A 228,328-nucleotide genomic window follows, 5' to 3' on the forward strand; every position below is an offset into this window, starting at 1 on the left:
CATGAAGCACGGCCTCGAATACTTCCACGCCGCCGCCGCAGGATGGAGCCTCAGAGATGTGTGCATGCACTAGGGCGTTCGCCGGGACGACGATGGAGTTTTTACTCCGCGCGCCCCGTGCCCTCATTGAGCCAGCACGCCACCTGATGCCGCGCGCCGGCGTCGGCCAGCACGGGACGCTCCACTTTGCAGCGGTCCATCACGTAGCGGCAGCGGGTGTGGAAGGCGCAGCCCGACGGCGGGTTGATCGGGCTTGGCACGTCGCCATCGATGACAGGCGCCAGCTTCTTCGCTTTGGGATTGGCGACCGGCACCGAGGCCAAAAGCGCCTGCGTATAGGGATGACGCGGGTTGGCGAACAACTCGGTCTTGTCGGCGATCTCGACGATGCGGCCGAGATACATCACCGCGACGCGGTGGCTGATATGGGCGACCACGGCGAGGTCATGGGCGATGAACAAATATGAAAAATTATTCTTGCGCTGCAGGTCGATCAAGAGATTGATCACCTGCGCCTGGATCGAGACGTCGAGCGCCGATACCGGTTCGTCGCACACGATCAGGCTAGGCCCGAGCGACAGCGCGCGGGCAATGCAGATGCGCTGCCGCTGTCCGCCGGAGAACTGATGCGGATAGTTCTTCATCTGGTCCGCCCGCAGGCCGACCTGGGCGAACAGTTCGGCGACCCGTTCCTGCTGCTTGGCGCCGGTGGCTAGGCCGTGGACGCCAAGCGGTTCGCCGACGATCTCGCCGGCGGTCATGCGCGGATTGAGCGAAGCGAACGGATCCTGGAACACGATCTGCATCGAGCGCCGATGCGGCCGCAGATCCGTCTTGCTGAGGTTGGTGATATCAGTGCCGTTCAGCTTGATGGCGCCGCTGGTCGGCTCCACCAGCCGCAGCACGCTGCGCGCCACCGTCGACTTGCCGCAGCCGGATTCTCCAACCAGCCCGAGCGTCTCGCCTTTACCCACCGAGAAGCTGACGCCGTCGACCGAATGCACGGTGCCGATGCGCCGGCGCAGGATGCCGCCGCGCACCGGGTAATGCTTGACGAGGTCGGTGACTTCCAAAAGGGGCGTTTCGTCGGTCATGGCGCGGCCACCATTTCCGCCGCGCGCCAGCAGGCCGCAAAATGATTGTCGCCGAAATCCAGTAGCGGCGGATATTCGGCGCGGCAGCGGTCGATCGCGAACGGACAGCGCGGCGCAAAGGCGCAGCCCGGCGGCAAATTGGTCAGCGACGGCACCATGCCGGGAATTTCGTTCAACCTGACATCCTCTTTCGCGCCAAGCGAAATCACCGCCGGCATCGAGGCCATCAGGCCGCGGGTGTAGGGATGCCGTGGATTCTCGAACAGCGCCTCGACGGTCGCCTCCTCGACCTTCTTGCCGGCATACATCACGATGACGCGCTGCGCGGTCTGCGCGACTACGCCGAGATCGTGGGTGATCAGGATCAGCCCGGTGCCGAGGGTCTTTTGCAGGTCGACGATCAGCGCCAGAATTTGCGCCTGGATCGTGACATCGAGCGCGGTGGTCGGCTCGTCCGCGATCAACAGCGCCGGGCGGCACGCCAGCGCCATCGCGATCATCGCGCGCTGGCGCATGCCGCCGGAAAGCTGGTGCGGATATTCATGCGCGCGGCGCTCCGGCTCGGGAATGCGGACGAGGCGCAGCATTTCGACGGCTTTCGCCCACGCTTCCTTCGCCGTCATGTCCTGGTGCAGGCGCACCACCTCGGTGATCTGGTCGCCGATCCGCATCACCGGATTGAGCGAGGTCATCGGCTCCTGGAAGATCATCGACATCCGGTTGCCGCGGATCTTGCGCATGTCCGCTTCGTCAATGCCGAGCAGGTCGGTGCCTTCGAGTGTCACCGAGCCGCCGACGATCCGGCCCGGCGGGTCCGGCACCAGCCGCATGATCGACAGCGCGCTGACGCTCTTGCCGCAGCCGGATTCGCCGACGATCGCCAGCGTCTCGCCGCGGCGGACGTGGAACGATACGTCATCGACCGCCCGGAACAGGCCTGAATTGGTGAAGAACACCGTCTGCAGGTTCTTCACATCGAGAACCGTCTCATCCGCCCGTGCCAGCGCCATCAGCCGCGCTGCCTCGGATCGAGAATGTCGCGCAGCGCGTCGCCGAACAAATTGGTGCCGAACACCGCAAGGCTGATCGCGACGCCGGGGAAGATCACCAGCCACGGCGCGGTGCGGACATATTCCGCCGCCGATTCGGACAGCATGCGGCCCCATGACGGATAGGGCTCGGGAATGCCGAGGCCAAGGAACGACAGCGAGGCCTCGGTGAGGATGGTGGAGCCGAGCTGCGCGGTCGCCAGCACGATCAGCGGCGCCAGTGTGTTCGGCAGCACGTGGCGAATCGCGATGCGCGTTTCGCTCATGCCGATCGACTTGGCGGCTTCGACGAACGGCAGTTCGCGCAGCGCCAGCGTGTTGGCGCGGATGACGCGGGCCACCGTCGGAATCAGCGGGATCGCGATCGCGATGATGACGTTCGGCAGCGACGGCCCCAGGGCCGCCGTCATGACCAGCGCCAGCACCAGCAGCGGCAGGGCCTGCAGGATGTCGGTCACACGCTGGAACAGCAAATCGACCCAGCCCGAGAGATAGCCGGAGACGAGGCCGACGATAACGCCGAGCGTCGAGCCCAGCAGCGTGGCGCCGATGCCGACGGCCAGTGAAATCCGGGCGCCATGGACGATCCGGCTCCAGACATCGCGGCCGAACGAATCGGTACCCAGCCAATGGACGGCGTCGGGCGCCGCCAGCCGGTGCGTGGAATCGACGCTGAGCGGGCTGAAGCGGCAGATCAAATCGGCCGATATCGCCACCCAGACGAACATCACCATGATGAAGAGGCCGATGGTGCCGAGCATGTAGCGTTGCGCGAGAAACGTCAGCCGGCGCCAGCCATGCGTCGAATGGGCGCCGGCGCGTTTCAGTTCGCTATCGTAATTGACCACGGCCAAACTCAGCTCTCCTAATCCCCATAGCGGATGCGCGGATCGATCGCGGCGTACAGCAGGTCGACGGTGAAGTTGGCGAAGACCACGACGACGGCGATCAGCATTACGAGGTTCTGCACGATCGGGTAGTCGCGCCAGCGCAGCGCCTCGACCAGGAAGCGGGCGATGCCCGGGATATTGAACACGGTTTCGGTGACGATCAGTCCGCCGATCAGGAAAGCGGCCTCGATGCCGATCACGGTGATGACGGGCAGGATGGCGTTTTTCAGCGCATGGCGATAATTGACCGAATTTTCCGAGGCGCCCTTGGCGCGCGCGGTGCGGATAAAATCCTGGCGCAGGATTTCCAGCATCGAGGAACGCGTGATGCGCATCGTCAGGGCGGCGCTGCGAAAGCCGACCGCCATCGCCGGAACGCAGTAGATGGCGATCGCTTCGGTCCAGGTTTTTGGGTTGGGGTTGAAGATCGGCATGGTTCCGAACATCGAAACCGACGCCATCAGGATCAGCAGTCCGAGCCAGAACGAGGGCAGCGACAGCCCGCTCAGGCTGACGATACGCAAGGCATAATCGAGCCTTGTGCCCTGGTGAACGGCGCTGATGACGCCGAGGGGAATGCCGATCGCTGCGGAGAACAGCAGCGCCAGCCCCGCCAGCCGCGCCGTGATCGGAATCCGCGGCAGGATCTCCTGCAGCGCCGGTTTTTCCGACACATAGGAATAGCCGAGATCGCCGTGCAGCAACCCGCCGATCCAGCGGAAATATTGCACCACGATCGGGTCGCTGAGACCGAGTTCCTTTTCAAGATTGGCCTTGTCGGCGGGATCGACGAATCCCGCCGCGTCGAACAGGATGTCGACGATATTGCCGGGGACGACGCGCAGCAGCACGAAGATGATGATCGAGATCCCGATCAGGGTCACGAACATCAAGGCGAGGCGTCGCACGATATAAGCAAACACCTGGCTATTCTCCCTGGCCGGCCGACGTAATGGCGGACGCTACTTGTCCATCCATACATCCTCGTAACGATAGCCGTTATAGGAGCTGTTCACCATGATGGTGATGCCCTTGACGTAGGGCTGCCAGCACGAACCCGAGCGGCCGTGGTAGATGATCGGGCGGGCGACGTCCTCCTGCAGCTTCTTGTCGATTTCCCAGACGATTTTCTTGCGCTTCGCGACGTCGGTTTCCTGGGACTGCTCGCTGAACAGCTTCTCGATGTCCTTGTTGCAGTAATTGGTGTAGTTGCGCTCCGAGCCGCAGGAATAGTTCTCGTAGAACGACTGGTCGGGATCGTCGACCGCATTGCCGGTCAGATTGAGGCCGAGCGCATAATCCTTGCGTGCGACTTTCGAGAACCAGTTCGCCGTCTCGACCACGTCAAGCTCGCCGTCGATATAGATGCTCTTGAGCTGATCGATCAGGATGATGGCGGGGTCGCGATAGATCGGAATGTTGCGCGTTGCGACCTTGACCGCGAGCCGCTTGTCCGGTCCAAAGCCCGCCTTCTGCATCAGCTTGCGCGCTTCTTCCCGGTTGGCGTTGATGTCGGGGCCGTAGCCCGGGATCGTCTCCAGCATCTCCTTCGGCATCGCCCACAACCCACCCGGGGCGGGAAGCATGGTGCCGCCGATATCCGCCTGTCCTTCGAACAGGATCGAGACGAACGCCTTGCGGTCGATCGCCAGCGCCATCGCGCGGCGGATATCCAGGCTGTCAAACGGCGGCGAGGACGAGTTGACGATGATGTTGGTCGAGACGTTGATCGGCTCGACGACGCACACGGCGTTCGGCGACTGCTTCTTGACGTCCTTGAGCAGCGGGATCGACACTTCGGTCGGGAACGTCATGTCGAACTGGCCGGAAATAAAGCCGAGAATGGCGGTCGACCGGTTGGTGATGATGGTGAATTCCATGCCGTCGAGATACGGCAGGCCCTTCTTCCAGTAATCCGGGTTGCGCGTCAGCTTGATCGATTCGTTGGCCTTGAACTCGACGAATTTGAACGGGCCGGTGCCGGTCGGCTTGGTGCGCATGTCGCCGGGCGAGACGTGGCAGGGATAGACCGGCGTATAGCCGGAGGCGAGCAGCGCCAGCAGCGCCGGCTGCGGCCGTTTCAGGTTGAACGACGCCTCGAAATCGCCTGACGTGGTGACGTCGACGACCTCGTCATACCAGGATTTTCGCGGGTTCTTGCGGAACTTCTGCTGCGACTTGCCCATCAGCATGTCGAAGGTGCATTTGACGTCGGCGGAGGTGAACGGCTTGCCGTCGTGCCATTTGACGCCCTGCCGCAGCTTGAAGGTGAGCTTCTTCTTGTCGCCGCTCCAGGCCCAGCTCTCCGCAAGATCAGGGACGATCGATTCCATGGAGTTCTGCGGGACGTCCTGCTTGTAGATCACGAGGTTGTTGAAGACCGGCATGAAGGGAATGTTGACCGAATAGGTCGCCTCCTCGTGGATCGAGGCGCTGGCCGGACTGTCGCGGTGATAGACCTTGAGGATGCCGCCCTGCTTGGGCTCGCCTGCCGATGCAACATGGTAGGCCGGCAGCAATAACAACGCCGCGACGGCAAGCGTTCGCACGCTCCGCATGGTGTCCCCTCCCGAGAATGTTCGGTCTCAAATGGCCGATTGCCGCCGACGATAGCATGACCATCCTGCCGGGCAACCGGCCAGAGCCGTGCGGAGGTTGGCAATTCGAACTACCGAAACTCCGTATGGCGGAACTGGCCTGCCTTTTGCGGCGATTTGCACGGAAATGGGTCAGCAATTGCCGCCGTCGTTGCGACGCACACAAGATGATCGCGCCATAATGCCTCACCCGAGCGTTCACGCCGTCACGTTCCGGCCTATTTCGCATCAACGCGGTCGCGTGTTTGTCAATCGGCGCCGCTCACACGATCCGCGAGGTCTTGTTGCCCCAATAGCGGTCGCGCAGCAGGCGCTTGTAGAGTTTGCCGGTGGGCAGCCGCGGCAGCTCCTTCTCGAAGTCGATCGAGCGCGGCACTTTTTGGCGCGACAGCGACTGGCTGCAGAACGCGATCAATTCCTCCGCGAGTTCAGGCCCCGGCGAAACGCCCGGCATCGGCTGCACCACCGCCTTCACTTCCTCGCCGAGATCCGGATTGGGCACGCCGAACACGGCGGCATCGGCGATCTTGGGATGGGTGATCAGCAAATTCTCGCACTCCTGCGGGTAGATGTTGACGCCGCCGGAGATGATCATGAAGGTCGCGCGGTCGGTGAGATAGAGATAGCCGTCATTGTCGACATAGCCGACATCGCCCACCGTGCTCATACTGCCGTCCGCCGTGCGCGCCTCCTGGGTCTTGGCCGGGTCGCCGAAATATTCGAACGGGGTGGCGGTCTTGAACCACACGGTGCCCGGCGTGCCGACGGGAACGGCCTGCATGTTCTCGTCGAGAATATGCAGATCGCCGAGCAGCACCCGGCCCACGGTGCCGCGATGGGCCAGCCACTCCTCGCTGTTGCAGGAGGTAAAGCCGAGCCCTTCGGTGGCGCCGTAATATTCGTGGATGATCGGCCCCCACCATTTGATGATGTCGTCCTTGACCGCCGCGGGGCAGGGCGCGGCGGCATGGATCGCGATCTCGAGCGACGACAGGTCGTATCGCGTACGCGCCTCCTCCGGCAGCTTGAGCATGCGCGAGAACATCGTCGGCACCAGCTGAGTGTGCGTGATGCCCCATTTCGGGATCAGCGAGAGATAATGTTCGGGATCGAACCGCTCCATGATGATGGCGGTGCCGCCCATCTTGATCGTGAGGTTGACGGCGGCCTGCGGCGCCGAGTGGTAGAGCGGCGCCGGTGACAGATAGATCATGCCCTCGCGGTACTGCCAGATCTTCACCAGGAAATCGAACAGCGGCAAATTCTGGTCGGCCGGCAGTTCCGGCAGCGGGCGCAGAATCCCCTTCGGCCGGCCGGTGGTGCCGGAGGAATACAGCATCGCGGTGCCGACGCATTCATCCGATATCGGGGTGTGCGGCATATCAGCCGTGACTGCCTGCAAACCGACGATGCGGTCGCTTTCGCCCTCGCCATCGGCGACGATGCAAAGCTCCACCTGCGGGCATTCCTGCAACGCCTCGCGCGCGACATCGAGTTTTTCCCGAGAGGTGATCAGGATGCGCGACTGGCTGTTGGTCAGGATGTAGGCGAGCTCGCTCGCGGTGAGGTAGGAGTTCACGCAGGTGTAATAGAGGCCGGAGCGTTCGCCGGCGCCGCAGGCTTCGAGATAGCGGCTGTTGTTCTCCATGAAGATCGAATAATGGTCGAGCCGCTTCAGGCCGCGGTTGCGAAACAGATGTGCCAGCCGGTTGGAGCGCGCGTCGAGTTCGCGATAGGTGACGGTCTCGCCGGTGCCGGCCATGATGAAGGCGGGCTGCAGGGGGCGAAGTCGAGCATGTTTGCCGGTGTACATTTACTTCCCGTCTCCCTAGGCAGCCAATTCGAGAATCTCGCGGACCTGTGCCGGCCCTTCAATCTTGCGGGGATTGCGCGGCACCCACGGCGTCGCCATCGCCTGCTTTGCGATGCGGTCGAAGTGCTCAGGCCCGACTTTGACTGCGCGCAGGCTGCGCGGCATGCCGAGGCCGCGAATGAATTTATCGAGCACCTCGCTGGCATCCTTGCCCGGATGTCCCATCGCGGCTGATACCAGCGCCTGGCGCTCGGCATTAACAGATAAGTTCCAGCGCATCACGGCGGGGAGCATCACACAGGAGGTATGGCCGTGCGGCACGCCGAATTCGGCGCCGAGCACATAGCCGATGCCGTGGCTGGCGCCCATCGGTACGCCCGCGGCCAGTGGCCCGGTCGAAAGCCAGGTCCCGATCTGGCAATCCATCCGCGCGTCGAGATCGCGGCCATCGGCCTTCACCCGAGGCAGCGCCTGCGCCAGCAGCGCAAGCCCCTTCAGCGCCTGGGCGTCGGCATAGGGATGCGCCTCGCGCGCGCAGATGCCCTCGACGCAATGGTCGACGGCGCGGATGCCCGTCGACAGCCACAGCCATTCCGGCGTGTGCAGGCCGATCGCGGGATCGAGGATCACGGCGCGCGGCATCACCAGCCGATGGCGCAGCGCTTCCTTGACCTTGGTCCGCTCGTTGGTAACGCCGGCGTTGGCGGTGAATTCGCCGCCGGCGATCGTCGTCGGCACGCTGATCTGCCGCACCGTCGGCGGGTTCATCGGCGGCGGCGCGCCGGCAACGGCTCTTATTTTGTCGATGCCTTCGACGGTCGTAATGTCATTGGCGAGGCAGAGCTGCACCGCCTTGGCGCCGTCGGTGATCGAGCCGCCGCCGATGGTGACGATGAGGTCGGCTTTGGCGACGCGAGCCTGTTCGGTCGCCGATATCACGGCCGCCCGCGGCGTATGGGCGGGCATCGCGTCGAACGTCGCGACGCAGCGCGGCCCCAGCATTTCGCGAATGTTCCTGATGACGTCGGTCTCGCGGTTGAGCGTGCCGCTGACCATCAGGAACGCTCTGACAGCACCGAGCCGGTCCATCTGCTCGACGATCACCTCGGACGCCGGCCGCCCGAATACGACCTCATCCATGGCGCCGAATACCACACGCCCTCTATGCACGCTTGTCCTCCCCGGACATTTTGGTTTTGTTGGCAGGGAGGTTAGCGGAGGAAATTCCGGCCGTCATGCACGAAGATGGTGCGGAGGTGGGCGGGTGCCGGCCACTCAACCCGTCGTCCCGGCAAAGGTCCCCCCATGCGTCGTCCCGGGCTTGACCCGGGACCCATACTCCGCGGCGGTTGTTGTTTGCAGAAGGTCTCTGACGCCGGCGATCTCACCGATGGGCCGCGGCGTATGGGTCCCGGCCTTCGCCGGGACGACACGCGGATATAGTTTCGCATTCTCGCGGCGCATTTGCGCCCGAGGTTTGCAGGTAATCTTCGCCCCCGAAAATCAGAGGGCGCAGGGAATGCCGGATGCGCGCTGCACCCGCGGTCTCGTGTGCGAATAGTGCAAACAAAGCTGCACACGAGCATACAGGGCAGCGGAGGCAATCCGACATTCCCTGCGCAATGGCTTTACGGCTTGCTTCGTGCTCTCCTCGGTCGGGCCGAGCTCGTTGTCACCGTCGCCGGCGGGACACTTCCCGCCAACTTGACGCCAGCATCGGGGCGTCGGGACCACACGACTTCACCGTACGCCTTTGCTGCGCGCGTCAAGCGCAACATCGGCGTCCACCGCTACCCGTCCCTCGTTGTGACGATGGCCAACGCCCCTCTGAGTGGGACGGGATGGGCAAATATGTGCAGGTGATTTGGGGTCGGAGGAAAGGGAAATATTTTTGATTTTCGGAAATTTAGGGCTTGACATGACTTCCGAAAATCGGAATTGAGTTGCCCCGGCTTCCGCCTTCGCTCGTTGAGCTACGGCGGACAGGTCGCCAAGGCTACGCCGGGCGCGGCCGTCGGGCTACTATGTCGCACCCAGCCGTCATTGCGAGCCACCGGGTCGCGCGAATGCGCGCCCGATGACAGGCTCCGCGAAGCAATCCACGCCTCGGCCTGGCGCAATATGGATTGCTTCGCTGCGCTCGCGATGACGGGGAGAGGGTGGCGTCTAGATTGAGCTGTCATTCCGGGATGGTCCGAAGGACCAGACCTCAGGTGCGCAATTGCGCACCGGGGAATCTCGAGATTCCGGGCTCGCGCTGCGCGCGCCCGGAATGACGCTTTACCCACGCACAAAAATCCGGGCGCGTCGTGCCGCGATATGTTAGAGGCTTGGCACAACCGAAGGGGATAGTTGATGGCTTCATCGCCGGACCTTGCGACGCTCAAGCTCGACGACTTCGCAACCCAACTCGATGCTGACTTCGAGATGCAGACATCTGATGGTGTGCTGCCGCTGAAGCTGGTGAAGGCCGATCCGGCGGGCGCGAGCGGGAGGGAAGGCGCGGCGTTCTCGCTGCTGTTCGCAGCACCCGCCGGCACATCGCTGCCGCAGGGGATCTATCCGGTGACGCATCCTGCGCTTGGGGTGATGGAAATATTTCTGGTGCCGATCGGTCCGCTGCAAGGCGGCAGCGGTTATCAGGCGATATTTGCGTGAGGGGGGATTCGTAGGGTGGGCAAAGCGTAAGCGTGCCCACCATTGGTAAATAATGATTGCGATCTAGATGGTGGGCACGGCGCAAGCGCGCCTTTGCCCACCCTACGCTCGTCACGTCGCCCCCGCTCTCCACCGCATCAAATCGTAGACGCCCTTGTCCTCCTCGGTGACAAAGCCGAGACGCCGGTAAAGCCGCATCGCCGGATTGAACTTCTCGACATGGATCGACACGTCCTTTCCGGCGGCGGCGGCCTCGTCCAGCAGGTCGCGCAGCAGGGCTTCGCCAAGCCCTTTGCCGCGATGTTCGGGGAGGAACGCTATGTCGATGATGCAATGCTGGCTCGACCAGCGTTCGATGTAGAGACGGCCGATGTCTTCACCGGCTCGCATCGCCACCAGCCGGTCGGCTTCGGGATGCTGACTCTGGTAATGCGTGTGCTGCGCGCGGAACTGCATGTCGAGGAACGTCGCCTTTTCGGCCTCGCTCCACGGAAAAGCCGCGAGTTCGCTGGTGCGGGTCGAGACATACAGCCGGGCGAGGAACGCCAGATCGGTGTCGACGATGCGGCGAAAGCCGAGACCTGCGCCGGCTGCGCGCAACCAGCCGAACGAAACCGGCGAGATGTCGGCGGCCCGCAGGTTCATCCGCGCGGCGGGAAAACGCCCTGCAAGGCGATGATGTAGGTCAGCGTCAGATACGGCTGCATGTTGTTATGAGGATGCGAGCTGCCGGTAAGCGCCAGTGTCTGCGCGTTCATCTGGACGAGATTGGCGATGTTGGACTGATAGATGGTGCCCGCCTTGGATCGCGAGAGGAATTCGGTAGGTGTGGGCTCCTTGAGCGTGGCGTTCTCGGTCGAGCCCTGGATAAAATGGTTGTGGAGCGGCAAGTTCCCCTGCAACAGGGTTACCGTCTGGCCGCCGCCGGGTTCGCCGAGATAGCGATCGCTCAGTCCCGTCCCTTGTCCCTGGCTGATGGCGCCTGAGCCCATCAGGTTGGGGAGCGCAAAAGTCGATTTTCCGTCGCCGCCGTAATAGGTCCCGAGTATGGAAAACAAGGCCGTGTTCTGCGAGATCGGCATGAGCTGGCCGTTGCACAACGCCCATCCTGTCGGCGCAAAGTCGCCGCCGAATATCCTGATCTCCGCAACGAACGGGTCTGACATGGATGGCCTCTAACTTTGCGTCGGAAAAATGCCGTACAGCGAAATGATGTAGCTGACGGTCAGGAAAGGCATCATGTTGTCGTGTGGATGGTTGGAGCCGATGCCTTGGACGGCGGTGGCGACCAATTGAGGGCCCGCCACATCGATCACGAAGGGGCTGATGGTTGGCGAGGTCGCCAGCACATTGCCGCTCGGGCTCGGGTTCGTCGCGATCGCGGTCGAGGCCATGAACGCATGATTGTGGATCGGAATCTGCTGGGTAGTCAGCGTAACCGTTTCGACGCCGCCAGTTTCGCCGATGGTGTAGGATTGCACGATACCGGGTCCCTGTCCCTGATGGATCGGCAGGCGGCCCCGCAAATCGGGCAGGGCGAAAGTAGACTGGCCGTCTCCGCCATAGGTCGTGCCGATCAGGGTGAAGAGTGCGTCGTTCTCCGAGATCGCAATCAGGGATCCGTCGCAGAACGCCCAGCCGACTGGTGCAAAGTTGCCGCCGAACATTCGAATTTCGCCGATATAGGGATTGCTCATGGAAAATCTCTAGTTTCGCGACGGGTAGATGCCCGTCAGGGAAATGATGAAATTGACCACGAGAAATGGCTGCCGGTTCTCGTGAGCCTGGCCACCGCCGACGTTCGATACGGTCTCGGGACGCAATGTCGTTGGAGAGGTGAGACCCCCATAGGGAATGCCAACCTCACGTGCGAGGATGTTGCCCTGCACCGTGTTCACGTTGCCCTGCGTGTCGGATGCGAGCAGTCCATGATTATGTGCGGCCATTTCGCCGGTAACCAGCGTGTGAAACTCCTCGCCGCCTTTCTGGCCGATGACGAAGCCCGGGGCCTGATGAAGCCCGGTTCGCCCGCGCAGATCGGGGAGCGCGAAGGTGGTCCGTCCATCGCCGCCATAGAATGTCTGGAGTATCGAAAACAACGCCTGATTCTGATTGATCGGCAGAAGCTGCCCGTTGCAGAACGCCCAGTTCTTCGGCGCAAAATTCCAGGAAATAAGCTTGATTTCACCCAGGTATGGTTGACCCACGCTCTCTCCCCATGCTTTCAGCCAATCTACTTAAGGTGTTAACTCATCTTATCTTCGCCGTCGAGATGAATCTGCGGCGACGCGCGCGAGAGGGGCGCGGCCATTCATCGGTAATGGATGGCGCCGCATCAGGGAGATCCGGAGCACGCCATTGCGGCGTCAACGGGCACACGCCGTTTGCTGGTTCTAGACCAGCAAGCCGACATGGAGCTGGGTGAGATGAACGCCCGAATGGCTGTCGATCAGAACGTTCAGGGCGTCGCCGGAATGCGCGCCGTCGATCTGCGCGACGCTCACCCAGTTCGCCGCTGCCGGCGGGCCGTAGGGGTCGTTCGCGTTCACCTGCAGCGTCGCGAACTGGCCGCTGCCATCCTCGACCGCGCGCACGATCATCCCGTCGCTGAAACCGGTCGCGTGGAATTGCGAGGTCAGCGCGGAAAAGTCGAACCGGTCGCCTTCGGCGTAGCTGTAATCGCCGACATGCGTGACCGGCGGAGGCGCCGCCGCGTGGACGTCGACATGCGCGAACACGAAATTGTCCGCGCCGCCGCCGCCGAACAGGAAGCCGCCGCCCGTGCCGGCGTCGATGGTGTCGTTGCCGGCATTTGCGGCAGGTCCCATTGACACGGTGGGTGTCACCGGTCCGAGCGAGATCGTCGGCGTCAAGGTCGTGGTCGGGGCCAGCGCGACGTCGATCGTGTCGGGCAACCTGCGTTCGCCGGTATCGAGAACGACATTCATGAGGCCGGCGATGTCCGAATGCTCCAGGCCGATCACGTGACCGAGTTCATGCTCGATCACCGTCAGCAGATCGATACGACCGGCGGCGCTTCCGCTGGTTGCCGTCAGCAGGTTCGGCGCAGTCACGGTATCGAATTCGCTGTTATTGGCCGGCGTCGGATCGACGAACCAGCCCCAGCCTGCGCCGTTGCTGTCGATCGTGATTCCATGCTCGTCGCTGTTGGCTAGGAAACCGGAATTCGGCAGGTCCGCGATGCGGATCTGGGCATTCTGCATTTGCTCGATCTGCGCGGCTGACGCGCCGGCAGCGGCCCATTGCGCAATCGCAACCGCGAGCAGCGGCGCCAGCGCGTCCATCGTGAGGACGTCCGAACTGCCCGGGCCCTGGCCGTTCAACGCCATTTGCGGCGTCGGCGGCGGCGACGGCGGGGCGGGCTGGCTGAAGAACACGTTGGTGTCGACCCGCATCGTGTTGCCGGGTGCGCCGCTTGCGGTCAGGCCGTTGGCCGCAGCCAGCGCCGCGGCGCTGGCCTGGGTGACGTTGACGTGATCGGACCCTCCGGGCGCGCCGCCGACGCGCGCGGTGGTGTTGGCGCCGCTGGCGTTGGCGTTGGAGAACGTGTTGCCGCTGATATTCGCGTTGATCACGCTGAGGCCGGCGGTGTTGAAATTATTCACGAAGAGTCCGCGGTCATCGATGATGTCGCGGATGGTGTTGCCGGTCAGGGTGAGATTGAAGGTGCTCGCCGAGTTCTGGGCACCGACGCCGACTTGGGCGTTGATGCCCTCGAACCCCAGGCCGCCGCCGCCGACGCTCTGAATGATGTTGTTGGTGACGCTCAGCGTCATGGTGCCGCTGGCGGCCTCGTCGTGGAGGTCGAGGCCGTTGCCGATCTGCGCGCCGGAACCCGCTTCGCCCTGGGTGCCGACCGTGTTGTTGCGCAGGAAGCCGGTGACGGTGCCGGTACCGAAATGGTTGACGGCAATGCCGACCGCGCGATTGTGCGTAACGAGGTTGTTGTTGACGTCGAAATTGATATTGCCGGCGAGCGCGCTGCTGAGGGTGATGCCGGAATTGTTGGTGTCGAAGGTGTTGAGGCCGCCGGCGGTGCCGTCGCCGAGGTGAACGTTGAGCGTGCCGTCGTTGGACGAGCCCTGGAAGCCGGTCGCGGTGAAGGTCGCCGGCGAGGAGAGATTGCCGCTGAACGTATTGTGCGTGGCATGCACCGTCGCGGTCGGCGTTCCCGCGACACCGCCGGTGGCGAGGTTGATCACGAACTCGCTGCCGGCCACCGTCGAGGCGCCGTTGTTGGAGAACGTGCTGTCGGTCACCACCAGGTCGGTCAGCGTGCCGCCGGTGTTCTCGATGAAGACGTTGTGGACATAGGAATTGGTGACGTTGAGGTCGTCGAAGGTGGTGGCGTGGCTGGCGTTACCGGTCAGTTCGAACAGATAGATATTGCCCTCGCCATTGCCCGCGGTGGAGTCGCCGCTGCCGGAGATGTTGAGGTTGCTCAACACCAGGCCGTTGATTGTGTTGCCGTTGATGCCGTTACCGTCGGCGCCGGTGATGTTCATATTGCGCAGGGTGACGTCCTGCGTATTGGTCAGGCTGATGGCGTGGCCGGTGGTGTTCTGGATGGTGCCGCCGGTGCCGTCCGTCGTGCCGGTGCCGGTGACGACCAGATGTCCGCTGCTGCCGGTGGTGTTGAGTACGATGCCATTGACCGCGCCGTTGGACGAGACGTCCTGGAAGGTGACGTTGCTTGCGCCGATCGTGGTGCTGGTGATGTTGAGCGCGGTGCCGGTGCTGCTGTTGATGTGATTGCCTGATCCGGTGACGTTGACGGTGGCATTGGTGGTGGCGTTGGCAACGAAACCTTGCCCGCCGGTCGTGTCGATGGTGAGATTGCCGCCGGTGAAGTTGACGTTGGCGGCGCTGGTGCCGGCGAAATTGACGCCGGTGCCGGATGTGGTGTCGATGTTGACGGTGCCGGAGAAGGCAACGGTGGTGCCGCCGGTCTGGTCGGTGATGTTGATGGCGTTCGACGTTCCGGTATTGAGGTTGAGATTCGCGCCGGAGAAGGTGAAATTGCTGGAATTGTCGTCGAGGACGATGCCGGCTCCCGAGGAGCCGTTGTGGGTCAGGTTGCCGGTGAGCGTAACAGCCCCGGTCGCGTGGTCCTGAATATTGACGACGGACGCTGCGTTCGACGCGGTGATCGAGCCGCCATAGCTGATAACAGCCGTGCCGCCGGTGCTGGCGCCGCCGGCGCCGTTGCCGACCATGAACCCCGCGGTGGTCGCTCCGGAGATGGTGCCGCCGGTGGCGGAGAAGCTACCGGACAGCAGGCCGGTGCCGGCGGCCGCGGTGCCCGCGAGCTGGATGCCGTGGGTGCCGCCCGATGAGCTGACGGTCCCGAGCTGCACATCGAGCGTGCCGCCCTGGTCGATATCGACCGCCTGGCCGGCGCCCGAGATATCCATGTTCCTGATGACGAGGGTGCCGACGTCGTTGTTGCCGTCGTCGATGCCGCTGGTTCCCGAAGCGGTCGTGATGTTGAGGTTGCGGATCGTGTTGTTGGAGGCGAGGTCGATGCCCTGGTCGCCGCCGATCACGTCGATGGTCGGCCGTGTGCCGGCGTTCGGAATGTTGACCACATTGCCGTTAACCGGGTTGGTGAAGCTGAGCGTTTCGCCGGCGCCCCAGACCTGCTGGCCGTTCTGCAGATCGAGGCCCTCGCCGGTATAGGTTCCGGTGCCGGTCCGAACCACGATGTAATCGTTGGCGCCGGGACCCACGGAATTGTTGAAGTCGGCGACGCTGCGGAACGGATCGGCTGATGTGCCGGTGCCGCCGGCGCCGTTGGCCGCGAAGTTGGTGTTGTCGATGAACCAGACCTGCGGCACGACGCCGATGTGAACGACGTCGGTGTCGGTCAGCGGACCGCCGAGCCCGCTATTGCCGCCGTCATTGGTCACGACGGTGAGGTTGGCCTGGCCGGCGAAGCCGTCGGTGCTGTGGAAGGTGACGTTGTTGGCCAGCGTGGCGTTGATATCGGCCGCCGTGCCGGACAGCGTCAGCGTCGCGGTGCCGTTGGCGCCGCTGCTGATGGTGGCGCCGCCCGCCAGGGTGACGGCGACGGTGCCGTTGGTGACCGAGAGCTGGGTGGTGACCAGGCCCGAGCCGGCATCGACGTCGGCGATCGAGATGCCTGATATCGCGGTGTCGGTATTGGAGAACGCGGTCGGCACCGCGTTGTCGGCGGGAATGGTGTTGACCGGCGCGTCGTCCTGGCCGACCACGTTCAGCGTGGCGGTCGCGGTCACGCTGGCGTCGTTGCCGTCGGTGACCTGGATGTCGAAATGCCGGGCGCCCGGCGCCGGGTTCTCGCTCGAATTATTGTACTGCACCGCCTGGATGGCGGCCTCATAGGCGGCGACCGTGGCGGTGCCGCTGAAGGTGATCACGTTGCCGGAGACGGAATAGCTGACGCCGCCGATCGAGCCGCTGGTGTTGCCCGAGACGGTCAGCACATCCTGCCCGCCGACGAAATCGGTGACGGTGACGGTGGCGCCGGTCAGGTTGGCGCTGTCGAGGTCATTGAGGTCGAGGTTCGGCAAGGCGAAGACCGTGGTCGACGGCGGGCCGGCGCCTTCGCTGAAGGTCGCTGTGGTGGCCGTGTTGTCGATGCCGCCGCCGGCGACGAGGTCGATCACCGGCGCGTCGTAGACGGGGGTCACGGCAACCGACGATGCGATGCCGAATGCTGCGGTATTGTCGTTGGCGCCGCCGGTCGGGCCGGTGTCGCTCAGCGAGGTGAGGGTGACCACGCGGGTGGCCGCACCCGGATCTTCGCTGATATTGCCGTAGGCGAGACCATCGACGATGGACTGCATGATCGCGGCGGAGACGCCGCCGGCCTTCGAGATCGTGACCGTCGCGGTGCCGCCGGCGAGCACCACCGAGGCGGTCATGCCGTTGGTTGCGGTGATTTCCGAATTGCCATTGTTGAGTTCGACGATGGTGCCGTCGATGGTCAGGCTGTCGGTGGCGCCTGCGACGTTGCTGACGTTGACGACGAGGCTGTTGAGGTTCTGACCGGCCTCGATCGCCGAGGCGACCACGGGCGTCGAGAACAGGTCGACCGCGGCGCCGTTTTCGGTGAAGCCGGGGTTGAGCCCTGATGTCGTCAGGCTCGGCTCGTCGTTGACCGGCGTGATGGCCAGCGTCTTGGTCGCGAGGTTGCTGTCGACGACGGTATCATTGACCTTGAATTCGATGGTCTTGCTGACACCGGGATCGTCGCTGGTGCTGCTGAAGGTGATCGAGCGCAGCGCCGCCTGATAGTCGGCGACCGTGGCGGTGCCGCTCAGCGCGAGCACGCCGGTGCCGGCGGTGTAGACGCCGGTAATGCCGTTCTGATCGACGAAATTGAGCGAGTCGCCGGCCTGGAAGTTGGCGGAGACCCGGACCTGGGCGGATACGATCTGGCTGTCGGGGTCGGTGACGGTGAGCGCCCCATCGATGGTGACGGCGGCCGCGTTCTCGACATAGGCGGTGGAGCCGCCGGTGGGCGTGATCACCGGCGCGTCGTTGACCGCCGGGACGTTGATGGTCGCGGTTGCCGCGGCGCTATCGACGGAGCCGTCATTGACGGTGTAGCTCAACGTGCGCTGTACGGTCGTGGGATTGTCGCTGGTGTTTTGGTAGGTGACCGACTCCAGCGCCAGTTCGTAATTGGCTTGCGTATCGGTCCCCGACAAGGTCAGCACGCCGGTTACGGGATTATAGGAGCCGGTGATGGCGCCGACGGGCGTGAAGTTCAACACATCCTGGGTGTTGTCGAACCCGCCTGATATCGCGACCCTGGCGCCGGTCATGTTGGCGTTGTCGGGATCGGTGATGGTGATGGTCGGATCGACCACGCTGGTCGCGTTCTCGGTGTAGTTGAGCGTATCGCCGGCGGTGACGATCGGCGCGACGTTCTGCGTGATCGTAAAATTGTTGGGCGATTGATCGGTGTCGACGCCGCTGTTGGCTAGCCCGCCATTGTCCTGCACCTGGAAGGTGAAGGTGGCGACGTTGTTTCCAACCGGGGTGAACACCAGGCCGCCGATGTCGGCGACCGCGATCGACTGACCGGCTGTGACTGCCACGCCATTCAGATCGAGTGTCCCCGTGCCCGCGGCGGGAATCGTCGTGATGATGACGGCCTGGAGGGCATTGGCGCCGCCCGCATTCGCGGCATCGACCGGGTCGGTGAAGCCGAAATCCGCCGCGGCAAAGGTGTGGGCCCCGATGGAGCTGATCGTCTTGTCGGTTCCAGCAGGCGCATCGTTCACGGATGTGACGTCGATCGTGATGGTGTTGGCCGACTGGTCGAGATCGACGCCGCTATTGGCGGTGCCGCCATTGTCCTGGACCTGGAAGGTGAAGGTGGCTAACGGAGATCCATTGCTGTTCAGGACAGGTGTAAACACCAGGAAACCGGCGGCGATGGCGGCGACCGACACGGAGTCGCCCGCATTCACCGTAACGCCGTTGTTGGTCAGCGTGCCGGCGCCGGCACCCGGCACGGTCGTCATCGTGACGGCCAGCAGCGCATTCGGGGCGGCACTGTCGCTGGGATCGCTGAATCCAAAGTCTGCGACGCTGAAGACATAGGGGTTGTCTTCGGCGATCGACACCGCCTTGTCGGTGCCCGCCGGCGCCTCGTTGACGTTGCCGACCCCGATCGAAAAATTCTGCGTGCTGCTGAGCGCGCCTGAGGTCGCCTGCACCGTGATGCCATAGGCATTGCCGGGCGCGGTCTCGAAATCGATCGCGGCGCCGTTGGCGACCGTGACGATGCCGGTATTGGCGTCGATGGCAAACCTGCCGCCCGCGCTGTCGGTCAGCGAGAAGGTTGTCGCCGGGCCGTTGGGATCGAAGGATGCGGCCGTGATGCCGACGGCGGTGCCGTTCGCGACACCCTCCAGCACCGTATCGGCTGCGCCGTTGGTGTCGTTGGGCGTCGCAGGCGCGACATCCGTCACGCCGATCGTGAAGCTCTGCGTCGTGGTGGATACGCCATTGGCCGCCTGCACGGTGACGCTATAGCTGCCGCCCGAGGTCTCGAAATCGACCTTGGTCGCATCGGCGATCGTTACGACGCCGGTCGTGGCGTTGATGGTGAATCCGCCGGCGGACGTGTCGCCGATCAGCGAATAGGTCGTCGCCGGTCCGTTCGGATCGGCGGCGATCGCGGTGAGGCCGACGGTCGAACCGTTGGCGGCGCCCTCTGCGACGCTGTTGGCGGCGCCGTTACCGTCGACCGGCGTCGCCAGCGCAACGTCGGTCACGTTGATGGCAAAATTCTGCGAACTCGACAGCGTGCCGTCGCTGGCGACCGCGGTGATGTTGAGCGTATGGCCGGGCGCGGTGCTTTCGAAATCGATCTTGCTGGGATCGGCGACCGACACCACACCTGTGGCCGCATCGATCTTGAAGGCGCCGTTGGCGCTGTTGCTCAGGCTGTAGGTGACGCCGGGTCCGTTGACGTCGGTGGAGGAGGCGGTGATGCCGACCAGCGTGTTGGCGGCGGCGCCTTCCGCCACGGTGTTGGCGCCGGCATTGCTGTCGACCGGCGTCGAGGGCGCAATGTCTGTCACGTTGATGGTGAAGCTCTGCGACGAGGTGGAGAAGCCGTCGAACGAATTCACCGTGATGGTGTAGGCGTGGCCCGCTGCGGTCTCGAAGTTGATCTTGGCGGGATCGGCGACCGTCACCACGCCGGTGGCCGCGTCGATCTTGAAGCCGCCGCCGGAACTGTCCGACGCCAGCGTGTAGGTAATGGTTTGGCCTTCGGCGTCCGTCGAGCGCGCGGTCACGCCGACCAGCGTATTGACGGCGGCGCCTTCGACGACATTGTTGGCCGCGGCGGTGACGTCGGTCGCGGTCGATGGCGGCGTGTTGGCTGTCGGCGGCGCCGGACCGGGGCCAACCATAATGACGGGGCCACCGGGAGGCGTGCCGGGGCCGGGCGGCGGCGGCGGAGGCGGCGGGTTTACGACGGGAGGCGTACCGCCGGTCACCGGCGGCGGCATCGAACCGGGGGGCAAATCGTTCGCCATTATTCGTACTCCCAACGCAAGTTTCTTGTCCGCGTCACGCAGCCAATCGCGCGGCTAGCGCGATGCGTGAACACGTCGAATGTTTTGATGGATGGTGTGGGCGATGTTGCAGCAGCCCGGTCCGCCCGTTGAACGGAGGACTGCAAAGGCTATTCGGGGGGACTTATTACCAGCGACAGAAATCTCGCTCGTCACTCCGAAACGCCTCTCACTCACGCCGCAACGAAAAGGGAAAAATCAATGTTCAAGAAATGCGGCTGAAAAAAATTTAGACTTTAGCAACCATGACCGTAGCCGAGGGCACAACCTGGAGTCAACGTTTGCGAATTATTAACCATAAGGGCGTGGGCGGTAACCTTGACGCGGAGGGGATGCTGGTCGTCCGCTCCCCCTGACTGGAACTTTGGGCCACACGACCGACGACAATTGTGTGATGTCACGTTTTCGTCATGTCCGGCGCGGTGGCGGTGATGGCGCAATCCGGCGAATTTCCTTCAGGCCAGCGCTTCTGACCCATTCGTGCGAACCCAGTACCCGCACCGGCGCAAGGCGTGATCGTCCGCCATGCATAACGATTGTGCTTGATCCCACCGCCTTCTTGAACAGACTGGGAACCAGTCACATCTGTGACCTCCGCCGGGGAGCGGCAGCCGCCTCCATCGATCGAGATGTCGGGAAGTGCAGGGGAGATGGAGCAGATGGAATTGAGCGCGACTGAAAAACGGAATCGTCCGGTTCAACCGGAAGGCCGTCAGGTCTTTCAACCTTCGCTTCGCTGCCTCTCGCCGCTGATCCTGGTGTCCGCGCTGGCGCTGTCCGGATGTGGGGACAAGCCCCCGCAGCCGGCCGCGGCCGCGGCGCCGCCGGTTACGGTCGCGCAGCCGGTGAAGCGCACCGTCACGGATTGGGACGAATTCACCGGGCGGTTCGAGGCGCTGGAAGAGGTGCAGGTGCGCGCCCGGGTCGGCGGCTTCGTCAACACCGTCGAATTCCGCGATGGCGCCATCGTGCGCGCCGGCGATCTGCTTTACACGATCGATTCCCGCCCGTTCGAAGCCGTCGCCGCGCAGGCCGAGGGCCAGCTCGCGGATTCGCGCGCCAAAGTGGAGCTTGCCAAGCGCGAACTCGATCGCGCGCTGAATCTGGTTCAGACCAGTGCCGTCTCCGAACAAACCGTCGACCAGCGCCGCCAGGCCTTGCAGGCCGCGCATGCCGCGGAGATGCAGGCCGATGGCGCGCTGAAGGCGGCGAAACTCAATATCGAATTCACCCACGTCCTGGCCCCGATGACCGGCCGTGTCGGCCGCCATCTCGTCAGCCCCGGCAATCTCGTGCAGGGCAGCGAGGGCAGTGCCACGCTGCTCACCTCGATCGTCACGCTCGATCCGATCTACATCTATTTCGACGTCGACGAGACGACCTATCTCAAGAACAACAGGCTATGGTTCGAGGGAAAGCGGCCGAGTTCGCGCGACACGCCGAACCCGGTGGAGGTCGCTCTGACCGGCGAGGACAAGCCGTCGAAAGAAGGCAAGATGGATTTTCTCGACAACCGTCTCGATGTCTCGACCGGCACGCTGCGCAGCCGCGCCATCATTCCCAACAAGGACTTCTCGATTCTGCCGGGGCAATTCGGCCGCGTGCGGCTGATCGGCTCTTCGCCCTATGAGGCATTGCTGCTGCCGGACACGGCCATCGCCACCGACCAGTCGCGCAAGATCGTCTTTGTCGTCAAGGATGACAACACCGTCGAAGCAAGGGCTGTGAAGCTCGGACCGCTTGACGAAGGCTTGCGCGTGGTTCGCGAGGGGTTGAAGGCGGAAGATCGCGTCATCGTCGATGGCATCCAGCGCGCCCGGGTCGGTGCGAAGGTGACGCCGCAGACCGCGCCGGCCGGTGGCAAGTCATGAATCTCGGCCGGCTCTCCATCAACCAGCCCATCCTGGCGATGGTGCTGTCGATCGTGCTGCTGATCGTCGGCGCGATCGCCTACACCACGCTGCCGGTATCGGAATATCCGCAAGTGGTGCCGCCGACCGTCGTCGTCACCACGCAGTATCCCGGCGCTACCGCGCAAACCGTCTCCGACACTGTTGCAGCTCCGATCGAGCAGGAGATCAACGGCGTCGAGGATATGCTGTATCTTTATAGCCAGGCGACCTCGAACGGCAATCTCACCATCACGGTCACCTTCAAGCTCGGAACTGATCTCGACAAGGCGCAGGTGCTGGTGCAGAACCGCGTCGCCATCGCGCAGCCGCGATTGCCGGAAGAGGTGCAGCGCAATGGCGTCGTCACCCGCAAGAACAGCCCCGACATCCTGATGGTCGTGTTCATGCTGTCGCCGGACGACAGTTTTGACCAGCTCTACATCTCCAACTATGCGCTGCTGCAGGTGCGCGACGAGCTGCTTCGCCTCGATGGCATCGGCGACATCCAGATGTTCGGCGCCCGCGACTACTCGATGCGGCTATGGCTGGACCCGGACCGCATCGCGACGCTCGGCCTGACCTCGGCCGAGGTGATAGCTGCGATCCGCGCGCAAAACCTGCAGATCACGGGTGGGCAGATCGGCGAGCCGCCGATCGCCGACCGCGCATTCCAGCCCAATCTCACCTTCACCGGACGGCTGAAAGATCAGAAACAGTTCGAGGACATCGTGGTCAGGGCCGGCGCCGACGGCCGCACGGTGCGGCTGCGCGACGTGGCGCGGGTTGAGCTCGGTGCGTTGTCCTATTCGACCAACAGTTTCCTGCTGCGGAAATCGGCGGTCGCGCTGCTGGTAACGCAGCGGCCTGGTTCGAACGCGCTGGCGACTGCGAAAAGAATCTCCGATACCATGGAGAAGCTGAAGGCGCGTTTTCCAAAGGGCCTCGACTACAATATCGGCTACAACCCCACTGAATTCATCGCGCAGTCCGTTCACGAACTGATCAAGACGATCTACGAGGCGATGATTCTCGTCGTCATCGTGGTGTTGGTGTTCCTGCAGGGCTGGCGTCCGGCGATCATTCCCATCATCGCGATTCCGGTGTCGCTGGTCGGCACCTTCGCCGTGATGGCGGCGCTCGGATTCTCGATCAACAATCTCACGCTGTTCGGGCTCGTGCTCGCGGTCGGCATCGTGGTCGACGATGCGATCGTGGTGGTGGAAAATGTCGAACGGCATCTCGAGCACGGCATGAGCCGGCGCGACGCGGCGCTCAAGACCATGGAGGAGGTGGGCGCAGCCCTGGTGTCGATCGCGCTGGTGCTGTGCGCGGTGTTCGTGCCGACCGCGTTCCTCGGCGGCATTTCCGGACAGTTTTTCCAGCAATTCGCCGTTACGATCGCGGTGGCCACCGCGATCTCCTGCTTCTGCTCGCTGACATTGTCGCCGGCGCTGGCCTCGCTGATCCTGGTGCCGCACGCGGAAAAGAAGCCGCCGGCGAGCTGGAATTTCATCGCTCGCGGCTGGGACGCATTTGCGGGCGTCTTCAACCGGACTTTCGACCGGCTGTCCCACGGTTATGCCAATGCGGCCAACTTCGTCATCCGGCATTCGACGGTTATGCTGCTCTTGTATTTGGGCTTGATCGGCAGCGCCGGATGGCTGCTTGCCATCACGCCGCAAGGCTTCATTCCCGCCCAGGACCGCGGCTACGTCATCATATCGGCGCAGTTACCGGGAGCCGCATCGCTGGCGCGCACCACCGATATCGTCCGCCAGATCGAGAAAACGGCACTGGATACCCCGGGCATCATTCGCGTCGCGGCATTCGCCGGCTTCTCGGGCGCGACCCGAACGCAGTCGGGCAATGCCGCGGCCCTCTTCCCGGTGTTCGAAGAACCGGAAGTGCGTCTGAAGAAAGGCCTGACCGCGCAGGCGATCACCGCGGATCTGCGTCAGCGCCTGGCCGCGATACAGGGGGCCTTCATCATCGTCATTCCGCCGCCGCCTGTGCCGGGCATCGGAACAGGTGGAGGTTTCACCATGCGGGTCCAGGATCGCCAGGGCCGTGGCCCTGAACTCCTGGCTGCCGCCAACGACGAGCTTGTCGCCGCGGCGCGCAAGTCGCCCGAGTTGACGCAGGTGTTTTCGCCCTTCACGGCCAATACGCCGCAGCTCTTCGTCGACATCGATCGGGTCAAGGCGCAGAAGCTCGGCGTGCCGATCTCCGGCGTCAACGAAACGATCCAGACCTATTTCGGCTCGACCTACGTCAACGACTTCAACCTGTTCGGCCGCACCTATCACGTCACGGCCCAGGCCGACCTGCCGTTCCGCAAGGAAGCGTCGGATCTGGCGCGGCTGCGCACCCGCAACGCCGCGGGCGACATGGTGATGCTCGGCAGCGTGGTGGATTTCCGCGACGTATCCGGCCCCGACCGGGTGGCGCGCTACAATCTCTATCCGGCGGCGGAGCTGCAGGGCGAAGGGACGCCGGGCACGAGTTCGACGACCGCGATCAACACCATGAAGAAACTCGCGGAGGACACTCTACCGAGCGGGTTCTCTTTCGAATGGACCGACCTTTCGTACCAGCAGGTCACCGGCGGCAATGCGGGCCTCTACGTGTTCCCGATCTGCGTGCTGTTCGTGTTCCTGGTGCTGGCGGCGCAATACGGCAGCTGGAGCCTGCCGTTCGCGGTGATCCTGATCGTGCCGATGTGCCTGCTCGCCGCCACCATCGGTGTGCGGATCATGGGACAGGACGTCAACATCCTGACCCAGATCGGCTTCGTGGTGCTGGTGGGGCTGGCGGCGAAAAACGCGATCCTGATCGTCGAGTTCGCGCGCGACATCGAGCTTGAAGGCAAGCCGCGGCTGGAGGCGGTGATCGAAGCCTGCAGGTTGCGGCTGCGGCCGATCCTGATGACGTCGTTCGCCTTCATTCTCGGCGTGCTGCCGCTGGTGATCTCGTCCGGCTCGGGATCGGAAATGCGCCAGGCGGTCGGGGTTGCGGTGTTCTTCGGCATGATCGGCGTCACGCTGTTCGGCCTGATCTTCACGCCGATCTTCTACATGATCGTTCGTGGGCTGGCCGATCCGAAAAAGCCGAAGGATTCCGTTGCGGCGTGATGCGTAGCGGGTCTTTCGTCAATGCCTCGTCATTCCGGGGCGCGCAAAGCGCGAGCCCGGAATCCATTCATCTACGTAACTTGCCGCCCAATGGATTCCGGGCTCATCGCTGCGCGATGCCCTCAGATGCGCAATTGCGCATCGGGGAATGACGGGGGTGGAGATGGGGCCGCCTAAGCCAAGACTATTGGCCGACTTGAACAGATGGGCTGCCGCAGGGTTATAGAGTATTGCTGGCCTGAAATTTCCAAAACCAAGAACTGCCGGGAGACAGATATGAAATCGGGTTTGTTGGCGGCCGTAGCATTGAGCGGCCTTTTTCTCGCCGCACCGGCCTCGGCGCAGGGCGTCAAGATCGGTATTCTGAACGATCAGTCCGGGGTCTATGCCGATTACGGCGGTAAATGGTCGTTCGAGGCCGCCAAGATGGCGATCGAAGATTTCGGTGGCGAGGTGCTCGGCCACAAGATCGAGATCGTCTCCGCCGACCACCAGAACAAGCCCGATCTCGGCACCGCGATCGCGCGGCGCTGGTATGAGGTCGAGAACGTCGACATGATCACGGACCTGACGACTTCCTCGGTTGCGCTCGCGATTCATGATCTGTCGAAGCAGATGAAGAAGATCGACATCGTCGTCGGTGCGGCGACCTCGCGCCTAACCGGCGACGCCTGCCAGCCTTACGGGTTCCACTGGGCCTATGACACCCACGCGCTGGCGGTCGGCACCGGCGGGGCGCTGGTGCAGTCCGGCGGCGACAGCTGGTTCTTCCTGACCGCCGACTACGCCTTCGGCCATGCGCTGGAAAAAGACACCGGCGACCTCGTCAAGGAAAAGGGCGGCAAGGTGCTGGGCGCGGTCCGCATCCCCCTGAACTCGTCGGATTTTTCGTCGTTCCTGCTGCAGGCACAAAGTTCGAAGGCGAAGATCATCGGGCTTGCCAATGCCGGTCTCGACACCACCAACTCGATCAAGCAGGCCGCCGAATTCGGCATCGTCAGGAGCGGCCAGAAGCTCGCCGGCCTGTTGCTGACGCTCGCCGAAGTCCACGGCCTCGGACTGGAAGCGGCGCAAGGCCTGGTGCTGACCGAAGGCTATTACTGGGATCGTGACGACAGGAGCCGCGACCTCGCCAACCGTTTCTTCAAGCGCACCGGCCGGATGCCGAACATGATCCAGGCCGGCACTTACTCCGCGACGCTGCAATATCTCAAGGCGGTCAAGGCGGCCGGCACCAAGGACACCGAAGCCGTCGCCAAGAAGCTGAAGGAGCTGCCGGTCGACGATCTCTTCGCGCAAGGCAAGGTGCTCGAGAACGGCCGCATGGTGCACGACCTCTATCTGTTCGAGGTCAAGAAGCCGTCGGAGTCGAAGAAGCCGTGGGACTATTACAAGCAGCTCGCCGTGGTCCCCGGCGACAAGGCGTTTCCATCGGCGAAGGATTCGGGCTGCCCGCTGGTGAAGTGAGGGCACGATCTTTCAACACCGTCGTCCCGGCCTTGAGCCGGGACCCATAACCACCGGCGGCTGTTGTTTGCAGAAGGCGTTTGGCAGCCTGCCTTAGCGCTTCTGCACGGCGTATGGGTCCCGGCGTTCGCCGGGACGACGTGGGGAGGGAGTTGCGTGATGCTCACACGTGAATGATCCGCCACACGATCGCGCCCGACGCGCCGACCCAGAGCACGATCGCAGCTAACGCCTGGATGCCAAAGCCGCGGCCGCGCTTGGCGGCGGCCTGCGAATAGCCGAACATGTAGAGGATGCGGCCGGCGATCCAGAGCAGTCCCAGCCCGGCGGCGAAGGGGTCGCTGATATAGACCGCGAACAGCCACAGCGACGGCAGGAAGATCGGCATCCATTCCAGTGTGTTCATCTGGACGCGGAAGACGCGCTCGAAATCCGGATGGCCCGACGTCGCCGGCACCTTGACGCCGAACGCGCTGCGCGCCTTCGAGACTTGAATCGAGGTGAAGAAGTAGAACAGGATGGCAAGGCAGGTGACGAGAGCGGTGAAGTGATACATTGGAGGGATGTTCCTCTTTGAGTACGATACTAGCCGTCATTCCGGGATGGTGCGTTAGCACCAGACCGCAGGTGCGCAATTGCGCACCGGGGAATCTCGAGATTCTCAGATGTGCAATAGCACATCGTAGTTCGATGCTTCGCATCGCCCCGGAATGACGTCCTAGTATCCCGTCATTTCCAGATAGCCTAATCCCGTGTGACTCCCGCCAAAGCTGATCGGCCCTTCCCAATAGGGAAAATTCGTTCCCATCCAGCTCTTCGCATTGAGCGGCGTGCAGTCGATCGTGACAGCGAGTTTGGGAATCGCGATGCGCCATGAGGTCGGGATCTTGCGGCCGGCGATTTCCGTGTAAGCCTGCGGCGTGAAGCTGATGTCTGCTGAAGCGAGCGGCTCAGTGTTGCCGTCGCGGGCGACCCATTTGCCCGAGCCGTAATGCTGGCCGTCGGCCTGGCGCATCCGGTACAGCATCAGCTTTTCGCCGGTCTTGAAATGCAGCGACAGCCAGTCCCAGCCGCTCTGGTCGGAGGCCAGCGGCTGGCTGCTCCATTCGCGGTCGAGCCAGGCCTGTCCGGTTACATCGACAGTTTTGTCGTCGATTGTGATGCTGCCTTTCGCCGAGAAGTGTGGCTGGCTGTAGTAATAGGAGGCCTGCTCGCGCAGCGATTTGCGGCTGTAGCCGCCATCGCCCTGCAGCACCAGCGGCCGGTCGGCATCAAGGCGCAGCGCATAGTTGAAATCGGCGCCTGACGCCTTGAGTTCGAGCGGCGCCATGTTGGTCGCGTTGACGGCGCCAAGCCCGCGCATTTCCCATGAATCGATCCAGGCGAGAAATGGATCGGCGTCAGCACCGGCCTGGCCGACGCCGCCGCGGGCAAAGGTTTCGCTGGTGCGATGGGTGTCGGCGCGCGTTACCGCGGCATGGCCCATCCAGAGCTGCTGATTGGCCCAGCCTTCCTGTTGCGTGCCCGGCTTTGTTGCCTGCCGAAACAACGTCCACTGCGCGCCATAGGCGGTGCCATTGGCATCGGCAAGATTGGCGGTCACGTACCACCACTCGATGCGGAATTCGGGATGCGGGCCATGATCGGCTGGAAAAGAAAATGTCCGGCCGGGAATGACGGCGGCATAGCCGCTGGCGCTTTCACCAAGTCCGGCAAAGCCCTGCGCCAGCGCCCTGCCGCCGAGCGAGGCGAAAAGCACGCCGCTCGCAAAGGCGCGGCGGGATATCAGGCCGCTACCGCTCGCTGCCAAGAATCCGCTACCGCTCATTGGCAAAGATCCTGATCAGGCTGGCCGGCTGCATCCGCGCCAGTCGCATGACCGGAAGCGCTGCCGCACAAAAGGCCGCCGCCATCGCGACGCCGACCAGCCACAGCAATTGCGCCGGGAAGACGTGGAACGGCAGCCGCCAGCCAAAGGCCTTTACGTTCACGATCGCGAGCAGGCACCATGCCACCAAGAGGCCCAGTGGCAGCGCGAACAGCGCGGTGATCAACGCAACCGACATCGTCTTGAGGAGCTCGATCGCGGCCAGCCTGCGCCGTGTGATGCCAATCGCCCATAATGGGGCCAGTTGTGGCAACCGCGAATTGCTCAGCGTCAGCAGGCTGGTGAGGAGCGCGATGCCGGCGACGCCGAGCGTGAAGGCGTTGAGCGCCGCAGTCACCGAGAACGTGCGGTTGAAGATGCGCTTCGATTCCGCCTTCATCGTCGCCTGATCGGCGACGTTGCGATCGTCGAGTCCGAATTTTTCCTGCAAAGCTGTGATCAGCGCAGGAATCTTTTCAGGCGCGACGCGCAGGCCCATCCGTGTCAACGGGACCTCCGGAAAGCGTCGCGTCAGCGCGGCGTAGTTGACCGCGATCTGGCTCTTCGGATTGCCGTAGTCGGCATAGATGCCGACGATTTCGAGCGTCCAGTTGCCGCCCGACGCCGGAATGTCGATGCGATCGCCAATCGACAATTTCAGGCGCCGCGCCAATTGTTCGCTGACGAGGCAGGTGGTGCCGGGCCGAAGTCTGGTCCAGGCGTTCGGTGCCGACTCCAGCAGCGGCCAGCTGTCGCGATAGGTGGTGTGATCGGGCAGGCCCAGCACTTCGAGCGGCGCGCCTGCCAATTGCGTGTCGGCGCGGCCGCCTGGCAGGATCGCCTCGACCTCGGGGCGCTCGCGCAGCCATGTCCTGATCTCGGTGGCCTGGGCATTGCTGGACGCGCTGACATAGACATCCGCCGCCAGCCTTCCGTCGAGCCAGACCAGGAAGGTGCGGTTGAAGCTGCCCACCATGGTGCCGACGCCGACATTCACCGCGAGCGCGAGCAGCAGCGCCATCAGCGCCAGCGACAATCCCGAGAGCTGCTGGCGGCTGTCGGCCCAGAACCAGGTGCTGAGCGGGCCGCGCGCGTGCCGCTGGCCGAACGCGAGCACGATTTCCAGCAGCATCGGCAGGATCAACGCCGCGCCGAGCAATAAGGCCGCAAGCACGGCAAAGCCCGACACCAGGGAATCGCCGAACACCAGAAACGCGCCGGCAGCGGCAAATACGCTGAGTGCCACTGCGCTCTGGAACATCAGCCAGCGGCGCTGCGCCTGTTGCCACGCATAGGGCTGCGCGGTGGCGAGCAGCGGCAAACGAAGCGCCTTGGTCAGGCTGGTCGCCGCGGCCGCGAGCGCGCCCAGGATACTGATGGCGATGCCCGCGAGCCACCATTCGCCCTTCAGCGTCAGCTGTCCCGGTATCTGCGCGCCGTATAGCCCGCGCAGGGATGCGGCGACGTCGGGCAGCAATGTCGCCGCGATCAGATAGCCGCAGACGAGGCCGATCAGACCTGCGAAGAGCGCCAGTGACACCAGTTCGATCACCATCACGCTGTTCAACATCCGCGCCGACACGCCGCAGGCGCGGAGCGTGCGCAAGGTGGGCAGGCGCTGCTCGAAGGCAAGGCCGATGGCGGAATTGACGATGAACAGGCCGACGAAGAACGACAGCAGTCCGAATGCGGTGAGGTTGAGATGGAAACTGTCGGTGAGCCGTTCGAGATCGCTTTCGGCATCCGGTGCAACCAGACGCAATTTGTCGCCGACGACATTTTCCAGCGGCGCAGGTTTGCCCTTGGCCTTGCCGATCAGCAGGCGGGACAATTGATCCGGCATTTTCAAAAGCGTCTGCGCGATGCCGATGTCGACGACCAGCACGCCGGGGACCAGCTGCGTCTGCACGCGCAGCGGCGGCAATGCCGCGCCGCCATTGGTGACGGCTGTGGCGCCCTCGGTGAGCTTGAGATCGGCCAGCGTTTCCGGCGCCACCAGCATTTGCCCGGGCGGCGTCATGAAGGCCTGCAGATTGGCGGTTTCGACCCCGGGCGCACTGCCGACCTCGCGCGGCAACGTCACGGGCTCGATGCCGAGCAGGCGGAACGAGCGTCCGCCGATCTGGATGCGGCCTTCGAGCGCCGGCGATACCGGCCATCCGGCGCGGCGCAGGTCGACGAAGAGCTGTTGCGGAAAGGTTGGACTGTCGCGGCCGACCAGCATCGCGGTTCGTGTGCCGCCGAATGTGGCGGCGGCGCGGTCATAGGAAGTGCGCGCCTGCTGATTGAGCGCCTGCACGCCGCTCCATAGCGCGGTCGCCGAAATCAGCCCGATCAGCAAGGTCGCGAGCTGCATCGGATGTCGCCGCCAATGGCTCAGCAGCACGGCCAGCGTCCAGAGCGCGCGCCTCACGCGATTACCCCGGCGTGCAGATTGACCTGGCGGTCCAGCGTGGCGGCGAGCCGCATGCTGTGCGTCACCATCAGGAAGCCGCAGCCGCTGCGCGCCACGAGGTCGCGCGCCAGCGCCAGCACTTCGTCGGCGGTCGCTTCATCGAGATTGCCGGTCGGCTCGTCCGCGAGCAGCAGGAGCGGCTTTGTTGCCAGCGCGCGGCCGATCGCGACGCGCTGCTGCTGACCGCCGGACAATTGCTCGGGATAGCGCTTGAGGAAATTCTTCAGGCCCAGACGCTCCACCAGTTCGTGATGCCAGGCATCATCGTGGCGTCCGGCGATGCGCGACTGGAACACCAGATTGTCTTCGACGGTGAGGCTCGGGATCAAATTGAATTGCTGGAACACCAGCCCGAGGCGATCGCGGCGCAATTCGGCGCGGCCGGCATCCGTGAGCTCGGAGACCAGCGCGTTGTCGAGCCTGATCGCGCCGCCATCGGCGGCATCGAGGCCGGCGATCAGGTGCAACAGCGTGCTCTTGCCGCTGCCGGATTCACCGGTCAGCGCGACGCTCTCTCCGGCCGCGACGGACAGGTTGACGCCGCGCAGCACCGCGACCTCCTCGCCGGCGGCGCGGTAGCTCTTGGTCAGGCCGTTCACGGTGAGCACGATTGATTCGCCGTTGGTCATGCGCTGATCACGCGAACTTCCGGCGCGTGGGGAAAGCCGGCGTGGCCAGAATGTCGACGTGGCGATGGATCGAATTGACCATGAAATTCCCCTGGCGTGATGCCCTGCAACATATCAGGACCGCGATATCAGATCACGGCCTCAATATCAGGGACGACGGGATCGTGATCCGGTTGTAACGGCGCGCATCCGGCCGCGCGGAGGTGCAGGGCGCGTTTTCCGGTCAAAATGCGCAGTTGCCTTGCCGGGGAGGCCATGGCTAGCATCGCATGTCGAAGTCACTGAATCGGCAACGATAAACTTGGGGTAGCAGCCATGACTGAACATGTGACGCCCAAGGGCGCCTGGACAATCACATTTCTGCTGTTTCTGTTCATGCTGGTCAATTTTGCCGACAAGATCGTGGTTGGCCTGGCCGGCGTGCCGATCATGACCGAGTTGAAACTCGACGCGGAGCAGTTCGGCACGCTCGGCTCCTCGTTCTTCCTGCTGTTTTCGATCTCGGCGATCGTCGTCGGTTTCATCGTCAATAACGTCCAGACCCGCTGGGTGCTGCTGGCGATGGCGGTGATCTGGTCGGTGGCGCAGTTCCCGATGGTCGGGACCGTCAGCTTCACGACGCTCCTGATCTGTCGCATCATTCTCGGCGCCGGCGAGGGCCCGGCGTTCGCAGTAGCGGTGCATGCGATCTACAAATGGTTTCCCGACGAGAAGCGCACCCTGCCGACCGCGATCCTGTCGCAGGGCTCGGCTTTCGGCGTGATCCTCGCGGTGCCCGCGCTGAACTGGATCATCGTCAATCACAGCTGGCACTATGCGTTCGGCGCTCTCGGCGTCGTCGGTCTGATGTGGGTGGTGGCGTGGCTGATCATGGGCAAGGAAGGCCCGCTGGTGCATACGGTAACCACGGCCGCCAACGATCCGCGCGTTCCCTATTTCCAGCTCCTGACCTCGCGCACCTTCATCGGCTGCTGTGCCGCGACCTTCGGGGCGTATTGGGCGCTGTCGCTCGGCCTCACCTGGTTCACGCCCTTCATCGTGCAGGGGCTCGGCTTCACGCAAAAAGATGCGGGCTGGGTTTCGGTGCTGCCCTGGGTGTTCGGCGCTGTCATCGTGCTGCTCACCGGCTGGATCTCGCAGGTGATGCTGACGCGGGGCTTTACCACCCGCGGCGCGCGCGGCGTGCTGGGCTCGGTGCCGCTGATCATCGGCGGCCTGATTCTCGCGATGATGCCCTATTCCACGCCGGGCGGAATGATGGTTGCGCTGCTCGTGGTCGGTACCGGGTTGAGCGGCTCGATCTATGTCGTCTGTCCGCCGATGCTCGGCGAGTTCACGCCGGTGCAGCAGCGCGGCGCCGTGATCGCGATCTATGGCGCGATCTACACGCTGGCGGGCATTATCGCTCCCCTGGTGATGGGAAGCGTCATCAAGCACGCGGCCACGCCGCTCGACGGCTATTTGACCGGCTTCACCATCAATGCGGTCGTTATGGTGTCGTCGGGGCTGCTGGGTCTGTTGCTGCTGTGGCCCAATAGCGAGCGGGCGCGGCTGCTGGCTCAGGCCGCACAACCGAAGTTCGCGTGAGCCAATGGCCCGCTACAAGCTCCATTGCATCGGCGCCTCGGGAAATTCCTACAAGCTGGCGCTTTACATGAACTGCGCCGGCCTCGATTGGGAGCCGGTCGGGGTCGACTTTGCCGGCGGCGCGACCCGCGATCCGAACTGGCGCGCCGGCACCAATGCGATGGGCGAGGTGCCCGTGCTCGAAGTCGACGGGCAGTTCATGTCGCAATCGGGTGCGATCCTGGTCTGGCTCGCGGAAACCACCGGCCATTTCGCGCCCACCGCAAGCGAGCGCTTTGAGGCGTTGCGCTGGATCCTGTTCGACAATCACAAGTTCACCAACAACCATGCCATGCACCGGTTTCAGAGATCGTTCATGCCGGAGCCGGTGCATCCGGCGATCCTGGCGTTCCTGCGCGCGCGGACCGAGTCGAGTTTTGCAATCGCCGACAAACATCTTAGGGATCGCGCCTTCATGCTGGGCGACCGGCCGACCATCGTGGATTTCTCGCTGGCCGGGTATGTCTATTATCCGCCGGAAGAGACCGGCTTCGACATCGCGGCGGATTATCCGGCGCTGGATGCCTGGCGCCGGCGCCTTGCGGCGCTGCCGGGCTGGAAGCCGCCCTATGAGCTGATGCCGGTGGGATCGGATCTGCGGTTGATGATGAACCGGCCGGCGTAGCGGGCGTTGGGAGACGGCCATGGGCATCAAAATTTTTAGCGGCGCGCCCGTGGCGGCGCTTGCGCTCGCGCTGTTGTTCGCGCTGCCGATGGCCGTCGGTTTCACAGGCACCGCGATGGCGCAGGGGGCACTCACGAAGAACCAATCGGACGCGCTCAATGCGTACAATGATGCGGTAAAGAACTTCGAGTCGATCCTGGGACAGCGGCGCGCGCAAATTAATTCGAAGCAACCGCTGCCGAACCTGCCGGGACAGGCGCTCTATCTGGCGCGTAACAAGATGCTGAGCGCCTACAAGGATCTCACCGATGTGCTGCCGTCCAAAATCGGTGCGGCCAACAAATACGAAATCCCGCCGGCCTATCTCAGCGCCGCGACCGAGCCGCTGCTCGACGAGTACCTGAAGCTTTTCGATGTGATGCAGGCGCCGCCCGCCAGCGCGCAAAAATCAGATACCCCGTTCAAGGACGTCGTCGATCTGGGAACGGCGATTGCGCGCGCCAAAGGCCTCGATGCCGTCAATGCCGAGGCGGCAGGCCGGATCAGCCTCGGGCTGTTCTTTGCCGAGACCAATGGCAATCAAACCATCGGCAATGCGCGCTCGAACAAATACAAGGGAAGCCTGCAAACCGGCACATCGGAAGATCTGAACGGCCGCAGGAAGTGGGCGGCGATCAAGCCGTCGATCGCTGCCTTCGATCCTGCACTGATCCAGCGCGACGACAAGGAGGAGGCGCGGGCCGGCAATATGGATCACCGGTTCAACCACTGGACCTCGGTGCGCGATGCCCTGATGAACGCGCATGCGGAAGTCTTCCCGCAGGTGCCGGCGATCGTGAAAACGCTGCCGGACCCGATCGATCAGATGAAGCTGTTCGAGCTGATCCAGATTATTCCCGCGCCGACCAAGTCCGCGCTGAAATCGGGCAATTTACTCAATTACCGAATCTCCGATCCTGTCATCATGGGGTTCCTGCGCAACAACAGCGTCTTCACCTTTGGACAGGCCGACAGGGCGCGGACATCTGCAACCATGCGCGAAATCCTCGATGCGATGTGGCTGTTCAATGCCAAATTCGAACAGGCGCTTGCCAGGTTCAAGGAGATCAAGGCGGGGCAAAAGGCTTGAAGCCGGCCGGTGGAACCTTGCAACCGGTAACTCATGGTTCATACTCCCGGCCGATGCTGTCCGATGCGGTCATGAAGCGTGCATAGAAGTCACTCTGGGGGAGAGTGGGGATTGCCGTCGTCAGGGAAAACTTTCGACCAGTCAGGCTTTGGCGGTTGGCCCCGCCGCCGCACCATCGCCGCCGCGATGGTCGCCTTGCTGCTTCTGCCGGTCGAGGTCAGCCATGCCGGCTGGCTGTCGGACGTCTTCAAGGGCACGTCAAAGCAGGCTCAATCGCCAAAGCGTCAAGCGCCAAAGCAGAGCCCATCGCCAAAGCGCGCCGCTGCGCCAAAGCCGGCCGCTTCGTCAAAGCCGGCCAAGGTGGCGAAGCCTGCCGCCGCGCCCAAGCGCCGCACCGCGAAGCTTGTTGCCCCGAAGGTGGTGGCCAAGCCGTCGGTTTCGAAGACGGTCGCAGCCACCTGCGAACCGTCAAAGTTCCGGATCGTTCTGGATGTGGGGCATACCGCCCAGTCGGAAGGCGCGATCAGCGCCCGCAACGTTTCCGAGTTCGTCTACAATCTGCGGTTGACGCAGCGGATCGAGGAGAAACTGAAGGCCGAAGGCTTTACCGAGACGAAGTTGCTGCTGACCGAAGGCAAGGCGAGGGCCAGTCTGGTCAAGCGCGTCGCCGCGGCGAACAATCTGCCCGCGAATCTGTTCCTGTCGATCCACCATGACTCCGTGCCCAAAAAATTTCTCGAGGACTGGGAGTTCGGCGGCAGAAAAAGCCGTTTCAGCGACCGCTTCAGCGGCTATTCCGTGTTCGTCTCCAGCAACAACCCGGAATACAAGGCGAGCCTCTCGATCGCCGAATTGCTGGCGAAGGAAATGAAAGCCCAGGGCCTGAAATATGCCGAGCAATATTCGCAGCCCATCATGGGCCGCTACCAGCATCCGCTGCTCAACAAGGAAACCGGCGTCTACAGCTATGACAAGCTCGTCGTGTTGAAAAAGACCAGGATGGCTGCCGTGCTGCTGGAGGCGGGCTCGATCATCAACCGGGACGAAGAGCTCCAGATGGACTCAGCCGAACGCCGGGATATCATCAGCAGCGGTGTTGCCGCGGCCATCAAGGAATATTGCGATCGTCGATGGGGCATCCTCGGTCCGCTCTGATGGCGGCGGCCGTCGGCGAAGCCCCGCGTCAGCGGGGAGCGCTCGGGATAATCGAAGCGCCGGGCAGCGAATTGATTTCGCTGTCGACGCCAATACTCTGGGATTGCTGGGTGTAGCCGAAGCCGAGTGACAGGCTGAGATTCGGCGCCGGCTGGAATTCGATGCCGGCATTCGCGCGATAGCCCGGCAGTGTGCCGGACTTCTTGTCGAACGGCGCAAACGGGCCGCCGATGCCGCTATCGTATTTCAAGGTTTCGAAGCCGGCATAGAGCGAAACGGGTAACCCGCCCGCGCTTCCGAAATTGTAGCCGGCCTGCATACCCTCGTAACGGAGCGAGCCGAAATTGCCGAACGCTCCAGCCTGGTTGATGCCGTTCCAGTTCAATCCCGCAGGAATGCTGGTGCCGCTGATAAACATGCCGTTCTGGAAATTATAGCGCGTCGGGGAGTCCTGGTCGGAGGGCAGGGTCCCGCCAAAGCCGATGGGCCAGCCCGGGCTCCAATAGGGCACGGGTGCGGCCTGGGCGTGGGCCGTCCGCCCGCCCAGACAGAGCGCCGCCAAGGCGAGCGCGAGACCTAATCTGCCTGCAAAAATCGACATCCGAACCATCGCCAAACTTCCCCAAATTATACCCTCCAGCTATCGGGAATGCCAGCACGGCGCCTATCGATACTTGAGTTCATACTTGAGTCCATACTTGGGTTCATACTTGGGTTCGGGATGGAACCGATGTACTTGGTACCGGTCAATTTGTTAGTATTCGAAGAACCTCTCCAGCCAAGGATATCCGCGTGCAAAAGTTCGAGCCGCTTCGTCAGGTCAACCCGGTTTCAGGCTACGGCAAAAACGACGTTTTGGTCATTTTCGGCGAGGTCTTTGCCCGGGGGTACGTCAACGGCCTGATCGATGAAGCAAAAAAAGCCGGGATGACCGTCATCTATGGCACGGTCGGACGCCGCGATGAAAATGAGCAGCTACGTCCCCTGACGGCGGAGGAGTTGGCGGAGAAAGACCAGCCGCTGGTCAACGTTCCCTTGGAATGCGGATTCGATCTGGCAAAATCGAGCAAGGGCCTCAGCCCATGCGACCAGCTCAAGGGTTTAAAGCTCAGCGAGTGGGACAAGGCCACGCTTGATCTTGCGCAAGTGGAAGAATCGCGCAAAGCCGGCCGCGAAAATTTTCGGGCGCGCGTGACGCAATATCTGGTCGAGTTGCAAAAGCAAATTCCCGATGGCGCCAAGGTCCTGATCGCTCACACCATGGCCGGTGGAGTTCCGCGCGCGAAGATCATGATGCCCGTCATGAACCGGGTCTTCAAAGGGACCGCTACCTCTTCCAAGGAATTTTGGGAAGGCGACCTCGGCCGGCTCTGCGAAATGAGCTTTATGGATGTGAGCGCGAATAGTCTTTCGGATCTGATCGAACTGAGTGCCGGGCTGCGCGACAGCGTCGCCAAGAACGGCGGTCAGGTTTCTTACGTGGCCTACGGTTATCATGGCACCGAGATCCTTATTGCCGGCGAGTATCATTGGCAGAGCTATTCACCTTACCTGCAGGGTTTTGCGAAAATCGAACTCGAGAATATCGCGCGGCGCGCGACCGCGGATGGCGTGAAAGCGAGTGTCTTCAATGCGCCGGAGATCCTGACCAATTCAAGCTCGATATTTCTGGGTGTTGAAGTGGCGCTCTATCCGCTGCTCGCTGCCTTCAAAAAAGAGGCGCCCGATCATCCGGTCACCAGGAAGCTGCTGACCGAGTGTGCTGACCTGCTGAAACCCGAACACAGCCTTGAGGCACTGATCGAGCTCACCGACAATTATTTCCGTTCAGACATTATTCAGCGCTGGACCAAGTTCGAACAATGGCCGCAGCACAACGCCCCCGAGCAGATGGAATTGATGCACGCCACGTCGAAAGCAATTATCGATATGCACAAGGACGGCCGCAAGCTTCTCACGGCGGCGCTGAGCGAAATCGTGTTCAAGGCCTGCGGATACGCCATGCTGCATGAGGCATTGAATCCCCGCCAACCGGTATGGTGGGTCGGCCATCAATTCGTGACCCAGGCTGCGACCAAGGCCTGACGCGCCTAACCCACGGCCACATCAGATTTCGGCTGCCTCGCGCGCCGCGCACCAGTTTGCCCGGGCGTGCGCCGGTGGCCTTGCCACTATGCAAAAAGGCATTGCCGCTTCTGATCACCCCGATTTGAGAGATCTTGAAACCGTTGCAGATTGCGGCGGTGCGGTAAGGGCTACACATGGGAAGCGGGAGGCTGATTAAAGGAACTTTGCGATGCGTTTTATTTTGGCCTTAGGCCTTTTGATCGCCTTTAGTGCTTCTGCCAGCGCCGCAAAAAAGGTGCATCACGCCAAGCCGCGACATGTCATTGTCCGTCCCGTCCAGCCGGTGGACCCGCGCTTTCCACCCGTGCTCATGGACCAGACCCCGAGCTACAATGATCCGTCCAAGTTTGGCGGCGCCTGATCTGCGACGACCGGCATGAGCCATTGCGACGATGGTATCGAAGCGCGGTCACGCGATCGGCCTCGATTGCGGCTAAGCCGAACCTGCGTCAGCTCGCCGCCGCGCCAAACTTCGGTTGCGATCCCTGCGCGCCGCGCACCAGTTTGCCGGGGCGGGCACCGGTGCCTTTGCCGCCACGCTGCGTCACCACACCGGAGACGATGGTGGCATCATAGCCGTCGACCTGCTGCATCAGCCGGCGGCCGCCGACCGGCAGATCGTAATGCACCTTCGGCGGATGCAGATGCAATTTGTCATAGTCGATGACGTTGACGTCGGCCTTGAAGCCCGGTGCGATCACGCCGCGATCATAGAGACCGACCGAGAGCGCGGTCTTGCGCGACTGCGCCGCGACCACGAACGGGATCGAGAGTTTTTCGCCGCGGCTGCGGTCGCGGGTCCAGTGCGTCAGGAGGTAAGTCGGGAAGCTGGCGTCGCAGATGATGCCGCAATGCGCGCCGCCGTCGGAAAGGCCCGGCACCGCGTTCGGGTCGCGCAGCATCTCGCGCGTCGCATCGAGATTGCCGTCGGCATAATTGAGGAACGGCACGTAGAGCATGCCGCGGCCGTCGTCGGTGAGCATCGCGTCGTAGGCCAGCTCTTCTGCCTGCTTGCCCTGACGGCGGGCCTGCGCGCCCAGCGTATTTTCCGGCGGCTGTTCGTAATCAGGGGGATTGCCGAGCAGGTACATCTTGTCGTAGTTCGGCCGGAAGAACAGCGGGTCATCGGTCGCGGTCGCGTGTTCGCTCAGGATCGCGGCGCGCACTTCCGCCTGGTGCAAACGTACCAGCCGCTCCTTCAGCGGCAGTTTCGCGATCGCCTGATAGCTCGGATGGGTCTGGAACGGGTTGCGCGACAACTCGAGGCCCAGCATCAGCCCGACCGGGCGGGCGGCGATCTGCGCGGTGATCGACAGGCCGCGCGCGGAAGCCTCCGCGATGGTGTCGAGCGTCTGGCGCCAGCGCTGCGGCGCCTTGTCGTTTTGCGTGATCGAAAACGACACCGGGATCTTGGTGTTCTCGGCCACCCGCAGCATCATCGGCAGATCTTCGTTGATGGTGGAGAGATCGAGCACGAACTGTAGCACGCTGCGGCCCTGGCCGTGCATCGCCGCGGCAATCGCGGTCAGCTCGTCCTCGCCGGCCTTCAAGGTCGGCGTGTAGTCGCCGGTCGAGGTGCGGTGATTGAGGGTGCGCGAGGTCGAGAAGCCGAGTGCGCCCGCGCGCACGGCATCGGCGGCAAGCGCCGCCATCGCCTTGTTGTCATCGGGCGTGGAGGGATCGCGGCGCGCGCCGCGGTCGCCCATCACATAGACGCGCAAGGCCGCGTGCGGCAGTTGCGCGCCGACATCCATGTCGAAGTTTCGTTTCGACAGCCACTCCATGTAATCCGGAAAGCTTTCCCAGGCCCAGGGAATGCCTGCGCTCAACACCGGCTCCGGAATATCCTCGACGCCTTCCATCAGCTGAATCAGGCGGACATGGTCGCTCGGCCGGCACGGCGCGAAGCCGACGCCGCAATTGCCCATGATCGCTGTGGTGACGCCGTTCTGCGACGACGGCGTAATCTCCTGGCTCCAGGTGACCTGGCCGTCATAATGGGTGTGGACGTCGACGAAGCCGGGTGTGACCAGTTTTTCCCGGGCGTCGATCTCTTCCTTGCCTTTCCCCCAAACCTTGCCGACCTCGGTGATGCGGCCGCCCGAGATGGCGATATCGGCTTCATAGAGGTCGCCGCCCTTGCCATCGGCAATGTTGCCGCCACGGATCACGAGGTCATGGGAACTGGTCATGGCGATTCATCCCGGGTTTGAAATTTTGTTGACTGCATCATCTGATATCCCCTGATGCAGTCAACCGCCGGGATTGAGGTTCAGGAATGCAAACAGAGCGTTTTCGAGCGAAGTGGATACCGGTTCGCATAGCAATCTGGTTTGCGCAGATTGCGTAAACTTATCTGCGCCAGAAAACGCGTCAATACAAAAAGCTAGAGCCTGGGTTCTGATTCAATCAGAACCGAGGCTCTAAATTTGTGACCGGGCCCTCCGCTCGCGTCTTCGGCTTGCGGTCGGTGATGAGCGCCAGCAGCACCGTCAAAACCATGAAGGCGACGGAGGCGCCGAACACCCAATGCGGCAGGTGCTGGTCCATGATCCAGCCGAACAATAGCGGGCTCAGAATGCCGCTGAAGTTGAAGCCGGTGGAGACGATGCCGAAAGCGCGGCCGGCCGCACCCGGAGGGGCGGCATTGCGTACCAGCATGTCGCGCGAGGGCGCGATCACGCCGCCGAGGAACCCGGCAATGCCCATCGCCGCGGTCAGCACCACCGACGGCAAGGTGGTCGTCGCGATCACGAGCATGATGACGGCATTGATCCCAAAGCAGGCGGCGGCGACCTGTCCGTGGCGCGTGGTACGGTCGGCAAGATAGCCGCCGGCCAGCACGCCCGCCGCACCGGCGCCGAGAAACGCGGTCAGCGCGATATTGGCGGCGGAGAATGTCACGCCATAGCCGCTCATCAGCGCGACCACGCCGAAATTGCTGATGCCGGCGTTGGAGAGACCAAGCAGCATGAAGAAGAACGTCAGCATGATGATCGCCGACGTAATGACGCTTTGCCGGGGTGCGGCCGCGCCATCGGTTTTGCGGTCGGCCGAACTCGCATCGGGAATGCCGACGGCGATCAACAGCAGCGCCACCACAGGTCCGACCGCGCCGGCCACGATCAGCGCGCCAAGACCTCCGACCCAAGCGACGAGTGCCGCCATGATCGCGGGTGCCACCGCGCCGCCGAGGAAGCCCGCAAAAGTGTGGATCGAAAACGCGCGGCCCATCCGCGCTTCATCCATATGGGTGGAGAGGATCGCGTAATCGCAGGGATGATAGACGCTGTTGGCGAGACCAAGCAGCGCAGCGCAGACGATCAGTGACCTGTAGCTCAGATGCATGCCGAGCATGATCAGCGCCAGGCCGCCGACAGTGAGGCCGATCAGCAGCACCTTGCGCGCGCCGATATGGTCGGCGAGATAGCCGATCGGCGCCTGGGTCAGGCCGGACACCAATCCGAACACGGTCAGGGCGAAGCCGAGCTCGATATAGCCGACGCCGAGCTGTGCCTTCAGATAAGGAAACAGCATCGGCAACACGAAGATATGGAAATGGCTGACCCAATGGGCCACCGAAATTCCCGCCAGCGTGCGCAGAGAACTGTCCGCTTTCACGTGTTGCGGCGCGGTCAGAACATCGACCATATCAGCGTCAAACCCCGTCTCGATCTACGGCCCGGCAAAGGCTGGCTTTTAAAATGCCCGCCGAAAATAGTGGTTAGCCGTTATTTGTCCATGAATACGGCTGCATGGCTGCCCCGGCGCTGGGTGCGGAAGGGGCCAAATGCGTCAATAAGTTCAGGGACAAAGTCGGCGCGCGCGGCAATGATCCGGCATGATCGATCCGGCGAAGCCGCTCCGGGTGCTGGTGCCAGAAGGTTCCAGTACCTCAGCCCGCGAGGCCATCACGATACTGGGCCTCTCGGGCCATCATGTCGAGGTTTGCGATCCCTCCGCCCATTGCCTGGCGCGGTTCTCACGCTTCGTCCGCAAATTTCACCGCTGCCCGGGGATGCGCACAGACCCCGCCGGATTTCTGGCGTTTGTCGAGCAATTGCTGGCGCGAGAACGTTTCGATGTGCTGCTGCCGACGCATGAGCAGGGTTTTTTGTTTGCGCGGATGCGCGCGCGATTGGATGGCCGTGCCGGTGTTGCGCTGCCTTCATTCGAGAGTTATCGCGCCGCGCACAGCAAGGCCGGGTTCAGCCGGCTGCTCGATCGATTGAAGCTGCCGCAGCCGCCGACGCGGATCGTGAAATCTGCACGCGAGCTGCGCGACGCCATCGGATTTCCAGCCGTGGTCAAGACCTCGATCGGCACCGCAAGCCGCGGCATCTGGTTCGTGCGCAATACGGATGATCTCGAAATAGCGCTGCGTGATCTCGGCGCCGGCGATGCGTTCGCCGATGAGGTGCTGGCCCAGGACCTCATCACGGGCACCACCGAGAAGGCGCAGTCGGTGTTTTGCCGGGGACGGCTGGTCGGCTTTCATGCCTATCGGCAAGTCGCTCTCGGCGTCGGTGGCGGCGAGGCAATCAAGCAAAGCGTGGGCCGGCCGATGGTGCGCGCCTATCTCGAGACCATCGGCGGGCAACTCGGCTGGCACGGCGCGCTGTCGGTCGATTTTATCATGCCCGACGATGGCACGGCGCCGCTCCTGATCGATTGCAACCCGCGGCTGGTCGAGCCGGTCAACGCCTATCGCGCCGGCATCGATCTCGTTGGGTTATTGCTGCGTGTCTCGCAAGGCGAGACGCCGGAGCCGTTGCCGGAAAGCCGCGAGGGCGTGCTCACGCATCTGGCGATGCAGGCGCTGCTCGGTTGCGCATCGCGCGGCGGCACGCGGGGCGATATTATCCGGGAATGCGGCCGTGTGTTTACCGCCAGCGGACCCTATGCCGGCAGCCGTGAAGAACTTACGCCGGTGCGGCTGGACTGGTTCAGCGCCGTGCCGCTGGCGATGACCGCAGCATTTCTGCTGGCCTCGCCGTCGTCAGCGATCAAACTGGCGCGCGGCGGTTTCGGCGCGCATCTGCTCGATGTCGGGAGTATCCGGAAGATTGAGAGTGAGGGGTTTGGCTAGACCTCGCGTCGTCCCGGCGAAGGCCGGGACCCATAGCCACCGATGCTTGTTGTTGAGGTGCCTCTACCAGCTTGCCTTATCACAACGGCCGCGGCGTATGGGTCCCGGCGTTCGCCGGGACGACAATAATCACAACGGCTCGTCATCAGTGCCATGGCGGTCGTGCTTTGGCGTGGCGATGTCGCCATCTTCGTAATCGTCGTCTTCGACAGGCGGGCCTTTCGGCTTCACAGGCTTGTCGTTGTCCTGCTTCGGAGGTTCGCCCTTTTTGCCGTTTCCGCCCATATCGCGCCTTTTTGCCGGCTCAACCGGCTTTATCCGGACGAATTGACGCATTCACCGTAATACGACCGACTTTGCGCATTATACCAGCGTCAGCAACACGAATTTTCCTTGCCCTTTTTGCCGATATTGCTTCAAACGGGGCAATCACACGGAGCCAAAATGAAGAAGCCTCGCATCGAAACCGAAGAACAGCAGCCACGCAAGATCATTCGCGCCGACAAGGCGCCGACCAATGGATATTCGCTTGTCGTGGATGGTCACTTCAAATCGCACCACGACACGGTCGAAGCCGCCGAAGAGGCGGGCACGGCGCTAAAGAACAAATTCCAGATGCTGCAAGTGCAGGTCTATGACGCCGAGACCAAGACGCGCTCGATGATCCATTGGCCACCGGCGTAACGCTGCAAGACTGAGTTTTTCGACTGAACTTCAAGACTGGACTTCAAAGCTGAGCTCAAAGAGCTCAGCTCAGGGTCTTCGAGCTTAAGTCCGTCGTCCGCCGCTTTGCTGGCTCGCCAGCCAATCGCCCAATGCCGGGGTCGGGCGCTTCTCGCCCGGTTTTTTCGATTTGGCCGCGGCCTTCTTTGCCTTGACGGGAGTCGGAGGTGTGGCGGCCTCGCGGGCAAGCCGCAACGCCTTCAGCTTCGCCATATTGTCGAGCATGGCCCTCGAGGCCGCATCGCGGTCGGCCTTGCCGGACCGCGCGTCCTGGGCTGCCCGGGTGGTTTTATCCAGACGCGCCTGGGCGCGGTCGCGATCTTCTTTGCTCATTTTACGTCAGCCTTCTTCGCCACTTTGGCTTTCGCTTTGGGCTTGGCCTTCGGTTCGGGCGGATTGGCAAGGTCCTCAGCTTCCTTGGCCAGCCGCAGCGCGCGCAGCTTTTCAGTCCGCTTGCGAATTGCGATGTCGGAGGCCGCGATCTCGGCCATCGCCTTGATGCCCTCGACCTCCTGGGTACGCTTGCGGTGCAGCCGAAGCTCTTTCATTTCGGCCGGACTCTTCGGTTCGTCGTTCATCATCTACCTCTGGAACCGCGACGCATGCCGTCGGGCGGTGTTTCGGCGGTAATACCATGAATTACGCCGCTGGGGGCGCGAATTTGGGTCGAAAATGCCCCGTTATCGCGTTGAATCAGCCCTCATGGTGAAGAGCGGCGGCGTCATCGCCGTCTTCAGGGCTGCTCTGGTCGAAAGTGGCCAGCCAGGCTGCCAATGTCGTTGACGCCTGGCCTTCGGCCTTCACCTGGCGCAGTGCAATGCGGATGCCGGCGCGGCCGTGACGGTCGCCGGCGATCGCCACAGGCGGTTCCCCCGCCAGCACCGCATCGACGACGCGCTGCTTGATCGCGAGCGCTTCGGGATCGCCGCACGCTGCCAGGATCCGTTGAAAACGCTGGTGACGTGTCCGGTCGAACGGCCGGGCTTCGCTCATTCCGTCACGCAACGGATGCGGCGGATAGATGTGCGCGCAGGGGATCCAGCCCCCGGGAACCGGCTCGGTGGCTGCATGGGTCCGGCCGCTTTTCAGCAGTCTTGGCAGCACATGCGTGTGCGGCCCTTCCGGGCTCTTGCCCGAGGGTGGCGGGATCGGCTGATAGACCTCGATGCGGCCGAGCCGGCTGATGAAGACGCGATGCGGGTTCGCGCCAAGGATCATCCCCATCGCGGGATTGTCGTGTTCGAAGACGGCGCGGCCGCAGAGTTCGCGCAGCCGCGCGGCGAGATCAGGATCACTGACGCGCACGCAAAAATCCGCCTGCAGCGCGCCGAGGCCGAGATCGAACAGGATGGCTTCGCGATCCTCCGGCCGCAGCGCCTCGCGATCGGCGCCGACTTCCGTCAGCGCGTTGCGGCCGTTCATCGCGCAATCGTCGGATGGCAGGCACAGCGCGATCCGATGGCTCCAGCCTGATTTCGTGATGCTCTCGGAGGCGAACGGCCGGCTGTTGCCGCCCGGTTTCAGCGCAATGCCGCCGCGCGGCGTCACGGCTGCAACGGCCTCGATCGATTGCGTCAGCCGCACCGGCTCGTCGCGGTCGCGGGTGAATTCGGCGATGGCGCCGAACGTGCCGAGACTCCATTGCGTGTCGGGATCGGCGATTTCCCGCTGCAACAGATCGGTCGCCGCGACGGCGGAAACATCAGGCATCAACCAGCATTCCCTTAACCCTCGGGGCCAAAGAGAATACTGGCTTGTCAGGTCAGGACAAGCCGGTCCGGAGCGGGCCCCGGACCGGCGTCCGGGCTCAGAACGTCGCGCCGGCCTTCACCATGTAGGTCCGGCCCGGCAGCGGATAGGCGCTGAAGCGGCCGTCGGTGAACGTGCTTGCGATCGCATAGTCGTAGTACAGCGCGTTGAGCACGTTGTTGACGCTCACCGACCAGAAGAAGTGCTGATATGCCCCGCTCAGCTTGAAGTCGATGGTGGCATCGGCCGGGATGCGGCGCTGGGTATTTTTCTGGTCGTTGTCCATGTAGCGCTCGCTCCAGCCGCGCACCGTGGCATCCGCAACCAGATAGTTCTGCCAGATATTCCACGTCACGCCGCCGCTGGCGGTGTAGCGGGACACCAGCGGAACGTCATTGCCGGCGAACTGCCCTTCACGGAACACCGCGCGGGTGTAGGCCACGCCGCCGCGCAGCAGCACGCTGTCGCTGATACGCAGCGAGGCGCTGGTCTCGGAGCCGTAACGGCGGGTCGGATCGAGGTTGACGTTAAAGAACAGTGCCGGGTTGAGATGGATCTCGTTCTCGAGGTCCATGCTGTAGATGCTCGATTGCATCTGGAACCCGCCCGACTTGATGCGGAAGCCGCCCTCGATGTCGTGGGAGGTCTGGGTTTTCAGCTGGAAGGTGCCGGGAATCGGGGTGAAGAAGACAGGATCGAAGGACGGTCCGGAGGACAATCTCTCGTCGACATTCGGCGTGCGGAACGCGCGGGCGGCCCGGCCGAATACCGAGACGATATTGTTGAAGCGATGTTCGAGGCCGACATGCAGCGCGTATTGGCCTTCCCGGCTGTCGAGAGGCAGGTTTTGCGCCGCGCAGGTAAAGAAAAAGGCGCAATTCGGATCGTTGTTGACGATGTCCCTGGCTTTCAACGTGGTTTGTTGCACGCGGGCCCCGTACGAGAAATCGGTGGTCGGCAACAGCCCGATGGTTTGCTGGAAATAGCCGGCCAAGGTTTGCTGCTGCAAATCATAGGTATGGATCGGCGGCAAGCCCCGGTCCGTCGGACGTTCCTGGTGGAAGGTCGCGTCGTAATAATCGATGCCGGTTAAAATCTGTGAGGGCATCCCGAACAGCACATTCTTGATGCTCAATCGCGGCGTGATCGACCAGGTCTGCAGGTGGGCGTCGACGTAGCTGTTACCGAAGGGATTGAAGAAGGCGGCCTGCTGCTTCTTGTCTCTCACGCCGCCGTCGACGATCAGATCGACGCCGTTCATCAGCGTCTTGGTGAATCCTGCGGTGGCGTTGGCGCCCTGCTGGTTGCCGTAGTCGAACGGCGTGGCGGCGCCGCGCCGGTTGGTGGCGAGTTCATCGAGGCCAATCGAGGGATCGACGAGACGGCCGCCCGGGAAACCCAGCTTCTGGTCGTCGCCGGACAGGGTCAGGAACGCTGTAAGGCCGGGCGTGGTGTAATTGAGGTTGCCGACGCCGTTGCGCTGGTCGAGGGCGTTGTTGACGCGGTAGCCGTCCGACTTGATTCCATTGCCGTAGAACGATGTCGACCACGGACCGAAATTGGTCGCGGCCGAGACCGAAGCCATACGCTGATTGAAGGAGCCGACGCCGGCTTCGCCGCGGATCGCGACCGGCGGGCCGCCGACACCGTTCTTCAGCACGATGTTGATGACGCCGCCGACCGCATTGTCGCCGTACAGCACCGCGCCGCTGTTGCCGCGGGTGATCTCGATGCGCTCGATCGAATCGCGCGGGATGGTCGAAAAATCGACCCCGGCCATGTCGATGTCATTGAGCCTGCGGCCGTTGATCAGCACGAGGGTATTGGAGGTCGCAAACGCGCCGAACCCGCGCAGATCGACGCTGGTCTTTGCGCCGTTGACGCCGCCAAACAGGCTGGTGAGCTGCACGCCCGGTGTTTGCGCGATGATTTCCTGCAAGGTCTGCGCGGGCGAATGCGCGATTTCTTCAGCCGTGATGACGGTCGCCGATGTGCCGACGATGCCGGCGAATTGCCGGACGGGCGCTCCGCCGCCGCCCTGGCCATCGCCTTGCGACGCGACGTTCGAGCCGGTCCCCGGCGCAGGGCTCCGATTGCTTGACGGGCTCGGGTTCGGCGCGACGACGCGGCGCGTACCCGAGCCCTGATCGGAAGCAGGCTTGGCGCGGGTCCTGTTCTGGTCGCCGGGCGGGTTGACCTCGATCGCCGGCAGTTGATCGGCTGTGGCGGTCTGCTGGGCCTGCGCGCCGGAAATACCGAGCGCCATGATCGGTGCGAGAACACTGGAGGCCAGCAAAAGATGGCGGCGCCGCTTGGCGACTGGGGTGGTAGAAGACATGGTTCAGGCCTCGGTATGACGTCAGTGGCACGTCACAGCGAACCAAGTCCCACCATCGTGCTGTAAGCAGCTCTGGTGAAACTAATGCCTGTACTCCCCGACCGACATCTTCGCGTGTGACCACGGCTGACGGCAGGTCTCCTGGCTTACGGGTCGTTACCTTTCGTCGCCTTCCCAGGACCGAGATTCCCAGTGGCATAGGACGAAAGATTCACCGCTTACAGTTGCGGGGGCAGCCGCGGAATTGGGGGAGTTTCCCCGCACCGCATTCCCTTTTGATCCCCAAAACGGGAACCGTCAAAAATTATGGTAGAAGTTTGTCAAATACAGAGTCAATCCCATCAGGCCCCGCCTGCGGTCCTCACTGGACGAGTGCGTCTTTTATGTCGCATGAGCAGTACCGCTCGAACCCATAGTGCGGTACGGGCTGACCGTTCGGGGACGATCGATGAGTGTTGATACCATCATTGCTGCAAACGAGGAGGCCGCGCGGCGCCGGATTGGCGTGACGGCCGCGCTTGCCGGCCTCGTCGGGCTGTTGGTGCTGATCTCGCTCGGCATCGGGCCGGTGCGGCTGTCGCCGCTGGCGGCGATGGAAGCGCTCCTCGGTGGCGGCAGCGATGTGTCGCAGGTGATCGTGCGGGAAATCCGCCTGCCGCGGACCATTTTGGCGCTGGCGATCGGCGCCATCCTGGGAATGTCAGGCGCGTCGCTGCAGGGCCTGCTGCGCAATCCGCTGGCCTCGCCCTCGCTGTTCGGCGCGCCGCAATCGGCTGCCTTCGGCGCGGTGCTGGTGATCGCGCTGGGGTGGGCCGATGTGCGCTCCTATGCGCTGCCGGTGGTGGCGATCATGGCCGCTTTCGGATCGGTGTTCGTGCTGCTGACGATCGCCGGCCGCAATGCCGGGCTGCTGATCCTGATCCTGGCGGGTCTTGCGATTTCGAGTCTGGCGGGAGCGGCGACGGCGCTGGTGATGAACCTTTCCAGCAATCCCTTCGTGGTGCTGGAGATCGCGTTCTGGCTGCTCGGATCGCTGGAGGATCGCAGTTTTCAGCACGTGATGCTGGCACTGCCGTTCATCATTGCCGGTGGCATGATCCTGTTCAGCCAGCGCCATTCCTTTCGCGTGCTCAGCCTCGGTGAGGAAACCGCGCAGAGCCTCGGGGTCGATGTCGGGCGCCTGCGGCTTATCGTGATCACCGGCGTCGCGCTTGGGGTCGGCGGCGCGGTCGCGGTCACCGGCACCATCGGCTTTATCGGCCTCGTCGCGCCGCATCTGATGCGGCCCTTGATCGGTCATGATCCGGCGCGGCTGCTGGTGCCGAGTGCACTGGCAGGCTCAGCGCTGCTGCTCGCCGCCGACATCGCGGTGCGGATCATTCCCTCGACCAGCGACATCAAGGTCGGCGTGTTGACCTCGATCATCGGTGTGCCGTTCTTCCTCTATCTGATCGCGCGCGAACGCCGTGCGCTCGGGGGAGGTGTCGCATGAGCGAAGCCGCGCTTCTCACCGCCCGCAGTGTGAACGTGACACTGGCCGGCCGCCATGTGCTCAGCGATGTCACGCTGTCGCTGACCGCGGGTCATCTGGTCGCCTTGGTCGGGCCGAACGGCGCCGGCAAAACCACGCTGTTGCGCGCGCTGTCGGGGCTGCTGCCGTCCCGCGGTGACATCCACGTCGGCGGCGATGCGCTGGCTGATCTATCGCTACGCGAACGTGCAAAACGCTTTGCCTATCTGCCGCAGGGCCACATCGTGCACTGGCCACTGCCGGCGCGCGACATCGTGGCGCTCGGCCGTTATCCGCACGGCGCGACCGATCCGGCGCGGCTGTCGTCAAAGGATGCCGAAGCGGTACTGCGCGCGATGCAGGCGGTCGACGTGGTGGAGTTCAGCGAACGCCGCGTCACTGAACTGTCCGGCGGCGAGCGCAGCCGCGTCGCGTTGGCGCGCGTGCTCGCGGTGGAGGCGCCTGTCATCCTCGCCGACGAGCCGACCGCCTCGCTCGATCCGCGCCACCAGATCGACGTGATGAAGAATCTGCGCGCCACCGCCGATAAGGGCGTGCTGGTCATCGTGGTGACGCACGACCTCGGCCTGGCCGCACGCTTCGCCGATCATGTGCTGGTCCTGAAGGAGGGCCGGCTGGTGTCGCAGGGCGCGCCGGTGGAAGCGCTGTCGGAGCAGGTGATCGCCGACGTGTTCCGGATCAGCGCCTACCGCGCCGAATACCAGCGCGAGGCCGTGATCGTGCCGTGGGCGGATCTGTGATGCGCCGCCGGCTTGCCGTGCTGCTGGCGGTTGCGGCGCTGGCGATGCCGGGCGGGGCGGCGCTGGCCGCCAAGCTGCCGCGCATCGTGTCGATGAACGTCTGCAGCGATCAATTGCTGCTGTCGCTGGCCGACCCCGAGCAGATACTCGGGCTTTCCAGATATTCGCGCGATGCCTGGTTGGCCGGCGATGTCGGGCGCTATCCAAAACTGTCGGGCGGCGCGGAAGACGTGATGGTGCTGAAGCCCGACATCGTCGTCGCCAATCTGTACGACAAGCGTTCGACGCGGGAATTGCTGAAGGCGCACGGGCTGCATCTCGCCGAACTTCCGGTGCCGCGAACCTTGCCCGAGGTGAAGGACCAGATTCGCGAGTTCGGCGAGATCGTCGGCCACCCCGACCGCGCGGCGCAGCAGATCGCCCGGCTCGATGCCGCGCTGGCACGGGCGCGCCAGGCCGTCGCCGCCAGACCCTATCGGGTGCTGCCGCTGTCGCGGCGCGGCTGGGTCGCGGGAAGCGACAGTTTTGTCGGCTCGCTGCTGGCGGAGACCGGGCTGTTCAACACGGCCGGCGATCTCGGCTTCAATTTCGGCGGCTTCGCCTCACTCGAGGCGATCGTGAGCCAGAAACCGGATTTGCTGCTGGTGTCGCAGGCCGGCGATTTTGCGCGCGACGACGGCCAGGCCTTTCTGCTGCATCCGGCGCTCGCGCGGTTCTATCCGCCGGAAAAACGCATCGTGATCCCGGAACGGCTGACCGAATGCGGCGGCGTGATGCTGGCGGAAGCGCTTGACGTGCTGACGGCGGAGTTGAAGCGGGTGGGGCGGTAACCCTCGTAGGGTGGGCAAAGCCACCGGGTCGCGCGAATGCGCGCCCGATGACAGGCTCCGCGTGCCACCACTCTCTTGCGGCGATTGGATAGATGGTGGGCACGGCGCAAGCGCGCCTTTGCCACCCTACGTTTCTCACCCCATCACCACCGGGCCGCCGGCTTTCTTCCAGGCGTCGATGCCGCCCTCGATGTGGGCGGTGTTGGCAAGGCCGGCGTTCTTGGCGGCGGTGACCGCCATCGCCGAGCGTTCGCCGAAGGCGCAGAAGAACACCACGCGGCGCCCGGTCGCGGCCGCGACTTCGCGCAGCATGCCGCCCGGCGCTAAGCTTTCGGCGATGCCGGGGTAGGGCGCATGCAGCGCACCCGAGAGCGTGCCGTGCTTGGCGCGCTCGCTGGCTTCGCGCAGATCGACCAGCAGGATGTCGGGCTTGCCGATACTGTCGATCGCGGCGCGCGCTGACAGTGCGAGGCCCTGTTTGGCGAGATCGTCCTGGTGCAGGCCGACATGCATGTTGGCCGGCAGCACCACGTCCATCAGTTTTGGATTCGGCAAATTGAGATTGTTCATCAACTCGACATACTCGTCGATGCCGCGCACCTGCAGGCGCGGATTGTAGCGCTTCTCCTCGCCGATGGTCGAAACCGTGTCGCCCTTGTAGTCGTGGGCGGGGAAGACCATGGTCTCATCCGGCAGCTTCAGCAGCCGGTTGAAGATCGAATCATACTGCGCCCGGGCGCTGCCGTTCTGGAAATCTGTGCGGCCGGTGCCGCGGATCAAAAGCGTGTCGCCGGTGAAGACGCGGTCGCCCATCAAATAGCTGTAGGAATCATCGGTGTGGCCGGGCGTGTACAGGGCATCCAGGCTCAAACCCTCGATCATCACCTTGTCGCCGTCAGAGACGCGCATCGACACCACGTCGGCCTTGCTCTGTTCGCCCATGATGGTGATGCACTGGGTGCGATCGCGCAGTTCGCCGAGGCCCGTGACGTGGTCGGCGTGCAGATGGGTGTCGACCGCCTTGACCAGGCGCAGGTCGAGTTCGCGCAGCAACTGGCAATAGCGGTCGGCCTTTTCCAGCACGGGATCGAGGATCAGCGCCTCGCCGCCGGCGCGGCTGGCCAGCAAATAGCTATAGGTGCCCGAAACGCTGTCGAAGAGCTGACGAAAGATCATGGTCGCTGCCGCGTTCGCTATTGGAGTCTCGCGGAGGATATTATTCTATTTTGGTCGCCTCCTCAAACGGCTTTCGTCTCTACGGGCGACTCTTTCGAGGTAGTCTTGCTTCCTCAGGGCCGGCTCCAGTCCTGCTCCTTCAATTCCATGATGCGTACAAGGCCTGATGTTCCCCGTCATTGCCTGCGACAAACGCAAAGCGTTTGCGCACGGGAGCGCAAGCGACGACGCAATCCATCTATCCCCGCGCGGAGTGATGGATTGCTTCGCTCCGCTCGCAATGACGGTGGAAATAGTCACGGTCTCACCAGCGTATATCCATTCTCGGTCAGGAACAGAATCTGCGCGACGCCGACCTGGACCGGCGTCGCGGCCGCGATGAATTCCGGCCGTTTGCCGTTTTCGCGTTCGAATGTGTCGACGGTGTTGAGGCAGATATCGAACCGCGCGCCCTGGGCGACCAGGCTCTCGACCATCTTGCGGTTGGGATTTTCCGGGCGCAGCAGCTCAATGCCCGGGCCGAACGCGACGATTTCGATCGCGACCTTGTCGGGGTCGTAGTGCTTCATCAGGTTGCTGGCGACGCTGAGCACGAGGCCCTGCTTGCGCGGGTCATTGTCCGAAAGCTGCAGCACGATCTTGTGCTCGGCAAACGGCTTGTCCTGCAGCGGCGCCTGCTGGGCGCGCACGGCCGGTGCGATCGCTGCGATCAACAGCGCCGCGGTCATCATGCGCAGGGTGGTGGTAAGGCCTGTCATACCTGTTTCGAAATGCCCGGATTGCCTTCGACGCCTTTCAGCGTCACGCCCGGGGCCGAGCGGTTCGGCGGCTTGCCTGACTTCAGATGCTTCGCCACCACATCCCAGATCGGCGCGCCGGTCTGTTCGTTGACGGAGGCCCATCCCGCCACCTTATAGCTCTTGGCGGCTTGCAGCGGGCTGCCATTGTCGAGCGTCAGTTCGGAAATCCGCTTGCCGACGCTTTCCGCCGGCGTACAGGCATAGGAAAGGCCGCCGAGCCGGACCATGTCGCCGCCCTGCTGGTAGTAGGGATCGGTGTTGAAGAGGTTGTCGCAGACGTCTTCGAGCACGTCCTTGATCTGGGCGCCGGTCATGGTCGCAACGTAGGTCTCGGGATAGGTGACCGCGGTCTGCGCCAGCACGTCTTCCATCGTCAGCGGCTGGCCTGCCAGCGCCGTGGTGCCCCAGCGGAAACCCGGCGACAGCGCGATCTCGGCATCGAGTTCGCCGCGCAGCGCGTCGCAGATCAATTGATCCATGCTGCCGCTGAAATTGCCGCGGCGGTAGAGCAGGCGATCGGCGGAAGCGATCTTGTCGACCCAGTCGCCGGCATGCGGCGCGCGGGTCTTGTCGATCAGCCCCTGCATCGCCGGATCCGGCTTCAGCAGTTCGGAGAACACCGGCAGCAGCCGGTAGCGCACGTTCGCGACCTTGCCCTTGCCGATGTCCAGATCGAGCACGGCGAGGAACTTGCCGTTCGAGCCGGCATTGGTCACCAGCGTGACGCCGCCCGGATTGGTCACCGCAATGGGCTGCGGCACCGCGTCGTGGGTGTGGCCACCCAGAATGACGTCGATGCCGGTGACGCGGCTGGCGAGCTTGAGATCGACATCCATGCCGTTATGCGACAGCAACACGACCGCATCGACCTTGTCGGTGTCGCGCAAGCGATCGACGAGCTTCTGCAGCTCTTCGTCGCGGATGCCGAATTTCCAGTCCGGCGTGAAGCGCTTGGGGTGCGCGATCGGCACGTAAGGAAAAGCCTGTCCGATCACGGCGACCCGTCGGCCGCCGATCTCCTTGATCGTGCATGGCTTGAACACGCGGCCCGATGCCGGATCGAACGCCTTGGCGTCGTTGAAGGCGGCTTCCTCGGTCAGGAAGACGTTCTGCGCCAGGAACTCGCCCTTGAAGCGCTCGAGGTTGCTGCGCAGCGTCTTCTCGCCATAGGTGAATTCCCAATGGCCGGTCATCGCGTCGATGCCGAGCAGGTTCGAGGCGGCGACCATGTCGGCGCCCTGCATGACATTGGCAAGGCCAGTGCCCTGCCAGAGATCGCCGCCGTCGAGCAGCAGCGAACGGCCGGCGCCGACATCGCTGCGCAGGCGGTCGACCAGCGTCTTCAGATGCGCGAAGCCGCCGAGCTTGCCGAACCGCTGCGCAGCTTTTTCGAATTCGATGCAGGTGAAGGCATAGGCATCGGCGCTGTCGGGCCGGATGCCGAAGCGGTCGAGAAAGGCTTTGCCGACCAGATGTGGCGGATTGCCCTGCATCGAGCCGACGCCGAGATTGACGCTGGGCTCGCGAAAGAACACCGGCTTGAGCTGCGCATGGGTGTCCGTGATGTGCAGGATGCGCGCATTGCCGAAGCGCTCGAGGTCGTAGACGCTGTCGGCGCTGCGCGCGAGGCGAGGCAGGCCGCCTGAAAGCGCGGCACCACCCGCTAATGTCAAAAAATCCCGGCGGCGGATCGTCATACTCATCTCCGCGCGTCGCAAAACGCTCTCAGCGAATTTCCAAATCTCTCCAGCGTTCCTTCTCGCTGGTGGCCTGGAAGATCGAAGCTTTCGCCAGCGCTTCCGCTTCTTTCGCGGATGCGGTGGCCTTGTCGAAATCGCCGCCATCGGCGAACTTCTTGGCCGCCGCCAGCGTCGAGGCCGTCGTGGTCCATTGATTGCGCAAGGAAGCCGCCTGCTTGTTGGCAGCTTCCGCTGCGGCGTAGGCGGCCTTGTAGTCATCCTCGCCTGCGGCCACCGCCGATGTCGCGCCTAGCAGCAGCAACGCCGCGATCGATGTGAGTGTCGTGATCCTCATGGCCGCGCTCCCGGACCTGATATCGGCAATCCGTTGCTGACATAGGACAGGTAGTATTCGACGTTGCGGTATTCATCGTCCTGCGGCGTCATCGGCACGCCGCGGATCTGGCTGTTGCAGGTGGTGAAGCGCCGGCTCGTCGTGCCCATGCCGCTCCATTCCGAGCGATAGATCGGCATCGCATTGAGAATGCCGAGCGCCGGCGCCAGCACTTCGGTGCGGACCTTCTCGCCCGGGCTCTGCACATGGCAGGTGGCGCAGGAAAAATTGAGCTGGCCGCGCCTTGTGTAGAAATATTCCTTGCCGTTTTCATAAGCAGCCAGCGCGCGCGGGTCGTTGGGAATCTTGATGGCGAACGGCTTTCCGCGCGAGGTGAAGGCCATATAGGCGGTCAGCGCCGCCATCTCGTCGCGCACATAGGAGAACGCCGGCTCGCCATTGGCTTCGCGGCAGCGATTCAGCGCCAGTTCCAGCGTGATGACCTTGCCTTCTTTCTCGTCGAAGGTGGGATAGTCCTGGCGGATGCCGATGCCTTTATTCGGGAAGCAGTCGCCATAGGTCTTGCCGTTCTTGAACGGCTTGGAAAACATCTCCTTGCCCAGTTCGAGCGAGAACTCGTAGGGCGGGAACTGTTCCTTGTCCTGCCATTGCTTGTACAGGTCCGCGTCCATCGAATAGGGGCCGTTGACGAAATCCTCCGGCTTCAATTTGGGGAATTTGTCGTAGAAGAACTTCTTGAACGCTTTCTCGTCGGCGACCGGGTCGACTTTGTCGGCGGAGACCGCAGGCGGGGCGGCGAACGCCAGCAGGGCCAGCGCAAAGGCCGCCGCAGCGAACTGTATCCTGGCTCGCAGCTTCATTGAATCTTCGCCGTTGTGGTGTCGGTGGCGCCCTTGTTGTCGACCCAGCTCACTTTCAGCTCGTCGCCCTTCTTGCCGCCCTTGAAGGCGAACTTGACGTAGGGGTCCTTGGAGACGCCGCCGCCCCAATCGGCTGTGAATACCGGCTTGCCGTTGTATTCGAAGGTCAATTGCTGGATGAAATGCGGCGGAATGAGCTCGCCCTTGGAATCCTTGATGAAGCCGGAATCCATCGGATGCTGGATCAGCGCCTGCACTTCGGTGGTTTCGCCTGACGAGGTGGCGCGCACGCGAATGGTCGATGCCATTTTTTCGATCCTTCGATTATCTGTGTCTTAACCGCCGCAGCCGCCGACGGTGACTTTGACTTCCTTGGTGGCGCTGTAGAGCTTGCCGCCGGCTTCGACGACGACGATCACGTTGCTGGTCTTCGCCATCTTGATGCGGTTGGCAACGCCCGGCATCGTGCCGGCCGGAATCTTGTAGGAGGCCACCAGGGCGACCGGGTTTTCAGCCACCAGGAACGAGATCGAGGTCACGTCGGCGAGCGTCGTCGTGACCGATACCGGCACCACCGCGCCGTTCTCGGCGATCTCGGGCGCGTCCATCTTCACCTTGTCGGAAGCCTCCGCGGTCTTGCCGTAAAGCGACTTGATCGCGTCGGCTTCGCTCTTCTGCTTGAACGCCTCTTCCGGATATTTGTCATTGGCGGCCGCGAACGCTGGCGCGAGGCCAAAGGGAAGATTGCCAAGGCCGACCAGCGCCACCGCGCCCGCGCCTTGCAGGATCAGGCGCCGCGTGGCGGAAAATCCATTGTCAGTATTTGTCATCCGAAAGTTCTCCTGAAAGGCGCGCCGTCACAATGTTTGCAGGAAATCCACGACCGCGCTGATTTCCTTGTCGGTCAAAATCCGGTTTCGTCCGAACGGAGGCATCACGGTCAGCGGATTGCGCTTGGTTTCGTCATAGATAATGGCGACGAGCTCGTCGCGGTTGGGGTATTTGCTCTTGATGTCGACCAGTTCCGGCCCGAGCGTGCCGGGATACTGGCCGCCCTTGATCGCGTGGCAGGTCAGGCAATTGCCCTTGCTGCGGTCGAAGGCCAGTTTCTGGCCTTCCGTCGCCGCGGACTGGGCAGAAGCGGGACTCGCGGCGGCGCCGATCGATAGCGCCAGCACCATCGCCGCGATCAGGCCAAGCTTGTTTAGAGGTGTGTTGCTCAAGGACGTTTCCCGTAATTTCTATTCAGCTTGCCAACTCTACTTTGCTTGCCAACTCTACTTTGCTTGCATCGTGTCGAGCGGACCCGTCGTACGTGGCGTCAGGTTCTTGCCTTCCGCCGTGGACACGATTTTGACGCCGGCGGGGTCAACGCATGCGCTCATGCACGGTTTCGCTGCCGTATCGGGCCTCGGATCGGTCCAGAGGAAATTGTCGCGATTGGGCATTTTGACTTTCGGCAAGCTTTCCCGGTCGGCGACAAATTCACTGGGAACGATGTCGTTCAGGTTCAGAATATAGGCGGTCAAAGCATAAACGTCATCGGCTGACAATGTGTGCGGTGCAGCCATCGGCATGGCGCGGTTAATGTAGTCCCACAGGGTCGGCGCAAACGGCCAGTAGCTGCCGACCGTCAGCTCGGGCCGGTCGTCCCTGAGCGTCCCGGCGCCGCCGACCAGCTTGGGAAACCGGCCCTCGCCTTCGCCGAAAGTTCCATGGCAGGCCGCGCATTGCTCGGCATAGACCACTGAACCCCGGTGCACGCCGCCGCGGCCCGCGGGCAGGCCCACGCCATCCTCGCCGCGCGCATCGATATCCCAGCCGGCAATCTGCTCAGGCGTCGCCCGCTCGCCATAGCCGTAATATCCGGGCTCGGCGGCGTAAGCGAAGGTGCCGGCCGCGATGACCATGCCGGCGCAAAGCAGCGCGAGGTGCTTAACCGAGCTGGACATCGAACACGCTCCCGTCGCCCTTCACCTGCCAGGTCTGGATCGAATTGTTGTGGTAGACCGAATTGGTTCCGCGCAGTTTGCGCAGCTGCGCGATGGTCGGCTGCACATAGCCGGTCTCGTCGATCACGCGGGATTCCAGCAGCGCCGGCGCGCCGTCCCAGCGCCAGGGTATCGTGAATTTCGTCAGCGCCTTCGACAGCACCGGCTCATGCAGCCGCGCGCTCTGCCAATTAACGCCGCCGTCGGTCGAGACGTCGACGCGCTTGACCTTGCCGTTGCCGGTCCACGCCAATCCCCTGATTTCATAGAGGCCGGGGCCATGAAGCGGCTTTTCGGGGCAGGGGAAGGTGATGACGGATTTGGCGTCGATCAGCCAGGTGAAGCCGCGCGAGGTGCCGTCCGGCATCAGGTCGGTATATTTCGAGGTCTCTTCGCGCGAATGCCAGGGTTTCTCGCCGAGCTTGATCCGGCGCAGCCATTTGATGCTGACATTGCCTTCCCAGCCCGGCACCACCAGCCGCAGCGGATAACCCTGTTCGGGCCGCAGCGCCTCGCCGTTTTGCGCGTAGACCACGAGGCAATCGTCGAGGCATTTGCCGAGCGGCAGGCTGCGGTTCATGTGCGCGCCGTCGGCGCCCTCGACCATGACCCACTTGGCTTCCTTCTTGATGCCGACCTCTTCCAGCAGGGTCGACAGCCGCACGCCGGTCCATTCCGCGCAGGAGATCATGCCGTGATTGAATTGCAGCGAGTTCAACTGCGCGGCGCGCCACTCCATGCCGCCATTGGCCGGGCATTCGATGAAATGGATGCGCGTCACGGACGGAAAACGGATGATGTCCTTCATCGAGAGCAACAGCGGGCGCTCGACCAGGCCATGAATCATGAGCTTGTGCTGCTCCGGATCGACGTCCGGCCGGCCGGCGTGATAGCGCTCGAAAAACAGGCCGTTCGGCGTGATGATGCCGTGCAGGTCCTGCAGCGGCGAAAAGCTGATGGAGGATTCGGTGCCGGCGGTGAGCCACGGCACGTTGCGCCTGATCACGCCGGCCTCGGTATCGGCGGGCCGGCCATAGGGCCGGTCGACCACGCCGGGCCCGATCGATTGCGACCATGGCGCGTCCGCGGGCGGGGAAGCCGGGGAGGGCTCTGCATTTCCCTGTTTTGGACCGAGCGCAAGGCTGCCGGTCAGCGCCGCGCCAAGTCCGAGCAGCGAACGCCGGCCGAGCCGCGTGTGCGCGCCCGTGCTCGACAGTAGAGATATGCTGCGCCAGAGATCAGGCCGCACGTTTCATTCCCCTTGCCGCCACATGGCCGCATCATTTGTTGCTTTTTCGCGGGTTTATCGTCATTCGCTAATTTAGTCAATGCTAAATAACCATGGGCGCGATAAACTGATACACCGCGCCCAGTCGGCGCTGATTTCGATCCGGATACAGGCGATGAGAGCAGAAGCGGCAACAACCAACAAGATGCCCATCGGCAACGGCGCCGAGGACGAGGCGTCCCTGAAGAAGCTGGCGAAACAGGCCGGTGAGGCCGCGCAACTGCTCAAACTGCTCGGTCACGAGAAGCGGCTGCTGGTTCTCTGCTTTCTCGCGGTGCGCGGCGAGATGACTGTCGGTGAACTCGTCGGCGTCGCCAAGCTCAGTCAGTCGGCGTTGTCGCAGCATCTGGCAAAATTGCGTGCCGACGGCCTGGTCGAATTCCGGCGCGCCTCGCAGACGCTGCATTACCGCGTGGTCGATCAGCGCGCCCTGCGCGTCTTGCAGCTCTTGAAGGAAATCTATTGCGGAGACTTGAAGTGAGATTTTGCGGTGGCTGAGTTTGTGGTGGAGTTTGGCAAGGATGGCCGTCCGATTGAGGCCGACGGCCGGCTGGATGCGGCCGCATTCCATCGCAACCACGCGCCGATCTGGGCGGTGCTGCAGAAATTCCTCGCCGGCAAATCCGGCGACGTGCTCGAGGCCGGCAGCGGCACCGGCCAGCATGTGGTGCATTTCGCCCGCCATGCGCCCGACATCATTTGGTGGCCGAGCGATTTCAACGACGCGCATCTCAACAGCATTGCGGCGTGGCGCGCGCATGCCGGTCTGCCGAACATCCGTCCCGAAATGCGGATCGATCTCAGCGATCCCGCCTGGTGCCCCCAGATGCAGGACGGCAGCGGGCCTTCTGACTTGCTGGCGGTGTTCTGCGCCAATGTGATTCACATCGCGCCCTGGCGCGTCGCGGAAGGGTTGTTCGCCGGCACGTCGCGTTACTTGCGCAACGACGGGCGGCTGTTTCTCTATGGCCCCTTCAAGCGCGACGGCAAGCACACCGCGCTCAGCAACGCCGTCTTCGACACCAGCCTTCGCGACCGCGACCCCGAATGGGGCGTGCGCGATATTGAAGATGTCAGCCGATTGGCTGAGGGCGTCGGGCTTGCATTGATCGAAACCGTCGAGATGCCGGCCAATAATTTGATTCTGGTGTTCGAGCGATCGATAAAGGGTGAGCCCAGCGCATAGCGCGCGCCCGTTTGCGTCGGTTGATCGCGCGTCTGCACGTCTTCATAGTGCCGCAAATCAAACAAGCCAATGATTGCGGCTCCCGCCGGGGCCTGCCGGGCGGGAATGCCGATGCTGGATGCCACTGCCACCGCAGAGATCACCAATGACGCGCGGGCGCGCGCCAATGTGCTGCGTCTCGCCGCGGCGCAGGCGCTGACCGGCGCCAACTCGGCAGTGATCTTCGCCACCGGTTCGATCGTCGGCGCGACGCTGGCGCCCGACATCTCGCTCGCGACCGTGCCGATCTCGATGTATGTGCTGGGTCTTGCCGCCGGCACGCTGCCGACCGGCGCGATTTCGCGCGCCTATGGCCGCCGCGTCGCCTTCATCATCGGCACCGGCTGCGGCATGCTCACCGGTCTGATCGGCGCGTTTGCGATTCTGAATGGATCGTTCTGGCTGTTCTGTTGCGCGACCTTCTTCGGCGGCCTTTACGGCGCGGTGGCGCAATCCTATCGCTTTGCCGCCGCCGACGGCGCCAGCGTCGCGTTCCGTCCCAAGGCGCTGTCGTGGGTGATGGCGGGCGGCGTGTTCGCCGGCGTGCTCGGTCCGCAGCTCGTGCAATGGACCATGGATATCTGGCCGCCCTATCTGTTTGCCTTCAGCTTTGTCGCGCAAGCGGTCGTCGCATTGGTTGCGATGGTGGTGTTGTCCGGCGTCGATGCGCCAAAACCTGCGGCGGCGGACATGCATGGCGGCCGGCCGCTGTTGGAGATCGCGCGGCAGCCGCGGTTCATTGCGGCGGCACTGTGCGGCGTGATCGCCTATCCCATGATGAATCTGGTGATGACATCAGCGCCGCTCGCGATGAAGATGTGCGGACTGACCGTCAGCGATTCCAACTTCGGCATCCAATGGCATATCGTGGCGATGTATGGGCCGAGCTTCTTCACGGGCTCGCTGATCGCGCGCTTCGGCGCGCCTCGCATTGTCGCGCTCGGCCTGTTGCTGGAGGCGGCCGCCGCATTGATTGGCCTATCCGGCATCACTGCGATGCATTTCTGGGCCTGCCTGATCGTGCTCGGCGTCGGGTGGAATTTCGCGTTCATCGGCGCGTCCGCGCTGGTGCTGGAGACGCACCGGCCGCAGGAGCGCAACAAGGTGCAGGCCTTCAACGATTTCCTGGTGTTCGGAATGATGGCGATCGGTTCGTTCTCGTCCGGCCAGTTGCTGGCACATTTCGGCTGGTCGATGGTCAACATGGTGGTGTTCCCGCCGGTGCTGCTCGGGCTCGCGGTGCTGTCGCTCGCATCATTCGCGCGGCGGCGGGCGAAGCTGCGGGAAGTTGACGAACTTGCCGGCCCCACTATCTGATAGCAGTCACATTCTGGAGGCCCCCATGCCCTCGCGCGCGCGTCTTGATGAATTCATTGCCGTCCTCGTTTCCGGCGACCATGCCGGCGCCATCGAGCGCTATTACACCGAAGACGCCACCATGCAGGAGAACAGCGCGCCGCCGCGCGTCGGCCGCGACGTGCTGGTGGGGCAGGAGCGCGCGACGCTTGAGCGGGTGTCGAGCGTCGTTACGACCTGTGTTTCCTCGGTCCTCGAGGGCGATCGTGTCGCGATCCACTGGATCTTCGATTTCACCTATCCATCCGGCGCAGCGATGCGGATCGACGAGGTCGCGATGCAGGAATGGCGCGGCGACAGGATCTTTCGCGAGCGGTTCTTCTACGAGCCGCCGAAGAAGGCCTGATGACAGCTGCTGACATTTCGGCGGCGGTCGAAGCTTCGCTCTTGCTATTTCACTAATCTGCTAGTTTCTACGTCATGGCCGGGCTTGACCCGGCCATCCACGTCTTTCGTGACCGCTAGAAAAAGAGAACGTGGATGCCCGGGCATAGGCGAGCGGAAGCGACGCCGTCCTTCAGACGGCTATGCCCGGCCATGACGGCGCAAGAGCAACAAACGAAAAAATGCTGAAGGGCCCCATTCACACCACACCCGACGAGACCTCGCTCCGCTACGACGGCTGGCGGATTGTGCTCGTCTGTTTCCTGCTCGCGACCTTCGGCTGGGGCCTTGGCTTCTACGGCCAGAGCGTCTATGTCGCCGAACTGCAGCGGCTGCACGGCTGGCCGGCGTCGCTGATTTCGCTCGGCACGACGTTCTTCTATCTGTCCGGCGCGGCGCTGGTTGCCTTCGTCAGCGAGGCGATCAGGGCGTTCGGTCCCCGGAACTGCATGATCGCCGGCATCGGCACCATGGCGATTGCCGCTGTTGCGATCGGCCAGGTGCGCGAACCCTGGCAGCTCTATCTCGCCAACGCCTTTCTCGCCTTCGGTTGGGCCGGCACCAGCCTCGGCATGATCACCAACACGCTGGGCCTCTGGTTCGACAAGAAGCGCGGCATGGCGATCAGCCTGGCGCTGAACGGCGCCAGCTTTGGCGGTATCGCCGGCGTGCCGCTGCTGGTACTGGCGATCGGCTATTTCGGTTTCCCGGGCGCGATGATCGCCGCCGCGGTCGTGATGGTCGTGCTGATGGTGCCGGTCATCCTGATCTACGTCGGGCGGCCGCCGGGCCATGCGAGCGCAAACGGCGGCGCGGTCAGCGCCGCGGACGCGCCATCGCCGATCCAGATTCGCGCGCGGGCCTTTCGCGATATCGGATTTCTGTCGGTATCTTCAGCCTTCGCGCTGGTGCTGTTCGCGCAGGTCGGCTTCATCGTGCATCTGATCTCGTTTCTGGATTCGGTGATCGGGCGCGAGCGCGCCGCCATCGCGGTCGCGCTGTTGACCGCCATGGCGGTGGTCGGCCGCGTGCTGTTTTCGTTCGTGATCGACCAGATGAACCAGCGGCTGGCGTCCGCGCTCTCGTTTGTCAGCCAGGCCGTGGCGCTCGTGATCGTCATCAACGTGCACAATGACTACGCGCTGATGGCCGCCTGCGCGCTGTTCGGATTTTCGGTCGGCAATCTGATCACGCTGCCGGCGCTGATCGTGCAGCGCGAATTCGATCCGCGTTCGTTCGGCGTGCTGGTGAGCCTGATCACCGCGATCAACCAGATCACTTATGCATTTGGTCCCGGCGTGGTCGGACTGCTGCGCGACATGTCGGGAAGCTATTCGCTGCCGTTCTACGGCTGCATTGGTCTCGAGTTGATTTCCGCCGTGCTGATCATGATTCGTGGGAAGAGGACGCCCGCGTAGCCCGGATGGAGCGCAGCGAAATCCGGGGCGCGGTCTCACCCCATCACAGATTCCCGGGTTTCGCTGCGCTTCACCCGGGCTACGGCTTCAGGCCTCCCGCGCCCGCAGCAAATCCTCGAGATCCAGCCGCTTCGTGAACATCGACAGCGAGCCGTCGGCGGCGCGCGGCCATTCTTCCTTGGGCCGGTCCCGGTAAAGTTCGACGCCGTTCTCGTCGGGATCACGCAGATAAAGCGCCTCGCTGACGCCGTGGTCGCTGGCGCCGTCGAGCGCAATGCCGGCCTGCATCACGCGATGCAGCGCGTCCGCCAGCGCCGGGCGGGTGGGGTAGAGGATCGCGGTGTGGAACAGCCCGGTGGTGCCCGGCGGCGGCGGATGGCCGCCTTTGCTTTCCCAGGTGTTGAGGCCGATGTGATGATGATAGCCGCCGGCCGAAATGAACGCCGCAGCCGAGCCCATCCGCTGCATGATCTCAAAGCCGAGCACGCCGCAGTAAAACCCCAGCGCGCGCTCGAGATCGGCGACCTTGAGATGGACATGCCCGATCCGTGTGCCGGCGATGATAGGTGGGCTTTGCGACATGTGGTTACTCCGTTGATGAACTCCACATAGGGCGGCCTTCAAGACAGTGCCACCAGCCTAACCCGAAACCCAGCGTTTCCGGAAAAGAGACCTCGCTAAGGGCTGGTGCTTGTCCCTTTCGACATTCGCAGCGCAGTTGCCTCTTTGCAGTTGGGACAAGCAATCCAACGTTCCATCATCTCCTGCGACCATGGAACGTCGGTTACATCTAGGTTTGCCTCCCCGCAAAACGGACAGCTGACAGGCGTCGTTCGATCACTCAGGAGTTGCTGAGCCACAGCAATCCACTTCTCTGCCTGGGTTTGTAAGGTCATGGCAGGCACCTTACGAGAGATCCGAAACTTCCCCATCCGGCAGCCCGAACTCGAACGTGTTCAGCGTCATCGATACCATCGTGTAATAGCCGCACAGCCCGATGATCTCGGTCACGCCGCGCACGCTGAGCAATTCCACCGCGGCGTCATAGAGCGGCTTGGAGACGCCGTGGCCCTCATGCAGCGACTTGGCGACGTCGTAGATCATCTGCCCCTTGGGGTCGTCGAAAGTGGGCGTGCGGCGGTCGCGGATGTCGTCGATAATCTTCGGGTCCATACCGCCTTTCAGCGCCAGGCGCTTATGCGCGAACCATTCGTAATGCGAGGTCCAGTGCCGCGCGGTGACGAGGATCGCGATCTCGGAAAGTTTTGCGGGAAAGATCGTGTGGAAACGAAGTTGCTCGCCGAGCCGCGTGGCATGCTTGGCCATCTGCGGGCTGTTGAGCCAGGCCATCATCGGCGCCGGCGCCGCGCCGCGCTTGCCGGCAATCGACTCGTCGTAAGTTTCTTTTTGCTCGGGGCTCATTTCGCCAGGCGAAAGCAACTTCAGCCGCATGTCGGTTTCCTCTTGTTTTTCAATCGTTGCCGCCTCTGCGATACACCCGATCCCGGCGCGTGACTATGGCTGACCGAGCATGGTGCGGCGCAGAGAGATGTTGAATTCCGCGATGCGACGACTAAGGTCGCTTCAACTCGCCCCATATGGAAACGCACCATGTCCGATCCTGATCAATTTCGCCGTGAAACCCGCGCCTGGCTGGAGGCCAATTGCCCGCCGGAGATGCGCAAGCCCATGACCTCGGAAGGCGACACGTTCTGGGGTGGCCGCAACGCCAAATTCTCTTCCCAGCCGCAGCGCATCTGGTTCGAGCGGATGCGCGACAAGGGCTGGACCGTTCCGCATTGGCCCAGGGAATATGGCGGTGGCGGCCTCGATCCCGAGGAGGCCAAGATCGTGCGCCAGGAGATGGCGGCGATCGGCGCGCGGCAGCCGCTGGTGTCGTTCGGCATTTCCATGCTCGGGCCGGCGCTGCTGAAATACGGCACGGACGCGCAGAAGAAGGAGCATCTGCCCAAGATCACCGCGGGCTTGATCCGCTGGTGCCAGGGCTATTCCGAACCCAACGCCGGCTCGGACCTCGCCTCGCTGCAGACCCGTGCCGAGAGCGATGGCGATGATTTCGTCATCACCGGCCAGAAGATCTGGACGTCGTATGCGAACTACGCCGACTGGATTTTCTGCCTGGTGCGTACCGATGGCGCCGCGAAGAAACATGACGGCATAAGTTTCATTCTGTTCGACATGACGTCGAAGGGCGTCACGACCAAACCGATCCTCTTGATCTCGGGTGCCTCGCCGTTCTGCGAAACCTTCTTCGATGGGGTGCGGGTGCCGAAATCGCATGTGGTCGGTACCGTCAACCGCGGTTGGGATGTGGCGAAATATCTGCTGCAGCACGAGCGCGCGATGATCTCGGGCATGGGCGAGCGCGGCGTCGGCCGGCCGCTCGGCCAGGTCGCCGCTGACTCGGTCGGCACCGACGAGCAGGGCCGGCTGGAGGATCCGATGCTGCGCGGCCAGATCTCGACCTTCGAGATCGACGAGGCGGCGCTGTCGGCGGCGGCGGAGCGCGCGGTCGATCTGGCGAAAGCCGGCCAGTCGCATCCGGCGTTTTCCTCGGCGATGAAATATTACGGCACCGAGCTCAACAAGCGCCGCTACGAAATCCTGATGTCGGCCGGCGGCGTCGACGCGCTGGAATGGGAAAGCGAGCGCTCCAAAGGCGGCGCCCGCCCGCGCGCCTGGCTGCGCACCAAGGCCAATTCGATCGAAGGCGGTACGTCAGAGGTGATGCTCGGCATCGTCGCCAAGCGGATCCTCGATCTGCCGGGGGCTTGAGGCGCTAACTGACGCCGGGGCACGCGAAGCGTGAACCTCAGGTGCGCAATTGCGCACCGGGGAATCTCGAGGTTCCGGGTTCGCCGCTTCGCGCCGCCCCGGAACGACGGTCTCAAAGATACACGTTCGAAACACCTAGATTGGAATCCTCTCCATGGCACTCGTCCTCACCGAAGAACAATCCATGCTGCGCGACAGCGCGCGCGGCCTTATCAGCGACAAGGCGCCAGTATCGCATCTGCGAAGTTTGCGCGATGCGAAGGACGCCACGGGATTTTCCCGCGAACTCTGGAAGGCCTTTGCCGAGATGGGCTTTTCGGGCCTGCTGGTGCCTGAGAATTTCGGCGGCAGCGGGTTAGGCGCCGTCGAGGCCGGCGTGGTGATGGAGGAAATCGGTCGCACCTTGATGCCATCGCCGTTCCTGTCGACCGCGGTGCTGGCAGCCTCCGCCCTGACGCGTGGCGGCAGCGACGCGCAAAAGGCGGCGCATCTGCCCAAAATTTCGGACGGCTCGCTGCTCGCGGCGCTTGCGGTGGACGAGGGCGCCAAGCATCGCCCGCTGCAGACCAAATTGCAGGCCGTGCGTTCCGGCAACGGTTTTAAGCTGAGTGGTGCAAAAGCTTTCGTGGTCGACGGCCACACCGCCGATCTCCTGATCGTCGCGGCGCGCACCGCTGGCTCCGCCGGCGAGCGCAACGGGCTGACGCTGTTCCTGGTCGATCCCAAATCCAGGGGTCTTGCCGTGGAACGTACTGCGATGGTCGATTCGCACAATGCGGCGCGCATCGAATTCGACAATGTCGAGGTCAACGCCGACAGCGTGCTCGGCGAGGTCGACCAGGGCGGAGCATTGCTCGAAGGCGTGCTCAATATCGGCCGCGGCGCGGTCGCCTCCGAAATGGTCGGCCTCAGCGAGGAAGTGTTCGGCCGCACCGTGACCTATCTGAAGGAGCGCAAACAGTTCGGCAAGCTGATCGGCGAATTCCAGGCGCTGCAGCACCGCGCCGCCGAGCTCTATATCGATATCGAGATCACGCGCGCCGCCGTGCTGAAGGCGCTGCAGACGCTCGATGGCGATTTCGCCAGCGCCAGTGCCGCGGTTGCGGTTGCAAAGGCGCGCGCCGGGACCACCGCGACGCGGGCGGTGCAGGAAGGCGTGCAGATGCATGGCGGCATGGGCATGACCGACCAGTTCGACATCGGCTTCTTCATGAAGCGCGCGCGGGTCTGCCAGGAATTGTTCGGCGACAGCAATTATCACGCCGATCAATTGGCGCGGATGAAGAGTTATTGATTTGCGCCTGCCGCGACAAAACCGGTGTCATCGCCCGGCTTGACCGGGCGACCCAGTACGCCTCGGCAGGTGTGATTGTTCCGAATCGTCCCGGCGTACTGGGTCACCCGCTTTCGCGGGTGATGACAGCGGTTGTGTGCCGCGTTCGCGGACTTAACGCTATCTGATCGGCGGGGCGTACTGGATGCCGCCGTTGCTCCAGAGCGAGTTCAGTCCGCGCGGGATCTTCAGCTTGGATTCGGCGCCGACATTGCGGTCGTAGATCTCGCCGTAATTGCCGACGTGGCGGATGATACGGGCGGCCCAGTCTTTGGAGAGGCCGAGGTCCTCGCCATAGGCGCCTTCGGTGCCGACCAGCCGCATCACGTCAGGCTTTTTCGACTTCAGCGCCTCGTCGATGTTCTTGGAGGTGATGCCGAGTTCCTCGGCGTTGATCATCGCGTACAGTGTCCACTTCACGATCATCATCCAGTCGTCGTCGCGCTGCCGCACCACGGGCGCCAGCGGCTCCTTCGAGATGACGTCGGGCAGAATGGTGTGATCGTCCGGCTTGGAGAGGTTGAGGCGCAGCGCGTAGAGCTGGGAGACGTCGGCGGTCAGGGTGTCGCACTTGCCCTCGTTATAGGCTTTGACGACATCGTCCAGCTTCGGGAATTTCATCTCCGTGTATTTCATGTTGTTGGCGCGGAAATAATCCGCGACGTTGAGCACCGTGGTGGTGCCTTCCTGCACGCAGATCTTGCTGTTGTTCAGGTCCAGCCCGGAATCGATCTTGCGCGAGGCCGGCAGCATGAAGCCTTCGCCGTCATAATAGGCGACGGCCGGGAAATAGAGCGCGTAATTGACCTCGCGCGACATGCTCCAGGTGGAGTTGCGCGAGAGAATGTCGACCTTGCGGCTCTGCAGCTCCTTGAAGCGTTCGTTGGCGTCGAGCGGAACGAACTTCGTCTTCTTGGGGTCGTCGAAGATCGCAGCGGCCACCGCGCGGCAGAAATCGACGTCGAAGCCGGACCAGTCGCCCTTGTCGTCGGGAATCGAGAAGCCGGGCAGGCCCTTGTTGACGCCGCACAGTACTTCGCCGCGCTTGAGCGTCCGCTTCAGGGTCTTGGTGTCATAGCGTTCATACGTGATTGCGCCAGCCGCGACCGCAGTTGCGACCGCCAGCCCAATGAGGAGGCCGCCTCGAAAATTACGTAGCATTTTTTAACTCACCAATTTCAGGGAAATGGATCTGCGGAAGAGACGGTGCCGTCGCAATTACAGTTCGGGCTTCTGCCGGATGATCACCTTGGTGCCGACAGGAACGCGCTCATAGAGGTCGGCGACGTCGGCGTTGACGAGCCGGAAGCAGCCGGACGAGACGGCGGTGCCGATGGTGTCGGGGCGGTTGGTGCCGTGAATACGGTAGACGGTGGTGCCGAGATACATCGCCCGCGCACCGAGCGGGTTACCCGGGCCGCCGGCCATGAAGCGCGGCAGATAGGGCTGGCGTTGAATCATTTCCGGCGGCGGTGTCCAATCCGGCCATTCCTTCTTTTGCGTGATGTTGACGAGTCCCTGCCACGTGAAACCCTCGCGGCCGACGCCGATGCCGTAGCGCAGCGCGCGGCCGCCGCCCTGGATCAGATAGAGATGCCGCTCGGCCGTGACCACGATGATGGTGCCGGGCGCTTCGTTGGTGCGGTAGAGCACCGCCGTCTTCCTGAACTGCGGATCGAGCTGGACGGCTTCGTCGGCGATCAGCCCCGGCTGGTCACCCACATCGGGCTGGCGCAGCTGCGCATTGCTCTGCGAGGCTGAAAGGATCAGACCGCTCGTTGCGATCATCATCCAGATCAGGTGCCGAAACTTCGTCATTGCGGAGCTCTCCTTGTTGGCGCGTTGGCCAATTGGTTGGCGCTTGGGCCAAATCAGCGGAACCATCAAATCTCAGGGCCGGCTTGATGGCAAGTTTAGGGCGGCAGGGCCGGTATCTTGCTGGAATGGCTTCTATTTTCTGATATCACAATCGCCGGTGATTGTGACAATTGCTCATTTCGGCGCGATCCAGAGCCGCAGGCCGTAGGAGATCAGCGTCACCGTGCCAACGCCGCCGAGCCACAGCGCGGCAAACCAGAGCAGGCGCTGCGTCAGCGGTCGCGGTTCGCCGGAGCTTTTTCCATTCCGATGGGATCGGAGCGGAGCCCCAGATTCTTGATTTGACGCGTTTTCTTGACGCGAACCGGGGTCCACTTCGCTCGAAAACGCTTTGGTCATCAGTGATAGCCGCTTTCGGCTTTGACCTTGCCGCGGAACACCCAATAGGCCCACGCGGTATAGCCGAGGATCAGCGGGATCAGTATGGCGACGCCGACCAGCATGAAGAGCTGGCTGTTCTCGGGCGAGGCCGCCTGCCAGATCGTGATGCTCTGCGGCACGATATAGGGATACATGCTGATGCCGAGCCCGGCATAGGACAGCGCGAACAGCGCCAGCGTCAGGAAGAACGGCTGGTAGTCATACTTGTTGGCGAGGCTGCGCAGCAACAACACGGTGACGACGGCCACCGCGACCGGCACCGGCGCGGTGAGGATGATGTTGGGCCAGGCAAACCAGCGATGGGTGTACTGCACATGCAGGAACGGCGTTGCAATGCTGACGATGCCGATGGCGCACAGCATCGCGACCAGCAGCAGCCAGCTCAGATGATAGGCGCGGTCGCGCAATTCGCCTTCGGTCTTCATGACAAGCCAGGTCGCGCCGAGCAGCGCATAGCCGATCACGAGCGCGACCCCGGTGAGGATGCTGAACGGCGTCAGCCAATCCCACCAGCCGCCGGCATAATGTCGCCCCGAGACCTGAATGCCCTGCAGGATGGCGCCGAGCGCGATGCCCTGCGCCAGCGTCGCCAGCAGTGAGCCGCCGGCAAACGCAATGTCCCAGCGGTTGCGTTCGCGCGTGGTGCGCCAGCGGAATTCAAAGGCGACGCCGCGGAATACCAGCCCGAGCAGCATCACGATCATCGGCGTGTAGAGCGCCGGCATCAGCACGGCATAGGCCAGCGGGAACGCCGCCATCAGGCCGCCGCCGCCGAGCACCAGCCAGGTCTCATTGCCGTCCCAGACCGGGGCGACGCTGTTCATGATGACGTCGCGGTCTTCCTTCTTCGGAAACAGCGGAAACAGGATGCCGAGGCCGAGATCGAAGCCGTCCATCACGACATAGACGAATACTGCAAAGGCGATGATGAAGGCCCAGATGGTCGGAAGGTCGATGGGGATCATCGCGCGGCTCCCTCGGCAACAGCACCGGCGGCCGGCGTGATGCCGGCGGCACGCGCCGGGACGTCGCTGCGCGGACCTTCCTCGCCGTGATGCGGCGGCTGTGCCATCAGGCGCAGCAGGTAGATCACGCCGGCGGTGAACACCACGAAATAGACGATGATGAAGGCGATCAGCGATGAGGCGACCGCGGGCGCCGCCAGCGGCGACGCCGAATCAACGGTTCGCAGCAATCCATACACCGTGAACGGCTGACGCCCGGTCTCGGTGGTGATCCAGCCCGCCAGCACCGCGATGAAACCCGACGGGGCCATCGCGACCGCAAACATGTGCAGCAGGCGCGAGTTGTGCAGCGTACCGCGGAAGCGCATCAGCAGGCTGAGCAGGCCGAGCCCCACCATCAGGAGCCCCATGCCGACCATGATCCGGAACGACCAGAAAGTGATCGGCACCGGCGGCCAGTTTTCACGCGGCACGGTGTCGAGGCCGGCCATCGGCGCATCGAGGGAATGCTTGAGGATCAACGAGCCGAGTTTGGGGACTTCGATTGCGTAATCCATCCTGCCGGCGGCCTGATTGGGCCAGCCGAACAGAATAAGCGGCGCGCCGTCCTTGTGGCTCTGGAAATGGCCTTCCATCGCCATGATCTTCACCGGCTGATGCTCCAGCGTGTTGAGCCCGTGCTGGTCGCCGGCGAGGATCTGGAGCGGGGCGACGATCGTCGCCATCCACATCGCCATCGAGAACATCACGCGTGGGCCGGCCAGATGCGGGTCGCGCAGCAGATGCCAGGCGCCGACCGCGCCAACCACCAGCGCGGTGGTCAGGTACGCCGCCAGCACCATATGCACGAGCCGGTAGGGGAATGACGGATTGAAGATCACCTTGAACCAGTCGACCGCGATGAACTGGCCTTCGGCATTGAGGGCGTGACCTGTGGGCGTCTGCATCCAGGAATTGGCGGACAGAATCCAGAACGCCGAAATCAGCGTGCCGACCGCGACCATCAAGGTTGCGAAAAAATGCAGTTTTGGGCCGACACGATCGAGCCCGAACAGCATCACGCCGAGGAAGCCCGCTTCGAGGAAGAACGCGGTCAGCACCTCATAGGCCATCAGCGGGCCGATCACAGGCCCTGTCTTGTCGGAGAAAGCCGACCAGTTGGTGCCGAACTGGTAGGACATCACGATGCCCGACACCACGCCCATGCCGAAAGCGACGGCGAAAATCTTCAGCCAGTAATTGAACAGGTTGATGAAAACCTCGCGCCCGGTCCACAGCCACAGCGCTTCAAGCACCGCGAGATAACTGGCGAGCCCGATCGAGAAGGCCGGGAATATGATGTGGAACGACATCGTGAAGGCAAACTGCGCCCGGGCCAATACAACGGCATCCCAGCCTTCGAACATCGGCACCACCTGTCGCAGCTAACCTGGCGTGAATCCTATCATGCCGAATACGATAACAGTACCGCCCCTTTTGCAGCAGAGGCCCGCTATCCGGTCAGTGTTCCGGCATCCGGAGGGGCATTGAGGCGCCGCATGATTTCTGCGCGCACGGCACGTGCCGCATTTTCGTCGTGCTTTGTCGGGCTGCAGAAGGTCTGGCCCGTGTGCAACCGAATGCTGATGGTGCTGGTCCGGTCCTTGGAATCGGGCTCGTCGACCTCGATCGCAGCGACGTCACCTGCTCGGATCGTCTCGGCGGATGGCTTACCGCTTAACGCAATCCGCTCGATACGGATCTCGCCCTGCCGAATGATCCAGCACGCGCCAGCTAATCGGTGCGTGTAGCGGTAGAGTGCAAAGGCAGCAAGAAAGCCGAGCGGCAAGAGCAATCCGAGCGCCATCTCCCACTCGCCGATCCAGAATGCGATGAGGAATGGCAGAGCGCACAGGCCGGCCACAACCGGCACGGCCATTCGAATCACGCGGCCGAGATCGGGGTTGACCGGCGAGCCAAGGGTGATTTCGGCGTTGCCGGCCTCAAGCGGGTTGTCGATGGGCGCGGCATCGGGACAACCGAGCAATCCCGTAACAATTGCGGCGGTTTCGTTGACGCGCGTGATGTCCGGCAGCGGTGGCGAGATCAAGACACCCCCTGAGGCCAGCCTGCACACGAGGCTGAAACTCGCGGGATAGCTGAACTTGTTCTTGCGGACGTGAACCTCTGCGATGTCGTGATTGCTGATCATTCGCTTGTGCACCTGGCCAAGCGGGCGCTGCTCGCCGATCAGGATGCCGTCCTGCGTGATGATCCAGGCTACATTGCGTTCAAGGGCGGCAACGCCGATCAGGAACAATCCGAGCGGCACGACCCAGAGTGCAGGAATGAATGGTCGGCCGCCCGAGGCCCAGGTAAGCAGGCCTGGGACAATAATCAGCAAAATTACAGCGCCGGAGCCCGCCTGGACAAACCTTTCCCTGAGCGAGGATCCCTTGCGCAGCCGAACTTCACCCGGGTTTGCCGCAGCATCCATTGTCAGCGGCAAACATCACGAGCGGCTCGATCCCGTCAAGAAGAAGAGCGCCATTACTCGATCACGATCTCGCCGGTCATGCCGAGATCGGCGTGGGTCTTGCCGTCAGCGCCCTTGATGTCGCAGCGCAGGTCGGTGACGCGGCCGGCGGCGACTGGCACCAGCCACCATTCGGCGGATTGTCCCGGATAAACTTCGATCTCGCGCATCGCGCCCTTGAACTCGGCGAGCGTCACGGTCTTGCCGTCGCGCTGCTGCGTGACCTGTGCCTTTCGCGTCCACACCATCTGCGAGAAGGCGTGCGAGGTGAAGTAATGCGGATCGTTGCTGTCGTTGCGCAGGATCAGTTTGTAGAGCTTGCCGGTCTCGAACTTCAGTTGCTTCGGCGCGAATTCATGCTTGCCGGGCGAGCCCAATGCAACCGTGACCTCGATCGGCGTCTGCCGCGACAGATCGCCTGCCGCGATCGCCGCGCCCGATACGAGGCCGAGAAAAACCGACGCGCCAATGGCGGCACGATACGAGACGAACATGATGACCTCCCCCTGCGTTCCGGGCATGGCCGGAAACGGCCTCGATGCTAATGCAAATGCGAACTAGTTGCAAATTACCGTTGACGGTATCTCGGTCGGGATGCCGCGGGGTCCGTTCTACTTTGCATGGGGTTGTTTTCGATATTTTTGTCCAGGGCCTCCCGGGCGTTGGAACTCACGACAGTCGGCTTTCCTGGTGCGGCGCATTCACCCACCCGCCAAATACAGAGCGACCCGGGCGGGGGGCATCCCGGCCGGGTCGTTGGAGGTTCTTGGGAGGTTAAAGCCTGGTCGGTTAAGCTTGGTCGGCTCGTCAGAAACTTGTTTAGCGAACGACGTCCGGGATCACACAGACCTCAGCGGCGCTCTTGGTGCTGCAATCGACCACTTGTTCGCGCACAAACATCGAACCGGTATCGCGCTGGGCGCGGGGCGAGACGTTCTGGGCGGACAGTGAAGCGAGGGTAGCGACCGCGCCGAGCGGGACAATGAAGAGGCGGAAGGACGGCTTCAGCATGTTCGCTCTCCTGTTCGGCGTTGGTGTTGCGTTGTTGATGATGGGTATAGGGGCAGAGTTTTTCCGGGTGATGTCGTGGATTGTTTCATTTGTTTCGTCGCCTTTAATCTTTGGCTTCGAAATCCACCCGGTTTCTGCTCCCTGTGCCAATCTAACCGTTTGAAACATCTAAGATTTATGCAGCGATGCTGTCCACGCCAGCGACCTTAAGCAAGTCGGCCAATTGTTTGCGGGCATAGAACATTCGGGTCTTCACCGTGCTCTGGGGAATGCCGATGATTGCGCCGGCCTCTTCCACCGACTTCTCGTGGTAGTAGACCAGGTTGATGATCTCGCGGTGCGCCGGCGACAGCTTGGCGACACAGGCGCGCAGGATGGCGCTGGTGTTGCTGCGGTCGAGCGACGCTTCCGGGGTGTCGGCTTCGTCCGCGATCTCGAGCACGTCGTCCTGATCGATATCCTCATGCTTGCGCTGGCGCAGCGCGGTCAGCGCCTTGAAGCGGGCGATCGACAGCAACCACGTCGAAACCTGGGAGCGGCCTTCGAACTGGCTGGCGGTGCGCCACACGTCCAGAAACACCTGGCTGACGAGGTCTTCCGCCATCGTGGTATCGCGCACCATGCGCAGGATGAAGCGGTAAACCCGTACGTGATGTCGGGAATAAAGTACGTGCATCGCCGTGCGGTCACCTCTGGCAATGCTCTCCAGCAGCGATTCGTCCGATGTCGCGCGGGCATCGGCAATGTGCTTGCGGGCTGCAGCGTTGATGGCAATCACGTTCGGCATGACAAACTCCCAGTTCGCCGCTTGGCGGCGTGTCGTTGGGAGATTTCTAGTTAACGAACGTTTCGGGATGTCTGCACGGAAGGGGGAAAATGGTTTCGTGCCGGGGAGAATTGTTTCGTCGCAGCGGCCGCGACGAAACATTCGGGGCGAAAACGAGAATGATTTCAATGTGCGGAAAATTGGAGGATTTCAGATCGAAAATCGTTCCGCAGGACGACGCGACTTTTTTCTTCTTACCTCGCCCGCTTGCGGGGTGAGGTCGGCGCGTAGCGCCGGGTGAGGGGGTACCGGTCTCTCGACAGTCTTTGCTCGGAGAGTGGCCCCTCACCCCAACCCTCTAAGAGCGAGCTTCGCTCGTCTCGACTCCGTAAGAACGGGGCGAGGGAGCAGTTCCCAGCTAGCTCTTCTCGCCGGTCGGCGAGAACAGGTAGCCGCCGCCGCGGATGGTGCGAATGACGGCGGGCTTGGTCGGGTCGATCTCGATCTTGCGACGGATCCGCATGATGCGGAGGTCGACCGCACGGTCGAAGGCTTCGGCGTCGCGCGCATTTGCCAGTTCAAGCAGCCGTTCGCGCGACAGCACCCGTTTCGGATTGGCCGCGAACACCTTCAACAAGCCGAACTCTGACGCGGTCAGCGGATGCTCGTTGCCTTCGTCGTCGCGCAGCGCCTGGGCTTCGAGATCGAGCCACTTGGTGCCGAACCGCACCAATTGCTCCTTTTCCGCCTTGGCGCCGGCGGCCTCGGGCGTCGCCGCCCTCACCGGCGCACTGCGGCGCAGCACCGAGCGGATGCGCGCCATCAACTCGCGCAGCTCGCAGGGCTTTGCGATGTAATCGTCGGCGCCAAGCTCGAGGCCGACGACGCGGTCGATCGGGCTTGCGGTCGCCGTCAGCATGATGACGGGGACGTTGATGCGGCTCTTCAGGTCACGGATGATCGAGAGCCCGTCTTCCTCGGGCATGTTGAGGTCGAGCACGACGAGGTCGGGCACATTGGTTTCGATGACGCCGCGCAGGCTCTTGCCGCCGTCGCACAGCGTCACGGCGAAACCGTGCATCTTGAGGTAATCGCCGACCATTTCGCGGGCCGGAGCCTCGTCGTCGACGATGATGATGTGCTGGCTCTGGCTCATGATGTCTCTGCTGCAGGCAGTGTAACTGTAAACGTCGACCCCTGTCCGGGGCCGGGACTATCCGCGGTCACATGGCCGCCATGCATGTCTATAATGCGTTTGACGATCGATAGACCGAGGCCGGTCGAGCTTTCGCCCGCGGTCGGCTTGGCCGACAGCCGCTGGAAGCGGCCGAACAGCCGACCGAGATCCTCGGGCGACAGGCCCGCGCCCTCGTCCGTGATCCGCACGACGGTGTTGTCACCCTCATGGGTGACGCCCACCGTGATCTTGCCGCCGATCGGTGAATATTTGATGGCATTGCTGACCAGATTGTCGATCGCCTCGCGGATCCGGTCGACGTCACACATGGTGACGAAATTCGGCGGCGCGGAGACGCTGATGGCCTGCTGCTTGTTCACGGCCGAGGGCAGATTGGCGTCGGTGACTTCGGCCACCAGGGCGCCGACGTCGACCGGCTCGCGGCGGATGGTGATGTCGAAGGCGTCCGCCATTGCGTCCGAAATCAGATGATCGACCATCGAGGTCAGGCGCTTGGTGGCGTCGCGGATGTGGTCGACCTGCGCAGTGACGTTTTCCTTCGGCGAGCCGGCGCTGATCAGTTCGTTCAGCATTTCGGTGCGGCCGAGAATGACGCCGAGCGGATTTTTCAGGTCGTGGGCGACGGTGCCGAGGATTTCGTTCTTGAAGCCGTTGGCGCGCTGCAGCCGCAGCCACTGCGCCGAAAGCCGGCGGTTGGCCTGCATCAGCGCGCGGGTGCGCTGGGCGACGCGGTCTTCGAGCTGGGTATTGGCCGCATGCAGCTGCTGGTAGAGGATCACATTGTCGAACGCGATCGACAGCCGGCTGGAGAAAATCTCGACCAGCGCGCGGTCGGTGTCGGAAAGCTGGCGCTCGGCTTGCAGCAGCACCACGACTTCACGGCCGGAGCCGGTGCGCAGGTAAAGCACGCTGCGGTGGTCGGCGAACTCGTTCTTGCGGCGCGTGAAGGCGTCTTCCACCATCTGCCGCAAATCCGGATCGAGCGATTTTGAACTGGTCGAGCCGATGAAGCGGCTGTAGCAACCCGAGCCCGCCAGCACGGAGAATTCGCTGCCGGGGGCGCCGTCGTCGCGCAGCACCAGTATACCGGCGCAATCGACATTGAGCAGCGAAGCCAGTTGCGTCAGCACCCCTTCGGCGAGGCGCTGCATCGATTTGAAGTCGTACAGGGTCGAGGCGGCGTCGATGATGATTTCGAGACCGCGCCTTGTCTGCACCATGCGCTCGAGCTGCTGGTAGCTGCGCAAGGCGGCGGTCAGCGAGGTGAACAGCTTGTCGGCGGTGAGCTCGGTCTTGGCCTTGTAGTCGTTGATGTCGTACTGGACGATGACGCGGCGCTCCGGCGCCTGGCCGGGCTGGCCGGTGCGCAGGATGATGCGCACCGTCTCGTTCTTGATGTCGTTGCGGATGTACTCGACGAGGTCGAGGCCGGCGACGTCGGTTTCCATGATGACGTCGAGCAGCACGGCGGCGATATCGGGATTGTCGCGCATCAGGACGCGGCCTTCAGCCGCGGAATAGGCGGAGAGGATTTCCAGCGTGGCGCCGTGGAGGTTGTAGTCGCTCAGCGCAAAGCGGGTGCCTTCATGCACCGCCTGATCGTCGTCGATGACGGCGATCTTCCATTTGCGTACAGACGAATCATCCGGGGCGGTTTCGGAATCGTCGATCAGGTGGAGGACATCGTCCTGTTCGGCCATTGAGGGGTTCCGTCGGCTGCTGCGTCTGTGATCGGGGGTCCGCTGGTTACGATTCCCTTGGCGACCCTGGGCATGATAATGCGGAAAGTGGTGCCTTGTCCTAGCCTTGACTCCAGCATCATCCGGCCGCCGAGCTGTTGAGTGACAAGATTATAGACGATATGCAAGCCCAGTCCGGTACCGCCCTCGTTGCGGCGCGTGGTAAAGAACGGATCGAACGCCTGCCGCTGGACGTCCGGCGTCATTCCGGCCCCATTATCGGCAAAAATGATTTCGACATCGTCACTGCCGCGGGCCCGTGCCGAAAGCGAGATCGCCCCGGAACGGCCGTCGGCGAAGGCATGATTGGCGGCGTTGAGGAAAAGATTGGTTAAAATCTGGCCATAGGAGCCGGGATAGCCGTCGATCAACAGACCCTCCGGCACGTCGACCGACAGCGTAATCGCCGCTTTCTTCAACACCGGGCGCAGGCTCGCGACGATCTGGTCGGTGGCCTCGCTGAGGCTGAATTGCCGGCGCTCGGCATGGGAGCGGTCCACCGCCACCTGCTTGAACGACTGGATCAGTTCGCCGGCACGGTGCAAATTGGCCACCAGTTGCCCGGCGGCGTCGCGCGAGCTCTTGACGAACTCGTCGAGCTTGGAGCGGCGCAGCGGCTCGGTGCGCAGCTCGGTCTCGAAGATTTCCGCGCGGCGCGCGAAGCTCGATGCCACCGTCAGGCTGATCCCGATCGGGTTGTTGACCTCGTGGGCGACGCCGGCGACCAGGCCGCCCAGCGCCGCCAGCCGTTCGGCGTCGATCAGGTTCTGCTGGGCGGCATTGAGTTCGAACAGCGCGCCCTCGGCCTTTTCCTTCGACGCGCGCAGCTCGTCCTCGGTCTTGCGTTTGGCGATGGCGTTTTCGCGGAACACCTCCACCGCGCGCGCCATCGCGCCGACCTCGTCCTTGGCGGTGGTGCCCTGCACGGCGCGATCGTAATTGCCCGAGGTGATCGCGTGCATCGACGCCATGATCTGCTGCAGCGGCAGCCGGATCGAGAGCGCGATCAGGACGCCCGCGGACAGGATGATGCCGAGGAAGATCACGGCGATCGACAGCACCCGGCGCGAAATGCCCGCCAGCGTGCGGTCGAAGGTTTCCTGAGCCTTTTGCTCGCGTTGGCGCATCTTCACGGACAGGCCGTCGATCACGCCGATTGCATCGGCCTGGCTGGCGTCGATGGTGTTGCGCAACAGTTCGGTCCGGATCGCAAGCTGCTCGGTCAGCTTCGCCAGTCCCTCGCGCAGCGCCAGGGTTTTCGCATGCAGCCGCGTCAGCGCCATGCGCTGCAAATCATTGTCGGCGAGGTCGGACATCACAGGGATGGTCTTTTCGATCGTCTCGGTATTCCGGCGGGCGTCCTCGGCCGAAGCCGACGCCAGCGAAAGATAATAGGCGTTGGCGGCGACCAGCATCCCGGTAAACGCCTCGCGGGATTTTCCGAGCGACGGCCAGATCAGCGCATCGCGGTGCCCGGTGGCGCCCTCGATGATCGAATAAAGCCCGGCCATGTCCCTGGCCGGGCCCAGCACCTGCTGCTCGTAGGTTTTCGCGATCGTCGCCTGCACCGCACGCAGTTCGCCGAAACCGTTGAGGAAGCGGTCGGTGACCTGCTCGAGCTGCTCGACCGAGCCCGAAAGCATCGGGTCGTTTGAGGCGCGGTTGGTCAGCGTGCCGAGCACGGCTTCGCGCAGCAGCAGGATCTCCGCGAACAGTTCCGGGCTCGGCTGGTTGATGTAGCGATGGATCAGGTTCTGCAGCCGGCTGGTTTCGCTTTCGAGCAGCGCCAGGATCTTGTCGGATTCCCTGACGTGGCGGACATCTTCCCAGGCCGAACCGAGCACCTTGGCGCCGTTCCATATCAGCGCGGCCAGCACCACGACCACGGCGGAGTTCAAGGCCGCGATCGACAGGATGCGCCAGCGGATCGGGACCGCGCGCAGCACCTGGACGATGCGAATACGGCCGCGTGCGGCGAGGCTCGCCGGCCGTTCCACTGATCCGTCCTGTTGCGAGGTTGCGGCCAACTCACTGCACCTTGCGAATTCGTTCGATGAGCTGCGCAATCGCGGGGTCTTGCTGCGCCTTGGTGTAAATTCCCGCCATCGCCGCCTCGAGCGGCTTGCGGTCGAAATCGGTGACGATCTTGACGCCGGCGTCTTCCGCCTGCCTGCGCGAGCGCACTTCGAGATCGCGCCATTTCTCGCGCATGAAGCGGCTCGAACGCATGGCGGCTTCGCGGAAGGCCTTCTGGTCTTCGGGCGACAGGTCAGACCATGCCTTTTTCGACATGACAAGCACTTCCGGGCTCATCGTATGTTCGGTGAGGGTGTAGAAGCCGGCGAATTTGTAGTGATCGGTGGTGACAAAGGACGGCCAGTTATTCTCGGCGCCGTCGATCAATTTGGTGGAGAGTCCGGTCAGCACCTGACCGTAGGGCAGTGCGACCGGATCGGCGCCGAGCGAGCGGATCATCTCGACCATCTGCTCGGACTGCTGGACTCGAATCCGCAAGCCCTTGAGGTCGGCCATCGAGGTGACCGGGCGGACGTGGTTGTAGATCGAACGGGCGCCGGAATCGTAGAACGCGAGGCCGACGAAGCCGTAAGGTTCGAAGCTGTCCAGGATCTCGTTGCCGATCGGTCCATCCAGCACCTTCTGCAAATGCTCGATGGAGCGGAACAGAAACGGCATTGCCAGCACATTCATCGCCGGCACCATGCTCCCGATCAATGCGACGTTGGTACGATTGATATCGATGGCGCCTGCGCGGGTCTGCTCCAGGGTTTCCTTTTCCTCGCCGAGCTGGCGCGAATGGAACACCTTGATCTCGTGGCGGCCGCCGGTGCGTTCCGCAACCAGGCTGCCCATGTAGTGCAGCGCCTGCACGGTCGGATAACTCTCGTTCTGGGTATCGGCGGCGCGAAATTCGCGCGCAAAAGCGCTCGTTGAGGCCGCTGTCAGGAACAACGCCAGAACAAGCATTATGATCCGCGAAAGGTCGGCGCGGCGATACACAGGCAACAAATCCCCTTGTGAAGAAGTCTGCGGCGGGAAGAAAAGGTTCAATGTTTTTTTAGCAGAAGGCGCCCACACTTGGCTATCCGGAGCCGCTGCAATCGTTAATTGTGCGGTGCGACGGCGGTGGTGGATTGAAACGGCGGGCGCGGGCATCTATGAGGGCGCAGCGCGCAGATTTGATCGCGGTCCTGACAAGCGGTTTTGGCAAAGTGATTCATCAGTGAAGTCGGTCTTGAGGTTGTTTCAGTTCGTCGCGCTCGCACTCACCGTGCTGGTATCTCCGGCGCAGGCGACCACCGAGATCATGTGGTGGCACGCGATGTCGGGTGAACTCGGCAAGCAGCTGGAGAAGCTCGCGACCGATTTCAACGCCTCGCAATCCGACTACCGGATCGTTCCGACCTACAAGGGCAATTACACCGAAACGGTGACGGCGGCGATCTTCGCCTTCCGTTCGCGCAGCCAGCCCGCCATCGTTCAGGTCAACGAGATCGCGACAGCGACCATGATGGCGGCAAAGGGCGCGATCTATCCGGTGTTCGAGTTGATGCGCGACCAGTCGGAGCCGTTCTCGCCGGCGGCCTATCTGCCGGCCGTCGCCGGCTATTATTCCGACGTCGCCGGCAACATGCTGTCGTTCCCGTTCAACGCCTCGACACCGATCCTCTACTACAACAAGGACCTCTTCCGCGCCGCCGGTCTCGATCCGGAAGTGGCGCCGAAAACCTGGCCCGAGGTCGGGGCCGCGGCGAAGAAGCTGCGCGCGGCGGGCGCGGTCTGCGGGCTGACCACCTCCTGGCCCTCCTGGATCAATGTCGAGAATTTTTCGGCATTCCATAACCTGCCGCTGGCGACCAAGGGCAATGGGTTTGGCGGTCTCGACGCCGAACTGACCTTCAACAACCCGAGCGTGGTGCGCCACATCACGCAGCTGGCGGAATGGCAGGCCACGAAAGTGTACGACTATAGCGGCCGCGGCCAGTCGGCCGAGCCGCGCTTTCAGAAGGGCGAGTGCGGAATCTTCATCGGCTCGTCGGCGACCCGCGCCGACATCAAGGCCAATTCGAAATTCGAGGTCGGCTACGGCCTGATGCCGTATTATCCCGACGTGACTGGCGCGCCGCAGAACACCATCATCGGCGGCGCGACCTTATGGGTGCTGCGGGCCCGGCCACGCGATGAATATACCGGGGTCGCGAAGTTTTTCGCGTTTCTGTCGAAGCCGGAAGTCCAGGCGGCCTGGCACCAGAACACCGGCTATCTGCCGATCACCCGCGCCGCCTTCGATCTTTCGCGCGCGCAGGGGTTCTATGATCGCAATCCCGGAGCGGCGATCTCGATCGAGCAGATGACCTTGAAGCCGCCGACCGAGCACTCCAAGGGAATCCGGCTTGGCTCGTTCGTGCTGATCCGCGACGCGATCGACGAGGAACTTGAGCAGGTCTTTAGCGGCAAGCGGACCGCGCAAGTCGCCCTCGACCTCGCCGCCGACCGCGGCAACCGTCTGCTGCGCCAGTTCGAGCGGGCGAATCCGGACCGATAATTGTCATTCCGGGCACGCGAAGCGTGAACCGCAGATGCGCAATTGCGCATTGGGGAATCTCGAGATTTCGGGTTCGATGCTGCGCATCGCCCCGGAATGACGTCGAAAGGTCGAGCATTGCCAATCATGTCTTCGCTGCCGGTCCTCGCAGACTACGAAGCCTTCCATGCCTGGCGCGCCGACACCCCGCGCTGGCTGCCGGTGGCGCTGGACATCGCGCATGGCCACGGCTTGAAGCCGGCGGCGCCGCATGTTTTCTCGACCGGTACCAACCTCGTCATCGGCCTCGGCGATGAACTGATCCTGAAGCTCTTTCCGCCGATGCTTCGCGGCCAGTTTGTCTCCGAGCGCGCTTCGCTGAGGCAGTTGCGCGGACAATTGAGCATCCCGATTCCGGAAATCCTGTTCGAAGGCGAGCGCGACGGGTGGCCCTATCTCATCATCACGCCGCTGCACGGCGTCGTCGGCTCCGAGGTCTGGCCGACGCTGCCTGAAGACCAGAAGGAACGCGTGCTTGCGCAGATCGGCGCGACCATCGCCGAAGTGCAGCGCGCCCCGCTCGGAGAACTCGCAAACATCGAGCCGCAATGGGACCGGTTCATAACCGGGCAAATCGAGGGCTGCCGCGTGCGGCACGAGCGCCTCGGGATGTCAAAGAAGTTTCTCGATGGCCTCGACGACATGCTGCGCGATGCCGCGACGCTTATTCCGCTGGACCAGCCGCCGGTCATCCTGACCGGCGAATACATTCCGGAGAATTTCCTGTTGAGGCAGGAAGGCACCGGCTGGCGCCTGTCGGGGCTGTTTGATTTCGGCGACGTCATGACCGGCTGGGGCGAATATGACCTGCTGGGTCCGAGCGCGTTCATGGCCGCGGGAAACCCACGGCGGTTGCGCAGCCTGTTCGAAGGGTTCGGATACCCGCCCGCCGACATCAATCCGGCCATGAAACGGCGGCTGATGGCGCTGATGCTGTTGCATCGGGCCAGCGATCCGGTCCGGCATATCTGCATCGAGGACTGGCAGGGCAAGGCCGGCAACCTTTCCGAATTGCAGGACCTGGTGTGGCCGGTCTGACGGGTGCGACGAAATCGCACATCAAAGAGGCGCGTAAAATTTCTGCATAAAGAGTGGGCAATTATGCATCTTTGTATGCAATTGACAGCTCGTTTCGTCGAGCCGATTCCGCCGGATAATTGATATTGCTATATGATATCAATAAATTAGGGGGAGGTTAGCGCTTCATTAAGGTTTGGCACGAACCTTGCGATTCCCAGTTCCAAAGCCCGTTCCCCTCAGGCGTTGGAGCATCACCATGAAGCGTCGCGATTTCCTGAAATCCGTCACCGGGGTCGCCGCCGGCGCCCTGGTGCCGGCGCCGGCCATTTTCTCATCCGCCAAGGCCGATGCGCGGTCGGAGACGCTTTTGATCGTCTCGGAAGGCGGTCCCAACAACCTCGACATCCATGGCGTCGGCACCAACGTGCCCGGCTATGAAGTGTCGTGGAATTGCTACGACCGCCTGATCACCCACGAGATGAAGAGCGGTCCCGGCGGCGTGCCGTATTACGACCGCGACAAGTTCAAGGGCGAACTCGCCGACGACATGAAGATCGACGACATGTCGGTGACCTTCAAGCTGAAGAAGAACGCGAAATTCCATGACGGCACGCCGGTCGCGGCCAAGGACGTCAAATGGTCGCTCGATCGCGCGGTCTCGGTCGGCGGCTTCCCGACCTTCCAGATGAGCGCGGGCTCGCTGACCAAGCCCGAGCAGTTCGTTGTCGTCGATGACAATACCGTGCGCGTCGACTTTGCCAAGAAGGACCGGCTGACGATCCCCGACCTCGCGGTCATCGTACCCTGCGTCGTCAATTCCGAGCTGGTGAAGAAGAACGCGAGCGAGAAGGACCCCTGGGGCCTCGAATATACAAAACAGCAGACCGCGGGCTCGGGCGCGTACAAGCTGTCGAAGTGGACCGCCGGCACCGAAGTCATCATGGAGCGCAACGACGCCTGGGTCGGTGGCCCCCTGCCGAAGATCAAGCGCGTGATCTGGCGCATGGTGCCGCAGGCCGGCAACCGCCGCGCGCTGCTGGAGCGTGGCGACGCCGACATCTCCTATGAACTGCCGTTCAAGGATTTCCAGGAGATGAAGGCCAACGGCAAGCTCAACGTGGTGTCGCTGCCGTTCTCCAACGGCATCCAGTATATCGGCATGAACGTCACCAAGCCGCCGTTCGACAATCCCAAGGTGCGCCAGGCGATCGCCTACGCGCTTCCCTATCAGAAAATCATGGACGTCGTGCTGTTCGGCCTCGCCAATCCGATGTTCGGCGCGTCCGCCGACAAGGCCACCGAAGTGGCGTGGCCGCAGCCGACCAAATATTCCACCGATATGGCCAAGGCGAAAGCGTTGCTCGCGGAAGCCGGCTACGCCAGCGGTTTCGAGACCACGATCTCGTTCGATCTCAATTTCGCCGGCGTCAACGAGCCGCTCTGCGTGCTGGTGCAGGAGAGCCTCGCCCAGATCGGCATCAAGGCCACGATCAACAAGATCCCCGGCGCCAACTGGCGCACCGAGTTGAACAAGAAGGAGATGCCGCTCTACACCAACGTGTTCTCGGGCTGGCTCGATTACCCCGAATACTTCTTCTACTGGTGCTATCACGGCAACAATTCCGTCTTCAACACCATGAGCTACAAGTCGCCGGAGATGGACAAGCTGATCGACGGCGCGCGCAATGCGGCCTCGACCGGCGACAAGGCGGCCTACGACAGCGACGTGAAGGGTTTCGTCGATCTCGCCTACAAGGATATCCCGCGGATTCCGCTGTATCAGCCCTTCGTCAACGTTGCGATGCAGAAGAACATCTCGGGCTATCAATACTGGTTCCACCGCCGTCTCGACTATCGCGCGCTGGTGAAGGCGTAATCCGCCATGCTGACCATGATCGGCAAGCGGCTGATGTTTGCGATCCCGTCGCTGATCGGGGTCGTGATCGTGACGTTCCTGCTGACGCGGGCGCTGCCCGGCGATCCCGCCGCGTATTTTGCCGGGCCTGCCGCGACCAAGGAGGCGGTCGAGCAGATCCGGAAAAAACTTGGCCTCGACAAGCCGCTGATCGAACAGTTCTTCCGCTACACCAATGACCTCGCCCATGGCGATTTCGGCAATTCGCTGACCACCGGCCAGCCGGTCGCCGCCGAAATCCGCAATCGCCTGCCGGCTTCCGCCGAGCTGACGCTGCTCGGCCTGTTCGTTTCCATCGTGATCGCTATCCCGCTCGGCGTGCTGGCCGCCACCCGGCCTGGCTCGTGGATCGACCACCTCTGCCGGATAACGACGACGGCCGGAGTGTCACTGCCGGTGTTCTTTACCGGCCTGGTGCTGGTCTACATCTTCTATTTCCGGCTCGGCTGGTCGCCGGCGCCGCTCGGCCGGCTCGATGTGTTCTACAGCGCGCCGCCGACGGTGACCGGCTTCTATCTGATCGACACCCTGATCGCGCGCGATCTCGAGGCGTTTCGCTCCGCGCTGAGCCAGTTGATCCTGCCCGCGACGACGCTGGCGATCTTCTCGCTGGCCCCGATCGCGCGCATGACGCGGGCCTCGATGCTGGCGGTGCTGGCCTCGGATTTCGTGCGCACGGCGCGCGCCAGCGGCCTGTCGCCGGGCACCGTGATCGTCACCTACGCCTTTCGTAACGCGATGCTGCCCGTGATCACCACGCTCAGCATGGTGTTCTCGTTCCTGCTCGGGGCCAACGTGCTGGTGGAGAAGGTCTTCGCCTGGCCCGGCATCGGCTCCTACGCGGTGGAGGCGCTGATCTCGTCCGACTTCGCGCCCGTACAGGGCTTCGTGCTGACCATGGCGGTCATGTACGTGCTGCTCAATCTGATCATCGACATTCTGTATGGCGTGATCGATCCGCGCGTGAGATTGGAAGGGTAATAAGCATGAGCACCGTTGCGCCTGCCGTTGAACCTGTCGGTCCCGCGCGAACGTCGGGACTATCAGCGATCTTCGAACACACCCGCTATGTGCTCGGCGAGAACCGCGTCACCGCCTTTGCCTTCGCCCTGTTGATCGTGATCCTGTTCGCGGCCGTGTTCGGTCCCTACATTGTGCCCTACGATCCGCTCGCCAGCGACACCGCCGCTGCCTTGAAGGCGCCGTCGGCGGCGCACTGGTTCGGCACCGATCAATTGGGCCGCGATATCTTCAGCCGCGTCATCGTGGCGACACGGCTGGATGTGTTCATCGCGGTGGCCTCCGTGGCGCTGGTGTTCCTGATGGGCGGCCTTGCCGGCATCGCCGGAGGTTATTTCGGCGGCTGGACCGACCGCATCGTCGGACGTATCGCCGACACCATCATGGCGTTCCCGCTGTTCGTGCTGGCGATGGGCATTGTCGCGGCACTCGGCAACACCGTGCAGAACATCATCATCGCGACCGCGATCGTGAATTTTCCGCTCTATGCCCGCGTCGCCCGCGCCGAGGCCAATGTCCGCCGCAACGCCGGCTTCGTGCAGGCGGCGCGGCTGTCGGGCAATGGCGAGTTCCGGATTCTGCTGGTGCACATCCTGCCCAACATCATGCCCATCATGATCGTGCAGATGTCGCTGACCATGGGTTACGCCATCCTCAATGCCGCAGGCCTGTCGTTCATCGGGCTTGGCGTGCGGCCCCCGACGGCGGAATGGGGCATCATGGTCGCGGAGGGCGCCGGCTTCATGGTGTCCGGCGAATGGTGGATCGCGCTGTTCCCGGGCCTCGCGCTGATGATCGCGGTGTTCTGCTTCAACCTGCTCGGCGATGGTCTGCGCGATATCGTCGATCCGCAGCGACGGACGTGATCATGGACGGCGCAACTCAGAACATTGTCATTGCCGGGCTTGACCCGGCAATCCATCGCGCGAAGCGCATCTTTGAAGTTTTGATGGATGCGCGGGTCAAGCCCGCGCATGACAATCAGGAAACCGGACGCATGTCATGACCGCGCAGCCATTGCTCGACGTCAACGACCTCACGGTGGAATTCGCCACGCGGCGCGGTATCGTGAAAGCGGTGCAGCACGTCAACATCTCCGTCGCCAAGGGCGAGACGCTCGGCATCGTCGGCGAATCCGGCTCCGGCAAGTCGGTGACGTCTTACGCCGTGATGCGGATCCTCGACCGCGCCGGCAAGATCGCCGAGGGCTCGGTGATGTTTTCCGGCATCGACGTCAAGGCCGCGACCGAGAACCAGATGCGGGATTTGCGCGGCCGCGAAATCTCGATGATCTTCCAGAACCCGCGCGCGGCGCTCAATCCGATCCGCAAGGTCGGCGACCAGATCGAGGACGTGCTGCGCCAGCATGTGCAGTCAGCGGCCAGTGATCGCGGCGAGAAGGCGATCGAGGCGCTGGAACAGGTCAAGATCGCACGGCCGCGCGAGCGTTACCACGCCTATCCGTTCGAGCTTTCCGGCGGCATGTGCCAGCGCGTCGTGATCGCGCTGGCGCTGGCCTGCAATCCGCAGCTTCTGATTGCGGACGAGCCGACCACCGGCCTCGACGTCACCACGCAGAAAGCGGTGATGGATTTGATCGTCGAACTCACAAAACGGCGCGGCATGTCGACCATCCTGATCACGCATGACCTCGGCCTCGCCGCCGCCTATTGCGACCGCGTGGTGGTGATGGAAAAGGGCCGCGTGGTCGAGACCGCGAAATCCGCCGACATCTTCGCCAACCCCGAACATGCCTACACCAAGAAGCTGATGCGCGCGACGCCGCGGATCGGCGTCTCCTTGCGCGATCTGTTGCCGGAAGAAGATGCGGCGGCGCTGCCGGCGCTGACGTCAGCGGCTCCGGCCGACAACGAAACCAAGCCGCTGCTGCTGGTCGAGAAACTGGTGAAGGAATATCCGCGCCAGGGCGCCACGGCTGTGCTCGGAAAATTGTTCTCGCGCAAACCGCCGGTCGAGGCCGAACTGTTCCGCGCGGTCGACGGCATCAGCTTCACGGTCGGCCACGGCGAGAGCGTCGGCCTGGTCGGCGAATCCGGCTGCGGCAAATCGACGACGTCGATGATGGTGATGCGGCTGCTGGATCAGACCTCGGGCCGCATCGTGTTCGACGGCGACGAGATCGGTACCATGCTGCCCAACGCCTTTGCGCGGCTGCCGCTGCGCAAGAGCATCCAGATGGTGTTCCAGGATCCAACCGACAGCCTCAATCCGCGCTTTACCGCGGCGCGCGCCATTGTCGATCCGATCATGCAGCTCGGCGCCATCAAAGGCCGCGACGCGCTGCGCGCCCGCTGCGAGGAACTCGCCGGGCTGGTTGGTCTCCCCATTAATCTGCTCGATCGCTTTCCGCACCAATTGTCCGGCGGCCAGAAGGCCCGCGTCGGTATCGCCCGCGCGATTGCGCTGCACCCAAAACTCGTGATCCTCGACGAGCCGACCGCCGCGCTCGACGTCTCCGTGCAGGCGGTGGTGCTCAATCTCTTGCAGGACCTCAAGTCGTCCTTGGGTATGAGTTATCTGTTTGTCTCCCATGATTTGAATGTGGTGCGCCTCTTATGCGATCGTGTCATCGTGATGCGCGCGGGACGAATCGTGGAGCAGGGCCCGTCCGAACAGGTCTTGGGCAATCCGCAGGACGCCTATACAAAGGAACTGCTGACGGCGATTCCGCATCCGCCGTTGCCGGTTCACTCATAAACTTGGATGGGAGCGAAATGGCCGAACCCCTGGACGACTATATCGACGCCGTCGCGAAAGCGCTGGCGTTGCCGGTGGAGGATTCCTGGCGGCCGGCGGTGCGCGCGAACCTCGAAGTATCGCTGAGACTGGCGCGGCTGGTCGATGAATTTGCATTGCCCGACGAAACCGAGCCCGCCAGTGTCTTCGCAGCCTGACCGCGCAATGACCGTCCAAGAGACCGCTCAAGAGATCGCGCAGGCCGTGAGTGGCGGCCGGATGACCGCGCTCGCGGCGACTGAAGCCGCGCTCGCGCGGATCGCCAAACATGATTCCGTTCTGAACTCCTTCACTGACGTCACCGCGGATCGCGCGCGGGCCAAGGCGCGCGCCGTCGATGCGGCGATTGCGGTGGGACAAAAGGTGGGCCCGCTCGCGGGCGTGCCATTCGCGGTGAAAAACCTGTTCGACGTAAAGGGCCTGCCGACGCGCGCGGGCTCGAAGATCAACCGCGACCTCGCGCCGTCTTCGCGCGATGCGACGCTGGTCGAGCGCATGGAGGCGGCCGGCGCCGTCCTGGTCGGCGCGCTCAACATGGGCGAATACGCCTACGACTTCACCGGCGAGAACGTCCATGACGGCCCGTCGCGCAATCCGCACGATCCGACCCGCATGACGGGCGGCTCATCCGGCGGCTCCGGCAGTTCGGTCGGCGGCGGCCTGGTGCCGATCGCGCTGGGCTCGGATACCAATGGTTCGATCCGGGTGCCGTCATCGTTCTGCGGGATTTTTGGCCTGAAGCCGACCTACGGCCGGCTGTCGCGGGCGCGCTCGTTTCCGTTCGTGGCGAGCTTCGATCATCTCGGACCTTTTGCGCGCAGCGTCGGCGATCTCGCGCTGGCCTATGATGTGATGCAGGGGCCTGATGCCGACGATGCCGCGTGCTCGACGCGTGCGGTCGAGCCGGTGACGTCGCAGCTCACGCAAGGCATCGGCGGATTGCGGGTCGCGATTGCCGGCGGCTATTTCCAGAAGAACGTGTTTCCCGAAGCGGTCGAGGCCGTGGCGCGCGTTGCCAAGGCGCTCGGTGCGACCCAGACGATTGAAATCCCCGAAGCCGCGCGCGCCCGGGCCGCAGCTTACGTCATCTCCACCACCGAGGGCGCGTCGCTGCATCTCGATCGCCTGCGCAAGCGCCCGAACGATTTCGATCCGGCGGTGCGTGATCGCCTGATCGCGGGCGCGATGGTGCCGGCGCCGCTGGTCGACCGGGCGCAGAAATTCCGCCGCTGGTATCGCACGCAGGTGCTGGAGCTGTTCAAATCGGTGGACGTGATCATCGCGCCGGCGACGCCGTGCACCGCGCCAAAACTCGGGCAGGTAATGTTCAAGCTCGACGGCGTCGAACTGCCGGTGCGCGCCAATATCGGCATCCACACCCAGCCGATTTCGTTCATCGGGCTTCCCGTGGTCGCGGTGCCGGTGCCGCTGGAGCCGATGCCGATCGGGGTTCAGATCATCGCCGCACCGTGGCGCGAAGATATCGCGCTTCGCGTCGCTCATTCGCTGGAGCAATCCGGCGTTGCTGCGGCGCCTGCGCCGAGAGGAATTTAGCCATGGATATCGACCTTCCCGACGTGCTCACAGAGGTGTCAGCGCAATTCGCGCGCTATGAAGCGGCGCTGGTGTCGAACGACGTCGCGGTGCTGGATGAGCTGTTCCGCAACGATCTCCGCACGCTGCGTTACGGCATCAACGAAAATCTCTACGGCTATGAGGCGATCATGGCGTTCCGCGCCGGCCGCTCGCCGGTGGGGCTGATGCGCACGACCGACAAGACTGTGATCACCACCTATGGCCGCGATACCGCGGTCGCCTCGACGTTGTTTTATCGCGACGTGTGGAGCGGCAAGAAGGTGGGGCGGCAGATGCAGACCTGGATACGGTTTCCCGAGGGGTGGAGAATCGTCGCCGCCCATGTCAGCATCATCGACGAGCCGGCATCGTAAAGGGGTCTGAGTCGAAAGGATTTTGGGTAAAACGACATGAGCCTTGACGATCTTCCAACGCGCATCCCGCAAGCCGGGCCTGAGTCCGAACCGGTGGTGCGGCGCGTCGACCGCGCCTCGCCGCAGGCGGACAAGGTCACGCGCGCGGAGGAATTGCGGCTGCAGCTTGCGGACGAGATCGTGCGCGGCGTGCTGGCGCCGGGATCGGGGCTGGACGAGACCGATATTGCGCGGCGCTTCAGCGTGTCGCGGACGCCGGTGCGCGAGGCGCTGCGGCAGCTGGTGGCGAGCGGCCTCGTCGAATCCCGCGCCCATCGCGGCGCCGTGGTGGCGCAGCCGTCGATCGAGCGGCTAACCGAAATGTTCGAGGCGATGGCGGAGCTGGAAGCGCTGTGCGCGGGACTTGCTGCGGAGCGGATGCCGGCGGCGGAACGCCAGAAGTTGGAGGCGATCCACGAGGAACTGCGGGTCTTGAGCTATGCCGGCAATCCCGAACGGTTCCACGAAGTCAACGAGCGCTTTCACAACGCAATCTATGCCGGCTCGCAGAACGGTTATATCGCCGAGATGACGCTGGCGACGCGGGTGCGGGTGCAGCCGTTCCGGCGTGCGCAATTCCGCAATCTCGGGCGGCTGGCAAAATCGCACGCCGAGCACGACCGCGTCGTGGTCGCGATCATGCGCGGCGACAAGGCCGGTGCGGCGGCCGCGATGCGCGCGCATATCGAGCTGGTGCGCGGCGAGTACGAGCTTTACGCGGTGTCGCATCCGTAGGGATGCGAGCGCAATCTCTGTCCGTCATTCCGGGGCGCCGCAACGCGGCGAACCCGGAATCCATTTCTCCGCGCCGACGGTGCTTGAAATCAGGACCAACTTGGTGGCGCCATGGATTCCGGGTTCGCGCTGCGCGCGCCCCGGAATGACGGGCTCACCCCACCTTCTGCGCCATGAACGCGCGCCAGCCGCCGAACGCGGAAATATCACGCGCGCCGCTCACCGCCGCCGGCTCGACCAAAAACCCCTTCACGCCACGGCCGTCGGCCAAACGAATGGTGCCGATCGACAGAGGCGGCGGGATTGCGGCGACGAACTTTCCGAATGAAGCCGCCGACAGCGCCCAGAGTTCGAGCTTGATCTGATATCCCGCGCCGGCCTCGACGCGCAGCATGCCGGGTTTGGGCGGCGTGGTGTCGAGCGCATAGAGCTTGTAGTCCGGCGCGGTCGAGGCTTCCTCCAGCAGGCGTCCACCGAGATCAGTCAGTTCGCCGTTCAGCGCCATACCGGAGAGATGCGCGCCGACCGCCGCGATCGCGATTTCGTCGCCGCTCAGTTGCGATGAGGGCGCTGCGAGCGGCGGCTGCGTCAGGCCCTTGGCGCCCATCTTCAGTCCGGTATCGGCATGGAAGGCGCGGCCGATGCTGGCGAGCTGCGCGTCATGTCCGGCGGGCGCGAGCAGCGTGATGCCGAACGGAATGCCGTCGGACCGCATCGCGGATGGAAGCGCCAGCCCGCAGAGATCGAGCAGGTTGACGAAATTAGTGTAGGTGCCGAGCCGGCTATTGAGCTCGATCGGATTGGCCAGCACCTGCGCGGTCGAATAGGCGGTCGGCGCGGTCGGCAGCACCAGCGCATCGATATTGCCGAAGGTGCGCTCGGCGACGCGTCGCAGCGCCTGCAAACGATAAAGCGCCGCAAACGTATCGGCCGCGGTTGGCCGCGCCCCGGCCACGGTGATCTCGCGCGTCACGGGATGAATCGAATCCGGCGATGATGCCAGGAGATCGCGGATCACCAGATAACGCTCGGCGACCCAGGGTCCCTCATAGAGCAGCCGTGCGGTTTCATAAAACGGCTCGAGATCGAATTCCACCAGGGTTGCGCCAAGCGATATCAAGCGCTTCAGCGCTTCGCCATAGGCCTGCTCCGACTCACGGTCACCGAAGAAGACCAATTGACCGCTGCGGGGAACGCCGAGCCGGAGCTGTCCGGGGAAAGCCGTGACCGCGCCGAGCGGCCGGTTGCGTGAAAACGGATCGGCGTCATCAGGACCGCCCATCGCTGATAGTGCCGTCACGGCGTCGTCCACCGTGAGCGCGAACACCGAAACGCAATCCAGCGTGCGGCAGGCCGGCACCATTCCGGCATTGGAGATCAGCCCGAGGCTCGGCTTCAACCCGACGATGTTGTTGAGCATCGCCGGCACGCGTCCGCTTCCTGCGGTGTCGGTGCCGAGCGCGAGCGGCACTAACCCGGCTGACACCGCGACCGCCGATCCCGAACTCGATCCGCCTGGGATGAGATCGTTGCGGACCGGGTTGACCGGAATGCCATAGGGCGAGCGCACGCCGACGAGGCCGGTTGCAAACTGATCGAGATTGGTCTTGCCGATGATGATGGCGCCGGCCGCGCGCAGTTTTGCGACCGCGGTCGAGTCCCGCGTCGGCAAGTAGGAAAAGGCCGGGCAGGCGGCCGTGGTCGGCAGGCCCAGCGCATCGATATTGTCCTTCACCGCGACCGGCACGCCCAGCAGCGGAAGCGTCGCCGGATCGTTTGCGCTCAGCGCTTGCGCCTCCGCCAGCGCGTCCTTTTCGTCGCGCAGGGAGATGAAAATCGCGGGATCGTTGTGGTCGTGGATGCGCTGATAGCTGCGCGCGACGGTTTGCGCCGGCGTCATGGTGCCGGCGCGGTGCGCGGCGACGATCGCAGCAACGGTTTCAGTCACGTGATGCCCCGTCCTGGGTTGGCTGAGGTCAGTCACCATTGACTTACCAAAGCGAGGAGTTCCATCCGGATTGAAGCAAGCGATGTGCCATTGTGTACAATTAGGGGTGCGATCGGAGAAGTTAAAATAGGCATGTAATATCTGTGGTTTAATCTTATTGCCGGGAGCCGATGCGGACTCGCTCTCGAGGCACGAAGCTTTGCGACTGCCTAATTTATGGGCGTCATCGTTGATCTCGAAATCACTGGCTGAAGCGAACCGGGGCGAGCGCCTTCCGCGGCCAGCTTTCAATGTAGTCCAGCAGACGCCCGGCGGCTCCGGCGGCGGCCTCGGCATCACCGCGGGCTAAATCATCCGCCAAGGAACTGGAGCTAGCGATGTCATACTCATTCGACCGCCACCACGATATTCTGATCGAGGCGCCGCCGGAGGCGATTTACGACTACGTCTGCAATCCGAATTCCTGGCCGGAATGGCTGAGGACAAGGCGTTTACCGCGCAGTCCAATTGTCCCGAAGGCGCGATCGTCGTCGAGGATAACGCCGAACGCTGAGGCAAAAAGGCCCGAGGCTAAGCGCCCGCGCGTTCAGGTGAACGCCGCCAGAATCCGCAGCAGGTGCTCCCGGTTCTCGGCCCCGATCTTCTCGGCCACATGACGTTCATGTTCGGCCGCGAGCAGCTTGAACTGCCGCAGCGATGCCTGGCCTCGCGCGGTCAGATGCAGCGCGTGGGAACGACGGTCGGTCCTGGATTGGACGCGCCGCACCAGCTTGCGGTCTTCGAGACTGTCCAGGAGGTGCACCAGCCGGGCGCGCTCGATCCCGAGCCGTTTGGCGACCGCCATCTGGCTCAGACCCGGATTGGCGCCGATCACCGTCAGCACCGAATACTGCGTCGGCTTGATATCGACCGCCGCCAGCGTCCGGATGAAATCCTGAAAGATCCAGATCTGGAAGCGCCGCACCGCGTAGCCGGCATGGCCGACCAGCCCGTCGAGGCCGACCTCGATATCCTGCTCCTGGTGGCGTGCCTTGCCATTTCCGCCACGCTTGCCGTTCGCGGAAACTGGGGCTTTCAAGGCTGGTTGGGCCGCTCTGCTCGACACATGTTTCTCCCCGCGTCGCTCTCCTTCTAGCGCTTTGCGGCCGGGAAGGAAATATTGTTGTTGACGACAACAATTGTTGCGACCAACAATATGCGCAAGAGCGGCCCAAAGAGGCCGGCGGCCGATGGGCCGCGCGAGGAGGAAACCGATGACGACAGCCGCCACAGGTCGCGACCAATCCGAAGCGCTGTTTGCGAAGCCCGCGATCTCTGCCGATCGTCGCACGGACGGCAGCATCATCCTGAAATCGACGGTGCCGCTGAAGCCAGGCGCGCGCTGCGTCGGCGACTGGCTGGAACATTGGGCTCGGCAGACGCCGGAGCGGATTTTCCTCGCCGACCGCAAGACGCCAGATGCGCCGTGGAACACGGTCACTTATGCCGGTGCATTGCGGCAGGTTCGCTCGGCCGCGGCGTGGATTCTGGCGCAGGGGCTAAGCGCGGAACGGCCATTGGTGATCCTGTCCGATAACAGCGTCGATCACGCGCTGTTCGCGCTGGCCGCCCAGCATGTCGGCGTGCCCTCGGCGGCGATCTCGCCGGCCTATTCGCTGATGTCCAGGGATTTCGACAAGCTCAAGGGCATGATCAAGCTGCTCGGGCCCGGCGCGATCTACGTCTCCAGCGTCAAACCATTCGCGGCGGCGCTCGCGGCGATCGCACCGCTGCATTCGTCAAAAGTTGTCAGCAGCGATCCCAGCGACGGCGACGTGATCCCATTCCCAGAGATCGCGGCGACACCGGAAACCCCGGTCGTCGAAAAAGCCTTCAAGGCCGTCACGCCGGACACAATTGCCAAGTTCCTGTTCACCTCGGGTTCGACCGGCACGCCGAAGGCTGTGATCAACACCCAGCGCATGCTGACCTCGAGCCAGCAGGCCAAGGCGCAAACCTGGACGTTCCTGGAAGCGGCGCGCGACGATCTCGTGATCCTCGACTGGCTGCCGTGGAGCCATACGTTCGGCGCCAACCACAATTTCAATCTCGTGCTGCGCAATGGCGGCTCGCTCTATGTCGACGGCGGCAAGCCGGCGCCGGGGCTGTTCGCGACTTCGCTGGCGAACCTGCGCAGCGTGATGCCGACGGTGTATTTCAACGTGCCGCGCGGTTTCGACATGCTGATCGCGGCGCTGCGCAGTGACGAGGAGCTGCGCCAAAAATTCTTTGGCGAGGTGAAGTTCGCCTTCTATGCGGGCGCCGCGCTGCCGCAGAATCTCTGGGATGCGCTGGAGGAACTCTCGATCAAAACCAGCGGCTGCGCGCTGCCGATGGTGTCGGCCTGGGGCTCGACCGAAACCTCGCCGCTCGCGACCGACTGCCATTTCCAGGCCAAGCGTTCCGGCAATATCGGCGTGCCGATATCAGGCACGGAACTGAAGCTGGTGCCGTCAGGCGACAAGCTCGAAGTGCGGGTGCGCGGCCCGAATGTCACGCCCGGCTACTGGAAGGCGCCGGAACTCACCGCGCAGGCGTTCGATGTGGAAGGCTTTTATTTGATCGGCGACGCGGTGACCTTTGCCGATCCCGAGCGGCCAGAACTCGGATTGTTTTTCGACGGCCGCGTCGCCGAGGATTTCAAGCTCAACTCCGGCACCTGGGTCAATGTCGGCACGCTGCGCGTCGCCGGCATCGCAGCACTCGCGCCGCTGGCGCAGGACATTGTCGTCACCGGCCATGGCGGCGATGAGGTCCGTTTTCTGGTGTTCCCCAACATCGCCGCTTGTCGTGCCCATGCCGGTCTGCCCGACAACGCCCGCGCCGACGAGGTCATCGGCCACGAAAAAGTTCGCGCCGCGATCGGGCAGGGTCTCGCGAAACTGAAAGCGCAGGGCGGCAACTCGTCCGGCCACGCCACGCGGGCGCTGCTGCTGGCCGAACCTGCTTCCGTCGACGGCGGTGAGATCACCGACAAGGGCTACATCAACCAGCGCGCGGTGCTGACCCGGCGGGCAGGCGCGGTGGCGACGCTGGACGACGGCGCGTCGACCGAGTGGATCGGCTGCGCCGGCTAAGCGTCAAGAGGCGTCGCTTCGCGAAAGTTCGCGCCGGTAGGCCTCGACCAGCCGCGTCAACATGTGAAGAAATGCCGCCCGCTCTGGCTTGCTGAGCGGGGCGAGCGTGTGTTCATTGAAGATCTCGCCAGCCCGGCTTGCCTCATCGGCCCGCCTTTGCCCGGCCGCGCTGAGCGAAAGCTCGACCGCGCGCTTGTCGCGGGACGATCGCTTCCGCCTCACGATGCCGGCCTCTTCCATGGCAGACAGGATCTTCACGAGGTTGGGCAGTTGCATCTTGAGCACGGCGGCGAGTTCGCTCTGCGTCACGGCCTCGTTGTCGCGCACGGTCATGAGGATGGAATATTCGACCGGCGACACTTCCAGCGCCTGGAAGTGCCGGAAGAAAGCTTCGAAATTCAGCAGCTGCAGGATCCGGATCATGAACCCGGGCGTCTGCTGTAACGCGCTCAGATCGAGCGACTTTTTCCTGTCATCAGCGGTTTCAGCCAGCGGGGATTTTTTCGCCGCGGCGCGGCTGCGGGTCTTTTGCATTTGTTCGGTGATTCCCGGTCGAGATTGACTCTCCGAAAAATACTTATATTATATAAGTAATTTCGGCAGCGTGAAGATTGCCTTTTGGAGTTGTAAACACAGGGAGGTCCGGATGGGTCATGTTTTTTCGCGGCTGAAGACGCCGCTGGTTGCTGCGGCCGCGGTCCTGCTCGTCTCGGGCGCGCAGGCGCAGGAAAAAGTCCGCATCGGTATCCTGAACGATCAGTCCGGCGTGTTCGCGACCTATCAGGGCATCGGTTCGGTGGTCGCGGCCCAGATGGCGGTCGAGGATTACGGCGGCAAGGCCGCCGGCAAGGTCGTCGAGGTGGTCGCGGCCGATCACCAGAACAAGCCTGACATCGGCGTCGGCATCGCGCGGCGCTGGTATGAAAACGAAAGCGTCGATGCGATCTTTGATCTGCCGAACTCGGCGATCGCGCTCGCGGTCGCAGGCATCAGCGAACAGAAAAACAAGGTGTTCATCGGCTCCGGCGCCGGAACCGTGCTGCTGACCGGCGCGAAATGCACCCCCAACACCGTGCACTGGACCTACGACACCTACGCCTATGGCCACGGGCTCGGCAAGGCGGTGGTGGCGAAGGGCGGCAAGAAATGGTTCTTCCTGACCGCCGACTATGCGTTCGGTCACGATCTCGAAAAGCAGGCGATGGAAGCGGTCAAGGCCGCCGGCGGCGAGGTGGTCGGCGCCGTCCGCCATCCGCTGGGGACGGCGGATTACGCCTCCTTCCTGCTGCAGGCGCAAGGCTCGGGCGCCGATATCGTCGGTATCGCCAATGCCGGCGACGACACCATTACGTCGATGAAGCAGGCGGCCGAATTCGGCCTCACCCAGAAGCAGAAGCTGGTCGGCCTGATCCTCGGCATGAACGGGTTGCCGGCGTTGACGCTGAAGGCGGCGCAGGGCGCGCAGATCATGAATCCGTTCTACTGGGATCTGAACGACGGCACCCGCAGCTTCGCCAAGCGCTTCTCCGAGCGCCATCCGCAGAAGAATTATCCGAACGACATGCAGGCCGGCGTCTATGCCTCGGTGATTCATTACCTCAAGGCCGTCGACAAGGCCGGCGGCGCCACCGACGGCAAGGCGGTTGTCGAAGCGATGAAGGCGATGCCGACCGACGATCCCCTGTTCGGCAAGGGTTTCATTCGCGCGAATGGACGAAAAATCCATCCGCTCTACCTGCTCGAGGTCAAGAAGCCGGATGAGTCGCAGTCGAAATGGGATCTTTTGAAAGTGGTCGGCACGATCAAAGGCGAGGACGCGTTCCGGCCCGAGAAGGACGGCGGCTGTCCGCTGTCGAAATAGACGGCGCGCCGCAGCGTGCGATCATCGTCAGGGTCTGGCCGAAAAGCAGCCAGTACTCTCTGAGCCTTCCTTTAGCTGTCAGATCCCTTTTTCGTCATGGCCGGGCACAGCCGTCTGCAGGACGGCGTCGCTTCCGCTCGCCTATGCCCGGCCATCCACGTCTTTCTTGCTTAATGGGTGCAAAGACGTGGATGCCCGGCACCCGTCTCCGCCAAGGCTTCGACGGGGCCACGAGTGGTCGGCCCGCCGAAGCTTTAGCGAAGGCGGCAAGGCCTGGCATGACGAGCGTAGCCAGCAATCAGGCCAAAGTTCCCGACCAAGCATTTCGTTGCCTAAGCAACACTCTATTGTTGCCATGGCAACTAATTCGTGCCAGTCTAGCGATCAATGATGGCCGCAGAAGCAGTCCGACTGCCGGGTCTCGCAGGGAGGTATGGATGCCCGAAAGCAAAAGCGGGTCACGGAACGCGGCCGCGTCATCCGCCGCGCGGACCGGCGCGCTTCACATGAAATGGTCGTTGCAGGGCCGCCTACGGGCCGCCGACGCCCTTGACGGCATCGAGATTGCCGTGGACGCGGCGCAGCAGGTCGATCAGCACCTCCCGCTCGTCCTTGCGCAGGACGGACAGCAGCCGTCGTTCGCGTTCGAGCGCGGCGACGATGACCTTGTCGTGGGTCGCGCGTCCCTTCGCGGTCAGCGATATCGAATGGGTGCGTCCGTCGTCCGGGGCGGTCCGGATCGCAACCAGGCCGCGTTTCTGCAGCATCGACAGGGTGCGGCTGACCGGCCCTTTGTCGAAGCCGATCACGTGGCAGATCCGCGAGGCCGGAATGCCGGGCTCGATCGCCAGCAGCGACATGATCCGCCATTCCGTGACGTTGACGCCGAAATTGCGCTGATAGAACGCCGTGGCGCTGTTCGAGAGCTTGTTGGCGATGAAGGTGATGAACGCCGGAACATAGCGCTCGAGATCGAGGGTCGGGCCGTCATCGGCATCTGCGACCTCCGCCGGTCTCGGCCGGCGCGCATTCCTGGCGGGTGGTTGACTGCTCATGTCCCTGATCATCGCTGCAAACGCTAGCCTTGAGAGATAGAGACATGCGCCAGCTCTTTACAAGAACAAACTTTGGGAGGTCGGAATGAGTGCATCAGGCTTCACGCCATCGGCAGGCGTGCCGCATCTGGACATCGATCCGTTCTCGATCGAGTTCTTCGAAGACCCGCATCCCGCCCACGAGGTGCTCCGGGAAGCCGGGCCGGTCGTTTGGTTCGACAAATGGAACGTCTACGGCGTCGCTCGCCATGCCGAGGTCCATGCCGTGCTCAACGATCCCCTGACCTTCTGCTCCAGCCGCGGCGTCGGCCTGAGCGACTTTGCGAAGGAAAAGGCCTGGCGGCCGCAAAGCATCATTCTGGAGGCCGATCCGCCGGAACATGCGCGCACGCGGGCGGTGCTGAGCCGGGTGCTCTCGCCGACGGTCATGAAGCAATTGCGCGGCAGCTTTGTCGCAGCCGCCGAATCCAGGGTGGAAGCGCTGCTCGCCAAAGGCAGCTTCGACGCCATTGCCGATCTCGCCGAGGCCTATCCGCTGTCCGTGTTTCCCGATGCGCTCGGGCTCAAGCCAGAGGGGCGCGAAAACCTGCTGCCCTATGCGAGCCTCGTCTTCAATTCGTTCGGGCCGCCGAACAAGCTGCGCCAGGACGCGATCGAGCGCTCGGCGCCGCATCAGGCCTATGTCGCCGAACAATGCCAGCGTGAGAATCTCGCGCCCGGCGGTTTCGGCGCCTGCATCCATGCCCGCGCCGATGCCGGTGATATCACGGCCGCGGAAGCACCGCTTCTGGTGCGCTCGCTGCTCAGCGCCGGCCTCGATACCACGGTCAACGGCATCGGCGCTGCGGTCTATTGCCTGGCGCGCTTTCCCGAGCAATGGGCGCGGCTGCGGAGCGACCCGACGCTGGCGCGCAACGCCTTTGAGGAGGCGGTGCGGTTCGAAAGCCCGGTGCAGACGTTTTTCCGGACCACGACACGTGACGTCGAGATCAGCGGGTCGCGGATCGGCGAGGGCGAGAAGATCCTGATGTTCCTCGCCGCCGCCAACCGCGATCCGCGGCGATGGGACCGGCCTGACGAATATGACGTGACGCGCAAGACCAGTGGCCACGTCGGCTATGGCTCCGGCATCCACATGTGCGTCGGCCAGCTGGTCGCGCGGCTGGAAGGCGAGGCGGTGCTTTCGGCGCTGGCAAAACGGGTCAGCGCGATCGAGATCACGGGGCCGGCGACGCGGCGTTTCAACAACACGCTGCGGGGCCTCGAAAGCCTGCCCGTGTCAATCAAAGCAGCGTGAGCCTGATCATGCCGACCATCATTTTCAATCGTCCCGACAACCGTTCCGAACGCATCGACGCGAGCGCCGGCGCCAGCGTCATGCAGGTCGCAACCACGCACGGCGTCGACGAGATCGTGGCCGAGTGCGGCGGCAACGCCATGTGCGCGACCTGCCATGTCTATGTCGATGAGGGCTGGGTCGCGCGGCTTACGCCCATGAGCGAGGAAGAGGATGAACTGCTCCATGGCGTCGCCGCCGAGCGGCTGCCCAACAGCCGGCTGTCCTGCCAGATCAAGATCACGCCGGAGCTTGACGGCCTCGTCGTGCGGCTGCCGGATCGGCAGATCTGAATTCAAACCCGGCGCAGTCCGGGAACAACAACGATCACATCCATAGGGAGAGAACGATGAAGAATATCAGGGTCTATCTGGCGCTCGCGCTATCCTGCGCCGCGTTCGGACCGGCGCGGGCGGAGATTTCCGAAAATGTCGTCCGGATCGGCGTGCTCAACGACATCTCCGGCATCTTCCAGGACACCAACGGCATGGGGTCGGTGGAAGCTGCGAGGATGGCGGCGGAAGATTTTGGCGGCGGGGCTAAGAACATCAAGGTCGAGATCGTCTATGCCGATCACCAGAACAAGGCCGACGTCGGCTCGGCGATCGCGCGCAAATGGCTCGATGTCGATGGCGTCGACGCCATTGTCGACGTGCCCAATTCGGCCGTCGGCCTCACCATCAACTCGCTGCTGCGCGATTCCCGCATGACGTTCCTGGCGTCGTCGACGGCGAGTTCTGACCTCACCGGCAAGGCCTGTTCGCCGAACACCATTCAGTGGGTCAACGACGTCTGGGCCACCGGCAACGCCACGGCGGCGGCGATGGTCGGGCGCGGCGGCAAGGAATGGTATTTCGTCACAGTCAATTTTGCGCTCGGCCAGGGCATCGAGGCCGAGGCCACCAGCTACATCGAAAAGCACGGCGGCAAGGTACTGGGCTCGGCCCGGCATCCGCTCGGCACGTCCGACTTCGCCTCGCTGTTGCTGCAGGCGCAGAACTCCAAGGCCAAGGTGATCGGGCTTGCCAATGCCGGCGGCGACACCATCAACGCGGTGAAGCAGGCGGCCGAGTTCGGCATCCAGCAGGGCGGCCAGACCATGGTGGCGTTCTTGCTGTTCGTCAACGATGTGCACGGCATGGGTTTGAAGGTCGCCCAGGGCCTGCAACTGCTGGAGGCGTTTTACTGGGACATGGATGACGACACCCGCGCGTTCGCAAAGCGCTTTGCGGCGCGGCCCGGCATGAACGGCAAGATGCCGAGCGGCAACCAGGCCGGCGTCTATGCCTCCACGCTCGCCTATCTCAACGCGGTGGCGGCGACCGGCAGCGATCACGCCAAGGACGCCGTGCCGCAGATGAAGAAGTTCAAGGGCAAGGACAAGCTGTTCGGCGACGTCACCATCCGCCAGGACGGCCGCGTCATCCACCCGATGTATCTGTTCGAGGTGAAGAAGCCGGCGGAGTCGAAATATCCGTATGATTATTACAAGCTGGTTTCGACGATTCCCGCCGAGCAGGCGTTCCGGCCGATGGCCGATGGCGGGTGCTCGCTGGTGAAGTGAGTCGACCGAAAATGCGGCCACACCGTCATTGCGAGCGCAGCGAAGCAATCCATCTGGCTACGTGAAGAAAGAATGGATTGCTTCGTCGCGGAGCCTGTCATCGGGCGCGCATTCGCGCGACCCGTTGGCTCCTCGCAATGACGGAAGGGAGCGGTTAATTTGGCTCACCCCGTCACCTTGCTCGAGCCCTGCGTGATCAGCCGCGCCGCGCGCTGATTCCTGGCGTGGATCCAGAGCCAGCTCATGGCGACGCTGAGCCGGTGGCGCAGGCCGATCAGGAAATAAATGTGGGCGATGCCCCAGATCCACCAGGCGAGATTGCCGCGCAGCTTCATCCAGCCGAAATCGATCACCGCCTTGCGCTTGCCGATTTGCGCCAGGCTGCCGGCATGTTTGTAGCGGAACGGCGGCAGCGTGCCGCCGCCGAGCCGCGCCTTGATGAGGGCTGCGACGTAGCGGCCCTGCTGCTTGGCCGCCGGCGCAATGCCGGGCACCGGATTTCCGCTCGCATCTGCAATCGTTGCGGTGTCACCCACAGCGAAGATATCGGGATGGCCGGGTACAGTAAGGTCCGGCAGCACCTGCACGCGGTAGGCGCGATCGGCGGGCGCGCCGAGCCATTCGGCCGCGCGCGAGGCACGCACGCCCGCGGCCCAGATGATGGTTTTCGCGTCGAGCCTGTTGTCGCCATAGACCACGCCATCGATGCTGCATTCCGTCACCGGCTTTCCCAGCATCACTTCGACGCCGAGGCCCTCAAGCGAGGTTTGTGCGTAGGCCGAGAGATCGTCGGGAAAGCCCGCGAGCACGCGAGGACCTGCCTCGATCAGCACCACGCGCGCCTTGCTGGTGTCGATGTTACGGAAATCCTGCGGCAGCGTGTCCTTGGCGAGGTCGGCAATGGTGCCGGCGAGCTCGACGCCGGTGGGACCCGCGCCGATGATGACGAAAGTCAGCAGCGCGGCGCGCCGCGCCGGATCGGTCTCGCGTTCGGCGCGCTCGAAAGCGACCAGGATGCGCCGCCGCAGCGTGGTGGCGTCCTCCAGCGTTTTCAGCCCAGGTGCGAACGGTTCCCATTCGTCATGGCCGAAATAGGCGTGGCGCGCACCGGTGGCAAGGATCAGCGTGTCATAGGGCAGCGCTTCGCCGTCATCGAGCAGCACCCGCTTGCCGGCGGCGTCGACGCCATTGACGTTGGCGAACAGCGTCGTGACATCGGGCCGGTCGCGCAAGAGATAACGGATCGGCCAGGCGATCTCGGAGGTCGCCAACGATGCGGTGGCAACTTGATAGAGCAGCGGCTGGAACAAATGGTGGTTGCGCCGGTCGATCAGCGTGATTTTCACCGCTGCGCCGGCAAGCCCGAAGGCGGCTTCCAGCCCGCCGAAACCGGCGCCGACGATCACCACGTGGTGCTGACGTTTCGGCGCGCTCGTCATGGAATCCAGCCTCGGTTCGAGATGTCCCCGTGCCCTCATTATGTAGTTATTTGTGCACTGCTTCCAAGAGAAGCTTCAAGGCGTGTTTGCTAATCGACCGATAGCGAAAGCGCATCGTGAGGGGTGAAACCCATGGCTGAAAATATTCTTTTCAAGCCTGCATCCTTTGCCCACCGCCAGACGTCCTTGAGTCGAGCTGCCACGTTCCGCAGCACCCAAGCCAAGGAGAAGCACATGAAACGGACCCTGATCAGGTATAAAACAAAACCTGAAATGACTGAGAAGAACGCCGAACTGGTCGCGGCGGTGTTTGCCGAATTGAAGGCGTCGCAGCCGGAGGGCACCCGTTATCTCTCGCTGCGGCTGGAAGACGATACGTTCATCCATTTCGTCGAGACCACGGCCGACGACGGCGCCAGCGCGTTGCCCAAACTGGCATCGTTTGCCGCCTTCCAGAGTGGTATTCGGGAGCGTTGTGCTGAACCGCCGCTGGCGCGCGCCGTTACCATCGTCGGCAATTATCGGATGCTGGGCGAGGCGTGAGGTCTTCGGAAGCGAGAATGACAGAGATACCGGAAGCTTCGCCAGCCGTGACGGATATCGATGCGCTTTTGGTCGCGCTGCGGCCAAAACTGCATCGCTATTGCGCGCGCATGGTGGGTTCGGTGATCGACGGCGAGGACGTGCTGCAGGACGCGCTGATCAAGGCGGTGGAAGCCTTGTCAGCCGCTGGGCCGATCGGCAACCCCGAGGGTTGGCTGTTCCGGATCGCGCACAACACCGCGCTGGACTTTTTGCGTAGGCGCAAGCGCCAGGAGGCGCTTCATTCGGTTGCGGAGGTGGACATGATGGCCGACCAGCTCGATGCCGTGTTGAGCCGCCAGATCGCCAGCGCCAGCCTGCGCACCTTCATGCGCCTCAGTGTGACGCAACGATCGAGCGTCATCCTGATGGACGTCCTCGGCTGCTCCTTGGCGGAAATCTGCGCGATCATGGATGTGAGCCTTGCCGCCGCCAAGGCCGCGCTGGTTCGTGGCCGCGCGCAGCTCCGAAAATATGCCGACGAGCCTGACGACGCGCCGCAGCCGAAATTGTCCGACGCCGATCGCAAGCGGCTCGGCGCCTATGTAGCCCATTTCAATGCGCGGGATTTCAACGCCATCCGCGCCATGATTGCCGATGACGTGCGGCTCGATCTCGTCAGCAAGACCCGCATGACCGGCAAGGCCGAAGTGTCGCGTTACTTCGGCAATTATTCCAAAGTCAGCGACTGGCATCTGGTGCCTGGCCTGGTGGAGGGGCAACCGGCGGTTCTGGTGTTCGATCCGAACGAGCCCAATTCAAAACCGAAATATTTCATGCTGCTGAACTGGTCGGCCGACAAGGTCGCCACCATCAGGGATTTCCGCCACGCGCCCTACATCATCGATGGCGCGGAATATCTGGTTTGAACAACTGCGCGCGTCCTGGACCAGCGCAAAGGGATGATCGTTACGCGGACGACGGCCACACGGTCGACGCTTCGATGATCGCGGCGGTTCGCCGGTAATGCTCGGCCAGGTAACGCACGGCGTCTTCGCTGCGGCGGAGCGTGGCGTCCATGATTTGCTGATGTTCGGCGGCAACGTCGCGCGCCTGCGTTCCCGCCACCCGGCCGACCAGGCACGGCAGCCGGTAGCGCTGGGTTTCGACATAGAGCTGGTCGGCCAGGTCGAGCAGCCGCGGCGACCCGCAATGGGCGATCAGCGCCCGATGGAATTGATAGTGCCGCTCGTCCATCGCGTGCATGTCGACGGCGTCCACTTCGCCGGAGAGGCGCGATTGCCGTTCGGCCTGCAGGCTGAGCGCATGGAAGGCGGCCACGATGCCGGCTTCCCAATCATCGTCGCCGCCCTGCATCGATCGGCGCAGCGCTTCGGATTCGATCAGGATGCGGGTTTCCGTCGCGTCCTTCATTTCCTCGCGCGACAGCGGCGCGACGGAAAAGCCGCGTAGCGCCGTCGAGAACACCAGACGCTCGGACTGCAGCCGCATCAACGCCTCGCGCAGCGGCGAAAAGCTCAGGCCATAGCGCTGCTTCAGCGCTTCGAGCCGCAGCGGCTTGCCCGCGCCGAGCACACCGGAGACGATATCGGTGCGCAGACGCTGATAGGCCACCTCGCTCAATGTTCCGGGCTCGCCAGTTCCTTCGCTGACGATCCGGCGGTCGCCTGCCACAACTGCCATTTTTGCTGCTTTCGCGGTCACCATTCGCGGATTCGATTTCTTTCGAAAATTTGCTATTGCTTCGAAGATATATCTCATTTTATATGATTGGCAACCCAGGGAGAGCGAAATGGCAACAGGACGCCGCGAAAACCACCGGGAAGACGTCGCCGGGCGCGCCAATGTCGAGGACACCCCGGAACTGCTCGCCTATTACGACGAGCTGGAAAATCTGGATGCGGGTGCGCTGTGGACGGTCGCCAACAAGATCGAGCCCTGGCAGCCCAAGTCGTCATCCGTCCCTGTGCTTTGGCGCTATGAGGATCTGCGCCGGCATGTGCTGCGGTCCGTCGAGCTGGTGTCTCCCGAAAAGGCCGGCCGGCGTGTCATCTATCTGAACAATCCCGGACGTCGCGACCACGCTGCCGCCGTCGGCTGGCTGTATTCCGGCCTGCAGGTGATGCACCCCGGAGAGGTTGCCTCTGCCCATGCGCACTCAGCCTCTGCGCTGCGCTTCATCATGGAAGGCGAGGGCGCCTACACCATCGTCGATGGTCACAAGCTCACGCTCGGCGCCAATGATTTCGTGCTGACGCCTAACGGCACGTGGCACGAGCATGGTGTTTCCAGCGATGGCACGCCGTGCATCTGGCAGGATGGTCTCGACATCCCGCTCGTGAACACGCTCGAAGCCAATTTCTACGCGGTGCATCCGAAGATGCAGCAGGAAGTCGGTTATCCCGTCGACGACATGAGCCACGCCTGGGGCAATCCGGGCCTGCGTCCCGCGGGCGCCGAATGGACGCGCGGATATTCACCGCTGCTGAAATACGAGTGGGGCCCAACCTACGAGGCGCTGCAACGCTACGGCAAGGCCTCGGAAGGCTCGCTCTATGACGGCGTGCTGATGAACTACGTCAATCCCGTCACCGGCGGTCCTGTGATGCAGACGATCGGGGCGTCGATGCAGATGCTGCGGCCCGGCGAGGCCACAAAGGCTCATCGTCACACCGGCAGTTTCATCTACCAAGTCGCAAAGGGAAGCGGTCACTCGATCATCGACGGCAAGCGCTTCGACTGGAAGGAGCGCGACATCTTCTGTGTTCCGTCCTGGTCCTGGCATGAGCATGTCAACGGATCGGATAGCGACGACGCCTGCCTGTTCACCTTCAACGATCTGCCTGTGATGCAGGCCCTCGGCCTGTATCGCGAGGAAGCCTATGGCGACAATCAAGGCCGGCAGCCGCTGACATCCTAGGGAAGCCAACCATGCGTCTTGTGACCTACCGCGCCAATGTCGAGGCGGCGGCCCGCCTCGGTGCCATCGTCGATGACCTGGTTGTGGACGTCGAGCGGATCGGCGCGCATGCAGGCGTCGCGCTTCCGTCCTCGATGCTCGATCTCATCGATCTCGGGCCGCCGGCGACGATGGCGCTGAAGAAGATCCTGAGCGAGCACGAAGGCCATTGGCCGGTCGGTACGGCGCGGCCGCTTGCCAATGTCAGGCTGCTGGCGCCGATCCCGCGGCCGCGCAAGAACATTTTCGGGATCGGGCTGAACTACGTCGAGCACGTCGCGGAATCGTCGCGCGCCCTCGACACGGCGAAGGAATTGCCGAAGCAGCCGATCATCTTCTCAAAGCCTCCGACCAGCGTGATCGGGCCCAATGAGGCCATCGAACACAACAGGACCATCACGCAGCAGCTCGATTGGGAAGTCGAACTCGCCGTTGTGATGGGGCGAACCGCGCGCCGGGTAAGCGAAGCGCAGGCGCTCGATTTCGTTTTCGGCTACAGCGTGATGATCGACGTCAGTGCGCGCGACAATCGCCGCGCCGGGCAGTGGATCTACTCCAAGGGCCAGGACACCTACGCGCCGTTCGGTCCGTGCATCGTGACATCAGATGAGATCGGCGATCCGCACGCGCTCGATCTCTGGCTCACGGTGAACGGCGTTGAAAAGCAGCGCTCCAACACGCGCCACATGCTGTTCAAGGTGCCGCTGCTGATATCGGACATTTCGGCCGCGATTACGCTCGAGCCGGGCGACATCATCGCGACCGGCACACCCGATGGCGTGGGCGCGGGGCGAACGCCGCAGGAATGGCTGTGGCCTGGCGATGTCGTGGAGGCGGAAGTGGCCGGCATCGGCCGGCTGCGTCATCCGGTCGTGGCGGTCTGAGCGCGGGGGCCGGCGATGTTGTTCGACATGGAGACGCTGGAGGCTCAACAACGCTACAAGATACTGACGGCGACGGTAACGCCGCGGCCGATCGCCTGGGTGACGACGCTTTCCGAAGACGGTGTCATCAACGCGGCTCCCTACAGCTTCTTCAACGTGTTGGGGCACGAGCCGCCGACGCTTGCGATCGGGCTGCTCGCCGGACCGGGGCGCTTCAAGGATACCGCGACGAATATCCTTGCGACCGGAGAGTTCGCGGTGAACCTGGTTTCCGAACAGAATGCCGCGGCCATGAACGTCACCTGTATCGATGCGCCCCCTGATATCGACGAACTCGCGCTGGCGGGCCTCACCGCCGCCGCGTCACATGCGATACGGCCGCCGCGCATCGCGGAGTCCCCGGTTTCCTTCGAGTGCCGGGTGCTGAGTTCGATGGTGACCGGACCGCGCCAGACCGCGGTGATCGGCCGCATCCTGTGCGCGCACGTTGATGGTGCGGCGGTTCAGGACAGGGAGCGCTGCCATATCGACACGCGCGCCCTGCAGTTGATCGGCCGCATGCATGGCAGCGGCTGGTATGCCCGCTGCACCGATCTGTTCCAACTCGACCGGCCGAGCTGGGCGGAGTGGCGGCGAAACGCCGCGCCCCAACCGGATCAGGCGCCATGAACATGATGGCGCGCGCTGTCTCCGATTGTGCTGCGGCCGCACCTGCGACATTTGTTGCCCCGGCAACCGGAACTATAGTTCTTGCCTTCGGCGCCGTCTGCGAATTATGGTGCAGGCCGCTGGGGTATGGGCCGAAGGTTCTAATCGGAGCTTTCGGTTCGTGCTTGCTGAGGGCCGGAGATTTCGCGCACAAAATATCCGGGCTTACCGGGATTGACGAAGGCGCAGGCCTCGAGACGGCAGCCGCACTGGCTGGCGGAACAAAATAGATAATGAGGAGGGGAGTGAATATGAAAAAGACATTCTGGCTGGCGGGCGCAATGGCTCTGGCGCTGGCGCAGCCCGCGCTTGCGGCTGACAGCATCAAAATCGGTTTCGTCTCGACCTTCAGCGGCCCCACGGCCGCGATCGGCAACGACATGCGCAACTCGTTCGAACTGGCGCTCGACCATCTGGGCCGCAAGATGGACGGCAAGCCGGTCGAGGTGATCTATGAGGACGACGGCCAGAAGCCGGATGTCGGCAAGCAGAAGACCGAAAAGCTGATTCAGTCCGACAAGGTCGATTTCATCGTCGGCTATATCTGGTCGAACGTGCTGCTGGCCTCGCTGAAGACCGCAGTCGATTCCAAAACCTTCCTGATCTCGGCCAATGCCGGTCCCTCGCAGCTCGCCGGCGAATTGTGCTCGCCTTACGTGTTCTCGACCTCCTGGCAGAACGACCAGACGCCGCAGGCGATGGGCACTTACATGAACCAGAAGGGCGTCAAGTCGGTGTTCCTGATCGGCCCGAACTATGCCGCCGGCAAGGACATGCTGGCCGGCGTCAAGAGCACGTTCAAGGGCCAGGTGGTCGGTGAGGAATACACGGTGTGGCCGAGCCAGCTCGACTTCTCCGCCGAACTCACCAAGGCCAAGAACTCCAAGGCCGAGTCGATCTTCGTGTTCTATCCGGGCGCTGCCGGCGTGCAGTTCCTCAACCAGTATGCGCAGGCCGGCATCAAGGCGCAGATCCCGCTCTATACGGCGTTCACCATCGACGAATTGTCGCTGCCGCTGCAGAAGGACAACGCGCTCGGCGTTCCCGGTGCGCAGCAGTGGGTCAACGACCTGCCGAACCCCGAGAACAAGAAGTTCGTCGAGGACTACCGCAAGAAATATCCGAACCTGCGCCCGACCTTCTATGGCGCGCAATCCTATGATGCCGCGCAGCTGATCAACAGCGCGGTGGTTGCGGTCAAGGGCGACGTCACCAAGAAGGACGCGATGAAGGCCGAGATGGAGAAAGCCAACTTCAAGTCGGTGCGCGGCCCGTTCAAATACGGCAAAAACCACATTCCGATCCAGAACTTCTATCTGCAGGACGTGGTCAAGGATGCCGATGGTCAGCTCGCGCTGAAGACGGTGGCCACCATCGTCAAGGACAGCCAGGATGGCTTCCACGATAAATGCCCGATGAAGTGATCACTTGTTCTACCGACGCATGGTCCGCCAGAAATTGACGACTTGGCGAGAATCTTGGCAAGAAACTTGGCAAGGATCATGCATCCAATAAGAAAATGGCGGCGGCGCAAACGCGCTGCCGCTGTTTTGTTTCGAGTTGAGGGGCATGATCGCGACCAACGCGTGGCGTTGACGCCGGTATCATGGAGAGGGCGCTAAGTTGGTTCTTGTCGAACAATCGCTGAACGGGTTGCAGTTCGGCCTGCTGCTGTTCCTGCTCGCGGCCGGGCTGACGCTGGTGTTCGGCATCATGGATTTCGTCAATCTGGCGCACGGCTCGCTTTACATGATGGGCGCCTATTTCGCAGCGACCTTTACCGCATGGACCGGAAGCTTCATCCTCGGCGTGTTGCTGGCGCTCGGCGCCACGCTGCTGCTCGGGATCGTGCTGGAATTCGTCGCGCTCCGGCATCTCTACGGCCGCGACCACCTCGACCAGGTGCTGGCGACGTTCGGCCTGATCTTGTTTTTCAATGACGCGGTGCGGCTGATCTGGGGCCCGGCCGGCCTCGCGCTGCCGCTGCCGGCCTGGCTGACCGTGCCGGTCCAGATCATCCCCGGCGTGTACTATCCGGCCTACCGGCTGTCGATCATCATCGTCGCGCTCGCGGTCGCCGCGCTGCTTTACGTCGTTGTGATGCGGACCCGGATCGGCATGCTGATCCGCGCCGGCGCCTCCAACCGCGAAATGATCGGCGCGCTCGGCATCAACATCAAACTGCTGTTCACGCTGGTGTTCGGGCTTGGTGCGGCGCTCGCCGGTCTTGCCGGACTGATGCAGGCGCCGATCCTCACCGTGCAGATCGGCATGGGTGAGAACATCCTCATCCTCGCCTTCGTCATCATCGTCATCGGCGGCATCGGCTCGATCCGCGGCGCGTTCCTGGCCGCGATCTTCGTCGGCATGATCGATACGCTTGGTCGTGCCTTCCTGCCTGATCTCTTGCGCATGGTGCTGAGTTCCGCCGCCGCCTCCACCGCCGCACCCGCGCTGTCGTCGATGCTGATCTATCTCTTGATGGCGATCGTGTTGGTGGTGCGGCCGGAGGGGCTGTTTCCGGCCGCCAAACGATGAAATCACAAATCAATACGAGCAACGTCGTCGTGGCGCTGGTCGCCGCCGGACTGGTCGTGCTGCCGCTCTATTCGCAGCTCACCGGCAACATCTTCATCCTGACGCTGTTCACCCGCATCATCATCTTCGCGCTGGCCGCGGCCAGCCTCAATCTCATCATGGGCTATGGCGGCATGATGAGCTTCGGCCATGCCGCCTATCTCGGCATCGGCGGTTATGCGGTCGGCATCCTCGCCTTTGAAGGCGTCGGCTCAGGCTTCATCCAGTGGCCGGTGGCGCTTGCAGTGTCGGCGCTCTACGCGCTCGTGATCGGCGCGCTCAGCCTGCGCACGCGCGGCGTCTATTTCATCATGATCACGCTGGCCTTTGCGCAAATGGCCTATTACATCGCCTCGGGCATGTCGCGTTACGGCGGCGACGATGGCCTGACCATCTACAAGCGCAGCACTTTCGGTGGCCTGATCGACCTGTCGAACCGCGTCCAGTTTTATTATCTCTGTCTGGCTTGCCTGTTCGGCGGCATCTACCTGATCTGGCGGATCATCAATTCGCGCTTCGGCCTGGTGGTGCAGGGCGTGCGTTCCAACGAGCAGCGCATGCAGGCGATCGGCTTCCACGCCAACCGCTACCGGCTGGTCTGTTTCGTCATCTCCGGCACCATCTGCGGCCTGGCCGGTGCGCTGCTGGCGAACAATACCGACTTCATCAGCCCGGCCGGAATGTACTGGACCCGCTCCGGCGAGCTCATGGTGATGGTGGTGTTCGGCGGCATGGGCTCGCTGTTTGGTCCGGTGATCGGCACGATCTTCTTTCTGCTGCTGGAAGAACTGCTGTCGCAATTCACCGAATACTGGGCGCTGATCATGGGGCCGCTGCTGCTGCTGATCGTGCTGTTCGCGCGCGGCGGCATCATGGGTCTGCTCGGGAGGTTTAGCCGTGGCTGATCCCTTGCTCCGCGTTGAAAATCTGGTGCGGCGGTTCGGCGGCATCCTTGCCACCGACAACCTGTCGCTCGACGTCATCCCTGGCGAGTTGCATGCCATCATCGGCCCCAACGGCGCCGGCAAGACCACGCTGATCAGCCAGCTGACCGGTCAGTTGACGCCGAACTCAGGCACCATTGTTTTCGGCGGCCGCGACGTCACCGCCCTGCCGTCCTATAAGCGCAGCCGGCTCGGGCTGGCGCGCTCGTTCCAGATCACTTCGCTGCTGCCGAATTTTACCGCGGCCGACAATGTCGCGCTCGCGGCGCAAGCCCATGACGGGCACTCGTTCCGGTTCTGGGGCAACGCGCGCAAGGAAAAACCGCTGCGCGACGCGGCGCAGGCCGCGCTGACGCGGGTCGGGCTCGGGGCGCGCGCCGACGTGCCGGTGTCCGAACTCAGCCACGGCGAACAACGCGAACTCGAGCTTGCCGTCGCGCTGGCCACAAAGCCGCAACTGCTGCTGCTCGACGAGCCGATGGCGGGGCTCGGCGTCACCGAGTCGGCGCGCATGGTGGCGCTGCTGAAGGAACTGCGCAAGGAAGTCACCATCGTGCTGGTCGAGCATGACATGGAGGCGGTGTTCGCGCTCGCCGACCGCATCACCGTCCTCGTCTACGGCCGCGTCATCGCGTCGGGCGATCCCGATGCGATCCGCCACAACGACGAAGTCAAGCGCGCCTATCTCGGCGATCAGCACGTGGTGGTCGCTCATGGCTGAAACCCTTCTGGAAGTCGACGGTATCGAAACCTGCTATGGCCTCAGCCAGGTGCTGTTCGGCCTCTCGCTGTCGGTCCGGTCAGGCGAAATGGTCGCCCTGATGGGCCGCAACGGCATGGGCAAGACCACGACCATCCGCTCGATCATGGGGATGACGGCGGCGCGTGCCGGCACCATCCGTTTCGGCGGGCAGGAGGTTCGCAGCCTGCCGTCGTACAAGATTGCAAAACTCGGCATCGGCCTGGTGCCGGAAGGCCGCCAGATCTTTCCGAATCTCACCGTGTACGAAAACCTGGTCGCGGCCGCCGGCAATCGCGCCGGCAACTCCGATCCCTGGACCATCGAGAAAATCCACGCGCTGTTTCCGCGCCTCGCCGAGCGCGGCGGCAATATGGGCGTGACGCTGTCCGGCGGCGAGCAGCAAATGCTCGCGATCGGCCGCGCGCTGATGACCAATCCGAAGCTCTTGATCCTCGACGAAGCCACCGAAGGCCTGGCGCCCCTGATCCGCGAGGAAATCTGGAGCTGCCTGTCGATGCTCAAGGGCCGTGGGCAGTCGGTGCTGGTGATCGACAAGAACGTCGCCAACCTCTCCCGCATCGCCGACCGTCATTACATCATCGAGCGGGGACGCACGGTGTGGAGCGGCACGTCCGAGCAGTTGATCGCCGAGCCGGATTTGCAGCACCGGTATCTGGGGATTTGAGCGGGAGTCCGCGCGCGAACGCCCTCAAGCTTCAATGATCAGATCAAAGTACAGCGGTGTTTCGGTAACCCGGCTGATAAACTCTTGCCAACCGGCCGCCCCGGCGCCGACCGGGCCGGTCGGCAGGTTCGAGTCCGTTTGCAGAACGCGACCGCCGGCCTTTTCGACCAACGCCTGCTTGATGGCGGGCAGTGGGTGATTCCAGTCGGGCTTGGGCTTTTGGTGCGCCCACGCCTCGACCGCGGTAATCATCGCGACAAATTCGGTTGTGCTATCGCCCTTCGCCATCACGGCAAGATTGGCCCGACCCGACCCGAGTTTTCCCTTTAGCGTTGCGTTGTGGCTGCCGTGGTGCCCGACCTTGTAGAGCACGGTGCGCTCGAGCAGGTCGGTCGCCGTAACCTTCTTTCCGCCATCGTCGAATTCGCCGTCGGTCCAGGATCGCCAGTTTCCCGCTTGAGCGTCTCCGACAAACAGCAGCACTTTGCCGTTCTTCGACAGTTCGAACGCAAGCACGAGGCTCGCATTGTTGGTGGCATTGTTCATGGCGAGCGCCAGCGCGCCGGCATCCATCGCGTCATCCGCCGTCATCCGGCGCCAAACCGCGTTGGACGAGATTTCCTTGCCGTCACCGGGTTCCGGGACCGGACTGCTCCCGTAGCGGGATTCAAAAAATTCACCGAACTTGTCGTCCGTGAACGCCTGGTCGAGCGGAAGCGCGTGGCGGCGCGGGAACGGCGACGTTGTTGGACCGGCTGGCGCGCCTCCCGCACCAGCTGCGGCCATTTCATGGCCGAAGTTCTCGTCCCCAATTGGGTCGAGGTCGTCGATCTTGTTGATGTCGCGCGGCGGACCAAGCACAAAGGCCCGCGCGCCGTTCGCGCCGGGAATCGGGCGGATTTTCTCATGGGGATAGAGATATTCCGGATCTCCCGGCGCGCATTCGCGCAGGTATTTCATCGCGACCTTGTTCGCCGACTTGGCGGGGTCCTTTCCGCCAGCGGCGGCATGCGCCAAACCGTTGTAGTTCTCGGCCTCCTCTCCCAGTTCGAATTCCAGGTACCAGTCGAGGGTGCCTGCCGCGTCGTTGTTTCCAAGCCCCATGAGATTGGCGCGCTCATCGATCAGTCCGAGCAGCCGGTCCTTGAACTTCTTCCGCAATTGATTCGCGATATCGTCGTCCGGGTTTTCGGTCCATGCGAACCAGACCTTGCCGACCTTGAGGTCGGGAAAGTTGGTCGATGTGAGCCCATTGACGTGATCCTGATGTTCGTGCGTGACGATCGCGACATCGACGAAGCCGCCGGTGGTTTCGAGGATGTTCGCGCCGATATCCGCTACCTTCGTCGGCGGCTTGAGTTTAGCGGGTGACCCCGGCTTGTAGCCGCAATCGATCAGCACATATGCCGGCTTGTCCGGGTTATCGCCGGCGAACGCGATCAGGAAGCAATCCCCGTGACCAATGCGGTACATGCGAACCGCGGCGCCGCCGGGCGGTGGCTTGAGCATCGAATTGACGGCAGCGGTCGCGGGCGCATCAGGCGCCGGCTGTTTTGCTTTTTTCTTGCTTGCGACCTTCTTGGCCTTCTTGGACGCTTTCTTGGCTGCAGCTTTCTTGGCCGTTGTTTTCCTGGCCATGATTCAGTCCCCGGCGTGCGAATGAAGGAGCGCGAACGGTTCGGCGCTCGCGCTAAACCGGGCCGCGGTGGGCGCAAAGGCGTTGGGCGGGGACAGCCCGTTGAGCAGGTAGTGCCGCATGCGGTCGAGCTCGTCCTCGTTGTCCACGGTGCCCGGCGTGCGGATCACGCGCCGAATCTGCGTTCCTGCCGGATCAATCAGGAGGGTGCAGCCGGCGCGGTATTTGAAATCTCGCTCGGCATCGGCCCACGCGTCTGGCGTCGCATCCTGGTCCTTCTGCTTCTTCTTGTCGAAGAAACCGGCGCGCCATTGCGTTACCGCGACGACCATGTGCTGCTCGGGCCAGCCGAGCGGTCCGCGTTTCATGGCGGTGCGCACGGCATGGATCTCGACATTGGCCTGGTTCGGATTGCGTTGGCGCGCGGAGATGGTCTTGGGCAGATTATAGACCTGAACCACCAGGCCAAGCGCATCGGTCATCCATCTGTAGTCTTCGTCCAGCAGCCAGGAATGGAATGTGGCCGCCTGCCTGTCGGCATCGACCCATATATCGAAACGCGGCATCTGCAAGCCGGCCGGAGTCAAAATGCCGGATGAGGGTGCCATTGATTGCTCGGGGGCCGCGCGCAATGCCTTCCGTTGATAGGCTGGATCGTCGCTGCTCGGCGCTGCCTGACTGAACATTTTCTTCATCGCATTCCGGCTGAGCGTCTCTTCCGCGATGAAGTCGCCCTTGGAAACCTTGACGCGTTCCTTCACTAGCTCCGTCTCGGTCGGCCAGAGCAGGCTGTCCTCTGCCATCGAGCGGGCGCCGCGCGGCGATATTCCCCATTCGCGGAAGCTTTCGATGAAGGCCAGTCGCCAGTGCTCGCGGTCTACCGGATTCATGTCGTGGTCGGCCGTCACGATCGCGCGCAAATAGCCGCCGAACGTAATCCCGACAGGCGGGCAATAATCGATGGCACGAATGCACATCTGCAAGGCCCGGTCCGCGCAAGACTGAGCTTCGTCGGCGAGGCGGTTGACGAGATCGGGATGGATGTCGCCCTCGCGCAGAACCCCGGTGCCTTCGGTGGCGATCCGGAACAGATCCCGAGTCCGCGCCTGGTAGACCCTGGTGAAAGCGCCGAAGACAGCCGCAACCAGGATGGCGCCGCGATCATGTGGCTCCGACGTTTCGTCAAGCATTGTCGGATCGGGCCTTATCGGTTCCCAGACACCCTTCACTTCCTTACCGAGATAGCTGCGCAGCGCATCGCCGCGCCCCGACGCCAAGGCAAACTGCTGCGCGAGCTGGCCCAGTACGCTTTGGCGGACGAGGTCGCCGCGTGTACGTGCAATCTGGTCGCGCAATACGCCCGGGTAGGAAAAATGCTGGAACAGCGCCACGATGTCCGCGAAAGCCTCGTGAAAGGCCAGCACGTCCTCGTTAACCGGCTCGCTAAAGCGCGGGTGCACGCCGTCGAGCAGGGCATGCGTCGTCTCGTGAGCGATGATGTCATGCGAAAGACAGGTGAATACCGTCGTGCCCGGGGTATTCTTCTTGTCTTTTGCTTTAGTCGAGAAATATCCGAACAGCAGTGCCTTCTTTTGCGGACTGTAGAAGGCATTCTGCTGGCGTAGCGCGTGCGGGTAGATGCGCAGGCGGGGCACGTAGTTTTCCGCGTAGTCGCTGTTTGCCACGGTGTGCGCGCGCGGAGACCAGAGTGCTTTTCGTCCCAGAGCGCGTTCGAAATGTTCGATCGTCTTCATCGCGACCGCGTAACACATCTGTTGATGGAAGCGGGGGTCGGATTCCGATGGTTGAAGTCCGTCGGTCGCGAGCAGCGCGGGCGCGTTGAGGTCGACGGGCGTATAGGCGACACCGCCGCCTGGATCGATATCGATCACCTCAATGTATTCGCCGACCGGCCCCTTCTCCAAATTGTCTTCCCACGGGATTTCGATCGTGATGCCGCTCATTCCAGCGAGATCGTAGCGCGCAGCGAGTGCCGGATCGAACGAGAATATTCGCAAGCGCCGCGTGTTAGGGCGAGGATAGTCTTGCACGGCCGCCGTCCCTTGGGTTCAAGCTTGTCGTTGCGTTAGCTCGCTGCGTTGGCCTGTTGTCACCCGGAGTATAGAATTTGTATCGATACTCGTCAAGATTGTACTCGGGTAATGCTTGAGGCGACGCCGTCAAGCGCGATAATGAGGGCTGATTGCGTAAGCAAGATGAATTGCTTCTTCGCTGGCGCCCTTGCGCAAACGCTGGGTATTTGTCGCAGGCAATGACGGAGTATGCTGTTAATCGCTCGCCCTGGGTCACGTCTCCATGAACCCCGACGCCGACCGTATCATCGGACTGTATCAACGGCATGCGAACGCCTGGGCGCAGGACCGCGGCAACCGGCTGATGGAGCGCGCGTGGCTCGACCGGTTTCGCGCGCTGCTGCCGGCCGGAGCTGCCGTGCTCGACATCGGCTGCGGTTCAGGTGAGCCGATCGCCCGTTACCTCACCCAGCAGGGATGTCATGTCACCGGTGTGGATTCGTCACCGGAAATGATTGCCCTGTGCACGGTATCTTTTCCGGATCTTGCGTGGCACGTCGCCGACATGCGCACGCTCGCCCTCGCGCGGCGCTTCGACGGTTTGCTGGCGTGGGACAGTTTCTTCCACCTCTGTCCCGATGACCAGCGCCGGATGTTTGCTATCTTCCGGCAGCATGCTGCGCCGCGCGCGGCATTGATGTTCACGAGCGGTCCGGCGCATGGCGAAGCGATCGGGAGCTACAGGGGCGAGCCGCTCTATCATGCCAGCCTGGACGCCGCCGAATACCGCGCGCTGCTCTGCGCGAATGGTTTCGATGTGGTGGCGCATGTCGTCGAAGATCCGGACTGCGGCGGTCATACGGTCTGGCTGGCCCAACTCACCTAGCGCGGTCGGCTGGCCCACGCTGCGTGCAGGTCAGCCAGAACGATCACGGGCATGCTAGGTGGGCCCGGGATTGTTGGAAGATGACGAACGCTGGTATACTCTTTTTTTCGTCAAACTGGCGTGTTCTCTCGGGGCCGCGCCGCGTGCCATTAAACCTCAAGCCGGACCGTGACCTCCATCAGGCCAAAGTATGTCTAACAATGTATTCAATTGCCTTCCTGTTGACCGGCAGGTTTTCACGTTTGTCGGCGCCGCGACCACTGCGCCGCAATACGATGTTGAGCACCGCTTGCTCCTGATCTAGCCTAGGGCTGCGCGATGTCCCTCGATGCTCCCACCGCGTTGCGATCTGGTTTGCCGACCCGGCCGACTGGCGCTTCCCGCAAGAGCGTGCCGCTGATGCTCTTCTTTTTTTCCATGAGCATCATTGTTTCGGTCTGGTACTGGTTGGCGGCGCCGGTGCTGCTGGATCATGCGCCGATCGATTCCGCGAAGAAGCTCGACTGCGTGTCCTACGCTCCGTTCCGGAGCGGGCAGACGCCGTGGAATTCCGACATCATCATCAGCCCGGAGCAGATTGCGGAAGATCTCGGCCAGTTGGCCGGGATATCGAACTGCATCCGCACCTACTCGGTCGAGAACGGGCTCGACAAGGTGCCTCAGCTGGCGTCGAAGGTCGGGCTCAAGGTCATTCTCGGCATCTGGCTCGGACGCGACCGCACGAAAAACGCCGATCTCATCGACACCGCGGTTGCGCTGGCCAAGGCGTATCCCGGCACGGTCACGTCGGTCGTCGCCGGCAGCGAGGTGCTGCTGCGGGGCGAAATGACCGTGTCCGATCTTCGGGAAGTGATCCGCTCGGTCAAGGCGCGCATCACGACGCCGGTGACCTACGCCGATTCCTGGGATTTCTGGCTGCGCCACCGGGAGATGGCCGACGACGTCGATTTCGTGACGGTCCACATGTTGCCGTTTTGGGAAGACGTGCCGATCCGCGCCGAAGACGCCGCCGCACATGTGATCGATATCTACGGGAAGGTCGCACATGCCTTCCCCGGCAAGAACATCCTGATCGGCGAAGCCGGCTGGCCAAGCAAAGGACGCATGCGCGACGTCGCACTGCCGTCCCGCATCAATCAGGCCCATTTCATTTCCGAACTCCTCGACCGCGCCGGGCGGGAAAAAATTCGTGTCAATCTGTTCGAGGCCTACGACGAGTCCTGGAAGCGCCAGTGGGAAGGCACGGTCGGCGCCCATTGGGGCCTTCTCGACGGTGATAGCCGTCAAATCAAGCATGCGCACGGAGCGGCCGTCAGCAATTATCCGTTCTGGAAGCTGCAACTGGGAGCCGGCCTTGCTTTCGGCATTTGTGTTTTTGCCGTTGCATTGTTGACGCTTTGGCGTCGGCCGACGGCGACAGGATTGGCGCCGTGGCTGGCCGTGTCGGCGTGCGCGACGACAGGCGGAATCCTGCTCGGGTTGGGCGCCGAAAAGGCCTTTTATGAAAACTATGGCGCCGCCGGTCTGCTGAACCAGGGATGGCTTCTGACCGCGGCCATCACGCTGCCGCTGCTGTGCGCCAACGCGTTGATGGCCGGACGGCCGTTGCCGTCCTTCCGGGAATTGCTCGGCCCGCGCGAGGGCTGGCCCTCATCATTGCCTGCGCTGGTGCTGGGCGTTGTGCTGATGGGCACCACGCTGATCACAGTAGAGGTCGCGCTCGGCCTCGTGTTCGATCCGCGTTCGCGGGATTTCCCGTTCGCCAGCGTGACCATGGCGGCTGTGCCGGTCTGGACGGTGGCTCTGCTCTGCCGTCGAAAGTCAGACAACGGCGTCACCGCCGAGGCGGTGTTTGCCGGCCTGCTCGTGGCGGCTGCGCTGTTCCTCTTTTTCAATGAGGGTGTTCACAACTGGCAGTCGCTGTGGACGGCAGCGGCGTTCGTCCTGTTTGGCGCCGCGCTGTGGACGCCGCGTTTCGTTGCCGTGTGGAGCGCGCTCCCGAACATGCCGTTCGTCTTCCGGAAGACGCTCCGCAAACAACGACTCGCCGTACAACCGATCGCCGTCGCTTCCCTGCCGCCGCCAAAACCGCCGGCGGCTACCGCCGGCGGCTTCGTTGCGGCGACGTCAAAGGTCGAATGCGACAAATAGCTGTGTGCTGAACAGGGCTCTGGTCCGGGAACGAACGCATGTGGTCGAACAGATTTTCCCGGCGCCGTTTTGGCAAGATCGCAGGATGGGCGGCGCTCGGCCTGTCGACGGGATCGGTCAAATCCGCCGATGCGCAAAGCGGTTCCGGCGGCCGGAAATTGATCGCGGCCTTTCCGGCTGATTTTAGATGGGGCACCGCGACCTCGTCCTATCAGATCGAAGGCGCCGTCAACGAGGACGGTCGAGGGCCGTCGATCTGGGATCGTTTTGCGCACACGCCCGGAAAAATTGCCGATCACAGCACTGGCGACGTCGCTGATGACCACTACAACAGGTACAAGGACGACGTCCAATTAATGAAGGCGCTGGGGACGAAGACCTATCGCTTCTCGATCGCGTGGCCACGCGTCTTTCCGGAAGGAATGGGCACACCCAATCCGAAAGGCCTCGACTTCTACAACCGGCTGCTCGACGAGCTCCTGGCAAACGGCATCGAACCGTTTGCCACGCTGTATCATTGGGATTTGCCGCAGGCGCTGCAAGACCGCTTCGGTGGCTGGATGTCACGCGACACCGCGAAAGCGTTTGCGGATTATTCCGCCTATGTCAGCGAGCGCCTGAGCGATCGCGTCAAGCACATTTTCACGATCAACGAATGTTCGAGGCTCGTTCAACTCGGCCACGGTCTTGGGCTTGACGCCCCGGGCCTGAAATTGTCCGCGGCCGAACTGAACCAGGTTCGTCACCACGTCGCCCTCGGACACGGCCTTTCAGTGCAGGCGATCCGGGCACACGCCAAGGCCGGAACCAAAATCGGCCTCGCCGAGAACATGGTCAACTGCATCCCCGCGATCGAGACGCAAGCGAATATCCGCGCCGCCGAGATCGCGGTGCGCGAGCTCAATGCCGGCTATCTGACCGCAATCCTCGAGGGAAAATTCACCGACGCCTATCTGGTGCAGCCCGACGCCCCGAAACACACCGCCGATGATCTTCGGATCATTTCATCGCCGATCGATTTCGTCGGGCTGAATGTCTACACGCCCGATCATTACGTGCTGGCCGCGGACAACGCGCGCGGCTACACGCTGGTGCCGTTTCCGGCATCGTTCCCGCATATGGATGCGTCCTGGCTGAGGATTGGGCCGGAGGCGCTGTATTGGGCGCCGCGTCACGCGGCGAAGATTTGGGGCGTGAAGTCGATCTACATCACCGAGAACGGGACGTCGTCGACCGATCAGCCGGCCGCGGACGGCAACATCTACGATACCGACCGGGTCATGTATCTGCGCAACTATCTGTTCCATCTGCAGCGAGCGACGTCGGAAGGCGTCCCGGTGGCCGGGTACTTCCTGTGGAGCCTGATCGACAATTTCGAATGGATGGACGGCTACCAGAAACGCTTCGGCCTCTACCACGTCGATTTCAACACGCAGCGCCGCACGCCGAAACTGAGTGCGTCATTTTACCGCGAGATCATCAAGCAAAACGCCGTGGTTTAATATCGGCGGTGATTGACAGGACCGTCTAAAACTTTTCCCCTGCGCGGACCGTCATGGTACCGTCAAGTGTGGCCGCCTGCTACGAAGCGGCATCAGGGTTGGGAAATCAACATGAAGCGGCGGGATTTTATTGCGCTTGTCGGCGGCGCGACGGCTTGGCCGTTCGCGGTGCGAGCGCAGCAGGCGCAACCAAGCCGGATCGGCGTGCTCGTCATCGGTAATGCGGATGTGCCTTCGTTCGGAAAGGAACTTCGTGAAGGTTTGCGCGAACTCGGCCGCATCGAAGGACAGCATTACGTTATCGAGTTTCGTTCTGCCGAAGGACAACTCAGCCGCCTGCCGGAACTCGCGGCGGAACTGGTTCGGCTCAAAGTCGATGTCATCGTGGCGCTCTTCACGCCGTGCGCCTTCGCAGCGAAGCAGGCGACGCGCGAAATCCCGATCGTCATTCTGTCGGGCGATCCGCTTGGGACCGGTTTGGTTCAGAGTCTTGCCAACCCTGGCGCAAACATCACCGGCCTATCGCAGATGGGCGCGGAAACCCATGGCAAATGTGTCGAGCTGTTCCGCGACATGCTGCCATCGACACGGCGGGTCGCGCTGATTGCCAATGCCGCCGATCCGGTATTTGCAAAATCCTTTCTCGAACAAGCCCAGCGCGCCGGCGCCGGTACATCAAGCGAAATCGCTCCCGTCATCACGGTTCGTGGCCCGGAAGAACTGGAAGCGGCCTTTGCAACGGCGGTGAAGGAAAAGGCCGGCGCGGTCGTCTTTCAGGCCAGCCTGCCGACCAAACGCATGGTCGAGCTCGCCCTTGCACATCGCCTGCCGGCTGCAACCATTATCCGTGGCTTTGCCGAGACCGGCGGCCTGATGTCCTATGGTTCGGACGGGCCGGTGCTGTTCAAGCGCGCCGCGACGTTCGTGCACAAGGTCCTGCGGGGCGAAAAGCCGGCGAACATTCCTGTCGAGCAGGCGGTCAAGTTCGAGCTTGTCATCAATCTCAAGACCGCAAGGGCGATCGGCTTGACCGTACCAGCAGGTCTGCTTGCCCGGGCCGATGAAGTGATCGAATGAGTTTGAGAATTTTGAGCTGTATTTCTGTCGTCCCGGCGAAGGCCGGGACCCATACCGCGTGATCTTTCCGCGAAAGCGACGGCGTCAGATACCTTTCAAAGCAATGACCGCTGCGGAGTATGGGTCCCGGCCTTCGCCGGGACGACGCGAGACTTTTCTAAAACATCTCGAAATATTCGCGATGTTCCCATTCCGAGACTTCGGCCTGGAAGCGTTCGATCTCGGCGTTCTTGATGTGGACGTAATAGTCGACGAACTCTTTTCCGAACGCCCCACGAAAAAACGGATCGTCGCTCAGCGCGGTCACAGCTTCACGCAGCGTCTTCGGCAACAGCGCCGCCTTGGTCTCATAAGGCGTGTCGGCGGACGGGCCGGGGTCAAGCTTGCGGTCGACGCCGTCGAGGCCGGAGAGAATCTGCGAGGCCATGTAGAGATAGGGATTGGCGGCGGGCTCGCCGATGCGGTTTTCGAGGCGCGTCGCGGCATCATTGGGGCCGCCGAGCACGCGGATCATGACGCCGCGGTTGTCGCGGCCCCAGATCGCGCGATCCGGCGCCAGCGAATAGGTGCGGTAGCGCTTGTAGCCGTTGATGGTCGGCGTCGTGAACACGGCGGAGGCGCGGGCATGTGTCAGCAGTCCCGCGAGATAGTTGCGCGCAAACGGACTGAGCGTTTCGCCCCCGTCCTTGGTCATGAACGCGTTCTCGCCGCTGGCGCGCGACACGATCGATTGATGCAGATGCCAGCCGGACGCGAACACGTTCGGCAGTTTGGGCCGGCACATGAAGGTGGCGTGATAGCCGTGGCGTCTTGCGACCTGCTTCACGGCGCTGCGAAACAGCACCATGTTGTCGGCGGGCGTCAGCCCCCTGGTCGGCGCAAAGGTGAATTCGCATTGGCTCGGGCCGAACTCGACTTCAACCGATCGCAGCGGCAGGCCTAGCGCCAGCACGTCGCGCCGAATGATTTCCAGCACCGGCTCCATCTGGTCGTAGCGCTGCTCGGTCAGGTATTGATAGCCGTGCGACAGCAGGCTCACCGAAGGCGGCTGGCCCGGCTGGCCGGCATCCTCCGGCGCCATGCGCGGGTCTTCGAGCTTGAAGATGTGAAACTCGACTTCGAGGCCCGCGACAAAATCGTAGCCGCGCTGGCCGAGTTGATCGAGCACGCCGCGATAGAGGTGTCTTGTCGCGAACGGCACCGGGCGGCCATCGCTGAAGTAGATGTCGCACAGCAGCCAGCCGGTCGTTGGTGCCCAGGGCAGTACGCGGAACGTGGTCGGGTCGGCCACCATCAGCACGTCGGCGGCACCTTCCATCTCGCGCATGCCAAAACCGCCGCCGGACGTGAACACCGGAAACACCGTGCGGTGCGAGGTGTCCTTGGCGAGCATGGTCGTGGTGACCGAGCAGCCGCTCTCCAGCGAGGCCAGCGCCTCGCTCGCGACCAGCGTCTTGCCGCGCAAAATGCCGTGCTGGTCCGGAAACGACAGCCGGATGACTTCGAGTTTTTGTTCCTCGACGATACGGCGCAGGCGGCTCGCCGCCTCCTTCTGCTCCGCCGACCACAGGCCGTGACGCTCGACAAAACTCAACGCGTCACTCCATTCGTTGCCGTCGTTCCGGGATGGTCCGAAAGGACCAGACCACAGGTGCGCAATTGCGCACCGAGAACCTCGAGATTCCGGGTTCGACGCTTCGCGTCGCCCCGGAATGACAATGCCTCAAACATCACTCAGCCGCCGTCAGATGCCGGATCTTGTCGGATATCTCGCCCGGAACCGGCGCCGCCCATGGCGCGCCGCGGCGGCGTTTGACGTCGACTTCCATCCAGTAGATTTCCCACCCTCGGGTCGGCCCGATGCCGTCCATGGTGGCCGGACCCTGGATGCTGCGCGCGCGGGACGCGTCGAGGAACATGAACGGTTTCTCGCCGCCGGAGACCTTTTCGATCTCCTGGCGCAGCAGGCGGCGATACTGCACGATCGCCTTGTCTGAGGTGCCGAGATGTTCGTTGGTGCGGTCCTGGATCGCGCCCATCGATTCCACCGCCCACTGGTCGTGCACGTTGATGTCGGCGCCCATGCCGGTATAGGTCTCGGTCGCCTGCTCGTGCGGATCGAAGCCGTAATCGTTCGACTTGTTCTTGCGCGATTTGTAATCGGGCAGTTCGTAGAGTTCGAGGCGCTGGTCGCGCATCTTCTTCTTGTCGACCGGCGCGGTGTAACTGGTGAAGATCGCGTACCAGTAGCAGTTCTCGTCGTCGACCGGCACATGCCACTGCGTGATCGTCATCTCCGTGCTCATCGGAATCACGAAGCCGTGCGGGAAAAGCTGATTGGTGACGCGCACATGGGTGCGCTCCTCGTCGATCTCGCGCAGCGCGATCAGCCGCAGGCCATATTCGGTGTGCTCGACATTGATGATCGGGTTGTCGTATTCGCGCAGGATTTTCGTCATCGGCATGTCTGACCCGGCGGACGCGCCGCGGAACTGCTTGCCGTAGCTGGCCGAGGTGTCCTCGTCCTCGAAGAAGCGATGCAGGAAGGAGGCGTGCGCCGGATCGATGCCGACTTCGAGCGCCTGCAGCCAGTTGCAATTGATGTGGCCCTTGAATGCAAACGTATGGCTGTCGGGCGCGATGAAGCAGTCGATCTCCGGAAATGCCGGCGGCTCGCCTTCGCCGAGGTAAGCCCAGAGGATGCCGCTCTTCTCGACCACGGGATAGGAGCGCTGCTTGATGCCCTTGCACAGGTTCGAGCCCTTCGGCTCCGCCGGCGTCTCGATGCACTGGCCCGATGTGTCGAACAGCCAGCCATGGAACGCGCAGCGCAGGCCGCCATGTTCCAGCCGGCCGAACGCGAGGTCGGCGCCGCGATGCGCGCAATGGCGGTCGATTAGGCCGTTGCGATTGTTCTCGTCGCGGAACAGCACCAGGTTTTCGCCGAGCAGCTTGACGGCTTTGACCGGCCGCGGCCCTTGCAGCTCGTCGACCAGCGCGGCCGGCTGCCAGTACATCCGCATCAGTTTCCCGCAGGGGTCTTTTGGCCCGGTGCGGGTGATCAGGTCGTTCGCTTCCTGGCTCATCATGGCGTTCAGCCCTTTCGTCGGAGGCAGTTTGTTCGCCTATTGAACGAATGGGCGAATTATGCCATGGCTGGAGAGGACGGCAAGCACAATTTTGAACGCTTCCAATCGGAAGGGCCAATGCCAAAGCTGAAACGCGCCGAGGGCGAAGAGCGCGCCACCGACTTCGTCGAGAGTCTCGACCGCGGCGTCCGCCTGCTTCAGGTGTTCGGCACGATCGGGGGGGCCGCGACGCTGAGCGATCTGGCGCGCGCGGCCGACCTGCCTCGCGCCACCGCCCGCCGCATCCTGTTCACGCTCGAGCATGGCGGCTTCGTCACGTCAGACGGCAAGCTGTTCATGCTGACGCCGCGCGTGCTGACGCTTGCAGCCTCCTATCTGCAATCGAGTCAGGTGGTGACGGTGCTGCAGCCGGTGCTCGACCGGATCGCGCTGGCCGCGCAGGAAATAAGCTCGCTCGCGGTGCTCGATGGCGACGAGGTCGTGTTCATCGCGCGCGGCAGTCCGACGCGGGTGTTCTCCGCCGGCCTCGACATCGGCTATCGCCTGCCGGCGTTCTGCACCTCGGTCGGCCGCGTCATGCTCGGCCAGTTCGACGATGGCGACCTCGCCGCGCGGATCGCGGCCATGCGGCGCGAGCCGATGACGCCGCACACGGTGACCGATCCAAAACGATTGCTCGCTTGCGTGTGCGGCGATCGCGAACAGGGCTATTCGCTGGTCGATCGCGAGGCCGAGCCGCATTTCCGTTCGATCTCGGTCCCGGTGCGCCGCTACGACGACGTGATCGTCGGCGCCATCAACATGGGCGCGCATGTCGACCGCGTCTCGACGGCTGAAATGATCGAAAGGTTTTTGCCGTTGCTGAAAGAGGGTGCGGAATCGGTCAGATCGATGTTGCTGTAAGCATTGCTGAGAGTTTCGTAGGGTGGGCAAAGGCGCTCTTGCGCCGTGCCCACCATTTTTTACGCGACATAGAATTTGGTGGGCACGCTTCGCTTTGCCCACCCTACGGCCGCAAACCTAGAATTTTTCCTCCATCTGCCATGAACGCGTTTCCCTCCGGCATGCACGAAGCTGATGCAGATGCCGTGAGAAATGAAATGAACAATCCCGACTGGGCTGTCCGTATCGTCGCCGTTCCCCCCGGCGAAGCCCCGCTATGGGTACGCCAGAAATGGGTCGGGCTCGATTTGCCGGTCATACGCTATGCGGCGCATCGAAAACTTCTCGCCTTCGGGGTTCTGTCGCGGCCGCGTTCACGGGCGGCGCAATGGGCGGCCGTGTTTCGTGGGCAGGCGGAACTGGTCGCCGGCTATGCGGTGGAGGCGGCGCCCGCCGTCGGCATTCTCGCCAAAGCGAGTCCCGAGGCCGCCGCATGGTGGCGCGAGAACACGCCGCATCTGATCGCGCCGAAGCGCTACCTCGTGTTCCACGAGGAAGTCTGCCGGATTGCCGATATCTGATGAGGAAACTAAAACCGGCTAGCGCTTGAGCGCGGCGGCGATCATTTCGAACTTGGCGACGATCTGCGGGGTCACCAGATAGCGAAGCGTGCCCGCAACCGACAGGCTGACGACGATCGCGACGATCGTGTACTGCGCCGTCAACACCGCCAGTATCGCGCGAAGCGGGCGCGGCCGGCTCCTCGGCATCTTTGCGGCAATGCGGATGGAAGCGTCGTCTTCAAGGGTACTCATGCGATTTCATCCTGCATGGCGGCTGAGCGGATCGCATCAGTGTTCGGATCGCAGCTGATCGAGGCGCGACTGCAGTTGCCGGTTCGCCCGTTCGCTGGCGCGCAGCTTGCGCGCCCAGTTCAGCTCAACGACGCCTCCCGCCTCGCTTGCGCCTGAAAACACCAGGCCTGCCGCGAAACGATCGCGCCAGACCAGGCGCGCCAGACAGGAGATTGCCTTGCGTTCGATTTCGAAATCCACCTCGTCGGGCACGAGCGCGGCATTTTCAAATTCGATCCTGGCCCCGAACGGGCTGAAGTTGCGCACGACGCAGGCGAGCGTCGAAGAGCGGGCGTTGAACGCGACCCTTCCGCCGTAATAGACGCGGGTTCTGGGCAGTTTGCGGCGCTCTGACATGATCCGTGTTCCATACGTTTAACGCTTTGGTAACACTATTAGAGGGTGTGTTTCCGCATGGAACTGTTGCGGTGGTTAACCGCGGCCGTGGTTAATGGTGCCGTTCTTTCGCGAGCGGTGCACGAAGACAACCGCGCCCGCTCAGCCCCGCGCGAACATCCGCGCTTCATCGTGCAGCACCGGCGCCACCGCATCGACCAGCCGCGACGCCGCGTCGTTGACGTTCAGCCCCGCGGTATCCACCACGGCGGACGCGCGCGCGTAGAGCGGTTCGCGGCTGACCAGGATGGTGCGCAGTTCGGCCATTGCGGAGCGATCGTCCGCCATCGGACGCAGGTCGCCCTGGCCGCGTACCCGCGCCATGTGTTCTTCGGGCTTCGCCTTCAGCCAGATCGTGTAGAACGACGACAGGATCAGGTCGAACGTCAGGGGTTCGGAGACGATGCCGCCGCCGGTGGCCAGCACCATCAGCTCCTTGCGCGCCAGCAATTGCCCGAGTGCGGCCTGCTCCATGCGCCGAAAGCCTTCCTGGCCGTAGAGCGCGATGATCTCGGCGACGGACAATCCGTTCTGCGCCTCGATCTCCTTGTTGAGTTCGACAAAGCTCCAGCCGATTTTCTTCGCCAGCATTTTGCCGAGCGTCGATTTGCCGGCGCCGCGCAGGCCGATCAGGGCGATGCCCGAAAACGACATCTTGCGATGCGCCGCAGTACTTCCGCCCGCGAGCACATCCTTGGCCTGCGCGATCTGCGCGGATGTCGCCTTGCGCACGAGGTCGCGGATGACAGCCCAGTCGGGCACAGGTTCGGTGGAGGGAATGAGATCTTCCAGATGCGCGCCCATCGCGTTCGACACCCGGCGCAGCAGCACGATCGAGACGTTGCCCTTGCCGCTTTCGAGCTGGGCGATATAGCGTTCGGAAATGCCGGAAACTTTCGCGAGCACTTTTCGCGACATGCCGCGCAACGCCCGCATGGTGCGCACGCGCTGGCCGAGCTGCTCAAGAAAGCCGGTTTCGGGATCGCTGGTTTCGGACATTTCCCTTGGGTAGCCCCTTAGCTCGCCCTGGCTGCAAATCGGTGCGGTTCGGAAACATAATGCCGATGAGGATTGACAGCAAGCGCGCCCGGTGGTCTTTATATGAATTATAATTCTTAAAATCTGGGAGAAGCGTCTTGAGCGGCACGTCCGGTTCCTACAATGCGGTGACCTGGCTGCTTGATCGCAATGTCGACGAGGGCCGCGGCGCCAAGCTGGCCTTCACCGATACGGTCTCCGAACTCACCTATGGCGATCTGCAGCGGCAAAGCCGCCGCGTCGCCAACATGCTGCGCCGGCTCGGCGTCCGCCGCGAAGAGCGCGTCGCGATGATCATGCTCGACACCGTCGATTTTCCTTCCGTGTTCCTGGGCGCGATCCGCGCCGGCATCGTGCCGGTGCCGCTCAACACGCTGCTGACGGCGGATCAATATGCCTATGTGCTGGCGGATTGCCGCGCGCGGGTGCTGTTCGTGTCCGAAGCGCTCTATCCCGTCGTCAAAGACATCGTCGGGCGGATGCCGGACCTCGAACATGTGATCGTGTCCGGCAAGGACGCGCATGGCCACAAGAAGCTTGCCGACGAACTCGCGCGCGAGAGCGACACCTTTGCGACCGCGGCGACGCATCCAGATGAGCCCGCGTTCTGGCTCTATTCGTCGGGCTCCACCGGCATGCCCAAGGGCGTGCGCCATCTGCATTCCAATCTCGCCGCCACCGCCGAAACCTACGCCAAGCAGGTGCTCGGCATTCGCGAGGACGACGTCGGCCTCTCGGCGGCAAAACTGTTTTTTGCCTACGGCCTCGGCAACGCGCTGACCTTTCCGATGTCGGTCGGCGCGTCAACGGTGCTGAATTCCGATCGCCCGACGCCGGCGGTGATGTTCGCGCTGATGAACAAATACAACCCCAGCATCTTCTTCGGCGTGCCGACATTGTTCGCGGCGATGCTCAACGACGAGACGCTGAAGGACACGGGTGCCGGCAAGCGGCTTCGCGTCTGCACCTCGGCGGGCGAAGCGCTGCCGGAATCGGTCGGCAATGCCTGGAAGGCGCGGTTCGGCGTCGACATTCTCGACGGCGTCGGCTCGACCGAGCTGTTGCACATCTTTCTTTCCAACGCGCCCGGCGACATCAAATACGGCTCGTCCGGCCGCCCCGTGCCGGGCTACCGCGTGCGGCTGGTCAATGAAGCGGGCGCCGATGTGCCCGATGGCGAGGTCGGCGAATTGCTGGTCGATGCGCCCTCGGCCGGCGAGGGCTACTGGAACCAGCGCAGCAAGAGCCGGCAAACGTTTGAAGGCCACTGGACCCGCACCGGCGACAAGTACATCCGCGACGCCGACGGCCGCTACACGTTCTGCGGCCGCAGCGACGACATGTTCAAGGTATCCGGCATCTGGGTGTCGCCGTTCGAGGTCGAGAGCGCACTGATCACCCATCCCGCGGTGCTCGAAGCCGCCGTGGTGCCCGAAGCCGATCCGGAAGGCCTGCTGAAGCCAAAGGCCTTCGTGGTGCTGCGCGCCGAAACCAAAACCGACGGCCTGCATGACGCGCTGAAAGAGCACGTCAAGCAGAAGATCGGGCCGTGGAAATATCCGCGCTGGATCGATGTGGTGGATAGTCTGCCGAAGACGGCAACGGGAAAAATCCAGCGGTTCAAGTTGCGGGATGGAGCGCAATAAACACGCGTCGTCCCGGCGAACGCCGGGACCCATACGCCGCGGCCGTTGTTGTTGAGCACAATGGTCGACGGCTTCTTTCAACAACAGATGACCGGGGGTATGGGTCCCGGCGTTCGCCGGGACGACAAGCATCTCGATCACTTCGAAGAGTAACAACATGACCCTCTCCCCCACCGGCTTCCTCACCATCGGCGCTTCTGATCTCGAATACCGCATGATCGGTCCGTCACCTCAGGACGCGCCGACCATCGTGATGCTGCATGAAGGCCTCGGCTCGGCCGGCCTGTGGGGTGACTTCCCGGACAAGCTTCAGGCCGCCACCGGCGCCGGTGTCTTTGCTTACTCGCGTGCGGGCTATGGCGCGTCGACGCCGGTGAAATTGCCGCGCGCGGTCGATTACATGCACAGCGAGGCGCTCGATGTGCTGCCAAAGCTGCTGGATGCGATCGGCTTTCGCCGCGGGCTGCTCGTCGGCCATTCCGATGGCGCCTCGATCGCGGCGATCTATGCCGGCAGCCATCAGGATCACCGCGTCGAAGGCGTCGTGATGATCGCGCCGCATTTCATCGTCGAGGACATCTCGGTGAGTTCGATTGCCAAGATCAAGACCGCCTATGAGACCTCGGACCTGAAGGCAAAGCTGGCGCGCTGGCACAAGGATGTCGACAACGCCTTCTATGGCTGGAACGGCGCCTGGCTCGATCCGGCCTTCCGCAACTGGGACATTTCCGAATACCTCGCCTATATCCGCGTGCCGGTGGCGATCCTGCAGGGTCTGGATGACGAGTATGGGACAATGCGCCAGATCGAGATCGCCCAGGAAGAGTGCTACTGTCCTGTCGATGTGACCGTGATCCCGGGGGCGGGACACCAGCCGCATCGGGAGGCGCCGGGGGCGACGCTGGATGCGGTCCAGGAATTCGCGAACGCGGTGTTGCGTGTTCATGACGGCTCGCAGGGACGGGCCGCGTAAGCTATTTTTCCGTGCACTGTTTGGGACTGTTGGTCGTCGGGCCATGCCCCGATGACCACCGCGCCTCTGGCCACAGGCAATCTTCCGCTGCCGCGATGGGCCTATGTGCCGGGCGAGGCTGACGAGGCCGACGCCGATTATGAAACGCTGGCCCAGGTCACCGCGCTCGTGCCGTCGCGGTTCGGCGGCCATGTGCCGGCCCGCCATCCGGCGCTGCGCTACGCGCTGCGGCTCAACGACCACGGTTATTTCTGGGAGTCGCAGGAGATCCTTGAGGCGGTGTGGGCCGCCGCGCCGCAAGGCGGCCGCGAGCGAATCCTGCTGCGCGCCTGCATCCAGATCGCGACCGCGAATTTGCGCCTGCGCATGCAAAAGCCGCACGCCGCAGCAAGGCTGCTCGGCGAGGCGCTCGCCGAACTCAAGGCGCTCGGCATGCGCAACGCCGGCGGCGACGGCTTCGCCGACGGTTTTCCGGCTTTGGCCCTGGCCGAACTCGTCAAGGCCAAACTAGGGCGGCCACAGCTTGCCAAGGCCGATTGGGTGGCCTTTGGCTCTGTCGGCCGAACATGAAACAAAATGCATGTTCCGACGTTTTAGACTAGACCTGACCAAAAACATGCACTATTGTGCATGTCAGGTAAGGCTAACAAAAGCGTCAGGGTGGCCCAATGGCTGGCGAAGATCGCGTCCTCGCAGGCGGTGCAAAATACATCGATTTCCAGACTGATCCGTCGCGCTACCGGCATTGGAAGCTCGATGTCGATGGTGACGTCGCGACGCTGACCATGGATGTCGACGAGAATGCCGGCCTGTTCGAAGGCTATCAGCTCAAGCTCAATTCCTATGACCTCGGCGTCGACATCGAACTCGCCGACGCCGTGCAAAGGCTGCGCTTCGAGCACCCGGAAGTAAAAGTCGTGCTGATGCGCTCGGGCAAGAACCGCGTGTTCTGCGCCGGCGCCAATATCCGCATGCTGGCTGGCGCCACCCACGCCCACAAAGTCAATTTCTGCAAATTCACCAACGAGACCCGCAACGGTCTGGAAGATTCGTCCGAGAATTCCGGGCAGCGCTTCATCACCGTCGTCAACGGCACCGCGGCCGGCGGCGGCTATGAGCTGGCGCTGGCGACCGATCACATCATGCTCGCCGACGACGGCTCAGCGGCGGTGTCGCTGCCGGAAGTGCCGCTGCTGGCGGTGTTGCCGGGCACCGGCGGCCTGACGCGCGTGGTCGACAAGCGCAAGGTGCGCCGCGATCACGCCGATTATTTCTGCACCATCGAGGAAGGCATCAAGGGCAAGCGCGCCGTGCAATGGCGCCTGGTCGACGAGATCGTGCCGAACAGCAAGCTGGAGGCCAAGGTCGCCGACCGCGCCAGGGAATTCGCCGCCGCCTCCAAGCGCAACGGCAACGGCAAGGGTCTCGCGTTGACGCCGCTCAAGCGCACCATCAATGAGGCTGGCATCCGCTACGGCTTTGTCAGCGTCGATATCGACCGCGCACAGCGCATCGCCAGCATCTCGATCAAGGCGCCGGAAGAAGCCCCGCCCGCCGATATCGACGGCCTGATCGCGCAAGGCGCGTCGTTCTGGCCGCTGCAGGTCGCGCGCGAGCTTGATGATGCGATCCTGCACTTACGCATCAACGAGCTCGAGACCGCGATGCTGCTGTTCAAGTCGCATGGCGACCGCGCAGGCGTCGTCGCCTGCGACGCGTTCCTCGAGGCCAACAAGACGAACTGGCTGGTCAACGAGATCAGGCAATACTGGAAGCGGGTGCTCAAGCGCATCGACGTCACCTCGCGCACGCTGGTGACGCTGGTCGAGCCCGGCTCCTGCTTCGTCGGCACGCTGGCCGAACTCGTGTTCGCCGCCGACCGCTCCTACATGCTGATCGGCCAGAAGCAGGGCGACAACCGCGCGCCGCCGACCATCGAACTGACCGCGATGAATTTCGGGCCGTATCCGATGAGCCATGGCCTGACGCGGCTGCAGTCGCGCTTCCAGGCCGATCCGTCGGATCTGGAGCGCGCCGAGGCCACTATCGGCACCACGCTCGATGCCGAGGCGGCCGAAGAACTCGGCCTCGTCACCTTCGCGCTCGACGATATCGACTGGGATGACGAGGTGCGAGTGTTCCTGGAGGAGCGAACCTCCTTCTCGCCCGACGGTCTCACCGGCATGGAAGCGAATCTGCGCTTCGTCGGACCCGAGACCATGGAATCGAAGATCTTCTCACGCCTTACCGCGTGGCAGAACTGGATCTTCCAGCGCCCCAACGCCGTCGGCGAAGACGGCGCGCTGCGCCGCTACGGCACCGGCCAGAAGGCGCAATTCGATATGACGCGGGTGTAGAGATTTTTGCTGCGTCATGGCCGGGCTTGTCCCGGCCATCCACGTCTTTTCGCTGATGAAGAGAAGACGTGGATGCCTGGCACAAGGCCGGGCATGACGAAAAATGTGTCCCAAGGAGCACGCCATGAACTTCATGAACGTCGATTACTCAACCAAGATTCCCAACAACGTGAATCTCAGTGAAGATCGCCAGGTGCTCAAGGCGCTCGAAGGCTGGCATCCCGGCTACATGGATTGGTGGAGCGACATGGGGCCGGAAGGCTTCCAGCAATCATTGGTGTATCTGCGCACCGCTTATTCGGTCGATCCGCGCGGCTGGGCCAAGTTCGATTACGTCAAGATGCCGGAATATCGCTGGGGCATCCTGCTGGCGCCGCAGGAAGAGAACCGCGTCATTCCGTTCGGTGAGAATTTCGGCAAGCCTGCCTGGCAGGAAGTCCCGGGCGAACACCGCGCCACGCTGCGCCGCCTGATCGTGATCCAGGGCGATACCGAGCCGGCCTCGGTCGAACAGCAGCGCCATCTCGGCAAGACCGCGCCCTCGCTGTACGACCTGCGCAACCTGTTTCAGGTCAATGTCGAAGAGGGTCGCCATCTCTGGGCGATGGTCTATCTGCTGCAAAAGTATTTCGGCCGCGACGGCCGCGAAGAGGCCGACGATTTGTTGCGGCGCCGCTCCGGCGACGCGGATTCGCCGCGCATGCTAGGGGCCTTCAACGAGGCGACGCCCGACTGGCTGTCGTTCTTCATGTTCACCTACTTCACCGACCGCGACGGCAAGATGCAGCTGCACTCGCTGGCGCAGTCCGGCTTCGATCCGCTGTCGCGCACCTGCCGCTTCATGCTGACCGAAGAGGCGCATCACATGTTCGTCGGCGAGACCGGCATCAGCCGCGTCGTGCAGCGCACCTGCGAGGCGATGAAGGCGGCCGGCATCACCGATCCCACCGATATCGCAAAAGTCCGCGCGCTCGGCGTGATCGATCTGCCGACGATCCAGAAGAAACTGCATCTGCATTATTCGCTGTCGCTGGATCTGTTCGGCTCGGAAGTGTCGACCAATGCTGCCAACGCCTTCAACGCCGGCATCAAGGGCCGCTACAAGGAAACCCAGATCGACGACGACCATCAGCTGAAGAACGCGACCTATCCGGTGCTGAAGCTGGTCGATGGCGTGATCAAGCGCGTCGACGAGCCGGCGCTGACCGCGCTCAACATGCGCCTGCGCGACGACTACACGCAGGATTGCGCCAAGGGCATGCTGCGCTGGAACAAGATCATCTCGCTCGCCGGCTACCAGTACAAGCTGACGCTGCCCGACGTCGCGTTCCATCGTCATATCGGCGAGTTCAAGGACATCAACGCGACCCCGGAGGGCGTGCTGATCGACGCCGCCACCTGGAACGCGCGCAAGAACGATTGGCTGCCGTCATCGGACGATGGCGACTTCATCGCTTCCTTGATGACGCCGGTTACGGAAGCCGGCACCTACGCCTCCTGGATCTCCCCGCCCAAGGTCGGCATCGACAACAAGCCCGGCGATTTCGAGTACGTGAAAATCGAGACGTGATGCACTGTCGTCCCGGCCTAGTGCGCAATTGCGCACGGGGGCCGGGACCCATACGCCGCGGCGGCTATTGTTAGAGACGCTGTTCGGCGACTTGCTTTCAACCACTAACTTCTGTGGTTATGGGTCCCCCGATGCGCAATTGCGCATCTGAGCTCAAGGCCGGGACGACACCGGTTTGCTGGCTGACGCCTTCGCGCCGCACCTACCCCGCGATCTCCAGTCCCGCATTCGCGTAGACCACGCCGCCATCGACCGCGATGGTGTTGCCGACGACATAATCGCCGGCGCGCGAGGCGAGATAGATGGCAATCCCCGCCATATCCTCGTCGGTGCCGATCCGCTTCGCCGGAATGCGCTTGGCGACTTCATCCGAGTGATCGCGGGCGGCCTTGTTCATGTCCGACTTGAAGGCGCCCGGCGCGATCGCGGTGACGTTGATATTGTCCTTGACCAGCTTGGTCGCCATGCGCCGTGTCAGATGGATCACCGCGGCCTTGCTCGCGGCGTAGGAATAGGTCTCCGTCGGGTTGACGAAGATGCCGTCGACCGAGGCGATGTTGATGACCTTGGCTGGCCGCTCGTGCGAAGCCGCCGCGCGCAGCGGTTTCGCCAGCGCCTTGGTCAGGAAGAACAGCGACTTGACGTTGAGGTCCATGACCTTGTCCCAGCCGCTCTCCGGGAATTCATCGAACTCCGCGCCCCATGCGGCGCCGGCATTGTTGACGAGGATGTCGAGCTTCGGCTCGAGCTTGATCATCTCGGCGGCCAGCCTGTCGCAACCTTCGACCGTCGAAATATCGATCGGCAGCGCGATGCACTCGCCGTCATAGGCCGCGGTGAGCTCTTTCGCGGTCGCCTCGCAGGGACCGGCCTTGCGCGCGGTGATGTAGACCTTCGCAGCTCCCTGCGCGAGAAACCCGGCCGCAATCATCTTGCCGATCCCGCGCGACCCGCCCGTCACCAGCGCGACGCGGCCTTTTAGCGAAAACAGATCCTTGAACATGCGTTCCTCCTTTGCTCTTGGCAGCGGTTTTGAGCGCGAGGGGAGGGCGAGTCAAGGAAACAACCGTCGTCCCGGCGAAGGCTCAGATGCGCAATTGCGCATCGGGGGACCCATACGCTGCGGCCCATCGGTTGAGCGATGGAGCAGTCACCTTCCGCAACAATCAGGACCTGTGGTTATGGGTCCCGGCCTTCGCCGGGACGACGGTTACGCCGCGTCGATGCGCCGAAAACCGTTCCACATCGCGGTGGCGGCGCCGGAGGTCAGCACCGGGATGATGCGCTCGTCCTGGTAATTGCCGTTGAGCGAGACCCGCTGCAGCGCGGTCAAATGAGCAGCGCTTTCCGGGAAGATCATGCCCGGCCGGGTCGTCACCGCGGTCTTGAAGCCGGCCGCCTTGGCGAGTGTGAATTCCCGCTGCCCGGCGGCGATCTTGTCGCCATAGGGATAGGCAAGATGCAGCACCGGGCGTTGCAGCGCCGCCTCGATCCGCATCCGGCTGGTGGCGATTTCGAAACTGGCGGTCGCCTCGGTCTGCTTTGCCAGGTTGCAATGCGTGATGGTGTGCGCGCCGATGGTCACCAGCGGATCGTCCGCGAACGCCTTCAACTCGTCCCAGGACATGCAGAGGTCGCGGGCGATGTTGGTCTCATCCACATCATATCGCGTGCATAGCGCGGAGATTTCGCGTTGCACGTCGAGCTCGCCCGGCAGGCTACGCAGCCACTCGTGCAGCCGGTCGAAGGCGATCTGCTTGGCCGCCGGCGTCGAGGCATCGAGACGGGTAACCACGCCGCCGATCGGCACCTCGATCGAGGAAGCCTTGGCGAGCGCCAGCTCCATCGCAACCCACCACAACCGGCCGGTGCCTTCAGCGAAATCGCTGGTGACGTAGACCGTCATGGGTGCGTCGAATTCACGCATCACGGGCAACGCGAAATCGCGGTTGTCGCGATAGCCATCGTCGAAGGTGAAGCAGGCGAAGCGCCGCGCGAAATTGCCCTGGGAGAGCCGCGCATGGGCCTCGTCCATGGTGACCAGGTCGACGTTGATGGACCGCAGATGCGCCAGCACCGCGCGCAGGAATTCCGGTTCGACCTCGAGATGATAATTGGGCTGGAATTCCACGTCGCGGCGCGGGCGCACATGGTGCAGCATGAAAATTGCGCCGACACCTGCGAAGATTGGTCGCAGCAGATAGTGCGCACCGGAGAAGTAAAGCGCTTCCAGTCCGGCGCGGATAACGGTGTTGCGGAGCATTTTCATCAGGACTTGCCGCCTGTTTCATTATGTTTCTAACTTAGCGGCAGACCGTTGAATAAACGGTTAGCTGGGCAAATATCCGCACCCCGACGCTTCTGTGTCATTTCGGGTTTGACAGCCCCGCAAGGGTTTGTTTTCTCTCTGTTCCCGGTGCGGCCGATTTGAAGTCCCTACACGGGCTCCGCGAATTCGACTAGGGACTTCAAATCGATAAGCGGCACCGGAATCATGATGATGCTAGTGCCCCTCATGTTTCCGAAGTTCGTATCAAGGGTACCGCGAGAGCGTACGAACTTCGGAAACGGGGCACTAGACCCTTAGGAACTCGAATGCACGGACTTTTCAGGTGGAGTGGCAAGTGGTGGCCGGGTGTGATTCCGCTCGTCATCCTTTGGGCTCTCGCCGCCTGGACCAGCACCGCACCGCTGGAAGCCGACCTGGCGCAGCGCACGACCACCGCGCTCAAGGATACCGTCCTGGACAAAAGGCGAATAGCGGTCGCGGGCCGCGACGTGACGTTTGCAGCCGAAGCATTCTCGGAAGAGGGCCGGCTGAGCGCGGTGGCGTCGGTGGAAGCGGTGCCGGGCGTGCGGCTGGTCAACGACGAAACCCGTCTCGTTCCCGAAGCCAAGCCGTTCGTGTGGTCGGCTGAACGCGACGTCGTCCGGGTGACGCTGGGCGGCAGTTCGCCGCTGCCTTCGAGCAAGAGCAAGCTCATGGAAGCTGCGCGCGCGATGCTTGGTGGCGTCGAAGTCTCCGACCGGATGAATCTGGCGCGCGGGGCGCCGCAGCGCTTCGACAATGCCGCGCTGCTGTTGCTCGACCAGATCGCAAAACTGAAGGACGGGAAGATCACGCTGTCGGACAACAAGGTCACGCTGTCAGGGATGGCGCGTGAACTTGGCGGCCGGGAAGCCATCGCCGCCGCGCTGAAAAATCTCCCCGAGGGCTATTCGGTCGCGGCCAACGACGTCAAGGCGCCGCCCTACATCTTCCAGGCCTACAAGGATCCGGTCGCGGTGACGCTGACGCTGACCGGCTATGTGCCCGACAACAACGCCCATGCGGCGCTGGTGGCGGCGGCGGGCCGCAAATTCTTCAGCGAGAAAGTCGTCGACAACCTGAAGGCGAGTATCGGTGCGCCATCAGGATTTGCCGCCGCCGTCGTGCCGGCGCTCGGCGCGCTGTCGCGGCTGTCGACCGGGACGCTCGTGGTCAGCGACCGCGAGGTGAAGCTGTCGGGCGATGCGCTTTACGAGACGGCCGCGACCCAGATCCGTGCCGGCCTTGGCAAGGAGTTTCCGCAAGGGTGGCAATTCAAGCCTGAAATCTCGGTCAAACCGACCGCGGCGCCGGTCGACCCCACGGTCTGCCAGCAGCTGTTTACCGACCTGCTCGGCAAGGCCAGGATCCGGTTCGAATCTGCCAAGGCCGACATCGTGGCTGACTCCGCCGGGCTGCTCGATCGGCTGATCGAGACCGCATTGCGCTGCCCGAACGCCAATATCGAGGTCGTGGGACATACCGATGCTGACGGCGAGGAACCCGCCAATCAGGCGCTCTCGGAGAAGCGCGCCCAGGCGGTCACCGATTACCTGGTCAAGGCCGGACTGCCCGCGAACCGTTTCACGTCGATCGGTTACGGCAGCACACAGCCGATCGCCGGCAATGATACCGACCAGGGCAAGGCGCAGAACCGCCGCATCGATTTCGTGGTGAGGTAAGCATGGCCTATCTGACGACGTTCTTCTGGGGCTGGCTGCTGGGATCGCTGCTGCTCGGGCTGGCGATGGGCTGGATTTCCATCGTTCAGCACGGCGAGGGCGTGTCGAAAAACTGGAAGCGGTGGCTGGCGGCGTTGGCGGTCGTGCTGGTCGCGGCCGCGCTTTCGCGCCTGGTCCCTGGCCGGTTTGGCTATTGGCTCGACCTCGGGCTGGTCATGTTCGCGCTCTATCTTTGCGGCTGCGCGGTGGGGTCGTGGCTGCGGGACTGGGTGGTCTCGCGCAGCGCGCCGGCGGCTTGAAACGCCCCGGCATGACCCTTTCCAGCTCAAGGGATGGCCCAGGGGACCCGGCCGGACCCCGCTTTGGGCGCGCAGAATGCAGCAAAACTGTGCATCCACTGTCATCAATTCCGCCTAATAGGTTGAAGAACCGCGTTTTATTGTCGTTAGACGAATTCCACTCCGGCCCAAAACGCGCTACTGGAGTCCCTAGGGAGCAGCGGAGCGTCGGCGGAATTCACGCCGTTGCCGTCGTCGCGGGATCGCAATTCGAGGTCTAGATGCTGGAAGCAATACGCAGGGCGATTTCGTTTCTGCGCCAGAAGCAGGTCCTGCATAAGCTCGGGGTTGTGATCAGTATCGCGGTCATCGGAACCGCGTGCTACGTGCTTTATCACATGCTGCGTGGCATCGACTCCAACGAGGTGATCGAGGCCATCAAGAGCACCGAACCACGCCAGATCGTGCTGGCGGCGCTGTTCGTGGCGGCGGGTTACTTCACGCTGACCTTCTACGATCTGTTTGCCGTGCGGGCGATCGGCCACACCCACGTCCCCTACCGCATCACCGCGCTTGCCGCCTTCACCTCCTATTCGATCGGCCACAATGTCGGCGCCAGCGTCTTCACCGGCGGCGCGGTGCGCTACCGGATCTATTCGGCCTGGGGTCTGAACGCGATCGACGTCGCCAAGATCTGCTTTTTGGCCGGGCTCACCTTCTGGCTCGGCAACGCCGCTGTGCTCGGACTGGGCATCGCCTATCATCCGGAAGCCGCGGCTTCGATCGATCAGTTGCCGGCCTGGCTCAACCGTGCCCTGGCGTTTGCGATTATCGCCGGCCTCGTCGGCTATGTGGTCTGGGTCTGGACCCGGCCCCGCGGGGTCGGCCGTGGACCCTGGAGCGTGACGCTGCCGGGCGGGCCGCTGACGCTGCTGCAGATCGGCATCGGCATCGTCGACCTCGGGTTCTGCGCGCTGGCGATGTATATGCTGGTGCCGGACGAGTCCAATGTCGACTTTATCTTCGTTGCGGTCATCTTCGTCTCGGCGACGCTGCTGGGTTTCGCCAGCCACTCGCCCGGTGGGCTCGGCGTGTTCGACGCCGCCATGCTGGTCGGGCTCTCGCAGATGGACCGGGAGGACCTCTTGGCCGGGATGCTGCTGTTCCGGGTCCTCTATTATATTGCGCCTTTTGTCATATCTGTAATCTTGCTGACGCTTCGGGAGGTTATCCTCGGTGCGCGGTCGAAGCGCCTGCGCCAGTTGGCGCCTGGCCCCGACGCCGAGCCGAGACGTGAGGCCGTCTATGTGCGCGAGCGTGGAGACACCGGCGCCTGAAAGCGCGTAAGAGACGCCAGAGACAGAGGGAACAAAGCCAACAATGGCGATAGACGATTCCTCCTCTTCCTCCTCCTATTTTGCCCCATGGTCCGACCGGTTACGGCATTCGGCCATTATCCTGCTGGTCGCGGGCCTTGCTTTGTCGGTATTCGTTGCGACCGGCGAACTCGGGGTGGCGCGCGCCGTTGCCGCCTTTATCTGCATTGCCGCCGCAGCCCTGGTGCCATGGCGGCTGCATGATGCGGTCACCTCGCGCGAAGACGTTCGTGGCGTCAATCCGGTTGAAGCCGCCGCCGTCAGCGCCGTCGTGGCCGGCATGCCGGATCCGGCCGTGCTGCTCGACCGCGCCGGCCGCGTGATCCATCTGAATGCGGCGGCAGCCCAGCTTGCCCCCGCTTTGCGCAAGAACGAGCTTGCCCAGTTCGCGCTTCGCTCGCCCGAAATCATCACCGCCCTGCGCGAGGCGATCGCGACCAGCGAACCGCGCCGCGCGACCTATCTCGACCATGTGCCGGTCGACCGCTGGATGGAGCTGATCATCACACCGGTGCCGGTGCCGACGCTGTTCGGCGGCACCGACAAGTGCATGCTGATGACGTTCCACGACCAGACGCCGCTGCGCCGGGTCGAGGAGATGCGCGCCGATTTCGTCGCCAATGCCAGCCATGAACTGCGCACGCCGCTCGCCGCCCTGTCCGGCTTCATCGATACGCTGCAAGGGCCGGCCAAGGATGACGTCAAGGCGCGCGAGCGCTTTCTCGGCATCATGCACGCGCAGGCGACGCGCATGGCGCGGCTGATCGACGATCTGCTGTCACTGTCGCGGGTCGAATTGTCGGCGCATGTTCGGCCCGATACCTCGGTCGACATCGTGCCCATCATCCACCAGGTCGCCGACGGGCTGGAGCCGCTGGCGCATGAACGCCAGGTCGCGATCGACATCGATCTGCCTGAGCTGCCGGTGACGATCGCGGGCGATCGCGAGGAGCTGCTGCGGCTGTTCGAAAATTTGATCGAGAACGCGCTCAAATATGGCGCCTCCGGCGGCAAGGTCATCGTCTCGCTGGTGCAGGCGAATTCCGTCGACGGCGCGCCGGAAGTCCGCGTCCTGGTGCGCGATTTCGGGCCCGGAATTGCCCCGGAACACCTGCCGCGGCTCACCGAGCGGTTCTACCGGGTCGATGTCGGCGACAGCCGGGCGCAGGGGGGAACCGGGCTCGGTTTATCCTTGGTGAAACATATTGTTAACCGCCATCGCGGCCGGCTTTTGATTGAAAGCGTGCCCAAAAACGGGGCCACTTTTACCGCCTGTTTTCCCCAGGCCAAACCCCCGGCAGGGGCTTAAACCCTAGCGATTTCAATCGCTTGAGACTGTCATCCAACTGTCATTGAACCTTCGTAAAAGCTCTATTGACCGCACCTAAACGGATGCGGCGTGAGCGCGATCGGGCGTTAACAGGCGCTTCGCTCACCAGATGGAGACCAACCCATGAATTTCATCAAGACAATCGTCGCGGCAGGCCTCGTCGCCGCCTCGACCTCGGCGTTCGCGGCCGATATCACCGGCGCCGGCGCCACCTTCCCGTTCCCGCTCTATTCCAAGTGGGCCGATTCCTACAAGAAAGAGACCGGCAACGGTCTGAACTACCAGTCGATCGGTTCCGGCGCCGGTATCAAGCAGATCATCGCGAAGACCGTGACCTTCGGCGCCAGCGACATGCCGCTCAAGTCGGAGCAGCTCGACAAGGAAGGCATGATCCAGTGGCCGCAGGCGATGGGCGCCCTGGTGCCGGTCGTCAACCTCGAAGGCATCAAGCCGGGCGAACTGGTATTCACCGGCGAATTGCTGGGCGACATCTATCTCGGCAAGGTCAAGAAGTGGGACGATCCCGCGATTGCCAAGCTCAATCCGAAGCTGAAGCTGCCCAGCGACGCCATCACCGTGGTCCGCCGCTCCGACGGTTCGGGCACCACCTTCCTCTGGACCGACTACCTCTCGAAAACCAATGCCGAGTGGAAGACCAAGGTAGGGGCCGGTACGGCGGTTGAATGGCCGACAGGCGTTGGCGCCAAGGGCAACGAAGGTGTGGCAGGCAATGTCGGCCAGACCAAGAACTCGATCGGTTATGTCGAATACGCCTACGCCAAGCAGAACAAGCTGACCCATGCCGGAGTGATCAACAAGGCGGGCAAGACCGTGCAGCCCACCATTGGGGCATTCCAGGCCGCAGCAGCCAATGCCGACTGGGCCGGCGCCAAGAACTACTACGTGATCCTCACCGACCAGGCCGGCGAAGCTTCATGGCCGATCACCGGCGCGACCTTCATCCTGATGCACAAGGACGCCACCGACAAGGCGGCTGCCAAGGAAGCCATCAAGTTCTTCACCTGGGCCTTCGCAAAGGGCGACAAGATGGCTGAAGAACTCGACTACATTCCGATGCCGGACTCGGTGGTCAAGATGATCGAAAAGACCTGGACCGCCGAGATCAAGAGCTGAGCCGAGAACAAAGATCTGGGCCGCGTTCCGGCCCGGCGAACAACGGGAGCGTGCTCCCACTCTACCCAACCCGGTCTCTCCGGGTTGGGTCTTTCCCTCCGGGCTGGAGGGCGAATACAGGGCGGTCCGGCTACCAGGAAATCTGGTGGCAATGTCCGGTGCAAAACCGGCGCCGGAACCAGGGCAGTTGGGCTATACAGTACAGGGGATTGGCGTGGCAGACATGGCGGTTCAGAGCGACATAATGGAAGCTGCCGGACCTTACGATCGCGCCAAAGCTCTCAGCGCTTTCAAGTTTGGCGACGTGACATTTTACTGGATCACGCGCGCCTGCGCGATCTCGGTCCTGCTCATCCTCGGCGGCATCATCGTCTCGCTGATCGCGGGCGCCTGGCCGGCGATCAGGGAATATGGCTTCTCCTTCCTGTTCACCTCGCGCTGGGCGCCATCCAACGATCCGCCGGTGCTCGGCGCACTCGGGCCGATCTATGGCACGCTGGTCACCTCGGTGATCGCGATGACGATCGCGATCCCAGTCGGGCTCGGCATCGCGATCTTCCTCACCGAGCTTTGTCCGCAGTGGCTGCGTCGCCCGATCGGCATTGCCGTGGAATTGCTCGCCGGCATCCCCTCGATCATCTACGGCATGTGGGGGTTCTTCGTGCTGGGCCCGTTCATGGCCGACAGTTTTCAGCCGTTTGTGATCAAGGTGTTCGATGGCGTCCCGATTCTCGGCACCATCTTCGCTGGTCCGCCGTCTTATCTCAGCCTGTTCAACGCGTCGCTGATCCTTGCGATCATGGTGCTGCCGTTCATCACCGCGATTTCGGTCGACGTGTTCAAGACGGTGCCGCCGGTGCTCAAGGAAGCCGCCTACGGCGTCGGCTGCACCACCTGGGAAGTCGTCCGCAACGTCGTGATCCCCTATACAAAGGTCGGCGTGATCGGCGGCATCATGCTGGCGCTCGGCCGCGCGCTTGGCGAGACCATGGCGGTGACGTTTATCATCGGCAACGCCTTCAAGATCACGGGCTCGGTGTTTTCTCCGGGCACTACGATCTCGGCGGCGATCGCATCCGAATTCGCCGAGAGCGACGGCTTGCACCAATCCGGCCTGATCCTGCTGGGGCTGCTATTGTTCGTGCTGACGTTCTTCGTCCTGGCGGCCGCGCGGATAATGCTGATGCGGCTGGAAAAGAAGGCGGGGAATTAAGATCATGAACCCGATTTATACCCGTCGCCGCCGCGTCGACATCGTCGTCAAGGTCCTGTGCCTCGGCGCCGCGGTTTTTGGCGTCACCTGGCTGGGGCTGATCCTGTTTACCTTGTTCTTTAACGGCCTCGCCGGGATCAATCTCGCGGTCTTCACGCAGAATACCCCTCCACCGGGATCAACCGACGGCGGATTGCTGAACGCGATTGTCGGCTCGATCATCATGACCGTGATCGGCGTCGGCATCGGCGCGCCGCTCGGCCTGTTCGCCGGCACATACCTTGCCGAATACGGCAGGAACGACAAGCTGACCTCGGTGATCCGTTTCATCAACGACATCCTGCTCAGCGCGCCCTCGATCATCATCGGCCTGTTCGTCTATGGCGCGATCGTGGTGCCGATGGGCGGCTTCTCGGCCTTTGCCGGCTGTCTGGCGCTTGCCGTGATCGTGATCCCCGTGGTGGTGCGCACGACCGAGGACATGTTGCTGCTGGTGCCCAATCCGTTGCGCGAGGCCGCGTCCGCGCTCGGCCTGCCGCGCTCGCTGGTGATCAAGCGCATCGCCTACCGCGCCGCGCGCGCCGGCCTCATCACCGGTGTACTGCTCGCCACCGCCCGCGTCGCCGGCGAAACCGCGCCGCTGCTGTTCACCGCGCTGTCGAACCAGTTCTTCAGCCTCGACCTCACCAAGACGATGGCGAACCTGCCGGTCACCATCAACAACTTCGTCCAAAGCCCCTACGAATACTGGAAGCAGCTCGCCTGGAGCGGGGCGCTGCTCATCACCCTGACCGTACTTGCCCTGAATATTGGCGCGCGCATCCTTGGCGCCGAGAGGACAGCAAAATGAACGATCTTTCCGTATCCGTGAGTGCTGCGAACGGACCTGTTCCGCAGGTCGCCTTGCCCGACGCGCCGCCGAAAGTGACCGCGCGCGGCCTGAATTTCTACTATGGCGAGCACCATGCGCTGAAGAACATCAACCTCACGCTCGGCACCCACCGCGTCACCGCCTTCATCGGGCCGTCCGGCTGCGGCAAGTCCACGCTGCTGCGGATCTTCAACCGGATGTATGACCTCTATCCGGGCCAGAAGGCGACCGGGCAATTGATGCTCGACCAGACCAACATCCTCGACCCCAAGCTCGATCTCAATCTGCTGCGGGCCCGGGTCGGCATGGTGTTCCAGAAGCCGACGCCGTTTCCGATGACGATCTACGAAAACATCGCCTTCGGCATCCGCCTCTATGAGAAGATCTCGAAATCCGAGATGGACGGCCGCGTCGAAAAGGCGTTGCGTGGTGGTGCGCTGTGGAACGAGGTCAAGGACAAGCTGAATGCATCGGGCCTCAGCCTGTCCGGCGGCCAGCAGCAGCGGCTCTGCATCGCGCGCACCGTGGCGGTGCGCCCTGAAGTGATCCTGTTCGACGAGCCCTGCTCGGCGCTGGACCCGATTTCGACCGCCAAGGTCGAGGAACTGATCCAGGAATTGTCGGAGGACTACACCATCGCCATCGTGACCCATAACATGCAGCAGGCGGCGCGCGTCTCGGACAAGACCGCCTTCATGTATCTCGGTGAACTGGTCGAATTCGACGACACCAACAAGATTTTCACCTCGCCGAGCGATCGACGCACCCAGGATTACATTACCGGCCGGTTCGGCTAAGCGCACATCGCGAGGAGAAGACAATGGCTTCAGAACATACCGCGAAGGCGTTCGACAGCGATCTTCAGGAATTGACCCGCCTGGTCGCCGAAATGGGCGGCCTTGCCGAACGCATGATCACCGAATCCGTCGATGCCCTGATCCGGCGCGATGTTGCGCTCGGAAAACGCGTCGTCGCCTCCGACGCCGAGATCGACCGCCTGCAGCACCTCATCGAGGAACGCGCGGTGCTGACGATTGCGCGCCGCCAGCCGATGGCCATCGACCTGCGCGAGATCGTCGGCGCCATGCGGGTGGCCACCGATCTGGAGCGGATCGGCGACCTCGCCAAGAACATGGGCAAGCGCGTCGCGGCGCTGGAGAACGATTTCCAGCCGCTGAAACTGATCCGCGGTCTCGAACACATGACCGATCTGGTGCAGTCGCAGGTCAAGTCCGTGCTCGACGCCTACGCGTCGCACGATCTGCCGGCGGCGATGGCGGTCTGGAAGGGCGACGAGGAAGTCGACGCCATCTGCACCTCGCTGTTCCGCGAACTCCTGACCTACATGATGGAAGATCCGCGCAACATCTCGTTCTGCATCCATCTGATGTTCTGCGCCAAGAACATCGAACGGATCGGCGACCACGCCACCAACATCGCCGAGACCGTGTTCTACATGATCGAAGGCCAGCAAATCCTCGACAAGCGCCCGAAGGGCGACATGACGAATTTTGCCACGACGGTGCCAGGAAACTAGAAGCGGAACCAGTAGCGGAACGGACAACCGAACGAGAGACGTTTTTCGCGTATCGACAGCGCGTCAAAACACAAGAGGCTGACATAGATGAACGCACGCATTCTGGTGGTTGAAGACGAGGAAGCGCTCACCACGCTTCTGCGCTACAACCTCGATGCCGAAGGCTATGAGGTCGAAACCGTCGCCCGCGGTGACGACGCCGATACAAGGCTGAAGGAGCGGGTGCCAGACCTGATCGTGCTGGACTGGATGCTGCCGGGCCTGTCCGGCATCGAACTGTGCCGCCGCTTGCGGGCGCGGCCGGAGACCAAGGCGCTGCCGATCATCATGCTGACCGCGCGCGGCGAGGAAAGCGAACGGGTGCGGGGGCTGGCGACCGGCGCCGACGACTACATCGTAAAACCCTTTTCGGTGCCGGAGCTGCTGGCGCGGGTGAAGGGCCTGTTGCGGCGGGCGAGCCCGGAGCGGCTGGCCACCGTGCTGACCTATGGCGATATCGAGCTCGACCGCGAGAAACGCCGCGTCGCGCGCTCGGGCCGTCCGATCGATCTCGGGCCGACCGAATATCGCCTGCTGGAGTTTTTCCTGGAACATCCCGGCCGCGTGTTCAGCCGCGAGCAACTGCTCGATAGCGTCTGGGGCCGCGACATCTATATCGACGAGCGTACCGTCGACGTGCATATCGGCCGCCTGCGCAAACTGCTCAATCCCGGCCGCGAACAGGACCCGATCCGCACCGTGCGCGGCGCCGGCTACGCGCTGGATGACCGGTTTGCGAAGGTGGAGTAGGCGCGGCGTAAACAGGTTTGCGTCGTCCCGGCGAAGGCCGGGACCCATAACCACAAATATTGATTGCTTTAAAAAGGCTGGAGCTCCAGCCAGGCATAACCACTGCTATCGGTGGTTATGGGTCCCGGCCTTCGCCGGGACGACATCAGTGAGCGTGCCCTTACCTGGTCGGCTTCGGCGCCGGGCGGCGGCGATCGGAGGCCGGCTGATAGGCGATGCGCGAGTGATGTGCGCAATAGGGCAGGCTGGTGAGCGCCTTGCCGCCGCAGAAAAAGAATTCCGAGCTGGAGGGATCGCCGATCGGCCAGTGGCAGGTGGCCTCGTTCAATTCGAGCAGCGTCAACCGCTGGCTCATCGGCACCACATTGTCGTAGGCGACCGGATCCGGCTCCATCTCCACCTCGAAGGCGTGGGCCAGCGCGGTGTTGCCGCGCGACACCGGGCGCGCCACCCGCATCATCTGCTGGGCGGGGCGCGCCTTGCGCTGACGCGGCGCGGCCGAGGAGGGGCTCTTGGCACGGCCGGAAAGACCCAGCCGGTGCACTTTGCCGATCACTGCATTTCGCGTCACATTTCCGAGTTCCGCGGCGATCTGGCTGGCGGAAAGTCCGCCCTCCCAGAGCTTTTTAAGCTGCTCGACGCGCTCGTCGGACCAGGTCAATACCGTCATCGCATTCTTCCCTTCGCACAGAGCCGGCCAATCCGGGGGCAGCGCTGGCGATGCCAATTCTCAAAAATCCCAGCGGGCAGAATCCCTTAGCCCTCGCCGGGCGCAAAAAGCCGCCCGAACGTTTACGCCTCACAAAATGGACTCTAGGGGTCAGTACTTCCGCACGAGATGTCGTACCCGACAGCCCAGACGCTACAATATGGCGGGACTCTGGCGCAAGAGTCCGCGTCCGTGCGTCCACATGTTCCGGTATTTATGCATTGCAATTGGAGTTTTCCACGGCACCGGAATGCTACGGATTGCTTTATCTTGCACCGCAGGAAAGCGGTTCGAGCATGATCCGGAAAAGTGGACGCCGGTTTTCCCTCGGGACAAGCGCAAAGCGCTTGCCCGGAGATCATGCTCAAAACAAGAGGATTTCGGCGTGTTGACACGGTCCAAAGCCCGCATAGAATGCCTGCCACGTGCCGCCCCGAAAAGGCGGCACGTTTTGTTTTCGCAAGACCGGCTGTGCCGCGTTCGCGCCAATGCACGCTATGTGGCCGGTCTCTAACCGTCAGTGATAGCCATGACCAACAGCGCCCCGTCGCATCTGCTTCCCGTATTCGCGAGAGTCGATCTCGGTTTCGAACGCGGCGAAGGCGCGTGGCTGATCTCGACGTCCGGCGAGCGCTATCTCGACTTCACCTCGGGTGTGGCGGTGAATGCGCTCGGCCATTGCCATCCGCATCTGGTCGCGGCCTTGCAGGAGCAGGCCACCAAACTCTGGCACATGTCGAACCTGTTCAGGAGCCCGGACGGCGACAAGCTTGCAGCAAGGTTGTGCGAGCAGAGCTTTGCCGATCTGGTGTTCTTCTGTAATTCCGGCGCGGAAGCGATGGAATGCGCGATCAAGGTCGCGCGCCGCTATCACGCCGCCAAGGGACATCCCGAGCGCTATCGCCTCGTCACCTTCGAAGGCGCGTTCCACGGCCGCACGCTGGGCACGCTGGCGGCGACCGGCTCAGCCAAATATCTGGAAGGCTTCGGTCCGCCGCTGGACGGCTTCGACCAGGTCGCGCATGGCGATCTCGAAGCGGTCAAGAAGGCGATCGGGCCGCAGACCGCCGCCATCCTGATCGAGCCGGTGCAGGGCGAGGGCGGTGTCCGCAGCGCGCCGCATGCGTTCTACAAGGCGTTGCGCCAATTGTGCGACGACAAGGGCCTGCTGCTGATCTTCGACGAGGTGCAGACCGGCATGGGCCGCACCGGCGATCTCTTTGCCTACAAGCGCCTCGGCGTCACGCCCGACATCATGTCGCTGGCAAAAGCGCTCGGCGGCGGCTTTCCGATCGGCGCCTGTCTCGCCACGGCAGAGGCGGCTTCCGGCATGACGCCGGGCTCGCACGGCTCGACCTTCGGCGGCAACCCGCTGGCGATCGCCTCCGCCAACGCGGTGCTCGACGTGATGCTCAAACCCGGCTTCTTCGACCACGTGCGGAAAGTGTCGCTGCTGCTGAAACAGAAGCTCGCCTCCGTGGTCGATCGCTATCCTTCCGTGCTCGCGGAAGTGCGCGGCGAAGGGCTGCTGATCGGCGTCAAGGCCGTGGTGCCCTCGGGCGATCTCGTTGCCGCGCTGCGCGACCAGAAGCTGCTGACGGTCGGCGCCGGCGACAATGTCGTCCGTTTCCTCGCGCCTCTGATCGTTTCCGAATCCGAGATCGAGCAATCCGTCCAAAGCCTCGAACGCGCCTGCATCGCGCTGTCAGGCGACAAGAAGAAGGCGGCGGGGTGATGAGCAAGTCCCTACGTCACTTCCTCGATATCAGCGAGCTGCCGCCGAAGGAATTGCGCAACATGCTGGACCTGAGCGTCGCCATGAAGGCGAAGCTGAAGGCGCATGAGACGCCCAGAAAGCCGCTCGAGGGCAAGACGCTGGCGATGATCTTCGAACGGCCGTCGACCCGCACCCGGGTCTCGTTCGACGTCGGCATGCGCCAGCTCGGCGGCGAGGCCATCATGCTGACCGGCGCGGAAATGCAGCTCGGCCGCGGCGAGACCATCGCCGATACCGCGCGCGTGCTGTCGCGTTACGTCGATGCGATCATGATCCGCATCCTCAACCACGATGCGCTGCTGGAGCTTGCCGCCAACGCCACCGTGCCCGTCATCAACGGGCTCACCCGGCGCTCGCATCCCTGCCAGGTGATGGCTGACCTGATGACGTTCGAGGAGCATCGCGGCTCGATCGAGGGCCGCACCGTGGCCTGGACCGGCGATGACAACAACGTGCTGGCGTCATGGGCGCATGCGGCGGAGCGCCTGAAGTTCAAACTGAACGTGGCGACCCCGCCGCAGCTCGCGCCGAACAAGGCGATGAAGGACTGGATCAAGGCGACGCAGGCGCCGATCGTGCTCGGCAACGACCCGGAAGCCGCCGTCGCCGGCGCCGATTGCGTCGTGACCGACACCTGGGTGTCGATGGGCGACAAGGACGGCGAACATCGCCACAACGTGCTCAAGCCCTACCAGGTCAACGCCCAGCTGATGTCGCTGGCCAAGCCCGACGCGCTGTTCATGCACTGCCTGCCGGCCCATCGCGGCGACGAGGTCACCGACGAGGTGATCGACGGCCCGCAATCGGTGGTGTTCGACGAAGCCGAAAACCGCCTGCATGCGCAAAAGGGCATTCTGGCCTGGTGTTTTAACGAAGTGGCGTAGGGGCCCCAACATAGCTGTCGTCCCGGACAAGCGCAGCGCGATCCGGGACCCATACGCCGCGGCCCTGATTGTCGAAAAAGGAAGATAACGATCAGCGTGTAAAACAATTACCGCCGGTGGTTATGGGTCCCGGCCTTCGCCGGGACGACGTAATACCCCTTTCGATTCACCCTCTTCGACCCCAGATAAAGCGCCATGACTCAATCCCCCGACATCAAAATCACGCCCACAGCGCCGATCCGCGCGCCATCGGCGGTTCCCATCGACGATGCGGCGCTGCCGTTCGAGGTCAATGCGCTCGACCTGCGCGGACGGCTGACCCGGCTCGGCCCGGCGCTCGACGACATCCTGACCAAGCACGATTACCCGGCCCCGGTCTGCAAGCTGCTCGGCGAGGCCATCGTGCTGGCGACGCTGCTCGGCTCGTCCCTGAAGTTCGACGGCCGCTTCATCCTGCAGACCCAGACCGACGGTCCGGTGTCGTTCCTGATCGTGGATTTCCAGCTGCCGGATCGGCTGCGCGCCTATGCGCGCTTCGATGCGACGCGGCTGAAGGAGGGCGAAGAATCCTACCGTGATTCCGGCGCGCTGCTCGGCAACGGTCATCTGGCGATGACCATCGACCAGGGCGCGGACATGAGCCGCTATCAGGGCCTGGTGGCGCTGGAAGGCGGCAATCTCGAAGACGCCGCGCATGAATATTTCCTGCGCTCCGAGCAGATCCCGACTCGCGTGCGGCTTGCGGTCGGCGAGGAATGGCGCGGCAGCGGCGACGGTCCGAAACACCGCTGGCGCGCCGGCGGCATGCTGCTGCAATTCCTGCCCCAGGCGCCGGAGCGGGCGCGGCAGGCCGACCTCGATCCCGGCGATGCGCCGGAAGGCGCCGTGACGCATGCGGTGGCCGAAGACGACGCCTGGGTCGAAGGCCAGTCGCTGATCTCGACCGTCGAGGATGTCGAACTGCTCGATCCGGATTTGTCGGGCGAGCGCTTATTGTATCGCCTGTTCCACGAACGCGGCGTGCGCGTGTTCGCGCCGTTGCCGCTGCGTGCACAATGCTCCTGCTCGCGCGACGCCGTGTCATCGATGCTGAAAAGCTTCCAGGCGCAGGACCGCGCGGAAATGGTCAAGGACGGCAAGGTGGTGGTGACCTGCGAGTTCTGCTCGTCGGTGTATGAATTCACGCCGGATGAAGCGGGTGTGGAGTAGGGTTGCAATTCTGCCTACCGCCGTCATTGCGAGGAGCCAACGGGTCGCGCGAACGCGCGCCCGATGACAGGCTCCGCGACGAAGCAATCCATTCTTCCGCTTGCGGCGCTATGGATTGCTTCGCTGCGCTCGCAATGACGGAGGCACGGCAATCAGTGCGACAAATTAACCCGACGGCCGCGCCCGGCGTAGCCTTGGCGACCTGTCCGCCGTAGCTCAACGAGCGAAGGCGGAAGCCGGGGCAAATAAATTCCGATTTTCGGAAATGGTGTCAAGCCCTGAAATAAAAAATATTTCGCTTTTCCAGAAAGCAAATCAGGGGCACATATATCGCCATCCCGTCCTACTCAGAAGGGCGTCGGCCGTCGTCACGGACGTTGGACGGGTTGCGGTGGACGCTGAAGTGCTGGCGACGAACGGCGCTGAAGCGTACGGCGAAGTCGTGTGGTCCTGACACCCCGTTGCTGGTGTCAAGTTCCTGAAAGGCCAAAAGCTGATCAGGAGCGATGGTGGCAAGAAAGCCCGTTCACCAGGGAGAGCTCGATATAAGTCGTAAAGCCACTGCGCAGGGAAGGCCGGGTGTTCTCCGCTGCCCTGTATGCTCGTGTGCATTTTGTTTTGTGCAAACCGCACGCGAGACCGCGGGTGCAGCGCGCACCCGGTCTTCCCTGCGCCCTCTCATTCGGGGGCAAGGAATTTCTGGCAAAGCTCGGGCGCAATGCGCCGCGAGAACGCGAAGCCACGTTTGAGGGACAGTGCGTCTACAAACACAGCCGTCGTCCCGGCCTTGAGCTCAGATGCGCAATTGCGCATCGGGGGACCCATAACCACAGGGAGAAGTTTTGCGAAGATCTCTGCTACCGTGTTTCTATTGAGGGATCACGCGGTATGGGTCCCGGCGTTCGCCGGGACGACGCGTGACGAGCGCAAGCGCCCCTAATTCAACACCCGCTTGTTATCCGGGCTGTCCAGCGAAAATGTCGGCACGTCGATTTCAAAACGTTCGCCGCTTTCGTTGACCATCTGATAGCGCCCGGTCATGAAGCCGGACGCGGTGGGGAGCGGTACGCCGGAGGTGTATTCGAAGCGCTCGCCGGGGGCCAGCACCGGCTGCTCGCCGACCACGCCTTCGCCGCGGACTTCCTGTTTGCGGCCGGTGGCGTCGGTGATGATCCAGTGCCGCGTCCGCAGCTGCACCGTCTCGTTGCCGGAATTGGTGATGACGATGGTGTAGGACCAGAAAAACTGGCCCTTATCGACCGACGAGCGCTCCGGCATAAAGTTCGGTTCGACGGTGACTTCGATCAGACGGGTGACGGCGCGGTACATGATGAAAAGCTTCCAGAATCCTGTGGCGCAGCATAGCGAAGAAAGCCGGTGGAACCAATCGCCGGGCCGGCCGGCAAAGCGGGTCGTTGAGCTGTTCCATCCTCGTTTCAACATAGTTTCGCCCTAAGGCGCACCCGCGCGGTTCCGACCCCCGTATCTGGCTGTTTCGGCTTGTCTTGCCTGACTTGCCTGCAACCGACGGGCCGATATGATCGTTTGTGTCGTGCAATTTGCGTAGATTCGCTGCCAAAACGGTGCCCGATGTCGTCCATTGCCGATCAAATTGCCGGACCGTCCGTAGGTGACGCCAGCGCGCTCGCAAAGGACGTCGTCTCCGCGCCGGCGATCACGCTGCCTGCGGCCGGCGAGCGTGAATTGCGGCTCGATCTGTTTCGCGGGCTCGCGCTGTGGCTGATCTTCATCGATCACCTGCCGGCGAACATCCTGACCTGGTTCACGATCCGCAATTACGGCTTTTCCGACGCCACCGAGATCTTCATCTTCATCTCGGGCTACACCGCGGCGTTCGTGTATGGCCGCGCCATGCTGGAATCCGGCTTCGTGATCGCCACCGCCCGCATCATGCGGCGGGTCTGGCAGATCTACGTGGCGCATGTGTTCCTGTTCACGATCTTCCTGGCGGAGATTTCCTACGTCGCCACCAATTTCAACAACCCGCTGTATGCGGAAGAAATGGGGATCATGGATTTCCTCAAGCAGCCGGATGTCACGATCATCCAGGCGCTGCTGCTGCGATTCCGCCCCGTCAACATGGACGTGCTGCCGCTCTATATCGTGCTGATGCTGTTCCTGCCCCTCATCCTGTGGCTGATGAAGTGGCGGCCCGACGTCTCGCTGGCGCTGTCGGTGGCGCTCTACGCGGCGACCTGGCACTTCGATCTGTACCTGTCGGCCTATCCGAACGGATTCTGGGCCTTCAATCCGTTCGCATGGCAATTGCTGTTCGTGTTCGGCGCCTGGTGCGCGCTCGGCGGGGCCGAGCGGATGTCGGCGATCCTCTCCTCGCGGATCACGATGTGGATCTGCATTGCCTATCTGCTGGCCGCCTTCTTCGTCACGCTGACCTGGCACATACCGCAATTGAGCCGCTTCATGCCGAAGCTGATCGAGCAGTGGATGTACCCGATCACCAAGACCGATCTGGATGTGCTGCGTTTCGCGCACTTCCTGGCGCTGGCGGCGATCACCGTGCGCTTCCTGCGCAAGGACTGGCCGGGCCTGAAATCGCCCTGGCTGCGACCATTGATCCTGTGCGGCCAGCATTCGCTTGAGATATTCTGCCTTGGCGTCTTTCTCGCCTTTGCCGGGCATTTCGTGCTGGCCGAAATCTCCGGTGGAGCGGGGCTGCATTTCCTGATCAGCCTCGCCGGGGTACTCATCATGTCCGGTATGGCGTGGGTCATTTCGTGGTACAAGCATTCTGCCGACAAGAATGCATCGAAGAAAAAGGGCGCTGTTGGCAACGCCGATATGGCGGGAGGGGGCTGATGCAGTCCAACCCGGTGATGATCCTGGGGCTTACCTTGTTTGCCGGCTTGCTGGCCATGGCCCCCGCGCGCGCCGAGCCTGCTCCTCCGAATTGCGAAGTTCCGGCCTATCTGCTGACGTCCGAAAGCAAGCTGCCCAAGGTCGAGACGGCCATTGTCAGCGAACGCCGGCTGGAAATTCTGGTGGTGGGCAGCCGGTCGTCGACCATCGCGGCATCCGAAGCCAGCGCCTATCCTGGCCGCCTGCAGGCGATGTTGAAGGAGGCGCTTCCGAAGGTCGCGGTCAACGTATCCGTAGAACTACAGGTCAAGAAGACGGCCGAAGAGGTCGCTGGCGGACTTGTTAAGCTCGTGGAAGTAAGAAAGCCTACTTTGGTTATCTGGCAGACCGGCACCTACGATGCTATCCGATCGATCGATCCCGATGATTTCCGCGCCGGTGTCGAAGAGGGGGTTGCTGCGGTGCAGAAGGCGGGGGCCGACGTGATCTTGATGAATCTGCAATACAGCCCGCGCACTGAAACGATGATTTCCGCGCCGCCCTACCTGGATAATATGCGCGTGGTGGCGCAGCAGCACGACGTTCCCTTGTTCGACCGTTTCGCCATGATGCGGCACTGGAGCGATGCGGGAGATTTCGACCTGTCCACCACGTCGCATGGCCCCGACCTGGCCAAGCGCGTGCACGATTGCCTCGGCCGCGCGCTGTCGAAATTCGTGATCGACACGGCGCATGTGAACCCGGCCCAGCAGAATTGAGGAACTAGCGTAAATGAGTCGTTACTGCCCTTTTTCGCCGTCGACATCGCTGGCAGCGTTCGCCGTCGCGGCGACGGTGCTGCTGATGCCGGTGTCCGTTTTGCCGGTGCAGGCGCAGGCGACCCAGACCGCCCAGCAGGCGACGTTATCCGACACGGCCAAAGCTGAAGCCGCCAAACCGCCGGCGGTGGCGCCGACGGGTGCGGGCAGCGTGGCGGCCGCCGAGCCGTCCAGCCCGCCGGCGCAAAGGAGCGTCACCGGCAAGGCGATCGACAAGGCCAAAGAGGTCGCGAAATCGGCCGCCGACATCTTCAGCCGCGTTCCCTGCCTGCCGCCGAAGGGTGGCGCCAAGAAGATGGGATCGCTGCCGCGTGTCGCGGGCAAGCTGGCCGCGGGCGAGCCGGTGGTGATCATCGCGTTCGGATCGTCGTCGACCGCGGGCTTCGGCGCCACCTCGCCGGAATTCAACTATCCCAACCGCCTCGCAGCGCAGCTGCACCGGCAATATCCGACCGCCGACATCACCGTGATCAATCGCGGTCAGGGCGGCGAGGACGCGCCCGAGATGATGAAGCGGCTGCAGACCTCGGTCATCGACATGCATCCGGACCTGGTGATCTGGCAGGTCGGTACCAACGCCGTGCTGCGCAATCTCGATCCGGCTGAGACCATCAAGCTGGTGGAAGATGGTGTCGCGCGCATTCAGGCGACCGGCGCCGATCTGGTGCTGATCGATCCGCAATATTCGCCGCGCGTCAACGAACGCGCGGAGAGCGCGGGCAAGATGATCAACCTGCTCAACAAGGTTGCTGAACTGCGCAAGGTCGGCATTTTTCCGCGCTTCGAAGTGATGCGCGACTGGCACGAGAAGCAGGCGATCCCGATGGACAATTTCGTCATCGCCGACGGCCTGCACATGAGCGACTGGGGCTACGCCTGCTTCGCGCAACTGCTCGGCGACGACATCATCCGCTCGGTCGGCCAGATCAAGCTCGGCGTCAACGTGCCGTCCGACGTACGGACGTACCGGCCGATGTAGTTGTCGTCCCGGCGGATGCCGGGACCCATACGCCTCGGCCGTGCGCCTAAAAGGCGGTGGTCGACGACTTCCTTAACTCACAACGCCCTGTGGCTATGGGTCCCGGCTCAAGGCCGGGACGACACCTGTTGTATGGCTAGGTGCGCAGCTATCTCACGCCTTCTCCAGCGCCTGCGCAAAATCCTCGATCAGGTCATCCGCATGCTCGAGCCCGGCGGAGAAGCGAATGAAGCCCTCGCTGATGCCGAGTTCGGCGCGCGCTTCCGGCGTCAGCCGCTGGTGCGTCGTCGTCGCCGGATGGGTGACGAGGCTCTTGGCATCGCCGAGATTGTTGGAGATCCGCGAGATATGCAGCGCGTTGAGGCAGCGGAACGCTGCCTGCTTGCCGCCCTTGACCTCGAAGCCGACCAGGGTCGAGCCGGCGCGCATCTGCCGCTTCACCAGTTCGGCCTGCGGATGATCGGCGCGGCCGGGATAGATCAGTCGCGAAATCTTCGGATTCTTCGCGAGCGCATCGGCCACCTTGCCGGCGGTCTCGGTCTGCGCGCGTACACGTACCGCCAGCGTCTCTAGTCCCTTGAGCAGCACCCAGGCGTTGAACGGCGACATCGACGGGCCGGTATGGCGCATGAAGTTATGGAGGTGCTCGGCGATGAAGGCTTCCGAGGACAGGATGATGCCGCCGAGGCAGCGGCCCTGGCCGTCGATGTGCTTGGTGGCGGAGTAGACAACGACGTCGGCGCCGAGCTTCAGCGGGCTCTGCCAAATGGGCGTTGCGAACACGTTGTCCACGATCAACCTTGCGCCGCCACTGTGCGCGATCTCGGCAATCGCCGGGATGTCGAGCACGTCGAGCGTCGGATTGGTCGGGCTCTCCAGGAAGAAGGACTTGGTGTTCGGCCGCAACGCGCGCTGCCACTGGTCGAGATCAAGACCGTCGACCAGCGTCGTCTCGATCCCGTAGCGCGGCAAGAGATCCTGCACCACGTAAAGGCAGGAGCCGAACAGAGCTTTCGAAGCGACCACGTGGTCGCCGGCCCGGAGCGGTGCGAGGATCGCGGTCGCCACCGCGGCCATGCCGGTCGCGGTCGAGCGCGCGGCTTCCGCGTCCTCGAGTTGGATCATGCGGCGCTCGAACATCTCAATCGTCGGATTGGAATAGCGCGAATAGATAAAGCCGGGCTCCTCGCCCTTGAATCGGGCCTCGCACTGCTCCGCGGTGTCGTAAACGTAGCCTTGGGTGAGGAACAGCGCCTCGGACGTCTCGCCGAATTGCGAGCGTAGCGTGCCGCCATGGACAAGGCGGGTTTCGGGGCGATAGCGGGTGGTAGACTTAGCCTCAGGCATGTGACCTCCGTCGTGACCACCATTGAAAATGGTCACAAAAAACCGGCCTGGAAAAATTTCCACAGGCCGGGATCACACGTGTCCCCGGCCTGTTTAGCGACTTATTTAACGTGGCTGCAAGCCGGCCGGCTCAAATCACCACGGGATAAGTCATGCTGATATTCCCTCGCGCCCTTTTCGTCAAGCCGGCCATCGGATAACCCCTAAATGCCCATATTTATGAGGTTTGGATGACATTCGGGTCATCCTCCCGGGCCCCTTGAGGACCGCCGTGCCTTTCACGCTGCCGCCCGACGCCAACGGAATTCTGCCCGACCGCATGATCGCGGCGATGGCGGATGCGGGCCTGATCCTGCCGGCCTATCCCTTTGTCGAGAGCCAGATCCAGCCCGCCAGCCTCGATCTGCGCCTCGGCGACATCGCCTACCGGGTGCGCGCGAGCTTCCTCCCGGGGCCGGGTGCGACGGTCGCCGAGCGTATCGACGAGCTGAAACTGCACGAGATCGACCTCACCCACGGGGCGGTGCTGGAAACCAACTGCGTCTACATCGTGCCGCTCTTGGAGAGCCTCGCGCTGCCGCCGGAGATCGTCGCCGCGGCCAATCCGAAGAGCTCGACCGGGCGGCTCGACGTCTTCACCCGCGTGATCGCGGATGGTACCCGCCGCTTCGACATGATCGGCGCCGGCTATCACGGGCCGCTCTATGCCGAGATCAGTCCGAAGACGTTTCCGGTGCTGCTGCGCGAGGGATCCCGGTTGTCGCAAGTGCGCTTCCGCACCGGCGACGCCATCCTCAACGCGGACGAGCTGGACGCGCTGCATGAGGCCGAGCGGCTGGTCGATATCGACGACGCCGATCTCGCCAATGGCGTGGCGCTGAGCGTCGATCTAAGCGGCGCGAATTCCGGCGGCTTTGTCGGCTACCGCGCCAAGCGCCACACCGGCGTGGTCGATGTCGACCGCCGCGGCGGCTATGCGGCCGATGAATTCTGGGAGCCGATCGCGGCGCGCCCGGACGGCAGCCTGATCCTCGATCCCGGCGAGTTCTATATTCTGGCCTCGAAAGAGGCGGTGCAGATTCCACCGGATTACGCCGCCGAGATGGTGCCGTTCGATCCTCTGGTCGGCGAATTCCGCGTGCATTATGCCGGCTTTTTCGATCCCGGCTTCGGCTATGCCGGCGCCGGCGGGCAGGGCTCGCGCGCGGTGCTGGAAGTACGCTCGCGCGAAGTGCCGTTCATCCTCGAGCATGGCCAGATCGTCGGCCGCCTGGTCTATGAAAAGATGCTGGCGCGGCCCCATGCCATGTACGGCCAGCGCATCGGCTCGAACTATCAGGCGCAGGGCCTGAAGCTGAGCAAGCATTTTAGGGTGTGAAGTAATTCCGCAGCCCGGATAAAGCTCCGCGAAATGCGGGGCCGCATTCCCGGATTGCGCTTCGCTCCATCCGGGCTACGTGTATGCTCACAGCCAATAGGAATGTCGGCCGGGAGGGAACATGAGCGGAGAGCAGCAAGCGCAATGGGCGAAGTGGCGCAGCATCGCTGATCTCTATCACGCGTTTTTCACCGGCCTCGTTCTCACCGTCGTCTCCCGCCGCGGCACGACGGACGCCGCCGAATTCGTGTTCCGGGTGTTTCGCCGCCAGCAGCAGGAACGCTTCCTGCCGGGGCTGGAAAAACTCGGGCTCAGCCATCTGCCGCCGGCGGTCGCGGCTGCGCAGTACCACTATCTCTCCAACTGGATCGGCGGCGTCCATGTCGAATACATGTACGAGACCGATCGCAAGGCCTGGATCCGTTATCCGCCGCCGCGCTGGATCTGGCGGGGCACCGCGATCTGCGGCGTGCCCGGCGAAGTGTCGCGCGCGATGCTGCGGGGATGGCACGGCAACAACGGCGTGGCGCTCGGCAATCTCAATCTCGGCTTCGTCTGCACCAAGCAGAGCGTCGACGGCCAGGACGGCCTCGAAGGCTATTACTGCGAATACGATCATCCGCTCGAGTCAGATGCGCGGATGGTGTTCGCGCGGCATCTCGAAGCGCCGCGCTTCGATCCCGCCACCGCGCCGGCATTGCCTGTTGCAAGCTGGCCAAAGCCGCGGTTGGAAAAGGCCTATCGCAACTACGCGATGGAATATGTGAAGACCGCCGCACCCGTGCTGGTGCAATGCTTCGGTCCGGAGGATGCCCGATATCTGTTGCACCTCACCGGCAAGCTGATCGGCATGCAATATTTCGACGAGATCGCGCAAAACCTTGGGGCGAGCCGCGGCGGGCCGAAGGAGTTTGCTAGCTTCCTGCGTGCGCTGTTCGAGGCGCAGGATGATGCGGTTGAGATCAGCGAGTCCGACGGCACGTTTGAAATCCGGCAGCAGAGCTGGAAGCTGATGGCCGATGTCGGCGATTATCACCCGGCCTGCGCCAGCGTCCTGCAGGGATTGTTCGAGGGCCTGGCGGCCGGCTGCGGCCGCCATATTCCTGTGCATTTGAAGCCGCCAGCCGGCGGAAAGGCACCGTTCGTCTGGACGATCGGCTAGGGGAGCGCGCTCGCCTGCAATCGCGCAGGGCCCCATTGCGTTGCGCGCACGCGGAATCAGGCCTTGCCGTGCTAGGAAACAGCTCGGCGCAGCTGGATAAGCGCCCAAAAATTTTGAATGGGTGCGCGATCTTAAGGTTGCCTTTCGCGCGCGGGAGCAGAAATGTCCGATATCGGCGTTGCCGAAATTCCCGTCGACGAGGAAGAACGCCCGCTGCCGCCACCGCCGCCGCCGGCGAAGAACGCGCTGGTCGACGGTCCGATCCTGCGCACGCTGTTGTGGCTGGCCTGGCCCAACGTCATTGCACTCACGGCCGGCACCTGCGTGGTGATCGCCGAGACCTCCTATATCGGCCGGTTAGGGGTGGAATCGCTGGCCGCGATGGCGCTGGTGTTTCCCTGCGTGATCCTGACCATGACGATGTCGGGCGGCGCCATGGGCGGCGGCGTCGCGTCCGCGATCGCGCGCGCGCTCGGCGCCGGCGACACCGAGCGGGCGTCGGTGCTCGCCGCGCATGCCTTGCTGATCGGTCTCTGCTTCGGGCTCGTCTTCATGCTGGGCATGCTGATCTTCGGTCCGAAGCTGCTCGAGTTGCTCGGCGGCCGCGGCAACGTGCTGGCGCAGGCGATCGGCTACACGCAGATATTTTTCGGCGGCGCCGTCGTGCCATGGCTGATGAACACGATGGCCGGCATCCTGCGCGGCACCGGCAACATGAAACTGCCGTCGCTGCTGATGCTGATTTCCGCCGGCTGTCAGATCATCCTTGGCGGCACGCTCGGTCTCGGCCTCGGGCCGATTCCGCAATTCGGCATGCGCGGCGTCGCTGCCGGCTCGCTGATCGCCTACCTGGTCAGCATCTCCGTGATGACGTGGTATCTGTTTTCCGGCCGCGCGCGCGTCGTTCCCAAGATCGTCGGCCTGCGGATTCGCTGGGCGATGTTCATCGACATTCTCAAGGTCGGCGCCATCGCCTGCTTCTCGCCGCTGCAGTCGGTGCTGACGATCAGCATCTTCACTTACATGCTGGCAAGTTTCGGCACCGAAATCCTGGCCGGTTACGGCATCGGCGCGCGGCTCGAATTCATGCTGACGTCGATCGCATTCGCGGTCGGCATCGCGACCGTGCCGATGGTCGGCATGGCGATCGGCGCGAAGCGCATCGCGCGGGCCCGCAGGATCTGCTGGATCGCAGGCGGCGTGGCCTTTGTCGGGGTCGGCGCGTTGGCGACCTTGATCGCGATCTTCCCCGACATCTGGGTCAATCTCTTCACCGACAATGCGGGCGTGCGCGCCGCAAGCCGGCAGTATCTGTCTACGGCGGCGCCGATGTATGCGTTCCTCGGTCTTGCCACGACCTGCTATTTTTCATCGCAGGGCGCGGCCAAGGTGCTTGGCCCCGTGCTGGCGCAGACCGCGCGGCTGGTGTTCATCGGCATCGGCGGCTGGTGGCTGTCGACGCACAATGCCACCGCCACGGACTACTTCATGCTGACGGCCGCATCGATGATGCTGCTCGGCCTGCTGTCCTGCGTAAGCGTGATCCTGACGCGGTGGGGACCGAAACACGCTCCCCTTGCCAAGGCTCGCCCGGCGCTGTCTTGAACGACTGTCATTCCGGGGCGATGCGAAGCATCGAACCCGGAATCTCGAGATTCCCCGGTGCGCAATTGCGCACCTGAGGTCTGGTCCTTCGGACCATCCCGGAATGACGGATTCCTACCGTCGCCGATGCTTTCGGCCGTGACGGCTGCCGCCCATATTGGCCATGCGCATCAGCTGCGGAATCATGCCCATCATCTCGCCGCCGCCGGCGCCGCCGAGCATGCCCATGATGTCGCCGCCGCCCATGCCGCCCATGCCACCCATGTTGACGCCATAGCCGTCGGCCATGCCGCCGCCATAGCCGCCACCGAAGCCGCCGGGGATTCCACCGCCGCCCATCATGCCACCAAAACCACCGCCGCCACCTTCCATCATGCGGCCCATCATCGGGCCCATGGTCTGCATCATCATGCCGAAGCGGCGCTTGCCCATCTTCGCCTTCATCATTTCCAGCATCGGCGCCATCTGCGTCATCATGTCGTCGCCGCCACCTCCACCGCCACCGAAGCCGGCGAATTGCGCCTTCGCCGGCGTCGTCGTCAGGGCAAACAGCAGCAGCAGCGTGGCCGCCTGACACACAACCTTGTCAGCTCCAGTCATGGTTCGACCTCCCAATGCGCCGCGGCCCGCGGAGGCGGTGCCATCCGGGCGCAAATGGTGACGCTAGGAGCGGACGAAAGGCTGATCTGTGCGACAGATCACGGTAACCGGCGTCGGGCAGTGAACTCGCTATTGACACGCCAGCTCGCGCCGTTGTCCGCGGAGATCTCGCCGCGCCAGAGGAACGAGTTCGGTGTGATCTCGGAAAAACTCCAGCGCATCAACTGGCCGTCCGGCCGCGTACCGAGCTGCACGATGTCACGGCCTTCAGCACGCCCGATCATCTGCAGAAAACTTCGCGCCACCGGATCGGTCCACTGGATCCGCCAGGCATCGATATCGGGATCGTAGACCCGCAGCGTCGTGCCATAGGAATTGATCTTGGCGGTGGCGTCGCCGTGGCGCCCGTCGCCACGCGGCGGCACGATCCAGACATCCTGTATCGCGCGCCCCTCCAGCGCCCAGCCGAAATGCCATTCGCCGGCGCGGCGGCGCTCGCGGCCGTCGTCGGAGAATTGCCTGACGTCGAGATCCCAGGAACCGATGAAGCGTCCGTAGAGATCCATCTTGCCGGCGCGGTCGGCTGAGGGACCGACCGCGCCGAGCGCTTCGAGAAACGCGGAAATCATGCCGCGGCTTTCCCAAGCGCCTTCCGCATCGCCAGCGCCGCCTGATCCATCTGCGCGTTCATGTAAGGCGCGATTTCATGTGGCAGCACGTCGACGGTCCAGGCCAGCCGGCTGCGGCCGTCGCCTTCCGCGGTCACCTGCACCGAGGCGCTGTGCTGTTTGATCCGTTCGCTGATGACGGCATAGACCAGCCGCCGCCGTGCATCGTCGCAATCGACCAAAAGTTCGCGCGCCACCGTGCCGTTGGAAAACGTCACGATCCGCGCGTCGCCGTCGAGGCGGGTGTCGAGCACGAAGCCGGGCACCAGCCGCGTATGCAACGCCCCGAAATCGCGCACCGCGTCCCAGACGTCATTGGGATTGGCGTCGATGATGATGTCCTTGTGGATGGAAGCCATGGTTGTTTCCTCTGATAGTTGGGGGAGCCGTCATTGCCTGCGACAAACGCAAAGCGTTTGCGCAAGGGAGCGAAGCGACGAAGCAATCCACACTCTCCGTTATGCCGAACGATGGATTGCTTCGCTTCGCTCGCAATGACGGCGAGGGAGGGGTGAAGAGCCCCTACGTGCAAACCGCCTCGACATTGTTGCCATCAGGATCGATCAAAAACGCCGCGTAGTAAGTCGGGCTGTAATCCGCCCGCGCGCCCGCGCCGCCATTGTCGCGGCCGCCGGCCTTCAGGCCTTCAGTGTGGAATTTCTTGATCGCGCCATGATCCGGGGCGCGGAACGCGACATGCGCGCCGGTGCTGCCAGCGCCCTTGTGCAGATGCAGCCAGAGCGCGGGTTCGCCCTTGGGGCCGAAGCCGGCGCCGGAATCATCGCGCGAGCACAGCACAAAGCCGAGGGGCGCGAGCGCTGCCGTATAGAAGCGCACACTGGCGTCGAGATTTCCGACGCGTAATCCGATGTGGTCGTACATGGTGTTCTCCAGTCAAAACCGCGCGGGAATGCCGCGCAACCTGGAGAAACCCTAGCTAGTGGAGGGCAAGCCGTTCTTGGAGAATCTTGCGCTTCCCCCGTGAGGCCTGGCGGAACCGCAGCGGCGAGGCGCCGGCGGCGCGGTGGAACGTGCGCACGAAATTGGAGAGGTCGCCGAAGCCGACGTCATAGGCGATAGCGGTGATCGGGCTATCGTCATCGGCCAGCCGCCGCGCCGCATGGCGCAGCCGCGAGCGCAGCAGATATTGATGCGGGGTGACGCCGACCACGTTCGAGAACAGCCGCAGGAAATGGAACGGGCTGATGCCGGCTTGCGCGGCGGCATCTTCCAGGTCGATTTCGCGGTGCGAATTGGCATCGATCCACAGCGCGGTTTCCACCGCGCGGCGGCGGTCGCGGGCGGCGTCGGGACCAGCCTTGCGCGGCTTGCCGGAGACCACCTCGATAAAGCGGCTGGCGAACACCTGCCCGATCTCGTCGAGGCCGATGTCGCTGCTGCCATCTGCCGCCGCTTGCGCCAGCTCGCCGAGCACCATCAGTTCCGGCAGCGGCGGCGCCGAGCCGATCTGCCAGATATCCCTGGCTTCGCTGATCGCATCCACCAGTTCCGGCCCCAGGAAGAACGACAGGCATTCGTCGCCGCAGACGTGATCATGGGTGCAGGTATATTCGTCGCCGGGATGGCCGATCAACACCGACCCCGCCACCAATTCACTGAACTTGCCACGGCAGTGCAGGCCGAAACTGCCCTTGCGGACATAGGAAATCGAGTGACAGCGGTGCTGTTCCGCGAATGGCTTATCGCCGGGTCCCGCGCTGCAGCGGAAATCGGACACCGAAATGGATTTGCGTTCCAGGAGCGTGGTTGCGGCCATCCCGCAAATTTAGGTAGGCGGGCGTGGCGGCGCAACCGGCAGCAGCACGTCAAACAGGGTCTTGCTGGCGGTCGGGTGGGTGCCCTCGATCGACAGCAGCCGGCGCTTGGAAATGGCGCCGCCGTTCGGCGAGATCTTGTCGGCATAGTGCCCGGCCTCGAGCACGCGATGGCAGGGCACGATGACCATGAAGGGGTTGCGGGCGATCGCCTGCGCCACCGAATACACCGCGCCCGAGGCGCGCAGCGCACTTGCGACCTCGGCATAAATGCGGGTCTCGCCGCGCGGGATGGTGCGGGCGATCTGATAGACGCGCTGGTTGAAGGCGGGAATCCCGGTCATGTCGAGCGCGACATCGGAAAGGTCGCTGGAGCCGCCGCGCAGCAACGCCACGATGCCTTCTATCGCGATGGCGACATTCTCCGGCGGGCGAAGTTCGCGGGCGTCGGGATAAAGCTGGAACAGCCGCCGTCTGGTGTCGATCTCGCGGGCTTCCGGGAGTTGCACGCCCATAACGCCGAGCTCGCCCCATGCGATCCCGCACCGGCCGATTCCCGTGTCAAAAATGCTGTAGCCACGCCCCGCCATACGCCATCAACCCCGGCAGGATCATAACACCGTCATCAAAGCGCGCATCTGGAATCTTTGTAACCCGTTAAGGGCCTGGGGCGGGGAGACGCGGGTACCGCTTGGCGGAACGCCCGGGGTCGGCTAATCAGGGGGAGCGCAAATGCGTTCGCGGGCGTAGTTCAATGGTAGAACGGCAGCTTCCCAAGCTGCATACGAGGGTTCGATTCCCTTCGCCCGCTCCATGCCCCGTTGGTTAGATGCGCAGGTCGGTCTAGTTAGTTCCAACGGGTTCGCGCAAGGCGCGGCCCGATGACAGGCCCCGGCGTAACCCGCCGATGAATGCGATGATAGCGGATTGCGTACGCTGCTAACTGATCCGTCTACTGGCTAGCTGAAACGTGAGGGACACATGCGCGCATTCCTGACGGCTCTTTCCATAACTGCACTGTTCTCATGCTCTGCTGTCGCGGGGCCAAAGGAAGATGCCCTGGCTATCCTCGACAAGTGGACCAAGGCGTTTGCAGCTTCGGACGTGGACGCAATCGTCGCTCTCCACGCTCCTGACGCGCTTTTCATGGGCACCGGCAGCAAGACGGTGGTGACGGATACAGCGGCCATTCGCAAATACTTCGAGGATGCGATTCTGACCAGGCGGCCGCGCGCAGCCCCCATGAGTTCTTCAGAGGTGATGGTCCTGTCGGACACCGCCGTCGTAGTCACCGGATTGAACGAGTCTACGGGAGTCCTGGACGGCAAGCCGTTCAGTAATCCAGGCCGCGTGACGTTCGTAATCGCCAAGCGTGGGCCGGAATGGCAGATTGTCCACTTTCATCGATCCGCGATGCCCCGGTAAGAATGCGCACGCCAACGGCCTATCTTTCGCCCTCAATCCCGCGTACAACGGCTTCGTCGCAAGACGATGGCGCTGAAACTCTGAATGGACTGCGGGCAGACCCGGGGGCAGTACCCGGCGCCTCCACCTTAGCAGCTTGAGCTTAAAGGTCTCATTTGCAGCATGATCCGGAAAAGTGGGTTCCGGTTTTCCCTCGACAAACGCGAAGCGTTTGCTCGGAGATCATGCTCCACATGAGATCGATTCTGCCGCAAGGCAAAATCCCTGGGCTGCTATGGCGGGGGCGAACCAGGATCGATGGTCGCAAAGAAGTTCGGAATTGTGCTCGGCATGATACCGCCGTTATCGGGTCAAAAACCTAAATGCAAACGATAACGTTGCATTGAACGAAGTGCGCCTCGCGGCGTAACCTGTTCGGGGTTGGTCCACCTGGCAACAGAACGGCCATGGCCGCGTCAACCTTCGGGTTGGCGCGGCTTTTATTTGTGAACCGGCATTTGTGAACCGGGCTTGCGTAGCGCGCGACTACAATCACAACCGTTATCGTGCTAAATATTCGTGCCGCGAGATGGAGGTGAACGCGTTGACCCAGGCCATCGCTGCCGACAACACCTCCCGCAACAATTTGCTGATGGTCGCCGCCGGCGGTCTGCTGTCGGGCCTGTTGACGCCGCTCACGCCGCAACTGATCGACAAGTTCAGCGGCGGTTCCGGCAATCTGCGCATGGCGCTGGTGGCGGTGCCGTTTGCGGTGCTCGTCTTCTTCGTGGTCCGGCGCTGCAGCGCCAATCCGGTTTGGGCGGCACTGCTTGCCAGCATTGTCACCATGGTCGCTTTTGTCTGCGCGGTGAACGCCGCAATCTTCATCGATGCGCAGGCCTATGGCGCCTCCAAGATCATGCGCAATGTCCTGGCGGGCCTCGCGGGCGGTTTCGTCGGTGCGGGTGTGATGGCGCTGGCGATCGCGCTGCTGCCGGCCGGGCCGCGCGATGCGGCGTTATGGATGCGGATGCTGCTGACGGGCACGCTGGCCGGTACGCTGATGGCGGTCGACAGCGCGCTCGATCTCGATCTCACCTCGGTGCTCTATCCGGTCTGGCAGGCGGCGGTCGCGGTGCGGCTCGCGATGGTGCTGCAGCGAGGGACGTCGGCCTGACGAGGTTGCCGCCTACGGCGCGATCGTCAGCACCGCCTTCATGTTGGGATGGAAGCGGCAGTAATACTCGACCGTGCCGGCCTTCTTCAGCACCGACGTCACGGTCTTCTTCGGCGGCATGGCGACATCGAAATCGCCGTTTCGCGCGGTGGCGGTGTGGGCGAAGATATCCTTGTTGATCCATTCGATGGTGTCGCCGACCTTGGCGGTTACCTGCGCCGGCGACACCACGAGATCGTCCATCACGATCTGGATGGTTGCGGCATGCGCCGGGACGGCAATTGCGCCCGCTATCAGGGCGGCCACGACAAGAAACGCGCGTCTCGGCAGCATGGCAGTCTCCCTTACTTCAGGCCGGCGGCGACGTGTTCGGCGTGCTGCTGGTGGCCCTGAAAGAGCTTCAGGCCGGTCTGCAGCAGGCTCTTCAGTTCGGCATTGCTGGCTGACGGGATCAACAGTGTCTCCAGCGCGCCATTGACCGCCTTGTGGTAGGCGACCTCGTTGGCGACATAGGCCTTGTCGTACTCGGCGCCCTTTAGCTTGGCGAGTTCGGCCAGCTTGTCAGCCGCCTGCTTCGACAGTGTCTTGCTGGTGTCGTTATCCTCGGGCGTCACCTTCAGCTTTTTGACGAGGTCGAGCGCCTGCTTGTTCACGGCTTCATGGTCGCGCACCATGCCTTCCGCGAACGCCTTGACGTCCTTGTTGCTGGCCTTGGTGATCGCCTGCTTGGCGGCGGCGATGTCGATGACGCCTGCGGTGTAGGCGATGTGCGCGATCTGCGGGTCGGTGGGCTTGGCGCCCTGCGCCAGCGCGGCGCCGCCCAAGAGGCTCAACGCGGCAATGGCTGCGCTCAATCGAACGAACATGGTTTGACACTCCTGTGGCGCCGGCCGCGAGCGGCCGGCTTTCAAGTTGATTGCACAGGAGTTGGATGGCGCTGGTGGCCGGAGGTTCCCAAAAAAATCAGATAAAGCCGAGCCGGTTCAGCACGGCACCGGTGAGCCGTTCGCAGCGCCTGCCGGCAAACGGAAACGCGTCCATCACGACGGGGCCGATCTTCTTCTCGACGTTGTCGCGCAGCATGACGCGGGCGCGATGCAACCTCGTCTTCACGGTCACAGGATTGAGCCCCAGAATCTCGGCGGTCTCCTCGACATTCATGCCCTCGATCACCCGGGTGATGAAGACGAGCCGGAACGGTTCCGGCAATTCGTCGATGGCGTGTTCGACGACATGCTGAATTTCACGTTGGGCCATGGATTTTTCCGGGTCGTCTGCGGCCGCGCGGGGAAACTGGATGATCTGGGCTTCGAGCACGCCCTGCGGCAATGACGACAACTCCACGCCCGGCCGCTGCCGGCGCAATCGTCCCAGCGCCTCGTTCATGGCAATCCGCGCCAGCCAGGTCGCCAGGCTGGAATCGCCGCGAAAACTCTCCAGATGCGTGAAGGCGCGGACGTAAGTCTCCTGCACGACGTCCTCGGCCTCGCCATCATTGCGCAGGATGCCACGGGCGAGCCGGTAGAGCCGGCGGTTGTTCGCCTGCATGATGGCGCGAGCCGCGGTCTCGTCGCGGGCCAGCGCCCGGCGGATCAGGTCGAGGTCACCAGTGTCGACGGGCGGAATATGAGGCGTGTGGGCCTGACGCATGATGGTTCCACCAATAGCATTGTATTGGGGTTGGATGCGGCAAGGGCCAAGAGGTTCCCGAAATAATTTGGAGCGCGTCGGCGGCTACCTGGGATTACCCAAGCAGCCGCACAGCTTTTCGCTCACGCGTTCGCCGGCACCTGATCGAGGAAGCCGGTGATGCTGCGGATGCGGCCGTCGCTCAGCACGGCGAAATCCGTGCCCTTGATCGGGCTGTCGGCGCCGTCAGGGCCGAGGCCCCAACAGAAGCGGACGTGGTCGCCGTAACCATTGGGCTCGCCGATCAGCTTGAATTTGAAATCCGGAAAGCGTTGCTGCACGCCTGCGATCAGCGCATCGACGCCGTCATGGCCATCGCCGCTCATCAGGGGGTCGACATAGCGGGCGTCTTTGGCCCAGTTTTGGCTAAGGATCTCGCGGCGCCGGGCCGGGGTTCGCTCGTTCCACAAGTCGATGTAACGGTTGGCAATGGTCTGTGCGTCGGTCATGGGGCTCTCCTTCGTTGCGGCCGAATGAATCGGCTGGCCTGTTATCGAAGGTTTGCGCGCGTGTTTCGATTACCTCAGAGGTCAAGGAAACGCGGTCAATAAGATGCGGATAAAAAGGAAAGATACGGCGCGAGGGCAGGCAAGCCCTCGCGCCGCGAAAAATCACTTCGCCGCAACCACCATGATCTCGACGTTGTATTGCGGGGACGCCAATTTGGCCTCGACCGTGGCGCGCGCCGGGGTGTTGCCCGCCGACACCCAGCCGTCCCACACCGCATTCATTTCCGGGAAGGTTTTCATGTCGGTGATGTAGATCGTGGCCGACAGAAGCTTCGACTTGTCGGTGCCGGCTTTGGCGAGATGGCCGTCGATGGTCTTGAGCACGTCCTGCGTCTGCTTGGTCACGCTTTCGCCGGCTGCATTGTTGGCGACGACGCCCGCGAGATAGACGGTGTTGCCGTGGACGACGACCTGGCTCATGCGCGGGCCGGTTTCGAAACGCTGGACTGACATGGTGTTCTCCGTTTTTTAAAGTGGCGCGCCTCCTTAGCGCGCCGGGGCGCGATCGGCTACTGCGTTCTGCTCAGGGGAGCATCCGCAAATTGTCACGTATCGGGGAATCTATTTAAAAAAGCCGGGTTGGTTTGGCTTTGCGCGGAATGCCGCGGGCGACCGACGATATTGCACGGAGTGCAATTGTCTGATTGCAACGCAAAAAGTGATGTGATCGATGGTGGAGGATCGGATCGATGTCCGCATCGGAATCTTCATGACGATTGAGCCAGCGATACTTTGCGTTGCCGCGACCGGAATCTTCGTGATCGGCTTCATGAAGGGCGCTTTCGGCGGCGGCTTCGCGATCATCGGCATTCCGCTGCTGGCCCTGGTGATGGACCCGATCGATGCGGGCACGATGCTCGCCCCGCTGTTCGTGGCGATGGATGTCTTCGCGCTGCGCTACTGGAAGCCGGCGACGTGGTCGAAGCCGGACCTCTCGATTTTGTTGCCGGGTCTTCTGGTCGGTATCGGCGTCGGCTTCTTCGTGCTCAGGGATCTCGACCGCCACGCGGTCGAAATCGTGATGGCGCTTATCACCCTGGTGTTTGCCGGCTTGTGGCTACGGGGCGGCGCCGGCGTCTCGGTGCGGCCGCGTTCGCCGGCCGCGGCGCTGCTGGCCGGCGGCGCGTCGGGCGTGACGACGATGGTTGCCCATTCCGGCGGCCCGCCACTGGCGATGTACCTGCTGCCGCTCGGGCTCTCCAAACAGATGTATGCCGGCACGACGAGCATGTTCTTCACCGTCGGTAATCTCATCAAGGTCGGGCCCTGGCTGCTGATTGGGCATCTCTCGCAAGGCCTGGTGACGATGATGCTGCTTGGCATACCCGTCGCCTTTGCCGGCGTCTGGACCGGTTGGCGGTTGCATCAGCGCCTCGACCAGGTGCAGCTCTACCGCGCCTGCTACGCGCTGCTTGTCGTTACGGCGTTGAAATTGCTGTGGGACGGTGTCGCCGGATATGCGCGGTGAGTTCTACCGGCGATCAGCCCACTGGTTCGCCGCTTAGGTCACTTATTTTTCGAACGCGTCATACACCAGCGCCTTGAAGGCCGGGGTGATGCGTGAGCGTTCCAGCTGGGTCTGCTCCATGAGGATGTAGACCATGTCCAGTTTGGGATCGACGCCGAAGTATGTTCCGCTGCCGCTGTCCCATTTCAGTTCGCCGATCGAGCCTGCCGGCGGCGGCTTTGCAATTCCCGGTTCGACACGAACCGCAAGGCCATAACCGTAGCCAAAACCATCGCCGGGAAAATAATAATAATCCCGCCCGACGCCTGAGCCCGGTCCGATCTGGTCTGACGTCATCTGCTTGAATGCGGCCGGGCTGAGATACTGCTTGCCGTCGAGCTTTCCGCCGCCCAGCAGCATTTGCGCAAAGCGCGCGTAATCCGTGATGGTCGAGAGCAGGCCGCCGCCGCCCGATTCCCATTCGGGGTGCCTGCGCCGTTCCTCTCCCGAGAGCCGCAGGACGGTATCGCCCGGCAGCGGCTCGGCCATGCGCGCTGCTTCAGCCGCGCCCTGCAGCACGAACTTCGTGCTGGTCATGCCAAGCGGATCGAGGATGCGCTCTTTCAGGAACTGATACAGCGATTTGCCGGAGACGATTTCGATGACGCGCCCGAGAACGTCGGTGGAGTGGCCGTAGCGCCAGAGTGTGCCGGGCTGCCTCGCCAGCGGCAGTCGGGCAATGCGCTCGGCAAACTCCGCGTTGTTGAAATGTCCCTCAAAGATGTTGGCGTCCGTATATGCCTTCATGATCAATTCGCTGCCGATGTATTCATAGGTGATGCCCGATGTATGCCGGAGCAGGTCCTCGATCGTCACCGGCCGGTTCGGCGGCACGAGTTGCAGGATCGGGTTGCCGTCCTTCGGTTTGAATTCCACACCGACTTTCGTGTCGGCAAATGCGGGAATGTATCGGGACACCGGATCGGCCAGCGCCAATTTTCCTTCGTCGATCAGCATCATCGCCGCCACGCTGGTGATCGGCTTGGTCATCGAGTGGATGGCAAAGATCGTGTCCGGCGTCATCGGCAGCTTGGTGGCGACGTCCCGGACACCGAAGCTCTTGAGATAGAGCGGCTTCCCATGTTGCTGGATCAGCACGACCGCACCGGGAAGCTTCCCGGTCGTCACTTCATTTTCGAAATATTGCGACAGTCGTTCGAGTTTGGCGGTCGATGGCGCTGGGGCGTTGGCCTGGGCGCGAGCCGGCGCGCCGCTGCCGGCCACTGCCAAGCTTGCCGCGAGCAGTATCCGTATGATTTTCGGCATCAAAACGACAACCCCGGCAACGGGTTCCTTACTTTGCATGGGGTTGTTTTCGCGGTTTTGTTTCCGGGTCCTTCCGCTTTGGTCTGCTTGCCCTGTCATCCCACCGCCTTCGCCGCCGCGCGTCCCGCATTCCGTCCCGAGAATAAACAGCCGCCGAGGAACGTGCCCTCCAGCGAGCGGTAGCCGTGCACGCCGCCGCCGCCGAAACCGGCGGCTTCGCCGACGGCGTACAGCCCCTTGATGATGTCGCCGCCCGTGCCGAACACGCGGGAATCGAGATCAGTCTCGAAGCCGCCGAGCGTCTTGCGGGTCAGGATATTGAGCTTCACCGCGATCAGCGGGCCATGCTCGGGGTCGAGGATGCGATGCGGTTTGGCGGTGCGGATCAGTTTGTCGCCGATATAGCGCCGCGCATTGTGGATGTTCATCACCTGCGCGTCCTTGACGTAGGGATTGGTCATCTCGCGGTCGCGCGCCTCGATCTGGCGCTTGATGTGATCGAGCTGCAGCAGATTGTCGCCGCTGAGCGCGTTCATGGCGCTGACGAGGTCGGCGAGATTATCGCGCACGATGAAGTCGGCGCCTTTTTGTTTGAACGCTTCCACCGGCGCCGGTGCGCCCTTGTTGGTGGCGCGCTTGATGGTCATGCGCCAGCTCTTGCCGGTGAGGTCAGGGTTCTGTTCCGAGCCGGAGAGCGCGAACTCCTTCTTGATGATGCTCTGGGTCAGGATGAACCAGGAATAATCGTAACCCGTCGACATGATGTAGTGCAGCTGGCCGAGCGTGTCGGAGCCGGGAAACAGCGGCGCGGGCAACCGTTTTCCCGTGGCGTCGAACCACAGCGATGACGGGCCGGGCAGGATGCGAATGCCGTGGCGCGGCCAGATCGGCGACCAGTTGCGGATGCCCTCGACGTAATGCCACATCCGGTCGCGGTTGATCAGCCGCGCGCCGGCAGCCTCGGTGATCCCGATCATCCTGCCGTCGACATGTTCGGGCACGCCGGAGATCATGAATTTCGGCGGTTCGCCGAGGCGCTTCGGCCAGTTCTGCCGGACCAGATCATGATTGCCGCCGATGCCGCCGGAGGCAACGATCACCGCCTGGGCGCGAAAGCTAAAATCGCCGGTGACCTGGCGCGAGCTGCTCTGGCCGCGTTCGACATTGGTGGGTTCGAGGATCGACCCGCTGACGCCCTCGACCGTGCCGTTGGTGATACTGAGCGCATCGACGCGGTGGCGGAACTTGAAAGTCAGCCGGCCGTTCTTTTGCGCCTCGCGGGCGCGCCGTTCGAACGGCTCGACGATGCCCGGGCCGGTGCCCCAGGTGACATGAAAGCGCGGCACCGAATTGCCGTGCCCCATCGCGTCATAGCCGCCGCGTTCGGCCCAGCCGACCACGGGAAAAATACGGTGGCCCATCGCGCGCAGCCAGTCGCGCTTCTCGCCGGCGGCGAACGCGACATAGGCTTCCGCCCACTTCTTTGGCCAGAGATCCTCGTCGCGGTCGAAGCCCGCGGTGCCGATCCAGTCCTGCAGCGCCAGATCGTAGCTGTCCTTGATGCGGAGCCGGCGCTGTTCGGGGCTGTCGACCAGGAACAAGCCGCCGAACGACCAGAACGCCTGACCGCCAAGGCTTTGTTCGCCCTCCTGGTCGATCACGATGACGCGCTTGCCGGCGTCGGCGATTTCGCATGCCGCGACCAGCCCGGCCAGGCCGCCGCCGACCACGATTACGTCTGCGTCCTCTGCCATCATGTCCTCCCCAGCCCAGAGCCCCTTTCCGATTGAATCGGAAAGGGGCTCTGTTTGTTGTTTTGACGCGTTTTCTTCACGCGAACCGGTGCCCACTTCGCTGGAAAACGCTCTGATGTTGATTCAAGCCACGCGATCCAACGCGGTCAACGGCAAATGCCGCTTGCCTGTGGCGAAGCTGCCACCGTGAAAATGTTAACTTGTTCCAGTTTGGGACCTTTTCGCGCTTCGGGTGCAGCGCGACTGCAACACTTAATTTGAATTTGTTTTGAGCAGCTCCAGCCGCCTAGACAAAATCACGGTCTCGAACGACGCTCGCGAAGTCTTGCATCACTAAGACAATCAGATTCGGGTTCGGACGTTTCAGGACTGGGGCTGGGATATGAAGCTGGTGACGGGGGTGCTTGCGGCGGTGCTGCTGCTGGCAGGGGTTGTATCTGGTCAGGCGGTGGTCCGGATCGCCGACGATCGAGGCGGCCGGATCGGTACCTATGTCGATAAATACCAGGGCCTGCGGAGTTCCGGCGAGATGGTCATCATCGACGGCCTGTGCGCCTCGGCCTGCACCATCGTTCTCGGCGCCGTTCCCCACGACAGGATCTGCGTCACCTCGCACGCCAATCTCGGTTTCCATGCCGCCTGGGATTTCGGCGCCAACGGCCGGGCGATCACCAACGCCGAAGCCACCCAGATGCTGTATTCGATGTACCCGACGCCAATCCGGCGCTGGATCGCCCAGCGCGGCGGCTTGACCCAGCGCATGATCTTCCTGCGCGGCAAGCAGTTGCAGGCGATGTTCAAGCCCTGCTATCTCGACGCCCAGGCGTCCGCGATCAAGCCGGTGTCTCGCTGAGATCCCTAGCGTCGCACTGCGATCGCCCCGGCATCTCGCTGAGATCGCCCGGCGTCGCGCTGAAACAGCAGATATCCCTCCGCATGACGTGATCGGCCGCGCGGCCATGGCGCTTGCCTGGCCCTGGAACTGGCCCTATCTGAACCCCATGGTTCAGCCGATTACCACCCAGCATGGGATGATCGCGGCACCCCGGCCGCAGGGCAGGGTGGCGTCCGCGATCGTCTGGGGCGCCGCCAGCCTCGGCGGGCTGGCCGTATGCGGCGCCGCGGCGCTCTGGTTCCACTACGGGACCACGGTGTTTTTTGAAATGATCGCCGCCGGTATTTCGGCCTGCTTCTGATCCGGACATAGGGAATTTTTGCATGGACCGGAGCATCCGACCGCTGGTGATTGTCGCATCCTTTGCCGTCAGCCTGCTGGTTGGCCTCCTGATCATGCTGTGGGCGCTCGGTGGCCTGCGCACCGTCACGGCGCCGGCCGCGATCGGCGGGCCGTTTCAACTGACCGACCAGGCCGGCCAGACCGTGACCGACAAGGATCTCAAGGGCCGGCCGACGCTGATCTTCTTTGGCTTCACCCATTGCCCCGATGTGTGCCCGACCGCGCTGTTCGAGATTTCCGAAGTGCTGAAGGCGATGGGCAAGGACGCCGACCGGGTCAACGCCTTTTTCGTCTCGGTCGATCCGGAGCGCGACACCGCGGCCGCGATGAAGGAATATCTCTCCAGCTTCGACCCGCATCTGAAGGGGCTGACGGGCAACCCCGAGGCGGTGTCCAAGGTGCTGTCGGCCTACCGGGTTTATTCCAAGAAGGTCCCGCTCAAGGACGGCGATTACACCATGGACCACACCGCGCTGATCTATTTGATGGATCGCGACGGCCGCTTCGTCTCGCCGTTCAACCTGAAACGGACGCCCCAGGAAGCTGCGACCGATCTGAAGAAATATCTCTGAGCCGTACCAAAGCCCCGCAAAACGGCCTCGCATCGGATGCCGGATGGTCTATAAGGCCATCCAATTCCACAACAAAACGCCGGCAATGCCCCACCAGCCAGCCTTGTTACAAAGCGCCAGATTGCCAAAATCCGTCCGCAGCCTGCTGACCGGGATGTCGATCGCGGCTGCGCTAGCCATTGTGCTGCCCGGTGAGGCGTCCGCACAAGCCGCGCCCCGGCCCGCGGTCGAGGCGGCGCCGCAGGCGGTGCCTGGCTTCTGGGACCCAAGGCGGCGTCCGGACCGGCCCGATTTGTCGCGCCTGACCGTGATCCGGTTCCTGACCGAGACCGACTATCCGCCGTTCAACTTCACCGGCCCCGACGGCAATCCGGCCGGCTTCAACGTCGATCTGGCGCGCGCGCTGTGCGACGAGATCAAGGTCACCTGCACCATCCAGATGCGCCGGTTCGAGACCCTGATCGACGCCATCACCAGCAACCGCGGCGACGCCATCATCGCGTCGATGGCGGTGACGCCGCAATTGCGCGCCCGCATCGATTTCACCGACCCCTATTACCGCGCGCCGGCGCGCTTCGTGTCGCGGCGCGACGCCGTGATGCCGGAGGTGCGTCCCGAATATCTCGAAGGCAAGAAAATCGGCGCCATCGCCGGCACTTCGCATGAGGCCTATCTGAAGGCGATGTTCACCGACGCCGAGATCAAATCGTACCCCAATGACGAAGCGCTGCGGCTGGCCCTGCGGCGAAGCGAAGTCGATTTCATCTTCGGCGACGCAATCGCGCTGGCGTTCTGGATCAACGGCACCGATTCAGCCGAATGCTGCGCCTTCTCGGGCGGGCCGTTCGTCGAGAGCCGCTATTTCGGCGAGGGCATCGGCATCGCGGTCCGCAAGGGCAACGATCTGCTGCGGCAGTCGCTGAACTGGGCGCTGTTCCGGCTCTGGGAAAAAGGCCGCTACACCGATTTGTGGCTGCGCTATTTTTCGATCAGTCCATTCTAGGACTGCCAACCATCAGCCGTCATTGCGAGGAGCGAAGCGACGAAGCAATCCACTCTTTCCTTGTTGCCCCATGGATTGCTTCGCTTCGCTCGCAATGACGGCTATATTTCCCGTTTCTCGGCCCTTCGGAGAAAGCTCGTCTAAATGTCCACCATCGACCTTGCCGCTAACCCGAGCGATTTGCGCGCGCTCGCCGAACAATCCAACGCCTGGCCGTTCGAGCAGGCGAAAGCGATTGTCGCGCGGCTGAAAAAGAACCCGAAGGACGAGGTGCTGTTCGAGACCGGCTACGGCCCGTCGGGGCTGCCGCATATCGGCACCTTCGGCGAGGTCGCGCGCACCACCATGGTGCGCCATGCCTTTCGCGTGCTGACCGAGGACAAGATCAAGACGCGGCTGCTGGCGTTTTCCGACGACATGGACGGCCTGCGCAAGGTGCCGGACAACGTCCCCAATCGCGACATGATGGCGGCTCATCTCGGCAAGCCGCTGACGCGCGTGCCGGATCCGTTCTCGAACGAACACCCTTCGTTCGGCGCCGCCAACAACGCGCGGCTGCGCGCGTTCCTCGATCATTTCGGCTTCGACTACGAGTTTGCCAGCTCGACCGATTACTACACATCGGGCCGCTTCGACGCGACGCTGCTCAAGATGCTCGCCGCCTACGACAAGGTCATGGCGATCATCCTGCCGACGCTGGGGCCGGACCGCCGTGCGACCTATTCACCGTTCCTGCCCATCAGCAAGACATCAGGCGTCGTGCTGCAGGTGCCGATGATCCGCCGCGACATTGCCGCCGGCACGATCACGTATGTCGACCCGGACAGCGGCGAGGAGGTCGAAACCCCGGTCACGGGGGGCAATGTGAAGTGTCAGTGGAAGGCCGACTGGGCGATGCGCTGGGTCGCGCTCGGCGTCGACTACGAGATGGCCGGCAAGGATCTGATCGACTCGGTGAAGCTCTCGGGCCAGATCACCCGGGCGCTCGGCGCCTCGCCGCCGGAAGGCTTCAATTACGAACTCTTCCTCGATGAGCAGGGCCAGAAGATTTCCAAGTCGAAGGGCAACGGGCTCACCATCGACGAATGGCTGCGCTACGCGTCGCCGGAATCGCTGTCGCTGTTCATGTACCGCGAGCCGAAGGCGGCGAAGCGGCTGCATTTCGACGTGATCCCGCGCAATGTCGATGACTACCAGCAATTCCTCGACGGCTTGCCGCGGCAGGATGCCAAGCAGCAGCTGCAAAATCCGGTCTGGCACATCCATGCCGGCCAGCCGCCGAAGGCCGACATGCCGGTCACGTTCCAGCTGTTGCTGACGCTGGTATCGTCGTCGAATGCGGAGAACGCCGAAACGCTGTGGGGTTTTATTGGACGCTATCGTCCCGGCGTGACGCCGCAGACGCATCCGAAGCTCGACGCGTTGGTCGGCTACGCCATCAATTATTATCGCGACTTCGTGGCGCCGACGAAAAAGTTCCGTGAGCCGACCGACGGCGAACGCGTCGCGTTGCAGGATCTGCGCGACGCGCTGTCGCAATTGCCGGCGACATCAACGGCGGAAGAGATCCAGAACGTGGTCTACGAGATCGGCCGCCGCGAGCCGTTCCTCGATCTCGTCAAGAAGGGCAAGGATGGCAGGCCGGGCGTCTCGCTCGACTGGTTCAACATGCTCTATCAGGTGCTGCTCGGCCAGGAAAAAGGCCCGCGCTTCGGCTCGTTCGTCGCGGTGTATGGTCTGGCCAACGCCGTGGCGATGATCGACGGCGCGCTGGCGCGGAGCGCGTAGGGATCGTCGCCCGGCCTTGAGCCGGGGCCCATAGCCACCGTCGCCAGTTGGTTTAGATGGTCTTCACCATTCGTGCCAAAAAACACCGCCGCGGCGTATGGCTCCCGGCGTTCGCCGGGACGACGTTGGAGTTGGGCTTCGCATCGTATCCCACCGCGTCAGTCAGCGCCGCAAATCCAGATAGCAGGTCCGCCGCAATTTCAACCGCAGCCTGCACCGAATTGCGCTACACTATCCGCCATCAAGCCCCCGTCGAGGGGCGGGCAACATTGGGAGCAGACGTATGCAGTTGGTTTCGCCGAACATGCTCAATGACAGCAGCGCCGAGGAATGGCAGGCGCGGGTCGATCTGGCGGCCGCGCATCGCCTCGCCTTCAACCAGGGTTTTTCCGAAGGCATCTTCAACCATCTGACCTACACGGTGCCGGGCCGCAGCGACCGCTACTACCAGATCCCGTTCGGCATGCATTGGTCCGAGGTGACGGCCTCGTCTTTCATGGAAGTCGGCATCGATGACGGCGAGGTCAAGCGCGGCGAGGGCGAGGTCGAGCGCTCCTGCTATTGCATCCACGCCCCGATCCACAAGGCGCTGCCGCAGGCCAAAGCGGTGTTTCACACCCACATGCCCTATGCCAGCGCGCTGACGCGCCTCGACGATCCGCGCATCAAGGAGATCGGCCAGACCGAGGTCGGCCTGTCCGGCGCCATCGCCTATGACGACGAATATACCGGCCCGGCCGTCGATCCCGCCGAGGGCGCCCGCCTTGCGAAGGTGATCGGCGATAAGCAGGTGCTGTTCATGGCCAATCACGGCATCTCGACGGTCGGGGCGACCGTCGCCGAGGCCTACGACATGCTCTATTACGTCGAGCGCGCCGCACAGGTGCAGATCTACGCGATGTGGACCGGGCAGAAGCTGAAGCAGCTTCCCGCGCCCGTGGTGGAGAAGACCCAGCGCGAATACAAGGATGAGCGTCTCTACAAGGGACCCACCCCGGCACAGCGGCACTTCGATGCGTTGAAGCGCATGCTTGATCGCAAGGAGCCGGATTACGCGACGTAGGTGTTGCTGTCGTCCCGGCGAAGGCCGGGACCCACACGCCGCGGCTTCTCGGTTGGAGAAGGCTGTTCGACGATTTGTGCGCGACCACTAACGCTGGTGGTTATGGGTCCCGGCCTTCGCCGGGACGACACGATGATGCGGAGCCGATCAATCCGCAGCAGCCCGCACCCGATCCGCAAACGCGTACCAAACCTCCGGCCGCCAGCTTCCGTTCGCCGCGCCCGACGTGGAGGGCAGGATCCAGATTCGTGTATCGGCGATCCGCTCAGCCTGCTCGCCGTAATGGCGCTTGCCGCCGAGAAACCCCTGTCCGGCCGCCTTGCTCGTGAACGCCAGGAATTTCGGCCGGAATGCCGCAACCGAATTGCTCAGGCGAGATCGCGCATCCATTCGCAGTTCGGATAACGGGATCTGGTGATCCATTCCCGAGTGCGTCTTCACGAGATCAGTGAGTCCGATCCGATGCTGCAGCAGATCGCGGTACTGGTGCGGCTGCAGCAGCGCCGGCGTCAGCCCGGTCTCGTAGAGAATCTTCCAGAACTTGTTCTGCTTGTGCGCGTAGTAAGCCTTGGCTTTGGCTGATGCCGTCCCCGCAGCCATCCCGCACAGAACGATGTGAAGGGAGTCTTCCAGCACATCCTGCAGGATATCCGGAGCCGGGGACAACCCTACTGACTCGCCCACACGATCCGCGCGATCCATTCGACGTCGTCGGCGTCGAGCGCGCGGTCGGCCTGCGCCGGGTTGAGCGATTGCAGTTCCAGCGTCCTGGTGGTGCGGCGCTTCAATTCCTTCACCATCACCTCGCCTTCGCTCGTCTTCACCACCACGCGGTCGCCGCGCCGGATCGGTGTGCCCGGCGAGACCACGATGATGTCGCCGTCGCGGTAGGCGGGCTTCATCGAATCGCCGGATATTTCCAGCGCGTAGGCGTGCTCGTCGCCCGCGGCGGGCAGGGCCACCTCATCCCAGCCCTTGCCGGCGGGAAAACCGCTGTCGTCGAAATGGCCGCCGCTGCCGGCTTGGGCGAGGCCGAGCATCGGCACTGATTGCTGGCTGCGCGCGCCGTCGCCGATCAGCTGCACGAACGTGTCGATCGAGGAATTGGTGGCGGCCAGCGCCTTGGAGACCGATTCGGTCGAGGGCCAGCGTTCGCGGCCGTCGCCCGTGATGCGTTTGGATTTGTTGAAGGTGGTGGGGTCGAGGCCGGAGCGCTTGGCGAGGCCCGAGGGCGACAGCCCGGCGCGCTCGGCGAGCCGGTCGAGCGCGGTCCAGACCTGGCCGTGGGTGAGAATGCGGGCTTTGGTTGGCTTGGCCATTGGGATCACTCAAAGACGGGTTTAGGAATTATTGCCTGAAACGCGAGATTTCCGCAAATTCCATGCTGGCCGGACGGCGCGGCAGCGCTTGAGTTCGGCCCCAGCCGCCTTTACGGTCGGCGCCCGACCCGGAATCCCGGGAAAAATCCCAAGAGACTCAACGACAAACAGGGAATGCCGGCGAGTGCCCACGATCTACAAAATCAGCCCCGCCTCGGCCTGGCGCGAGGCCGAGCGGCAAGGCGTCTATCGGGGCAGCGCGGACGATCTGCGCGACGGCTACATCCATTTTTCCACAGCCTCCCAGGTCGCCGAGACCGCGCGGAAACATTATTTCGGCCAGACCGGGCTGTTTTTGATCGCGGTCGACGCCGATGCGCTCGGGGATGAATTGCGCTGGGAACGCTCGCGCAACGACGAATTGTTCCCACATCTCTATGGCGAACTCGATCTCGGCGCCGTCACCGCCATCCTCGACATGCGGGCGCGGTCCGACGGCCATCATGACATTCCGGAGCTTGCGCCGTGATCCGCGCCTTCGACGCCTTTTCACTGCCGCTGCTGCGCTGGTTCGATCCGGAGGATGCGCATCGCATGGCCATCCAGGGCCTGCGGCTGCTGCCGCCGATCCGCTCAAAGCCGGACGATTCGAAGCTGGCGGTGCGCGCCTTCGGCCTGAACTTTCCCAATCCGATCGGAATGGCCGCGGGCTTCGACAAGAGCGCGGAGGCGCCCGACGCGCTGCTGCGGCTGGGATTTGGATTCGTCGAGATCGGCTCGGTGACGCCCAAACCGCAAGTCGGTAATCCGCGGCCGCGGCTGTTCCGGATGGAGCGCGACGAGGCCGTGATCAACCGGATGGGCTTCAACAATGACGGGGCGGAGATTGTGCTGCGGCGGCTCGCCTCGCGTGCGCATCTTTCCGGCATCGTCGGCGTCAATGTCGGAGCCAACAAGGATTCGGCCGACCGCACTGCCGATTACGTCAAGCTGATCGAGACCTTTGCGCCGGTCGCGAGCTATTTCACCGTCAACGTCTCCTCGCCGAACACGCCGGGCCTGCGCAATCTGCAGCAATCGGCCGCGCTCGACGATCTGCTCGCCAGAGTGATCGATGCACGCGAGCGGGTGCGCAAGAATGCCGGCGATTCCCCGGTGCTGCTCAAGATCGCGCCGGATTTGAGTCTTGCCGAACTCGACGACGTCGTGCACATCGCGCGCTCGCGCCGGGTCGACGGCATGGTCGTGGCCAACACCACGCTGGCGCGGCCCTCGAGCTTACGCGAATCGGGCCGTGCCAAGGAGCAGGGCGGCCTGTCGGGACGGCCGCTGTTCCGGCTGTCGACGCGGATGGTGGCGGAGACTTATGTGCGTGCCGAAGGTGCCTTCCCGCTGATCGGGGTCGGCGGCATCGATAGTGGAGGTGCCGCGCTGACCAAAATCCGCGCCGGCGCCAGCCTGATCCAGCTCTACTCGTCGCTGATCTACAAGGGCCTCGGGCTGGTCGAGGACATCAAGAACGATCTGTCCTCGACCTTGCTGCGCACGGGGCGCGACTCGCTGGCGGAAATCGTCGGCGCCGACGCCGCGACGATCACCGCCGAGGAATGGCCGGTGCAGTAGATACGTTCAGTGCGTAGCCCGGATGAAGCGCAGCGTAATCCGGGACAACCTATGGCCCGGCGAGACACCCCGGAGTTCGCTTCGCTCCATCCGGGCTACGCAAACGACTTCTTCAACAGCGCCGGATAACGCAGCGCTTCCAGGCCACCGCGGGCGGCGTAATGCACCAATAGCGCACCCCACAGCCCGGCATTGCCGAACGATCGCAGCGCCAGCCATGCGCCAAGGAAGATCGCGAGCGACAGCAGCATCAGGTTGCGCATGTCGCGTGCCCAGGTCGCGCCGATATAGACCCCGTCAAAGGCAAAGGCGAACACGCCGAGCAGCGGTGCGAAGATCACGAACGGCAGATAATCGCGCGCGATGCGCCGCACGTCGACGCTCGCCGTCATGATGTCGATCAGGGAGGGGCCGAACAGTGCGAAGATGGCGGCGACGGCGAGCGCAAAACCAAAGCCCCAGATCACGACCAGCTTGACCGCGCCCGAGAATCCGCTTCTGTCGCGGGCGCCATAGGCGCGGCCGCAGAGCTGTTCGGCGGCGTTGGCAAGGCCGTCGAGGAAGAAGGCGCTGATCATCAGGAAATTGTTCAACACCGCATTGGCTGCGAGCGTCAGGTCGCCGGCACGGGCGCCCTGCGCGGTGAAGAACAGGAAGGCCGCGATCAACGCCGCGGTACGAATCAGGATGTCGCGATTGACCGCCAATAGCCGCATCAGTTTGGTGCGGTCGAACAGCGTCGCGCGCGAGATGGCCGGTTGCCCATGGGAAAGGCGCCGCGCGATCATAACGCCGAGCAGGAGCCCGGCCGCTTCCGCGGTCACGGCCGCGATCGCCGCGCCGGCAATGCCGAAGTCGAGCACCAGCACCAGGAGCGCGGTCGCTGCCGCATTGATCAGGTTGATGGTGATCTGCGTGCCGAGCGCCAGCCTGGCGCGGGCCTGTCCGATCAGCCAGCCCAGCATGACATAATTGCCGAGCGCCAGCGGTGCCGACCAGATCCGGATCGTGAAATAGGTTTTCGCCGCGCGCGTGACGCCTTCGCTGCCGCCCATCGCCTCCAGCAGAAGGCTGGCGAGCGGGATCTGCAGCAGGATGAGCGCAGCGCCGACCAGCCCTGCGGCGATGAAGCCGCGCAGCAGGATGGCGCGTAGTTCCTGCGTGTCGCCGGCGCCGAGCGCCTGCGCGGTGAACGCCACCGTGCTCATGCGCAGGAATCCGAACAGCCAGAACAGGCAGTCGAACAGCACGGAGGCGACCGCCACACCGCCGAGCAGCGTGGCATCGCCGAGCCGGCCGATCGCCGTGGTCGAGACGATACCGATCAGCGGCGTCGTCAGGTTCGCGATCATCGCGGGACCCGCGATGGCAAATACCTGTGCCGTCGTGACTTTCGAGGGAGCAGCCGGCGAATGCATGCTTACAGCTCGACCACCAGACCGTCGCTCGCGGTGCTGTAGGAAAGCGAACCCAGCCGTCCCAGCATGTCGTCACTCATATGCGTCAGGATCAGCCGCCGGGCGTTGATCTCGGGCAGATGGGCTTCCAGCGTTTTCAGGCTGAGATGATTCTTGACGATCTTGTCGTAATAGTAGGCCTCGGCAATGAACAGGTCGGCCTCGCGCGCGGCCGGGATTAGCGTTTCCGTCCATTCGGTGTCAGCGCTGTAGGCGATGACGCGGCCCTCCGCCTCGATGCGGTAGGCCAGGAACGGTCCACCGGATTCGCCGTGCACGACCGGATAGGGCGTCACCTTGACCGCGCCAAACGTCCGGCTCTGCTCGGGATCGAGCGCGATGACGGAGAGCTCGAAACGCTGCTTCGTCTTTGAGGAATGCTCGAACATCGCCTCCATCAATTGCTTCAGCCGGGTCTCGATTCCGTGCGGCCCGGCGATGACCAGCGGACGGGTGCGGCGGGTGAACTGCGCGTCGAGCAGGAAAAACGGCAGTCCGCCAAAATGGTCGCCGTGGAAATGCGTGATCAGGATCAGGTCGATGCCGTCGCGTGCGACACCGAGCCGCTTCAGCGCCGGCAGTGACGAGGCGCCGCAGTCGATCAGGAAATTGACGCTGGCGCCGGTGAGATGGAAGCAGGTGTTGGCGCGTCCGCCGGAGCCGAGCGCGTCGCCGCAGCCGATAAATTGCAGTTGCATCGGCTGCGGTCCTTGGCGAGGAGTTTAGCGCCCGCGCGGGCTGCCGAACAGCCGCGACAACAGCCAGACCGGAATCACGATCACGGCGCCGAGCAGGAAGTAGCGCCACAACCAGTTGACGGCGTCAAAGCCGAGATCCCAGAGCCGCTGGAACAGCATGCGGATGCTGTGCAGAATGTTCCAGGGATCGAAGCCGACAGCGGCGAGCACCACGCCGACCAGAACCGACAGCAGGATCAGCCGGAACGCCACCGCCAGCGGCGAGCCGCCGAGAAAGCGGTTGAGGCCGTCATTGCTGGCCGGCAAATCCCTGACGTCGTTGGGCATTGATCTCTCCTGCGGGTCACGCCCGCGTATTGTAGCGTTTTTGAGCGAAGTGGATACCGGTTCGCGTGAAGAAAACGCGTCAAAACAAGAATCCACTACAGCTGTGAGCAAATGGGGAACCTGCGTCGGCGCGTCAATGGTCGACTGAATTACGCTGCGGTAATGCTGGCGTCACTCTTCAGCATCCGCTCCAGCGTTTCCAGCCGGTCAGCCTCACGCGGCGGCTTGTCCCAGCGCAGCCGGCTGATGCGCGGGAACCGCATCGCGACGCCGGATTTGTGCCGCGGCGAGCGCGCCAGGCCCTCGAAGGCGACTTCCAGCACCAGTCCCTGGTCGGGTTCGTGCACGACGTGCCGCACGGGCCCGAATTTTTCGGTGGTGTTGCGGCGGACGAAGCGGTCGATCTGCAGCAGTTCCTCGTCGGTGAAGCCGAAATAGGCCTTGCCGACCGGCACCAGCTGTTCGCCGTCCTCGCCGGAGGTCCAGACCCCGAACGTGTAGTCCGAATAATAGGACGAGCGCTTGCCGTGGCCGCGCTGCGCATACATCAGCACAGCGTCGATCAGATGCGGGTCGCGCTTCCACTTCCACCATTGGCCCTTGGGGCGGCCCGGCAGATAGGCCGCATCGCGGCGCTTGAGCATCACGCCCTCGACGGCGTCGGCATCCTCGCCCGCGCCGGCGCTGGCGGGATCGGCGCGCGCCGCCGTCAGCGCGTCCCAGCTGTCAAAGGCGACCGTCGGCGATAGATCAATCCTGGCATCGTCAAGCTTTTTGACGAACGCCTCCAGCCGCGCGCGGCGTTCGATGAACGGCAACTCGCGCAAATCGTTCTCGTCGTCACCAAGTAGGTCATACGCGCGCAGATGGATCGGATACTCCTTGATCAGTTTTGGCGAGACGACTTTGCGGTTGAGGCGCTGCTGCAGCACGTTGAATGTCTGCACGCGGCCCTCGCGCAGCACCAGCAATTCGCCGTCGATGGCGAAACTTGAAGATCCTTGCAGATGCAGCGACGGAACGAGGTCCGGAAAACTCCCGGTGATGTCTTCCCCGGTGCGCGAATAAAGCCGCGCCTGGACGTGGCCGCGCTCGTCGCGGCCGCTTACGGCCTGCACGCGGATGCCGTCCCATTTCCATTCGGCGATGAAGTCGGCGGGATCGAGATTGGCGAAATCCGCATCCTCGATCGCATGCGCCAGCATGACAGGGCGGTACGGTGTCGGATCGCGATTGACTGGCTTTTCGCTGCGGCCTTCCAGCCAGGCGAACAGGTCGAGATAGGGCGGGCTCAATCCCGGCCACATCAGCTCGACGTCGTGCGCGTCCTTGTCCCCGAGGTTGGCGGCCGCGGTTTTGGCCAGCCGCGCCGAAATGCCGATCCGCATCGCGCCGGTGACCAGCTTTAGCAGCGCCCAGCGGCCGGTCTCATCGAGTTCATCGAGCCAGCGCGCGAGCTGTCTTGGAAGCTCGGTCTTGCCGAGGGTGCGCAGCGTGGTGACGACTTCGGAAAGCGTCGGGGGAGGCGGGTTGTTATGGCCGGGCAACGCCACCTTCGGCCACATCAGCGCCACCGTCTCGGAGAGATCGCCGACATAATCATAGGACAGGCCGAACAGCACGGGGTCGGCGCGGTCGGTGATCAGGTCGCGGATCAGTCCGGCCTTGGCGTGCTTGAACGACAGCGCGCCGGTCAGTGCCGCCAGCGCATAGCCGCGGTCGGGATCATCAGTCTCGCGAAAATACGCCGTGAGCAGCCGCAGCTTGTTGTTGCGGCTGGGTTCATAGGCGAGGCGGTCCAGCAGTTCGGCGAAGCGGTTCATGCCTCGGCACCTTCAGGGGGCGGCGCCTCGTGCTCGTCCTCGTCGCCGTAGCCGACGAGATCGAGCGGCCGCGCAGCGAGGCCTTTTGTCTTGCACCAATGCACCAGCGCGTCTTCCTGGCCGTGGGTGACCCAGATTTCGCCGGCGCCGGTGGCTTCGATGGTCGCGGTCAGCCCGTCCCAATCGGCGTGATCGGAAATCACCAGCGGCAATTCGATGCCGCGCTGGCGGGCGCGGGCCCGCACCCGCATCCAGCCCGAGGCGAACGCCGTGACCGGATCGGGGAAGCGCCGCGTCCAGATGTCAGAGGTGGCCGATGGCGGCGCCAGCGTGATGGTGCCGGCGAGGTCGGCCTTCTTGATGCCCTTGGCCGGACGAAGCTCGCCGAGCGCAACGCCGCGGCTTTGATAATAGTGCGTGATCGCTTCCATCGCGCCATGCAGATAGATCGGCGCGTCGTAGCCGGCCTCGCGCAGCAGCGCGATCACGCGCTGCGCCTTGCCGAGCGAGTAGGCGCCGACCAGATGCGCGCGCTCCGGGAACAGAGCCACGGAAGCCAATAGTTTCTTCACTTCATCCGCCGCGTTGCCATGGCGAAACACCGGCAGGCCGAACGTCGCTTCGGTGATGAAGACGTCGCACGGCACCACTTCGAACGGCGCGCAGGTGGGATCGCTAGCGTCCTTGTAGTCGCCCGAGGCGACGATGCAGGTGTCCTTGCAGGTGACGGCAATCTGCGCCGAGCCCAGAACGTGACCGGCGGGATGGAATTTGATTTTGACGTCGCCGAGCCGGAGTTCCTCGCCATAGGCGATCGCCTGCGTGGAGCCGGCGAAATTATCGCCATAGCGCAGCCGCATCATGTCGAGCGTTTCCTGGGTGGCCAGCACCGCGCCATGGCCGGGACGGGCGTGGTCGGAATGGCCGTGGGTGATCACGGCGCGCTCGACGGACCGAACCGGATCGATATGGAAGCCGCCGGGCTTGCAGCACAAACCGGCGGGAGCTGGCAGCAGGATGTCTTGCGGACGCATGTCGGTTATATAGGGCGCATTGCCCCGATTTTTACCTGCCCCATAGAGCCCATGCCCACGCGAATATTTCTGACCTCCGGCGATCTGATGGCCGATCGCCGTTATGATTTTGCGCGCGACCTGCAAATGAAGGGCGATCTGCCCGGCGCCGCCGACCTGCTGCTGCAGGCGACGGATTTGGCGCCGAATTTCGTCACGGCCTGGTTCACGCTCGGCGACATCCGCGAAACGCTCGGCGAGCCCGATGCGGCGATCACGGCGTTTCGCAAGGCGTGGGACGGTGATCCGGATGATCGTCATGGCGCCCGCCTGCGGCTGATGCGGCTCGGCGCCGAACCATTAGCCGCGATGCCGCAAGGCTATGTGCAGGTGCTGTTCGACCAATACGCGCGGCGGTTCAACTCCGCGCTGGTGGACGATCTCGGTTATCGCGGCCCGGACCTGCTGTTCGGGGCGGTGCTGTCGGTGCGCGCGGCCGCCCGCAAGCCCGCCTTCTTCAAGCGCGCCATCGATCTCGGCTGCGGCACCGGGCTCGTCGCGACGGCCTTCGCCAAGGAGGTCGATCATTTCATCGGCATCGATCTGTCGCCGCGCATGATCGAGAAGGCCCGCTCGACCGGCCTTTATGCGGAGCTTGAAGTCGGCGACATCGTGGAAGGTCTGCGCGCGAGGCCTGACAGCAGCGCCGATCTCATCCTGGCCGCCGACGTGATGATCTATGTCGCCGATCTCGCGCCGGTGCTGGCGGAATCAAGCCGCGTGCTGGCCGCCGGCGGCCTGTTCGCCTTCACGACCGAGACGCATGCCGGCGAAGGCGTCATTCTCGGCGCAGGCCTACGCTATGCCCACGCGGCAGCCGATGTGCGCGAAGCGGTGGAAGCGGCCGGTCTGAATTTATCCCTGCTCGAAGATCGCTCGGCGCGCACCGAGGACAACATCCCGGTACCAGGCCTTGTCGCGGTCGCAGCCAAGGGCTGACCGCCAGAATTGGCTCTCAGGAATGAACCGATGTCTCGCGCGGAGCGGGCTGGACAAACCTATGAGGATATACCAATCTGGACCTACCAGATTGGTAGGATCAGATGACCGTGCCTCAGCAAGCAAGCGAAGGATCGCGAGCGGTCAAGCGGACCATCGAGTTCATTCGCCATCACCGATTGCAGAAGGGCGACCGGCTGCCGTCAGAGCGCGAGTTGTCGGATCGCTTTGGCGTCACCCGCAGCTCGGTACGGGAAGCGTTGGCGGTTCTTGATGCGCTACGGCTGACCGAGCGCCGGCCGAAGTCCGGCATTTTCCTGCGCAACGCGCTCGAAGACAGCGGGCTCGATTCCCTGGTCATCCAGGCCAATCTGGATTTGCCGTTTGACGAGCGCACCATGCGCGATGTGAGCGAGGCCCGGGTCATATTTGAAACCCATGCGATCCGCCTCGCATGCGCGCGCAGGACGGATGCCGATCTCAACAGGTTGCGGGAATTGGTCGCCAATTATTCCAGCCGGGTGCAGGCCGAACTCAATGTCGCCAATGAAGATGTCGAGTTTCATCTGGCAATGGCTGCGGCCAGCCAGAACGCCATCATCGTTCGAACGCTCACGCCCTTGTTTTTGATGAGCTTTCAGTGGCGGCAGAAGTATTTCTCATCCCCGGTCATTCGCCGCCGCTCACTGGCTGATCATCAGGAGTTCGTGGCCACCATTGCTGACAGGGACGAAACCCGGGCGGCGGCTCTGGTGCAAAAGCATGTCCATTCCGCATTCGATGAAGTTCGGGCACTGGCGGAAGGAAACGGGCAGCCGGAATCTCACAACCAATGGGCAGGCCTGGACGAGTAAGTGTTGCCGGGAACACCGGTCACGCAGCGCAGGTCGAAGCCAATTTCGATCCGCACAACCTGAATGAAGATCGCTGCATTCAGGCATCGACAACAACAAAGGGAGAGACAACAATGAAAAACAAGCAAACACGGCGCGAGTTCGGCGCCACCGCGCTATCCGCCCTCGCGGCTTCCGTATTGCCCGCCCCGTTCGTCTGGGCCGCCGAGAAGAAATACGATCCGGGCGCGACCGATACCGAAATCAAGCTGGGCCAGACCGTGCCGCACAGCGGCCCGGGTTCGCTCTATGGCGTGCTCGGCCGTGTCGGCGAAGCCTATTTCCAGATGCTGAACGAAAAGGGTGGCATCAACGGCCGGAAGGTCAAGTTCTTGACCATGGATGACGCCTACAGCGCGCCGAAATGCGTGGAAGCGACGCGGCGCCTGGTGGAGAATGACGAAGTGCTGGCGCTGTTCGGCTCGCTCGGCACCGCGCCGCAGACCGCCGTGCACAAATACCTCAACTCAAAGGGCGTGCCGCAGCTGATGCTCAACACCGGCGCGTCGAAATGGAACGATCCGAAGAATTTCAAATGGACCATGGCGGGCCTGCCGCTGTATCCGACCGAGGCGCGCATTCTCGCCAAGTACGTGGTGGCGACGAAGCCGAATGCCAAAATCGGCATTCTCTACCAGAACGACGATTTTGGCCGCGATTTCCTGGCGCCGTTCAAGAAGGTTCTGGAGGAAGCCGGCGGTACCGCCAAGGTGATCATGGAGCAGACCTACGATCTGACCGAGCCGACCATCGATTCGCAGCTGATCAATCTATCGAAGTCGGGCGCGGATGTTTTCTACAACATCTCTACCGGCAAGGCGTCGTCGCAGTCGATCCGCAAGGTGGTCGAGCTCGGCTGGAAGCCACTGCAATTGCTGTCGGCGGGATCGACCGGACGTTCGATCCTCAGCGCCGCCGGTTTCGAGAATGCCACCGGCATCGTCGCCATCCGTTACGCCAAGGAAGTCGGCGTGCCGCGCTGGGAAAAGGATCCCGACGTGATGGCGTTCGAGGCGCTGCGCAAGAAATATCTGCCCAATGTCGATCCTGACAACACCATCGCCTTCGCCGGCTACGGCCAGGTGGCGTCGATGGCGGAAATCCTGCGCCGCTGCGGCGACGATCTCACCCGCGCCAATGTGCTGAAACAGGCGACGACGCTGGCCGGCTTCCACTCGCCGTATTTCCTCGACGGCGTCAATTTCAGCTACACGCCGGAGGACTACACGCCGATGAAGACGCTCTTCATCTCGCAGTTCAACGGCAAGGACTGGGATATTTCCGACAAGCCGGTGACGGAATAATCTTGGGCGTCATTCCGGGGCGATGCGCAGCATCGAACTATGATGTGCAATTGCACATCTGAGAATCTCGAGGTTCCCCGATGTGCAATTGCACATCTGGGGTTCGCGCTCTGAGTGCCCCGGAACGACGGTGAACTCACCATAACCCTCGACGTAGCGGGCTGAACGGCTTAGTTCTTGGTTTGTGCCGTCCCGAATCTTACCCGCCATATCGGCCGAGCCGGCCGCGCTGCTGCCCGACCGCTTCCTTCGGTGGTTTGCGTCGCGCGGCTGGTCGCCGCGTGAACATCAGCTGGAACTGCTGGCGAAGGCGCGGGACGATCGCTCGGCGCTGCTGATCGCGCCGACCGGCGCCGGCAAAACGCTGGCGGGTTTTTTGCCGACGCTGGTGGAGTTGTCTGCTCTGTCATCCACGATGCGTTCTTCTCCCCTCCCTCCGCGTAGCGGTGGGGAGGGGTCGGGGGTGGGGGGTGTCTCCGCGTGTTCCCATGCCAATACCGAGTCTGCTGCGCTACCCCCCACCCCCGACCTCGAGAGCGAGCTTTGCTCGCCTCGGACCCCACCACGCGCTTCGCGCGCGGGGGGAGGGGAGAAGAGCGAGCTTGCGGCAAAATCATCCCGCCCCGAACTGATCTCCACCGGCCGCGGCGTCAAGCGTACCGGCGGTCTGCACACCCTTTACATCTCGCCCCTGAAGGCACTCGCGGTCGATATCGCGCGCAACCTGGAGACGCCGATCGCCGAGATGGGCCTGCCGATCAAGGTCGAGACCCGCACCGGCGACACGCCGGTGTCGCGCCGGCAGCGGCAGCGGCGCTATCCGCCGGATATCCTGCTGACCACGCCGGAACAACTGGCGCTGCTGTTGTCCTCCGACGATGCGCCGTTCCTGTTCGGCTCACTGAAACGCATCGTGCTCGATGAGTTGCATGCGCTGGTCACGTCCAAGCGCGGCGATCTGCTGTCGCTGGGACTGGCGCGGCTGTGGCGGCTGGCGCCCGAAATGCGCGGCATCGGATTGTCGGCGACGGTCGCCGAGCCGGAATCGCTGGCGCGGTTCCTGGTGCCGCAGCGCGACCGCAAGATAGAAGCCGCCGACATTGTCGTTGCCGGCGGCGCCGCAGCGCCCGTGGTCGAGATGCTCGACACCAGGGAGCGCCTGCCATGGGCCGGGCACAGCGCCCGCCATGCGCTCGGCGAAATGTACGAACTGATCAAGCGCAACAAGACCACGCTGGTGTTCGTCAACACCCGCAGCCAGGCCGAAATGCTGTTCCAGGATTTCTGGCGCATGAACGACGACGGCCTGGCGATTGCGCTGCATCACGGCTCACTCGACGTCGCGCAGCGCCGCAAGGTCGAGGACGCGATGGCGGCCGGCAAATTGCGCGGCGTGGTCTGCACCTCTTCGCTCGACCTCGGTATCGACTGGGGCGACATCGACCTCGTCATCAATGTCGGCGCGCCGAAGGGGTCCTCGCGGCTGATGCAGCGGATCGGCCGCGCCAACCATCGGTTAGACGAACCCTCGCGCGCCGTGCTGGTGCCGGCCAACCGCTTCGAGGTGCTGGAATGCGCCGTTGCGATCGACGCGATCGCGGAGAATGCGCAGGATACCCCGCCGTTACGTAAGGGCGCGCTCGACGTATTGGCGCAGCACGTGTTGGGGTGCGCCTGCGGCGAGCCGTTTCTCTCCGATGAGCTCTACGAGGAAGTGCTGACGTCGGCGCCGTATTCAGGTTTGACGCGCACCGATTTCGACGACGTGGTCGATTTCGTCGCCACCGGCGGTTACGCGCTGAAAACCTATGAGCGCTTCGCGCGCATCAAGCAGGACAAGCAAGGCCGCTGGCGCGTCGCTAATCCCCGCGTGCGGCAGAGCTATCGCCTCAATGTCGGCACCATCGTCGAAGAACCGATGCTCAAAGTCCGGCTGGTGCGTTCGCGCGGCGGCGGTGCGGGAGCGACCGGCGCACTTGGGCGCGGCGGGCGGATGCTCGGCGAGATCGAGGAGTACTTCATCGAGGGACTGGTGGTCGGGGACACCTTTGTGTTCGGCGGCGAGGTGGTGCGCTACGAGGCGCTCGCCGAAGATCAGGTCTACGTTTCGCGCGCCAACGATGCGGACGCCAAGGTGCCGTCCTATATGGGCGGCAAGTTTCCGTTGTCGACCTATTTGGCCGAGCGCGTGCGTAAATTGCTCGACGACAAGCGAGCCTGGAACGCGCTGCCCGATCAGGTGCGCGACTGGCTGTCGCTGCAACGGCATTTTTCGCGCGTGCCGGCGGTGCGGGAATTGCTGATCGAAACCTTCCCGCGCGGCAACAAACATTATTTGATCTGCTATCCCTTCGAGGGGCGGCTGGCGCACCAGACGCTCGGCATGTTGCTGACGCGGCGGATGGAACGGGCGCGGGTGCGGCCGCTCGGCTTTGTCGCCAATGAATATGCGGTCGCGGTGTGGGGGCTCGGCGACATGTCGTTCATGATCCGCCATGGCAAGCTCGATCTCAACGCGCTGTTCGATCCAGACATGCTGGGCGACGATCTCGAGGCGTGGCTCGCCGAATCCGCGCTGATGAAGCGCACCTTCTGCGCGGTGATATCAGGCCTGATCGCGCGGCGCTTCACCGGCGAGGAAAAGTCCCGCCGCCAGGTGCTGTTCTCGACCGATTTGATCTACGACGTGCTGCGCAAGCACCAGGCCGACCATGTGCTGCTGCGTGCCGCGCGCGCCGATGCCGCCACCGGGTTGCTCGACCTCAAGCGGCTCGGTGATATGCTGTCGCGTATTCAGGGCCGAATCATCCATCGGGAACTCGACCGTGTCTCGCCGCTCGCGGTGCCGGTGATGCTGGAAATCGGCCGCGAGTCAGTCTATGGCGAAGCGGCCGACGAGTTGCTGGCGGAAGCCGCGGACGAACTGGTCAAGGAAGCGACAGGATAGAACGTGACGGCAGCGGCGCAATCTTCGGACGATGAACAAATGGCGCGGGTTTCGAAGGTCGCGATTGCGGATGTAACTTTCCTCGCCGATCTCTCCGGCGCGCTGTTCTGGCAGGAACAGCGCCTGCTGGTCGTTTCCGACCTGCATCTGGAAAAAGGCTCCAGCTTCGCCGCGCGCGGCGTGCTGCTGCCGCCCTATGACACGGTGGCAACGCTGGGCCGGCTTGCCGCCGTGATCGCGCGGCACGACCCGCGCATGGTGATCGCGCTCGGCGACAGTTTTCACGACCGCGACGCGCATGAGCGGCTGTCCGCGCCCGATCGCGAGGCGCTTGCGGCGATGCAGGCGCGGCGCGACTGGATCTGGATCGCGGGCAATCACGATCCGGCCTTGCCTTCGGATCTCGGCGGCGTCGTCGCCAATGAAGTCGCGATCGGCAACATCACGTTCCGTCATGAGCCCACGGGCGCGTCAGGCGAAATCGCCGGCCATCTGCATCCCAAGGCCCGCGTCGCCACCCGCGGCCGTGCGATGGAGCGGCGCTGCTTCGCCTGCGACGGCGAGCGCGCGGTAATGCCGGCGTTCGGCGCCTATACCGGCGGCCTCAGCATCCGCGATCCGGCGTTTGCAAAGATATTCCAGACACCGGGCCTGATGGCGCACGTGCTCGGCGACAGCAGACTGCACGCGATCGCGGCGTCGCGGTGTTACTGAGAGAGCGACCGCAGCTCACTGTTGATACAAGCCAAAGCTGATACGAGCCAAAGCCAAGCGAACGCGCATCAGCGTCTGCGACCGAATCTATCGGTAGATTCTGAAATTGTGAGTCAACTCCATTTCACTATGCGGTGAGCCATTGTTGATTGGCGCAACAGCACCGCGCCAAGCTATCGACAACGGCACATGGAGTTTGGCGACGGCCGAAAGGGAGTCGGTGTCCTCCATGTGCGCCGCGACTCCAATGCGTAAACGGGGGCCATCGACTGCCTCGAAAAACGCATGAGACCTCGGCGGGAGAGCCGGGTTGTCCCTCCGGGACAACAGGCCAATTACAAAACAAAGCGAGCTGTAACTCGCTTAACCATGGAGCAAATACCATGAACTACAAAACACTCGTTGCCGCATCCTTGATGTCGATCGCTCTGACGTCCGCGGCGTTTGCGCAGTGCACGGACTGCGCAATGTATCCGGATCGCGATGTCCTGAACAAAGGCGCGCCGACCCCCGCCAGCAAGATGATGGCGGAGCCGGGCGGCGCAGCAGGTGCGGGCGCTGCGAATTTTGAAAACGGTGCGTACAATGGACGTGCCGGAGCCAGGGTGGCTGGAACGCAGCGCCGCCACTACCACGACGCCAACGCTTCCATGGCTGGGGGTTCTGTCCCGGCCGATACCCCCTCTCACCGGGTGTACCTCAAGAACCTGCACGACTCCGGATACAATCCTGGCAGCGACGTCGATGGCGCCGGCAACATGAAAGTAAACTGATCCCGACGCACCATTCGGTATGCGTTACTTGGTGCGCACCCTCACCCCCGCACGCGGGAGAGGGCGCGCACCGGGTTCGCCGCCAGCTACGCCGCCTTCGCCTGCACCGCGTTGCAAAACTCCGCCAGCCGATCGGCGAGCCGCAACGTGGCGGGGCTGGCATCCGGTGCGGCGACCAGCGCGACTTCCGTCCGGTCGATCGGTGCAAAACCGTCTTTCGCGGTCAGCACGCGGTGGTCGGCCTGGATCGCCATCTCGGACAGGATGCTCAGCCCCATGCCGGCGGCGACGGCGGCCTGGATGCCGGAGAGGCTGGAGGACGTGTAGGTCATGTGCCAGGCGCGGCCGGCGCTTTCCAGCGCGTGGATCGCGCGCGAACGATAGAGGCAGCCAGTGGGAAAGCCGATCAGCGGCACCGAGCCCGTGGTGGTATCGCGCGGCCGGCTCTTGCTGGTGACCCAGTGCACCCGTTCGGGCCACACGGCGATGCCGACTTTCTCGCCGGCGGCGCGTTTGAACAGCGCCAGATCGAGTTCGCCGCGTTCGAGGTCGCGCTTCAGGTAAGTGCTTTGGTCGGAGCGGACATCCATCCGCAATCCGGGATGCGAGCGTGAAAACGCCGCCAGCAATTTCGCCAGCCGGTAGGCGGCAAAATCTTCGGGCACGCCGAGCCGGATCGCGCCTTCACTGCCGGGGCGCGTCAGCACATCGCGGGCTTCTTCGGCCAGCGACAGCAGCCGCCGCGCATAGGACAGCAGCCGCTCACCGGCTTCGGTCGGCGTGACGTCCTTGCCGCTCCGGTTCAGCAGCGGCTGGCCGATGTCCTCCTCCAGCCGCTTGATCTGCTGGCTGACGGTCGACTGGGTGCGGTGGACGCGCTCGCCGGCGCGGGTGAAGCCGCCGGAATCCACCACCGAGACGAAGCTGCGCAGCAGTTCCAGATCGAGCATGGCCATGGCTCGTCTCCACTCTCCAAAACCGGGGCTATTCACAAATCAACTGGATATCAGTCTATCATTTAATTTCTAAATATCAAGGCGCGGGCCTACATCATGGGCAAAGGAGACTTCCATGTCGCTCGCGCCCTCGATTGCCGTTCCCCGCGCCGGTTTCAATTGGCTGCCGCTCACGATCACGCTGTTCTGCCTGCTCTGGAGCTTTGCCTTCGTCGCCGGCAAGATCGGCGTCACCGATTGTCCGCCGCTGATCCTGCTCACGGCGCGGTTTTCGCTCGCAGGCGTCCTGATCCTCGGCATATCCGCCCTGCGCAGCGAGGGATGGCAGCTCAGCTGGCGCGACGTGGCCGTGTTCGCGGTGCTCGGCGTCGCCAACAACGCGCTCTATCTCGGGCTGGGGTACACCGGCCTCAAGACCGTATCGGCCGGCCTCGGCGGCCTGATCGTCAGCGCCAATCCGGTGTTCACGGCTGTCGCGGCCGCGGTGTTTCTCGGCGAGGCGCTGACCTGGCGCAAGGTGACGGGACTTTTACTCGGCATCGCCGGCGTCGGCTTCATCGTCTGGCATCGCATGTCGGTTGGGTCGGACAGCGTGGATGGCATCGTCTACACGCTGGCGTCGCTCGCCTCGATCGTGGTCGGCACCATCCTGTTCAAGGTGCTGGCGCCGAAGGGCAGCCTGTGGGTCGGCAACGGTGTGCAGAATCTCGCCGGCGGCCTGGCGCTGCTGCCGTTCGCCTTCACGTTTTCCAGCGTCAGCGACATCGTGCCGAGCGCGCGGCTGCTCGGCGCATTCGCCTTCCTGGTGCTGGGCGGATCGATCCTTGCCTATTTGCTGTGGTTTCATCTGTTGAAGGTTTGCGGCGCGACGGCAGCGAGCGCCTATCATTTCCTGATGCCGCCGCTCGGCATGTTGTTCGCTTTCCTCGTGCTCGGCGAGCACGTCGAATTCCGCGACCTGCTCGGGATCATTCCGGTGGCGCTCGGGATCTATCTGGTGACGCGGCCCGCTGCGGTGGCCGCTCCCGCTTCGCAAAGGAGTGCATCATGACCTTATCCATCACCCTGGTCGGCGGCCCGACCGCACTGATTGAAATCGATGGCTTCCGCCTGCTCACCGATCCGACCTTCGATGCGCCCGGCGCCTATCAATTGCCGCATGTGAAGCTGGAAAAGCTGGTGGGCCCCGCGGTGACCGCGGAGAGGATCGGTGAAGTCGATGCCGTGCTGCTCAGCCATGACCAGCATTCCGACAATCTCGACCATTCCGGCCGCGAGTTTCTCAAAAGGGCAAAACGCGTGCTGACGACGGAAGCCGGCGCTAGGCGGCTCGGCGGCAAGGCGGAAGGATTTTCGCCATGGGGCGTCACCGAACTCACCGGCAGCAACGGCCGTTCACTGACGGTCACCGCGACGCCGGCGCGTCATGGTCCGGCGGGCATCGAGCCGCTGTCGGGCGATGTCATCGGCTTCGTGGTGGCGTCGAACAAATCAGGCAGCCGCCCGGTCTATATCAGCGGTGACACGGTCTGGTTCGACGGCGTCGCCGAGGTCGCAAAGCGATTCAGGGCCGGCGTGGTGCTGCCGTTCGCGGGCGCGGCGCAGACCCGTGGCCCCTTCCATCTCACGATGGACACCAACGATACGATCGAGACCGCGCGCGCGTTCTCCGATGCCGTGATCGTGCCTGTTCATACCGACGGGTGGGCGCATTTCCGCCAGAACGCGAATGATCTGCGCGTTACCTTCGATGCGCTCGGCTTTGGGCCGCGCCTGCGGATTCTGGAGCCGGGTGTCACGACGGTGATCGAGCCTTTGCATCCCGCGTGAGCCGCGGCGGCTTGTCTACGCAAGTTCTGCGGATGAAGCGAAGCGAAATCCGGGAACAAAAGTGACGCCGGCCCAGGATTACGCTTCGCTTCATCCGGGCTACCTGAATCTAATCCTTCCGGAATACGATCGACGCCATCCAGCCCGTCATCAGCGCCATGAAGGCCGTCACCAGCCCGTAGGCGAAACCATTGTTGTGGGCGGCGTTGGCGATGAACTGTTCGAAACCGACCTTGACGATCTCGAACGCGGTTTCGGTGCGCGTGACCAGCGCGCCGTCGGCGAACAGCTTGATCTCGACGTCGTAGGTGCCGATCGGCACTTCGCCCGGCAGCGGAATGCCGGTGCGGAACAGCGTCGGCGTCAGGAACGTCACGGCCGATTGCTCCTCGCGATAAAGCCCGTGCTGGGTCCGCAGCCGCACGAACGCGCTGCGGAACGGATCGTTGGGCACGACGTCGGCAAAATCGGGACCGACGCGCTGGGTCAGCAGGACATTGTTGAGACCGAGTTGCTGCCGGCGCTGCACTTCGGGGGAAGCGATGGCATCGAACGGCCGGTTGGAAAACAGCGCCAGATAGGTCGGCACTTTGAGGAATTGCCGGGAGTCGGTGTTGATCCAGATGCCGAATTTGCGCTCCTTGCGCCGTGTCACCATGTCGGCGCGCGGTCCGCTGACGGTCACGACCAGATCGTAATTGTTGCGGCCGGCCGGCGTCTGCACGTCCTTCTCGACCGAGCCGAACAGCACCAGCTCCTCGCCGGAATAATTCGGCGTCACCGTGACGCGGTGGTTCGACACCGACACGATCAGCCGCTCGGCGCATGCCGGCGAAATGGCGAGCGCGGCACCCAGCACGAGACTTGCCACGAGGAGCGAGGTGCGCGCGCTCATACCCCGCCTCCCGTTTCGCGGATCGTGAACAGATCGGCCGGCCGGATCACCAGTTCGACGGCAAAGCGGATACCGACGGCGAGCACCAGAAGCCCGAGCAGTAGCCGCAGATGTTCGCCGCGGATCTTCTGGCCGGCGCGGGCGCCGAACTGGGCGCCGGTCACGCCGCCGATCATCAGGATCAGCGCCAGCACGGCGTCGACCAGATGGTTGGTCACCGCATGCAGCAGGGTAGCGAATATCATCGTCACCAGCGTCAGCACCATCGAGGTGCCGACCACGGTCGAAGTCGGCACCCGCAGCACGTAGATCATCAGCGGTACCAGGATGAAACCGCCGCCGATGCCCATGACGGCGCCGATGAAGCCGATAATCAGGCCGATCACGACGACGGGAATCACGGACAGATAGATCTTCGAGCGCTTGAATCGCATCTTCAGCGGCAGGCCGTGAATCCAGCCATGGCTGCCGGGGCGGCGTATCGTCGCCGCACCGCCGCGCCGGGCCCGCAGCAGCGCGCGCAGGCCTTCCCAGAACATCAGCCCGCCGACCGTGGTCAGCAGGATCACGTAGGACGTCGCGATCAACAGATCGAGCTGGCCGAGCGAGCGCAGCAGCGTAAACGTCCAGACCCCCAGCGCGGTCCCGACAGTGCCGCCGGTCAACAAGACCACCGCCAGAATGGGATCGATGGATCGTCGCCTCCAATAGGATATCGCGCCCGAGAAGGAGGAAGCCGCGATATGGCTCGCGACCGAGGCGACCGCGACCGCGGGCGCGATACCGACGAAGATCAACAGCGGCGTCATCAGGAAGCCGCCGCCGATACCGAACATGCCGGAGACGAAACCAACCGCCGCGCCCATCGCCAGGATGAGGAAAACATTGACCGGAATGTCGGCGATCGGAAGGTAGAGCTGCACGCGCGTCTGCTTCTCGTTGTCTGCCGCTGACCCGGCCTAAAGGCCGCTCAGGGCATGGTTTCGAGCATTTGCCGGCAGTGGAATCCGATTGGCGCGCAGGGTCAGCGCACGCGGACCGGTTGCCGCGTCTTTGCATAACCCAGATCAGTGGCAGGGGGGACTAAAGAATGCCCCGGAAGGCAATTATTTGCCGCACCTGCACATATGCGCGGCGGGGGGTGGGGAATAATTTTCGTCGTCCCGGCTCAAGGCCGGGACGACAGCAATCAGGGCTTTCCGACCGGATCGGTGACGAGGTTCATGGCGAGCGCCTCCTTCGGCGCAAGCCAGCGGATGTCCTTGGTCTCGGACATGGCTTGTACGACCGACGACGAAACCCCCATTTTGGTCATATAGCCCAGCACCGCGCCTGATATCTTCTGGGCTTCGGCGAGCGGATCATCCACTTGCCTTGTCGTGGTAAACCGGTGCACGCCCAAGCCTGAGCCCGACACGCCGATGCGGCTCTTGCCGCCGGCATAGACCAGCACGCAGGCGCTGGCGCAATAGGAGGGTTTGACGCGGCCTGCGGCATCGGCGGTGCCGACCGCCGTCATCAGACCGCGCGAGCGAATGATCTCGCCCATGATCGCGGCCTGATTCAAATCGCCGCCGGGCGAGGACATCAGGATCACGTCGCCGGCGACAAGCTGGGCCTCGTCCAGCCTTTCACGGAACCATCTTGCCGCCGCGGGCCCGATCTCCCCCTTGATGAACAGGGCGCGCCGGTCGCGCGCCGCGCCATCGAGATCGAGTTTGGCGGCCACGGAGGACGTCAGGCTTGGCGAGCTATACTGGTCTTTCCAGTAATCCCAGGCATCGGGCCGTGAGAGGTCGCGATAGGCTTGAATGGCGATGCTGGAAACCAGCAGCACGAAGATGAGAATCGAGCCAAGCGGCCATTGGCTGCGCGCCGTTTGCGGTTGCTGCGGAGGAGGCGGCGGCGGAGCAGATCGCCAAGGCGAAGGCGCGGACTGCTCGGCCAGCTTGCGCGGCGGCGCGACCGAAGGCCCGGTCGGCGACCTTCGGAAATGGCCTTCCCCGTCCTGACCATCTTCGGCAGACAATCGATCCTCACTGCAAAGCCGTGCGAGGCCACGCTGGCCCCATCAGATGATACGGCTTTATATGGAGGGATTATCGGGGCGATGCCAGCGGCGCCGCCGCCGACTTCAACGGACCGCGGCGCGCTTGGTCGAAGCCTGCTTGGCGGCGGGTTTGGTCGCAGTTGCGGGCGCAGGCGTCGGATCCCAGCCGCCGGCCGGGGTTGCGACATTGACGGCGGCGTCGGGCTGCGGCTCCGGCGTAAAGGTCTGGATCGCGAGCTTGGCCGCCGCTAGCGACTGGGCGTCGAGGCGCTTGGCGATATCGTCACGCTTGCGGCCGGAATCCGCATCGCCCTGCGCGGCTGCGAGGCTGAACCATTTGAAGGATTCGGCGAGGTTCTGCTCGACCCCGATGCCGCGGGCGTAGAGGATGCCGAGGTTGAACTGGCTGTCGGCGACGCCGCGGTCGGCCGCCTTGCGGAACCATTGCGACGCGACCTTGTAGTTGGCGCCCTTGCCGCCGCCATCGGCGTCGAGCACGGCCAGATTGTGCATCGCCTTGGCGTTGCCGCGTTCGGCCGCCTGCAGATAGTAACGCCGCGCGACATCGGCGTCCTTTTTGACGCTCATGCCCTTCTCGTAGAAGGTGCCGAGCCGGAAGATCGCGGGCACCACGCCGGCTTGCGCCGCGCGGTCATACCATTTCGCGGCTTCGTCGAGATTGGCTGCCACGCCCTTGCCCTCGGCAAAGCGCACGCCGACTTCATAGGCTGCAGTCGGATCGCCCTTCAGCGCAGCGGCGCGCAGCATCGGTCCGCCGATGCCATCGGGCAGTTGCTCGCCCGGCGGCACCTGTACCATTCCAGGCTTGCCGTTGGCTGGCAGGGCCGGGAGCGCGCCGGTGATGTCGCTGGCATTGATCGGCGACATCACCGCTTGTGGCGGGATGGACATCGCCGCCTGCGGCGCGATCGCGGTCTGAGGAATAGCGGCTTGAGGAATAATGGCCTGAGGAATCGTGGATTGGGGAATAGCGACTTGCGCGCCATCCAGCGTGTTCGGTGCGGAGCTGTTGTTCGATTGCCGTCCGATCGGGGCGGGCGACATCATGGAGGGCCCAGCCGGTGCCGGCATGGCGGGCTTGGCGCTGTTCTCGGCCGGGGCTTTTGAGGCCGGCGCCGGATCGGTGGATTCCATCTGCGGTATTTGCGGCGCGCTGCCGGTGTCGAGCAGCGTCATCGCCAGCTGGAAGGTGCTGAGCACGATCGCGAATACGCTCGCGCCGACCAGCAGCGAGCGGATCTTGGAGGTGATGTTCGACGGCCCCTTGCCGTCGGTCTTGCCCTTGTCGATGGCGGTAACCTTGGCGGCCTTCGAGTTAGCCTTCGCAGCAGCCTTGGCCGCCTTCTCGTTGGCGGGCGCCGCGGCAGCGGCCTGCGCGGCGCGGCGGGCGGCGGCGATGAAGCTCGACGAACTGACCGGCTCCTTGGCGGCCGCGGAAATTTCGTTGATCACGCTTTCCGACGCGGCGATCCGCTCCGATGGCGACGACGCCCGTGCGGTCGGCCGTGTGCCCGGCTCCAGCGGATGATCCGGCGGCAATTCCGGCGCGATCGCGGTGCGTGGCGGGGCTGCGTGCGGCTCGAGGATTTCGCTGATGGCACGCGGCGTCATCGGCGGAATGGCCGGCGGCGCTACCGGCTCCGCGGCATGGAAGTCGCGCGGCGCGGCGGTAAAATGCTCCTGCGCGGCTGCGGGATTCGGCAATTCCGGTTTCGGCTGCGGGGCAAAGGCCTGCGGCTGAGCCTGAGGGACATAGGCCGGCGGTGCAAAGCTCGACGGCGGCATCGCCGCGCGCGGCGCTTCCGCCGGGGCTTCGAATGAAGCGGGGGCAGGCGCTGCCACTGGCGGTGCGGCGCGAACCGCGCGCAGATCGCCTTCGATCATCGCCAGCCGATCGACCACATGGCCGAGCGTGCTGTGAACCGTCTCCAGCGAATCCTGGGTGCGGCGGTCGGTTTCCGACTGGTTGAAACGGATGTCCGACAATTCACGCTTGACGGCTTCGACGATGCCGGAATCCATCGACTGCGGCGCCGCATAGCTGCTGGTGTTGTCGGCGAGCCTGGCCAAATTCGCGTGCTGGTGTTCGAGATGGCGCAGGATGTCCTGCAGCCCTGCCTCGACGCGCCCGAGATTGCCGCCGCCAGAACCGCCCTGGCCGCCGGAGGTCTCCAGGCGTTCCAGCAGATAGGTCACGCGCTGTTCGAGATGGGTGAACGCCGAAGCATTGTCGTTGCCGGCCGGGATCCGATCCAGGCGTTCGGACAGCGAGCGCAGCGCGCCTTCGATATATTCGGAATTGTCGCTTGCGACCGGCCGCTCGCGCGTTTCGATCGACGAGGTCAGCGCGGCAATGCGCTGTTCAAGGCTGGCCAGCGACTCGCTGTTGTCGCCGGCGCGGGACAATTGATCGACCTTGGCCGACAGCGCATGCAGATCGTCGGAAACCCGCGCCAGCGCATCGTTGGACGCAACGTTGGAGGCGATCGAGCGCATCGCCGAGATCGCGTCTTCGAGCTGACGCACCGTCGACGGATCGTCGTTCGTACGCAGGATCAGGTCGAGCTTGGTGCCGAGATTGCGGATCGCGTCGTCATAACCCGCGAGTTGCTCGGCCGGCTTCAGCGAGCGCAGCGCGTCGTAGATTTCGCCGAGCGCGCGCTCGAGGTTGGCCAGCACGTTGGCGTCGGTGCCGTTCTGGCGGGTTTCGTCGATCCGGCGCGACAGCGAGCGGATTTCGTTCTCGATCGAATCGATCGCCTGGCGCGGCATCGCTTCGGTGATGGCGCGGCGGATATCGGCAAGCTCGGTGCGGAAGGCCGCAATCGACTGCTCGACATTGTCGGGGCGCTGCAGCGCCTCGATCTGGCTTGTGATCTTGAGCAGATGCCGTTCCAGCGACGAAAAATCCGGACCGGCGGGCATCGGAGCAGGCGCGGGCGCCGGTGCAGGCGGCTGCATCGGTGGCGCATAAGCCATGGCAGGGGCGCTCGGCGCCATCGGCGGCACACCTGCCGCCATCGGCGGCGCGCTGCGCGGCGGCATCTGCCGGGACGGCACCCCGTCCAGTTCGTTCTGGCGCGCGGCGATTTCGGCGATCGCCGAATCAAACGACGACGGGCTCAGCGGCGGCGAGGGACGATAGACTTGCGCCGCGGCGCGCTCGACCATCTCGGTCTGGCGCTGCCGCTCCTGGACCGTCGGTTGGCGCGGGGCGTGGTTTGAAATCTGCGACAGCCGCGCATCGAGGCGCGAAATGGCGTCATTCAGCTGCCGCGCGACGGTCGGCTCAGCGCGGGGCGCTTCGGTTCGGGGCGCGTCGCTCCGCGGGGCGGGGCGGGAAATCTGATCGATCTGCCGGGTGATCGAATCGAGCCGCTGGTGAATGTCCGCAACCTCGCGGCTCTCCGCGCTCGGCATCGCCGGCTGCTCGTCATGGGACGCACGGAAATTCGGAGGGGCGGAATCGCCGATGGTGGAATTGAGCCAGTCGCTCAGCGACATGCCAGCGCGCCGCGCGGCAGCCTCGGCCCTTTCGCGGACCGATGGATCGATGCCCTCTACACTCCACGATACGCGCGAATTCATGCTCTCGTCCGGTTCTGACTCCGGCGCTTCCTGCGCCTTCAGCCTCCCCGCGCGTCCCACCCAGGAGACAATCGAATTCCGCGCAGGTCGTCTGCCTCAGAACCTGACTTTTTCGCGTTACGGTAAATAACGGGTTAAGGAATGGGGCCGGACCGCCCTAAAGTTAACTTTGGAACCCGACCAGCCGGTTCCGCTGCCGCTCAGCCGTTGTTTTCGCGGCTGGTGTCTTCGAGCAGCAGGACGAGAGCAGGTTTCGCGACGGCGGCCAGGGTCTCGATCGCCTCTTCGCACCATTCCGCCACGGCTTGTTCGTGGCGCAGGCCGATGCGCAGTCCCAGCAGCTTGCCGGTATCGGCGACGGAGGTGGCTTTGCCGTCCGGGAACAGCTTGTTCAGAATGCGCTCGTAGCGCGCGTAGCGGTCGCGGTGATGTTCCAGCCGCGCCATCAGGTCGGCGCGCAAGGGCTCGATATCGAAGCTGTCGAGCGCGCACAGCCGTACCAGCAGGTCGTCCTTCATCATTGGCGGGCTGCTCGGCCGGGCGCCCCAGTGCCGCAGCGCAGCCCGGCCCTCTTGTGTCAGCGTATAGACCAGCTTGTTGGGCTTGCCGGACTGGACCACCTCGTGGCCCTGGATATGGCCGCGATCCCTGAGTTTCGAGAGTTCGCGATAGATCTGCTGGTGGTCGGCCTTCCAGAAGAACCCGATCGAGGAATCGAACGTCTTGGCGAGCTCATAGCCCGACATCGGACGTTCCGTCAGACAAGCAAGGATTGCGTCACCGAGCGCCAAGCGCCGACCCTTTCAAAAATCGCGAAAACAACCCCATGCAAAGTAGAAGGGGCCCAGTCTCCCGACCAAATTGCCGCGTTGACTTTATGCATAAAGTTGCATATGCGTCAACGTGCATAAAGATTGGGCTGAACCCGTATCGAGCCGATCGGAGACGCATCATGACCGTGACTGCCGCCATAACCGGCCTGGACAAATGGTACGGCTACATGAAGTCGCACGACCTAGCGGCGCTGTGGGATCTGCTGCACCCCGACGCGGTGTTCGAGAGTCCCGTGGTCCATACCCCGCAGCGCGGGCGTGACATCACCTTCAAATATCTGTCGAGCGCCGAGAAAGTGCTGGGCGGCCCGGGATTCAGATATGTCGGCGAATGGCGCAGCGACAATGGCGCCGTGCTCGAATTCGAAAAAGAAATCGACGGCATCGTGATCAACGGTGTCGACATCATCACCTTCGCGGATGGCAAGATCACGCATTTCAAGGTGATGGTGCGGCCGCTCAAGGCGATGAACCTGCTGCATCAATTGATGGGCGCGCAACTCGCAAAACAGTGAGGCCGCGTCGTCCGGAACCGGATAAGGTCCGTCTCTGAAATCCGAAGCGCCTGCTGGCTTGCCGACTTTCACCTGAAACGTAATCAGCCAATTCATTCTGCCCTGCCGGGAGAACACCATGCCGACTTACAAAGCCCCCGTTGAAGACGTCACGTTTCTGCTCAACGATGTGTTCCAGATCGACCGCTACGACAATCTCCCGGGTTTTACCGACGCTTCCGCGGATGTCCGCGAAGCGATCCTCGGTGAAGCGGCCAAGCTTTCCGAAGAAGTGCTGCAGCCGCTCAACCGCGTCGGTGATCTCCAGGGCTGCGTCCGCCATGATGACGGCCGCGTCACCACGCCGAAAGGTTTCAAGGAAGCCTTCAAGCAGGTCGCCGAAGGCGGCTGGCTCGGGCTGTCGGCACCTTCGGAATATGGCGGGCAGGGGCTGCCGGTCACGCTGAGCCAGGTCGTGACCGAATTCCAGAGCTCGGCCAACATGGCGTTTTCGATGTATGGCGGCCTGACCATGGGCGCGACCGCGGCATTGATGGTGCACGGCAAGCCCGAACAGAAGAACATGTTCGTGCCGAAGATGGTGGCGGGCGAGTGGACCGGCACCATGAACCTCACCGAGCCGCAATGCGGCACCGATCTCGGCCTGCTCCGCACCAAGGCGGTCAAGCAGGCCGATGGCAGCTACAAGATTACGGGCACCAAGATCTTCATCTCGGCCGGCGAGCACGATCTCGCCGACAACATTATCCATCTGGTGCTGGCGCGCATCGAAGGCGCGCCCGCGGGCATCAAGGGCGTCTCGCTGTTCGTGGTGCCGAAGGTGCTGGTCAATGCCGACGGTTCGCTCGGCGCACGCAATGGCGTGTCCTGCGGTTCGATCGAGCACAAGATGGGCATTCACGGCAATTCCACCTGCGTGATGAACTATGACGGCGCCACCGGCTGGCTGATCGGCGAAGAGAACAAGGGCATGCAGGGCATGTTCGTGATGATGAACGAGGCCCGCCTCGGCGTCGCGGTGCAGGGCCTCGCACAGTCAGAGGTCGCCTATCAGAACGCGGTCAATTATGCGCGCGAGCGCCTGCAGGGCCGGTCGCTGACGGGCGCCAAAGATCCGGACAAGCCGGCCGATCCGATCATCGTGCATCCCGACGTGCGCCGCGTGCTGCTGACGATCCGCGCCTTCAACGAGGCTGCCCGCGCGATGGTGGTGTGGACCGCGCTGAAGAGCGACGTCGCCCACCGCTCCTCCGACCCGAAGGATCGCCAGGAAGCCGACGACCACATGGGCCTGATGACGCCGGTCATGAAGGGCGTGATGACCGATGTCGGTTTCTCGAATTCGGTGCTGGCGCAGCAGATGTATGGCGGCCACGGCTATATCGCCGAACACGGCATGGAGCAGTTCGTGCGCGATGCGCGCATCGCCATGCTCTATGAAGGCGCCAACGGCATTCAGGCGCTCGATCTCGTCGGGCGCAAACTGCCGCGCGACGGCGGCCGCGCCGTGATGGCGTTCTTCGGCGAGGTCGGGGCCTTCGCCAAGGAGCACGGCGCCGACGAGGCGATGAAGCCGTTCGTGACGCCGCTCTCGACCGCGCTCGGCCACCTGCAGCAGGCCACCGGCTGGCTGATGCAGAACGCGCTCACCAAGCCGGACAATGCCGGCGCCGCCGCCACCGACTACATGCAATTGTTCGGCCTCGTCACCTTTGCCTATATGTGGGCGCGGATGGCCAAGGTGGCGCAGGACAAGATTGCGTCCTCTGGCGCCACGCCCTATCTGACCACCAAGCTGGTGACCGGCCGCTTCTTCATGGAGCGGATGCTGCCGGAAACGACGGTGCACCTTGCGCGCATCCAGACCGGCTGCGCGACCACCATGGAATTGGCGGCGGAAGCGTTTTGACAGGTCATTACGAGCCAACGCGTCGCGAGAAGGCGGCCACACATTCAGTTGTCATCGCCCGGCTTGACCGGGCGACCCAGTATTCCAGAGACGTCGATGATAGAACCGAAAAGCCGCGGCGTACTGGATCACCCGCCTTCGCGGGTGACGACAGCTGTGTGTGCGGCCACACCATCCACGTCATCGCAATGACGGACCGCACGATCTGACTGTTCTGAAATTCGTCTCGCTCGATCAGAGCCTGCACCGAAACGGGAGAAAACCATGCCTGAGGCATATATCTACGATCACGTTCGCACCCCGCGCGGCCGCGGCAAGGCCGACGGCTCGCTGCATGAAGTGACCGCGCTGGCGCTCGCCACCGTGCCGCTGCAGGCGCTGAAGGAGCGCAACAATCTCGCCGTCGACGTCGTCGACGACGTCGTGCTCGGCGTGGTCGATCCGGTCGGCGAGGCCGGAAGCGACATCGCGCGATTTGCAGCGCTCAAGGCCGGCCTCGGCCAGGCCGTCCCCGGCGTCCAGATCAGCCGCTTCTGTGCTTCCGGCCTCGACGCCGTGAATTTTGCCGCCGCCCAGGTCATGGCCGGCCAGCATGATCTCGTGATCGGCGGCGGCGCCGAATCCATGAGCCGCGTCGGCATCGGCGCTTCCGGCGGCGCCTGGCCGATGGATCCCTCGATGGCGGTGCCGGCCTATTTCATGCCGCAGGGCGTCTCGGCCGACCTGATCGCCACCAAATACGGCTTTTCGCGCGACGACGTCGACGCCTACGCGGTGCAGAGCCAGCAGCGCGCCGCCAAAGCCTGGGAAGAGGGCCGCTTCAAGAACTCCGTGGTGCCGGTGAAGGACATCAACGGCCTCACCATCCTCGCCAAGGATGAGCATATGCGCCCCTCAACGACGATGCAGTCGCTCGGCCAGTTGCAGCCATCGTTCGTGGCGATGGGCCAGATGGGCGGCTTCGATGCGGTGGCGATCCAGTCGCATCCCGAAGTCGAGCGCATCAACTACGTGCATCACGCCGGCAACTCCTCCGGCATCGTCGACGGCGCGGGCGCCGTGCTGCTCGGCAGCAAGGAAGCGGGCGCCAAGCACGGCCTGAAGGCGCGCGCGAAGATCCGCGCCTTTGCCAATATCGGCTCGGAGCCCGCGATGATGCTGACCGGCCCGGTCGACGTCACCGAAAAGCTGTTCGAGCGCTCCGGCATGAAGAAGTCGGACATCGACCTGTTCGAACTCAACGAGGCCTTCGCCTCGGTGGTGCTGCGCTACATGCAGGCCTTCGACATCGACAGCTCCAGGATCAACGTCAATGGCGGCGCGATCGCGCTCGGCCATCCCCTGGGCGCGACCGGTGCGATGATCCTCGGCACCGTGCTCGATGAACTCGAGCGCACCAACAAGTCGACCGCGCTGGTGACGCTGTGCATCGGCGGCGGCATGGGCACCGCGACCATCATCGAGCGGGTTTGATTTTTTCCCTCTCCCCTTGTGGGAGAGGGTGGCGCCTCACGCAGTGAGGCGACGGGTGAGGGGTTCTCTCCGCGGAGAGATATCTCTCATTGGATAGAGACCCCTCATCCGGCGCGCTTTGCGCGCCACCTTCTCCCACAAGGGGAGAAGGAAGAAGCAATCGGGAGCAACACATGGCCTTCAAGAATTTCAAGCTGGAAACCGACGCCGACGGCATCGTGCTCGTCACCTGGGACACGCCCGGCCGTTCGATGAACGTGCTCGACGAAACCTCGGCCACCGAACTCGAGGAGATCGTCAAGCAGACCACCGCCGACGCCGCCGTCAAGGGCGTCGTCATCACCTCGGGCAAGGAAGCGCTGTGCGCCGGCGCTGACCTGTCGATGCTCGAAGGCATGGCCCATCAATATGCCGATCTGCTCAAGGCCAAGGGCGAAGAGGCCGCCAACCAGATGCTGTTCGACCAGAGCCGCCGCTTCTCGCAGGTGTATCGCAACATCGAAATTTCAGGGAAGCCGTGGGTCGCCGCGATCAATGGCCTCGCGCTCGGCGGCGGTTTTGAACTGACGCTGGCCTGCCACTACCGCGTCGCCGCCGACAATCCCAAGACCCGGCTCGGCCTGCCCGAAGTGAAGGTCGGCCTGTTCCCCGGCGCCGGCGGCACCCAGCGCGTGCCGCGTATCGTGCAGCCTGCCGATGCGATGCAGCTGCTGCTCAAGGGCGAGGCGATCAACCTGACCCGAGCGAAGGCCCTTAATCTCATTCATGCGATCGTCCCGGCCGCCGACATGATCAAGGCGGCGAAGGACTGGATCAAGGGCGGCGGCAAGGCCGTCGCGCCCTGGGACGAAAAGGGCTTCAAGCTTCCCGGCGGCCCGGTGTTCTCCAAGGCGGGCATGCAGATGTTCCCGGCGGGCAACGCGATCTACCGCCGCGAGACCTACGACAATTATCCGGCGGCGCGCGCCATCATGAGCTGCGTCTATGAAGGCCTGCAGTTGCCGATCGACGCGGCGCTCCGTGTTGAATCACGCTACTTCACGCAGATCCTGCGCTCCAATGAAGCCGCCGCGATGATTCGCAGCCTGTTCCTGTCGATGCAGGAGCTGAACAAGGGTGCACGCCGCCCGCAGAACGTGCCGCCGACCAAGGTGAAAAAGCTCGCCGTGATCGGCGCCGGCTTCATGGGCGCCAGCGTCGGCTACGTCTCGGCGCGTGCCGGCATCGACGTCGTCTTGATCGACCGCGACCAGGCCAGCGCCGACAAGGGCAAGGGCCACGCCCAGACCGTGATCGACGATCTCATCAAGAAGGGCCGCGCCAAGGAAAGCGACCGCGACGCCGTGATGTCGCGCATCAGCGCCACCGCCGACTATGGCGTGCTGAAAGACTGCGACCTTGTCATCGAGGCCGTGTTCGAGGATCGCAAGGTCAAGGCCGAAACCTACGCCAAGGCGCAGCCGCTCCTGAAGGATGGCGCGATCTTCGCCTCGAACACCTCGACGCTGCCGATCAACTCGCTGGCCGAGGAATTCAAGGACCAGGGCAAGTTCATCGGTATCCACTTCTTCTCGCCGGTCGAGAAGATGATGCTGGTCGAGATCATCGTCGGCAAGAACACCGGCGACGCCGCGCTTGCCACCGCGCTGGATTACACGCGGATGATCGGCAAGACGCCCATTGTCGTCAACGACAGCAGAGGCTTCTACGCCAACCGCTGCGTCGGCCGCTACATCGCCGAAGGCAACGAGATGTTCCTCGAAGGCGTGCCGCCGGCGATGATCGAGAACTGCGCCAAGATGGCCGGCATGCCGGTCGGCCCGCTGTCGCTGTCAGATGAAGTGGCGCTCGACCTCGGGCTCAAGGTGATGAAGGCGACCGAGGCTGATCTCGGGCCGAACTCCATCAACCCCGATCAGAAGAAGCTGATGGTGGAACTGGTGGAGAAGCAGGGCCGTCTCGGCCGCAAGAACAGCAAGGGCTTTTACGACTATCCCGAGAAGGGCAAGGGCCAGAAGAGCCTGTGGACCGGACTTGCCGATCTGCAGCCGAAGAAGCTCGATCCTGACACGCTCGACATCGAGGAACTGAAGCAGCGTTTTCTCGTCGTGCAGGCGGTGGAAGCCGCGCGCACGGTGGAGGATCACGTCATCACCGACATGCGCGAGGCCGACGTCGGCTCGATCCTCGGCTTCGGTTTTGCGCCGTTCACCGGCGGCACGCTGTCCTATATCGACTTCATGGGCACCAGGAAGTTCGTCGAACTCTGCCACAAACTCGAAGCCAAATACGGCTCCCGCTTCACGCCGCCGAAATTGCTTGAGGACATGGCGGCCAAGGGCGAGACGTTCTATGGCCGCTTCCCGCCGAAGAAGCAGGCGGCGGCGTAACACAAATCCATCGTCGTCCCGGCCTTGAGCCGGGACCCATACGCCGTGTCCTATGGAATTGGCACAACGGCAGCTACCTTCTTTCACCACGCGCATTCGTGGTTATGGGTCCCGGCTCAAGGCCGGGACGACATGTTGAAAGATCTGAGCAGAACAAACAAAGGGCCGGATCATCGATCCGGCCCTTTGTTCTTTGAACAGAGTTTTCAGCGGGCTTCGAGTTAGGCAGGGCCACCATCCGCAATTCCGCCTACTGCCCCGCCGCGATTTGATGTAGCTGGTCCCGGAGATTGGCGGAGGTGGAGCCTGGTCCTGACCGGTCCCGGGCCCATGCAAGGGTGATGGTCGCAATGCCAAGTGTTATCGTTCTCGGCGCCGGAATGGTTGGGGTCGCAACCGCGCTGCAGTTACAGCGCCGCGGCTGGTCGGTCGTGCTGCTTGATCGCAATCCGCCCGGCCGCGAGACCAGCTACGGCAACGCCGGCTTCATCCAGAGCGAAGCGGTGCGCCCCTATCCGATGCCGCGCGATCTTGCGACGCTGGCGGCGATCGCAACAGGGCGCGCCAACGATGTCCATTACCGCGCAAAATGGCTGCCGCGGCATCTTGGTCCTTTGCTGCGGTACTGGTGGCATTCCGCTCCGGATCGGCACCATCGCATATCGCAGGCCTACGCGCGGATCATCGCACGGGCGACAAGCGAGCATGACGTGCTGATCCGGGAAGCCGGCGCGGACAATCTGGTGCAGCGAAGCGGCTATCATTCCCTGCGCCGCACCCAGGCTGCGCTGGATGAAGTGGCGCTGCTCGCCGAGACGCTGGCGGCTGAATTCGGTGTGCGATCGGAAATTATCAGCCCGGCACAGCTTGCCGCGGCCGAACCCGGGCTTAACGAGACCGGGGCGGGGGCTATTCACTGGCGCGACCCATGGACGGTCTCGGACCCGGGCGGGCTTGTATCGGCCTATGCCGATCTGTTCACGCGCGCAGGCGGCACCTTCGTCAACGGGGATGCGACCACGTTGGCGCCGAGTGCTGCCGGCTGGACGGTTCAGTCGGATGATGGCCCGATCGACGCCGAGGCGGCCGTGGTGTCGCTGGGTCCGTGGTCTCCCGATCTATTGCAAAAGTTTGACTATCGTTTTCCGATGCTGCGCAAGCGTGGCTACCATCGGCATTTCAGCGGCGGCGGCAGGCTCAATCTGCCACTGCACGACCCCGAATTCGCATACGCCATGGCGCCGATGGCGAAGGGATTGCGGATTACGTCGGGCGCCGAATTGATGGGACCGGAAAGGTCGTCGCAGTCGCGCCAGCTCGAACGGGCGGAGCAGGCGGCGCGGCGGCTTGTCGATCTCGGCACCGCGGTGGAGGCCGAACCCTGGAGCGGGGTCCGCCCCTGCATGCCCGACATGCTGCCGGTGGTGGGGGCTGCACCGAAGCACAAAGGCCTGTGGATGCATTTCGGGCATGGTCATCACGGCCACACCCTTGGCCCCACCACAGGCCGCCTGCTCGCCGAGATGATGAGCGGCGAGGCGACATTTACCGACGCATCGGCGTTCAGTCCTGCACGATACTGATGGGTTCTTGACGAAAATCTATCGTCGTCCCGGCGAAGGCCGGGACCCATAGCCACGTCGCTTATTGTTGCGGGTGTCGTCAGCGGAAATGTCTCATTGATAGATCACGCGGTATGGGTCCCGGCCTTCGCCGGGACGACGCGGTGTAAAACAAAGAGGGCCGGATCATCGATCCGGCCCTCAAACCTTATCGTACTCCGAAAAAACTCACGCCGCCTTGACCAGGCCTTCCTTGGTCAACGCTTCCTGCACCTTCGGGCGTGCGCCGACGCGGGCCTTGTAGGCCATCAGGTTGGAGAGATCAGCGAGATCCCATTTCATCCGTTCGGCCCATGACAGCATCGTGAACATGTAGCCGTCGGCCACAGAAAACTGCTTGCCCATCAGGTAGTCTTTCCCGGCGAGCTCGCCATCGACATATCTAAACTTGCCCATCACCCGGTCCTTGAAGAAGGCCTTGGCGTCATCGGAGAGCACCGGGCTGAACTGCGGGCCGATGTTCTTGTGCAGTTCACTGTTGATATAGGTGAGCCAGGCCTGCAACTTGTAGCGATCGGCATGGTCGCGGGTGGGGGCAAGATTCTTGTCCGCGGCTTTATCGGCGATCATCTGGACGATGACCGGGCCTTCGGTGACCAGTTCGCCGGAATCCAGCGCCAGCGCCGGGACCTGGCCCTTCGGATTGACCGTCAGATAGTCGTCGCCGTTTTCCAGCTTCTTGGCGCGCAAATCGACCTTGACCAGATCGTAGGGGAGACCGGCCTCCAGAAGCGCGATATGGGGAGACAGCGAGCAGGCGCCTGGCGAATAGTACAATTTCATTGGATTTTCTCCCGTTGGAAATCTTGGCTTGAGGCCGCGGAACGACTAAATGCATCTGCATGTAATAGTCAAGATTGATGCAGCTGCATTTAGTGCGGTACACTAACCTGTGACAGACACGGACCTGTGACGGATACGGACCAGACCATGAAACGCAAACCATCGACCGAGGCGACCAACGCCTGGATCCGCCTGATGCGGGTGCAGAGCCGGGTGCTCGACGCCGTCGAGCAGGATTTGAAGAAGGCGGGCTTCCCGCCGCTCGCCTGGTATGACGCGCTGCTGGAATTGTCGCGCGCGCCGTCCGGCGAGATGCGCCCCGTGGAGCTGGAGAAGCAGATGCTGATCCCGCAATACTCGACCTCGCGCCTGATCGACCGTCTGGTCGATGAGGGGCTGGCGGCGCGGCGCGAATGCAAGATCGACAAGCGTGGTCAGTTCGTCGAAATCACCGAGACGGGACGCGAGCTGCAGAAGAAAATGTGGAGCGCCTATTCCGCGGCGATCGAAAAACACGTCGGCTCCAAACTGTCCGACACCGACGCCATCAAGCTCTGCGGTCTGCTCGACCGGCTGGGGTGTTCCTGCAGCGAGGTCAGGGCGGCCGCCGTGCGAGACGGCGTTCCCGCCCGATGATACGCCTTCATCTTATCGTTTTTGCGGACAACGCTGTCCGCAATGCTCCCTGCCACACGGCGCGTTCGGTCGAATCGCCAAAGATCCGGATTTTTTATGGCGCGTGACCAAATCGATATGACGCCGTTGCAATCGCGCGACGAACTCGTGGCGTGGCTGGCGGCCGGCGTGAAGCCGCCGTCGGAATTCCGCATCGGCACCGAACACGAGAAGACCCCGTTCACGCTCGAGGGCTATCACCCCGTGCCATACGAAGGCGCGCGCGGCATCGGCGCGCTGCTGGAGGGCATGCAGCTTCTGCTCGGCTGGGAGCCGATCATGGAGCACGGCAACATCATCGGGCTGTATGACGTCACCGGTGGCGGCGCGATTTCGCTGGAGCCGGGCGGGCAGTTCGAATTGTCGGGCGCGCCGGTCGAGACCGTGCACCAGACCCAGGCGGAGCTGATGGCGCATCTGGCGCAGGTGCGCGAGATCGCGGCGCCTTTGGGGATCGGCTTTCTCGGCCTCGGCATGACGCCGTCATGGTCGCGGTCGCAAATCCCTGTGATGCCCAAGGGCCGCTACAAGATCATGACCAATTACATGCCGAAGGTCGGCCAATACGGCCTCGACATGATGTACCGGACCTGCACCGTGCAGACCAATCTCGACTTCTCGTCCGAAGCCGACATGGTCAAGAAATTGCGGGTATCGGTGGCGTTGCAGCCGATCGCGACCGCCTTGTTCGCCAATTCGCCGTTCACCGAGGGTAAGCCCAACGGCTTCCTGTCATTCCGCTCCGAAATCTGGCGCGATACCGATAATGCGCGTTCCGGCATGATCCCGTGGGCGTTCGAGGACGGCATGGGTTTTGAGCGCTGGGTCGACTATGCGCTCGACGTTCCCATGTATTTCGTCAAGCGCGGCGACAGCTATATCGACGTGTCAGGCTCGTCGTTCCGCGCCTTTTTCGACGGCAGGAACAATTCCTTGCCCGGCGAGCGGCCGACGCTGTCGGACTGGGCCAATCATCTCTCGACGATTTTCCCGGAAGTACGGTTGAAACGTTATCTGGAAATGCGCGGCGCCGATGGCGTGCCGTGGGGCCGTTTGCCGGCGCTGCCGGCGTTCTGGGTCGGCCTCTTGTACGACGACACGACGCTGGACGCGGCATGGGATCTCGTGAAGCACTGGACGGCGGCGGAGCGTCAGGCGCTGCGCGACGACGTGCCGCGCTTCGGCTTCAAGGCCCGGATCCGCGACCGCTATCTGTTCGAAATCGCGCGAGAATGCGTGAAGCTGTCGCATGCCGGCTTGCGGCGGCGCAGCCGCATTGATCACCTCGGCCGTGACGAAAGCCGTCACCTCGAGCCGCTGGAGCGGATCCTCGAATCCGGACGCACACCGGCCGAAGAGATGCTGGAGAAATTCAACGGCGCCTGGGGCGGCTCGGTGGAACCGGCCTACAAGGAATACGCTTTCTAACGCACGATCCGGTAAAGCATGCCCCGCACTTGATGCGGGGTGGGTGCCGGTTTTTCCGAAAAAGATCATGCGCAAACAAAAGGATAGAGCGTGATGGGATCATCACGCTCCGTTCGTTGCCGCGTTTGTGGGCCGTTCATCCGCCGTACAGGTTGATGCCGCTCCAATGGCAATCTTCGGAACGCGCGCATTCGAAAGCAATCACATGGGGATAGGCCGCCTGCTCAGGGCGTGGTTGGTGACGCTCGCCTTTTTGGCGGCGGCAGCACCCGCACGCCCAGCCGCGGCGCAGGCCAATTTCGACCGCCCCGGCGGCGATTATCTGAACTCGCCGGTGATCTCGGGCGATCCGGCCGACTGCGCGCTGGTGTGCGAACGCGACAAGCGTTGCCGGTCGTGGAGCTTCAACTATCCGACCGACCTGACCAGCGGCGCGGTGTGCTGGCTCAAGAGCAACGTCCCGGCGCGCGTCCAGGACAGTTGCTGCGTCTCCGGCGTGCGCGGCGCCGGCGTGGTCGAGCCGAGGAACAGCGCGATCGAAACCTCGATCGACCGCTTCGGCGGCGACTACAGGAATTTCGACGTCAAGAGCAAGGACGGCGACGACGCCTGCAAGGCCGCCTGCACCGCCGACAACAAGTGCCGGGCCTGGACCTATGCGCGGCCGGGCTATGCCGGCACGGAAGGCCATTGCTTCCTGAAAAAAGACATCAAGCCGCCGCGGCGCAAGGCCGGGTTTACCTCAGGCGTGGTGCGGTAGCTTTTTGTCGCCCCGGCCTTGAGCCGGGGCCCATAACCACCGCTGTTGATTTTGCGATGAGCTGGAGCTCCATCGTGCTCACCACAAGCATTTGTGGTTATGGGTCCCGGCGTTCGCCGGGACGACGATCGAGTGAATCCTCCGCCGCCAGTACCGTGACCTCCGGCCACAGCGCCTTCCATCGCGCCGCCTTCACCGCATAATTCTCGGGCGAAAAATTCGGGCCCGGATTGGGCCGCACGATCAGGCCGGCGGCATCGTCGAAACCGTCGGGTGCATAGACGTCGTAGCCATTGCGCGTGCGGCGGATGCCGATCTGCGTATTCCTGGTCAGAAACCGATCGATGCCTTCGGTCGAGCAGCGCAGCGGCGGGTAGGGCAGGCCATGCTTTTCGCCGTACCAGAGATGAACGCGCGCCTGGTTGCGCGCCTCGACCTTGGCGTCGAGGTTGCCGAGCGCGCCGTGCAGCCTGCGGATCACGGCGTCCTCGGCCGCCCAGGATGTATCGGGATCGAAATAGAACACGTCGTAATCGTTGATGCCGTAATCGACATCGCGCCCGGTCAGTAAGTTCCATACCGTCTGCACCAGGCATCCCGACACAATCCAGGCATCCGGCAGCGCCAGCTCGAACAGTTTTTCGGCGATGATTTTATTGGCGGGATTGCGCAGCGCAAGGTTGAGGAATTGGTCTTGGGTCATGGGCGCTCTTTCCACGTCATTGCGAGCGAAGCGAAGCAATCCATAGCGCCGCAAAGAAAGTATGGATCGCTTCGCTACGCTCGCAATGACGGGATTATCCTATGATTCGTCGTACGCCTTCACCGCCTTTTTCGACGCCAGCGTGCGCCAGTGCCGGCGCAGCAGCGGCTCGACGGTGGCGCGCCTGGCCTTCGAGAGGCGGATCAGCACGATAGGATAATCGCGGTAGTGGTCGGTGAAGTAAAAAATCGCCGGCTGGCTTTCGACCAGCATCTCGCGCTCGTCATGGGGGACGCCGAACACGACAAGACTGTCATGGTCTTCGCGGAGCCGCGCCAGCAGCTTCTTGCGCACCTTCAGCGCCGGCGTGCCGTAGGACGTGCCGTCCTCGACCTCGTCCCACAGCAGCGCGAACGTCCGGACGTCGTCGTAGGTCACGCTTTCTCAATGCACCGACGTGAAAAACCGCGCCATGCGAAAGCCGGACATCCAGGTCCACACCGGCTGGCTGCGGATGCCGAGATCCCACGAGCCGACCACGGCGTCGGCACGGCCGATCAAATTGTCGATCGGCAACAGGCCGACACCGCCGTCGCGCACGGCGACGCGGCTGTCGGCGGAATTGTCCCTGTTGTCGCCGAGCACGAACAGTTTTCCCGTCGGCACCGTTACCTCTGGCGTGTTGTCGAGCCGGCCGTTGTCACGCATCTTGAAGATTGCATGTGCCACGCCGTTCGGCAGCGTCTCGACATAGCGATAGGCCTTTTCGCTGCCGCCGCGGTCGTCTTCGGCTTCACCCACGCCATCCGGCTTCAAAGTCGCAGCATGGTCGTTGATGAAGAGCTGGCCCTGCCGCATCTGGATGCGGTCGCCGGGCAGCCCGACCACGCGCTTGACCCATGCCTGCGAGCGGTCGCCGGGCCAGCGGAACACGACGACGTCGCCGCGCTTGGGCGTCTCGCCGAACAGGCGGCCGGTTTCCGGCAGCGTGATCTGGATCGGCAGCGACGCCGCGCCGTAGCCATAGGGGAATTTGGACGCCAGCAGCGCGTCGCCGATCAGGAGCGTCGGCTCCATCGAACCGGACGGTACGTAAAACGGTTCGGCCAAGGCGCCCTTGGCGACGAACACCACCATCACGATGGCCGCGACCTGGGCGATCTGCGCGCGCCAGCTCGAAGGTTTGGCAACCGCAGTTTCGTTCTCGCTGGTCACTAGCCGGTTCCTCCGACCGTAATGCGCTCCATCCGCAGCGTCGGCTGGCCGACGCCAACCGGCACGCCCTGGCCGTTCTTGCCGCAGGTGCCGATCCCGGTATCGAGCGAGAGGTCGTTGCCGACCATGGTGATGCGATGCAGGTCGGTCGGGCCGTTGCCGATCAGCATCGCGCCCTTCAGCGGCGCGCCGATCTTGCCGTTCTCGATCTTGTAGGCCTCGGTGCACTGGAACACATATTTGCCCGAGGTGATGTCGACCTGGCCGCCGCCGAAATTCGCGGCGTAGATGCCGTTCTTCACTGAGGCCAGGATTTCCGCGGGGTCGCGCCCACCCGACAGCATGTAGGTGTTGGTCATGCGCGGCATCGGCACATGGGCGTAGCTCTGGCGCCGTCCGTTGCCCGTCGGCTTCATGTTCATCAGCCGGGCGTTCTGGCGGTCCTGCATGTAGCCGACCAGAATGCCGTCCTCGATCAGCACGGTGCGGTTGGTCGGCGTGCCCTCGTCGTCGATCGACAGCGAGCCGCGCCGCGAGGCCATGGTGCCGTCATCGACCACGGTGACGCCCTTGGCGGCGACCTGCTTGCCCATCAGGCCTGCGAAAGCCGAGGTCTGCTTGCGGTTGAAATCGCCCTCGAGCCCGTGGCCGACCGCTTCATGCAGCATGACGCCGGGCCAGCCGGCCCCCAGCACCACGTCCATTTCGCCGGCGGGGGCGGGAACCGAGTCCAGATTGACCAGGGCTTCGCGGATCGCGCCGTCGGCGGCATCGCGCCAGGCCTTGGTCTCGATGAAGCGCGCATAGCCCTCGCGGCCGCCATAGCCCTTGCTGCCGCTTTCCTGCCGGTCGCCCTGGCCGGCAACCACGGAAACATTGACCCGCACCAGGGGGCGGATGTCGCGGTAGCTTTCGCCGTCGGGCCGCAGGATTTCCACCACCTGCCAGGTGGCGCTGAGGCTGGCCGTCACCTGCCGCACCCGCGGGTCCTTGTCGCGCACATAGGCGTCGATTTCGGCGAGCAGCTTCACCTTGGCTTCAAAACCCGGCGCATCCAGCGGATTGTCGTCGCCATAGAGTCTCACATTGGTGTGAGCGGGGGCGGCGGCAAAATTGCCGGAATAGCCGCCGCGGACCGCGGCGACCGCGTCGGCGGCGCGGATCAGCGCCGGCAGCGAGACGTCGGAGGAATGCGCGTAACCGACCGCGTCGTCCTTGACCGCACGCAGGCCAAAACCCTGCGAAGTGTCGTAGGTCGCCTGCTTCAGCCTTCCATTGTCGAACATCAGCGCTTCGGTCTGGCCATATTCCAGGAACAATTCGCCGTCGTCGGCGCCTTCGAGCCCGCGCGCGATTTCCCGGCGGACGGAATCGCGGTCGAGGTTGGCGCGGTCGATCAGGGAGGTTGTAGCGGGGGAGTTGGTCATTACATTCAGTCCGTTGTCGGAGGGGCGCAACCAAGATAGTTGTTTCCCGTCCGTTTCGCGAGGGGCGGGAGAGTCTCGCTGCAAGTACGATGGCTACAATCGAAATTGTTCCGATAACGCAAGGCCATATCGACGGCTTTCACCGCACCCTCGATATCGTCGCGCGGGAGCGGCGCTATTTGTCGTTCCTGGAGGCCCCGCCGCTGGAAGCGACGCGGGCGTTCATTCTCGACCTAATCGAGCAGGGTTATCCGCAATTTGTCGCCCTGTCGGGCGGTGAAGTCATCGGCTGGTGCGATGTGACCCCGAAGCCACGGCCGATTTATGCCCATAACGGCGTTCTCGGCATGGGCCTTTTGCCGCAATTCAGGGGGCGGGGCATCGGCAAGCGCCTGATCGCGCAGGCGCTCGGCGCCGCACAGGCCTTCGGGCTGCAGCGGGTCGAACTGACGGTCCGGGAAAACAACGTGAACGCGATCGCGCTCTATAAGAAGGTCGGCTTCGAGATCGAAGGCGTGCAGCGCGAGGCCATCCTGGTCGATGGCAAACACGAAAACCTGATCCTGATGGGGCTGCTGTTCTAGCGGCAGGGCCAAGAAAAACCTGACGACGAAAAACCTGACGACGCCCAATCAGATCAGGGTTGGTGCTGGCGGCGCCCGGTTGCCAATCCCGACGCCGCGTCTCGCGGGGACTTCACACCGTGCTCGACGCGCACGATTTCAAACCATTTGCCGCCGGATACGATGCTGAGTTGCTCCCCGGTCAGCTCGCTTTTCGCAGCGTCTGCACGGGTCTCGAACGTACGGTCGTTCGTCATGGTGGTTTCCCTCTGCGTTGATGGGGAAACCTTGGCAGGATGGCGGTCGCCCTGGCTGTGAGCGAGGTCACTGTGTCGTTCCGCGTCATTGCGAGCCATCGGGCGCGCATTCGCGCGACCCGGTGGCTCGCAATGACGGAGAAATCTCACGGCAGCTTGTCATGTCCCTCGCCGAGCCCGGCGCTTTTGTCACTGGAAGAACCCTTGGGCCGCGCCGCGGTCGCAAAGCCATGCTCCTGCGACCAGCGAAACAGTTCATCGAACACCGGTTTGAGGGCCCTCGCCGATGGCGTGATCTCATATTCGACGCGCGGCGGCACCTCGGGATAGACGGTGCGCTTCACGAGTCCGTTGGCCTCAAGATCGCGCAGCTGCGTCGTCAGCATGTGCTGGGTGACGCCGGGGATCGATTGGTGCAATTCGCCGAACCGGTGCTTGCGCTGGACCAATTGCCAGAGAATTTCGCCCTTCCATTTACCGGCCAAGACCCCCAGCGCGCGATGAAACTGCTCCACCACCCCGCGCTGACACGGTTCCGCGGCGGCAATATCGTTGCTTTCTGCAATAGTCATCTTTTTCATACTACCTCACAAAAAGCATCCTACTTGTACTTTTCATCTTACTCCCGAATTTTGTGTGTCGAAAGCCTCGGGGTCGGCCACGGCGTTGTGGCTGCGGCCTGAACCGCTGGAACATATCGGGAGCGACCCATGTCACTTGCTGCTGCATCGACGCCGCCGCGCTGGAAGTCCGCCGGTCTCTGGGTCGTCAGAGGATTGCTGGCCCTTGCCTTTGCAGGCGCAGGCGGCGCCAAGCTCTATGGCGTGCCGATGCTGGTTGAGGAATTTCAGCACATCGGACTTGGTCAATGGTTCCGCTATTTGACCGGGGCGCTGGAATTGCTCGGGGCCATCCTCATCCTCGTGCCGTCGCTGGCGGCCTTCGGCGCCGTGCTGCTGATCTGCATCATGATCGGCGCGACCGTCACTCATCTCTTTGTGATCGGCGGCTCGGCTGTGCCTGCTCTGGTGCTGTTGGCACTGAGCGCCATCGTCGCCTACGCCAAGCGCGACCAGATCGCATCGCTTGCCAGGCACTTGTGAACAAGCATTTGTGAGGCCGCTGCCATGCGCCTTTCTCGCCGCGAATTGACGATTGCCGCGGGGCTCATCCTGGCCTTCGTGGTGCCGCTGACCGTGACGCTGTTGCTGACAGGATCGGAGGCGGCGAGCTCAAAGCCGCAAGCGAAGGCCGCTCCGGTCGGCGTGCATCGGCTGGTGCTGCCGATCAACACCGATGATCCCACCACGATGCGGGCCTTGATCTCGACCTCGCTCAACCTTCCAAAATACTACCAGGAGCGGAACGAGGCGTTCACGATCGAAGTCGTCGCCTACAACGCCGGCGTTCACATGCTGCGCGCCGACACTTCGCCGGTGAAGGACATGCTGCGGATATTAAGGACGGTCAACACGAATATCCGCTTCGTGGTCTGCGACGCCACCAAGCTCGGCATGGAGCGCCAGGAGGGGCGTCCGGTGATCCTGATCGATGGCGTCGATCTGGTGCCGAGCGGGCCGGGGCGCATTATCGAGTTGCAGGAAGCCGGCTGGTCCTACATCCGATCGTGATGCTTGGTCTCAGGCCTTATTCAGAACTGCACACGGAGTGTCCGGCATGACGTCGCCTCGCAGCCCAACCCGCCGCGCCATTGTCGCGGGGATCATGGGTGCGGCCGCCTCGCTTGCGATCCCGGCGTTGCCGGGTCGCGCCGCGGCCGGCGGGCCGCCGCCATTCGGAACGGCCCGGCATCAGTTCACCCTGGTTCGCGGCGCACGGCCGGTCCCGCCGATCCCAATCCCGCGTCTCGGCGGAGGCGCGCTCGATCTGGCGTCCTTCCGCGGAAAGGTGGTGCTCGTCAATTTCTGGGCGACCTGGTGTGCGGCCTGCCGCACGGAATTGCCGATACTGGATCAACTCGCGGAAAGCCGCCGCGCAGACCTTATGGTCGTCGCCATCACCACCGATCGCGATCGATCGGTGGTCGCGCCGTTCGTCCGGCAGCTGAAGCTTCGCCATCTCGGAATCGGCTTCGATCCCGGCGGACTGGTGGGACGTGCCGGCGCAAGCGACGGTGTCGACACGCCCTTCGCGCTTTACGGCATGCCGATCACCTTCCTGCTCGGCGTCACCGGGCAAGTCGAAGGCTACATCACGGGTGAAGCGGACTGGCTCTCGATCGAGGCGCGCCGGCTGTTCGACTACTACGCCGGCGCCGCGCGTGACTAAGCGAAGCGGACGTTGAGGCGAGCGCCCGGCGCCTCACGGCAGCTTGTCATACCCCTCGCCGATCCCGTTCAGGCTGAGCGGAAACCCGATGCCCTCTTCCGGGGTCTCGAAGATAATAAAGGTCGCGGTCTTGGCGGTGCGGAGCTGGCCGAGCAGCTTTTCGTCCATCACGACTTCGGCAACGCAGCCATTGGGCAGGCATCTGACAAAACCGGCGCGGCCGACGTCCTGATTGTCCAGTTTCAGGCCGAGCCCGGAGGGCAGCAGCACGCCCAAGGGGGCCACCACCCGCATCAGCTTGCTCTTCTGGTCGGCGGTCTTGAGCACGATCACGGTGAGGCCGGCGTTGGAGCGGTCTTCGGCTACCACGCTCTGGATCAGGGCGCATTGCTCGCCTTGGGCGCCCGGCGGGGTGTCGCAGCGGATCTGCCAGTCGCCATGGACCGAGCGCACCGCGCCCTGGGCGCTGGCAGCCTCTGTCAGGCCGAGCAGGAGCGCGGCGGCGAGCAGCCCGCCGAGCCAGCGGCCTGGCCCTGGCTTGCGTCCTGCCTGATGTTTTGAACGCCTCATCCGGGTCGATCCTCTGAATGGTTTCTCGGACTGATACGTAATGACGGCGCCTTGAAGGCGGTCTTTCGCTAAATCTCGAAGCAACTCCCAAGCCGGGTACCAAGCCTAACACCAAGCCGGGAAGGGCGCTTCAGCGGCGAATCAGGTCCCCGCGGCGCACCCTGTCTGTGCGTACATCCAGTAATCCGCCTGTCAAGCGGTGCAGCTGGACAAAAAGGCGGGTTTTGCCTGATTCACCGGGAAAACCTGACATGCAGAGATTAGCCGGTGACGCATGGCTTTGGCCCCCACTACTGCATTGCGAGAGCCTGCGAATTATGGTTTGAGAGGCTGGATTTCGAAGCGTTCTAGCGATCTGGCCCCGGTACTTTTGAGGTGTGCATCCAAGCCACCTCCGGCGGGCTGTTTGTAGGGGCGGATCGTGCGGCATTTCCGGCCATCCGGTGGGGATGCTTTGGGGATTTATCAAGGGAGCGCGAGCGGCATGAAGATGTCGAAGGGCCAGATTGGCCGGCGGTTGCTGGGATTTGCGGTGGCGGGCATGGCCCTTGTCGCCGGCGGTACGGCGTCAGCCGAATTGGGGCAGCCAGCGCCGTGGGAATGGACCCTGCAGGAATCCGCCACGCCTGTGATGGACTACATCATCTGGTTCCATAATTGGCTGGTCGGCACCATCACCGTGATCACGCTGTTCGTGCTGGTGCTGCTGGTCATGGTCGTCGTCAAGTTCAACGCCAAGGCCAACCCGGTCCCCTCCAAGACCACCCACAACACCCTGATCGAAGTGGCCTGGACCCTGATCCCGGTGCTGATTCTGGTCGCGATCGCGGTGCCGTCGTTCCGGCTGCTGTTTCTGCAGCTCGACGTGCCAAAGGCCGATCTCACCATCAAGGCGACCGGCAAGCAGTGGTACTGGAGCTACGCCTATCCCGATCACGGCAAGTTCGAGTTCGATTCGCTGATGGCGGCGGACAAGAAGCCCCGGCTGCTCGGCGTCGACAATGAGATGGTGGTGCCGGTCAACAAGGTGGTCAAGGTTCTGACCACCGGTGCTGACGTCATCCACGCTTTCGCGGTGCCGGCCTTCGGCATCAAGATCGACGCCATCCCCGGCCGTCTGAACGAGACCTGGTTCAAGGCCACCAAGACCGGGATGTTCTACGGCCAGTGCTCCGAACTGTGCGGCAAGGATCACGCCTTCATGCCGATCGCGGTGCGGGTCGTGAGCGATCAGGAGTTCGCGGCCTGGGTGGAAACCGCGAAGAAGAAATATGCGACCAACCCGGCGAATTCATACGCCTCGGCTGGCGCGGTGGCGCAGTAAGCCGCAAAGCTCAGGCAAGCTTAAGGCTTAGGCGCAAGGGACAAGGGCGACGGGACCGCAAGGTCCGAAAAGGGACTGCAAGGCAGGATTAGAACATGGCAACAGGCGCAGCGACACACCACGATCACGCCCATGATGACCACGCGCACGCGCATCCGACCGGATGGCGGCGCTTCGTCTATTCGACGAACCACAAGGACATCGGCACGATGTACC

Annotated in this window: 214 protein-coding genes, 1 tRNA gene, 1 other RNA gene and 2 riboswitches (1 of these 218 cut by a window edge); of the genes, 115 read left to right on the plus strand and 101 right to left on the minus strand. The window is 63.3% G+C overall.

The window, feature by feature from the left end; genetic code table 11:
• Positions 1-101 precede the first annotated feature (101 nt).
• From JQ567_RS09160 to JQ567_RS09190, 7 genes are all read right to left on the minus strand, one after another.
• Positions 102-1,094, minus strand: coding sequence for an ABC transporter ATP-binding protein (locus tag JQ567_RS09160; protein WP_212438518.1), 993 nt, complete (start codon positions 1,092-1,094; stop codon positions 102-104).
• Positions 1,091-2,104, minus strand: a complete 1,014-nt coding sequence (locus tag JQ567_RS09165) for an ABC transporter ATP-binding protein (RefSeq protein ID WP_212438519.1) — start codon at positions 2,102-2,104, stop codon at positions 1,091-1,093. The genes JQ567_RS09160 and JQ567_RS09165 overlap by 4 nt, the downstream gene beginning before the upstream one ends.
• The gene (locus tag JQ567_RS09170; protein ID WP_192735580.1) at positions 2,104-2,997 is read right to left on the minus strand and encodes an ABC transporter permease; all 894 of its coding nucleotides are present in this window, start codon (positions 2,995-2,997) and stop codon (positions 2,104-2,106) included. Before JQ567_RS09170 ends, JQ567_RS09165 begins: the two co-directional genes overlap by 1 nt.
• Positions 2,998-3,008: 11 nt before the next feature.
• Positions 3,009-3,956 carry an ABC transporter permease gene (locus JQ567_RS09175; RefSeq protein WP_212033553.1) on the minus strand — a complete coding sequence of 316 codons (948 nt, stop codon included), beginning with the start codon at positions 3,954-3,956 and terminating at the stop codon, positions 3,009-3,011.
• A 39-nt stretch (positions 3,957-3,995) separates the two neighbouring features.
• Positions 3,996-5,591, minus strand: coding sequence for an ABC transporter substrate-binding protein (locus JQ567_RS09180; protein WP_212438520.1), 1,596 nt, complete (start codon positions 5,589-5,591; stop codon positions 3,996-3,998).
• 301 nt (positions 5,592-5,892) lie between these two features.
• Positions 5,893-7,443 carry an AMP-binding protein gene (locus JQ567_RS09185; RefSeq protein WP_212438521.1) on the minus strand — a complete coding sequence of 517 codons (1,551 nt, stop codon included), beginning with the start codon at positions 7,441-7,443 and terminating at the stop codon, positions 5,893-5,895.
• Between the two features lie 15 nt (positions 7,444-7,458).
• Entirely contained in the window at positions 7,459-8,613 is a 1,155-nt protein-coding gene (locus JQ567_RS09190; RefSeq protein ID WP_212438522.1) for an iron-containing alcohol dehydrogenase, read from the minus strand.
• 1,185 nt (positions 8,614-9,798) lie between these two features.
• On the opposite strand from JQ567_RS09190, the gene JQ567_RS09195 reads away from it, so the two are divergent.
• Complete coding sequence (locus JQ567_RS09195) at positions 9,799-10,101, plus strand: DUF6916 family protein (protein ID WP_212438523.1); 303 nt, start codon at positions 9,799-9,801, stop codon at positions 10,099-10,101.
• A gap of 111 nt (positions 10,102-10,212) precedes the next feature.
• Here the strand turns inward: JQ567_RS09195 and JQ567_RS09200 are convergent, their stop codons facing one another.
• From JQ567_RS09200 to JQ567_RS38620, 5 genes are all read right to left on the minus strand, one after another.
• The gene (locus JQ567_RS09200) at positions 10,213-10,746 is read right to left on the minus strand and encodes a GNAT family N-acetyltransferase (protein ID WP_212438524.1); all 534 of its coding nucleotides are present in this window, start codon (positions 10,744-10,746) and stop codon (positions 10,213-10,215) included.
• Complete coding sequence (locus tag JQ567_RS09205) at positions 10,743-11,267, minus strand: phage tail protein (RefSeq protein WP_212000834.1); 525 nt, start codon at positions 11,265-11,267, stop codon at positions 10,743-10,745. The genes JQ567_RS09200 and JQ567_RS09205 overlap by 4 nt, the downstream gene beginning before the upstream one ends.
• A gap of 9 nt (positions 11,268-11,276) precedes the next feature.
• Entirely contained in the window at positions 11,277-11,798 is a 522-nt protein-coding gene (locus JQ567_RS09210) for a phage tail protein (RefSeq protein WP_192735572.1), read from the minus strand.
• A 9-nt stretch (positions 11,799-11,807) separates the two neighbouring features.
• Entirely contained in the window at positions 11,808-12,308 is a 501-nt protein-coding gene (locus tag JQ567_RS09215; RefSeq protein ID WP_212438525.1) for a tail fiber protein, read from the minus strand.
• A gap of 186 nt (positions 12,309-12,494) precedes the next feature.
• Positions 12,495-20,165 carry a cadherin domain-containing protein gene (locus tag JQ567_RS38620; RefSeq protein WP_212438526.1) on the minus strand — a complete coding sequence of 2,557 codons (7,671 nt, stop codon included), beginning with the start codon at positions 20,163-20,165 and terminating at the stop codon, positions 12,495-12,497.
• A gap of 698 nt (positions 20,166-20,863) precedes the next feature.
• Here JQ567_RS38620 and JQ567_RS09225 point away from each other — a divergent pair.
• From JQ567_RS09225 to JQ567_RS09235, 3 genes are all read left to right on the plus strand, one after another.
• Complete coding sequence (locus tag JQ567_RS09225; RefSeq protein ID WP_212438527.1) at positions 20,864-22,075, plus strand: efflux RND transporter periplasmic adaptor subunit; 1,212 nt, start codon at positions 20,864-20,866, stop codon at positions 22,073-22,075.
• A complete protein-coding gene (locus JQ567_RS09230) occupies positions 22,072-25,227 on the plus strand; it encodes an efflux RND transporter permease subunit (RefSeq protein ID WP_212438528.1) in 3,156 nt (1,051 codons plus the stop codon). The genes JQ567_RS09225 and JQ567_RS09230 overlap by 4 nt, the downstream gene beginning before the upstream one ends.
• Before the next feature lie 276 nt (positions 25,228-25,503).
• A complete protein-coding gene (locus JQ567_RS09235; RefSeq protein WP_212438529.1) occupies positions 25,504-26,694 on the plus strand; it encodes an ABC transporter substrate-binding protein in 1,191 nt (396 codons plus the stop codon).
• 163 nt (positions 26,695-26,857) lie between these two features.
• Here the strand turns inward: JQ567_RS09235 and JQ567_RS09240 are convergent, their stop codons facing one another.
• The 4 genes from JQ567_RS09240 to JQ567_RS09255 all read right to left on the minus strand — a co-directional run bounded on the left by JQ567_RS09240 (position 26,858) and on the right by JQ567_RS09255 (position 31,645).
• Positions 26,858-27,250, minus strand: a complete 393-nt coding sequence (locus tag JQ567_RS09240; RefSeq protein ID WP_212438530.1) for an MAPEG family protein — start codon at positions 27,248-27,250, stop codon at positions 26,858-26,860.
• 162 nt (positions 27,251-27,412) lie between these two features.
• The gene (locus tag JQ567_RS09245) at positions 27,413-28,522 is read right to left on the minus strand and encodes a lipocalin-like domain-containing protein (protein ID WP_212438531.1); all 1,110 of its coding nucleotides are present in this window, start codon (positions 28,520-28,522) and stop codon (positions 27,413-27,415) included.
• Positions 28,512-30,974, minus strand: a complete 2,463-nt coding sequence (locus JQ567_RS09250) for an ABC transporter permease (protein ID WP_212438532.1) — start codon at positions 30,972-30,974, stop codon at positions 28,512-28,514. Before JQ567_RS09250 ends, JQ567_RS09245 begins: the two co-directional genes overlap by 11 nt.
• On the minus strand, positions 30,971-31,645 hold the full coding sequence (locus tag JQ567_RS09255) for an ABC transporter ATP-binding protein (protein ID WP_212438533.1): 675 nt from the start codon (positions 31,643-31,645) through the stop codon (positions 30,971-30,973). The genes JQ567_RS09250 and JQ567_RS09255 overlap by 4 nt, the downstream gene beginning before the upstream one ends.
• Before the next feature lie 41 nt (positions 31,646-31,686).
• Here JQ567_RS09255 and JQ567_RS09260 point away from each other — a divergent pair, with 41 nt between their 5' ends.
• The 5 genes from JQ567_RS09260 to JQ567_RS38840 all read left to right on the plus strand — a co-directional run bounded on the left by JQ567_RS09260 (position 31,687) and on the right by JQ567_RS38840 (position 36,180).
• Positions 31,687-31,824: a hypothetical protein gene (locus JQ567_RS09260; RefSeq protein ID WP_212438534.1), complete on the plus strand. Its 138-nt coding sequence runs from the start codon at positions 31,687-31,689 to the stop codon at positions 31,822-31,824.
• 136 nt (positions 31,825-31,960) lie between these two features.
• The gene (locus tag JQ567_RS09265) at positions 31,961-33,232 is read left to right on the plus strand and encodes an MFS transporter (protein WP_212438535.1); all 1,272 of its coding nucleotides are present in this window, start codon (positions 31,961-31,963) and stop codon (positions 33,230-33,232) included.
• A gap of 4 nt (positions 33,233-33,236) precedes the next feature.
• A complete protein-coding gene (locus tag JQ567_RS09270; RefSeq protein ID WP_212438536.1) occupies positions 33,237-33,896 on the plus strand; it encodes a glutathione S-transferase family protein in 660 nt (219 codons plus the stop codon).
• Between the two features lie 19 nt (positions 33,897-33,915).
• A complete protein-coding gene (locus tag JQ567_RS09275; RefSeq protein ID WP_212438537.1) occupies positions 33,916-35,025 on the plus strand; it encodes a hypothetical protein in 1,110 nt (369 codons plus the stop codon).
• 111 nt (positions 35,026-35,136) lie between these two features.
• Positions 35,137-36,180, plus strand: a complete 1,044-nt coding sequence (locus tag JQ567_RS38840; RefSeq protein WP_312017375.1) for an N-acetylmuramoyl-L-alanine amidase — start codon at positions 35,137-35,139, stop codon at positions 36,178-36,180.
• Between the two features lie 28 nt (positions 36,181-36,208).
• Here the strand turns inward: JQ567_RS38840 and JQ567_RS09285 are convergent, their stop codons facing one another.
• Entirely contained in the window at positions 36,209-36,781 is a 573-nt protein-coding gene (locus JQ567_RS09285; RefSeq protein ID WP_212438538.1) for an outer membrane protein, read from the minus strand.
• A 191-nt stretch (positions 36,782-36,972) separates the two neighbouring features.
• Between JQ567_RS09285 and JQ567_RS09290 the strand changes: the two genes are divergently transcribed.
• On the plus strand, positions 36,973-38,265 hold the full coding sequence (locus JQ567_RS09290; protein ID WP_212438539.1) for an enoyl-acyl carrier protein reductase FabMG: 1,293 nt from the start codon (positions 36,973-36,975) through the stop codon (positions 38,263-38,265).
• A gap of 211 nt (positions 38,266-38,476) precedes the next feature.
• Positions 38,477-38,668 carry a hypothetical protein gene (locus JQ567_RS09295; RefSeq protein WP_212438540.1) on the plus strand — a complete coding sequence of 64 codons (192 nt, stop codon included), beginning with the start codon at positions 38,477-38,479 and terminating at the stop codon, positions 38,666-38,668.
• An 88-nt stretch (positions 38,669-38,756) separates the two neighbouring features.
• Here the strand turns inward: JQ567_RS09295 and JQ567_RS09300 are convergent, their stop codons facing one another.
• Together JQ567_RS09300 and JQ567_RS09305 are read right to left on the minus strand one after the other, a co-directional pair.
• Entirely contained in the window at positions 38,757-40,499 is a 1,743-nt protein-coding gene (locus JQ567_RS09300) for an amidohydrolase family protein (RefSeq protein ID WP_212438541.1), read from the minus strand.
• Positions 40,500-40,716: 217 nt separating this feature from the next.
• On the minus strand, positions 40,717-41,958 hold the full coding sequence (locus JQ567_RS09305; RefSeq protein ID WP_212438542.1) for an MFS transporter: 1,242 nt from the start codon (positions 41,956-41,958) through the stop codon (positions 40,717-40,719).
• Positions 41,959-42,148: 190 nt separating this feature from the next.
• Here JQ567_RS09305 and JQ567_RS09310 point away from each other — a divergent pair, with 190 nt between their 5' ends.
• Positions 42,149-43,396 carry a hypothetical protein gene (locus JQ567_RS09310; RefSeq protein ID WP_212438543.1) on the plus strand — a complete coding sequence of 416 codons (1,248 nt, stop codon included), beginning with the start codon at positions 42,149-42,151 and terminating at the stop codon, positions 43,394-43,396.
• Between the two features lie 129 nt (positions 43,397-43,525).
• On the opposite strand, the gene JQ567_RS09315 is transcribed toward JQ567_RS09310, so the two are convergent.
• Positions 43,526-43,681 (minus strand): hypothetical protein, encoded by a 156-nt coding sequence (locus JQ567_RS09315; protein ID WP_212438544.1) that lies wholly within the window; start codon positions 43,679-43,681, stop codon positions 43,526-43,528.
• A gap of 159 nt (positions 43,682-43,840) precedes the next feature.
• On the opposite strand from JQ567_RS09315, the gene JQ567_RS09320 reads away from it, so the two are divergent.
• The gene (locus JQ567_RS09320; protein ID WP_212267341.1) at positions 43,841-44,080 is read left to right on the plus strand and encodes a hypothetical protein; all 240 of its coding nucleotides are present in this window, start codon (positions 43,841-43,843) and stop codon (positions 44,078-44,080) included.
• An 84-nt stretch (positions 44,081-44,164) separates the two neighbouring features.
• On the opposite strand, the gene JQ567_RS09325 is transcribed toward JQ567_RS09320, so the two are convergent.
• From JQ567_RS09325 to JQ567_RS09340, 4 genes are all read right to left on the minus strand, one after another.
• Complete coding sequence (locus JQ567_RS09325; RefSeq protein ID WP_249165357.1) at positions 44,165-44,452, minus strand: hypothetical protein; 288 nt, start codon at positions 44,450-44,452, stop codon at positions 44,165-44,167.
• Positions 44,449-44,697 (minus strand): transcriptional regulator, encoded by a 249-nt coding sequence (locus JQ567_RS09330; protein WP_249165358.1) that lies wholly within the window; start codon positions 44,695-44,697, stop codon positions 44,449-44,451. Before JQ567_RS09330 ends, JQ567_RS09325 begins: the two co-directional genes overlap by 4 nt.
• Before the next feature lie 115 nt (positions 44,698-44,812).
• On the minus strand, positions 44,813-45,829 hold the full coding sequence (locus JQ567_RS09335) for a DUF6925 family protein (protein WP_212438546.1): 1,017 nt from the start codon (positions 45,827-45,829) through the stop codon (positions 44,813-44,815).
• A 97-nt stretch (positions 45,830-45,926) separates the two neighbouring features.
• Positions 45,927-48,206, minus strand: a complete 2,280-nt coding sequence (locus tag JQ567_RS09340; protein ID WP_249165359.1) for a TonB-dependent receptor — start codon at positions 48,204-48,206, stop codon at positions 45,927-45,929.
• A gap of 113 nt (positions 48,207-48,319) precedes the next feature.
• Positions 48,320-48,520, minus strand: a riboswitch (cobalamin riboswitch).
• A gap of 134 nt (positions 48,521-48,654) precedes the next feature.
• Between JQ567_RS09340 and JQ567_RS09345 the strand changes: the two genes are divergently transcribed.
• Genes JQ567_RS09345 through JQ567_RS09355 form a run of 3 tightly spaced genes read left to right on the plus strand, consistent with a single transcriptional unit; the run spans position 48,655 to position 51,307 of the window.
• Positions 48,655-49,698 (plus strand): iron ABC transporter permease, encoded by a 1,044-nt coding sequence (locus tag JQ567_RS09345; protein ID WP_212438547.1) that lies wholly within the window; start codon positions 48,655-48,657, stop codon positions 49,696-49,698.
• Positions 49,695-50,477, plus strand: a complete 783-nt coding sequence (locus JQ567_RS09350; RefSeq protein WP_212438548.1) for an ABC transporter ATP-binding protein — start codon at positions 49,695-49,697, stop codon at positions 50,475-50,477. Before JQ567_RS09345 ends, JQ567_RS09350 begins: the two co-directional genes overlap by 4 nt.
• Complete coding sequence (locus JQ567_RS09355) at positions 50,477-51,307, plus strand: ABC transporter substrate-binding protein (protein ID WP_212438549.1); 831 nt, start codon at positions 50,477-50,479, stop codon at positions 51,305-51,307. Before JQ567_RS09350 ends, JQ567_RS09355 begins: the two co-directional genes overlap by 1 nt.
• 135 nt (positions 51,308-51,442) lie before the next feature.
• On the opposite strand, the gene JQ567_RS09360 is transcribed toward JQ567_RS09355, so the two are convergent.
• From JQ567_RS09360 to soxC, 10 genes are all read right to left on the minus strand, one after another.
• Entirely contained in the window at positions 51,443-52,483 is a 1,041-nt protein-coding gene (locus tag JQ567_RS09360; protein WP_212267358.1) for an MBL fold metallo-hydrolase, read from the minus strand.
• Positions 52,484-52,779: 296 nt separating this feature from the next.
• Positions 52,780-53,241 (minus strand): hypothetical protein, encoded by a 462-nt coding sequence (locus JQ567_RS09365; protein WP_409363584.1) that lies wholly within the window; start codon positions 53,239-53,241, stop codon positions 52,780-52,782.
• On the minus strand, positions 53,238-54,980 hold the full coding sequence (gene soxB / locus JQ567_RS09370; RefSeq protein ID WP_212438550.1) for a thiosulfohydrolase SoxB: 1,743 nt from the start codon (positions 54,978-54,980) through the stop codon (positions 53,238-53,240). Before soxB ends, JQ567_RS09365 begins: the two co-directional genes overlap by 4 nt.
• Positions 54,981-55,008: 28 nt before the next feature.
• Positions 55,009-55,317: a hypothetical protein gene (locus tag JQ567_RS09375; protein ID WP_212438551.1), complete on the minus strand. Its 309-nt coding sequence runs from the start codon at positions 55,315-55,317 to the stop codon at positions 55,009-55,011.
• Complete coding sequence (gene soxA, locus JQ567_RS09380) at positions 55,314-56,177, minus strand: sulfur oxidation c-type cytochrome SoxA (RefSeq protein WP_212438552.1); 864 nt, start codon at positions 56,175-56,177, stop codon at positions 55,314-55,316. Before soxA ends, JQ567_RS09375 begins: the two co-directional genes overlap by 4 nt.
• Complete coding sequence (soxZ, locus tag JQ567_RS09385; protein ID WP_192735543.1) at positions 56,174-56,485, minus strand: thiosulfate oxidation carrier complex protein SoxZ; 312 nt, start codon at positions 56,483-56,485, stop codon at positions 56,174-56,176. Before soxZ ends, soxA begins: the two co-directional genes overlap by 4 nt.
• 27 nt (positions 56,486-56,512) lie before the next feature.
• Complete coding sequence (gene soxY / locus JQ567_RS09390) at positions 56,513-57,007, minus strand: thiosulfate oxidation carrier protein SoxY (protein WP_212438553.1); 495 nt, start codon at positions 57,005-57,007, stop codon at positions 56,513-56,515.
• Positions 57,008-57,034: 27 nt separating this feature from the next.
• Positions 57,035-57,358, minus strand: coding sequence for a sulfur oxidation c-type cytochrome SoxX (gene soxX / locus JQ567_RS09395; protein WP_212438704.1), 324 nt, complete (start codon positions 57,356-57,358; stop codon positions 57,035-57,037).
• 96 nt (positions 57,359-57,454) lie between these two features.
• Positions 57,455-58,087 carry a c-type cytochrome gene (locus JQ567_RS09400; protein WP_249165360.1) on the minus strand — a complete coding sequence of 211 codons (633 nt, stop codon included), beginning with the start codon at positions 58,085-58,087 and terminating at the stop codon, positions 57,455-57,457.
• Between the two features lie 25 nt (positions 58,088-58,112).
• Positions 58,113-59,393 (minus strand): sulfite dehydrogenase, encoded by a 1,281-nt coding sequence (soxC, locus tag JQ567_RS09405; RefSeq protein WP_409363587.1) that lies wholly within the window; start codon positions 59,391-59,393, stop codon positions 58,113-58,115.
• Positions 59,394-59,601: 208 nt separating this feature from the next.
• Between soxC and JQ567_RS09410 the strand changes: the two genes are divergently transcribed.
• From JQ567_RS09410 to JQ567_RS09430, 5 genes are all read left to right on the plus strand, one after another.
• Positions 59,602-59,937 carry a helix-turn-helix transcriptional regulator gene (locus JQ567_RS09410; RefSeq protein ID WP_212033593.1) on the plus strand — a complete coding sequence of 112 codons (336 nt, stop codon included), beginning with the start codon at positions 59,602-59,604 and terminating at the stop codon, positions 59,935-59,937.
• A 9-nt stretch (positions 59,938-59,946) separates the two neighbouring features.
• Positions 59,947-60,642, plus strand: a complete 696-nt coding sequence (locus JQ567_RS09415; RefSeq protein WP_212438555.1) for a DUF938 domain-containing protein — start codon at positions 59,947-59,949, stop codon at positions 60,640-60,642.
• Between the two features lie 111 nt (positions 60,643-60,753).
• Entirely contained in the window at positions 60,754-61,998 is a 1,245-nt protein-coding gene (locus tag JQ567_RS09420; RefSeq protein ID WP_212438556.1) for an MFS transporter, read from the plus strand.
• Positions 61,999-62,023: 25 nt separating this feature from the next.
• On the plus strand, positions 62,024-62,383 hold the full coding sequence (locus JQ567_RS09425; protein WP_212438557.1) for a nuclear transport factor 2 family protein: 360 nt from the start codon (positions 62,024-62,026) through the stop codon (positions 62,381-62,383).
• Positions 62,384-62,603: 220 nt separating this feature from the next.
• Positions 62,604-63,839 carry an MFS transporter gene (locus JQ567_RS09430; RefSeq protein WP_212438558.1) on the plus strand — a complete coding sequence of 412 codons (1,236 nt, stop codon included), beginning with the start codon at positions 62,604-62,606 and terminating at the stop codon, positions 63,837-63,839.
• A gap of 87 nt (positions 63,840-63,926) precedes the next feature.
• Here JQ567_RS09430 and JQ567_RS09435 read toward each other — a convergent pair whose 3' ends face one another.
• Positions 63,927-64,421: a VOC family protein gene (locus JQ567_RS09435; protein ID WP_212438559.1), complete on the minus strand. Its 495-nt coding sequence runs from the start codon at positions 64,419-64,421 to the stop codon at positions 63,927-63,929.
• A gap of 324 nt (positions 64,422-64,745) precedes the next feature.
• Positions 64,746-65,291 carry a carboxymuconolactone decarboxylase family protein gene (locus JQ567_RS09440; RefSeq protein ID WP_212438560.1) on the minus strand — a complete coding sequence of 182 codons (546 nt, stop codon included), beginning with the start codon at positions 65,289-65,291 and terminating at the stop codon, positions 64,746-64,748.
• Positions 65,292-65,450: 159 nt separating this feature from the next.
• Between JQ567_RS09440 and JQ567_RS09445 the strand changes: the two genes are divergently transcribed.
• Both JQ567_RS09445 and JQ567_RS09450 read left to right on the plus strand, forming a co-directional pair.
• Positions 65,451-66,635, plus strand: a complete 1,185-nt coding sequence (locus JQ567_RS09445; RefSeq protein WP_212438561.1) for an acyl-CoA dehydrogenase family protein — start codon at positions 65,451-65,453, stop codon at positions 66,633-66,635.
• Between the two features lie 154 nt (positions 66,636-66,789).
• On the plus strand, positions 66,790-67,929 hold the full coding sequence (locus JQ567_RS09450; protein ID WP_212438562.1) for an acyl-CoA dehydrogenase family protein: 1,140 nt from the start codon (positions 66,790-66,792) through the stop codon (positions 67,927-67,929).
• A gap of 159 nt (positions 67,930-68,088) precedes the next feature.
• Here JQ567_RS09450 and JQ567_RS09455 read toward each other — a convergent pair whose 3' ends face one another.
• From JQ567_RS09455 to JQ567_RS09495, 8 genes are all read right to left on the minus strand, one after another.
• Positions 68,089-69,129 carry an amino acid ABC transporter substrate-binding protein gene (locus JQ567_RS09455; protein ID WP_212438563.1) on the minus strand — a complete coding sequence of 347 codons (1,041 nt, stop codon included), beginning with the start codon at positions 69,127-69,129 and terminating at the stop codon, positions 68,089-68,091.
• Positions 69,130-69,186: 57 nt separating this feature from the next.
• Entirely contained in the window at positions 69,187-69,786 is a 600-nt protein-coding gene (locus JQ567_RS09460; protein WP_212438564.1) for a L,D-transpeptidase, read from the minus strand.
• Between the two features lie 174 nt (positions 69,787-69,960).
• Positions 69,961-70,062, minus strand: a complete 102-nt coding sequence (locus JQ567_RS09465; RefSeq protein WP_192735727.1) for a DUF2474 domain-containing protein — start codon at positions 70,060-70,062, stop codon at positions 69,961-69,963.
• A gap of 122 nt (positions 70,063-70,184) precedes the next feature.
• Entirely contained in the window at positions 70,185-71,192 is a 1,008-nt protein-coding gene (gene cydB, locus JQ567_RS09475) for a cytochrome d ubiquinol oxidase subunit II (protein ID WP_249165361.1), read from the minus strand.
• A complete protein-coding gene (locus tag JQ567_RS09480; RefSeq protein ID WP_212438565.1) occupies positions 71,189-72,598 on the minus strand; it encodes a cytochrome ubiquinol oxidase subunit I in 1,410 nt (469 codons plus the stop codon). The genes cydB and JQ567_RS09480 overlap by 4 nt, the downstream gene beginning before the upstream one ends.
• A gap of 86 nt (positions 72,599-72,684) precedes the next feature.
• Complete coding sequence (locus tag JQ567_RS09485; protein ID WP_212438566.1) at positions 72,685-73,575, minus strand: hypothetical protein; 891 nt, start codon at positions 73,573-73,575, stop codon at positions 72,685-72,687.
• Positions 73,576-73,721: 146 nt separating this feature from the next.
• Positions 73,722-74,201: a hypothetical protein gene (locus tag JQ567_RS09490; protein WP_212438567.1), complete on the minus strand. Its 480-nt coding sequence runs from the start codon at positions 74,199-74,201 to the stop codon at positions 73,722-73,724.
• Between the two features lie 325 nt (positions 74,202-74,526).
• The gene (locus JQ567_RS09495; protein WP_212274167.1) at positions 74,527-74,718 is read right to left on the minus strand and encodes a hypothetical protein; all 192 of its coding nucleotides are present in this window, start codon (positions 74,716-74,718) and stop codon (positions 74,527-74,529) included.
• Here JQ567_RS09495 and JQ567_RS09500 point away from each other — a divergent pair.
• Entirely contained in the window at positions 74,717-74,881 is a 165-nt protein-coding gene (locus JQ567_RS09500; RefSeq protein WP_212438568.1) for a hypothetical protein, read from the plus strand. The two genes, JQ567_RS09495 and JQ567_RS09500, sit on opposite strands and share 2 nt — an antisense overlap.
• Before the next feature lie 12 nt (positions 74,882-74,893).
• Here JQ567_RS09500 and JQ567_RS09505 read toward each other — a convergent pair whose 3' ends face one another.
• The 5 genes from JQ567_RS09505 to JQ567_RS09525 form a co-directional block, all read right to left on the minus strand.
• Positions 74,894-75,505, minus strand: a complete 612-nt coding sequence (locus JQ567_RS09505; RefSeq protein ID WP_212438569.1) for a sigma-70 family RNA polymerase sigma factor — start codon at positions 75,503-75,505, stop codon at positions 74,894-74,896.
• Positions 75,506-75,902: 397 nt separating this feature from the next.
• Complete coding sequence (locus tag JQ567_RS09510) at positions 75,903-76,640, minus strand: response regulator (protein ID WP_212438570.1); 738 nt, start codon at positions 76,638-76,640, stop codon at positions 75,903-75,905.
• Positions 76,637-78,382, minus strand: coding sequence for a DUF3369 domain-containing protein (locus JQ567_RS09515; RefSeq protein ID WP_212438571.1), 1,746 nt, complete (start codon positions 78,380-78,382; stop codon positions 76,637-76,639). The genes JQ567_RS09510 and JQ567_RS09515 overlap by 4 nt, the downstream gene beginning before the upstream one ends.
• Positions 78,352-80,418: an ATP-binding protein gene (locus tag JQ567_RS09520; protein ID WP_212438572.1), complete on the minus strand. Its 2,067-nt coding sequence runs from the start codon at positions 80,416-80,418 to the stop codon at positions 78,352-78,354. Before JQ567_RS09520 ends, JQ567_RS09515 begins: the two co-directional genes overlap by 31 nt.
• 31 nt (positions 80,419-80,449) lie before the next feature.
• The gene (locus JQ567_RS09525; protein ID WP_212438573.1) at positions 80,450-81,445 is read right to left on the minus strand and encodes a TRAP transporter substrate-binding protein; all 996 of its coding nucleotides are present in this window, start codon (positions 81,443-81,445) and stop codon (positions 80,450-80,452) included.
• Between the two features lie 229 nt (positions 81,446-81,674).
• Here JQ567_RS09525 and ugpB point away from each other — a divergent pair, with 229 nt between their 5' ends.
• The 11 genes from ugpB to JQ567_RS09580 all read left to right on the plus strand — a co-directional run bounded on the left by ugpB (position 81,675) and on the right by JQ567_RS09580 (position 92,459).
• Positions 81,675-82,985: a sn-glycerol-3-phosphate ABC transporter substrate-binding protein UgpB gene (gene ugpB / locus JQ567_RS09530; protein ID WP_409363585.1), complete on the plus strand. Its 1,311-nt coding sequence runs from the start codon at positions 81,675-81,677 to the stop codon at positions 82,983-82,985.
• A 126-nt stretch (positions 82,986-83,111) separates the two neighbouring features.
• Complete coding sequence (locus JQ567_RS09535) at positions 83,112-84,062, plus strand: phosphotransferase (protein WP_249165362.1); 951 nt, start codon at positions 83,112-83,114, stop codon at positions 84,060-84,062.
• A gap of 238 nt (positions 84,063-84,300) precedes the next feature.
• Positions 84,301-85,920, plus strand: a complete 1,620-nt coding sequence (locus JQ567_RS09540) for an ABC transporter substrate-binding protein (protein ID WP_212438576.1) — start codon at positions 84,301-84,303, stop codon at positions 85,918-85,920.
• Positions 85,921-85,926: 6 nt separating this feature from the next.
• Positions 85,927-86,940, plus strand: a complete 1,014-nt coding sequence (locus JQ567_RS09545; protein ID WP_212001749.1) for an ABC transporter permease — start codon at positions 85,927-85,929, stop codon at positions 86,938-86,940.
• Between the two features lie 5 nt (positions 86,941-86,945).
• Positions 86,946-87,845, plus strand: a complete 900-nt coding sequence (locus JQ567_RS09550) for an ABC transporter permease (RefSeq protein WP_212438577.1) — start codon at positions 86,946-86,948, stop codon at positions 87,843-87,845.
• A gap of 2 nt (positions 87,846-87,847) precedes the next feature.
• Positions 87,848-87,985, plus strand: a complete 138-nt coding sequence (locus tag JQ567_RS09555; protein WP_212438578.1) for a hypothetical protein — start codon at positions 87,848-87,850, stop codon at positions 87,983-87,985.
• Positions 87,982-89,697 carry an ABC transporter ATP-binding protein gene (locus tag JQ567_RS09560; RefSeq protein ID WP_212438579.1) on the plus strand — a complete coding sequence of 572 codons (1,716 nt, stop codon included), beginning with the start codon at positions 87,982-87,984 and terminating at the stop codon, positions 89,695-89,697. Before JQ567_RS09555 ends, JQ567_RS09560 begins: the two co-directional genes overlap by 4 nt.
• Positions 89,698-89,714: 17 nt before the next feature.
• Complete coding sequence (locus tag JQ567_RS09565; protein ID WP_192735513.1) at positions 89,715-89,894, plus strand: DUF4089 domain-containing protein; 180 nt, start codon at positions 89,715-89,717, stop codon at positions 89,892-89,894.
• Positions 89,895-89,901: 7 nt separating this feature from the next.
• Entirely contained in the window at positions 89,902-91,290 is a 1,389-nt protein-coding gene (locus JQ567_RS09570; RefSeq protein ID WP_249165363.1) for an AtzE family amidohydrolase, read from the plus strand.
• A gap of 2 nt (positions 91,291-91,292) precedes the next feature.
• Positions 91,293-91,685, plus strand: a complete 393-nt coding sequence (gene hpxZ, locus JQ567_RS09575; protein WP_212438581.1) for an oxalurate catabolism protein HpxZ — start codon at positions 91,293-91,295, stop codon at positions 91,683-91,685.
• Between the two features lie 36 nt (positions 91,686-91,721).
• The gene (locus JQ567_RS09580) at positions 91,722-92,459 is read left to right on the plus strand and encodes a GntR family transcriptional regulator (RefSeq protein ID WP_212438582.1); all 738 of its coding nucleotides are present in this window, start codon (positions 91,722-91,724) and stop codon (positions 92,457-92,459) included.
• 154 nt (positions 92,460-92,613) lie between these two features.
• On the opposite strand, the gene atzF is transcribed toward JQ567_RS09580, so the two are convergent.
• Together atzF and JQ567_RS09590 are read right to left on the minus strand one after the other, a co-directional pair.
• On the minus strand, positions 92,614-94,446 hold the full coding sequence (gene atzF, locus JQ567_RS09585; RefSeq protein ID WP_212438583.1) for an allophanate hydrolase: 1,833 nt from the start codon (positions 94,444-94,446) through the stop codon (positions 92,614-92,616).
• 547 nt (positions 94,447-94,993) lie between these two features.
• Complete coding sequence (locus JQ567_RS09590; RefSeq protein WP_212438707.1) at positions 94,994-95,485, minus strand: MarR family transcriptional regulator; 492 nt, start codon at positions 95,483-95,485, stop codon at positions 94,994-94,996.
• A 175-nt stretch (positions 95,486-95,660) separates the two neighbouring features.
• On the opposite strand from JQ567_RS09590, the gene JQ567_RS09595 reads away from it, so the two are divergent.
• A complete protein-coding gene (locus tag JQ567_RS09595) occupies positions 95,661-97,523 on the plus strand; it encodes a feruloyl-CoA synthase (RefSeq protein WP_212438584.1) in 1,863 nt (620 codons plus the stop codon).
• 3 nt (positions 97,524-97,526) lie between these two features.
• Here the strand turns inward: JQ567_RS09595 and JQ567_RS09600 are convergent, their stop codons facing one another.
• The gene (locus JQ567_RS09600; RefSeq protein ID WP_212438585.1) at positions 97,527-98,057 is read right to left on the minus strand and encodes a MarR family winged helix-turn-helix transcriptional regulator; all 531 of its coding nucleotides are present in this window, start codon (positions 98,055-98,057) and stop codon (positions 97,527-97,529) included.
• Between the two features lie 112 nt (positions 98,058-98,169).
• On the opposite strand from JQ567_RS09600, the gene JQ567_RS09605 reads away from it, so the two are divergent.
• Positions 98,170-99,384, plus strand: coding sequence for an ABC transporter substrate-binding protein (locus JQ567_RS09605; protein WP_212438586.1), 1,215 nt, complete (start codon positions 98,170-98,172; stop codon positions 99,382-99,384).
• Positions 99,385-99,914: 530 nt separating this feature from the next.
• Here JQ567_RS09605 and JQ567_RS09610 read toward each other — a convergent pair.
• On the minus strand, positions 99,915-100,439 hold the full coding sequence (locus JQ567_RS09610) for a MarR family winged helix-turn-helix transcriptional regulator (protein WP_212438587.1): 525 nt from the start codon (positions 100,437-100,439) through the stop codon (positions 99,915-99,917).
• Positions 100,440-100,524: 85 nt separating this feature from the next.
• Here JQ567_RS09610 and JQ567_RS09615 point away from each other — a divergent pair, with 85 nt between their 5' ends.
• Genes JQ567_RS09615 through JQ567_RS09625 form a run of 3 tightly spaced genes read left to right on the plus strand, consistent with a single transcriptional unit; the run spans position 100,525 to position 103,339 of the window.
• Entirely contained in the window at positions 100,525-101,736 is a 1,212-nt protein-coding gene (locus tag JQ567_RS09615) for a cytochrome P450 (protein ID WP_212438588.1), read from the plus strand.
• Between the two features lie 8 nt (positions 101,737-101,744).
• The gene (locus JQ567_RS09620) at positions 101,745-102,068 is read left to right on the plus strand and encodes a 2Fe-2S iron-sulfur cluster-binding protein (protein ID WP_212438589.1); all 324 of its coding nucleotides are present in this window, start codon (positions 101,745-101,747) and stop codon (positions 102,066-102,068) included.
• A gap of 56 nt (positions 102,069-102,124) precedes the next feature.
• Positions 102,125-103,339, plus strand: coding sequence for an ABC transporter substrate-binding protein (locus JQ567_RS09625; RefSeq protein WP_212438590.1), 1,215 nt, complete (start codon positions 102,125-102,127; stop codon positions 103,337-103,339).
• A 164-nt stretch (positions 103,340-103,503) separates the two neighbouring features.
• Here the strand turns inward: JQ567_RS09625 and JQ567_RS09630 are convergent, their stop codons facing one another.
• Positions 103,504-104,778: an NAD(P)/FAD-dependent oxidoreductase gene (locus tag JQ567_RS09630; RefSeq protein ID WP_212438591.1), complete on the minus strand. Its 1,275-nt coding sequence runs from the start codon at positions 104,776-104,778 to the stop codon at positions 103,504-103,506.
• A 132-nt stretch (positions 104,779-104,910) separates the two neighbouring features.
• On the opposite strand from JQ567_RS09630, the gene JQ567_RS09635 reads away from it, so the two are divergent.
• Both JQ567_RS09635 and JQ567_RS09640 read left to right on the plus strand, forming a co-directional pair.
• Positions 104,911-105,321, plus strand: coding sequence for a hypothetical protein (locus JQ567_RS09635; protein WP_409363586.1), 411 nt, complete (start codon positions 104,911-104,913; stop codon positions 105,319-105,321).
• Positions 105,322-105,338: 17 nt separating this feature from the next.
• A complete protein-coding gene (locus tag JQ567_RS09640; protein ID WP_212438592.1) occupies positions 105,339-106,229 on the plus strand; it encodes a sigma-70 family RNA polymerase sigma factor in 891 nt (296 codons plus the stop codon).
• A 40-nt stretch (positions 106,230-106,269) separates the two neighbouring features.
• On the opposite strand, the gene JQ567_RS09645 is transcribed toward JQ567_RS09640, so the two are convergent.
• Positions 106,270-107,004 (minus strand): GntR family transcriptional regulator, encoded by a 735-nt coding sequence (locus JQ567_RS09645; protein WP_212438593.1) that lies wholly within the window; start codon positions 107,002-107,004, stop codon positions 106,270-106,272.
• 109 nt (positions 107,005-107,113) lie between these two features.
• On the opposite strand from JQ567_RS09645, the gene JQ567_RS09650 reads away from it, so the two are divergent.
• The 8 genes from JQ567_RS09650 to JQ567_RS09685 all read left to right on the plus strand — a co-directional run bounded on the left by JQ567_RS09650 (position 107,114) and on the right by JQ567_RS09685 (position 114,820).
• Entirely contained in the window at positions 107,114-108,241 is a 1,128-nt protein-coding gene (locus JQ567_RS09650) for a cupin domain-containing protein (RefSeq protein WP_212438594.1), read from the plus strand.
• A gap of 11 nt (positions 108,242-108,252) precedes the next feature.
• Complete coding sequence (locus tag JQ567_RS09655; RefSeq protein ID WP_212438595.1) at positions 108,253-109,164, plus strand: fumarylacetoacetate hydrolase family protein; 912 nt, start codon at positions 108,253-108,255, stop codon at positions 109,162-109,164.
• A gap of 15 nt (positions 109,165-109,179) precedes the next feature.
• Entirely contained in the window at positions 109,180-109,833 is a 654-nt protein-coding gene (locus JQ567_RS09660; protein ID WP_212438596.1) for a flavin reductase family protein, read from the plus strand.
• A gap of 290 nt (positions 109,834-110,123) precedes the next feature.
• Positions 110,124-111,296, plus strand: coding sequence for an ABC transporter substrate-binding protein (locus JQ567_RS09665; RefSeq protein ID WP_212438597.1), 1,173 nt, complete (start codon positions 110,124-110,126; stop codon positions 111,294-111,296).
• Positions 111,297-111,495: 199 nt separating this feature from the next.
• Positions 111,496-112,410 (plus strand): branched-chain amino acid ABC transporter permease, encoded by a 915-nt coding sequence (locus JQ567_RS09670; RefSeq protein WP_212411462.1) that lies wholly within the window; start codon positions 111,496-111,498, stop codon positions 112,408-112,410.
• On the plus strand, positions 112,407-113,354 hold the full coding sequence (locus tag JQ567_RS09675) for a branched-chain amino acid ABC transporter permease (RefSeq protein WP_212438598.1): 948 nt from the start codon (positions 112,407-112,409) through the stop codon (positions 113,352-113,354). The genes JQ567_RS09670 and JQ567_RS09675 overlap by 4 nt, the downstream gene beginning before the upstream one ends.
• Complete coding sequence (locus JQ567_RS09680) at positions 113,347-114,114, plus strand: ABC transporter ATP-binding protein (RefSeq protein WP_212438599.1); 768 nt, start codon at positions 113,347-113,349, stop codon at positions 114,112-114,114. The genes JQ567_RS09675 and JQ567_RS09680 overlap by 8 nt, the downstream gene beginning before the upstream one ends.
• Entirely contained in the window at positions 114,107-114,820 is a 714-nt protein-coding gene (locus JQ567_RS09685) for an ABC transporter ATP-binding protein (RefSeq protein WP_212438600.1), read from the plus strand. The genes JQ567_RS09680 and JQ567_RS09685 overlap by 8 nt, the downstream gene beginning before the upstream one ends.
• 24 nt (positions 114,821-114,844) lie before the next feature.
• Here the strand turns inward: JQ567_RS09685 and JQ567_RS09690 are convergent, their stop codons facing one another.
• Positions 114,845-116,458: a hypothetical protein gene (locus JQ567_RS09690; RefSeq protein WP_212438601.1), complete on the minus strand. Its 1,614-nt coding sequence runs from the start codon at positions 116,456-116,458 to the stop codon at positions 114,845-114,847.
• A 3-nt stretch (positions 116,459-116,461) separates the two neighbouring features.
• On the minus strand, positions 116,462-118,420 hold the full coding sequence (locus tag JQ567_RS09695) for a hypothetical protein (protein WP_212438602.1): 1,959 nt from the start codon (positions 118,418-118,420) through the stop codon (positions 116,462-116,464).
• Positions 118,421-118,772: 352 nt separating this feature from the next.
• Here JQ567_RS09695 and JQ567_RS09700 point away from each other — a divergent pair, with 352 nt between their 5' ends.
• From JQ567_RS09700 to JQ567_RS09715, 4 genes are all read left to right on the plus strand, one after another.
• Positions 118,773-119,375, plus strand: coding sequence for a trans-aconitate 2-methyltransferase (locus JQ567_RS09700; protein WP_212438603.1), 603 nt, complete (start codon positions 118,773-118,775; stop codon positions 119,373-119,375).
• Positions 119,376-119,774: 399 nt separating this feature from the next.
• Positions 119,775-121,526, plus strand: a complete 1,752-nt coding sequence (locus JQ567_RS09705) for a glycosyl hydrolase family 17 protein (RefSeq protein WP_212438604.1) — start codon at positions 119,775-119,777, stop codon at positions 121,524-121,526.
• 38 nt (positions 121,527-121,564) lie between these two features.
• Positions 121,565-123,028 (plus strand): GH1 family beta-glucosidase, encoded by a 1,464-nt coding sequence (locus tag JQ567_RS09710; RefSeq protein WP_212438605.1) that lies wholly within the window; start codon positions 121,565-121,567, stop codon positions 123,026-123,028.
• 111 nt (positions 123,029-123,139) lie between these two features.
• The gene (locus JQ567_RS09715) at positions 123,140-124,105 is read left to right on the plus strand and encodes an ABC transporter substrate-binding protein (protein ID WP_212438606.1); all 966 of its coding nucleotides are present in this window, start codon (positions 123,140-123,142) and stop codon (positions 124,103-124,105) included.
• A gap of 157 nt (positions 124,106-124,262) precedes the next feature.
• Here the strand turns inward: JQ567_RS09715 and JQ567_RS09720 are convergent, their stop codons facing one another.
• Both JQ567_RS09720 and JQ567_RS09725 read right to left on the minus strand, forming a co-directional pair.
• Positions 124,263-125,699: a glutamine synthetase family protein gene (locus JQ567_RS09720; protein WP_212438607.1), complete on the minus strand. Its 1,437-nt coding sequence runs from the start codon at positions 125,697-125,699 to the stop codon at positions 124,263-124,265.
• 136 nt (positions 125,700-125,835) lie between these two features.
• Positions 125,836-127,194 (minus strand): aromatic ring-hydroxylating dioxygenase subunit alpha, encoded by a 1,359-nt coding sequence (locus JQ567_RS09725; protein ID WP_212438608.1) that lies wholly within the window; start codon positions 127,192-127,194, stop codon positions 125,836-125,838.
• A gap of 117 nt (positions 127,195-127,311) precedes the next feature.
• On the opposite strand from JQ567_RS09725, the gene JQ567_RS09730 reads away from it, so the two are divergent.
• Both JQ567_RS09730 and JQ567_RS09735 read left to right on the plus strand, forming a co-directional pair.
• Positions 127,312-128,097, plus strand: coding sequence for an IclR family transcriptional regulator C-terminal domain-containing protein (locus tag JQ567_RS09730; protein ID WP_212438609.1), 786 nt, complete (start codon positions 127,312-127,314; stop codon positions 128,095-128,097).
• A gap of 197 nt (positions 128,098-128,294) precedes the next feature.
• Positions 128,295-128,657 carry a hypothetical protein gene (locus JQ567_RS09735; RefSeq protein ID WP_212438610.1) on the plus strand — a complete coding sequence of 121 codons (363 nt, stop codon included), beginning with the start codon at positions 128,295-128,297 and terminating at the stop codon, positions 128,655-128,657.
• Positions 128,658-128,675: 18 nt separating this feature from the next.
• Here the strand turns inward: JQ567_RS09735 and JQ567_RS09740 are convergent, their stop codons facing one another.
• The 3 genes from JQ567_RS09740 to JQ567_RS09750 all read right to left on the minus strand — a co-directional run bounded on the left by JQ567_RS09740 (position 128,676) and on the right by JQ567_RS09750 (position 130,325).
• Positions 128,676-128,891: a hypothetical protein gene (locus JQ567_RS09740; RefSeq protein WP_212392092.1), complete on the minus strand. Its 216-nt coding sequence runs from the start codon at positions 128,889-128,891 to the stop codon at positions 128,676-128,678.
• Positions 128,892-128,927: 36 nt separating this feature from the next.
• On the minus strand, positions 128,928-129,287 hold the full coding sequence (locus tag JQ567_RS09745; protein WP_212438611.1) for a PilZ domain-containing protein: 360 nt from the start codon (positions 129,285-129,287) through the stop codon (positions 128,928-128,930).
• Between the two features lie 141 nt (positions 129,288-129,428).
• Complete coding sequence (locus JQ567_RS09750; RefSeq protein ID WP_212033461.1) at positions 129,429-130,325, minus strand: helix-turn-helix transcriptional regulator; 897 nt, start codon at positions 130,323-130,325, stop codon at positions 129,429-129,431.
• Positions 130,326-130,462: 137 nt separating this feature from the next.
• Between JQ567_RS09750 and JQ567_RS09755 the strand changes: the two genes are divergently transcribed.
• The 5 genes from JQ567_RS09755 (at position 130,463) to boxB (ending at position 136,910) form a co-directional block, all read left to right on the plus strand.
• Positions 130,463-132,010, plus strand: a complete 1,548-nt coding sequence (locus JQ567_RS09755; RefSeq protein ID WP_249165364.1) for a benzoate-CoA ligase family protein — start codon at positions 130,463-130,465, stop codon at positions 132,008-132,010.
• 157 nt (positions 132,011-132,167) lie between these two features.
• Positions 132,168-132,983 carry an alpha/beta fold hydrolase gene (locus JQ567_RS09760; RefSeq protein WP_212438612.1) on the plus strand — a complete coding sequence of 272 codons (816 nt, stop codon included), beginning with the start codon at positions 132,168-132,170 and terminating at the stop codon, positions 132,981-132,983.
• A 51-nt stretch (positions 132,984-133,034) separates the two neighbouring features.
• Positions 133,035-133,553: a DUF309 domain-containing protein gene (locus JQ567_RS09765; protein WP_212438613.1), complete on the plus strand. Its 519-nt coding sequence runs from the start codon at positions 133,035-133,037 to the stop codon at positions 133,551-133,553.
• A gap of 98 nt (positions 133,554-133,651) precedes the next feature.
• On the plus strand, positions 133,652-135,340 hold the full coding sequence (gene boxC / locus JQ567_RS09770) for a 2,3-epoxybenzoyl-CoA dihydrolase (RefSeq protein WP_212438614.1): 1,689 nt from the start codon (positions 133,652-133,654) through the stop codon (positions 135,338-135,340).
• A gap of 133 nt (positions 135,341-135,473) precedes the next feature.
• A complete protein-coding gene (gene boxB, locus JQ567_RS09775; protein WP_212438710.1) occupies positions 135,474-136,910 on the plus strand; it encodes a benzoyl-CoA 2,3-epoxidase subunit BoxB in 1,437 nt (478 codons plus the stop codon).
• 202 nt (positions 136,911-137,112) lie between these two features.
• Here the strand turns inward: boxB and JQ567_RS09780 are convergent, their stop codons facing one another.
• Positions 137,113-137,913 carry an SDR family oxidoreductase gene (locus JQ567_RS09780; protein WP_212033457.1) on the minus strand — a complete coding sequence of 267 codons (801 nt, stop codon included), beginning with the start codon at positions 137,911-137,913 and terminating at the stop codon, positions 137,113-137,115.
• Between the two features lie 207 nt (positions 137,914-138,120).
• Positions 138,121-139,179, minus strand: a complete 1,059-nt coding sequence (locus JQ567_RS09785) for a polysaccharide deacetylase family protein (protein ID WP_212438615.1) — start codon at positions 139,177-139,179, stop codon at positions 138,121-138,123.
• 326 nt (positions 139,180-139,505) lie between these two features.
• On the opposite strand from JQ567_RS09785, the gene JQ567_RS09790 reads away from it, so the two are divergent.
• The 10 genes from JQ567_RS09790 (at position 139,506) to phoB (ending at position 149,428) form a co-directional block, all read left to right on the plus strand.
• The gene (locus tag JQ567_RS09790) at positions 139,506-140,900 is read left to right on the plus strand and encodes an OmpA family protein (RefSeq protein WP_212438616.1); all 1,395 of its coding nucleotides are present in this window, start codon (positions 139,506-139,508) and stop codon (positions 140,898-140,900) included.
• Positions 140,901-140,902: 2 nt separating this feature from the next.
• Positions 140,903-141,199, plus strand: coding sequence for a hypothetical protein (locus JQ567_RS09795; RefSeq protein ID WP_212438617.1), 297 nt, complete (start codon positions 140,903-140,905; stop codon positions 141,197-141,199).
• A 260-nt stretch (positions 141,200-141,459) separates the two neighbouring features.
• The gene (locus tag JQ567_RS09800; RefSeq protein WP_212438618.1) at positions 141,460-142,515 is read left to right on the plus strand and encodes a lysylphosphatidylglycerol synthase domain-containing protein; all 1,056 of its coding nucleotides are present in this window, start codon (positions 141,460-141,462) and stop codon (positions 142,513-142,515) included.
• Positions 142,516-142,558: 43 nt separating this feature from the next.
• Positions 142,559-143,863, plus strand: a complete 1,305-nt coding sequence (locus JQ567_RS09805) for an ATP-binding protein (RefSeq protein WP_212438619.1) — start codon at positions 142,559-142,561, stop codon at positions 143,861-143,863.
• Positions 143,864-144,007: 144 nt separating this feature from the next.
• Positions 144,008-145,018: a phosphate ABC transporter substrate-binding protein PstS gene (pstS, locus tag JQ567_RS09810; RefSeq protein ID WP_212438620.1), complete on the plus strand. Its 1,011-nt coding sequence runs from the start codon at positions 144,008-144,010 to the stop codon at positions 145,016-145,018.
• Positions 145,019-145,232: 214 nt separating this feature from the next.
• Positions 145,233-146,231 carry a phosphate ABC transporter permease subunit PstC gene (pstC, locus tag JQ567_RS09815; protein ID WP_211997951.1) on the plus strand — a complete coding sequence of 333 codons (999 nt, stop codon included), beginning with the start codon at positions 145,233-145,235 and terminating at the stop codon, positions 146,229-146,231.
• Positions 146,232-146,235: 4 nt separating this feature from the next.
• Positions 146,236-147,081 (plus strand): phosphate ABC transporter permease PstA, encoded by an 846-nt coding sequence (pstA, locus tag JQ567_RS09820; protein WP_211997950.1) that lies wholly within the window; start codon positions 146,236-146,238, stop codon positions 147,079-147,081.
• Complete coding sequence (gene pstB, locus JQ567_RS09825; protein ID WP_192735465.1) at positions 147,078-147,899, plus strand: phosphate ABC transporter ATP-binding protein PstB; 822 nt, start codon at positions 147,078-147,080, stop codon at positions 147,897-147,899. The genes pstA and pstB overlap by 4 nt, the downstream gene beginning before the upstream one ends.
• Before the next feature lie 23 nt (positions 147,900-147,922).
• Positions 147,923-148,639, plus strand: a complete 717-nt coding sequence (phoU, locus tag JQ567_RS09830) for a phosphate signaling complex protein PhoU (RefSeq protein WP_212033448.1) — start codon at positions 147,923-147,925, stop codon at positions 148,637-148,639.
• Positions 148,640-148,726: 87 nt separating this feature from the next.
• Positions 148,727-149,428, plus strand: a complete 702-nt coding sequence (phoB, locus tag JQ567_RS09835; protein ID WP_192735463.1) for a phosphate regulon transcriptional regulator PhoB — start codon at positions 148,727-148,729, stop codon at positions 149,426-149,428.
• A 160-nt stretch (positions 149,429-149,588) separates the two neighbouring features.
• Here the strand turns inward: phoB and JQ567_RS09840 are convergent, their stop codons facing one another.
• Positions 149,589-150,098, minus strand: coding sequence for a GcrA family cell cycle regulator (locus tag JQ567_RS09840; protein WP_192735462.1), 510 nt, complete (start codon positions 150,096-150,098; stop codon positions 149,589-149,591).
• Between the two features lie 568 nt (positions 150,099-150,666).
• On the opposite strand from JQ567_RS09840, the gene JQ567_RS09845 reads away from it, so the two are divergent.
• The 3 genes from JQ567_RS09845 (at position 150,667) to JQ567_RS09855 (ending at position 154,007) form a co-directional block, all read left to right on the plus strand.
• Positions 150,667-151,872 carry an aspartate aminotransferase family protein gene (locus JQ567_RS09845; protein WP_212438621.1) on the plus strand — a complete coding sequence of 402 codons (1,206 nt, stop codon included), beginning with the start codon at positions 150,667-150,669 and terminating at the stop codon, positions 151,870-151,872.
• The gene (gene argF, locus JQ567_RS09850; RefSeq protein ID WP_212438622.1) at positions 151,872-152,798 is read left to right on the plus strand and encodes an ornithine carbamoyltransferase; all 927 of its coding nucleotides are present in this window, start codon (positions 151,872-151,874) and stop codon (positions 152,796-152,798) included. Before JQ567_RS09845 ends, argF begins: the two co-directional genes overlap by 1 nt.
• Positions 152,799-152,993: 195 nt before the next feature.
• Positions 152,994-154,007, plus strand: coding sequence for an Hsp33 family molecular chaperone (locus tag JQ567_RS09855; RefSeq protein ID WP_212438623.1), 1,014 nt, complete (start codon positions 152,994-152,996; stop codon positions 154,005-154,007).
• Between the two features lie 936 nt (positions 154,008-154,943).
• Here the strand turns inward: JQ567_RS09855 and apaG are convergent.
• Complete coding sequence (gene apaG / locus JQ567_RS09860) at positions 154,944-155,336, minus strand: Co2+/Mg2+ efflux protein ApaG (RefSeq protein WP_212438624.1); 393 nt, start codon at positions 155,334-155,336, stop codon at positions 154,944-154,946.
• 261 nt (positions 155,337-155,597) lie between these two features.
• Here apaG and JQ567_RS09865 point away from each other — a divergent pair, with 261 nt between their 5' ends.
• The 3 genes from JQ567_RS09865 to JQ567_RS09875 are packed head-to-tail and all read left to right on the plus strand — an operon-like array spanning position 155,598 to position 158,642.
• The gene (locus JQ567_RS09865) at positions 155,598-156,845 is read left to right on the plus strand and encodes an OpgC domain-containing protein (protein WP_212438625.1); all 1,248 of its coding nucleotides are present in this window, start codon (positions 155,598-155,600) and stop codon (positions 156,843-156,845) included.
• Positions 156,845-157,603 (plus strand): SGNH/GDSL hydrolase family protein, encoded by a 759-nt coding sequence (locus tag JQ567_RS09870; protein ID WP_212438626.1) that lies wholly within the window; start codon positions 156,845-156,847, stop codon positions 157,601-157,603. Before JQ567_RS09865 ends, JQ567_RS09870 begins: the two co-directional genes overlap by 1 nt.
• A gap of 13 nt (positions 157,604-157,616) precedes the next feature.
• Positions 157,617-158,642: an SGNH/GDSL hydrolase family protein gene (locus tag JQ567_RS09875; protein WP_212438627.1), complete on the plus strand. Its 1,026-nt coding sequence runs from the start codon at positions 157,617-157,619 to the stop codon at positions 158,640-158,642.
• Between the two features lie 153 nt (positions 158,643-158,795).
• Here JQ567_RS09875 and JQ567_RS09880 read toward each other — a convergent pair whose 3' ends face one another.
• Positions 158,796-159,989: an O-succinylhomoserine sulfhydrylase gene (locus JQ567_RS09880; protein ID WP_212438628.1), complete on the minus strand. Its 1,194-nt coding sequence runs from the start codon at positions 159,987-159,989 to the stop codon at positions 158,796-158,798.
• 72 nt (positions 159,990-160,061) lie between these two features.
• Positions 160,062-160,141: riboswitch (SAM riboswitch) on the minus strand.
• Between the two features lie 119 nt (positions 160,142-160,260).
• Here JQ567_RS09880 and JQ567_RS09885 point away from each other — a divergent pair.
• The 3 genes from JQ567_RS09885 (at position 160,261) to JQ567_RS09895 (ending at position 164,134) form a co-directional block, all read left to right on the plus strand.
• Entirely contained in the window at positions 160,261-161,367 is a 1,107-nt protein-coding gene (locus JQ567_RS09885) for a 2'-deoxycytidine 5'-triphosphate deaminase (RefSeq protein WP_212438629.1), read from the plus strand.
• A 121-nt stretch (positions 161,368-161,488) separates the two neighbouring features.
• Positions 161,489-162,529 carry a hypothetical protein gene (locus JQ567_RS09890; protein WP_212438630.1) on the plus strand — a complete coding sequence of 347 codons (1,041 nt, stop codon included), beginning with the start codon at positions 161,489-161,491 and terminating at the stop codon, positions 162,527-162,529.
• A 162-nt stretch (positions 162,530-162,691) separates the two neighbouring features.
• Positions 162,692-164,134 (plus strand): MATE family efflux transporter, encoded by a 1,443-nt coding sequence (locus JQ567_RS09895; RefSeq protein WP_212438631.1) that lies wholly within the window; start codon positions 162,692-162,694, stop codon positions 164,132-164,134.
• Between the two features lie 114 nt (positions 164,135-164,248).
• Here JQ567_RS09895 and JQ567_RS09900 read toward each other — a convergent pair whose 3' ends face one another.
• From JQ567_RS09900 to JQ567_RS09925, 6 genes are all read right to left on the minus strand, one after another.
• Positions 164,249-164,734: a hypothetical protein gene (locus JQ567_RS09900; RefSeq protein ID WP_212438632.1), complete on the minus strand. Its 486-nt coding sequence runs from the start codon at positions 164,732-164,734 to the stop codon at positions 164,249-164,251.
• 98 nt (positions 164,735-164,832) lie between these two features.
• Positions 164,833-165,363 carry a hypothetical protein gene (locus tag JQ567_RS09905; RefSeq protein WP_212438633.1) on the minus strand — a complete coding sequence of 177 codons (531 nt, stop codon included), beginning with the start codon at positions 165,361-165,363 and terminating at the stop codon, positions 164,833-164,835.
• Positions 165,360-165,761 carry an SRPBCC family protein gene (locus JQ567_RS09910; RefSeq protein WP_212438634.1) on the minus strand — a complete coding sequence of 134 codons (402 nt, stop codon included), beginning with the start codon at positions 165,759-165,761 and terminating at the stop codon, positions 165,360-165,362. The genes JQ567_RS09905 and JQ567_RS09910 overlap by 4 nt, the downstream gene beginning before the upstream one ends.
• A gap of 163 nt (positions 165,762-165,924) precedes the next feature.
• Positions 165,925-166,284: a VOC family protein gene (locus tag JQ567_RS09915; RefSeq protein ID WP_212438635.1), complete on the minus strand. Its 360-nt coding sequence runs from the start codon at positions 166,282-166,284 to the stop codon at positions 165,925-165,927.
• 55 nt (positions 166,285-166,339) lie between these two features.
• On the minus strand, positions 166,340-167,179 hold the full coding sequence (locus JQ567_RS09920; protein ID WP_212438636.1) for an AraC family transcriptional regulator: 840 nt from the start codon (positions 167,177-167,179) through the stop codon (positions 166,340-166,342).
• Between the two features lie 9 nt (positions 167,180-167,188).
• Positions 167,189-167,767, minus strand: a complete 579-nt coding sequence (locus JQ567_RS09925; protein WP_212438637.1) for a methylated-DNA--[protein]-cysteine S-methyltransferase — start codon at positions 167,765-167,767, stop codon at positions 167,189-167,191.
• Between the two features lie 150 nt (positions 167,768-167,917).
• On the opposite strand from JQ567_RS09925, the gene JQ567_RS09930 reads away from it, so the two are divergent.
• From JQ567_RS09930 to JQ567_RS09945, 4 genes are all read left to right on the plus strand, one after another.
• Positions 167,918-167,991 (plus strand) — tRNA-Gly (locus JQ567_RS09930).
• Between the two features lie 167 nt (positions 167,992-168,158).
• Entirely contained in the window at positions 168,159-168,602 is a 444-nt protein-coding gene (locus tag JQ567_RS09935; RefSeq protein WP_212438638.1) for a nuclear transport factor 2 family protein, read from the plus strand.
• A 16-nt stretch (positions 168,603-168,618) separates the two neighbouring features.
• Positions 168,619-169,054, plus strand: a transfer-messenger RNA (tmRNA) gene (gene ssrA, locus JQ567_RS09940).
• Positions 169,055-169,176: 122 nt separating this feature from the next.
• Positions 169,177-169,758, plus strand: a complete 582-nt coding sequence (locus JQ567_RS09945) for a hypothetical protein (RefSeq protein ID WP_212438639.1) — start codon at positions 169,177-169,179, stop codon at positions 169,756-169,758.
• Between the two features lie 12 nt (positions 169,759-169,770).
• Here the strand turns inward: JQ567_RS09945 and JQ567_RS09950 are convergent, their stop codons facing one another.
• The 5 genes from JQ567_RS09950 to JQ567_RS09970 all read right to left on the minus strand — a co-directional run bounded on the left by JQ567_RS09950 (position 169,771) and on the right by JQ567_RS09970 (position 172,409).
• Positions 169,771-170,091, minus strand: coding sequence for a cupredoxin domain-containing protein (locus JQ567_RS09950; RefSeq protein WP_212438640.1), 321 nt, complete (start codon positions 170,089-170,091; stop codon positions 169,771-169,773).
• A gap of 11 nt (positions 170,092-170,102) precedes the next feature.
• The gene (locus JQ567_RS09955; RefSeq protein WP_212438641.1) at positions 170,103-170,624 is read right to left on the minus strand and encodes a DUF4142 domain-containing protein; all 522 of its coding nucleotides are present in this window, start codon (positions 170,622-170,624) and stop codon (positions 170,103-170,105) included.
• Positions 170,625-170,721: 97 nt separating this feature from the next.
• On the minus strand, positions 170,722-171,408 hold the full coding sequence (locus tag JQ567_RS09960) for an RNA polymerase sigma factor (RefSeq protein WP_212438642.1): 687 nt from the start codon (positions 171,406-171,408) through the stop codon (positions 170,722-170,724).
• A gap of 122 nt (positions 171,409-171,530) precedes the next feature.
• Positions 171,531-171,896 (minus strand): nuclear transport factor 2 family protein, encoded by a 366-nt coding sequence (locus JQ567_RS09965; protein ID WP_212438643.1) that lies wholly within the window; start codon positions 171,894-171,896, stop codon positions 171,531-171,533.
• Between the two features lie 162 nt (positions 171,897-172,058).
• On the minus strand, positions 172,059-172,409 hold the full coding sequence (locus JQ567_RS09970) for a RidA family protein (protein WP_192735438.1): 351 nt from the start codon (positions 172,407-172,409) through the stop codon (positions 172,059-172,061).
• A 256-nt stretch (positions 172,410-172,665) separates the two neighbouring features.
• Here JQ567_RS09970 and JQ567_RS09975 point away from each other — a divergent pair, with 256 nt between their 5' ends.
• Positions 172,666-173,424 (plus strand): sulfite exporter TauE/SafE family protein, encoded by a 759-nt coding sequence (locus JQ567_RS09975; protein WP_212438644.1) that lies wholly within the window; start codon positions 172,666-172,668, stop codon positions 173,422-173,424.
• Positions 173,425-173,466: 42 nt separating this feature from the next.
• On the opposite strand, the gene JQ567_RS09980 is transcribed toward JQ567_RS09975, so the two are convergent.
• Together JQ567_RS09980 and JQ567_RS09985 are read right to left on the minus strand one after the other, a co-directional pair.
• A complete protein-coding gene (locus JQ567_RS09980; RefSeq protein WP_212438645.1) occupies positions 173,467-174,729 on the minus strand; it encodes a serine hydrolase in 1,263 nt (420 codons plus the stop codon).
• Positions 174,730-174,824: 95 nt separating this feature from the next.
• Complete coding sequence (locus JQ567_RS09985) at positions 174,825-176,483, minus strand: FAD-binding dehydrogenase (protein WP_212438646.1); 1,659 nt, start codon at positions 176,481-176,483, stop codon at positions 174,825-174,827.
• Positions 176,484-176,865: 382 nt separating this feature from the next.
• Here JQ567_RS09985 and JQ567_RS09990 point away from each other — a divergent pair, with 382 nt between their 5' ends.
• The 6 genes from JQ567_RS09990 (at position 176,866) to JQ567_RS10015 (ending at position 182,146) form a co-directional block, all read left to right on the plus strand.
• Positions 176,866-177,336 carry a hypothetical protein gene (locus JQ567_RS09990; protein WP_212438647.1) on the plus strand — a complete coding sequence of 157 codons (471 nt, stop codon included), beginning with the start codon at positions 176,866-176,868 and terminating at the stop codon, positions 177,334-177,336.
• Between the two features lie 106 nt (positions 177,337-177,442).
• Positions 177,443-177,679 (plus strand): hypothetical protein, encoded by a 237-nt coding sequence (locus JQ567_RS09995; protein WP_249165383.1) that lies wholly within the window; start codon positions 177,443-177,445, stop codon positions 177,677-177,679.
• Between the two features lie 22 nt (positions 177,680-177,701).
• Positions 177,702-178,292 carry an SCO family protein gene (locus JQ567_RS10000; RefSeq protein ID WP_212036736.1) on the plus strand — a complete coding sequence of 197 codons (591 nt, stop codon included), beginning with the start codon at positions 177,702-177,704 and terminating at the stop codon, positions 178,290-178,292.
• Positions 178,293-178,377: 85 nt separating this feature from the next.
• A complete protein-coding gene (locus JQ567_RS10005) occupies positions 178,378-179,295 on the plus strand; it encodes a transporter substrate-binding domain-containing protein (protein WP_212438648.1) in 918 nt (305 codons plus the stop codon).
• Between the two features lie 144 nt (positions 179,296-179,439).
• Positions 179,440-181,083 (plus strand): lysine--tRNA ligase, encoded by a 1,644-nt coding sequence (locus JQ567_RS10010; RefSeq protein WP_212438649.1) that lies wholly within the window; start codon positions 179,440-179,442, stop codon positions 181,081-181,083.
• A gap of 283 nt (positions 181,084-181,366) precedes the next feature.
• Positions 181,367-182,146 carry a class II aldolase/adducin family protein gene (locus JQ567_RS10015; protein WP_212265310.1) on the plus strand — a complete coding sequence of 260 codons (780 nt, stop codon included), beginning with the start codon at positions 181,367-181,369 and terminating at the stop codon, positions 182,144-182,146.
• Between the two features lie 147 nt (positions 182,147-182,293).
• On the opposite strand, the gene JQ567_RS10020 is transcribed toward JQ567_RS10015, so the two are convergent.
• Positions 182,294-182,812 carry a mismatch-specific DNA-glycosylase gene (locus tag JQ567_RS10020; protein ID WP_212438650.1) on the minus strand — a complete coding sequence of 173 codons (519 nt, stop codon included), beginning with the start codon at positions 182,810-182,812 and terminating at the stop codon, positions 182,294-182,296.
• Between the two features lie 2 nt (positions 182,813-182,814).
• Entirely contained in the window at positions 182,815-183,465 is a 651-nt protein-coding gene (locus tag JQ567_RS10025) for a helix-turn-helix transcriptional regulator (RefSeq protein WP_212438651.1), read from the minus strand.
• A 184-nt stretch (positions 183,466-183,649) separates the two neighbouring features.
• Between JQ567_RS10025 and JQ567_RS10030 the strand changes: the two genes are divergently transcribed.
• Both JQ567_RS10030 and JQ567_RS10035 read left to right on the plus strand, forming a co-directional pair.
• Entirely contained in the window at positions 183,650-183,994 is a 345-nt protein-coding gene (locus JQ567_RS10030) for a DUF952 domain-containing protein (protein ID WP_212438652.1), read from the plus strand.
• Positions 183,991-185,088, plus strand: a complete 1,098-nt coding sequence (locus tag JQ567_RS10035; protein WP_211997919.1) for a quinone-dependent dihydroorotate dehydrogenase — start codon at positions 183,991-183,993, stop codon at positions 185,086-185,088. Before JQ567_RS10030 ends, JQ567_RS10035 begins: the two co-directional genes overlap by 4 nt.
• A 95-nt stretch (positions 185,089-185,183) precedes the next feature.
• Here the strand turns inward: JQ567_RS10035 and JQ567_RS10040 are convergent, their stop codons facing one another.
• The 5 genes from JQ567_RS10040 to JQ567_RS10060 form a co-directional block, all read right to left on the minus strand.
• A complete protein-coding gene (locus JQ567_RS10040) occupies positions 185,184-186,506 on the minus strand; it encodes an MATE family efflux transporter (protein ID WP_212438653.1) in 1,323 nt (440 codons plus the stop codon).
• 2 nt (positions 186,507-186,508) lie between these two features.
• Positions 186,509-187,243: an MBL fold metallo-hydrolase gene (locus JQ567_RS10045; protein WP_212438654.1), complete on the minus strand. Its 735-nt coding sequence runs from the start codon at positions 187,241-187,243 to the stop codon at positions 186,509-186,511.
• A 24-nt stretch (positions 187,244-187,267) separates the two neighbouring features.
• Complete coding sequence (locus tag JQ567_RS10050; protein ID WP_192735422.1) at positions 187,268-187,570, minus strand: DUF6460 domain-containing protein; 303 nt, start codon at positions 187,568-187,570, stop codon at positions 187,268-187,270.
• Between the two features lie 149 nt (positions 187,571-187,719).
• Complete coding sequence (locus tag JQ567_RS10055; RefSeq protein ID WP_212438655.1) at positions 187,720-189,393, minus strand: ATP-dependent DNA ligase; 1,674 nt, start codon at positions 189,391-189,393, stop codon at positions 187,720-187,722.
• Positions 189,390-190,427, minus strand: a complete 1,038-nt coding sequence (locus JQ567_RS10060; protein ID WP_212438656.1) for a ligase-associated DNA damage response exonuclease — start codon at positions 190,425-190,427, stop codon at positions 189,390-189,392. Before JQ567_RS10060 ends, JQ567_RS10055 begins: the two co-directional genes overlap by 4 nt.
• Before the next feature lie 51 nt (positions 190,428-190,478).
• On the opposite strand from JQ567_RS10060, the gene JQ567_RS10065 reads away from it, so the two are divergent.
• The 6 genes from JQ567_RS10065 (at position 190,479) to JQ567_RS10090 (ending at position 198,036) form a co-directional block, all read left to right on the plus strand.
• Positions 190,479-191,405 carry a class I SAM-dependent methyltransferase gene (locus JQ567_RS10065; protein ID WP_212438657.1) on the plus strand — a complete coding sequence of 309 codons (927 nt, stop codon included), beginning with the start codon at positions 190,479-190,481 and terminating at the stop codon, positions 191,403-191,405.
• Between the two features lie 104 nt (positions 191,406-191,509).
• The gene (locus JQ567_RS10070; RefSeq protein ID WP_212438658.1) at positions 191,510-192,259 is read left to right on the plus strand and encodes a FadR/GntR family transcriptional regulator; all 750 of its coding nucleotides are present in this window, start codon (positions 191,510-191,512) and stop codon (positions 192,257-192,259) included.
• A 113-nt stretch (positions 192,260-192,372) separates the two neighbouring features.
• The gene (locus JQ567_RS10075; protein WP_212438659.1) at positions 192,373-193,602 is read left to right on the plus strand and encodes an ABC transporter substrate-binding protein; all 1,230 of its coding nucleotides are present in this window, start codon (positions 192,373-192,375) and stop codon (positions 193,600-193,602) included.
• 184 nt (positions 193,603-193,786) lie between these two features.
• Complete coding sequence (locus JQ567_RS10080; RefSeq protein ID WP_212438660.1) at positions 193,787-196,549, plus strand: ligase-associated DNA damage response DEXH box helicase; 2,763 nt, start codon at positions 193,787-193,789, stop codon at positions 196,547-196,549.
• 39 nt (positions 196,550-196,588) lie between these two features.
• Positions 196,589-197,263: a ligase-associated DNA damage response endonuclease PdeM gene (gene pdeM, locus JQ567_RS10085; protein WP_212438661.1), complete on the plus strand. Its 675-nt coding sequence runs from the start codon at positions 196,589-196,591 to the stop codon at positions 197,261-197,263.
• 383 nt (positions 197,264-197,646) lie between these two features.
• On the plus strand, positions 197,647-198,036 hold the full coding sequence (locus JQ567_RS10090) for a hypothetical protein (protein WP_212438662.1): 390 nt from the start codon (positions 197,647-197,649) through the stop codon (positions 198,034-198,036).
• Positions 198,037-198,122: 86 nt separating this feature from the next.
• Here the strand turns inward: JQ567_RS10090 and JQ567_RS10095 are convergent, their stop codons facing one another.
• On the minus strand, positions 198,123-198,986 hold the full coding sequence (locus JQ567_RS10095) for a LysR substrate-binding domain-containing protein (protein ID WP_212438712.1): 864 nt from the start codon (positions 198,984-198,986) through the stop codon (positions 198,123-198,125).
• A 121-nt stretch (positions 198,987-199,107) separates the two neighbouring features.
• Between JQ567_RS10095 and JQ567_RS10100 the strand changes: the two genes are divergently transcribed.
• Together JQ567_RS10100 and JQ567_RS10105 are read left to right on the plus strand one after the other, a co-directional pair.
• On the plus strand, positions 199,108-200,043 hold the full coding sequence (locus tag JQ567_RS10100) for a DMT family transporter (protein ID WP_212438663.1): 936 nt from the start codon (positions 199,108-199,110) through the stop codon (positions 200,041-200,043).
• A complete protein-coding gene (locus tag JQ567_RS10105) occupies positions 200,040-200,822 on the plus strand; it encodes an MBL fold metallo-hydrolase (RefSeq protein ID WP_212438664.1) in 783 nt (260 codons plus the stop codon). The genes JQ567_RS10100 and JQ567_RS10105 overlap by 4 nt, the downstream gene beginning before the upstream one ends.
• A 109-nt stretch (positions 200,823-200,931) precedes the next feature.
• Here the strand turns inward: JQ567_RS10105 and JQ567_RS10110 are convergent, their stop codons facing one another.
• The 5 genes from JQ567_RS10110 to JQ567_RS10130 all read right to left on the minus strand — a co-directional run bounded on the left by JQ567_RS10110 (position 200,932) and on the right by JQ567_RS10130 (position 208,167).
• A complete protein-coding gene (locus JQ567_RS10110) occupies positions 200,932-201,717 on the minus strand; it encodes a TIGR02186 family protein (RefSeq protein WP_212438665.1) in 786 nt (261 codons plus the stop codon).
• Positions 201,714-202,640: a sulfite exporter TauE/SafE family protein gene (locus JQ567_RS10115; RefSeq protein ID WP_212276156.1), complete on the minus strand. Its 927-nt coding sequence runs from the start codon at positions 202,638-202,640 to the stop codon at positions 201,714-201,716. Before JQ567_RS10115 ends, JQ567_RS10110 begins: the two co-directional genes overlap by 4 nt.
• A gap of 266 nt (positions 202,641-202,906) precedes the next feature.
• Positions 202,907-203,746, minus strand: coding sequence for a hypothetical protein (locus JQ567_RS10120; protein ID WP_212438666.1), 840 nt, complete (start codon positions 203,744-203,746; stop codon positions 202,907-202,909).
• A 105-nt stretch (positions 203,747-203,851) separates the two neighbouring features.
• Positions 203,852-207,376, minus strand: a complete 3,525-nt coding sequence (locus JQ567_RS10125; RefSeq protein WP_212438667.1) for a tetratricopeptide repeat protein — start codon at positions 207,374-207,376, stop codon at positions 203,852-203,854.
• A gap of 200 nt (positions 207,377-207,576) precedes the next feature.
• A complete protein-coding gene (locus JQ567_RS10130) occupies positions 207,577-208,167 on the minus strand; it encodes a PadR family transcriptional regulator (protein WP_212438668.1) in 591 nt (196 codons plus the stop codon).
• A gap of 161 nt (positions 208,168-208,328) precedes the next feature.
• Between JQ567_RS10130 and JQ567_RS10135 the strand changes: the two genes are divergently transcribed.
• From JQ567_RS10135 to JQ567_RS10155, 5 genes are all read left to right on the plus strand, one after another.
• On the plus strand, positions 208,329-208,724 hold the full coding sequence (locus JQ567_RS10135) for a nuclear transport factor 2 family protein (RefSeq protein ID WP_212438669.1): 396 nt from the start codon (positions 208,329-208,331) through the stop codon (positions 208,722-208,724).
• A 118-nt stretch (positions 208,725-208,842) separates the two neighbouring features.
• The gene (locus JQ567_RS10140; RefSeq protein WP_212438670.1) at positions 208,843-210,633 is read left to right on the plus strand and encodes an acyl-CoA dehydrogenase C-terminal domain-containing protein; all 1,791 of its coding nucleotides are present in this window, start codon (positions 208,843-208,845) and stop codon (positions 210,631-210,633) included.
• A gap of 264 nt (positions 210,634-210,897) precedes the next feature.
• On the plus strand, positions 210,898-212,106 hold the full coding sequence (locus tag JQ567_RS10145) for an acetyl-CoA C-acetyltransferase (protein WP_212438671.1): 1,209 nt from the start codon (positions 210,898-210,900) through the stop codon (positions 212,104-212,106).
• Positions 212,107-212,279: 173 nt separating this feature from the next.
• On the plus strand, positions 212,280-214,496 hold the full coding sequence (locus JQ567_RS10150) for a 3-hydroxyacyl-CoA dehydrogenase NAD-binding domain-containing protein (protein ID WP_212438672.1): 2,217 nt from the start codon (positions 212,280-212,282) through the stop codon (positions 214,494-214,496).
• Positions 214,497-214,846: 350 nt separating this feature from the next.
• Positions 214,847-216,079 carry an FAD-binding oxidoreductase gene (locus tag JQ567_RS10155; protein WP_212438673.1) on the plus strand — a complete coding sequence of 411 codons (1,233 nt, stop codon included), beginning with the start codon at positions 214,847-214,849 and terminating at the stop codon, positions 216,077-216,079.
• A gap of 207 nt (positions 216,080-216,286) precedes the next feature.
• On the opposite strand, the gene gstA is transcribed toward JQ567_RS10155, so the two are convergent.
• Positions 216,287-216,901 (minus strand): glutathione transferase GstA, encoded by a 615-nt coding sequence (gene gstA, locus JQ567_RS10160; protein WP_212438674.1) that lies wholly within the window; start codon positions 216,899-216,901, stop codon positions 216,287-216,289.
• Between the two features lie 147 nt (positions 216,902-217,048).
• On the opposite strand from gstA, the gene JQ567_RS10165 reads away from it, so the two are divergent.
• From JQ567_RS10165 to JQ567_RS10175, 3 genes are all read left to right on the plus strand, one after another.
• Positions 217,049-217,537, plus strand: a complete 489-nt coding sequence (locus JQ567_RS10165) for a MarR family winged helix-turn-helix transcriptional regulator (RefSeq protein WP_212211267.1) — start codon at positions 217,049-217,051, stop codon at positions 217,535-217,537.
• Between the two features lie 96 nt (positions 217,538-217,633).
• Positions 217,634-219,004 (plus strand): glutamate--cysteine ligase, encoded by a 1,371-nt coding sequence (locus JQ567_RS10170; protein ID WP_212438675.1) that lies wholly within the window; start codon positions 217,634-217,636, stop codon positions 219,002-219,004.
• Between the two features lie 205 nt (positions 219,005-219,209).
• Complete coding sequence (locus JQ567_RS10175; protein WP_212438676.1) at positions 219,210-219,764, plus strand: PAN domain-containing protein; 555 nt, start codon at positions 219,210-219,212, stop codon at positions 219,762-219,764.
• A 97-nt stretch (positions 219,765-219,861) separates the two neighbouring features.
• Here JQ567_RS10175 and JQ567_RS10180 read toward each other — a convergent pair whose 3' ends face one another.
• From JQ567_RS10180 to tldD, 4 genes are all read right to left on the minus strand, one after another.
• Positions 219,862-220,467: a nucleotidyltransferase family protein gene (locus JQ567_RS10180; protein ID WP_212438677.1), complete on the minus strand. Its 606-nt coding sequence runs from the start codon at positions 220,465-220,467 to the stop codon at positions 219,862-219,864.
• 99 nt (positions 220,468-220,566) lie between these two features.
• On the minus strand, positions 220,567-220,905 hold the full coding sequence (locus JQ567_RS10185) for an MmcQ/YjbR family DNA-binding protein (protein WP_212438678.1): 339 nt from the start codon (positions 220,903-220,905) through the stop codon (positions 220,567-220,569).
• A gap of 6 nt (positions 220,906-220,911) precedes the next feature.
• On the minus strand, positions 220,912-221,682 hold the full coding sequence (gene lepB / locus JQ567_RS10190) for a signal peptidase I (RefSeq protein WP_312017377.1): 771 nt from the start codon (positions 221,680-221,682) through the stop codon (positions 220,912-220,914).
• On the minus strand, positions 221,682-223,109 hold the full coding sequence (tldD, locus tag JQ567_RS10195; RefSeq protein ID WP_212438679.1) for a metalloprotease TldD: 1,428 nt from the start codon (positions 223,107-223,109) through the stop codon (positions 221,682-221,684). Before tldD ends, lepB begins: the two co-directional genes overlap by 1 nt.
• A gap of 89 nt (positions 223,110-223,198) precedes the next feature.
• On the opposite strand from tldD, the gene JQ567_RS10200 reads away from it, so the two are divergent.
• Complete coding sequence (locus JQ567_RS10200) at positions 223,199-223,693, plus strand: GNAT family N-acetyltransferase (protein ID WP_212211256.1); 495 nt, start codon at positions 223,199-223,201, stop codon at positions 223,691-223,693.
• A 53-nt stretch (positions 223,694-223,746) separates the two neighbouring features.
• On the opposite strand, the gene JQ567_RS10205 is transcribed toward JQ567_RS10200, so the two are convergent.
• Together JQ567_RS10205 and JQ567_RS10210 are read right to left on the minus strand one after the other, a co-directional pair.
• Complete coding sequence (locus JQ567_RS10205; RefSeq protein WP_212438680.1) at positions 223,747-223,929, minus strand: hypothetical protein; 183 nt, start codon at positions 223,927-223,929, stop codon at positions 223,747-223,749.
• Between the two features lie 146 nt (positions 223,930-224,075).
• Positions 224,076-224,501 (minus strand): helix-turn-helix domain-containing protein, encoded by a 426-nt coding sequence (locus tag JQ567_RS10210; RefSeq protein ID WP_212438714.1) that lies wholly within the window; start codon positions 224,499-224,501, stop codon positions 224,076-224,078.
• A gap of 138 nt (positions 224,502-224,639) precedes the next feature.
• Here JQ567_RS10210 and JQ567_RS10215 point away from each other — a divergent pair, with 138 nt between their 5' ends.
• From JQ567_RS10215 to JQ567_RS10225, 3 genes are read left to right on the plus strand one after another with little or no spacing between them, the layout of a single operon-like run.
• Entirely contained in the window at positions 224,640-225,032 is a 393-nt protein-coding gene (locus JQ567_RS10215) for a DoxX family protein (RefSeq protein ID WP_212438681.1), read from the plus strand.
• Positions 225,033-225,056: 24 nt separating this feature from the next.
• Entirely contained in the window at positions 225,057-225,560 is a 504-nt protein-coding gene (locus JQ567_RS10220) for a DsrE family protein (RefSeq protein ID WP_212438682.1), read from the plus strand.
• A 46-nt stretch (positions 225,561-225,606) separates the two neighbouring features.
• Complete coding sequence (locus tag JQ567_RS10225; protein WP_212438683.1) at positions 225,607-226,218, plus strand: TlpA disulfide reductase family protein; 612 nt, start codon at positions 225,607-225,609, stop codon at positions 226,216-226,218.
• A gap of 33 nt (positions 226,219-226,251) precedes the next feature.
• Here JQ567_RS10225 and JQ567_RS10230 read toward each other — a convergent pair whose 3' ends face one another.
• A complete protein-coding gene (locus JQ567_RS10230) occupies positions 226,252-226,788 on the minus strand; it encodes an invasion associated locus B family protein (protein WP_212438684.1) in 537 nt (178 codons plus the stop codon).
• Between the two features lie 484 nt (positions 226,789-227,272).
• On the opposite strand from JQ567_RS10230, the gene coxB reads away from it, so the two are divergent.
• Together coxB and ctaD are read left to right on the plus strand one after the other, a co-directional pair.
• On the plus strand, positions 227,273-228,112 hold the full coding sequence (gene coxB / locus JQ567_RS10235) for a cytochrome c oxidase subunit II (protein WP_212265273.1): 840 nt from the start codon (positions 227,273-227,275) through the stop codon (positions 228,110-228,112).
• A 95-nt stretch (positions 228,113-228,207) separates the two neighbouring features.
• Positions 228,208-228,328: the 5' end (the start) of a cytochrome c oxidase subunit I gene (gene ctaD, locus JQ567_RS10240; RefSeq protein ID WP_212438685.1), read on the plus strand. Its footprint extends 1,499 nt past the window's final position; the window shows 121 of its 1,620 coding nt (coding positions 1-121); its start codon is at positions 228,208-228,210; the stop codon falls past the right edge of the window.

This window comes from Bradyrhizobium sp. AUGA SZCCT0431 (assembly GCF_018131065.1).
In the GTDB taxonomy this organism is placed as follows: Bacteria; Pseudomonadota; Alphaproteobacteria; order Rhizobiales; family Xanthobacteraceae; genus Bradyrhizobium.

Bases quoted from the DNA above. Each gene is read 5' to 3' on its own strand.
- JQ567_RS09700 (WP_212438603.1), top strand. From the start codon at position 118,773: ATGAACCCCGACGCCGACCGTATCATCGGACTGTATCAACGGCATGCG.
- JQ567_RS09725 (WP_212438608.1), bottom strand. From the start codon at position 127,194: ATGATGAGCCAGGAAGCGAACGACCTGATCACCCGCACCGGGCCAAAA.
- JQ567_RS09345 (WP_212438547.1), top strand. From the start codon at position 48,655: ATGAGTGTTGATACCATCATTGCTGCAAACGAGGAGGCCGCGCGGCGC.
- JQ567_RS09245 (WP_212438531.1), bottom strand. From the start codon at position 28,522: ATGAGCGGTAGCGGATTCTTGGCAGCGAGCGGTAGCGGCCTGATATCC.
- gstA (WP_212438674.1), bottom strand. From the start codon at position 216,901: ATGAAATTGTACTATTCGCCAGGCGCCTGCTCGCTGTCTCCCCATATC.
- JQ567_RS09265 (WP_212438535.1), top strand. From the start codon at position 31,961: ATGACTGAACATGTGACGCCCAAGGGCGCCTGGACAATCACATTTCTG.
- JQ567_RS10045 (WP_212438654.1), bottom strand. From the start codon at position 187,243: ATGCAACTGCAATTTATCGGCTGCGGCGACGCGCTCGGCTCCGGCGGA.
- JQ567_RS10050 (WP_192735422.1), bottom strand. From the start codon at position 187,570: ATGCCCAACGACGTCAGGGATTTGCCGGCCAGCAATGACGGCCTCAAC.
- JQ567_RS09865 (WP_212438625.1), top strand. From the start codon at position 155,598: ATGTCGTCCATTGCCGATCAAATTGCCGGACCGTCCGTAGGTGACGCC.
- JQ567_RS09625 (WP_212438590.1), top strand. From the start codon at position 102,125: ATGAAGAATATCAGGGTCTATCTGGCGCTCGCGCTATCCTGCGCCGCG.
- pstA (WP_211997950.1), top strand. From the start codon at position 146,236: ATGAACCCGATTTATACCCGTCGCCGCCGCGTCGACATCGTCGTCAAG.
- JQ567_RS09655 (WP_212438595.1), top strand. From the start codon at position 108,253: ATGCGTCTTGTGACCTACCGCGCCAATGTCGAGGCGGCGGCCCGCCTC.
- JQ567_RS09440 (WP_212438560.1), bottom strand. From the start codon at position 65,291: ATGCGGCTGAAGTTGCTTTCGCCTGGCGAAATGAGCCCCGAGCAAAAA.
- soxZ (WP_192735543.1), bottom strand. From the start codon at position 56,485: ATGGCATCGACCATTCGCGTGCGCGCCACCTCGTCAGGCGAAACCACC.
- JQ567_RS09310 (WP_212438543.1), top strand. From the start codon at position 42,149: ATGATCGATCCGGCGAAGCCGCTCCGGGTGCTGGTGCCAGAAGGTTCC.
- JQ567_RS09560 (WP_212438579.1), top strand. From the start codon at position 87,982: ATGACCGCGCAGCCATTGCTCGACGTCAACGACCTCACGGTGGAATTC.
- JQ567_RS09910 (WP_212438634.1), bottom strand. From the start codon at position 165,761: ATGGCTTCCATCCACAAGGACATCATCATCGACGCCAATCCCAATGAC.
- JQ567_RS09535 (WP_249165362.1), top strand. From the start codon at position 83,112: ATGTCTTCGCTGCCGGTCCTCGCAGACTACGAAGCCTTCCATGCCTGG.
- JQ567_RS09790 (WP_212438616.1), top strand. From the start codon at position 139,506: ATGCACGGACTTTTCAGGTGGAGTGGCAAGTGGTGGCCGGGTGTGATT.
- JQ567_RS09800 (WP_212438618.1), top strand. From the start codon at position 141,460: ATGCTGGAAGCAATACGCAGGGCGATTTCGTTTCTGCGCCAGAAGCAG.
- JQ567_RS09900 (WP_212438632.1), bottom strand. From the start codon at position 164,734: ATGACTGGAGCTGACAAGGTTGTGTGTCAGGCGGCCACGCTGCTGCTG.
- JQ567_RS09805 (WP_212438619.1), top strand. From the start codon at position 142,559: ATGGCGATAGACGATTCCTCCTCTTCCTCCTCCTATTTTGCCCCATGG.
- tldD (WP_212438679.1), bottom strand. From the start codon at position 223,109: ATGACCAACTCCCCCGCTACAACCTCCCTGATCGACCGCGCCAACCTC.
- JQ567_RS09995 (WP_249165383.1), top strand. From the start codon at position 177,443: ATGGCGCTTGCCTGGCCCTGGAACTGGCCCTATCTGAACCCCATGGTT.
- JQ567_RS09565 (WP_192735513.1), top strand. From the start codon at position 89,715: ATGGCCGAACCCCTGGACGACTATATCGACGCCGTCGCGAAAGCGCTG.
- JQ567_RS09305 (WP_212438542.1), bottom strand. From the start codon at position 41,958: ATGGTCGATGTTCTGACCGCGCCGCAACACGTGAAAGCGGACAGTTCT.
- JQ567_RS09905 (WP_212438633.1), bottom strand. From the start codon at position 165,363: ATGATTTCCGCGTTTCTCGAAGCGCTCGGCGCGGTCGGTCCCTCAGCC.
- hpxZ (WP_212438581.1), top strand. From the start codon at position 91,293: ATGGATATCGACCTTCCCGACGTGCTCACAGAGGTGTCAGCGCAATTC.
- JQ567_RS10090 (WP_212438662.1), top strand. From the start codon at position 197,647: ATGAACTACAAAACACTCGTTGCCGCATCCTTGATGTCGATCGCTCTG.
- pstB (WP_192735465.1), top strand. From the start codon at position 147,078: ATGAACGATCTTTCCGTATCCGTGAGTGCTGCGAACGGACCTGTTCCG.
- JQ567_RS10015 (WP_212265310.1), top strand. From the start codon at position 181,367: ATGCAGTTGGTTTCGCCGAACATGCTCAATGACAGCAGCGCCGAGGAA.
- JQ567_RS09410 (WP_212033593.1), top strand. From the start codon at position 59,602: ATGCCCATCGGCAACGGCGCCGAGGACGAGGCGTCCCTGAAGAAGCTG.
- JQ567_RS09320 (WP_212267341.1), top strand. From the start codon at position 43,841: ATGAAGAAGCCTCGCATCGAAACCGAAGAACAGCAGCCACGCAAGATC.
- JQ567_RS09270 (WP_212438536.1), top strand. From the start codon at position 33,237: ATGGCCCGCTACAAGCTCCATTGCATCGGCGCCTCGGGAAATTCCTAC.
- JQ567_RS10175 (WP_212438676.1), top strand. From the start codon at position 219,210: ATGGGGATAGGCCGCCTGCTCAGGGCGTGGTTGGTGACGCTCGCCTTT.
- JQ567_RS09195 (WP_212438523.1), top strand. From the start codon at position 9,799: ATGGCTTCATCGCCGGACCTTGCGACGCTCAAGCTCGACGACTTCGCA.
- JQ567_RS09685 (WP_212438600.1), top strand. From the start codon at position 114,107: ATGGCTGAAACCCTTCTGGAAGTCGACGGTATCGAAACCTGCTATGGC.
- argF (WP_212438622.1), top strand. From the start codon at position 151,872: ATGAGCAAGTCCCTACGTCACTTCCTCGATATCAGCGAGCTGCCGCCG.
- JQ567_RS10225 (WP_212438683.1), top strand. From the start codon at position 225,607: ATGACGTCGCCTCGCAGCCCAACCCGCCGCGCCATTGTCGCGGGGATC.
- soxB (WP_212438550.1), bottom strand. From the start codon at position 54,980: ATGACGATCCGCCGCCGGGATTTTTTGACATTAGCGGGTGGTGCCGCG.
- JQ567_RS09285 (WP_212438538.1), bottom strand. From the start codon at position 36,781: ATGTCGATTTTTGCAGGCAGATTAGGTCTCGCGCTCGCCTTGGCGGCG.
- JQ567_RS09880 (WP_212438628.1), bottom strand. From the start codon at position 159,989: ATGCCTGAGGCTAAGTCTACCACCCGCTATCGCCCCGAAACCCGCCTT.
- JQ567_RS09500 (WP_212438568.1), top strand. From the start codon at position 74,717: ATGTTCGCTCTCCTGTTCGGCGTTGGTGTTGCGTTGTTGATGATGGGT.
- JQ567_RS09630 (WP_212438591.1), bottom strand. From the start codon at position 104,778: ATGACGAGCGCGCCGAAACGTCAGCACCACGTGGTGATCGTCGGCGCC.
- JQ567_RS09730 (WP_212438609.1), top strand. From the start codon at position 127,312: ATGCCAAAGCTGAAACGCGCCGAGGGCGAAGAGCGCGCCACCGACTTC.
- JQ567_RS09445 (WP_212438561.1), top strand. From the start codon at position 65,451: ATGTCCGATCCTGATCAATTTCGCCGTGAAACCCGCGCCTGGCTGGAG.
- JQ567_RS09180 (WP_212438520.1), bottom strand. From the start codon at position 5,591: ATGCGGAGCGTGCGAACGCTTGCCGTCGCGGCGTTGTTATTGCTGCCG.
- JQ567_RS10210 (WP_212438714.1), bottom strand. From the start codon at position 224,501: ATGACTATTGCAGAAAGCAACGATATTGCCGCCGCGGAACCGTGTCAG.
- JQ567_RS09505 (WP_212438569.1), bottom strand. From the start codon at position 75,505: ATGCCGAACGTGATTGCCATCAACGCTGCAGCCCGCAAGCACATTGCC.
- JQ567_RS09425 (WP_212438557.1), top strand. From the start codon at position 62,024: ATGCCCTCGCGCGCGCGTCTTGATGAATTCATTGCCGTCCTCGTTTCC.
- JQ567_RS09480 (WP_212438565.1), bottom strand. From the start codon at position 72,598: ATGTTCGAAGGCTGGGATGCCGTTGTATTGGCCCGGGCGCAGTTTGCC.
- JQ567_RS09185 (WP_212438521.1), bottom strand. From the start codon at position 7,443: ATGTACACCGGCAAACATGCTCGACTTCGCCCCCTGCAGCCCGCCTTC.
- phoU (WP_212033448.1), top strand. From the start codon at position 147,923: ATGGCTTCAGAACATACCGCGAAGGCGTTCGACAGCGATCTTCAGGAA.
- JQ567_RS09200 (WP_212438524.1), bottom strand. From the start codon at position 10,746: ATGAACCTGCGGGCCGCCGACATCTCGCCGGTTTCGTTCGGCTGGTTG.
- atzF (WP_212438583.1), bottom strand. From the start codon at position 94,446: ATGGTGACTGACCTCAGCCAACCCAGGACGGGGCATCACGTGACTGAA.
- JQ567_RS09335 (WP_212438546.1), bottom strand. From the start codon at position 45,829: ATGCCTGATGTTTCCGCCGTCGCGGCGACCGATCTGTTGCAGCGGGAA.
- JQ567_RS10145 (WP_212438671.1), top strand. From the start codon at position 210,898: ATGCCTGAGGCATATATCTACGATCACGTTCGCACCCCGCGCGGCCGC.
- JQ567_RS09785 (WP_212438615.1), bottom strand. From the start codon at position 139,179: ATGAAAATGCTCCGCAACACCGTTATCCGCGCCGGACTGGAAGCGCTT.
- JQ567_RS09165 (WP_212438519.1), bottom strand. From the start codon at position 2,104: ATGGCGCTGGCACGGGCGGATGAGACGGTTCTCGATGTGAAGAACCTG.
- JQ567_RS10075 (WP_212438659.1), top strand. From the start codon at position 192,373: ATGAAAAACAAGCAAACACGGCGCGAGTTCGGCGCCACCGCGCTATCC.
- JQ567_RS09300 (WP_212438541.1), bottom strand. From the start codon at position 40,499: ATGACCAGTTCCCATGACCTCGTGATCCGTGGCGGCAACATTGCCGAT.
- JQ567_RS10155 (WP_212438673.1), top strand. From the start codon at position 214,847: ATGCCAAGTGTTATCGTTCTCGGCGCCGGAATGGTTGGGGTCGCAACC.
- JQ567_RS09845 (WP_212438621.1), top strand. From the start codon at position 150,667: ATGACCAACAGCGCCCCGTCGCATCTGCTTCCCGTATTCGCGAGAGTC.
- JQ567_RS10025 (WP_212438651.1), bottom strand. From the start codon at position 183,465: ATGGCCAAGCCAACCAAAGCCCGCATTCTCACCCACGGCCAGGTCTGG.
- JQ567_RS09240 (WP_212438530.1), bottom strand. From the start codon at position 27,250: ATGTATCACTTCACCGCTCTCGTCACCTGCCTTGCCATCCTGTTCTAC.
- JQ567_RS09640 (WP_212438592.1), top strand. From the start codon at position 105,339: ATGACAGAGATACCGGAAGCTTCGCCAGCCGTGACGGATATCGATGCG.
- JQ567_RS10180 (WP_212438677.1), bottom strand. From the start codon at position 220,467: ATGACCCAAGACCAATTCCTCAACCTTGCGCTGCGCAATCCCGCCAAT.
- JQ567_RS09555 (WP_212438578.1), top strand. From the start codon at position 87,848: ATGGACGGCGCAACTCAGAACATTGTCATTGCCGGGCTTGACCCGGCA.
- JQ567_RS09230 (WP_212438528.1), top strand. From the start codon at position 22,072: ATGAATCTCGGCCGGCTCTCCATCAACCAGCCCATCCTGGCGATGGTG.
- JQ567_RS09460 (WP_212438564.1), bottom strand. From the start codon at position 69,786: ATGACGAAGTTTCGGCACCTGATCTGGATGATGATCGCAACGAGCGGT.
- JQ567_RS09435 (WP_212438559.1), bottom strand. From the start codon at position 64,421: ATGTCGCAAAGCCCACCTATCATCGCCGGCACACGGATCGGGCATGTC.
- JQ567_RS09515 (WP_212438571.1), bottom strand. From the start codon at position 78,382: ATGGCCGAACAGGACGATGTCCTCCACCTGATCGACGATTCCGAAACC.
- JQ567_RS09295 (WP_212438540.1), top strand. From the start codon at position 38,477: ATGCGTTTTATTTTGGCCTTAGGCCTTTTGATCGCCTTTAGTGCTTCT.
- JQ567_RS09935 (WP_212438638.1), top strand. From the start codon at position 168,159: ATGCGCGCATTCCTGACGGCTCTTTCCATAACTGCACTGTTCTCATGC.
- JQ567_RS09400 (WP_249165360.1), bottom strand. From the start codon at position 58,087: ATGGTCATCGCGGCCGGCACCTTCGCTTACGCCGCCGAGCCCGGATAT.
- JQ567_RS09660 (WP_212438596.1), top strand. From the start codon at position 109,180: ATGTTGTTCGACATGGAGACGCTGGAGGCTCAACAACGCTACAAGATA.
- JQ567_RS09350 (WP_212438548.1), top strand. From the start codon at position 49,695: ATGAGCGAAGCCGCGCTTCTCACCGCCCGCAGTGTGAACGTGACACTG.
- JQ567_RS09760 (WP_212438612.1), top strand. From the start codon at position 132,168: ATGACCCTCTCCCCCACCGGCTTCCTCACCATCGGCGCTTCTGATCTC.
- JQ567_RS09490 (WP_212438567.1), bottom strand. From the start codon at position 74,201: ATGTTCGTCTCGTATCGTGCCGCCATTGGCGCGTCGGTTTTTCTCGGC.
- JQ567_RS09665 (WP_212438597.1), top strand. From the start codon at position 110,124: ATGAAAAAGACATTCTGGCTGGCGGGCGCAATGGCTCTGGCGCTGGCG.
- JQ567_RS09550 (WP_212438577.1), top strand. From the start codon at position 86,946: ATGAGCACCGTTGCGCCTGCCGTTGAACCTGTCGGTCCCGCGCGAACG.
- JQ567_RS09615 (WP_212438588.1), top strand. From the start codon at position 100,525: ATGAGTGCATCAGGCTTCACGCCATCGGCAGGCGTGCCGCATCTGGAC.
- coxB (WP_212265273.1), top strand. From the start codon at position 227,273: ATGAAGATGTCGAAGGGCCAGATTGGCCGGCGGTTGCTGGGATTTGCG.
- JQ567_RS09340 (WP_249165359.1), bottom strand. From the start codon at position 48,206: ATGTCTTCTACCACCCCAGTCGCCAAGCGGCGCCGCCATCTTTTGCTG.
- JQ567_RS09635 (WP_409363586.1), top strand. From the start codon at position 104,911: ATGGCTGAAAATATTCTTTTCAAGCCTGCATCCTTTGCCCACCGCCAG.
- JQ567_RS09315 (WP_212438544.1), bottom strand. From the start codon at position 43,681: ATGGGCGGAAACGGCAAAAAGGGCGAACCTCCGAAGCAGGACAACGAC.
- JQ567_RS09690 (WP_212438601.1), bottom strand. From the start codon at position 116,458: ATGGCCAGGAAAACAACGGCCAAGAAAGCTGCAGCCAAGAAAGCGTCC.
- JQ567_RS10060 (WP_212438656.1), bottom strand. From the start codon at position 190,427: ATGCGTCCGCAAGACATCCTGCTGCCAGCTCCCGCCGGTTTGTGCTGC.
- soxX (WP_212438704.1), bottom strand. From the start codon at position 57,358: ATGGTGCTGGCGCTATCGATCGGCGCCGCCGCGAGTCCCGCTTCTGCC.
- boxB (WP_212438710.1), top strand. From the start codon at position 135,474: ATGAACGTCGATTACTCAACCAAGATTCCCAACAACGTGAATCTCAGT.
- JQ567_RS09225 (WP_212438527.1), top strand. From the start codon at position 20,864: ATGGAATTGAGCGCGACTGAAAAACGGAATCGTCCGGTTCAACCGGAA.
- JQ567_RS09710 (WP_212438605.1), top strand. From the start codon at position 121,565: ATGTGGTCGAACAGATTTTCCCGGCGCCGTTTTGGCAAGATCGCAGGA.
- JQ567_RS09375 (WP_212438551.1), bottom strand. From the start codon at position 55,317: ATGAGGATCACGACACTCACATCGATCGCGGCGTTGCTGCTGCTAGGC.
- JQ567_RS09210 (WP_192735572.1), bottom strand. From the start codon at position 11,798: ATGAGCAATCCCTATATCGGCGAAATTCGAATGTTCGGCGGCAACTTT.
- JQ567_RS10105 (WP_212438664.1), top strand. From the start codon at position 200,040: ATGACCTTATCCATCACCCTGGTCGGCGGCCCGACCGCACTGATTGAA.
- JQ567_RS09610 (WP_212438587.1), bottom strand. From the start codon at position 100,439: ATGAGCAGTCAACCACCCGCCAGGAATGCGCGCCGGCCGAGACCGGCG.
- JQ567_RS09620 (WP_212438589.1), top strand. From the start codon at position 101,745: ATGCCGACCATCATTTTCAATCGTCCCGACAACCGTTCCGAACGCATC.
- JQ567_RS09985 (WP_212438646.1), bottom strand. From the start codon at position 176,483: ATGGCAGAGGACGCAGACGTAATCGTGGTCGGCGGCGGCCTGGCCGGG.
- JQ567_RS09705 (WP_212438604.1), top strand. From the start codon at position 119,775: ATGCTCTTCTTTTTTTCCATGAGCATCATTGTTTCGGTCTGGTACTGG.
- JQ567_RS10200 (WP_212211256.1), top strand. From the start codon at position 223,199: ATGGCTACAATCGAAATTGTTCCGATAACGCAAGGCCATATCGACGGC.
- JQ567_RS09595 (WP_212438584.1), top strand. From the start codon at position 95,661: ATGACGACAGCCGCCACAGGTCGCGACCAATCCGAAGCGCTGTTTGCG.
- JQ567_RS09920 (WP_212438636.1), bottom strand. From the start codon at position 167,179: ATGGCCGCAACCACGCTCCTGGAACGCAAATCCATTTCGGTGTCCGAT.
- JQ567_RS10055 (WP_212438655.1), bottom strand. From the start codon at position 189,393: ATGAACCGCTTCGCCGAACTGCTGGACCGCCTCGCCTATGAACCCAGC.
- JQ567_RS09450 (WP_212438562.1), top strand. From the start codon at position 66,790: ATGGCACTCGTCCTCACCGAAGAACAATCCATGCTGCGCGACAGCGCG.
- JQ567_RS09605 (WP_212438586.1), top strand. From the start codon at position 98,170: ATGGGTCATGTTTTTTCGCGGCTGAAGACGCCGCTGGTTGCTGCGGCC.
- JQ567_RS09715 (WP_212438606.1), top strand. From the start codon at position 123,140: ATGAAGCGGCGGGATTTTATTGCGCTTGTCGGCGGCGCGACGGCTTGG.
- JQ567_RS10165 (WP_212211267.1), top strand. From the start codon at position 217,049: ATGAAACGCAAACCATCGACCGAGGCGACCAACGCCTGGATCCGCCTG.
- JQ567_RS10095 (WP_212438712.1), bottom strand. From the start codon at position 198,986: ATGCTCGATCTGGAACTGCTGCGCAGCTTCGTCTCGGTGGTGGATTCC.
- JQ567_RS09235 (WP_212438529.1), top strand. From the start codon at position 25,504: ATGAAATCGGGTTTGTTGGCGGCCGTAGCATTGAGCGGCCTTTTTCTC.
- apaG (WP_212438624.1), bottom strand. From the start codon at position 155,336: ATGTACCGCGCCGTCACCCGTCTGATCGAAGTCACCGTCGAACCGAAC.
- boxC (WP_212438614.1), top strand. From the start codon at position 133,652: ATGGCTGGCGAAGATCGCGTCCTCGCAGGCGGTGCAAAATACATCGAT.
- JQ567_RS09325 (WP_249165357.1), bottom strand. From the start codon at position 44,452: ATGAGCAAAGAAGATCGCGACCGCGCCCAGGCGCGTCTGGATAAAACC.
- JQ567_RS09915 (WP_212438635.1), bottom strand. From the start codon at position 166,284: ATGTACGACCACATCGGATTACGCGTCGGAAATCTCGACGCCAGTGTG.
- pdeM (WP_212438661.1), top strand. From the start codon at position 196,589: ATGGCGCGGGTTTCGAAGGTCGCGATTGCGGATGTAACTTTCCTCGCC.
- JQ567_RS09955 (WP_212438641.1), bottom strand. From the start codon at position 170,624: ATGTTCGTTCGATTGAGCGCAGCCATTGCCGCGTTGAGCCTCTTGGGC.
- JQ567_RS38620 (WP_212438526.1), bottom strand. From the start codon at position 20,165: ATGGCGAACGATTTGCCCCCCGGTTCGATGCCGCCGCCGGTGACCGGC.
- JQ567_RS09455 (WP_212438563.1), bottom strand. From the start codon at position 69,129: ATGCTACGTAATTTTCGAGGCGGCCTCCTCATTGGGCTGGCGGTCGCA.
- JQ567_RS10205 (WP_212438680.1), bottom strand. From the start codon at position 223,929: ATGACGAACGACCGTACGTTCGAGACCCGTGCAGACGCTGCGAAAAGC.
- JQ567_RS09365 (WP_409363584.1), bottom strand. From the start codon at position 53,241: ATGACAGGCCTTACCACCACCCTGCGCATGATGACCGCGGCGCTGTTG.
- JQ567_RS09330 (WP_249165358.1), bottom strand. From the start codon at position 44,697: ATGAACGACGAACCGAAGAGTCCGGCCGAAATGAAAGAGCTTCGGCTG.
- JQ567_RS09160 (WP_212438518.1), bottom strand. From the start codon at position 1,094: ATGACCGACGAAACGCCCCTTTTGGAAGTCACCGACCTCGTCAAGCAT.
- JQ567_RS10150 (WP_212438672.1), top strand. From the start codon at position 212,280: ATGGCCTTCAAGAATTTCAAGCTGGAAACCGACGCCGACGGCATCGTG.
- JQ567_RS09765 (WP_212438613.1), top strand. From the start codon at position 133,035: ATGACCACCGCGCCTCTGGCCACAGGCAATCTTCCGCTGCCGCGATGG.
- JQ567_RS10140 (WP_212438670.1), top strand. From the start codon at position 208,843: ATGCCGACTTACAAAGCCCCCGTTGAAGACGTCACGTTTCTGCTCAAC.
- JQ567_RS09275 (WP_212438537.1), top strand. From the start codon at position 33,916: ATGGGCATCAAAATTTTTAGCGGCGCGCCCGTGGCGGCGCTTGCGCTC.
- JQ567_RS09545 (WP_212001749.1), top strand. From the start codon at position 85,927: ATGCTGACCATGATCGGCAAGCGGCTGATGTTTGCGATCCCGTCGCTG.
- JQ567_RS09205 (WP_212000834.1), bottom strand. From the start codon at position 11,267: ATGTCAGACCCGTTCGTTGCGGAGATCAGGATATTCGGCGGCGACTTT.
- JQ567_RS10110 (WP_212438665.1), bottom strand. From the start codon at position 201,717: ATGAGCGCGCGCACCTCGCTCCTCGTGGCAAGTCTCGTGCTGGGTGCC.
- JQ567_RS09735 (WP_212438610.1), top strand. From the start codon at position 128,295: ATGAACAATCCCGACTGGGCTGTCCGTATCGTCGCCGTTCCCCCCGGC.
- JQ567_RS10215 (WP_212438681.1), top strand. From the start codon at position 224,640: ATGTCACTTGCTGCTGCATCGACGCCGCCGCGCTGGAAGTCCGCCGGT.
- JQ567_RS09430 (WP_212438558.1), top strand. From the start codon at position 62,604: ATGCTGAAGGGCCCCATTCACACCACACCCGACGAGACCTCGCTCCGC.
- JQ567_RS10010 (WP_212438649.1), top strand. From the start codon at position 179,440: ATGTCCACCATCGACCTTGCCGCTAACCCGAGCGATTTGCGCGCGCTC.
- JQ567_RS09780 (WP_212033457.1), bottom strand. From the start codon at position 137,913: ATGTTCAAGGATCTGTTTTCGCTAAAAGGCCGCGTCGCGCTGGTGACG.
- cydB (WP_249165361.1), bottom strand. From the start codon at position 71,192: ATGATCCCCATCGACCTTCCGACCATCTGGGCCTTCATCATCGCCTTT.
- JQ567_RS09840 (WP_192735462.1), bottom strand. From the start codon at position 150,098: ATGACGGTATTGACCTGGTCCGACGAGCGCGTCGAGCAGCTTAAAAAG.
- JQ567_RS10065 (WP_212438657.1), top strand. From the start codon at position 190,479: ATGCCCACGCGAATATTTCTGACCTCCGGCGATCTGATGGCCGATCGC.
- JQ567_RS09950 (WP_212438640.1), bottom strand. From the start codon at position 170,091: ATGCTGCCGAGACGCGCGTTTCTTGTCGTGGCCGCCCTGATAGCGGGC.
- JQ567_RS10125 (WP_212438667.1), bottom strand. From the start codon at position 207,376: ATGAATTCGCGCGTATCGTGGAGTGTAGAGGGCATCGATCCATCGGTC.
- JQ567_RS09750 (WP_212033461.1), bottom strand. From the start codon at position 130,325: ATGTCCGAAACCAGCGATCCCGAAACCGGCTTTCTTGAGCAGCTCGGC.
- JQ567_RS09890 (WP_212438630.1), top strand. From the start codon at position 161,489: ATGAGCGGAGAGCAGCAAGCGCAATGGGCGAAGTGGCGCAGCATCGCT.
- JQ567_RS09970 (WP_192735438.1), bottom strand. From the start codon at position 172,409: ATGTCAGTCCAGCGTTTCGAAACCGGCCCGCGCATGAGCCAGGTCGTC.
- JQ567_RS09795 (WP_212438617.1), top strand. From the start codon at position 140,903: ATGGCCTATCTGACGACGTTCTTCTGGGGCTGGCTGCTGGGATCGCTG.
- JQ567_RS09975 (WP_212438644.1), top strand. From the start codon at position 172,666: ATGACGATTGAGCCAGCGATACTTTGCGTTGCCGCGACCGGAATCTTC.
- JQ567_RS09600 (WP_212438585.1), bottom strand. From the start codon at position 98,057: ATGCAAAAGACCCGCAGCCGCGCCGCGGCGAAAAAATCCCCGCTGGCT.
- soxY (WP_212438553.1), bottom strand. From the start codon at position 57,007: ATGACAAATACTGACAATGGATTTTCCGCCACGCGGCGCCTGATCCTG.
- JQ567_RS09420 (WP_212438556.1), top strand. From the start codon at position 60,754: ATGCTGGATGCCACTGCCACCGCAGAGATCACCAATGACGCGCGGGCG.
- pstS (WP_212438620.1), top strand. From the start codon at position 144,008: ATGAATTTCATCAAGACAATCGTCGCGGCAGGCCTCGTCGCCGCCTCG.
- JQ567_RS09510 (WP_212438570.1), bottom strand. From the start codon at position 76,640: ATGAGCCAGAGCCAGCACATCATCATCGTCGACGACGAGGCTCCGGCC.
- JQ567_RS09740 (WP_212392092.1), bottom strand. From the start codon at position 128,891: ATGAGTACCCTTGAAGACGACGCTTCCATCCGCATTGCCGCAAAGATG.
- JQ567_RS09980 (WP_212438645.1), bottom strand. From the start codon at position 174,729: ATGCCGAAAATCATACGGATACTGCTCGCGGCAAGCTTGGCAGTGGCC.
- JQ567_RS10070 (WP_212438658.1), top strand. From the start codon at position 191,510: ATGACCGTGCCTCAGCAAGCAAGCGAAGGATCGCGAGCGGTCAAGCGG.
- JQ567_RS09875 (WP_212438627.1), top strand. From the start codon at position 157,617: ATGAGTCGTTACTGCCCTTTTTCGCCGTCGACATCGCTGGCAGCGTTC.
- JQ567_RS10100 (WP_212438663.1), top strand. From the start codon at position 199,108: ATGTCGCTCGCGCCCTCGATTGCCGTTCCCCGCGCCGGTTTCAATTGG.
- JQ567_RS10000 (WP_212036736.1), top strand. From the start codon at position 177,702: ATGGACCGGAGCATCCGACCGCTGGTGATTGTCGCATCCTTTGCCGTC.
- JQ567_RS09745 (WP_212438611.1), bottom strand. From the start codon at position 129,287: ATGTCAGAGCGCCGCAAACTGCCCAGAACCCGCGTCTATTACGGCGGA.
- JQ567_RS09965 (WP_212438643.1), bottom strand. From the start codon at position 171,896: ATGACCGACGCACAGACCATTGCCAACCGTTACATCGACTTGTGGAAC.
- JQ567_RS10170 (WP_212438675.1), top strand. From the start codon at position 217,634: ATGGCGCGTGACCAAATCGATATGACGCCGTTGCAATCGCGCGACGAA.
- soxA (WP_212438552.1), bottom strand. From the start codon at position 56,177: ATGAAGCTGCGAGCCAGGATACAGTTCGCTGCGGCGGCCTTTGCGCTG.
- JQ567_RS09675 (WP_212438598.1), top strand. From the start codon at position 112,407: ATGAAATCACAAATCAATACGAGCAACGTCGTCGTGGCGCTGGTCGCC.
- JQ567_RS10220 (WP_212438682.1), top strand. From the start codon at position 225,057: ATGCGCCTTTCTCGCCGCGAATTGACGATTGCCGCGGGGCTCATCCTG.
- JQ567_RS09645 (WP_212438593.1), bottom strand. From the start codon at position 107,004: ATGGCAGTTGTGGCAGGCGACCGCCGGATCGTCAGCGAAGGAACTGGC.
- JQ567_RS09255 (WP_212438533.1), bottom strand. From the start codon at position 31,645: ATGACCAACGGCGAATCAATCGTGCTCACCGTGAACGGCCTGACCAAG.
- JQ567_RS09870 (WP_212438626.1), top strand. From the start codon at position 156,845: ATGCAGTCCAACCCGGTGATGATCCTGGGGCTTACCTTGTTTGCCGGC.
- JQ567_RS09895 (WP_212438631.1), top strand. From the start codon at position 162,692: ATGTCCGATATCGGCGTTGCCGAAATTCCCGTCGACGAGGAAGAACGC.
- JQ567_RS10005 (WP_212438648.1), top strand. From the start codon at position 178,378: ATGCCCCACCAGCCAGCCTTGTTACAAAGCGCCAGATTGCCAAAATCC.
- JQ567_RS10230 (WP_212438684.1), bottom strand. From the start codon at position 226,788: ATGAGGCGTTCAAAACATCAGGCAGGACGCAAGCCAGGGCCAGGCCGC.
- JQ567_RS09925 (WP_212438637.1), bottom strand. From the start codon at position 167,767: ATGGCGGGGCGTGGCTACAGCATTTTTGACACGGGAATCGGCCGGTGC.
- JQ567_RS09570 (WP_249165363.1), top strand. From the start codon at position 89,902: ATGACCGTCCAAGAGACCGCTCAAGAGATCGCGCAGGCCGTGAGTGGC.
- JQ567_RS09360 (WP_212267358.1), bottom strand. From the start codon at position 52,483: ATGATCTTTCGTCAGCTCTTCGACAGCGTTTCGGGCACCTATAGCTAT.
- JQ567_RS09695 (WP_212438602.1), bottom strand. From the start codon at position 118,420: ATGAGCGGCATCACGATCGAAATCCCGTGGGAAGACAATTTGGAGAAG.
- JQ567_RS10040 (WP_212438653.1), bottom strand. From the start codon at position 186,506: ATGCATTCGCCGGCTGCTCCCTCGAAAGTCACGACGGCACAGGTATTT.
- JQ567_RS09990 (WP_212438647.1), top strand. From the start codon at position 176,866: ATGAAGCTGGTGACGGGGGTGCTTGCGGCGGTGCTGCTGCTGGCAGGG.
- JQ567_RS09540 (WP_212438576.1), top strand. From the start codon at position 84,301: ATGAAGCGTCGCGATTTCCTGAAATCCGTCACCGGGGTCGCCGCCGGC.
- phoB (WP_192735463.1), top strand. From the start codon at position 148,727: ATGAACGCACGCATTCTGGTGGTTGAAGACGAGGAAGCGCTCACCACG.
- JQ567_RS10135 (WP_212438669.1), top strand. From the start codon at position 208,329: ATGACCGTGACTGCCGCCATAACCGGCCTGGACAAATGGTACGGCTAC.
- JQ567_RS09495 (WP_212274167.1), bottom strand. From the start codon at position 74,718: ATGCTGAAGCCGTCCTTCCGCCTCTTCATTGTCCCGCTCGGCGCGGTC.
- JQ567_RS09580 (WP_212438582.1), top strand. From the start codon at position 91,722: ATGAGCCTTGACGATCTTCCAACGCGCATCCCGCAAGCCGGGCCTGAG.
- JQ567_RS09650 (WP_212438594.1), top strand. From the start codon at position 107,114: ATGGCAACAGGACGCCGCGAAAACCACCGGGAAGACGTCGCCGGGCGC.
- JQ567_RS09355 (WP_212438549.1), top strand. From the start codon at position 50,477: ATGCGCCGCCGGCTTGCCGTGCTGCTGGCGGTTGCGGCGCTGGCGATG.
- JQ567_RS09960 (WP_212438642.1), bottom strand. From the start codon at position 171,408: ATGCGTCAGGCCCACACGCCTCATATTCCGCCCGTCGACACTGGTGAC.
- JQ567_RS09855 (WP_212438623.1), top strand. From the start codon at position 152,994: ATGACTCAATCCCCCGACATCAAAATCACGCCCACAGCGCCGATCCGC.